This is a genomic window from Pseudomonas sp. IT-P171 (assembly GCF_949767765.1).
In the GTDB taxonomy this organism is placed as follows: domain Bacteria; phylum Pseudomonadota; class Gammaproteobacteria; order Pseudomonadales; family Pseudomonadaceae; genus Aquipseudomonas; species Aquipseudomonas fluorescens_B.
In genome coordinates this window covers 169,284-399,969 of the sequence record NZ_CATKQN010000022.1, presented here as the reverse complement: position 1 = coordinate 399,969, position 230,686 = coordinate 169,284, and the positions used below count along the sequence as shown (strand labels likewise).

The window sequence follows — 230,686 nt, the reverse complement described above, 5'->3', positions numbered from 1 at the left end:
GCATGATGTAGCCCTGCTGGATCAGGTACGGTTCCAGCACGTCTTCGATGGTGTGGCGTTCTTCGCTGATCGCAGCAGCCAGGCTGTCGACGCCGACCGGCCCACCGTCGAACTTCTCGATCATGGTCAGCAGCAGACGTCGGTCCTGGTGGTCGAAACCACGCTCATCGACATCCAGCAGATTCAAGGCCAGATCGGCAATCGGTTTGGTGATGTGACCCTGGGCGCGAACTTCAGCGAAATCGCGCACCCGACGCAACAAACGGTTGGCAATCCGCGGCGTTCCACGGGCACGACGGGCGATTTCGAAGGCGCCTTCCGGGTCCAGCGGCAAGCCGAGGATGTTCGCCGAACGACTGACAATCGTCGCCAGATCAGCCGTGCTGTAAAACTCGAGGCGCTGGACGATCCCGAAGCGGTCGCGCAGCGGGTTGGTCAGCATGCCGGCGCGAGTCGTCGCCCCTACCAGCGTAAACGGCGGCAAATCCAGTTTGATCGAACGCGCAGCCGGCCCTTCGCCAATCATGATGTCGAGCTGGAAATCCTCCATGGCCGGGTACAGCACTTCTTCGACAATCGGCGACAGCCGATGGATTTCGTCGATGAACAGCACGTCGTGAGGCTCAAGGTTGGTCAGCAGTGCGGCCAGGTCACCGGGACGCTCAAGGACCGGGCCCGAGGTGCTTTTGATCGACACACCCATTTCCTGGGCGATGATGTTGGCCAGGGTAGTTTTACCCAGGCCTGGCGGGCCGAAGATCAGCGTGTGGTCGAGGGATTCATTGCGTCCACGGGCAGCCTGGATGAACAGCTCCATTTGCTCGCGAACGGTCGGCTGACCAATGTATTCGGCCAGACTGACAGGACGAATCGCCCGATCCTGAACTTCCTCACGGTCGCGAGGGCCAGGCGTGGCGGCTATCAGACGATCAGCTTCAATCACTTAGATCATTCCCTTAAGGGCACGACGAATCATGTCTTCACTGCTCAAACCTTTCTCCTTGATCGCGGAAATCGCCTTGCTGGCTTCCTGCGGCTTGTAGCCCAGGGAGATCAGCGCGCTGACCGCGTCATTTTCGGCGGTAGCAACCGGATGCGGCGCATCTGGCCCGCCCGGCTGATTGGGCACCAACGCGAACATCGCCGGTACGGTTTCCCAGGCTTTGAAGCGATCCTTGAGTTCCACCAGCAGACGCTCGGCCGTCTTCTTGCCCACGCCCGGCACCTTGGTCAGCGCCGAGGTGTCCTGGGATTGCACGCAACGTACCAGTTCGTCGACTTCCAGGCTCGACATCAAGGCCAGCGCCAGTTTCGGCCCCACACCATTGAGACGGATCAACTCGCGAAAAAAGTCTCGCTCACGCTTGCTGGCGAAGCCATAGAGTAACTGCGCGTCTTCGCGTACGACCAAATGGGTGTGCAGCGTCAGCGGTTCACCGACCGACGGCAAGCGATACAGCGTAGTCATGGGCACTTCAAGCTCATACCCCAGACCGTTTACATCCAGAATCAGGTGCGGCGGCTGTTTCTCAGCCAGTGTGCCGCGCAAGCGTCCAATCACGTTTCAGATCCTTGAGCGTTGGCCAGACCGGTGCTGGCGACTGACAGAACAAGGGTTTTGCGCCGACAACACAGGCGCAAAACCCTCATTCCGTAAAAATGACTGCTGATGCTATCAGAGACGCAGGCGCCCGCCACGACTGCGTGCCGTGCCCAAGCCATGTGGCAGAAGGCTGGAACGGGTATGAGCATGGCATATGGCAATCGCCAGGGCGTCCGAAGCATCGATTTGCGGCTTGCTGATCAGTTTCAGCATGTGCATGACCATCATCTGCACCTGCTCTTTATTGGCCGCGCCGGTCCCGGTCACGGCTTGCTTGACCTGGGTCGCGGTGTATTCGGCGATTTCGAGGTTTTCTTCGGCGCCGGCAACGATTGCCGCACCGCGCGCCTGGCCGAGTTTCAACGCAGAGTCGGCGTTACGCGCCATGAACACCTTTTCGATGCCCATGGTCACCGGGCCGTAGGTCTGGATGACTTCTCGCACGCCGCGATAGACGATTTGCAAACGCTCATGCAGCTCGCCCGAGCCGGTGCGAATGCAACCCGACGCGACGTACACGCAGCCACGCCCGGTATCGCGTACCACGCCGTAACCGGTGATGCGCGAACCGGGGTCGATACCAAGAATTAAAGTCATAACGCCTGCGGGTTAGGTAAAAGCACGATATCCAATACACGAATAACAAGTGTGGGAGCGAGCCTGCTCGCGAAAGCGGTTTTATATTCAGCAACGATACTGCCTGAATATCCGCATTCGCGAGCAGGCTCGCTCCCACATTGGATCTTAGTCGCCCTTAACCGAGCTGCGCAGCCACCGATTCGGGGATGTCGGCATTGGAATAGACGTTCTGCACATCATCCAGGTCTTCAAGCATGTCGATCAGCTTGAGGACTTTCTCGGCGCCTTCCAGGTCCAGTTCGGCGCTGGTGGTCGGCAACATGACGATTTCCGCATCATCACCTTTGAAACCCGCCGCTTCCAGCGCGTTGCGCACGGAGTAGAACCCGGCGAACGAGGTGAACACGTCGATGGAACCGTCTTCGTTAGTCACCACGTCATCGGCGTCCGCGTCCATGGCCGCTTCGATCAAGGCATCCTCATCAACGCCCGGCGCGAAGGAAATCTGCCCCTTGCGCTCGAACAGATAGGCCACGGAACCGTCGGTACCCAGGTTGCCCCCGCACTTGCTGAACGCATGGCGAACAGCTGCTGCGGTGCGGTTACGGTTGTCGGTCATGCACTCGACCATCACCGCCACGCCACCCGGGCCGTAGCCTTCGTAGCTCAGTTCGACCATGTCGTCGGTATCGGCGGCACCGGCACCGCGGGCCACCGCCCGATCGATGATGTCGCGGCTCATGTTCGCACCCAGCGCCTTGTCCAGGGCCAGGCGCAGACGCGGATTGGAGCCCGGATCACCGCCGCCCTGACGGGCCGCAACGGTCAGCTCACGAATCCACTTGGTGAAAATCTTGCCCTTCTTGGCATCCTGACGTTCTTTGCGGTGCTTGATGTTCGCCCACTTGGAATGACCCGCCATAACTCGCTCCGAATTCTCTTTGAAACGTTGCCCGCTGTGCACGATGCGCCAGCCAGCAATACAAAAATCCTGACCTAAAGAAAAGGCGCATCCGGGAAGGATGCGCCTTTGCGGTCAGCCTTACTCAGCTTTTGGCGTTTCGCGCAGACGAATATGAAGCTCGCGCAGCGCCTTGGCATCCACCACGCCCGGTGCTTGCGTCATCACGTCCGCAGCACTCTGGGTTTTCGGGAAGGCAATCACTTCACGGATCGACTGGGCGCCGGTCATCAGCATCACCAGACGGTCCAGGCCGAACGCCAGGCCACCGTGTGGCGGCGCGCCGTATTTCAGGGCGTCGAGCAGGAAGCCGAATTTCTCTTCCTGTTCCGCTTCATTGATACCCAGCAGACGGAACACCGACTGTTGCATTTCCTTGCGATGGATACGGATCGAACCGCCACCCAGCTCAGTACCGTTGAGCACCATGTCGTAGGCACGGGACAAAGCGGTCGCCGGGCTGGCTTCCAGTTCTTCCGGGGTGCACTTCGGTGCGGTGAACGGGTGGTGCAAGGCGCTGAAGCTGCCGTCGTCGTTCTCTTCGAACATCGGGAAGTCAACGACCCACATTGGCGCCCACTTGCAGGTCAGCAGCTCCAGGTCGTGGCCGAGCTTGATCCGCAGCGCGCCCAGGGCCTCGCTGACGATCTTGGCTTTGTCGGCACCGAAGAACACGATGTCGCCATCAACCGCGCCAACGCGATCAAGGATCACATTGAGGTTGGCTTCAGGGATGTTCTTGACGATCGGCGATTGCAGACCCTCGACACCCTTGGCGCGCTCGTTGACCTTGATGTACGCCAGGCCCTTGGCACCGTAGATGCCGACGAACTTGGTGTAGTCGTCGATCTGCTTGCGCGGCATGCTCGCCGCGCCTGGAACGCGCAAGGCGGCAACACGGCATTTCGGATCGTTGGCAGGACCGCTGAAGACTTTGAAGTCGACTTCTTTCAGCTGGTCGGCAACGTCCACCAGCTCCAGCGGGTTACGCAGGTCCGGCTTGTCGGAACCGTAACGACGCATGGCTTCTTCGAAGGTCATGTGCGGGAATTCGCCGAATTCCAGATCCAGCACTTCCTTGAACAGGGTGCGGATCATGCCTTCGGTGAGGCCCATGATGTCTTTTTCATCGAGGAAGCTGGTTTCGATGTCGATCTGGGTGAACTCAGGCTGACGGTCGGCACGCAGGTCTTCGTCGCGGAAGCATTTGGCGATCTGGTAGTAACGGTCGAAGCCGGCGACCATCAGCAATTGCTTGAACAGCTGAGGCGATTGCGGCAGGGCGAAGAACGAACCGGCGTGAGTACGGCTTGGCACCAGGTAGTCACGTGCGCCCTCAGGTGTGGCACGGGTCAGGATCGGCGTCTCGACGTCGAGGAAGCCGTTCTCGTCCAGGTAACGACGGATGCTGGTGGTCATGCGCGAACGCAGACGCAGTTTCTCGGCCATTTCCGGACGACGCAGATCAAGGAAACGATAACGCAGGCGGGTTTCTTCACCGACGTCGGAGAACTCGTTCAGTGGGAACGGCGGGGTTTCCGATTCGTTCAGCACTTCAAGTTCGTAACCCAGGACTTCGATCATGCCCGAGGCCATGTTGGCGTTCGTGGCACCGGCCGGACGCAGGCGCACCTTGCCGGTGATCTTCACGACGTACTCGCTGCGCACGCGATCGGCGGCGGCGAAGCTCTCGGCGCGGTCCGGGTCGAACACCACCTGGGCCAGACCGTCACGATCACGGATATCGAGGAAAATCACCCCACCGTGGTCACGGCGACGGTGAACCCATCCGCAAAGGGTAATTTCCTGGCCTTCCAGGCTTTCGTTCAGTTGGCCGCAATAATGGCTGCGCATCATGGTAGTGGTTTCACTTCTCGTAATTCGAAATTCGGTTGGAGGCCTTGCATTCAGGATGATGCAAGAGCTCGCACGTGTCGTTCAACTCAGGTTCCAGACCCTAGTCGGCTTTGTCGCCGCCGGCCAGATTCTTCTTGGAACCGGTCTTGAAATCGGTTTCGTACCAGCCGGTGCCACTGAGGCGGAAGCCCGGCATGGACAGCATCTTCTTAAGCTCTGGCGCCTGGCAGGCAGGGCAGTCGACCAGCGGTGCTGCGCTGATCTTTTGAATGGCTTCCAACTGATGACCACAGGAAGCACATTGATAGTCGTACATCGGCATGGGGGTTGTCTCGGCGATCAGATTGCTACCGCGCACGCTGGGTTTTGCGGCAAAGAGCGGGATTATATCCATTAAATGCAGCCTGTGCAGCCGTAAGACTGCACAGACCGACACTCGACGCATTGCGCTGCCACGGGTTACGCCATGACGACGCAATTCCCTTCCTTGAGGCTGTGCACCACGCAGACAACCCGCACCAGCCCGCTGAAGTTCTTTACCCCACCGTGGCGCAAATGCACTTCGCGATCCACGTGGGACAGCAGGGCACTGACCGAGCAGCAATTGATCCTGGCCATTTCCCCCAAAATATCCCAATACACCTGCTCCAGTCGCAAGCAGGTGGCAAAGCCATTCAAACGTATCGACCGGGATAATGGCCGAGCCAGGCCCATGTCGAATTCACTGATAAACGGATCGATCCTTACTTCCTTGAACGGCCCCACCCTTGCGTCGTTTAACCTGCTTTCATAAACCATCCGTTGACACTCCTTTGCCATCCCTGGTTTCGATAAGAGCCATGTTGCGGGTCTTATAAAAGCGCAGGCGCAAAGTTATATCCAGATGACTTTATGACCATCGACGTAGGATAAGCCAACAACTGAAGGCAGATCATGGAGACCGTCCTAGTCGGGACAAAGTCCTACACAATCGGGGGCAAGATCGCTCAACTAACTGCCCCCCAAGACAGGGCGCGAACAACACAGGAACAGCGTGATCCGCGCTCTGGCAGCGTTACTGGTCCAGCAATGAACGCAACATCCACGCGGTTTTCTCGTGAACCTGCATGCGCTGGGTCAGCAAGTCCGCCGTTGGCTCGTCACTGACTTTGTCGAGCAGGGGAAAGATCCCGCGCGCAGTCCGCGTGACAGCTTCCTGCCCTTCGACAAGTTGCTTGATCATGTCTTCCGCAGTGGGCACACCCTCCTCTTCCTTGATGGAAGACAGGCGCGCATAAATCGAATAGGCACCCGGAGCAGGAAAGCCAAGCGCACGAATTCGTTCGGCAATCGAATCGACCGCCAGTGCCAACTCGTTATATTGCTCCTCGAACATCAGATGCAGAGTCCGAAACATGGGACCGGTGACGTTCCAGTGAAAGTTATGGGTTTTCAAATAAAGTACATAAGTGTCCGACAGCAGACGCGAGAGTCCTTCTACGATGGACTTGCGGTCCTCTTCACTGATACCGATATCGATTGCCATGTTTTTCCCCTAAAGGTGATGAATTTCATCCGACAGGTGCAGGGCCACTCTAGCAAGCCTGCCGCGCAACCGCAGCCCGGATTGCCCTCCAGGCCTGCGACAAATCGCCCCCGATGCACCGCTGGACTCCCTGATTTGAGTAGCTGCAAGCTTTGCTGTTAAATAGGCAGTGTGTCGCAGGTGCCTATTTTTTCGGGCGCTGCGCATAGGCTGATACCGGGTGCGTGCCCAACGCCTCTTATAGTTCTGAAGCGAACCGCGCCCCATCAGCTCTTCCTTGCGATCCGTCTTAACGTGAGTTAATCAAAATGTTGAAAATCGTCCACCTGCTAATGGGCGCAGCAGCCCTGCTCCTGTCCTTCATCCCTAGCCTGCGTTCCGAGGCTGTTCCTTACCTGCAACAACCCGATGCGCTGTACCTGGCCTTTTTCGGCCTGCTCAACCTCACCCTCGCACCTGTCATCCCATACTGGAACAAAGGTCCGCGTCATCAACTGCAAAACCTGGTCAGCGCCCTGCTGGTTCTGACTGTTGTTCTGCAAACCCTGACGCTGCTCGCGCCGATGCCTGTCATCGCCGGTCAACCTGCCGTTCTGTTCAGCCTGGTGGCTGCCCTGATCGCCGTTCTTCTGCACCTGGCCATCAGCTTCTACAAATCCTCACCGGCCACCGCCTCGCCAAGCTATGACATGAGCAACCGCGATACCGGCACCGTCAAGTGGTTCAACACATCCAAGGGCTTCGGCTTCATTTCCCGTGATTCCGGCGATGATATTTTCGTGCATTTCCGGGCCATCCGTGGCGAAGGCCATCGCGTTCTGGTCGAAGGCCAGCGCGTGGAATTCTCCGTCATGAATCGTGACAAGGGCCTGCAAGCCGAAGACGTGATCGCCGCGCTGCCGCGACGCTGACTCAAGGCTAAAAAAAACCGCGAGCAGCCTGGCTGTTCGCGGTTTTTTATTGCCTCTTGTTCAAACGAAAGAGCCTTGAAACAAAAGCTAGTAATGCGGCGGTGGCGCTTCTTCTTCAAAAGTCTCGAACTGGCCAGCCATTTCCTCCTGCCGCTTAAGCAGGGCGGCCATTTGCAGTTGCAAGCGTTCCACGGCGCGCTGCTGCGTCGCCAGCACATCGCTCAATGCCTGGATGGTGTCATCCTGAAACGCCAGCTGGCTCTCCAGATCGGTAACGCGTTCTTCCAGGCTCATGATTCAACCCTCCAGAAACGTGAAGTCTTCAGTCAACACAAGACGCAGCCGCTCGCGAATGACCGCGATCTGCTCCGCCGTGTACGGTTTGGCCGGGTGTTTGCCCCACACCGGCGCGGGCCAGGCAGCATCCTCGCGCTTGCGCACAATCACATGCATGTGCAACTGACTGACAACGTTACCCAGGGCCGCAACATTCAACTTGTCCGCGTCGAACGAGTCCTTGAGCATTTCCGCCAGCGCGGTCGTTTCCTGCCACAGCTGCCGCTGATCGGCGACATCCAACTGAAATATCTCGCTGATATCGTCGCGACGCGGCACCAGGATGAACCACGGGTAGTTCGAATCATTGGACAACAGCAACCGGCTGAGCGGGAAATCCCCGATCTGTAACGTGTCTTGTTGAAGTCGTGGATCTAAAGCGAACACTGCGCGCACTCCCGGTAGCTCATCATTTTCAGCTTAGCGCCCATCCCGTGAGATGGCGCACCAAGCGACAGGACGGCAGCATACCTGCGAACGTCGCTGGCTTCACGACGTACGACTGTCGAAGCACAGGCATCGACGCGGAGAGCGCTCCGACATGAGACATTTTTTGCGCGAGCGCACCATTACAGAACCGTCAGCCACGCAAAAAACACTCAAGTGACCAACAAACCAAGGCGTGTTCACGTTTCACAACAGGCAACACTGTATGAATTCAGGACGGCGATTAAAATTTTTTGCACCAAAACCGCACAGTGCGTCTACGCTCTGTGCGTCGGGCATCCGCCAAGTACTCACCGCGGGGTGAACCGGTAACGTTTTTGGTTGTCGCGCAGTCGGCCAGGGAGGTGCAACACGATGCAAACCATGGCGTCAAGCCCCATCAAAAAGTGCTTGTAACCCCCGGTTTTATGAGGTTTTTACGGTAACAGGCAGACGTTCAGAAAAAAAAACAGCGAATTGCTGATTTGTGCACGCTTGTTGCATTCACACTCACATCGCCTTCAAGGCGTCCGCTGGAAGTGGACGCCTTGAAGGCAATAAAAACAGTGGCAGGGTTGCCCGATGGAGATTCACACGTTTCACCAAGGACTCTTTTTACCGATGCTCAAGCCCCGGAAAACAGCGCTGAAGTTGTCATTCCTATTGCATTGGGGCTGTAAATTTGCGACATCTACCAAGCCGTTTGCGACAGGGTCGTAAAGAAGCTGAAAGGTTAGATGCGCAAGTATCGCCAACATGGTCGGCGTGATATAAGTTTGCGCCGACACAAAAAGAAAGAGCCGCCCAGATAATAAAACAGGTGGGACGGCAGTACTCTTCTAAAACCAAAGGAGCAAATCACGATGCGCGTGATGAAGTGGAGCATGATCGCACTGGCAGTTGCAGCAGCAGCCAGTACTCAAGTGGCTATGGCCGCACCTTTCGTAAGTGACCAGGCTGAAGCCAAAGGTTTTGTAGAAGACGCAAAATTCGACTTGCTGCTTCGCAACTATTACTTCAACCGTGATAACAAAGACGGCGGCAACGACCAGAAAGACTGGACTCAGGGTATCTGGGGCAACTTCAGTTCCGGTTACACCGCTGGTACCGTAGGCGTCGGCGTTGATGCATTCGGTTACCTGGCAATCAAACTGGACGGTGGCGATGGCACCGGCGGCACCGGCAACATGAGCCGCGACGCTGATGGCGAAGTCAACGACAGCCAGGGTAAAGCCGGCGCAGCCGTTAAATTCCGCGTATCCAAAACCGAGCTGAAAGTCGGCGACATGCAGCCAAGCACTGCTCCAGTATTCGCTGTTGGCGGTTCCCGTATCCTTCCTCAAACTGCCAGCGGTTTCCAACTGCAGAGCAGCGAGATCAAAGACCTTGACCTGGAAGCCGGTCACTTCTATTCGGCGACCAGCCAGGACCGCAATTCCCGTGAGGGCGGCCTGTACGCAACCTACGCTGGCGTTGAAGCCAACACCATCGACTACTTCGGCGGCAAGTACAGCATTACCGATAATCTGACAACTTCGCTGTATGGCGCCAAGCTGGAAGATATCTGGAACCAGTACTACGCCAACGTGAACCTCACCACCCCGTTTGGTGGTGACACGTCGCTGAACACCGACTTCAACATCTACCGCACCACCGATACTGGTGATGCAAAAGCCGGCGACATCAGCAACACAGCGTTCTCGCTGGCAACTGCTCTCTCGTTCCTGAAAGCACACACCATCACCCTGGCCTTCCAGAAGGTTAACGGCGATACCCCGTTCGACTACATCGGTGTGGGCAAGAACAACCGCGGCGGCGACTCGATCTTCCTCGCCAACTCCATCCAGTACTCTGACTTCAACGCCCCTGGCGAGAAGTCTGCCCAGATCCGTTACGATCTGAAAATGGCTGAGTACGGCGTTCCTGGTCTGAGCTTCATGACCCGTTACGTTAAAGGTTGGGATATCGATGGCACCGGTCTGTCTGCCAACAGCCAATACCGTAATAGCGACGGCGACCCGCTCTACGGTTCCGACGGCAAACACAACGAAACCGACTTCGAAGCCAAGTACGTTGTTCAGTCTGGCCCGGCAAAAGATCTTTCCTTCCGTATTCGTCAAGCATGGCACTTCGCTAACGCTGACGAAGGTGAAGGCGATATCAAAGAGTTCCGCCTGATCGTCGACTACCCACTGTCGATCTTGTAATCGCATCCAGTTAGTTTGCGATAACAAAATAAAAGGCCCATCTTCGGATGGGCCTTTTTTGTTGCCTGGTTTTTTGCTTACTGCACCGCAGATTCCTGAACCACTCGAATCACCCGCTGTGGAAACGGGATATCGATGCCGGCCGCTTTCAACCGGTCCCGGGATTGTTCGTTGAACATGAACATCACATCCCAGTAATCCGCCGTCTTCACCCATACGCGCAAGGAAACAGTGATCGAACTGTCGCCCAGGGTAGAAATGACAGCCTGCGGTGCCGGTTCAGCCAGGATGCGTTCATCCTTGGCCAGGTCCAGTAACACTTGACGAGCCTTTTGCAGGTCCGCCTCGTAATCAACACCCACATCGAATACAACCTTGCGGGTTGGCTGGCGGTTAGTGTTGGTGATGATGCCATTCGACAGGTTGCCGTTAGGCACGATGATGGTTTTGTTATCGCCTGTACGCAGCACCGTGTGGAAGATCTGAATGCTGTCGACCGTACCGGCAACACCCTGAGCTTCGATCCAGTCACCAATACGGAACGGACGGAACAACAGAATCAGTACGCCACCCGCGAAATTCGCCAGGCTGCCCTGCAACGCCAGACCAATGGCCAGGCCCGCCGCACCGATCGCCGCGACGAAGGAGGTGGTCTCCACGCCGATCATCGAGGCTACGCTGACGATCAGCAAAACCTTGAGAATAATGTTCGCCAGACTGCTGATGAACCCTTGCAGCGCCAGGTCGGCGTTTCGCAGCGCGAGCAAACCGCCCAGTTTCTGCGTCACTTTGTTGATCAGCCACCAGCCGATGGCCAGGGTGATGATCGCCAGCAGTACGCGGCTGCCGTATTCCATGATCATCGGAATCCAGGCTTGGGACGCCTTGACCAGGTTGTCCACTTCAGCATTCAAATCCATCTACGTTCTCCTGATTTCCGGCTACCCGGCACGCGAAAAATGAGCGGCAGAAAGACCGGCCCCTTGCGGACCCGATCGTTTCTGCCGTTACTTGGGCCTCGGACGCCGAAAACGCCGAGAGGTTCCCGCTTGAACAATCAGTCGCGGAAGTTGTTGAACTGCAGCGGCATGTCGAATGTCTTGGCTCGCAGAGCCGCGATGGCTTCCTGCAAATCGTCACGCTTCTTGCCGGTGATGCGCACCTGCTCGCCCTGAATGGCCGCTTGAACCTTGAGCTTGGCGTCCTTGACGTGAGCGACGATTTTCTTCGCCAGCTCTTTGTCGATGCCTTCCTTGAGGACGGCTTCCTGCTTCATCAGCTTGCCCGACGCGTAGGCATCCTTGACTTCAAGGCACTGCACGTCGATTTTGCGCTTGACCAGCGCCAGCTTGAGGATCTCAATCATCGCTTCGAGCTGGAAATCGGCTTCAGCGGTCAGGTTGACGGTCAGGTCCTTTTCCTTGAACTCGAAGGTGCCCTTGCCTTTCAGGTCATAACGACGATCGAGTTCCTTGACGGCGTTTTCGACCGCGTTGGTGACTTCGTGTTTGTCCAGTTCGGATACCACGTCGAACGACGGCATGTAATCTCTCCAATAAAGGGCGCGCTCGATCAAGATGGAGCACGCCTGGCTTGCGGTTAAAATCCGCGCTGATTATAACGGGTCTTTCCCATCATTCACTGCGAGCCTCCGATGCACGCCTTAAACAGAGCAAAAAGCTGATGTCCACCACCTGGCATGTCCTGGGCGCCGGCAGCCTCGGCACCTTATGGGCCACGCGCCTGGCGCGGGCCGGGGTGCCGGTCAGGCTGATTGTGCGGGATGCGGCGCGTTTACAGGCTTATCAGGCAGCGGGCGGCCTGACGCTGGTGGAGCATGGCGAAGCAACCACCTGGGACATACCCGGCGAAACCGCCGACAGCGACGAGCCGATAAACCGCCTGCTGGTGGCCTGCAAAGCCTACGACGCCGAGCAGGCCGTGGCCCGACTGGCGCCGCGCCTGGCGCCCGACGCCGAATTGATTTTGCTCCAGAACGGCCTCGGCAGTCAGGACGCCGTTGCCGCACAGGTTCCGCAGGCACGCTGTATTTATGCTTCGAGCACCGAAGGCGCGTTTCGCGACGGTGACTGGCGTGTGGTGTTCGCGGGTCACGGCTACACCTGGCTGGGGGATGCCGGCCATCCGGTGGCGCCGATCTGGCTGGATGATGTCAGCGCAGCAGGCATTCCCCACGAATGGAGCACCGACATTCTCACCCGGCTGTGGCGCAAACTCGCGCTTAACTGTGCGATCAATCCGCTGACCGTGCTGCACGATTGCCGTAACGGCGGCTTGCAAGACCACCACTGCGAAGTCGCCACCCTCTGCGGTGAATTGACCGAAGTGCTTGAACGCTGTGGCCAGCCGGCAGCGGCCGAGGACCTCCAGCAGGAAGTCGAGCGGGTGATTCACGCCACCGCGGCCAATTTCTCCTCGATGTACCAGGACGTCGCGAATCGGCGCCGAACCGAAATCAGCTACCTGCTGGGCTATGTCTGCAAAGTTGCCTCGCGGCATCAGTTGAACCTTCCGCACCTCAACCAGTTGCAACAGCGGCTGATCACCCATCTGTACAGCCTTGGATTGCCCAGCGACTGAGCAGCGGCTACGCTGGCCACTTGTTCCTTTTCTGCGATAAAACTGATGCCATTGCGCCAGCGCCTCGAAAACCTTCCGGTCGGCCAGAAACTACTGGCCGCCCTGCTGGTGCTGTTGACCACCGTTTTGCTGGTCGCCAACCTGACCTTCATCAGCGCCGCGTACTACATTTCCCAGGAAAGCATGGCGCCCCAGGCCTTGCAGACCATCGGCCGGCTGGTGTCCAACCCGAGCCTGGTGGCTGATGCGCTGCAATCGCCACAAAATGCCGAACGACTGCTGAATGAGCTCAACAGTTATTCACCGCTGCGCGCGGCAGCCCTGTATGACGGCAAAGGCGAAAGACTGGCGCAGTTGCAGCGCGGCGATCATTTGGGCCTGCCGGAGCGTTACCGCCACATCGAAGCCTGGCAGGCCACCGAATTTCGCAGCAATCAAGTGATCACCCTGCCCCGCCCCGGCACCGCGCCCGGCCACCTGCTGTTGGTCGCCAGCAGCGAACTGCCGATGGCCTTCTACACCGGGACCCTGACCGCCAGCCTCGGGATCCTGATCTTCAGTGTGCTGTTGTGGCTGGTGATCGCCCGGCAGATCAAACGCCTGATTACCCGGCCGATCCATCAACTCGAAGAACTGTCCCGGCAAGTAACCCGGGAAGAGAACTACGCCCTGCGCGCCTCCCGAGGCAATCACGACGAAATCGGCAGCCTGGCCGAGGCCTTCAACACCATGCTCTCGCGAATCGAAGCGCGGGAGCAGCAACTCAAACGCGCGCGTGACGATTCCCAGGCGGCCTACGACCAGGCTCAGGGGCTGGCCGAGGAAACCCGTCACACCAACCGCAAACTGGAACTCGAAGTCCAGGTGCGCAGCAAGATCGAGAAGAAACTTACCGGGTTCCAGAACTACCTCAACAGCATCATCGACTCCATGCCATCGGCGCTGATCGCCCTCGACGAGCAGCTCTACGTAACGCAATGGAATCAGGAGGCCAGCGCCCTCTCCGGCACGCGACTGGACGAGGCGCTGAACCAGCCGATCTTCCTCGCCTTCGAACCGCTCAAGCCGTTTCTGCCACAGCTCAAACAGACCGTCGAGCAACACACCGTGGCAAAGATCGAGCGCGTGACCTGGTTCAAGGATGACGAACCCAAGCATTACGCCCTGACCTTTTACCCGCTGATGGGCGGCGCGGGGCGCGGTGTGGTGATCCGGATCGACGACATCACCCAGCGCCTGTCCCTGGAAGAAATGATGGTTCAGTCGGAAAAAATGCTCTCGGTCGGCGGCCTCGCCGCCGGCATGGCCCACGAGATCAACAACCCGCTGGGTGCGATCCTGCATAACGTGCAGAACATTCGCCGACGCCTGTCCCCCGATCTACCGAAAAACCTCGAGCAAGCCGAGCAAATCGGCATCGAGCTGGACACCGTTAACGAGTACCTGAAAGCACGGGAAGTGCCGCAGTTACTCGACGGTATTCAGCAGGCCGGCGCCCGGGCGGCGAAGATCGTGACCCACATGCTCAGTTTCAGCCGTCGCAGCACCCGGCAAATGGCCCCGTGCGATCTGCCGGCACTGATCGATCAGGCCGTGGAAATTGCTGGCAACGATTTCGACCTGGCGATCGGCTTCGACTTCAAGGGCCAGGCGATCATTCGCCAGTTCGATCCGGCGCTGGGCCCGGTGCCCGGCACCGCCAACGAACTCGAACAAGTGCTGCTCAACCTGCTGAAAAACGCCGCGCAAGCCATTCACCAACGTGAAGATGACCGTGAGCCCGGGCGGATCATCCTGCGTACCAAGCTGAATCCGCCGTGGGCGGAAATCCAGGTCGAAGACAACGGCATCGGCATGAGCGAGAGCGTGCGCAAACGCACCTTCGAGCCGTTTTTCACCACCAAGGAAATCGGTCAGGGCACCGGGCTTGGGCTGTCGGTCTCGTATTTCATCATCACCAACAACCACAAGGGGCAGATGGAAGTGCAATCGACACCGGGCCAGGGCACGTGTTTCACCTTGCGCCTGCCGTTGGCGAGCACCCCGCTCGTCTCTCAAGAATTCAATCAGCTATCGAGGTAACCATGGGCTTTCGCTTGTCGAAGATTTACACCCGCACTGGCGACAAAGGCGAAACCGGACTGGGCGACGGCCGCCGCGTGACCAAGGACCATCCCCGGATCGAGGCCATTGGTGAAGTCGATACGCTGAACAGTCAGGTAGGCGTGCTATTGGCCGGGCTGGAAGCGCAACGTGGCCAGTTTCCAGGATTGAACGAAGTGATCGAGGTGTTGGCGCCTTGTCAGCATCGGCTGTTCGATCTCGGTGGAGAGCTGGCGATGCCGGTGTATCAGGCACTGAACGCGGCAGAAATTGAACGCCTGGAAGCGGCGATCGATGTGTGGAATGAAGAGCTGGGACCGCTGGAGAATTTCATTCTGCCGGGCGGTTCGGCGCTGATTGCCCAGGCCCATGTGTGCCGGAGCCTGGCGCGGAGTGCCGAGCGCAGGTGTCAGCATTTGAATGCGATTGAACCGTTGGCCGGGGTTGGGTTGGCATACATCAATCGACTGTCGGACTTGTTGTTTGTGGCGGCGCGGTTGATTGCCAAGCGCCAGGGGATTGCAGAGATTCTTTGGCAGGCGGCGGCGAAACCTCAGGGTTGACCGGCGCCTGTCTGGGCCACATCGCCAGCAGGCTGGCCCCCACGGGAGACTGCGTTTATCTGTGGGAGCCAGCCTGCTGGCGATGAGGTCATCCGCTTCAACGCAAAATCACGCGTCAGGCCAGAACGCTCGAATCCCCGCGACACCTTGGGCGCCCGCCTCCCAAGCCTTTTGTTGCTCAGCTGGCCCAACACCACCCAGCAAGAACACCGGTTTGCTGAAGCCTTCGATCAGGATCGACGCCTGCTCCCAACCCAACGGCTGAGCCCCCGGGTGAGTCAGGGTCGGCTCTACAGGTGACAGCGTCACGAAGTCCACGCCCATCTGCTCGGCCAATGCCAACTCTTCAGGGTTATGGCAGGACGCCGCCAACCAGCGCGACGCCGGCAACGGACGACCTGCCGCCGCGTATTTGCGCAGTTGTGCCGAGGTGATGTGCCAACCGGCGGACGGAAAATCGCCCAGCCACTCGAACGGCCCCTTGATCATCAACTGTGCCTTGCCGGCACACAGCCCCGCCGCATCCACCGCCAGATCGCGGTATTTCGGGTCGTAGCCGTTGGGCGCCCGCAGCTGGATCAGCTTGATCCCGCCGGCAATGGCTTTCTGGATACCGCGCAGCAGCGCCGGGGTTTCCAGGTCTTCAGGCGTGATCAGGTACTGCGCAGGCAAGCGTGCGGCCGCAACGATCGGCTGGTTGGCCGCCGGGAATTCGTAATTCAACAGATCACGGGGCGCAACCCATTCCAAAGGCTGGCCTTCGGCACCGTGGGGTTCACCGGTGAAATTCGAGACTTCCCAGACATCGAGCAACACTTGCTTGTCCGGGTAGTCATGGCGGACCTTGATCAACGGACGCGCCGCGCTGACCACAATGCCCAACTCTTCGTGAAGCTCGCGGGCCAGGGCGGTTTCGACGGATTCGTCGACCTCGACCTTGCCACCGGGAAACTCCCACAAACCGCCTTGGTGCTGTGTGTCGGCACGGCGGGCGATGAGGATCTTGCCGCTGTTATCGCGGATGACGGCGGCCGCTACGTGTACTCGTTTCACTGCCCGATCTCCTCCAGACCTGCCTTTTGCCACGCCTTGAAGGCTGGCCATTGGTAGATCGTTTCGACGTAGGCCTCATCCGCCGCCGGCAATTTCACCTGATAGGTGCGCAGGCGTACGGCAATGGGGGCAAAGAAGGCATCGGCGAGTGTCGCGCGGCCAAACAGGAACGGACCGGTTTCGGTCGCGGCTGCGCGGCATTCGGCCCACAAGGCCTGCATGCGTTCGATGTCCGCCTGGACGTCGGCCGGGGCCGGCGACAACGGTGCGTCGCGACTCAGGTCGAACGGCATGTTGCCGCGCATGGCGAAGAACCCTGCGTGCATCTGCGCGCACGCCGAACGCGCCTGGGCGCGGGCGGCGACATCTTTGGGCCAGAGGCCAGCATCCGGGAATTGTTCGGCCAGGTACTCGGCAATCGCCAGGGAATCAGCAATGGTGCCGTGTGCGGTTTTCAGCAGCGGGACTTTACCGGTGGGCGAATGCTTGAGCAGACGTTCACGGGTGTCCGGCTGGTTCAGCTTGATGAGCTCTTCGGTGTACGGAGCGCCGGCCAGATCGAGGGCCAGGGCGCCGCGCAGGGACCAGGAGGAAAGCAGTTTGTCGCCGATGATCAGGTGGAGGCTCATGTTCGGGACCTTTTGATGAGGGGTACAGACCAGCCTCTTGAGTGTCTGGTCTGTCGTCATCGCGGGCAATCCCGCTCCCACAGGATTTGCGCTAACCCTGAGGGAGCAGGCTCGCCCGCGAAGGGGTCGACTCGGTATTAAGTACGGTACTCGGCGTTGATCTTCACGTATTCGTGGGACAGGTCGGTGGTCCAGATGGTTTCGCTGCAATCGCCGCGACCCAGCTCTATACGGATGGTGATCTCTTCCTGCTGCATCACCGCTGCGCCCTGGGCTTCGGTGTAGGTCGATGCGCGGGCGCCACGGCTGGCGATGCACACGTCGCCGAGGAACACGTCGATCTTGCTCACGTCCAGGTTCGGTACGCCGGCACGACCAACGGCAGCCAGAATGCGCCCCCAGTTCGGGTCGGATGCGAACAGCGCAGTCTTGATCAGCGGCGAGTGCGCCACGGTGTAACCGACGTCCAGGCATTCCTGGTGATTGCCGCCGCCGTTGACTTCAACGGTGACGAACTTGGTCGCGCCTTCGCCGTCGCGAACGATGGCCTGGGCCACGTCCATGCACACTTCGAACACGGCCTGTTTCAGCTTGGCGAACAACTCACCGCTCGCGGAGGTGATTTCCGGCAAGGCCGCCTGACCAGTGGCGATCAACATGCAGCAGTCGTTGGTCGAGGTGTCGCCGTCGATGGTGATGCGGTTGAACGACTTGTTGGCGCCGTCCAGCAACAGGTTTTGCAATACGTCGCGGGAGACTTTGGCGTCGGTGGCGATGTAGCCGAGCATGGTGGCCATGTTCGGACGGATCATCCCCGCGCCTTTGCTGATGCCGGTGACGGTGATGGTCACGCCGTCATGCTGGAACTGGCGGCTGGCACCCTTCGGCAGGGTGTCGGTGGTCATGATGCCGGTGGCGGCAGCTTCCCAGTTGTTCACCGACAGATCGTCGAGCGCGGCTTGCAACGCGCCTTCGATCTTCTCGACCGGCAGCGGCTCGCCGATCACGCCGGTGGAATACGGCAGCACCAGGCTGGCGTCGACGCCGGTCAATTCAGCCAGTTTGGCGCAGGTGCGTTCGGCGGCAGCCAGGCCAGGTTCGCCAGTGCCGGCGTTGGCATTGCCGGTGTTGGTCAGCAGGTAACGCACCGGACCTTGCACGCGCTGCTTGGCCAGGATCACCGGCGCTGCGCAAAAGGCGTTCAGGGTGAACACGCCTGCGACGGTGGAACCTTCGGCGCAGCGCATGACCACGACATCCTTGCGCCCGGGGCGCTTGATGCCGGCCGAGGCGATACCGAGTTCAAAACCGGCAACCGGGTGCAACGTTGGCAAAGGACCAAGACCAACAGCCATGAATGCGCTCCTTAATAAATGATGTCAGCACCGCTTTCAGGAAGAACGGTGGTGTAAATGGCAAAACGCCGCGACGGCTGATGCCGGTCGCGGCGCGGGTATTTCAGCGTATGAAACGGGTTTTACTGGATCTGCCCGTGGCAATGCTTGAATTTCTTGCCCGAACCGCAGTAGCACAGCTCGTTACGGCCCAGCTTCTGTTCGTTGCGAACCGGTGCGGTGGCGAGGGCTACATCGACCTCTTCACCGAGCAGGTCCGGCTGCTCGAGACCCGGTGCTTCGTCGTGCTGGAACTGCATGCGCGCCGCCAGTGCTTCGGCTTCCTGACGCAGGCGTTGCTCTTCTTCGATCGGGTCTTCGCGGCGAACCTGGACGTGCGACAGCACACGGATCGAATCGCGCTTGATCGAATCCAGCAGCTCGGAGAACAGCGTGAACGACTCGCGCTTGTACTCTTGCTTCGGGTTCTTCTGAGCGTAGCCACGCAAGTGGATGCCATGACGCAGGTGGTCCATGGTCGACAGGTGGTCTTTCCACAGATCGTCCAGCACGCGCAGAACGATTTGCTTCTCGAAGGTGCGCAGCGCATCGGCGCCGGCCTGGTCTTCTTTCTCGTTGTACGCCGCAATCAGCTCTTGCATCAGCTTCTCGCGCAGGGTTTCTTCGTACAGGTGATCGTCTTCGTCGAGCCATTGCTGGATCGGCAGCGAAACACCGAAGTCGCTCTGCAATGCCGCTTCCAGACCGGCCACGTCCCACTGCTCGGGCAGCGATTGCGGTGGAATGTGTGCACTGACAGTCGCGTTGAGTACGTCCTGACGGAAGTCGGCGATGGTTTCACCGATGTTGTCGGCGGCCAGCAACGTGTTACGCATGTGATAGATCACTTTACGCTGTTCGTTGTTGACGTCATCGAACTCGAGCAGTTGCTTGCGGATGTCGAAGTTGCGGCCTTCAACCTTGCGCTGGGCCTTCTCGATGGCGTTGGTCACCATGCGGTGCTCGATCGCTTCACCGGACTGCATGCCCAATGCTTTCATGAAGTTCTTCACCCGGTCAGAGGCGAAGATGCGCATCAGGCTGTCTTCCAGCGACAGGTAGAAACGGCTGGAACCGGCGTCACCCTGACGACCGGCACGACCACGCAGCTGGTTGTCGATACGGCGCGATTCGTGACGTTCGGACGCAATCACCTGCAAACCGCCCGACTCGAGCACTTGCTGGTGACGTTTCTGCCAGTCGGCCTTGATCTGGGCAATCTGCTCCGGCGTCGGGTCTTCGAGAGACGCGACTTCCACTTCCCAGTTACCGCCCAACAGGATGTCGGTACCACGACCGGCCATGTTGGTGGCGATGGTCAGTGCGCCTGGGCGACCGGCCTGGGCAATGATCTCGGCTTCTTTTTCGTGGAACTTGGCGTTCAGGACCTTGTGTTCGATACCTTCTTTCTGCAGCAGCGCAGACATGTGCTCGGACGTTTCGATGGTCGCAGTACCCACCAGCACCGGACGGCCCTGGGTCATGCATTCCTTGATGTCGTTGATGATCGCCGCGTATTTCTCGTCGGCGGTCAGGAACACCAGGTCGTTGTAGTCTTTACGCGCCAAAGGCTTGTTCGGCGGGATGACCATGACCTGCAGGCCGTAGATCTGGTGGAATTCGAACGCTTCGGTGTCCGCGGTACCGGTCATGCCGGACAGCTTGTCGTACAGACGGAAGTAGTTCTGGAACGTGGTCGACGCCAGTGTCTGGCTTTCGGCCTGGATGTTCAGGTTTTCCTTGGCTTCGATGGCCTGGTGCAGGCCTTCGGACAAACGACGACCCGGCATGGTACGACCGGTGTGTTCGTCGACCAGGACGACCTGACCGTCCTGCACGATGTATTCGACGTTGCGGTTGAACAGCTTGTGAGCGCGCAGGCCGGCATAAACGTGGGTCAGCAAGCCCAGGTTATGCGCCGAATACAGGCTCTCGCCTTCTGCCAGCAGGCCGACGCGGGTCAGCATGTCTTCGATGAACTGGTGACCGGCTTCGTTGAGTTCGACCTGACGGGTCTTTTCGTCAACGGTGTAGTGGCCGGCCTTGGTGACTTCGCCTTCGACCTCTTCGACATGCAATTCAAGCTGCGGGATCAGTTTGTTGATCTCGATGTACAACTTGGAGCTGTCCTCGGCCTGACCGGAAATGATCAGCGGGGTACGGGCTTCGTCGATGAGGATGGAGTCGACTTCGTCGATCACGGCAAAGTTGAGTTCGCGCTGGAATTTTTCTTCCATGCTGAACGCCATGTTGTCGCGCAGGTAGTCGAAACCGAATTCGTTGTTGGTGCCGTAGGTAATGTCGGCGGCGTAGGCCTGACGTTTCTCTTCCGGCGGCTGGAATGGCGTGACCACACCGACCGTCATGCCGAGGAATTCGTAGAGCGGACGCATCCAGTTGGCGTCACGGCGGGCCAGGTAGTCGTTCACGGTCACAACGTGCACGCCCTTGCCGGACAGCGCGTTGAGGTAAACGCCCAGTGTGGCCACCAGGGTCTTGCCTTCACCGGTACGCATTTCCGCGATCATGCCTTCATGCAAGGTCATGCCGCCGATCAGCTGGACATCGAAGTGGCGCATACCCATGACGCGCTTGCCGGCTTCACGGGCGACCGCAAAGGCTTCTGGCAGCAGCTTGTCGAGGGTTTCCCCTTTGGCGATGCGGGCCTTGAACTCATCTGTCTTGGCACGCAATTGATCGTCCGAAAGGGCCACCATTTGCTCTTCGAAGGCATTGACGAGTTGCACCGTCTTGAGCATGCGTTTGACTTCACGCTCGTTCTTGCTTCCAAAAAGTTTCTTTAACAAAGGCGCAAACATATCGGCAGGATCTTCCACACTAAAGGGATGGAGGGCGGCCCCGTGAGTCGCCCGTGCAGCCCTCATGGCCGCATGCGAACGAGCATTCTACCCGGAAACGATGGTGAGGAAAGTGGCGTTGTTCCACGATGCATGCACTGCGCTGTAACGGGGCTCACTTAAAATAAGGGCGTTTTGCTGAACTTCAAGCCAGTTACGGCAGAAGTTACTTGTTGATTTAATGGGTAAAGCGCGCGCAAAGCAATGGGTCGGGTGCATCCGGTGCTTTCTGCTACCATGGCGCCTCTGTTACTTCAGGTGTCTGATCATGGCATTTCGCCCTCTTACGGCCAGAGCACCCGCCGTTCTGCTTCGCGAAGCCAAACCGCTGAAAGCCATTTTTGGCCATGCTCAACGCCTGGGTCATTTACAACGTCTGCTGGAAAGCCAATTGCAGCCTGCCGCCCGCGAGCATTGCCACGTGGCATCGTGGCGCGAAGGCAGTTTGTTGCTGATTGTCACCGATGGTCATTGGGCAACTCGTCTGCGTTATCAACAGAAGCGTCTGCAACGGCAGTTACAGATGTTTGATGAATTCGCCAGCCTGACCCGGATTCTGTTCAAGGTGCAGCCACCGACCGTTCAGCAAGGGGCGGCGGGGCATACCATCAGTTTGTCCAGCGATGCGGGCGCGACCATTCAGGCCACGGCGGAGGGGATCAGTGATCCGAATCTGCGAGCGGCGCTGGAGCGATTGGCGGCGCACGCCAAACCCAAGGATTAAAGGCTGCGATCTTTTGCTTTCAGCGGCGTTTACTGCCACCGAGCAGCGAGCCCATCAACCCGCGCACCAACTGCCGCCCCAACTGATTGGCCGCCTGTCGCATTGCCGATTTCAGTGCCTGCCCTGCCGCCGTGCCGAGGAACTCCCCAGCCTTGTCGGTGAAGCTCGGTTCCTCCGCCGCAGGTTTGCCCGGCGCCGCTTCGGGCTCTGGTGCCAATCCTTTACGCCCCATCAACACTTCATACGCCGATTCCCGATCAACCGGTTTGTCGTACCGCCCCTTGAACGGCGAGCCGGCGATCAGCAGCGTGCGTTCCGTCTCGGTTAGCGGCCCGATCCGCGATTGCGGCGGCGCGACCAATACGCGCTGGACCATCTCCGGCGTGCCCTTGTCCTGCAACGTGCCGACCAGCGCTTCGCCAATCCCCAGTTCAGTCAACACCGACAAGGCGTCGAATGCGGGGTTCGGACGGAAGCCTTCGGCCACGGCCCGAAGGGATTTCTGTTCCTTGGCCGTGAACGCGCGCAAGCCATGCTGGACGCGCAGGCCAAGTTGAGCCAACACGTCATCCGGCAAGTCGCCCGGCGACTGGGTGACGAAATACACGCCGACGCCTTTCGAGCGAATCAGCCGCACCACTTGCTCCAGACGCTCCTGCAATGCCTTGGGTGTATCGGCAAACAGTAAATGGGCTTCATCGAAAAACAGCGCCAGCAACGGTTTATCAGCATCGCCGCGTTCCGGCAGTTGTTCGAACAGTTCGGCCAGTAGCCACAAAAGGAACGTCGCGTAGACCTTGGGCGCCTCGTGCACCAGGCGACTGGCATCCAGCAAATGAATGCGCCCCCGCCCCTCGGCGGTCGGCTGCAAAATGTCTTCGAGTTGCAACGCCGGCTCGCCGAACAGTGCTTCGGCGCCCTGTTGTTCCAGAATCGCCAGGCGCCGCAACAGGGCCTGACTCGATCCCGTGGTCATCAGCGCGGCGTCGTCCCCCAGCGATTCGGGGTGGTCGCGCAGGTGATTGAGCAGTGCCTTGAGGTCCTTCAAATCCAACAGCAGCAAGCCTTCACGGTCCGCGACCTTGAACGCGGCGTACAACGCCGACTGCTGACTGTCAGTCAGTTCCAGCAGGGCGCCGATCAATAACGGTCCCATTTCGCTCAAGGTTGTGCGCAATGGATGACCGGACTGGCCGTGAATGTCCCACAGGGTGACCGGATAAGCCTGAGGCGTGTGGTTCAGCCAGGGCATCCCGGCGATGCGCTCGGCAACTTTGCCTTGAGGGTTGCCGGCCGCGCCAAGACCGCACAGGTCACCCTTGATATCCGCGGCAAACACGGCCACGCCAGCATCGCTGAACGCCTCGGCCAGTTTTTGCAAGGTGACGGTCTTGCCGGTCCCGGTAGCGCCCGCGACCAGACCGTGACGGTTCGCCAGGCGCATGGCCTGGGCGATCGGCTTCCCCGCGAGATCGGCACCGATAACGAGTTGCGATGAATCAGGCATTTGGTCACCCATGGTTAATCTTTAATGCTGCACGGCCGATATAAAAGACTGAAAAGCGTCGGTAATCCCCCTAAGGAGAGGACGGAAATATCAGCTTGTTTTCATGATCGCCCACTGCGCTTTTTCCTATAAAAGCACGCCTTGGGCCTTAAGACCTTAGCGGAACCCCGAGCCATGAACAAAAATCTGCGCTTCAGCCATAAAATCCTGCTCGCCGCGGCACTCATCGTCATTGCCGCGTTCGCCTCGTTCACACTGTACAACGACTACCTGCAGCGCAACGCCATTCGCAAGGACCTGGACAACTATCTGCAAGAAATGGGCAGTGTGGCTGCCAACAATATCCAGACCTGGCTGACCGGACGCAGCTTGCTGATCGAAAACCTCTCACAAAGCATCGCGCTGAACGCCGACATCGACAACGTCGCCAAGCTGCTGGAGCAGAAAGCAGTGACGTCGACCTTCATGGGCGCCTATCTGGGCAACAAGGATGGCACCTTCATCATCCGGCCGGACAGCAAAATGCCGGAGGGCTATGACCCCCGCGCCCGTCCCTGGTACAAAAGCGCCCAAAGCACCAGCGGCCCGGCACTGACTGAACCCTACATCGATCTGGCCTCCGGCCAGCTGGTCATCTCCATCGTCAATAGCGTCCTCAAGGACGGTCAGAACATCGGCGTGGCCGGCGGCGACCTGAGCCTGCAAGTGATCGCCGACAGCCTGAATGCGATGGACTTCAACGGTATGGGTTATGCGTTCCTGATCAGCGCCGACGGCAAGATTCTGGTGCACCCGGACAAAGCGCTGGTGATGAAATCACTGGCCGAGGCGTACCCGAAAGATACACCGCGCATCAGCAGCGATTTCAGTGAAGTTGAAGTCGATGGCAAAACCCGCATCGTCACGTTCACGCCGATCAAAGGCCTGAATTCCGTCAACTGGTACATCGGTCTGTCGGCGGATAAAGGCAAAGCCTTTGCGAAGCTCAGCGAATTCCGCGCCTCGGCGGTCGTGGCGACCATCATCGCGGTCGCCATCATCATCGCCCTGCTGGGCATGTTGATCCGCCTCCTGATCCAGCCGCTGCACGTCATGACGCGCGCCATGGCCGATATCGCCGATGGTGAGGGCGACCTGACCAAACGCCTGACTATCCAGAACAATGATGAATTCGGCGTGCTCGGCACCGCGTTCAACCGTTTCGTGGAGCGCATTCACGGTTCGATCCGCGAAGTGTCTTCGGCCACCGGGCAGGTCAACGAAGTCGCCCTGCGCGTGGTCGCGGCCTCCAACTCGTCGATGTACAACTCCGACCAGCAAGCTTCGCGCACCAGCAGCGTCGCCGCCGCCATCAATCAGCTCGGTGCCGCGGCCCAGGAAATTGCGCGCAACGCCGCCCAGGCCTCGAGTCAGGCCAGCGACGCCCGCAGCCTCGCCGAAGACGGCCAGCAAGTGGTGGATCGCAGCATTGTCGCGATGAACCAGCTGTCGAGCATGCTCAGCGCCTCCAGCACCAACATCGAATCGCTGAACAGCAAAACCGTGAACATCGGGCAGATTCTCGAAGTGATCACCAGCATTTCCCAGCAAACCAACCTGCTGGCGCTCAATGCTGCGATCGAGGCCGCCCGTGCCGGTGAAGCCGGGCGTGGTTTCGCCGTGGTGGCCGATGAGGTGCGCAACCTGGCGCACCGCACGCAGGAATCGGCGCAACAGGTGCAGACCATGATCGAGGAGCTGCAAGTCGGCGCCCGCGAATCCGTCAGCACCATGAGCGACAGCCAGCGTCACAGCCAGGACAGCGTGGAAATCGCCAACCTGGCGGGAGAGCGCCTGAACAGCGTGACCTTGCGCATTGGCGAGATCGACGGGATGAACCAGTCGGTGGCCACGGCAACCGAGGAACAGACGGCGGTGGTCGAGTCGATCAATGTCGACATCACCGAGATCAACACGCTGAACCAGGAAGGCGTGGAAAACCTGCAATCGACATTGCGGGCGTGTTCGGACCTGGAGCAGCAGGCGGCGCGCCTCAAGCAATTGGTGGGCAGTTTCCGTATTTAGTGTTTCCCGGACCTGTGGTGAGGGAGCTTGCTCCCGCTGGGTCGCGAAGCGAGCCCAACATTCTGTGGGTGTGTCAGATCTGACGCACCGTCTGAATGACGACGGCTTCGCAGCCGAGCGGGAGCAAGCTCCCTCGCCACATAACGGTCCAAAGTTCCAGCCCCCGTCACAAAACCCCAACCGAACATCTATCCTTCATAAAGGTCAACCAACGGAGAACAACGGATCGGAGGAATGCTCATCGTGCATATCGCTGACATCACCATGTTCTACGCCCCTGCCAGCGGTGGCGTGCGCACGTATCTGGATGCTAAACACCGTCGCTTGGGTATCAAGCCCGGCATTCGTCACAGCCTGCTGATCCCCGGCGCACACCTGGGTGAACAGGATGGCATTTACACGGTTCCAGCCCCCGCCCTGCCCTTCGGCAAGGGTTACCGTTTCCCTCTGCGCCTCGCGCCCTGGCGCAATGTCCTTCAGGATTTGCAACCCGATCTGATCGAAGTCGGCGACCCGTACCTCACGGCCTGGGCCGCGCTCGACGCCCGGCGACAACTCGATGTGCCAGTGATCGGCTTTTATCACTCGGACCTGCCGCTGCTGGTCAGTAACCGCATGGGCAACTGGGTCACCACCAATGTCGAGGCCTACGTCAGCAAGCTGTACGGTAATTTCGACCGGGTGCTGGCGCCGAGCCGGATCATGGCCGACAAATTGATTACCCTGGGGGTGAAGAACGTTTTCGTCCAACCCCTGGGTGTCGACCTGCACACCTTCCATCCCGATGCACGAGACCCGGGCCTGCGCGCAGAACTGGGCATCGATGAAAATACCCATCTGCTGATTTTCGCCGGACGCGGCTCCAAGGAAAAAAACCTGCCGGTGTTGCTCGACTGCATGAAGCGCCTGGGCCGCCGCTATCACTTGTTGTTGGTGGGTTCGTCGATGCCGGCGGTGGTGCCGGACAACGTGACGGTGGTCGATGAGTTCTGCCCGGCGACGCAAGTGGCACGGCTGATGGCCAGTGCCGACGCGCTGCTGCATGCCGGCGATCAGGAAACCTTCGGCCTGGTGATTCTCGAAGCCATGGCTTGCGGCATTCCGGTGGTGGCCGTGGCAGCCGGGGCCTTTCAGGAAATCATCAACTCAGACTGCGGCCTGCTTTGCGCGCCGAACAACTCAATGGCGATGGCCAACGCCGTTCGGGAGTTGTTCGGTTCGGGCAGTGCCGTTCTGGGCCAACAGGCTCGCAGTCATGTCGAGCGCCATTATTCCTGGGACACGGTGGTCAACAGTCTGCTGGGCCATTATTACGCCGTCCTCGGCAGCCAATGGCCGCGGATCGCCAATGGCTGAGCCCATGAACGCGCCCAGCCTGCTATTGGTGTTGCATGACGTCGCCCCACAAACCTGGGCCGACTACCAACCCTTTGTCGAAGCCGTCGACGCCTTGGGCGCAGTGCCGATGACCTGGCTGGTGGTGCCGGACTTTCACAAACACAACGATCTTGAGGCCCATCCGGGATTTCGACGGATGCTCACCCGCCGTGTCGCCCGAGGTGACGAACTGGCGCTGCACGGCTATTTTCATTGCGATGAAAGCCCGCCCCCCCACACACCGCGAGACTGGTTCATGCGTCGCATCTACACCCACGAGGGCGAGTTTTACAGCCTGTCTGAGGAAGCCGCCCTCGCACGTCTGCATGCCGGCATTGAAGTGTTCCATCGCTACCACTGGCCGCTGGAGGGTTTTGTCGCCCCGGCCTGGCTGATGAGCGAAGGAACGCGCCAGGCCTTGCGCCAGTTACCCTTGAGTTACACCAGCGATCCGCTGCACCTGTATCGCCTGCCGGATTTCACCCCGGTCGATGCGCCGGGGTTGGTGTGGAGTGCACGCAGTGCCTGGCGTCGGGGTGTATCGAAGCTGGTCAGCGATCAGCGTGAACACCGCTGGCGTCGCGCTGCGGTGATTCGCCTGGGGTTGCACCCGGTGGACATGCGTCACCCTTTCTCACGCAATTATTGGCTGCAAACCCTCAAGCGCCTGCTCGACGAGGGCCGTGTGCCGATGACCAAGGCGCGGTGGCTGACGCTGCACACCGACCGCGTCGGTCGCGCCGCATGAGCCGCGCAATTGTGTTGTTTGTCGCGCTGCTCGTTGCGGTGCTGATTCCTCTGTTACTTGGCGGTAACCAGACCTGGTCGCGACTGCAGAGTTTTCCATTGAACTGGCTGTTGATCATGTTCGGCATGATCCTGCTGTGCTGGGTGGTGAACACGATGCGCTTGCGCCTGTTGCTGGGTGATCAGCGCGACAAGGTCAGTCCGGTCAAAAGCCTTGGCGTGGTGATGGCGGCCGAGTTCGCCTACTGCGCCACGCCGGGCGGCAGCGGCGGACCGCTGACGATCATGGCGCTGCTGGCACGCAACGGCGTGCGCCCGGCACGGGGTAGCGCCGTCTTCGCCATGGATCAACTGAGCGACCTGCTGTTCTTTCTCTGCGCGTTAATCGGGATTCTGATTTATGCGCTGTTCCAGCACCTCAGCGAACGCATGGAATGGCTGCTGACGGTCAGTGCCATTTCGATGTTTGGCGGGCTGCTCAGTTGCGTGGTGATCGCGCGCTATCATCGGCTGCTGATTCGCCTGAGTGGACGCTTGCTCGTGCGCCTGAATGTCAAAGGCAGCACGCGAATGCGTTGGGCACGAAAACTCCTGCATTTTCTGGCGGCATTCACTGACACGCTGAAGTTGCCCGCTCAGACGTTGATCAAGGTGTTTGTCCTGACCTGTGTGCATTGGGTCCTGCGCTATAGCGTGTTGTACCTGGCGTTGCGCGGGCTCGGTGCGGATTTGCAGTGGGCCTGGAGTTTTCTGATCCAGATGCTTTCGCTGAGCGCGGGGCAATTCAGCCTGTTGCCGGGTGGCGCAGGGGCTGCGGAATTGACCTCGGCCGCGCTGCTGGCACCCATGGTGGGGAAATCCACGGCGGCGGCGGCGATTCTGATTTGGCGGGCGGTGACTTATTACTTTTATCTGGTGGTTGGGGGACCGGTGTTTTTGTTGATGCTTGGGCGGCCGTTGTTGAAGAAGTTGATGAGGTTTAGGCAGGCTTAGGGGGGGTGTTTTTTGTTGTGTACATATCCGGTGCTGCAGCAACGGATATGCACACAAAAAGCGACCGCACGCCAAACCTCAAGACCGCTTCACCGGCAATCCAGCTCCTTCAGGGCCAGAATCCGGATTCAACGCCTCCCACAACTCCGCCGCCCCCGGAAACTCCGTCCCGTCTTCAGGGCTCAAGTCATCCGGGTCGTAGCGGCTCAAACACCCCTCCCCCAATGTCGCGGGGGCCTTGGAAGTAGCTTTGTCCAGTGGATCGGCCATGGTCATGTCCTCAGTGCAGAAACGGCGAAGGGCCTGAGCGATTGAACGCCCAGGCCCTTCGAATTTCAACCGTGTCGTGCGGGGATCAGAACACCACGGTCTTGTTGCCATGCACCAGCACCCGGTCTTCCAGGTGATAACGCAGACCACGAGCCAACACCATCTTCTCGACATCACGCCCGAAACGCACCATGTCTTCGATGCTGTCGCTGTGGCTGACACGCACCACGTCCTGCTCGATGATCGGGCCGGCATCCAGCTCTTCAGTGACATAGTGGCACGTCGCACCGATCAGCTTTACCCCACGCAGGGAAGCCTGGTGATAAGGCTTGGCGCCGACGAACGACGGCAGGAAGCTGTGGTGAATGTTGATGACCTTGTGCGCATATTCACTGCACAACTCGGGCGGCAGGATTTGCATGTAACGGGCAAGTACCACCACTTCGGCTTCGTGCTGTTTGACCAGGCGCGAGACTTCGGCGAACGCCGGTTCTTTATCCTGTGGATTGACCGGCACGTGGTAGTAAGGAATACCGTGCCACTCGACCATGCTACGCAAATCGTCATGGTTGGAAATCACGCAGGAGATTTCGCAGTCCAGTTCATCGCTGTGCCAGCGGTGCAGCAAGTCGGCCAGGCAATGAGACTCGCGGCTGGCCATCAACACCACGCGCTTTTTCTGCGCGGTATCAGTAATGCGCCAGTTCATCGAGAACTCTTCGGCAATCGGTGCGAACGCTTCGCGGAAGGCCTCGATACCAAAAGGCAGCGAATCGGCCCGAATTTCGTGACGCATGAAGAACCAGCCACTGAGATTATCCGAGTGATGGCTCGCTTCAGTGATCCAGCCGTTATGTGACGCCAGAAAGTTACTGACTTTAGCAACGATGCCGACGCGGTCCGGGCAAGCAATCACCAGCCGAAAAGTGCGCATGGGGGGGAAACTCCAGAACTTCGCAAAGGCCGCATTCTAGCGATTGCGCGGAAAAACTGCAGTATAGATGACACCTTGCGTTGTGCGGGGATGGCAGGCACACGCGTTGAAAGCACTCGCTCACCCGCGCAATGGTGCTCTTGTTGCCAATCTTCAAGTGCTCAATTGTGAATATCTGTGATACCTGGGTCACACTATTTAACTGCGCATCCAGCGTGCGCCCTATTCACGACAACTAATTCAAATAAACTCCGGTTTAATTGTTTACTTGATGAAACACCCTGACTATTATTGCCGCACTGTCACCTGCCATCCAGCGCTTAACATAAGGTAGTCCCCATGTCCTTGATCAACGAATATCGCGCCACCGAAGAAGCTATCAAAGAGCTGCAAGCCCGTTTGAAGAACCTGTCCCAAGACGACAAACTGCAAACCGAGCTGGAATTCGAAGGCAAACTGCGCACCCTGATGGGCGAATACTCCAAGTCCCTGCGTGACATCATCGCGTTGCTGGATCCAGAATCCAAAACCAAGGCACCACGCGGCGGCGCAGTAAAAACTACTGGCACCAAGCGTGCTCGCAAAGTTAAACAATACAAAAACCCGCACAACGGTGAAGTCATCGAAACCAAAGGTGGCAACCACAAGACTCTGAAAGAGTGGAAAGCCAAGTGGGGCGGTGACGTGGTTGAAGGCTGGGCTACCCTGCTGGGCTAAGCCACAACGCTTTTCGCTGAAAAAAAGAACGCCAGCAAACGCTGGCGTTTTTTTATGCCCGGCATTCAGTGCCGGGCATTTCAGTTTCAAAGATTCAAACGTTTGCGCAATGCCTGGACATAATTGCTCCACTCGTTGAGCACCTCTTGCTGGAATGGCGTCGCCGTAATGTTCAAGTGGGCTGCGGCCTCTGCAAAAGTTTCCAGCGTATTGGGCGCACCCCACTCAGGATCTGACAAACGTTGCTGACAGAATATTCGCCAGCGTTCTTGCTCTTCGAAACTCAACGTGTCGGGAAAGTTACGTGCTCGATATCGAAACAATAATTCGGGTAAACGTTCATCATCGAAAGGCCATTGTACCTTTGCTAATTGCGCCGGGTCAGCTGCCCGGACTTGCTCACAAAGGCGCCGATCCCGATCACCAATAAAACCATCGTATAACTGTTGCTCGGGGTCCTTGCTCTGGGTGAAATCCTCGCTGGCATAAATGGCCTGAACTTTATCTCGCCAAACTTGCTGTGCGTCACTTAGCCGCAGCGTGCGCTCCTGATATAACGCCATGTCCAGCCCCAGGCGTTGCTGATCAACGGGACGAAGTACCGACAGGGGCGCGACCACCGGGCATTTGTTGATGTGGATAAGCTTGAGCGGCACCGGCAACTCGCCCTCGGCCAGATCTTCGCGACGGGTATACAGGCGCTGGCGCAAGGCGTCAGCATCCAGATCAAGCAAGCCCTGGGGATCCAGGTGCAAGTCGCAGACAATCAACGCGTTCTTGTTGCGCGGGTGCCAGGCCAGCGGCAGCACCACGCCGACATAACTGCGTGCGGCCGAAAAGCGCCCGGAAATGTGCACCATCGGCTGCAACAGCCGAATCTGATCCATCACTTTTTGTTTACCGCGCAACTGAAACAGCCAGTCGTACAGCTTCGGTTGTTTCTCTCGAATCAGACGCGCCAGCGCAATGGTCGCTCGAACGTCCGACAGCGCTTCGTGAGCATTGCCGTGATCGATGCCATTGGCGGCGGTCAGGCGTTCGAGTTTGAGCGTTACCCGCCCCTCGTCATCCTTGGGCCAGACGAGGCCATCCGGACGCAAGGCATAGGCGGCGCGCACCACGTCGATCAAATCCCAACGACTGTTACCGCCCTGCCACTCGCGCGCATACGGGTCGAAAAAATTGCGATACAGGCTGTAACGAGTCATCTCGTCGTCGAAGCGCAAGGTGTTGTAACCCGCGCCACACGTGCCCGGCGCCGCCAGTTGGGCATGCACCCGGGTCATGAAATCCGCTTCGCTCAAACCGTGCCCGGCCAATTGGCCCGGTGTGATGCCAGTGATCGCGCAAGCCGCCGGATGCGGCAGGATGTCCTCGCTGGGCTGGCAGTAAAGATTGACCGGCTCGTCGATGACATTGAGATCGAAGTCAGTGCGAAGGCCCGCCACTTGCAGCGGACGGTCGCAACGGGGGTTGATGCCGGTGGTTTCATAGTCGTACCAGAAGATCGAGGTCACGGGCTATTCCTGAACTGAAGATCGGCGAAGTCTAGGCGTTTGCATCCCGCCCCGGCCAGTGATCTTGCATTCAATCACCTCTCGCCACGCACCGTGCAATACATAGTTATGTCGTTTTCCCCCAAGAGGCTGCTAGCATCGGCCGGACAGAGAATCCCGATCAGGCCACATCATCAGGTTGCCCATGCTCGAGACCGCAGCACTGCCAAGGAAAGCGACGCTGTCCCCGCCACTGGATACGCGGTATCAGGTTGAAACGCCGGAAGGCATCGACTTGCCACTGCGCCCGGCCGGGTTGATGGTGCGTGCGCTGGCGTTCTCCATCGATCTCGGACTGCGCGGCTTGATCCTGGGCCTGCTGTTCATTGTCCTCGCGTTCCTGGGAAAACTTGGCGCCGGGCTGGGCTCGATCCTGCTGTTCGGGGTGAGCTGGTGGTACATGGTGCTGTTCGAGGTGCTCAATCACGGGCGCTCGCCGGGCAAGCAATGGATGGGCCTGCGGGTGGTGCAGGACGATGGCACGCCGATCGGCTGGTCCGCATCGTTGTTGCGCAACCTGCTGCGCTTTGTCGACCTGTTGCCGTTCGGCTATTTCCTCGGCGCCATCAGTTGCCTGCAACACCCCAGCTTCAAACGCCTCGGCGACCTGGCCGCCGGTACGCTGGTGATCTACCGCGAGCAGCCGCTCACCCGACCGCAACTGCCGGACGCCGAGCCGCGGCGTCCGCCGTTTGCCCTGACGCTGCCCGAACAACGCGCCATCCTCGGGTTTGCAGAACGCCAGGGCGAACTCTCCGAAGCGCGGGTCACGGAACTCGCTTCCATCCTCGCGCAACCGTTGAAGGTTTCAGCACCACGCGCCGCGGCGGAACTCAACGGCATCGCCCGCGGCTTGTTGGGCCCCGCATGAAGCAAAGTCTTTTCGAGAATCGCCACAAGGCTGAATGGGCGCAATTTTCCCTCCTGCTCGACAGGCTGGAGCGGAACAAGGACACCACACGGATCGCCAGTTTTCCGAAAGACTATCGGAGGCTCTGTCAGCATCTGGCTCTGGCCCAGGAACGCGGCTACAGCAGTTTTCTGATCGACTCGTTGCAGCAACAGGTGCTGCGCGGGCACCAACAGCTTTATCAGCATCGCAGCCGACTGGGTGCCAACGCGCTGGGTTTCATCCTGGCGGACTTCCCGCGACTGGTACGTGAGCAGTGGCGTTTCGTGCTCGCCGCCAGCCTGATGTTTTTTGGCAGCCTGATCGGCTTTGCCGTGCTGGTGTATCTGTTCCCGGACCTGGTCTACAACCTGATCCCGGCCGAACAGGTCAGTGAAATGCAAGGCATGTACGACCCTGTCGCCGGCCACCTTGGACGCTCGGCGGAACGGGCGGCCAGTGAAGACTGGGTGATGTTCGGTTTCTACATCATGCACAACATCGGCATTGCCTTTCAGACCTTCGCCAGCGGTTTGCTGTTTGGCCTGGGCAGCGCGTTTTTCCTGTTCTTCAACGGTTTGATGATCGGCGCGGTGGCCGGGCATCTGACTCAGATCGGCTACGGACAAACCTTCTGGTCCTTCGTGATCGGCCACGGTGCCTTCGAACTCAGCGCCATTGCCCTGGCAGGTGCCGCCGGCCTGCAACTGGGCTGGGCCTTGATTGCACCGGGACGACTGCCGCGCGCCGAAGCCCTGCGCGTGGCGGCGCGCAAAAGTGTGCTGCTGATCTGCGGGGTCATGCTGTTTCTGTTGATCGCGGCCTTTATCGAAGCCTACTGGTCGTCGATGACCGGGCCAGCACCGATGACCAAATATCTGGTCGGCGCGTCGCTGTGGTTTTTGGTAGCGATGTACCTGCTGTTTGCTGGACGGACCCGCCATGCGCCTGAGTGACGCGACCGTGGTGATCCGCCCTCGAACCACCTGGGAAGCCATGGACCTGGGCGTGCTGCTGAGCCAGCGGCACCGACGCCTGCTGATGGCCAGCTGGGCCATCATGACCCTGCCGGTTTTCGCCCTGCTCACCTTGCTGCTGTGGGATTCTCCCTCACTCGTCGCGTTTATCTTCTGGTGGCTGAAACCGGCGTTTGAACGTCTGCCGCTGCACATACTCTCCAAAGCGATGTTCGGTGAAACGCCCACGCTGAAACAGGCGTTGCGCCAGTGGCCACGCCTGCTCAAGCCGCAACTGCTGGCCAGCCTGACCTGGCGACGCTTGAGCCTGAGTCGCAGTTTCCTGTTGCCGGTGGTGCAACTCGAAGGCCTGAGCGGTCAGGCACGACAACAGCGCTTGCAAGTGCTGTTGCAACGCGACGGCGGTGCAGCGCGGTGGCTGACGATCATCGGCGTACATCTGGAAAGTGCGCTGTGGATCGGCCTGATGGTGCTGTTCTACCTGCTCCTGCCGCCACAAGTCGAACTCGACTGGAGCTGGCAGACCTTGCTGTCCGCCGCCACACAGGACTGGCGCTGGCTGGAGCACCTGACGAATGCGTTTTACGTGATGGTGCTGGTGGTGTGGGAACCGATCTACGTGGCCTGCGGGTTCAGTCTTTACCTGAACCGGCGCACGGTGCTGGAGGCCTGGGACATCGAGCTGGTATTCCGCCGCCTGCGCCAACGGGTGAGCGGTGCCGCCCTCACGCTACTGCTGGCAGCATTTCTATTGATGCCAACCGGGCAAAACCTCTGGGCCGCCGAACCGGCCATTGCTCCCGACAGTCCGCGTCTGCTGGGCCAGCCACTGACCAGCCAGGCGTCCCGGGACAGCATCAAGGCGATCCTCGATCAGCCACCGTTCAAGAACAAGGAAACCGTCACGCGCTATCGTTTTGGCGAGGACAAGCCATCCGCCGAAAACCCTGACGATGGCAAAGCCCCTGAATGGCTGAAGACCCTGTTCAAGTTGCTGGACAACCAGCGCTTCGGCGCGTTGGCGACCTTGATTGAAGTGCTGCTCTGGGGCGCCGTCATCGGCGCGATCGGTTTATTGATCTGGCGTTACCGGGCATGGTTGCAGGCCTTCGTCAGTCGCCGACCGGCGTTGAAGGGCAAAGTCACGCGGCCGTTACCGCAGCAGGCATTCGGCCTGGACCTGAGCCGCGAAACCCTGCCCGCAGACATTGCTGCCAGCGCCGAAAGCCTCTGGCAATCCAGCCCTCGCGAGGCGCTCGGCTTGCTCTATCGCGCGCTGCTCAGTCATTTGCTGCACGATTACAACATGGCGCTGAAACCTGCCGACACCGAGGGCCAGGTGCTGGAGCGTGTCGAAAAACTGCAACAGCCCGCCCTGTTGGCCTTCAGCAAAAACCTGACCGGGCACTGGCAAAACATGGCCTATGGGCATCGCCTGCCACCGGCACATTTACAACAGGAACTGTGTGACGGCTGGCGGACCTTGTTCGGTCCGGGGGCTACGCATTGAACCGCCGATTGTGGCTCGCCGCCGGCGTATTCATCGCCGTGCTGCTGGGCGCGTTGAGTCTTTATCTGTACGCCAGGGCGACGCCCTATCAGGCAGATATCGATCACGGCCCTTCACCCGAAGCCCAGGCCAACCCTTATCTGGCCGCCGAACATTTCCTGCGCCAACAGGGCCTGACCGTCAGCCACGCCAACAGCCTCGATCTCCTGCCCACGCTGGAGCCCCGGCAACGCAGCCTGTTGTTGCTCGGCGACCGCTCCGGCATGACCCCGCGCCAGATCGATCAAGTGCTGAACTGGACCCGCGCCGGTGGCCGTCTTCTATTCATCGCCGAGTCGTTGTGGGATGAAAAACTGGGCCAGAGCAATGACCTGTTGCTCGACCGGGTCCAGCTGCACCAGTCATTGAGCAAAGACCTGAAGGACCCGCCGCCCGACACCGGCAAGGACCCCTACCCCAAACTGACCAAGCTGTACCTCGAGGACGAAGACGCGCCAGCCTATGCCACCTTCGATACCGCGTTCCATCTCGAAGACCCGAAAAATCTCGCCCAAGCCTGGGCCAACAGCGGCAAGGCCACGCACATGATGCAGCTGAACCACGGGCTCGGTTCGATCATCGTGGTCACCGATGCCGACCTGTGGAAAACCCCGGCCATCGACCGGTACGACAACGCCTGGCTGCTCTGGTACCTGACCGCGGACACGAAGGTGACCCTGCTGTTCAACACCGATCACGACAGCCTGCTGGCGTTGTTGTTGCGTTACTTCCCCCAGGCGCTGGTGGCCCTCATCGCCCTGATCGGCCTGTGTCTGTGGCATGTCGGCGTGCGCCACGGCCCGTTGATCGAACCCGCCCCGAGCGCTCGCCGGCAACTCCACGAACACTTGCGAGCCAGCGCCTATTTCATGTGGCGCCGCACCGGCCAAGCCAGCCTGTTGCAAGCCTTGCAGCAGGACATCCTGCGCCGGATGCGGCGCCGTCATCCCGGTTTTGAACAACTCGGCGTCGCCGAACAATGGCTGGTGCTCGCACGCCTGACCGGTCAACCCACACGCGCTATCAGCCAGGCCATGAGCCCGCGACCGAAGCAACGGCTGTCCAGCGTTGAATTCAGCCGTCAGGTCGCCCACCTGCAAACCTTGAGGAATGCCTTATGAGTGAACAGATCGAGCCCGGCGCACCGAGCCATGCCGCGCAGCAACGCCAGCGCGCCAGTCAGTTGGCCCAAGCGGTAAGAGCGGAGCTGCAAAAAGCCGTCATCGGCCAGAACACGGTGATCGACGATGTACTCACCGCGCTGATTGCCGGCGGCCACGTGCTGCTCGAAGGTGTGCCGGGGTTGGGCAAGACCTTGTTGGTGCGCGCCCTCGCCCGCTGCTTCGGCGGCGAATTCGCGCGTATCCAGTTCACCCCGGACCTGATGCCCAGCGACGTCACCGGGCACGCGGTGTACGACCTGCAGACCGAGCAATTCAAACTGCGCAAAGGTCCGTTGTTTACCAACCTGCTGCTCGCCGACGAGATCAACCGCGCCCCGGCGAAAACCCAGGCCGCATTGCTCGAAGCCATGCAGGAACGGCAAGTCACCCTCGAAGGCCGGGCCCTGCCCATCGTGCAGCCGTTCATGGTGCTCGCCACGCAAAACCCCATCGAACAGGAAGGCACGTATCCCCTGCCGGAAGCCGAGCTGGACCGCTTCATGCTCAAAGTGCGCATGGACTACCCCGACGCCGATCAGGAGTTGGACATGGTGCGCCAGGTCAGCCGCTCGACCCGGGCCGACATGCTCGACGTGCAACCGCTGCGCACTGTGTTGCAAGCCAAGGACGTGCTGGCCCTGCAGCGCATCGCCAGCGATCTGCCGCTGGACGACCAGGTTCTCGATTACGCCGTACGCCTCGCGCGCACGACCCGCAGTTGGCCCGGCCTGACCTTCGGCGCCGGGCCTCGGGCCTCCATTGCGCTGGTGCGCTGCGCTCGGGCGCGCGCCTTGCTGCGTGGCGGCGAATTCGTGATTCCGGACGACATCAAGGGCTGCGCGCTGGCGGTGCTGCGCCATCGCGTACGCATCGCGCCGGAGCTGGATATCGAAGGGCTGGAGGTCGATCACGTGCTACAGCAATTGCTCGATCAAGTGCCGGCGCCGCGCTTGTGATCACATCTCTGTCACACACACACCCTGTGGCGAGGGAGCTCGCTCCCGCTCGTCTGCGCAGCAGTCGTAAACCCGGCGGTTACGATGTGCCTGACAAACCACGTCGACTGATTTTGGGGCTGCTGCGCAACCCAGCGGGAGCAGGCTCCCTCGCCACAAAAAGAACTCCGGCGACAAAAGGTGTGCGCAGATGAAACCTTCGCGTCTGCTGCTGATCTGGCTGGCACTGCTGCTGGCCATTGGCATCGTGCTCGGTACATTGCGGGCGCTGGACATCGCCGTTTCATCCACGCTGTTGTCGATCAACTGGGGGTTGCTGCTGGCGCTGCTGGCCCTGGCAATACTCGATGCTGTACGCCTCAAACGCCTGCCCTCGCCCCGGATAACAAGACAAATGCCCGGCAGCCTGGCACTCGGCCGCTGGAGGGAAGTGCGACTGGAGGTTGAACACGACTTTCCCCAGCCACTGACTATCCGGATTTTTGACCACGTACCCGACGGCCTGAGCTTCGAAAACCTGCCCTTGTCGCTCGAACTTCAACCCGGCCAGCACAGCCAGGCCGGCTATCGCCTGCGTCCGCTCAAACGCGGCCACTTCACCTTTGAACACTGCGAAATCAACCTGCCGAGCCCCTTGGGCCTATGGTCCGGCAAACGTCTGCCAAAGGTGTCCGACCACACCCGCGTGTACCCCGACTTCGCCCGCCTTTACGGCGGCCAACTGTTGGCTGTGGACAACTGGCTCAGCCAGCTCGGCGTGCGCCAGCGGCAGCGACGCGGCCTGGGCCTGGAGTTTCATCAGCTACGGGAATTTCGCGAAGGCGACAGCTTGCGCCAGATCGACTGGAAAGCCACCGCTCGCCAACGCACACCGATTGCCCGGGAGTATCAGGACGAACGCGATCAGCAAATCATTTTCATGCTCGACTGCGGTCGACGCATGCGCAGCCACGATGGTGAATTGGCGCATTTCGATCACGCGCTTAACGCGTGCCTGTTGCTTAGTTACGTGGCGTTGCGTCAGGGGGATGCGGTGGGGCTCTGCACCTTCGCCAGCGATCAGCCACGTTATCTTGCGCCGGTGAAAGGCACTGGCCAACTCAACGTATTGCTCAACACGGTCTACGACCTGAACAGCACTCAACGCAGTGCGGACTATCAAGCGGCTGCAACTCAACTGCTGGCCCGACAAAAACGCCGGGCATTGGTGATTCTGGTCACAAATCTACGCGACGAAGACGATGAAGAACTCCTCACCGCCGTCAATCGGCTGAACAAGCAACATCGGGTACTTGTCGCCAGCCTGAGAGAAGACGTACTCGACAGCCTGCGCGAGTCCCCCGTGCAAACGTTGAACGAAGCGCTGACGTATTGCGGGACCGTGGATTATTTAAATGCGCGGGCCGAATGCCATGAGCGGTTGAACGCTCATGGCGTGCCGGTGGTGGATACACGTTCCAACACGCTAGGCGCACAACTGGTAACGCACTATCTGAGCTGGAAGCGGGCCGGAAAACTATGACACCGCCGACGTGGAAAAAACGGCAGGTAGAATCTCTCGGCCATCCAATAACATCGACCTCAACTCCAAAGGAGCCAGTCGCAGATCAAACTTGAAGTCCGTGACGTTGATACCTTCACGACTCCCTCCCGTGGCAGCGGTCACCACCAGATCGATCTTTTTATCCGTGGGTAATAGTCCTTCAAGTTCTATTGGCGGATAAGGTCTAAGTTCAGCCAATGGTGCAGGATCTGCCGTCCCTGAGTTGTCTTGTGATTTTCTGCTCATGAAAGCCTCGTCAAAAATGACGTCTCCGCTCTCGTTTTGTATCGTGACGTTGCTGGGTCTGGCGCCCAACCCCTCATAGCTGAACGAAAACCAATAGAGAGCCTTCTTATCGGGAGCTGGAGCTATCGGCAGATCAACACTGCAACGGACAGTCGCCTCGTTGTTGAGTTGTAGATAAAACTTGCCCGTCACACTGTCCTCACGCACCAGATGTGAACCCTCGACAGTCCAGGTATCTTGCCACCCGGAGGAGAAGCCGCCGTGCTCAATCAAATTCCTTCCTTCGACCAACTCATTACTAGTCATGATGACCTCTCCTCTGTTGTCGTTAGTAACAGCTTCCACGTTCAAACATTTATCGACGATGAAACGGGTTGGTTTTGCGGTGGCAGCAATCGCACATTCGCACGGCTGCCTTTGAGCTTCTCGATCACGGCCTGGGTGTACGCTGTGTTACCGGCAAGCGCCAGGTAGCGGACACGAATGATGATGTCCGTCAGGCTGCTAGTGAGTGCCTGCTGCGTATGGTCTTTGCCCATCGGCAACTCGAGCTTCCATTTCGATACCGCGCCGGTACCTTCATAAGGCAGGTAACGTTCATCCTGCTGCATGTTCCCGCCGAGATCGTCCACGCCGCTGGACACGGCTATTTGTTGGCTGTTACGCAGATTGAGCTTGATGTCCAAAGGCGTGCGCGCGGCATCCGGGGCATACAAGTAATCCAGCGAACTCTCGACCGGCTTTACCGCCGTGGTACTGGAAAGTTGGGTAAGAATGGCGCGAGTATCCTGATAGGGACCCAACACTGCGGGGAACGTCACCTCAACGGTCATGATCTGCCGGCAGTAGTGACCGGGATAATCCAGGTCAAACATCTTCTGGGTAAATTCAAAGTCGACTACCCCGTCGTCGCCAAATTTTTTCAGAACTTTTTCCCAATTATCTTCACTCCCTTCTTCCGCTGCCTTGGCATCGAACAACTGACGCAAGGAAATGGTTTTAGTCATTTCCAGACGCCGCTCGTGCCGGTGGAGAAACGCGGATTCCATGCGCAACAGATCAAGGGCAATCGATTCGCCAGCCATCAACCCGTGATGTTTGTCCATCCAGACATTGGGGCGAACGAAGGTGGTGTCGTAGTCGCCCATTTCATACTGCCAGGAAGCCTGGGTGCTCAGGCACATGCCGACCACGGCATCGTGGGCCTGGTAGTAATGGGTCGCCATCTGGCTCACCAGCCAGCGATACAACTCGACGTTGGTGGTTCGGGTCTTGTGGAACGAGTAAATGGCCTGGGCTTGTTCGGCGCTTTTCTTGGCATGGCGCAGACTGGCTTCGGCACCATGAATCGCAGATTCCTGTGCGATGATTTGCTGATCAATTACTTCAATTTCTGCTTGGGCTTGTTGCTCCTGAAAACGCCATTCAGCAGACCGGCGATCATTGAAAGCCGTGATTCGTAAGCTTTCAGAAACCCCATAACTAATAGCCCCTGATCCGGCTAGAATTGAAGCCATGTGCGCAGGAGGCGCCCCTTTATCCCCAGTTTCACTTGTGGCAGAAATGAACGGCACGCCGAAAATCAACCCAGCCATTCCACCAACCTTCTGAAAAATCCTGCCGACCCCGGCGACGACCTCAGGAATAAAGGCTCCCGCACTTGTTACCCGACTAGCGACAGCCAAGCCGTCCGCAGCCTTTTCCCTTTCTATCAGCCCATCCTTTTGCAAGTCCTTGTAGTAGTTTTCCCGTTGCTCGATAACCGCTTTACTCTTGCTCAACCCTTCCTTCGCCGCTTTCAACTGATCAATCGTCGCCTGTTGAATTTTCGTGGCGAATTTACTCAATTCCATCACATGAACCTGGTGCAATTCCTCCAGTTGCCTGCTGTCACGCTGCTCCATGAACTGCAGCACCTGCTGGCCGAAACGCATCAAGGTCTGCACCGCATTCTGTGTCGAGGACAGCATCGGGCGAAAACGGTAATGCGGAATGTTCAACCAGCCACCAGCGCTGCGCGATGCTCCGGAAGATCCCCCTGCCTGAGCCCGTAACAAATCCAATGGGTTGGTTGGTGGCGCGAACAAGGGCAGAAACATGGGCTTGCCATCGATGGTCAAGTTGTTTGCCATGTTGCTCAGGCATTGCTCGATATGCAGCCACAAACCCAGCAGCATCTCGTTTATCGGCGGACGGAACTCATCCAGTTCAAGGCCGGCCAGCTGCGGCGTGCCAACAACCCGTTCGGGCAATGTTGCGACATTGACCTCGATCTGTTGCGCAAACAGTTCCAGCTTCGAAGGCCCGCGAGGCGTGGAGGGCGTGAGAATATCCTTGACCGATTTCGGCACCCAGTGACTCATGGGGGCAGCATCAGGTTTGGGCCCGAGCAGCGCCAGAGCTCGCTCATAGAGCAACTTCGCGGCCACCAGATCATCGCGTGTCAAGCGGCGGTAAAGTTCATCGGCGTTGGTCAGGATGCAGCGCACATAGTTCATGAAGATGGTTTTGCGATAGATGACAGGGCAGGCGTAGGCCATGGCATCCGGGTCTACCAGATTGTTCGCTTCGGCACCGGCATAACCGGGCTCCAGCAACGGACGGCAGTACCAGTGCAGATCAATGTTGGTCGACTCTTCTTCACGCTTGTTCTGCGGGTCGAACAGGTAGTGATACCAGCGTTGGGACTCAAGATAATTGCGTTCTTCACACAATCGATGGGCGATCAGAAATGGCAGGTGGAAGAACAGTTCCCAGTAAAAAACCCCATGAGCGCTTTTGAAATCCATGGGTACAGAAGCATAACCACCAGCAACGGCAGTTGGCGCAGGCTCTGGAGAGTGCTGGGTTTCCCAAGACAATAACTCATCAATCGACACGGCCACTTTCGATTTCAGGACCGGACCAAACAGCGAGTTGAGGCGAACCCAGCGCAGTTTACTCAAACCCAGCGCCTGCAAATCCAGAAACTGTGCACCCGAGGCCTGCGTGTCGAGCAGCGGCAGGCTGCTGGCCGTGGGCGCCTGGTTGATGGTCACCTCATACTTGTCACGGCCGCGCGCGCCCTTGTCATCACCCCAGGTTACATTCAGTATTTTGCCAGCCGGGTCTCCGGACCATTTGTATTCAATCCAGCCAGAGGCATACCAGTTCACCAGATCGAACGTGAACTCCTGCCCCTTGACCTTGTTTGCTCCATCGAACAGGCTCAAACCGAATGTCAACTTTTGAGGCTGTGCATTGACGCTGATTTTATTAACCGAATCGCTGAATCTGGCCGCACCCTGTGGCGTGCGAATTGACAATCCAGCGCCAGTGAACGCTTCGTCTGGTCGTTTGAGGGCCAGTTGCTCCAGCGTTTGCTGCGACAACTGAATCTCCTTCGTCGCGCGCCACCACCTTCCCTCTACCGCAGTGAACTCCGCGGCCGGGATACTACCCAGGACACTTTCCTGCCCGGCGATATTGTTGAACAACAACTCGATGTGCATCGCAGCAGGTGTCAGAAGATGACATGTCAACAGAACAGACCAGGGCCCGGCGTATGAAATTTCGAAGAAAGCCGGTTCCCCTTCAAATCTGTGCTGAGAAAGCAGCACGATTTCCTTCAAATCGAAATCGAGCCGCGACGCCTGACACACCCCCTGGACCTGCAGTGTGTTCTGAATGACGTTCTGCGCATCCAGTCGACTGTCGAAATTAAGGCTGATCCCCAGCGTGCCACTTAGATCACCCTCGACAGTTCCTCCACTGGCCGGTGCCGCGAGGACCCGATCAAGTGCCGCGTATTCATCACGAATGACTTTGTGCTGCAACAAACGCTGATCTTTGAACCGCCCACTGGACCAGCTCTGCAACGTCGCAACCTTGATTGCCTGTGGCTGGAACAAAGCATCGACACAGGCAAACAGCCAACCCGGAGCGGTATCATCACGCCAGGCTTGCACACCCGGGGCTGCATCGAGGGAGGTAAAACTGACGGCCAGCCAGTCCTCGACATCTTTGCGCGAGCCCGCGACCGTGACGGCCACCAAACGCATGGTTTCTTTTTTCAGAATGGCGAATTGCTCTTTGCGCAAGCTGACCGGCGTGGACCAGATGTCGTTCAACCCCAGCCAGGCAAGCTTGGCCTCTACCGTCCATGCGCCAGGCTTGGTGACAATGCCGTCCTTATCCTTCTCATCCGGGGCTTGTTCACCTTCGATATACACCACGCTCAAACGACCACCGAACACTACCAGGCGAACCGCCAGCACCTCTAAACCTGAGGGCAACTGCAACTCTTCCCATTCTGTCCAGTCTGCCGGATTGAGGTATTCCGTGTCCTGGTTCGCCTGATTAATGTGCACTCGAACCTTGCGCCAGTAGTAAGCGTAAGGTTGCTCGGTCTGCCGGCCGATCATGTAATAGAAGGTGTTCCGGAAAGTGGGCTCATCAGGTTTATCGACTGGGGCTGGTTTGTCGGTGCTGTCGATGTACCCGGAAATCAACTGCAAGTTGCACACTTTTTCAAATTTGCCCAAGTGCTCATACAAAGCAGTTTGCACCGACGCGTCACTGATACGGGCTTGTGACAAGTTGTTTTCAAGGTCGATAAATGACTTGGTTTTTTTCAGCCGAAGACCGGGTGAAATGTAATTATGCGGGTCATTCTGCAGCATCTTGTAACCCGACCAATCGCTGATATTGCACAAGCGCTTGTACCAGTACTCCAGGTCATCGTCAGAAAACTTCTTGTCGTAGCCGGGCTCCATCCGGTTATAGATTCTTCCCAGGTAACGCTGCAGGCAGGCAATCGCCTCCGCCAAGGGTGACGTGTCGACTTTGTCGGTCATCTGGGTGTCCATCAGCAGATACTGTTCGATTTCGGCAATGGTTTTCAGCCCCAACACCGGGTTAGCGACGTGTCCACGATAGTAATCCACCAGCGCATCACGACGGCGCTCTTCCAATGCCCCGATAACGGACTTTTTCATTATCAATTCTCCATTCACGCCGTAATGTCTGTGAGTTACGCCGCAGGGCGCTATGCCTGTTGTAAGGTCAATGCAAACTCAATAGGTCGATGATCTCAGGGAAGCATCAGGGGTCTTTTTTATTGGGGGCAGAGGCGACGACTTCGACGCCGTATTGAACTGTCATCCAGCCTGAATCGCCGATACCGGCAACAGACAATTTCGCATTGAGACTGTAACTTCCCGGCTGCTCCATATCTTTTGATTGCAACTCCCAACCTCCGCTTGGCATAACGGCGGCGGTGCCATAAATAATTGTCGGCTCCCCCCCCTTGACCAGTGTCACGGTGGCTCCAGGGCGGCCGAATCCGGAAAATACGGGATTGGCAGCAACTTTGGCGCCGTTGAGGGGTGACTGGATATGGGGCGGTTTAAAGTAATTCTCTTTAACCGTAACCATGACATCCGGTGCCCAATACTCGGCACCCGCGGCAGACAACTGCTTGACGGACAGCGTGCACGGACCCGCCGCTTGGGGTTGCGGTAGCTGGACACACCATCGACCCTGATCATCGACTTGAGTCCGTGCCCGATAAGGCAAATCCTTGCCGATAAAAACCTCAACAATGCTGCCTTTCGCGCCCGTACCTCCCACCACCATTCGTTGCTCCACCTCCGAACCGGGCAGCGGATGCTGGACCACGGCCGCGCCGGACCACAAATGCCCCTTCAATACCAGCGTCTGATCAATCCGGTTGCACAACCAGGTCAATTCGAAGCTGCCATCGCGCAAGTCGGCGCAATCGATGGACCAGCTCATGATCTCGCCCGAAACGATGGTGTATTCCCCCGTGAGTGGTGCAAACGTCATCCCCATGGCTTTCGCGGAGAAAGGCGCACTCCAGCCCAGCGCAGCACGTGCCCCATTGAGGTCATGCGTGGTATCAGGAGCAAGATCGAGTCGGTACTTGCGATTACGGGTAAGGTTCAGGAGGTCACCCGGCTCGATGGTTAGCTCGACAGGGGCTGCGTCGGTCAGGTCGATGAGCTTGATGCGCCACTGCAGCGGCTCAACCACTTCAAGGTCGAATACCCGCTTGTCAGTGCGCCCCTGCATGCGGGCCGTGACTTTATAGCGCCCCGCTTTGGCAGCAAGGAACGGGAACATCGAACGACCGTCGCTATCGGTAGGCACCAAAGCTTCTTCAGGTAGCTCGGGTTGCTCCCCCTCTTCCGGTGGATCCAGAAACTCAACAATCCACTCAATCGGATAACGGGCGATCGGCGAAGCGTCGTTGTCCGCCAGCTCCCGGACTTCAATCCACAATTGGCTGGCGCGGTCAGAACCTGCAACCGGCAAGAGATAATCGGCCGATTGACCATGCATCACAGCGCCGCTGGCCACCTCGAGCTCAAGGGATTTACTGCCGTGGGTTACAGAGGCCTTCACTGTCAGCGGCCCAGCTGTAACGGATGACACGGTGAACGTCGCTTCACCGTTCTCGTCGCTGTCGTCGCTGCCAAGCAGGGTTTCGCCCCGGTAGAAAGTGACTCTCGCACCCTGATAAGGCCTGCCATCCAGTCCAATCACTAGACAGCTCAACTCCAGCGACAGTCCCGCCACAGCAGGTGACAACACCTTAAGCACCGTAATGCGAGGCCGATCAACAAAACTGATTTTTTCGAATCTCACAGGGTCCTTGTCTTCGTACCGCGCGGTGACTGTGAGATCGGCCACCGCTTCCCGGCTGCGCAAACGGGTTCGGGCAAAGCCGTCCTTGTCGGTATAAGACACCACCGGGTCCAGAGTTCCACCTGTACATGCCCATTGAATAGGGCGATCTGCAGCAAAATTATAAAACCTGTCATCCAGCCTTACCTGAAGCTCAAGGTATTCGAGGTTCCCGGCCAGTTTCGGCTCGAAAGGCCCAGTGCTGGTGTCCTCTTTTACGAAGTCGATAGTACTTTCGTCACAGTCAATCAAAATAGGTTCGGCATACACCCGCTGCCCCAGGCCATAGCGGGCAACGACTTTGGCCAGGCCCATCCAGTTTCCCGCCTTGAAGCGCACGCTCGCTCTCCCTGCGTGATCGGTGACCGACGTCACCTCTTGCAAGCCGCTGCGTTCACACTCCCAGGTCACTGTAATGTTGGCCAGAGGCTCGCCCTGGAAGTCTCGCAGCATGACTTCGATCCGCGCGTACTCGCCGGGTGCGTTAGCGATCAGTCGGTTAGTCGAGACCGTCGTAGTGCCCGTTACACTTTGTCCAACCTCACCAAACTCCTGTGCTTTGCTCTGGATAGCCGACTCAGACAAACACTGCACGGCGTGCTCTGCCGCCTGGCGACAGCTCTGCACATCGCTTTCCGGACTCAGCATGCCCAATTCCAAAATGGCCTTGGCGTCCAGGCCTGTGGTCGCGGCACAGCCTCGCGCACGGATCACAAAGTCAATCTGCGACAACTCACGAATCAGTGGCAGATCGGGCGCCAGATAATTCGCACACTCCAATACTTCCTTGATGCCCCATTTGACTGCCTGTGCCAGTGAGCTCGCTGCACCATCGCGAATAAGCCGAATGTCCTCCGGGGTCAGTTGGGGCGGAAGCTCATTGACCAGTTTCAAATACGCCAGCAGTTTCTCGGCCGGCTCCTCGGTGTGAATGACTGCGCGACCGTAGATGGTCAACAAGTAGAAGGTATCGAGGGTCAGTTCCTCGATTTGCCGAAGCCCGAACCAGCGCCAATGCTCTTGGGTCGTCAGCGTGGCCAGCATCGCGGAACTCAATGCCAGTTTTTTCACCACGGCGGTACGGCGAACCAGATGCGCCAGCATCTTGAGAATATCGTCACCGACGGCGATGGTTTGTTCCGCTTGTGTCGCATCGCCCAACACCCGCATCGTTTCATTGAGCAGCAGGAAGACCCCGTCCGACTCTACCCACCGCAGCACGGCCAGGGCCTGGTCCTGTTCGACATTGAGATAAACCGCCAGACTCTCTTGCACGACGGCACTCTGCGCCGCCCGGGTCTGCAACACGACCGCCAGAACGGTCGCCCGTACTCGCTCAGCCTGTGTTTCATCAACCTCCGCCATTTCGACCGCACCGTTGATTTCGTCTTTGGCCCAGCTTTCGTACGACGCGTCATCTACAGCATGACCTTTGACGATCAAGCCCTTTTCTTCAACGATCTCGTTCAGCAAGGCCAGCCAATTCGTGCCGAGCTCTGCACGAACCGGTGGAATGCCTGCGCCCAACAGCGCTTCTTCGGTCAGGCGAGTCGGTTCCAGACGCTTGCGCAATTCTTGCAACAGCGCCAATTCGGCTTCTGAAGCCGCTGTCGGCACCTCGACCGGCGACACGTGTTGCACCAGCCAGATCACCTCAAGGTTATTTTCCCGGCACCATTTCACGCAGGACTGAACGGCATGCAGTACATCCAGCACGTCGGCCCTGCCGATCGTTCTATAGCTACCAATGTGGGGGTGGCCCAACAACTCACGCAGCCAATCGCTGCCCATGGGGCTCATGGTTTCCAGCAGCGCTGCCAGCTCTATCGAGGTCACCCCACAGAAAGACGACAGCCTGACCAGTCGATAAAAGCTTGAGACGACCCTGACACTACGCTCCAGCTCATTGCGCATGCCGTAACATTCGGCGACCACTCGAGCGAGATAACGCCAGGTTTCCAGATTAATGCCCAAGCCACTACAGATCTGATCTACCGTGCGACGATCACTGTCGGTTTGCGGGTGAATGGCAAACTTGCCGCCATCGAGGCGAAGCGGTGTGTCGAACAACGATTGGCCGTTAAACACGCGGTCAAACTGAGATTGCTCTTCGCCGCGAGCACAGACGCTCATCTCGTCGATCAATGCCGCAAAATCCTCGGCTGTGCATCTGAACTCCCGACGGAAATCCTGAAAAAGCCCAATGGCTCGCAGCGTACTGTCGGTGATTTTGTAGGATTGAGTCGCTAGCTCTTTTGCCACAGGCTCATTCGCCGATTTGCGTGCCTGGGCACGGCCGGCGGCCACCAACAGCAGATCGCATTCGTCGTACGGCAGATCGATGTGCCGAGCCAGGCGAAGCATGCGGTTAATCAGGTCGAAGTGCCGTTTGGTCGCGTTTATCAGTTTCCTGTCTGTCACCGCGCCCGAAGGTTGGGACACGCTGATTGCATCTGCATTGCCTTCCGCGTTGATAAACACCGAGCCGAACGTTTTCGCGTCCGCCATGGGAGGGGAGGAGACATTCGGAGAAATGTGGGGGGCATAACGTTCAATCGACAACAAGCTGGCCAACTGATCCGAATTGATCGAGGTCTGGGTGCAAAACGTCACTACATCAAGCAAATCGTCGTAATTGGCACCGAAATTGTCTTTGAAAAAATCGTCGTTGGTGGCTTGCGGATCAGGATCGATACGGCCTGTACGGCGATCCACTCGCTGGAGCTTCACTTCCTCGGGCTCCTCCGTCATGACGTACTTATTCTCCGACAGCAACGCCTGCATCGCCGGTCCCAGGCCGCTGGCCTGGCGCATGGCAATACTGGAGCGCCCTCCGTGAGCCCCTGCTTCTTTCCAGTACGGATATTTCGGATCGGCGATCCGCACCACATCCCCCAGGCTCAAACCCTTTTGCTGCAGCACATGGTTCCATTGCACCCGGTACCATTCGAACGGCAACGTGGTCATGGGATAGCGTGCCTGGAGCAGCCGGTCCTCAACAACTTCATCGGCCAGAAGAGGGTCTTCAGGCTGATTTTCGATGATGTGACTCAGTACTTTGTTCACCAACACCACCGTCGGTGTCATCTGGTAAGCCATTGTCGGATCGATGACACGGGTTCCCAGATCAGGCCGCCGGACCGCCATTGTTATTTTTTTTGCACAACCTGCATCTGCGCGCACTTCGAGTTCAAGGGCCTTGGTGAACAGCTCCACGAAGTACGCCACCGGTGCATCGTTGGCATCAAGGTTACCCGGCAGCGTGGTCTCACCCCAGGCGGGATTGAACAGTTTTTCATGGTTCGGGCCATCGACCAGCGCGCTGATGCCGGTGTAGTGCAAAGCGTTGCGCGGTGTATGGCGAGTCAATCGGTGATTGCGAAACTGGCGTGCAACATGCACCAGCACACTGTTGGATTTGTTCTGTACAAGTCTGGCTTCATGGCTGGACAGGCCGAACGTATCCATCAATCCCTGATGCCCCATCCGCACCAGTTGCAAGACCGAGCTGTTATCAGCGGTGAGTTGCTGGTCTTGCGTCAGGCTTTGCATCCGCTCCTGGCCGACCGTCGAATCGAAAAGTTGTGAAATGAGTGAATTACCGCTGGTTTCCTTTGTCATGGGAGATTTCCTGAAAGCGACGGGGGAGACTTCGTGCTACAGGTTTAAGCGATTCAGGAGCAAGCCGTAACCTGTGATAAATGACAGTCACGATGAACGGTCTTCGATCTTGTGCGGTGCATAGTCCAGAGAGGATGTCGCAGGGGGGGTCAATACATAGAACCATTCAACAAAGGTCCAAGGGGAATTATCCTGATCTTGCCGTTTACTGACCGCATGCAGTTGGTGGGGCCCCGGCGACAGATCCTGCCAAAAGTGCCTATCGTGTAGATTTTTGTATGTTCCCATAGGCCCAGAAGGATGAAAGTCGATCTGAAAACCATCAGGTGTTAAACGCCCTCCTTCTCCTTCCTCAAGTTCAACTCTCAGGCTACGACCAGCATGGGCGTAGTAGGCCTTATGAGATTGAGGTGTGTTTACAACAGGGGCCGCTAGATTGGATTTCGGGTCATTCTGAACTGCTGTCATGTTTTCGCTCTCCTGCGGTTGAATAGCGTTCTCCTGGCTATTGCTACCTAACCAAACAGCGAATGGCTACCTGTAATAACTGACAGTCCCGACGAGTGGCTCCCCTCAGGCAGCTTGATTTGGCCGAGAGCCTTGAAGACAATCCCCCGGCATCTGGCAGTGGCGATTTAACAATTAAGTGAGTTGGGTTGTTGCGGGTGGAGAAGTCGCTGGAAAACGGACAGGCGTTCAGCGCGGCTTAGTCTCTATACGTTCAGGATGTGTTGTTTGGTCCGGCGCTTTCGCGAGCAAGCTCCGGGCGGCGTTTCGACGAAAGCAATTGCACCGGCGCCGCAAAACGTCAGGCCGAAGCCGGCAACGGCTGAAAACTGAAGTACTGCTTCAACGCCGCCACCAGTTGCCCATACTCCGGCGGTGCCCATTGCAGGCTGAACCCGGCGTCATAGTGGTGAGGTGTCGCGTCTTCGTGGCACCACAGGCAGCAGGCCTTGAGGTCGATGACCTGCTGGCAGCCATCGGCCATGGGGATTTTCAGGCGCAGATCAAAATCGGCGCCGATCATCATCGGTAACTGACTGATGAGCATCAGCCCGTCTTCAGAGACGTTGCCCAGGAAACCAATCGGTTTGTCAGTGACGCTGTTGAACACTTTCAGAAAATACGGCAGTTGATGCCGCTCGATCCGGCGGTCAGTGAACATGCGCAATTCGCCCAGCAAGGCCCTTAAGCAGGGCCGCACTAATGCTTCGGAACGGGCCTGCCTTTATAGATAGGCAATGGGCGCGCTCTCCCCGATCCCGGTGCGACAGTCCATGGAACCGCTGTCGCTTACTCCTGCCGATCACAGGTGTTACGTCGGCTTGACAGCAAGGCTCTAAACCGGCTTATTCGACTATAGCTCACCACCGCCAGTGAGCCAGCCGCTGGATGCAATCAGAACCGGGTCGGGCGAACCACGGCGGCAGAGTTGCGCAGCGGGTAATGACCCAGCGACTGCAAGGTTTCCAGTCGGGCGCGGGCACGATAGGCGTACTCGCTTTGCGGGTAGGAGGCGATGATGAACTGGTAGGTCTGAGCCGCATCGACAAACAGCTTTTGCCGTTCCAGGCACAAACCGCGCAGCATCGACACTTCCGGCCATACGTAAGACCGCGCGCGGCTGGCGCGTTCGACTTTGGACAGTTCAAGCGTCACTTGCTCGCAATTGCCACGGTCATAAGCCTTGTAGGCATTATTCAAATGATGGTTCATCGAAAAACGGGTGCAGCCCACAACACTGAGGGCAAGAATGGCTATGAGCACGAATCGCATGGGGGTTCTCCTGTCTTGAGCTCTGTATCGACCCGTGGCGCAAAATCTTCAAGATTGTTCGTTTAAAGATATAAACGAATAAGTAGTGCAAACGAACAATGACTACAACCGGAGACCATAGTAGCCTCACTCAGCGCTTGAACTCAGGAGTCTATGCATGTCCGTCCGTCGCACCAAAATCGTCGCTACCCTTGGCCCGGCCAGTAACTCGCCGGAAGTTCTCGAACAGCTGATTCTGGCTGGCCTGGACGTCGCCCGCCTGAACTTCTCCCACGGCACCCCCGACGAGCACAAGGCTCGCGCGAAGCTGGTGCGTGACCTCGCTGCCAAGCACGGCCGCTTCGTGGCCCTGCTGGGTGACCTGCAAGGCCCGAAAATCCGTATCGCCAAATTCGCCAACAAGAAGATCGAGCTGAAGATCGGTGATCAATTCACCTTCTCCACCAGCCATCCTCTGACCGAAGGCAACCAGCAAGTGGTCGGCATCGATTACCCGGACCTGGTCAAGGACTGCGGCGTGGGCGACGAGCTGCTGCTCGACGACGGTCGTGTAGTGATGCGCGTCGATACCGCCACCGCCACCGAACTGAACTGCACCGTGACCATCGGCGGCCCGCTGTCGGACCATAAAGGCATCAACCGTCGCGGCGGTGGCCTGACTGCTCCGGCCCTGACCGAGAAAGACAAGGCCGACATCAAGCTCGCCGCAGAAATGCAGGTCGACTACCTGGCCGTGTCCTTCCCCCGTGATGCGGCCGACATGAACTACGCCCGTCAACTGCGCGACGAGGCCGGCGGTACTGCCTGGCTGGTGGCGAAAATCGAACGCGCCGAAGCCGTGGCCGACGATGAAACCCTCGACGGTCTGATCCAGGCTTCCGACGCGGTGATGGTTGCCCGTGGCGACCTGGGCGTGGAAATCGGCGACGCCGAGCTGGTGGGCATTCAGAAGAAAATCATTCTGCACGCACGCCGCCACAACAAGGCTGTGATCGTGGCGACCCAGATGATGGAGTCGATGATCCAGAACCCGATGCCGACCCGTGCCGAAGTGTCCGACGTGGCCAACGCCGTGCTCGACTACACAGACGCCGTGATGCTGTCCGCCGAATCCGCCGCCGGCCTGTATCCGCTGGAAGCCGTGCAAGCAATGGCGCGCATTTGCGTCGGTGCTGAAAAGCACCCGACCGGCAAGACCTCCAGCCACCGCATCGGCAAGGAATTCACCCGCTGCGACGAGAGCATCGCGCTGGCGACCATGTACACCGCCAACCACTTCCCGGGCGTCAAAGCGATCATCGCATTGACCGAAAGCGGCTACACCCCGCTGATCATGTCGCGCATCCGTTCTTCGGTACCGATCTATGCGTATTCGCCGCACCGCGAAACCCAGGCGCGCGCAGCGATGTTCCGTGGCGTGTACACCATTCCGTTCGACCCGGCCTCGCTGGAGCCACACGAAGTCAGCCAGAAGGCGATCGACGAGCTGGTCAAGCGCGGCGTCGTGGAGAAAGGCGACTGGGTCATCCTGACCAAGGGCGACAGCTACCACACCACCGGCGGCACCAACGGGATGAAAATCCTGCACGTTGGCGATCCGCAGGTCTGAGTGACCGGCTGCTGAAAAAACAAAGCCCTGCCATGTGAATGGCGGGGCTTTTGGTTTCTGATCCTGAAGCCGCAGTGTCTGGGCGGACCTCATCGCGAGCAGGCTCGCTCCCACAGGGGATTTGTGGTGTACCGAGCCTGCTCGCGATGAGGCCCGCCCGGCCACTGTCGATTCAATGTCGGTTGATAAACCCCGACAACGCCGCAAGCGCTTCCGGCGAGCGCAGCCGTTGGGTGAACAACGCGCCCTCTTCTTCTATCACCTTGCGCAATTGCTCGCGATCCGGGGCTTTCATCAATCGCTTGCTGATGCGCACCGCTTCCGGTGGCAGCGATTCGAAACGCAGCGCCATCTCCCGCGCCTTGGCCAATGCGGCTTCGCCACTGCCCAAAGCCTCGGTCGCAATACCCCACTCGGCCGCTTGCTCTCCACTGAAACCTTCACCAAGCAGCAACAGTTCCGCCGCTTTGGCATGCCCGAGCAATCGAGGCAAAAGCAGGCTGGAGCCAAACTCCGGGCATAAACCGAGGTTGACGAAGGGCATGCGCAGTCGAGCGTCGCGGCTGATGTAGACCAGATCGCAATGCAGCAGCAACGTCGTGCCGATCCCCACCGCTGCACCTGCCACGGCAGCGATCACCGGCTTGCGGCATTCAAGCAAGGTGAGCATGAACTGAAACACCGGGCTGTCGAGGTTGCTCGGAGGCGCTTGCAGGAAATCGGCAATATCGTTGCCGGCGGTGAAGCATTCGCTGCTGCCAGTGATCAGCACCGCGTTGATTTCGGGGTCGGTGTCAGCCTGTTCCAGCGCTTCGGCCAAATGGCTGTACATGGCGCGGGTCAGGGCGTTTTTCTTGTCGGGGCGGTTCAGGCATAGCGTCAGCAGGCCGCGTTCGCGTTCAATCTGGATGGCATCGGGCATGGCGTGTCCTGATCTGAGAGGATCAACTGTGGCGAGGGTGCTTGCTCGCTACAAAGTCAGCGCTCAACCGCGAGGCAGGAAGACGTCGGCCAGCAGTTGATTGCGCGGCAGTCCCGCCAGATACAGGCGCCGGGCAAAGGCATCGACGCTGTCGGGGGACCCGCAGAGTAAGGCTAGGGTTTGCCGGGAAACAAGCCGCAGTTGCGCCAAAGCCGCGGGCAACTCGGTCGGCGTCCACAGTTCGATACTGAGGTTCGGGCGGCTGGCGGCCATGGCCTGCAGAGGTTTGGCCAGATAATGCTCATCGGCATCATGGGCGAGGTGAATCACGCGGATGCCGCCCTGGTGATCCTGGCGCAGGGCTTCGCGCAAGACGCCGAACAACGGGCCCAGCCCGGTTCCGGCGGCCATCAGCCAGAGTGGCCGGGTGTGCCAGTCCGGATCGTAATGCAAGGCCCCGCCGCGCAATTCGCCGAGACGCAGCGGATCGCCGATTTTCAACTGACGCGCCGCCTCACTGAATTCGCCCGGTTGGCGACAGTCGAGATGGAACTCCAGAAAGCGGTCTTCTTCCGGCAGGCTGGCCAAGGAATAAGGCCGCGCCACGTTGCCGCTCCACAACACCAGATGCTGCCCGGCGCTGTAGCGCAACGGGCGTTGCGGCGTCAGGCGCAGACGCAAAACGCTGCTGCTCAACCAATCGACGGCGGCGACCTCGGCCGGACGACCGTCCTGTTGCGGGTCGAAAGCATGCACCTGCAAATCCTCAACCACCTGGCACTGACACGCCAGGCGCCAGCCTTGCTGACGCTGCTCTGCGCTCAGGGCATCGGGCCGGCTGTCGCTCGGCAATCCTTGCGTGCATTGCACCAGACACGCATGACAACTGCCGGCGCGGCAGCTGTAAGGAACGGACACGCCGTTTTGATTCAACGCATCAAGCAGGTTGCTGCCAGACGCCACCGACCATTGACGATCGCCGACCCGTAACTCAGGCATCGACGTTCTCCCACGCCGCCGCGCAACGATTGCGGCCGTCGCGCTTGGCGCGATACAGCGCCTGGTCGGCGCGCTGCAAAGCGCCGTCGAGATCATCGCCCAGCTCCAGCAGGGTCATGCCTGCCGACAGGCTGAGATTGCCGACCTTCAGGCCGATCAACTCGACGTCGGTGAAAGCAATCCGCAACCGCTCGCAGCAGGAAGTCAGGCGTTCCGGGCTGCAGTCGGGCAGCAGCAACACGAACTCTTCGCCGCCATAACGAGCCAGCACGTCCCCCTCACGCAGACAGGCGCTGGCCACACCGGCAAAGGCTTGCAGCACCTGATCGCCGGCAGCGTGGCCGTGCACATCGTTGATGCGTTTGAAATGGTCGAGGTCGATCAGCGCCAGGCCATGCACCACGCCGAGCTCCATGGCGTTGAGTTCGCGTGAGGCCAGGCGCAGGAAATGCCGACGGTTGAACAGCCCGGTCAACTCGTCGGTGGCGACCAGGTCTTCGAGCTGGCGCATCATTCCGCGCAGGGTGTCCTGATGCGCCTGCAAGGCGAAGCGGCGTTGGCGCATCCGTTGGCGTGACGCCTGTACGTAGCGGGCGTAAAGCTCCAGCCAGACCAGCACGATAAACAGTACGCACACCTGCAACGCGGCCAGTGCCGGGTCGGCCAACTGGAAGTGGTAGCCCTCCCACAGCGTGATCGCGCTGAAACTGAAAAACACCAACAGCGCGCACCGCACAAAGGCCCGGCGCGACAGATGAAACAGCCCGAACAGCAAAATCAGCACGTAGAACACCAGAAAAGCGCCGCGTGCCTCATCCAGATTGGCAACCAGCCAGGTTTGCCATCCCAGCCCCAGCAACACTTGCGCTTCGGTCAGGCTGGGGTCGGAGAACCGCAGGTTCCAGCCACTGTAGAAGACCGCGAACAACGTCGCCTGGCTGATGACCACCAGCGCGCTGCCGACAGCGACATTGGCCAGGGGCTCATCGTAATGGCCGGTAAAAAACGCCAGCCACAGCAGCAGCAGGGCCAGGGCGTAGGTGCCGGCTGCGAGGGCAAAACGTTTGAGCAAAAGGCGCTGGATGGCGTTATGGGTCAATCGTTGACTCACCGTGCGAAAGGAGGCTGACCGAGTGTCCTACTCTACAGACCGAATGCCACTTTAGTGGCGTGTCTGACAAATGACCATTCAATTTTCAACGCATAAAACTGGCGTCAAAGCGATGACCCGATGTTGCAAGAATCCTGTGGCGAGGGAGCTTGCTCCCGCTGGGCTGCGAAGCGGCCCCTGCATTTTTTTCCGTTGATTCTATTGCGACTGCTTCGCAGCCGAGCGGGAGCAAGCTCCCTCGCCACAATGGTTCCTCTGCAATATTCATATGTGGGCGGTATGCGACCAACGATTGACTGCCGGCGCGTGTGCCCGCCTGCGAGGCGCGTTATACTGCCGCGCCTTTTTAGCGTCGCGCCAGCATGCCCGGCGTGCCTTGAAAGGTGCTTGCAACCGACCGATGCACCCAAGCTGCAAGCACCTTATTGAATGTTCCCGTCTTTTAGAGGAGCGCGACTCATGACCGTGATCAAGCAAGACGACCTGATTCAGAGCGTTGCCGACGCCCTGCAGTTCATATCCTATTACCACCCCGTTGATTTCATTCAGGCGATGCACGAAGCCTACCTGCGCGAAGAATCGCCAGCGGCCCGTGACTCGATGGCGCAAATCCTGATCAACTCGCGCATGTGCGCCACCGGCCACCGCCCGATCTGCCAGGACACCGGCATCGTCACCGTGTTTGTCCGCGTGGGTATGGACGTGCGTTGGGATGGCGCCACCATGGGCCTGGACGACATGATCAACGAAGGCGTGCGCCGGGCTTACAACCTGCCGGAAAACGTCTTGCGTGCCTCGATCCTCGCCGACCCGGCGGGCGCTCGTAAAAACACCAAGGACAACACCCCGGCTGTTATCCACTACTCCATCGTTCCGGGTAACACCGTGGAAGTGGACGTGGCGGCCAAGGGCGGCGGCTCCGAGAACAAGTCGAAAATGGCCATGCTCAACCCGTCCGACTCGATCGTCGACTGGGTATTGAAGACCGTTCCGACCATGGGCGCCGGCTGGTGCCCACCGGGCATGCTCGGCATCGGCATCGGCGGTACCGCCGAGAAAGCCGCGGTGATGGCCAAGGAAGTGTTGATGGAATCCATCGACATTCACGAGCTGAAAAAGCGCGGCCCGTCCAACCGTATCGAAGAGATGCGCCTGGAGCTGTTCGAGAAGGTCAACCAGCTGGGCATCGGCGCCCAGGGCCTGGGTGGCCTGACCACCGTGCTCGACGTGAAGATCATGGATTACCCGACCCACGCCGCTTCGTTGCCGGTGTGCATGATCCCGAACTGCGCCGCCACCCGTCACGCGCACTTCGTATTGGATGGCTCCGGCCCGGCGACCCTGGAAGCGCCACCGCTGGACGCCTACCCGGAAATCGTCTGGGAAGCCGGCCCGTCGGCCCGTCGCGTCAACCTCGACACCCTGACCCCGGAAGACGTGCAGAGCTGGAAGCCGGGCGAAACCGTCCTGCTCAACGGCAAGATGCTCACCGGTCGCGACGCCGCGCACAAGCGCATGGTCGAGATGCTGAACAAGGGTGAAACCCTGCCAGTGGACCTCAAAGGTCGCTTCATCTACTACGTCGGCCCGGTTGATCCGGTGCGCGAAGAAGTCGTTGGCCCTGCCGGTCCGACCACTGCAACGCGGATGGACAAGTTCACCCGTCAGATCCTCGAGCAAACCGGCCTGCTGGGCATGATCGGCAAATCCGAGCGCGGCCCTACCGCGATCGACGCGATCAAGGACCACAAGGCCGTTTACCTGATGGCAGTGGGCGGCGCGGCTTACCTGGTGGCGCAAGCGATCAAGAAGTCTCGCGTGGTGGCTTTCGCCGAACTGGGCATGGAAGCGATCTACGAGTTCGACGTGAAAGACATGCCGGTGACGGTTGCGGTGGATAGCAAGGGTGAGTCGGTGCATATCACTGGGCCTGCTATCTGGCAGAAGAAGATCAGTGAGAGTCTGGCGGTGGAAGTGCAGTAAGTTACGCTGCCCCCCCTGAAAAGAACCGGCCTGTTGGTGACGACAGCCGGTTTTTTTTCGCCTGGAGTACGCCAGGGATTTTTCCGGCCAACAAGGCAGACCTGTCAGATATGACAGGTCACAACCACCGCGCCCCCTGATAAGTTGAATGCACTTGTGCGTCCTTGTCAGGTGGAAACGGAAATGGCCACGGAAGAACAAAAAGGCACTATCAATATTTCAGCTCCCGCCCAACCGAAAATCGGTGGCGCCATTGCCAGCTTTGGCGGCTGGGGGGCAGTGGGCACGACAGGTTCGGCCTCGTTGGCCATACCGCTGCCCGTTTCCCAGGCGCCCAACCGGGAAATGGTGCCGGCCCTTTCGCTTGGCTACAGCAGTCACGTGGGCAACAGTATTTTCGGTATCGGCTGGCATTTGACCGTGAATGCAATAACGGTGCGCACGAGCAAGGGCGTTCCGCTGTACGACAAGCGCAAGGATCTGCTGGTCGGCGCCGACGGCGAAACCTGGATGCCGGAGCTGGATGCCGACGGCGAGATCGTTGACAGACTCGTCACCCTCGGGACAACCAGCTATCGAGCCATTCGCTATCAGCCACGCATCGAGGGCGGTTTTGCCAAAATCGAACGGCTGATCAGTGACGACGATGCGGCAGGTTTCTGGCTGATTCATAGCGCCGATGGCAATCGCCATGTCTATGGCAAGACACTGGCGTCGCGCCGGGCGGAACCAAGGGACGAGAGCAAAGCGCTGGAACCTGAACGCGTCGGGGTCTGGCTGCTGGACGAAACCGTCTCTCCCCGCGGTGAGCACATCGTCTATGAATACAAGGCCGAAACGGAAAAACCGGTCGCGCCGGATTTTCGCGACTATCGTGCCCAGCGGTATCTGCACCGGGTGCTCTATGGCAATGCAGTGGCGGAGCCTGAACTGTACTCGCTGAAAGTCGGTGAATGGAAAGACGTCGACTTCCATTTTCATCTGCTGTTCGATTACGGCGAACGCAGTCACGACCTGACGCAAATACCGGTATACGGTCCACCTTACACATCGGGCGGCGATCAGTACGGCGAATGGCTGGAACGCAGCGACCCGTTCTGGAATCACGATTACGGATTTGAACTGGGCACTCGACGCCTGTGCAGACAAGTCATGATGTTTCACCATTTCCGCGACGAACTGGGTGACTCACCGAAACTGGTTCAACGGCTTTTTCTGGAGCACCACCAAGGCGCGCTGGACTACAACCATCTGACTGCCGCTCATCTTCAGGCTTACGGTAAGCAAGACGATATCGAGAGCCGGCCACCGTTCGAATTCAACTACGCGCCCTTCGATCTGGAAAAAGCTGATCAACCCGGCTGGAAAGCGTTCCCGCAGATGCCAGGCCTCAATGACGGTCAGCGTTACCAGTTGGTGGATTTGTACAGCAAAGGTATGCCCGGCATTTTATGCCGCTATGACAAGGCCTGGTATTACCGCGAACCGTTGCGCGATAACTACCCCAGCGATGACGTTCGCTACGGCGACTTGAAAGAACTGCCATACATTCCGCTGGCCGACAGCAGTAAATCGCTGCGTCAGACGCTCACTGACCTGAACGGTGACGGCAAGCTCGAATGGGGCGTACACGCCCCGACCATGAACGGCTGTTTCACCCTGAATCCTGACCGCCAGTGGTCAGGATTTGTCCCCTATAAAGCCTTTCCGCTGGAATATTTCCATCCTCAGGCGCAAATGACCGATCTGGTCGGTGACGGTCGCACTCACGTGGCCCTGATCGGCAGCAACAGTGTGCGTTTGTACACAAATCTGGGCGATGACCAGGGGTTCAGTGCCGGCCGGAATGTTGAACACGACAAAGACGATGCCCTGCCACTGCCGAGCAATTCAGAAACCGAAGTGGTGGGCTTCAGTGATGTACTGGGCAGCGGCAAACAGCACCTGTTCCGTATCCGTCACAACAGCCTGGAGTGCTGGCCCAACCTCGGCCATGGGCGCTTCGGGACAAGAATCGTGCTCAGCTCACCAACGTTTCCTTACGAGACATTCAATGCCTCGCAAGTGCTCCTGGCGGACCTCGACGGTTCAGGCGCAACGGACCTGATCTACCTGCAATCCGACGGATTTCTGATCTTCATGAACCACTGCGGCAAGGGCTTCGTCACCGAACCTGTCGAAGTGCCCTGGCCCGAAGGCGTGCGCTACGATCGGTTGTGTCAGGTCACCACGGCGGACCTGCTGGGAATGGGTTGCACCAGCCTGATCCTGACCGTACCGCACATGTCTCCCCGGCACTGGCGCTACGATTTCGTCAACGCCAAGCCCTACCTGGTCAACCGCAGCAACAACAACATGGGCGCCCTCAGCTTTATCGACTATCGCAGTTCGGCGCAGGAGTTCCTCGATGAGGAATACGAACATCACCTGATCGACAAGGACGCCGTCGTCGAGTCCGAACTGCCATTCGCCATGCATCTGGTCAAGCGCCAGACTCAGGTCGATGAAATCACCGGCAATAAACTGACCCAGCTCATGAGTTACCGCCAGGGTTACTACGACCCCTTCGAACGGGAGTTTCGCGGTTTTGGCCTGTTATTGCAGACCGACACCGAAGCCACCGAAGCGGTACGTGCAACCTTGGGGTTCACCGCTCCGATCCTGAGTAAAACCTGGTTTCACGTTGGCAAATCCATTAATCAGCCAAGGGTCGGGTATTACAGCGACGATGCGCAGGCTGTTGCGCTGCAACCGACCAAACTGGAACGCTTCCATCTACGAGACAGGGTTGGAGAACCGCTTGAGCCTGACGAGGAAACGACCCGCCAGATCGCACGATCGCTCAGTGGCTCGACATTGCGCTCTGAAGTGTTCGCTTTGGATAATCCAGTGGTGCCCTATGCGGTGTCGGAGGCTCGCTTCCTGGTACGCCTGCTGCGGGCGAAAAACGAGCACTACCCCTATGCCGTGCTGCAACCCATGGCGCTGGAATCGATCAGCTATCAGTACGAACCTGAAATGCCCGACGATCCACGCTGCGAGCACACCCTCAATCTGAAATGGGATGAGTTCGGCAGTCCGCTGCACGCCTTCATCGTCTACTACGCACGGCGCAAAACCGACGAAACACCGCCCTTCGACGACGAGCATGACAACCGATACTGGAAGGACGCCCACGATGAGGCGCAACAGCGCTGGTATCTGACCGAGTCCAAGGCCGAACTCATCCATCTGTACGATGAAGCGACCTGGAAACCGGGAACGCCTTTTCGACTGGGGTTGCCGTATCGCGAGCGCGGGAATGCGCTGGTACTGGAAAAGGCGCAGTTAAGTATCAAGGATATCCATCACGAGAATTTCCTGGCGTGGAGCGAGGACGAGGGGGAGTGGGCGAAGCAGTCGGTGCTCGCCGGCATGTCGATGCAGTTATACATTGACCCTGCCACCCACCAGACCATGGAAAAAGGCGACGCGACAATTCACGCGCTGCCTGGCTACGTGGAAATCGCCGAACTGGATGCCCACGCCTTGAGCGCTTACGACAAACTCAAGGATGATCAGGGGCAGATGCCTTTCAATCTCAAGGAGAAGCTTGAATCCCCCGAAGTGGGCTATCACATCATGAAGTGGTTCCTGCCCGAGGTGGAACAGGCCGAGCCTGATGATCCGACCGATGCGAAAAACTACCTGTGGTCCGTGCACCGTGGTTTCCCGCGCTACCTTGGTCCGGAGGGTTTCTACAATGTCGAATCCTTCCAGCAGACGCAAAGTCACGGCGTCACGAAAGTCACGTATGACCCCTACTGGTGCCTGCACACGGCAATCGAGTTACCGGACGGTTGTGTCACCCAGATCCTCGATGTCGATTACTGCACGTTCTTGCCCGCAGCCATCAAAGACCCCAACCAAAACACTCAGGAAGCGTGTTACAACGCCTTTGGCGAAGTGTTGGTCACCAGTTTTCATGGCACCGAACTGGGCCTGCCAGTGGGCTTCGATCCGCTACAGGACTACGTGCGCCCTACAGATCGCAGCCCGGCTCACGCCATCGAATCGCCCAAGGTTGCCATCGGCAACTTCGCCATGGCCATGTTCAGCGATGCATTGAGCTGGATGGGGCAAATCCCCAAGACCGAGTCACCGGGTGCGCAATGGTTGGCCTGGGCACGGGAACAAGGCTTTGTGTTGCCCAGCGGGCATCTCTGCGATCGCGCCCGCCAGCACGTGCTGGCGCTCGAAAACCCGAGTGCGCAAGAACAGCTTCTTCAGCAATACGTCGACGCCGCCCACCGAGAACCTGTTCACGTCGCCACCTTGCAAGCGGACCGTTACCCGGGTGATCCGGAGTTACAGATTCGCATCGCCATCCTCCATCAGGATGGCTTTGGCCGGGTGCTGCAAACCAAACAGGAAGTCGAGCCTGGCAAGGCCTGGGTGGTGCTGGAAGACGGCACGCTGAAACTCAAGGAAGATGGCCAGCCGGAAGAAGCCGAAGCCACACGGCGCTGGCGGGTCAGCGAACCGGTCGAATACAACAACAAGGGCGAGAAAGTGCGCATCTACCGGCCTTACTTCGCGGATCAGTTCCGACGTATCAACGATGACTCGCTACGCGTGTTCGCCTATCACGACCAGCAGTTCTACGACGCCGCCGGCCGACCGACCCACACCATCCTGGCAAAAAAAATGCCGCAAGGCGAAAATTCGGAACTCAAACCGTTGCGCCGGGAACAGCGCTACCGCTGCTGGTACGTCATCGCCTTCGATGAAAACGATCTGTTTGATGAACCACCCGCAGCAACACGGCGCCTCAACAGAACGCTGCATTGATGCCAGCCATTGATGAACAAACTCCACACGTTGGAGTCATCGACAACCGTAACCTGTCAGTACGTGAGGTGGCGTACTGGCGGCGGGACGCCAGCGAACTCAAGCCTGAATCGCGGGTGACGGCTCAGCAGTACGACGCGGCCGGCCGTTTGGTTGCGCAACGGGATCCGCGCTTCCTCGCGCCTGGGTCCCGCCCGAACACGGCCACCGTTTACAGCTTGTCCGGCACTGCGTTGTGCACTGAAAATCTCGACGCCGGATGGCGCCTGGGTTTACCGGACGGGACCGGGCAAATGCGCGAGCATTGGGATGGTCGAGGCAGTCATTGGCAGCATGATTACGACGTACAGCGACGGCTGACAGCAGTCCATGAGCACATGCAGGGCTTGACCGTACGCACCGTTGAACGCCTGACCTATGCCGACAACGCGGGCGAATTTGCCGAGCGCAACCAGTGCGGGCAACTGATCCGCCACGATGATCGAGCCGGTGCAGTGTGGCTCGACCAGCAGGCACTCAGCGGCGGAGTCGTCCGGCAACGTCGACGGTTTTTACCGGACCAATGCGAAGTCCATCCCCACTGGCCCGTTGTCGAAGCGGAACGCGACACCCTGCTGCAACCCGGCGTGGGGTACACCACCACCGCCCGCTTCGGGTCGCTGGGACAAGTGCTTGAGCAAACCGATGCCGGAAGTCACCGTAAGCACTTCAGCCTTGATCGCGCCGGGCAATTGCAGCGCATTGACCTGACCCTCGAATCTCAAGGCCGGCAACCGCTGTTGAAAGCGGCGAGCTACAACGCCGAAGGCCAACTGTTGACTCAGCTGACCGGCAACGACGTCACCAGCAGTGCGACCTACGAGGCAGCAGGCGGTCAGCTGGAACGCTTGACCGCCATCACCTCGGCAGGCGTTCGTTTGCAGGATCTGCGCTCTGAGTACGACCCGGTCGGCAACATTCTGCGACTGCTGGACCACACCCAACCCATCACGTTTTTCGCCAACCAGCGTGTAGAGGCAGCAAACACTTTTTCCTACGACAGCCTTTACCAGCTGACCTGCGCCACGGGTCGTGAGACCGTCAATGCCGGTCAGCCCCCCGGTTTGCCGGAACTCATCATTCCCAGTCCCATCGATCCTGGCAGGCTACTCAACTACACCGAGTATTACGAGTACGACGCGGGCGGTAACCGCACCGGGTTGCGCCATGTCAGCGATAGAAATCCGCTCAGGCAACAGCTGCGCGTCGATCCGCACAGCAACCGCGCCTTGCCCTGGAACGAGGGTGACGACGAACCGGACTTCCTGCGTGACTTCGACGCGAATGGCAATCTGCAACGGCTGGTTCCCGGTGCTCAGGCGATGAACTGGGATGCGCTGAATCAGCTACAAAGCGTGACCACCGTTCGCCGCCCGACCGCCGCCGATGACGGTGAAGGGTATCGCTACAGCGCTGGCGGTGAACGGGTCGTCAAATTCAGTGCCCAACAGGGCCGCGCCGTTACCCACCGACGTGTCGTCCATTACTTGCCCGGACTGGAAGTGCGCACAACCGATGACGACGAAGAACTTCAGGTCATCTGCGTTCCACTGGCTCGTGGCAGCGTGCGGTGCCTGCATTGGGTCAAAGGCAAACCCGATGATATCGACGCTGATCAACTGCGCTACAGCGTCGACGATCATGTGGGGTCTTGCAGTCTGGAACTGGATAAAGACGCGGGTGTGATCAGTCATGAAGGCTATTACCCATTCGGCGGTACAGCTTGGTGGGCGGCTCGTTCGCGAGTTGATGCCGATCACAAGACCATTCGGTATTCGGGCAAGGAACAGGATGCTTGTGGGCTTTATTACTATGGGTTCAGATATTACGCGCCGTGGCTGGGGCGTTGGGTGAATCCGGATCCGGCGGGAGATGTTGATGGGTTAAATCGCTATGGAATGGTCGGTAACAATCCTATTGTGTATAGAGACTCATGGGGGACAGAAAAAAAACCGATTAATAAAGACATTCATATGATATGGATTGGCGAAGCACCAGAAAAACTAGCCGCACACATAGCCAACATCAACAACACCGTCAAGCAGGCCAGCGGTTACAAAGTGCACTTATACTTGGAGACAGCTATCAAAGACAGATACTCCAAAATACTGACACAACTCAATGTTCACGACATTATTTATTTGAGAGACAGTGAGCTTTTCAACGAATTCCAGAAAACCGAAATATCGACCTTATACAATGATTTCAGATTGGGAGACCCAAAAAACCTCGCTTATGTAGCGGACACTTTAAGACCGTTCATCGTGTATAAACTCGGTGGAATGTACTCCGATGTCGACGATATCTACCTCGAAGACGATAGGACATATGATGGAGAGCAATTAGGCAACACACCATTAATGGCAGAACCTGACGAACTTATTACACACGAACCTGTGTATGTATCTTGGCAAGGAGAGCTGCCTGCCTCCCTGATACCTAACAGCTCGTTCGCTGCCCATGCAGGAAACTCGATTTTGAAGGACGTCATGGATGAAATGACCTTACGTTATACACAAGTTGTCAATTCCGGAAGGTACTCCAAAAGCGGTGGATATATCGGGCAGTCAATACTCGAAAAAAACCCAGATGACAGACCCACAATAATGGGCAACATGGTAGGACCTCTAGTATATACAGACGTCATTCTGCGTCATGACGAACAAGTAGCAGAAATGCTCAGCCTTGACCAAAAGATACAATCATACGAAGAAAAAGCTCCAATGTTTTTTTATCAAGAAATGACATACAAAATGCCGCTTGGCCGATACATCCAACTCGGCAACAATAACTCTTGGAAGTAAGCGCCACTTAAAACTTAGCGGCAAAAAAATCAGGTATAACGTGGTGACTGATCATTGGATTGATAGTTCATACTCACCTCCCATGCTATGGTGCCCTCCTTATTTTTACCTGTTCCCACAGCATGCTGCCGACTTCCCGATCCCTGCGCCTGGCGCTATATACCTTGCTGATCATCGCGGGCACTGTCCTCGCCGCGACCCTGGCCATGCGTCACGCCGAGCGTCAGGCCTTGGTGGAAGACGCGGCCCGCGCCAATCTGCAATTGGGTTTGTACGCCACCTCCCTGCATACCCTGATCGAACGCTACCGCGCCCTGCCCGCCGTGCTGGCGCTGGACCCGGAACTGCGTTCGGCGCTCAAAGGGCCGGTAACGCCCGAACAACAGGATGTGCTGAACCGCAAACTGGAAAAGATCAACGGTGCCGCGCAATCCTCCACCCTGGAACTGCTTGATCACACCGGCCTTGCCGTGGCGGCGAGCAACTGGCGTTTGCCCAGCAGTTATGTCGGCCACAACTACGGTTTTCGTCCCTATTTCAGCCAGACCCGAACCCTGGGCACCGGGCGCTTTTATGCAGTAGGGGTGACCAGCGGGATTCCGGGGTACTTCCTGTCCAGCGCCGTCACGGGTGACGACGGGAAGTTTCTCGGCGCGATGGTGGTGAAACTCGAGTTTCCGGAACTGGAACGCGAATGGCGTCAGGGCAGCGACACGCTGCTGGTCAGCGATGCACGCGGAATCATCTTCATCGCCAATCGGCCGGGCTGGCGCTATCGCCAATTGAAACCGCTGAGCGAGAGCGATCACGCCGAGCTCAAGGCCACCCGCCAATACGACAAGCAACCGCTGACACTGCTGGACTATCAATCGCTGCGCCGCTTCGACGACAACAGTGAGCTGGCGCAGGTCGATGGCCCGGACGGCAAAACGGACTACCTGTGGGAATCCCTGCCGCTGACCACCGAAGGCTGGACCCTGCACCTGCTGCGCCGCCCCCAGGTGGCGTTCGAAGACAGTCGCAACGCCGCACTCGCCGCTGCCGGCCTGTGGCTGACACTGGTGTTTCTCCTGCTCTTCCTCAACCAGCGCTGGCGCCTGGCGAAAATTCGCCAGCGCAGTCGCGAAGAGCTCGAACAACTGGTGGAAGAACGCACCCGCGACCTGCGCACGGCTCAGGACGGCCTGGTGCAATCGGCCAAACTCGCGGCCCTCGGCCAGATGTCTGCCGCCCTGGCCCATGAAATCAACCAGCCACTGACCGCCCAGCGCATGCAACTCGCGACCTTGCGTCTGCTGCTCGATCACGGCCGCATCGACGACGCCTACAAGGCACTGAAACCGGTGGATGACATGCTGACGCGCATGGCCGCCCTCACTGGCCACCTGAAAACCTTCGCCCGCAAAAGCCCCAGCGGCTTGCGCGAACGCCTGGACCTGGCAGCGGTGGTGGATCAGTCGCTCGAGCTGCTCGACACGCGCCTGCGCGATGAACAGGTCAGCACCGTGCTGCACCTGACGCGCCCGGCCTGGGTGCGCGGCGATGCGATTCGTCTGGAACAGGTGCTGATCAACTTGCTGCGCAATGCGCTGGATGCGATGCAGGACAAACCCTGCAAACGCCTGGAAATCCGCCTCGAAGCCGACGAACAACTGTGGCGCCTGAATGTCATCGACAACGGCAGTGGCATCGCCGAAGAAAATCTTGCGAAGGTGTTCGACCCGTTTTTCACCACCAAACCGGTGGGCGATGGCCTGGGCATCGGTCTGGCCGTATCCTTTGCCATTGTTCACGAATCGGGCGGACGCTTGAGCGCCGATAATCACGACAACGGCGCGGTGTTCACACTCACCCTGCCCATCGACCCGGAGGCGCCTGGCGCATGCTGAATTCAGTGATGGTGGTCGACGACGAAAGCAGTATCCGCAGCGCCGTCGAACAATGGCTGAGCCTGTCGGGTTTCGAGGTGCAACTGTTCAGCCGCGCCGAGGAGTGCCTGGCGCAGTTGCCGAAGCATTTCCCCGGCGTGATCCTCAGCGACGTGCGCATGCCCGGCATGACCGGGCTGGAACTGCTGGCCGAAGTGCAGCGCCGTGACGCCGATTTGCCGGTGATTCTGCTGACTGGCCACGGCGATGTGCCAATGGCCGTCGATGCCATGCGCGATGGCGCTTACGATTTCCTCGAAAAACCCTTCAGCCCGGAAACCCTGCTGGGCAGCCTGCGCCGGGCGCTGGACAAGCGCCGGCTGGTGCTGGAAAACCGCGCCTTGCATGAGCAGGCCGACAACCGCGCCAAACTCGACGCGACGCTGCTGGGTGTGTCCCGTGGCTTGCAGACGCTGCGTCGGCAAGTGCTGGACCTGGCGGCGTTGCCGGTCAACGTGTTGATCCGTGGTGAAACCGGCAGCGGCAAGGAGCTGGTTGCCCGGTGCCTGCACGACTTCGGGCCGCGCGCCGGCAAACCGTTTGTCGCGCTCAATTGCGCGGCGATTCCCGAGCAGTTGTTCGAGGCCGAGCTGTTCGGTCACGAGAGCGGCGCTTTCACCGGTGCTCAGGGCAAACGCATCGGCAAGCTCGAATACGCCGATGGCGGCACGCTGTTTCTCGATGAAATCGAAAGCATGCCGCTGGCCCAGCAGGTGAAACTGTTGCGGGTGTTGCAGGAGCAGAAGCTGGAACGGTTGGGTTCCAATCAGAGCATCCGCGTGGACTTGCGGATCATCGCTGCGACCAAACCCGACCTGCTGGATGAGGCGCGGGCCGGGCGGTTTCGCGAGGATCTGGCCTATCGGCTGAACGTCGCCGAATTGCGCTTGCCGCCGCTGCGTGAGCGTCGCGAAGACATTCCGCTGTTGTTCGAGTCGTTTGCGCACAGCGCTGCCGAACGATTGGGCCGCACGTTCCCGCCGTTGAGCGGCCCGCAATTGAGCCATCTGCTGAGCCATGACTGGCCGGGCAATGTGCGTGAACTGGCGAACGTGGCCGAGCGGCAGGTGTTGGGGCTGGGTGAGCCGGAACCGGTCGGGATGGATCCCGGGCAATCGCTGGCGGCGCAAGCGGAAGCGTTCGAAGCACATTGCCTGCGCGCGGCGCTGACCCGACACAAGGGCGATGTAAAGGCAGTGCTTGAAGAGCTGCAACTGCCCCGTCGGACCTTTAATGAAAAGATGCAGCGGCATGGGCTCACGCGGGAGATGTTCCTGCAAGACAGCTGATTTTTTGTTGCCTGATCCGGCCTCATCGCGAGCAGGATCGCTCCCACATTTGAACTGTGTACACCGGCCCCTTGTGGGAGCGAGCCTGCTCGCGATGAGGCCGGCACACACAAACACAAATCCCAGGGCCATAAGCGATTATCCGCTCACCCCCAATTCCCAATAAGCGGATTTCCGCTCACTCAAACCTCAACACCCCTCTAAACCGGCCCTCATTCCGTTGGCACAGCTCCTGCTATAGCCCACGCAGGCTGCGTTTCAACGCGCTCCACAAAAACAATTAAACGAAGGATCCTTCAATGGATAACTCCAACGCCCTGCCCCTTGGGTCGGCTGCCGTGCCGGCCAAAGAAAGAACCACCGCCAGTCGCATCAAATCGATTTTCAGCGGCTCGGTCGGCAACATGGTCGAGTGGTACGACTGGTACGTCTACGCCGCCTTCTCGCTGTACTTCGCCAAAGCCTTCTTCCCCAAAGGCGACACCACCGCGCAACTGCTCAACACCGCTGCGATCTTCGCCGTGGGCTTCCTGATGCGCCCGATCGGTGGCTGGCTGATGGGTCTCTATGCCGACAAGGCCGGGCGCAAGAAAGCGCTGATGGCTTCGGTGTACCTGATGTGCTTCGGCTCACTTCTGATCGCCCTGAGCCCGGGGTATGAAACCATCGGCATCGGCGCGCCGATCCTGCTGATTTTCGCGCGTCTGCTGCAAGGCCTGTCGGTCGGCGGCGAGTACGGCACTTCGGCCACCTACCTCAGCGAGATGGCGACCAAGGACCGTCGCGGTTTCTTCTCCAGCTTCCAGTACGTGACCCTGATCTCCGGCCAGCTCATCGCGCTGGGCGTGCTGATCGTGCTGCAAAACTTCCTGACCACCGAAGAGCTGTATGCCTGGGGCTGGCGCATCCCGTTCGCTATCGGCGCACTGTGTGCCGTGGTCGCGCTGTACCTGCGTCGTGGCATGGAAGAGACCGAGTCGTTCACCAAGGTCAAGAAAGAGAAAAAAGAAAGCGCCATGCGCACGCTGATGCGCCATCCAAAGGAACTGATGACCGTGGTCGGCCTGACCATGGGCGGCACCCTGGCGTTCTACACCTACACCACGTACATGCAGAAATACCTGGTGAACACCGTCGGCATGAGCATCTCCGACTCCACCACCATCTCCGCCGCCACACTGTTCCTGTTCATGTGCCTGCAACCGATTATCGGCGGACTGTCGGACAAGGTCGGTCGTCGGCCGATCCTGATTGCCTTCGGCATCCTCGGCACGCTGTTCACCGTGCCGATCCTGACCACCCTGCACACCATCCAGAGCTGGTGGGGCGCGTTCTTCCTGATCATGGCGGCGCTGATCATCGTCAGCGGCTACACCTCGATCAACGCGGTGGTGAAAGCCGAGCTGTTCCCGACCGAAATCCGCGCACTGGGCGTTGGCTTGCCGTATGCGCTGACCGTGTCGATCTTCGGCGGCACCGCTGAATACATCGCGCTGTGGTTCAAGAGCATTGGCATGGAAACCGGTTACTACTGGTATGTCACCGCGTGCATCGCCGTGTCGTTGCTGGTGTACATCACCATGAAAGACACCCGCAAGCACTCGCGAATCGAGACGGACTGAGTTCGTTAGCGCCACAAAAACAGGGGCAGACCTTAACGGGTCTGCCCCTTTTCTTTGCCCGACACAAAACCTGTGGGAGCGAGCCTGCTCGCGATAGCGGCGTATCAGCAACACATTGGCTGACTGACACACCGCTATCGCGAGCAGGCTCGCTCCCATATTTGAATCTCATCGCTGGAAATTATCCGTTCGTCCTTGCACCATGACTGCCTCCCGATCCTCCCGGAATATATGCCATGCCCGACGACATCCACTACTACGAACCCGCCAACGGCCACGGCTTGCCCCATGACCCGTTCAACGCCATCGTCGGCCCGCGCCCCATTGGCTGGATTTCTTCCCAGGATGCCGACGGCCGCCTGAACCTGGCGCCGTACAGTTTCTTCAACGCCTTCAATTACATTCCGCCGATCATCGGGTTCTCCAGCGTCGGGCGCAAAGACAGCCTGAACAATATCGAGCAGACCGGCGAGTTCGCCTGGAACCTGGCGACCCGGCCACTGGCCGAACAGATGAACCAGAGCTGCGCGATGGTCGGGCCGGAGGTCAACGAGTTCGAGTTGTCCGGGCTGACGCCTGTGGCGTCGAAAGTCATTCAGGTGCCACGGGTTGCCGAAAGCCCGGTGTCCTTCGAGTGCAAGGTCACGCAGATCATTCAGTTGCAGCGGGCCGACGGCAACGTGGTGCCGAGCTGGCTGATTCTCGGCGAAGTGGTGGCCGTGCACATTGCCAAATGGCTGCTGAAGGACGGCGTGTACGACACCGCCGCGGCAGAACCGATTCTGCGCGGTGGCGGACCCGCGGATTATTTCCAGCTGGGGCCTGAGGCCTTGTTCAAGATGTTCCGCCCGGGGGCGGTCAAGTAGTTACCAGATCAGCTCGCCGTCTTCGCCGACGCCCTTGAGGTGCGTCAGTTGCAGGGCGGCAGCCTCGTCCGCTTCTCTGGCGGTCTTGAAGGTTTGCTCTTCCAGCAATTTGTTGAAGCGCGGTGCAGCCGAGCCACCGATGGCTTTGGTGGCAATCGCCGCGTAGTAACCGCCTTCGCGGGGCACTACAGCGGATACGGCTTCGAAGGTGTCAAAGGCTTTGCGTGCCATGTCGCGGATCCTGGCTGATGGAAAGTCGAGCCATTAAACCCTCAACCCGCCATTTTGTGTACCCAGGACTGGGTCTGACCCAGCGCCTGGACAGCCGAGACCTCTTTGAAGGTATGAAAATCGAGGCTGTTGACCACCAGTTCCTGCACCAGCTCGGCGAAAATCTCCATCGCCGGCGTGCTGAAATAAGCGGTCATGGCTTGCTGATGGGTCCAGAAACCGGACACCAGCCACAACTCCGGATCGCATTGCGAATGCTGCAGGGTAAAGCTCAGGCATCCGGGCGCGGTGCGCGATGGTTCGATCAAGGCGCTGAGGCGCGCACCGAGCTCCGCCGAACGCCCGGCGCGGGCGCGGACAAAGGCCATATGACTGACGGGGATCTGCGTAGACATGTTCAACCCTCCCAGGTACTCGAGTGGCAGCCGTGGGACGGGCTGCGACAGGATCCAAGGTTAAGCGCCCGCACGCTGCCCTGTTAGTCGATTCCTGCCGGCTTGTTGCACAATCCTGCGAAGCTGCCTTCAGCACCTGTAACAATGTGTAAAACCTGTCACGGCGCTGAAACACGAGGTTCGAGCAAGTTTTCCCTGTGCTAAACCGGCAGAACCACCCGCCTCTGCAACCTCGTGCAGAATCAGGCAAGCTTTTGGCAGGATGTGTCTACCGCTGCGCCTTGCACAAATTTAAGCTCAGCTCATTCCCACTGCTTCGCCGAGGATGCCCTGCATGTCGTCGCTCGATCACTTTCAAGCCCCGCTGGACGCCGACATGGAGAAACAGCGCGCGGAACTGGCGGCCATCATCCGTCGTAACACCACGGAGGATGGCAATTATGAGACCGCCGTCGGTTCGCTGTTTCTGGGCAAACACAGCAAGTCCCATGACTTCGCCCCGGTGCTGGCGCAACCGGCGTTGTGCATCATGGCGCAGGGGCGCAAAGAGGTCAGGCTGGCGGACGAATTCTTCAATTACGATCCGCTGAATTACCTGGTGGTGTCGGTTTCCATGCCTCTGAGCGGGCGGATCGTGAACGTCACGTCTGATGAACCGATCCTCTCGGTACGGCTGGACATCGACCCGGCGGAAATCACCGCGCTGATTGCCGACGCCGGCCCGCTCGGCGTACCAACCCGTCCGACCGGGCGTGGCTTGTATGTCGAACGGATCGACACGGCGATGCTCGACGCGGTGCTGCGCCTGGCGCGATTGCTGGACACACCGAAAGACATCGCCATGCTCGCGCCGCTGATTCGTCGGGAGATTCTCTATCGGTTGTTGCGCAGTCAGCAGGGCTATCGGTTGTATGAAATTGCCATCGCCAACAGTCAGAGCCATCGCATCAGCCAGGCGATCAAATGGCTCAATGGCAATTACGAGCAGCCGCTGCGCATCGATGATTTGGCCAGGGAAGTGAATTTGAGCGTGTCGACGCTGCATCACCGGTTCAAGGCCATGACGGCGATGAGTCCATTGCAGTATCAGAAGCAGTTGCGGTTGCAGGAAGCGCGGCGGTTGATGCTGGCGGAAGGATTGGAAGCGTCGGCGGCGGGGTATCGCGTCGGGTATGAAAGCCCGTCACAGTTCAGTCGGGAGTACAGCCGGTTGTTCGGGGCGCCGCCGTTGCGGGATTTGGCGCGGTTGCGGTTGACGGTCTGATTCAGCCTTGAGGGGGTAACGGATGGCCCCATCGCTGGCAGGCCAGCTCCCACAGGGATTGTGGGTGATCACAAAATCGTGTGAACACCGATAAACCTGTGGGAGCTGGCCTGCCAGCGATGGGGCCAGTAAGGCCGACATCAAATCCGGATCAGGCACCCAGTACGCGGCAAGCCTCAGCCGGCAAGGTCACCGACACCGGGTTGCCAATGCTCAGCCCAAACCCCTGGCACGGCGTGCTCAACGCCGTAAACGACACGCCCGAACACTCAACGGTCGTCTCGATGGTCGCGCCGATATCACGCACGAACGTCACCTTGCCCAGCAACCGATTCCCCGCCGTCGCCTGCGGGTGCGACAGCTGCAGGTCTTCAGGGCGGATCAGCATTTTCACTTTCTCACCGACCACGATACTGCTGCAGATCGGCACTTCCAGTGCATCACCGCCGGGCAAGCCCACCTTGCCGTTACCCAGCGCCGTGGCCGGAAAGATGTTGCCCGAGCCGATGAAGTCCGCGACGAATTCGTTGGCCGGATGACGATAAATTTCGATCGGCGTGCCGACCTGCTGCACACGATGCTCACCCAGCACCACGACGATGTCGGCCATGGTCATGGCTTCACGCTGATCGTGGGTCACCATGATGGTAGTGATGTTCAGGCGCTGTTGCAGTTGACGGATTTCCACCTGCATCGACTCGCGCAGCTTGGCGTCCAGCGCCGACAGCGGTTCATCCAGCAGAAGGATTTTCGGGTGGTTGGCAATCGCCCGGGCGATCGCCACGCGCTGGCGCTGGCCGCCCGAGAGTTTCGCCACCGGGCGATCAATCATTTCCTTTAACTGAATCAGTTCCAGCAATTCCACCACCCGCGCCTGCTGGTCAACTTTGCTGACCCCGCGCAGTTTCAGCGGATAAGCGATGTTCTCCCCCACGGTCATGTGCGGGAACAGCGCCAACGATTGAAACACCATGCCGAAATTGCGCTGATGCGCCGGTGTGTGGCCGATGTCTTCACCGTCCAGGCGAATCTCGCCGCCGGTCAGGGTTTCGAGCCCGGCGATCATCCGCAGCAGCGTGGTTTTGCCGCAACCCGAAGGGCCGAGGAAACACACCAGTTTGCCTTCCGGCAAATGCAGGTTCACATCCTTTACCGCGCAGGCCGAGCCGTAATGTTTCTCGACGTTTTCCAGAATCAGACCAGACATATGAATCACCTCAAGAATCAGAACGAAACGCCACCTTCACCGACCAGCTTCTCCAGCGCCCAGATCAGGACGAAGTCGATCAGCACGATCAGCACGGCAAACGAAAATACGGTGGGGTCGAGCGACGACACCGTGCGGCTGTACATCCAGATCGGCACGGTCATCACGTCGATGGTGTAGAGAAAATAGGTCACGGTGAATTCGTTGAACGAGACGATGAACGCCAGCAGCATCCCCGCCAGAATCCCCGACTTCATCAACGGCACCACCACATCAATGATCGCTCGCGTTGGCGAAGCACCGAGCATTTGCGCGGCTTCTTCGACTTCGCTGCCGATGGAAAGCATCGCCGCCGTGCAGTTTTTCACCACAAAGGGCAGCGCCAGGATCACGTGGGCAATCACCAGTCGCGAGGTGGTCATCTGAAACGGCAGGCTGTCGAACACCAGCAACAACGCCAGGCCCAACACCACCATCGGAAACACCAGTGGCAGCGACATCAATTGCAGCGCCACGGCTTTGCCACGGAACTCGCAACGGGTCAGCGCATAAGCCGCCGGCACCGCGATGATGGTGGCGAAGACCATGGTCAGGCACGCGACCATCAGGCTGGTGGTCATGGCTTTGCCGAGGCTCAGCACATCGCTGGAATCCGGCGAAACGAAGGTGTGCCAGGCGGCCTTGTACCATTGCAGGCTGTAGCTGCTCGGCGGGAAGTCGAGGTTCGACGCACCGCTGAACGACATGACGATCATGGTCAGGATCGGCAGCACCGCCAGCAGCAGGATGAAACCCGAGAGGATGCCGGCGAACTTGCCGGTATCACCCGGCAACAGTGAATGACGCTTCTTGATCACAGCGCTCATTGCGAAGCCTCCAGCATGCGGCGACGACGGCCGGTGATGTATTCGGAGAAGGTCATGATCGCGAGCGTGGTGACAATCAGCACCACACCGGCGGCGGACGCAGCGGGCCAGTTCATCAGCGGGGCGATCTGGTCATGCACCATCACCGCCAGCATCGGCACGCGCCGGCCGCCGAGCAGCAAAGGCACCACGAAACTGCTGGCGTTGTAGGCGAATACCAACGTCGCACCGGTGATGATCCCCGGAAAACTCATCGGCAACACCACCTGACGGAACACCTGCAAACGACTGGCGCCCAGCGTGGCGGCGGCCTCTTCGTAGGTACGGGCGACGCCGCGCATGGCGCTGGCGATCGGCAACACGGCCAGCGGGAACGCGGTTTGCACCAGGCCCATCAGCACGCCGTTCTGGTTGTACAGCAGCATGATCGGTCGCTTGATCAGGCCCAGGCCCATCAGTGCCTGATTGAGCATCCCGCCCGGGCCGAGAATCACCAGCCAGCCGTAGCTTTGCAGCAGCAGGTTGACCAGCAATGGCAAGAGCACGGCGGCGAGGAAGATCCGGCGCACGAACGGTGAGGTCAGGCGCGACATGGTGTAGGCCACCGGGATCGCCAGCACGACGGCGATCACTGCGCTGATCAGCGCCAGACGCAAGGTCAGCAGCAGGGATTTGAGGTAATACGGTTCCAGCAACTGGGCGTAGCTGGCCAGGCTGAACCCGGTCCATTCCGCGCCTTTGGTGCCCACGCTCATGCGCAGCACCAGCAGGCTGGCGGCAATCAGCACGCCCAGAAACAGCATCGACGGCGAGAGGAAAAACCAGGCGCGAGTCGTCGGCGAAACACCCCGATGGGCGCGCGCCGGAGCGGTAACGACCGGATGAGTCAGAGGTTGGTGTTCCATAGCAAGGGTCTCGTCAATGGAAAGCAGCAAGACTGAGATAAGGCAAAAACCTGTGGCGAGGGAGCTTGCTCCCGCTGGGTCGCGAAGCGGCCCTGATCATTCACCGCGCCCGTTCAGACAAAACGCGGTGTCAGGTTTCGCGGCTGCTACGCAGCCGAGCGGGAGCAAGCTCCCTCGCCACAATGGATCTTCAGACCTCAAGAATCAGGAAGAAAAGATTTCCGTGTAGCGACGAATCCATTGGTCATGCACGGAGGCCAGGAAGGCGTTGTCGTGCATGATCGCCTTCTCGGCAATCTGCTCTGGCGTGAGGATGTACGGGCTCTTGCGCGCTTCGGCGGAGATGATCGCCTTGGCGTTGACCGGGCCGTTGTAGATATCTTCAGCCATCTTGCCCTGCACCAGCGGGTCCAGAGAGTGGTTGATGAAGGCGTAGGTCAGGTCGGTATCGCCCGGACGATTCTTCGGCATTACCGAGAGCATCAGGTCGGTGTAGAAACCTTCCTTCATGCCGAACGTGGCACCCAGGCCGTAGGCCGGATCGCGGATCTGTTTCGGGAAGAACGCCGGGGCGTACAGGCCACCCATGTCCAGGGAACCGGTGCGGAACAGCTCGGCGATCTGGTTCGGGTTTTCACCCAGGGTCACCACACGGTCTTTCAGCTCGGCGAGTTTCTTGAAGCCTGGCTCGATGTTGTGCTCGTCACCACCGGCCAGTTTGGCGGCGATGATGATCAGGTCCATGGCCTCGGTCCAGTTTGGCGGCGGCAGGAAGATGTTCGGCGACAGCTCCGCGTCCCACAGGGCAGCGTAACTGTCCGGCGCTTCCTTGATGGTGCGGGTGCTGTAGACCAGGCTGTTGCACCAGAGCAGGTAACCGATCCCGTGGCCGTTGGCGCCGGTGCGGTATTTCTCCGGGACGTCGACCAGGTTGGGAATGCGGTTGAGGTCGGGTTTTTCCAGCAGGTTGGCGGCGGCCAGGCCTTCGGCGCCGACGCCAGCCAGGGTGATGATGTCGTACTGCGGACGATCACCCGCGGCCTTGAGTTTGGCGACCATTTCCGAGGTGCTGCCGGTGCGGTCAGCGATGACCTTGCAGCCGTACTTGTCTTCGAAAGTCGCCGCAATGTTGCGCAGCGCAGCCAGGCCGGTGTCATCAGACCAGGTCAGCAAGCGCAGGGTCTTGCCCTGGAAACGGGTGTCGCTGGCATTGGCCTTGACGAAGGGCAAGCTCATGGCCGCCGCTGCAACCGAAGCCACGCCCACGGTTTTGATAAATTGACGTCTGTTCAGATCATGCTCGCCCATTACGGACTCCCTTTGTTTTTGTAGGTATAAGGCAGGTCGAAACTGTTGCATCCGCGCGGCCGGACCAGCGCTATCCCTCGTATTTTCGGGGGTTTGGCTGAACCAGTGAGTTCATCCTGAGGTCGTGCAAAAAAGCTGACTATCGATAAAAACTCATCGAAGCCATGACATCAGTGCATGCCTCTATACGAAGCATGCACTCACCTTTTTCGTGCCGTCAGACGGCGCGAATCACGTGTTTGATTTCCTGGAAAGCCTGCAAGCCCCACGGCCCCAATTCGCGGCCGATGCTGCTCTGCTTGTAGCCGCCCCAGGCGGTCTGCGGGAAGATCACTTGCGGCGCGTTTATCCACACAAGTCCCGCCTGCAAAGCGTTGGCGACCCGATCCGCCGCCTCGGCGTCGCGCGTCACAACGCTGGCGACCAGACCGAACTGGCTGTCGTTGGCCAAGGCAATCGCCTCGGCTTCGGTGGTGAAACTGCGCACACAGATCACCGGGCCGAAAATCTCCTCACACCACAACGCACTGTCGAGGGGCACTTCGGTAAAAATCGTCGGTTGCAAAAAATATCCGCGGGGCAGGTCTGCGGGGCGATTGCCGCCGCAAATCAGCTTGGCGCCGGCACTCAAACCGCGATCGATGTGACCGAGCACGCGCTGGTATTGCGCCTGATTGACCAGCGCGCCCATTTCCACGTTCGGGTCGAACGGGTCGGCAACGCGAATGGCTTCGGCGCGGGCCTTCAGGCGCAGGAGGAATTCGTCGGCCAGTTCATCGGCGACCAGCACGCGGCTGGTGGCCGAGCACATTTGCCCGGCGTTGAAGAAACCACCGCCACAGGCCACTTCCACCGCCAACGCGATGTCGGCGTCCTTGAGCACCAGCAACGAAGATTTGCCACCCAGTTCGAGGCTCACGCCCTTCACGGTTTCGGCAGCGCGTTGCATCACTTGCACGCCGACCGCATTGCTGCCGGTGAAGGAAATCCTGGCAATGCGCGGGTCTGCCGAGAGGGGCGCACCCACTGCCAGGCCGGTGCCGCAGACCACGTTGAACACGCCCTTCGGCAATCCGGCGTCGGCGATGATCGCCGCCAGTTCCAGCTCCGGCAGTGGCGTCACTTCGGACGGTTTAAGCACTACGCAGCAACCGGCGGCCAGGGCCGGGGCGAGTTTCCACGCGGTGGTGACCATCGGGAAATTCCACGGCACGATCAGGCCGACCACACCGCACGGCTCGCGGCGCACACGGGCGCTGAAGTCATCGGTGGGCAACTCGACATTGCTGTCTTGTTTGGCATCGAGGCCTTCGGCCAGACCGGCGTAGTACTCGAACGTCGCGATCACGTCATCGACGTCGATGGCCGCTTCGAACAGCGGTTTGCCGTTGTTGCTCGACTGCAACTGCATCAACTGCTCGCGACCGGCCTGCACGCCGGCGGCAATCTTGCGCAGGATCGCACCACGCTCGGTGCCGGTGGTTTGCGACCAGGCCAAGAAGGCTTCGGTCGCTGCGTTCACGGCGTCATCGACGGCGTTTGCATCGCCGCCGTTCACGGTGGTCAGCAGCGCTTCGGTGGCCGGGTTGATCACGCGCAGATGTTCGCTGCCGGCCGACCATTTACCGTTGATGAACAAGCCATCCAGGGTGGTTGGAAAACTCATTTCGACACCGCCTTCATCCACTGGGTCTGATCGATTTCGATCAGGGTCGGGCCTTGGCGATCGGTAGCGCAGCGCAGTGCATTGCGCAATTGATCGACACCGTTGACCGCTTCAGCCGCGCAGCCCAGCGCCTTGGCGACGCCGATGAAGTCCGGGGTGTAGATGTCCACGCCAACCGGTTCGATGGCGCGGTTGACCATGTATTTCTTGATCTCTTCGTAGCCCTGGTTATTCCACAGCAGGACGATCACCGGCGTGCGCGCTTCAACGGCGCTGGCCAGTTCCGGCAGAGTGAATTGCAGACCGCCATCACCGATCAGACACACCACCGGAGGACGTGCGCCACTTTCAACGCTGCCGCCGAGCCAGGCGCCAATCGCCGCCGGCAAGGCGTAACCGAGGGTGCCGTAGCCGGTGGACGAGTTGAACCAGCGGCGCGGGCGTTCCGGGTTGAAGGTCAGGTTGCCGGTGTACACCGGTTGGGTCGAATCGCCGACGAACACGGCGTCCGGCAATTCGTGCAGGACGGTTTCGAGGAAGCGGGTCTGGGCCAGGGTCGGGGCATCCCAGGTGGCGGCGAGGTCTTCACGCAGACGTGCGGCGCGGACCTGGCCCCAATCGTTGCGGCGCTCGGCCAGCGACTTGTGGGACAGCGCGCTCAACAAGGCTTGGGCAGCGTTGCGCGAATCGGCCACCAGGGCGACTGTCGGCGGGTAGTTGCGCACGGTCTGGTCAGGGTCGATGTCCACGCGCAACAGCGCACCGGGAATCTCGAAACCGCCGGCGAAGGTGACGTCGTAGTCGGTTTCCGCCAGTTCGGTGCCAATCGCCAGCACCACGTCGGCCTCGGCCACCAGGGCGCGGGTCGCGACCAGGCTTTGGGTCGAGCCGATCAGCAGCGGATGGCTGGATTCGAGCATGCCTTTGGCGTTGATGGTCAGGGCCACCGGCGCGTCGAGCAGTTCGGCCAGCTCCGTCAGTTCCGCGGCAGCATCGATGGCGCCGCCACCGGCAAGAATCAGCGGGCGCCTGGCGCCGGCGAGCAGGTCGGTCATGCGGCTGATCGCGCTTGGCGAAGCACCGGCGCGGTCGATGTTGACCGGCCGGCTGGCGAGCAGGTCATCGGCCTCTTCGACCAGCACGTCCAGCGGAATTTCGATGTGCACGGGACGCGGGCGACCGGCCTGGAACAGGGCAAAGGCGCGAGCCAATACACCCGGCAATTCGGACGCCGACATCAGGGTGTGGGAGAACGCTGCCACGCCACCGACCAATGCGCCCTGGTTCGGCAGCTCATGGAGCTTGCCGCGACCGCCGCCCAACTGGTTGCGGGTCTGCACGCTGGAGATCACCAGCATCGGAATCGAGTCGGCGTAGGCCTGGCCCATGGCGGTGGTGATGTTGGTCATGCCAGGGCCGGTAATGATGAAGCACACACCCGGTTTGCCGCTGGTGCGTGCATAGCCGTCGGCCATGAAACCGGCGCCCTGTTCGTGACGCGGAGTGACGTGGTTGATGCTCGAACGGGCCAGCCCGCGATACAGCTCCACGGTGTGAACCCCGGGAATGCCGAACACCTGCTCAACCCCGTAATCTTCGAGTAACTTGACCAATACTTCGCCGCACGTCGCCATGTCTTTTGCCCTTTTTGTTCGTTTGAGACGCCGGGCCTGCGCAGTGTTTATGATGAATGGGCAGGTCCAGGGATGGCCTCATTGGAACGGGCGACACGTAGCCGTAACAATGGATAAAAAGTCATACTAGCCATGTCCTCACGTCATACCTTGGATCCCAATGAAACGATTGCCTCCCCTGCCGGCGCTGCACACTTTTCTGATCACCGCGCAGTGCTGCAACTTCACCCGTGCGGCCGAACAGCTGTTCATCACCCAGGGCGCGGTGAGTCGGCAGATCGCCGGGCTGGAAGAACATCTGGGTTATGAGCTGTTCATTCGCCAGGCCCGCGGCCTGGATTTGACGGCTGAAGGGCGGGAGTGGCTGCCACGGGTGCAGCAGATTTTCGGCTTGATCGACGAGGCAGTCGAACAGATCGGCGAGAAGCGCGAAACCCTGCAACTGAAGGCACCGACCTGCGTGATGCGCTGGTTGTTGCCGCGTCTGTTGCAGTGGCAACGGGAGCGTCCGGACGTGCCCGTGGAATTGACCACCACGGTGAAGCACGGTGTGGATTTCCATCGCGAACAGTTCGATGCGGCGGTGATGTATGGCGCGCCACCGGACCGTGCGTTGACGTCTTATCTGCTGTTCGATGAGCAACTGACGCCGGTGTGTTCACGGCCGATGCTGGACGGGCCGATGGCGTTGCAGACACCGGCAGATCTGCAACAACACTTGTTGCTGCACCCGACACGGGATGAGCGCGACTGGAATGCCTGGTTGAAAGCGGCGGATCTTCAATTGAGCAACGTCAGCAAAGGCCAGCATTTCGAGACCCTGGACCTGGCGATGTCGATGGCGTCCCAAGGGACCGGTGTGGCGATCGGCGATTGGTCGTTGATCGGCGACGACCTGAGTGCCGGGCGGCTGGTCATGCCGTTTGAATTGAAGGTGAAGACGGGGTTGGCGTATTACCTGGTGTTCCCGGAGAAACCGGCACCTTCACCGCAGTTGCGCGAGTTGATGGGGTGGTTGGTAGCGCAGGCTCAGGCCCGCTGAGCGGACAAACTCCGTAGGAGCTGCCGAAGGCTGCTCCTACGGATGGGCGGTGTTTCTGGATCAGTAGCCGACTGTAAACCGCTGACGGGAATGCTTCGGCGCTTCCACTTCATCGATCATCGCAATCGCATAGTCGGCGAAGGTAATCCAGCTGCGCCCTGCACCGCTCACCAGCAAATCGTCCTTGCCAATCCGGAACGTACCGGTGCGCTCACCTTCGACAAACTCCGCCGACGGCGACACAAAGGTCCAGTCCAGTTCGTTTTCCTGACGCAGGTTCTCCAGGAATTGAGCACCGGCACTGGCCTCGGTTTTGTACGCTTCAGGGAAACCTTTGCTGTCGATCACGCGAGTACCGTCCGGCAGCAACAGCGAACCCGCACCACCGACCACCAACAGACGTTTCACCCCGGCCTGTTTCACCGGCCCGATGACGGCGCGGGCTGGAAGGGTCGCAAAGTGCGCGGCGCTGATCACCACGTCATGACCTGCGACCGCCGCTTGCAACGCTTCGGCATCGAGGGCATCAACTTTCTTGCTGACGACTCCGGCACGCTGACCGATCTTCGACGTATCGCGGGCAATGGCCGTGACGCTATGGCCTCGGCGCAGGGCTTCTTCCAACAGCTGGCTGCCGGCACGGCCGGTGGCACCGATGATTGCGATGTTGCTCATGATGTTCTCCAGTTGGCTTGGGTGATCTTTGCAAATTTGAATGGTAGAAGGGCTTTTGTGGCGAGGGGATTTATCCCCGTTCGGCTGCAAAGCAGTCGTCAAAGCTTGGGACTGCTGCGCAGTCCAACGGGGATAAATCCCCTCGCCACAGGTGTGCGTGTTCATCACATAAATTCACTCACCCCACTTCATCTCGCCCTTGGCGACCTTGGCACTCAGCTCCAGCGAGATTTCTTCGCCGAGGGTCGGGAAGCGTTTTTTCATCGCAGCAATCAACGCCGCAGCGTCTTTGGCCTTGGCGGTTTCTTCGTCGAAGGCCTTGATGTAGTCCGCAGTGAATTGCACAGCGGCCAGGGAGCGCGCGCTCTTGCCGAGGTAATGACCCGGCACGAGAGTATTCGGTTTCAGGGTTTCAATGCTGTGCAGCGTAGCCAGCCAGTCGGTGTGGGATTGTGCGGTTTGGGTGTCGGCCATCCACGCGTGAATGTTTTCCGCGACCACCACGCCCCCGACCACCGCCTTGATCGACGGGATCCACACAAAGGTGCGATCCGGTTGCTTGCCCTCCAGCCCCACCACCTGCAACTTCTGCCCTTCGAGTATCAGGCTGTCGCCCTCAAGCACGCCCGGCACGATGGTTCTGGCCGGTACATCGGCGCCCATTTTCGGGCCCCAGAACGCCAGTTTGCCGTCGACGGTTTTCTTGATGTGATCCACTGTCGCTTGCGAAGCGAGCACCTTGGCGTGGGGGAACGCAGCGGTCAGGGTGTCGAGGCCGAAGTAGTAATCCGGGTCACCGTGGCTGATGTAAATGGTGGTCAGTTGCTTGCCACTGGCGCGGATTCTTTCAACCACTTGCTCGGCCTGGGATTTGCCGAATTGCGCGTCCACCAGGATCGCGTCTTTCTCGCCACTGACCAGAACCGAGGTCACCGGGAAGATCGCCTTGTCGCCCGGGTTGTACACATCCAGTGTCAACGTCGATGCCGCCGCGTGAGCCGCGAAGCCAAGGGTGGCCGTGGCCAGCAAAATACGCTTGATGGAAGTGAAACCGATCATCTGTTGCTCCGTTGTCCGAGTGCCGTGCTTGGCGATGGATCAGAGCTTAGTTGCACGACTCAGTACAAAAAATGCGATGCTGGAACATAGTTTGTTTCTGAAATCGGGCAAATCATGGATCGTCTACAAGCAATGCGGGTGTTCGTCACGGTGGTCGACCTCGATAGCCAGTCGGCCGCCGCCGATCATCTGGAGCTCTCACGGCCGGTGGTTTCGCGGTATCTGGCAGAACTGGAAGACTGGGTCGGCGCGCGCCTGATGCACCGCACCACACGCAAGTTGAGCCTGACAGCCGCCGGCAGCGAGATCCTGCCACGGTGTCGGCAGATGCTCGACTTGTCTTCGGACATGCAGGCTGCCGTCAGCGAGCCGGACGATGCACCGCGCGGCCTGCTGCGGATCAGCGTCAGCACTTCGTTCGGCCAGGCACAACTGGCCGATGCCATGGCGGCGTACGTCAAGCGTTACCCCGGCGTCAGCATCGACCTGCAGATGCTCGACCGCACGGTAAACCTGGTGGATGAGCGCATCGACCTGGCGATTCGCACCAGCAATGACCTGGACCCGAACCTCATTGCGCGGCGGCTGACGGTCTGCCGCTCGGTGATCTGCGCCGCCCCCGCTTACCTGGACGAGCATCCGGCACCGACGCAGGTCGAAGACCTGAGCCTGCACAACTGCCTGACGCACTCCTATTTCGGTAAAAGCCTGTGGCATTTCGAGCAGGACGGCGAACCGGTCTCGGTGCCGGTACAGGGCAACATCAGCGCCAACGAAGCCAGTACGCTGCTACGGGCAACGATGGCCGGTGCCGGGGTGGCGATGCTGCCGACTTATCAGGCCGGTGTGCACATCCACAGCGGCGAACTGATCCGCCTGCTGCCCCAGGCCGAACCGCGCCAGATGAATATCTACGCGGTGTACGCCTCACGCAAACACATGCCGGCGGCACTGCGCAGCGTGCTGGATTTTCTGGTGCTCAGATTCCCCGAAGACCCAGCCTGGGATATCGGACTTTAAGAGGCCCGCTCCCACGGGGAACATCAGTGTTCTGAATGTCGGCCTACATGCGCAGAACGCGTGACTGGCAACTCACTGCCGCTGACCTATGCTGAAATAAGTACCGAAGGGTATTCGTTCAGAGGTCAACGCCATGAACATCAAAACAAGAAGATACCTCGCGATTTTCATCACCTGCGCGGCCACGCTGGCGCTGTATGGCACGGCGGCCTGGCGCGTCGAGCAGTTGCGACAACTGCCCCGTGAATACGCGAGCTGTAACTTCGAGCGTTGCATCCCCCACAACGCGACCCTCAACGCCCTTCGATAACGAAGCGGATCAGGCCTCGTTGTCCTGATCGGCCTTCAAGCGGTCGCGAAAAGCCTTGGGCGAGATCCCCACCCGGCGCCGGAACAGGCGCGTGAAGTTGGTCGGATCGGAAAACCCCAACACGTCGGACATTTCGTAAATGGTCATGCTGGTGTAGGTCAGCAAACGCTTGGCCTCCAGCAATTGCCGCTCGTGCATGATCTGCAACGCCGGTTGTCCCGCCAACTCACGGCAGGTGCCGTTGAGGTGCGACACGGAAATTCCCAGCCGATGCGCCAGGTCCTCGACCTTGACGTGTTGGCGATACGTCTCTTCCACCAGCTGGATGAACCCGTTGAGGTATTCCCGCGCACGCTGCGGACGTTGACTGGCGGAGCGACGTTGAAGCGCCTGACGGCTGACCCACACCATGATCACGCTGACCAGCGAATGCATGAGCATTTCCCGGGCCGGTTGATGGCCGGTGTACTCGTTCTGCAATGCAGAAAACAGACTGTTGAGGTACTCACCGTCATTGCCGGCCGGATAACTTTCGGCCTGGGCCAGGGCATTCACCGAGTTGCCCAGCTGCGCCTGGAGATGAGCGACCAGCGGCGCGGCCAGGGTCACGACAAACCCTTCGACATCCTCGGAAAAACGATAACCGTGCACCGATAACGGCGGCAGAACCAGGATCGCCGGTTCGCTCAGCTGCGTGCGTTTGCCTTCGATTTCAAGCTCTGCCTGACCTTTGAACACGAAGAGCAACTGGCACAGATCGGCGTGGCGATGGGGTTTGATTTCCCACTGATGTTCGCGGCTGCGTTTGGAGATGGTTTCGCAGTGCAACAAGTCCGGGGTCGGCCATTCCAGGCTTTCACCATAGAGCTTGAACACCGGTATCGAAGGCAGGTCAGGCTTGTTCATAACTTCAATCCAGGCCTCGGAAGGTGGTGGGCGATAATCGCACCGATTGGCAGAATGTACAGCTATCGGCTCAGTTTTCACCTTCAATTGACAGACCCGCAAGTGAAAAATGCAAGCACTCGATCCATAAAAATAATTCACCGACTCTGGTCGCGTGGAGCTTGCGAGTCATAAAAACAATGAAAACGCTGAAAACCCAAATCGCCATCATCGGTGCCGGCCCGTCCGGATTGCTGCTCGGCCAATTGCTGCACAACGCCGGTATCGACACCCTCATCCTCGAACGCCAGACCCCGGACTATGTGCTCGGGCGAATCCGCGCCGGTGTTCTCGAACAAGGCATGGCAGAGCTGCTGCGTCAGGCCGGCGTCGGCCAGCGCATGGACGCCGAAGGGCTGGTTCACGGCGGCTTCGAACTGGCCCTCGACGGGCGTCGGGTGCACATTGATCTGCAGGCCCTGACCGGGGGGAAAACCGTGATGATCTACGGGCAGACCGAGGTCACCCGTGACTTGATGGCCGCTCGTCGGGAGGCCGGCGCGCAGACGATTTACGAAGCCGGCAACGTCGTACCCCACGGCATGAAAACCGATGAAGCCTTCGTGACGTTCGAAAAGGATGGCGAAACCTGGCGGCTCGATTGCGACTACATCGCCGGTTGCGACGGCTTCCATGGCGTGGCGCGGCAATCGATTCCCGCCGAGAATTTGAAGGTGTTCGAACGGGTTTATCCATTCGGCTGGCTTGGGATTCTCGCTGACACCCCCCCCGTCCACGATGAGTTGGTCTACGCCCGTCACGAACGCGGCTTTGCCCTGTGCAGCATGCGCTCGGCGACGCGTACCCGGTATTACCTTCAGGTTCCTGCCGACGAACACGTCGAGAATTGGTCCGATCAGCGTTTCTGGGATGAGCTCAAGTCCCGGCTGCCTGCTGCGTTGGCAGAGTCTTTGGTGACCGGGCCGTCCATCGAAAAAAGCATCGCGCCGCTGCGCAGTTTCGTGGTCGAACCGATGCAGTACGGGCGGATGTTTCTGGTCGGCGACGCCGCGCACATCGTGCCGCCCACCGGCGCCAAAGGCCTGAACCTGGCGGCGAGCGACGTCAGTACGTTGTTCAATATTCTGCTGAAGGTTTACCGCGAAGGCCGGGGCGACTTGCTGGAGAAGTACTCTGAGGTCTGCCTGCGCCGGGTCTGGAAAGCCGAGCGGTTTTCCTGGTGGATGACCTCGATGTTGCATCGCTTTGACGATCACGACGGGTTCAGCCAGCGCATCAGTGAGTCGGAGCTGGACTACTTTGTCAGTTCTGAGGCGGGTCGAAAAACCATTGCAGAAAATTACGTCGGACTTCCGTACGAGGCTATCGAATAGCCTCCTATCGACTTACACTGGCGAGCATCCCCGCTCGCCCATGCCTCTTGCGGGACCCTCACTGCCCGCAGGTTCTCCCGTGACCAATCTCAACCAGCCTGACACGCCCAAACCGGCCATTCGCAGCGTGCTGATCGCCCTGATGCTGGCGATTTTTCTCGGCGCACTGGACCAGACCATTGTCGCCGTATCGATGCCGGCCATTTCCGCGCAGTTCAAGGATGTCAGCCTGCTGGCCTGGGTGATTTCCGGCTACATGGTGGCGATGACCGTGGCGGTGCCGATCTACGGAAAACTCGGCGACCTGTACGGTCGGCGCACGTTGATGCTGTTCGGCATGGGGCTGTTCACGATGGCTTCGTTGTTCTGCGGCATGGCCCAGAGCATGGAGCAGCTGGTACTGGCGCGGATTGTTCAGGGCATCGGTGCCGGCGGGATGATTTCGGTCAGCCAGGCAATCATCGGCGATATCGTGCCGCCTCGCGAACGGGGTCGCTATCAAGGTTACTTCAGCAGCATGTACGCGGTGGCCAGCGTGGCCGGTCCGGTGCTCGGCGGTTACATGACCGAATACCTGTCGTGGCGCTGGGTGTTCCTGATTAATCTGCCACTGGGCCTGGGGGCGTGGCTGGTGGCCAATCGCACGCTGGTGGGGCTGCCCGTACCACAGCGAAAGCCGATCATCGATTACCTTGGCACGCTGTTAATGATCATCGGCCTGACGGCCTTGTTGCTCGGTATCACCCAGTTCGGCCAGGGGCATTCGTGGCGCAGCGCCGAAGTGTTGGGCTTGCTGGGTTGTGCGGTGGTGGTCCTGGCCTTGTTCGTCCGGCATGAGCGCCGTGCGCAGGAGCCGTTGCTGCCCATGCACCTGTTCGCCAACCGCAATGCGATCCTGTGCTGGTGCACAATTTTCTTTACCAGTTTCCAGGCGATCTCGCTGATCGTGCTGATGCCGTTGCGCTTCCAGAGCGTGACGGGTGCCGGGGCTGACAGTGCCGCGCTGCACCTGTTGCCCTTGGCCATGGGATTGCCGATCGGTGCGTATTTCGCCGGGCGGCGGACCTCGGTGACCGGGCGCTACAAACCGATGATCCTCACCGGTGCGATCCTGATGCCAATGTCGATTCTCGGCATGGCGTTCAGTCCGCCCCAGGCGGTGGTGCTCAGCAGCTTGTTCATGGTGCTCAGCGGTATCGCCTCTGGCATGCAGTTCCCGACCTCACTGGTCGGGACACAGAATTCAGTGGAGCAACGGGACATCGGCGTCGCGACCAGCACCACCAACCTGTTCCGTTCCCTGGGCGGTGCGGTGGGGGTGGCGTTGATGTCGGCGCTGTTGCTGGCGTTGCTGCAAGACTCGAGTTTCGCACACCTGGCTGGCTCGACACTGATTGCCGAGGGCCGTTCGGGGAATGTCTTGCTGGACGGCCTGAACGCAGCGCCGGGGGATGCGCAGAACGCCTTGCGCGCTGAGCTGCTGCTGACCTTCCGGCATTTGCTGATGGTCAGTGCGGCGGTGTCGCTGCTGGGATTGGCGGCGGCGATTGCCATGCCGAACCGGATGTTGCGGGGGCGCGAAGACAAGGCTCGATAGATAGACCGAGTCGCCTGCAATCGCGAGCAGGCTCGCTCCCACACTTGATCTCTGTCGCACACAAAGCTGTGATCACTGGAGATCTACTGTGGGAGCGAGCCTGCTCGCGATTGCGGTCTGTCAGTCACCACCATCAAGGGCTGTAATACCCGACCGCCACCAGAAAATGCCCGACCTTTTTCAGGTACGCATGCTTATTCTCGATCTTGCCGGTCACCGGGTTTTTCCACCGATATTCGTATTCGCCATAATCCTGTTCAGCCATCAACCCCAGGATCGGCTCGCCCACCGGCTTGCCTTCAGGGTCCTTGATCTTGCCGAAATCGGTATTGATCAGCCGCAGGTTGGTGCCGTGCGCGACATAGCGCTGGGTGTCCAGGTCGACGACGAACACATACAGGTCATCCTGCAAATAACCACCCTTGAGTGAGTTGATGGCGGTGAGCGTGCCCTTCTCGTCCCTGGCCAGGTCGGTTGCCGCTTTGTTCAGCAGCGCCATCGCCTGCTCCGCCGACGCCCGTGGCAGGTAATAACCCACTGCCAGAATGCGCTGGCCGATCCGTTGGTAGAACACATGCTTGCGTTCGACCTTGCCGTCTGACCAGTTCTGCCAGCGATATTCCGCCTGCTGGATGCCATTGCCCTCCGGCACTTTCAACGCGTCCTTGAAGGCTTTCTGCACATCCGGGCCGAGCACCTCAGACACATCGCGCCCGATCAACGCCGAAGACGGCCCGCCGCTGGCGAGCATCACACCTTTGGTATCGACGACGAATACGTAGCGGTCCTTGTCGACAAACTCGCCCTGGCGGCTGAAGGCCGCGAACGCCTTGTCACCGTTGTCGTGGTAGTAGGCCAGGGCTTTTTCCAGCAAGGCGATGGCGGCCTGGCTGTCATCCTTCTCGGTCCCGGCAGCTTGAGCCTGCCCCAGACACAGCAACAACATCCCGCCCAGCAGGGCCAACCTGTGCAAAAACCCCATTGCGCATTCCTCATTCTTGTCGATGTTTCAAGAGCGTAGACGGCTTGGGGATATGTACGAACATTCAGGGAACGGTGTGAGGGGGGGAGCTGAGGTTTTTGTGGCGAGGGAGCTCGCTCCCGCCGGCCGATCCGCGTCCGGGCGCAGCAGACGCAAATCAGGCACCGCGGATTATCTGAAAATCCGCGGTGGATGCTTTGGGGCGGCTTCGCCCCAGCGGGAGCAAGCTCCCTCGCCACACGTATTCGCGTGCCGGGTTATTGCGCTCGGGCACGCAACTGCTGCTGCAAATTCTGGATCTGCGCCTGCAGGGTGTTGATGTTGCGGGTGACAGAAGCACGGAAAGCGTCGAACTCGGCCGTGCTGGACGAGGCAGGCCCGGCGGCCGGGCGGTTGTCCTGTTCGCTTTTGAGCACAATCATGTCTTGTTCCAGACGTTCAATGGCGGCGCTCGGGTTGCCTTGTTTTTTCAGCGCAACGATGTCGGCACCGAGGCTTTTCAGCTGAGCGTCGAATTTGTCAGTGTCCGCCGGCGCGCTTTTCAGGGCGGCCAGTTCACCGCTCAGGGCTTTGACCTGGGCCTGCAATTGCGTGTTGGCGGTCTGGTGCTCGGTGTTCTGGGCGGTGGCTTGCGCCAGGCGCTTGTCCAGATCGGCGGTTTGCGCGGTCATTTGCGCCAGGCGCTTGTCCAGGTCGGAAGTCTGGCCGACAACGCCCTGCTGCTGCTTGCTCTGATCCTGGAGTTTGCTTTCCAGCTGCTTGATCTGCAGTTTCAGTGCTTCGCTGTCGCTGGTGACGTTGGTCTGGCTGGCGACGACCTTGCCGGAAATGTCCTGCAAGCGCCCCGCCGCATCCTCACTGATGCGCGCGAAACTTTCCTGGGTCGCCACCAGTTGCTGTTCCATCAGCGAGATCTGCTGGAAGCTCCACCAGGCAAGGCCGGCGAAGGCAAAAAACAAGGCGCCGACCAGCGCCCACAACGGGCCGGTGCTGGCAGCCTTGACCTTGACCACCGGCGGGGTGCGCGAATGCACGGCGGTGCGGGCGGAGGGCACAAAATCATCGTCGTCGAGGCTGTCGGCACGCAGGCTCGGTACATCGTCGAAGTCGTCGTTGGCATCGTTACGCATGGACATTGAGTCAACCTTTGTGGAACGCGGTGATGGCTTGATGGGGCGAAGTATAAACCCGTCAGCCGCATCGATTGACCCTTGATTCCCGGACTCGGTTCAGTATCGGGACGGCCTGTGTGTCAGCGAATGTCCTGAGCCTTCCACCAGCCGCAGAATTCATCGAGGGCGGTCCAGAGACTGACCTTCGGATCGTAGTCCAGATAATGCCGCGCGCGGCTGATGTCCAAGGTGAAATTTTTGTTCATCACCTGCATGCCCAGGCGCGACAGGGTTGGCTCGGGACGACCCGGCCAAAGCTTGCACATGCCCTCGTTGAGCGCCGCCACGGTGTAGGCCAGGCCGTAGGAACGGTAGCGGGTCACCTGTGGGACATCCATCTTGCGCATGACGTAATTGACCACGTCCCACAACGGGATCGGCGTTCCGTTGCTGATGTTGTAGGCCTTGCCCAACGCCGATCCGCCGGCCAGCAAACTGCTGAGCAACGCCTCGTTGAGGTTTTGTATGCTGGTAAAATCGACTTTGTTCAAACCGTTGCCGACAATGGCCAGCCGCCCCTTGCGTTGCATCGTCAACAGACGCGGGAAGATGCTCATGTCGCCCGCACCGGTCACGAAGCGCGGACGCAGGGCCAGGGTTTCGAGGCCGAATTCCTGGGCACCGAAGACCTTCTGCTCGGCCAGGTATTTGGTCGCGGCGTAGGGATGTTTGAAGCGCTTGGGGACCTGCTCTTCGGTCAACCCGAGGTGATCGCGGCCATCGAAGTAGATCGACGGCGAGGACAAGTGCACCAGCCGCCGGACACGCTGTTTCAGGCAGGCTTCGACGATGTTTTCGGTGACCTGCACGTTGCCCAGATGAAAGTCCTGATAACGTCCCCACACGCCTACAGCGCCGGCGCAATGCACCACGGCTTCGACGTCGGAACACAGGTTGCGCGCCAGTTCCGGGTCGCTCAAGTCACCCTGCACGAACTCGGCGCCTCGGCGCACCAGGTGTTCGACGCTTTCGGCCCGGCGACCGTTGACCCGCACGTCCAGGCCCTGCTCCAGGGCGAAACGCGCAAAGCGTCCGCCGATGAAGCCGCTTGCGCCGGTGACCAGAATCTTCATGTAGTGCTCCGAATATTTCGTTTTGCATAGTGCGTGAGGTCTTGACGCTGCCGGTCAGTCCAACGGCACCAGCCATTGCTTCGACGAGCGCACCAATTGATCGGTCAGCAACCCCAGCAACTGACCGCCATTGCGCCAATGATGCCAGTACAGCGGCACATCGATGGGCTTATCTGGCAAAAGCTCGCGCAAAACCCCGCGTTCCAGCTGATCGCGCACCTGCAATTCAGGCACCAGCCCCCACCCCAGGCCGGCTTCGGTCAGGCGAATGAAGCCTTCGGACGACGGGCATAAATGGTGTTCAAAACCGCCATCTACGCCGAGGGACGCGAGGTAGCGATGCTGCAGGAAATCGTCCGGGCCAAAGACCAGCGCCGGCGTTTTCGACAACTGATCGGCGCGAACGCCTTGCGGAAAATGCCGGACGATGAAGGCCGGGCTGGCCAATGCGCGATAACGCATGGCGCCCAACAGAACGCTGCGCGCCCCGGCGACCGGACGTTCGCTGGCACAGACACACGCCGCCACTTCGCCTGCGCGCATGCGTTTGAGGCCGACGGTCTGGTCTTCGACCACCAGATCCAGCAACAGGTGTTGTTCGGCGCAAAAATCTCCGACCGCTTCGGCCCACCACGTGGCGAGGCTGTCGGCGTTCAGGGCGATGCGCAGACGTTCCGGCAGGCCTTCTTCATCCAGCGCCGGAACCAGGGTTTGCAGGTCCCGCTCCAGGAGGCGCACCTGCTGCACATGGTTGAGCAAACGCCGACCGATTTCAGTCGGCGCCGGCGGTGTCATCCGCACCAGCACCGGTTGGCCGACCCGCGCTTCCAGCAGTTTGATGCGCTGGGAGATCGCCGATTGCGACAAGCCGAGCACTTGGGCGGCGCGTTCAAAACCGGCCTGCTCGATCACGGCGGCCAACGCGGAAAGCAATTTATAGTCGAACATCAGTTTTCCTAATGAGCGATCAGCATGATTGGTTTTTCTTATACCGCTTGTGGACGGAGAATGGCCAGCAAGAACTCTTGAGCAAGGAACACCGACATGGCTGGCGAAACTTCATTGGCAACGCTTTTGCGCAGCATGAGCCCGCAACTCAACGCTGGCGAGTATGTGTTCTGCACGTTGCGCGACGGCCATTTGCCGCCGGGTCTTGAGATCATCGGCAGTTTTCGCGAGCAGGAAGGCCTGACGGTGATTCTGGAACGCTCCCAGGCCGAGAAGGCCGGTTTCAGCTTCGACTACGTTGCCGCCTGGATCACCCTGAACGTGCACTCCGCGCTGGAAGCCGTCGGCCTGACCGCCGCCTTCGCCACGGCATTGGGCCAGGCCGGTATCAGCTGCAACGTGATCGCCGGTTATTTCCACGACCATTTATTCGTCGGCCAGGCCGATGCCGAACGCGCCCTGCACGTGTTGCGGGATCTGGCAGCGAACGCGGAGTAAATCCTTATGTGGCAAAGCTATGTAAACGGCCTGTTGGTGGCCGCGGGGCTGATCATGGCGATCGGCACTCAGAACGCGTTTGTGCTGGCCCAGAGCCTGCGGCGTGAACATCACCTGCCGGTGGCGGCGCTCTGCGTGACGTGCGATGCGTTGCTGGTGGCTGCCGGCGTGTTCGGTCTGGCCACCGTGCTGGCGCAAAATCCGACATTGCTGGCGGTGGCCCGTTGGGGCGGCGCGGTGTTCCTGATCTGGTACGGCAGCCTCGCGTTGCGCCGGGCCTTCTCGAAACAGAGCTTGCAACAGAATGAAAACCAGACCGTACGTTCACTGCGCGCCGTGCTGCTCAGCGCCTTGGCGGTCACCCTGCTCAACCCGCACGTTTATCTGGATACCGTATTGCTGATTGGCTCCCTTGGCGCACAACAGACCGAGCCTGGTGCCTATGTCGTGGGCGCGGCCAGTGCGTCGTTGCTGTGGTTCTTCACGTTGGCGCTGGGCGCTGCATGGCTGGCGCCGTGGCTGGCTCGGCCGAGCACCTGGCGGATTCTGGATCTGTTGGTCGCCGTGATGATGTTCACCGTAGCCTTTCAATTAATCATCGTCTCCTGATTATTCCAAAAGGCTCTGGAACCTCTATTCCACACAGTTGTTGCGTGGTTATGCCGCACCCCCGGTGCTATGATCCGGTTCGATGCGCCGCAAAGAGTACAAACTCCCCGGCGCTTGTCTGGCCGCCCGTGATCGGCCTTGCGACCACCGCAACTGACCTGATTAGGAGAATCATCATGGCTTTCGAATTGCCGCCGCTGCCCTACGCACACGATGCCCTGCAGCCGCACATTTCCAAGGAAACCCTGGAATACCACCACGACAAGCACCACAACACCTACGTCGTGAACCTGAACAACCTGGTGCCAGGCACCGAGTTCGAAGGCAAGACCCTGGAAGAAATCGTCAAGTCTTCCTCGGGTGGCATCTTCAACAACGCCGCTCAGGTCTGGAACCACACTTTCTACTGGAACTGCCTGGCGCCAAACGCCGGCGGTCAACCAACCGGCGCACTGGCTGAAGCCATCAACGCAGCCTTCGGTTCGTTCGACAAGTTCAAAGAAGAATTCAGCAAAACCTCCATCGGTACCTTCGGTTCCGGTTGGGGCTGGCTGGTGAAAAAGGCTGACGGCTCCCTGGCCCTGGCCAGCACCATCGGCGCCGGCAACCCGCTGACCAGCGGCGACACCCCGCTGCTGACCTGCGACGTCTGGGAACACGCTTACTACATCGACTACCGCAACCTGCGTCCGAAGTACGTAGAAGCGTTCTGGAACCTGGTCAACTGGAAATTCGTGGCTGAGCAGTTCGAAGGCAAAACCTTCACCGCTTAAGATCGACGCCAGTCAAGAAACCCGGCTTTTGCCGGGTTTTTTTTGGGTTTTGGAATGCCTGCCGAATTCGAGTACAACCGAAGAATATCTGTCCTCTGTCAGGTCGTCATCGCTGGCAAGCCAGCGCCCACAAGGTCCGAGGACACCCGCGAAAATCGGGCCGCCCTCACAAGCAGTCTCGTCCCCGCACAAAGGCCGATTTCCCACAATGAAACCAGCCTTCCCCCCCTTGCCCCACCGCCATAGCCGTCTAACATCAACCAAATGGAAAATATCTCTACCCTCCCCTCAAGTTGAAGGACTCGACTACCGACACAGTACTAATAGGACAAATACTCCAGGCAACAGCATTTCGGCCAACCCACAGGCAAATTCCCCTGTGTTTGATTGTCCCTTTGACTGCCATCACGGGATTGCCAATACTCATGGCAACTTGATGCTACCTGCACGGAACAAGGAATGACTCTTTGAAGCTGGAACTCAAGAACAGCTTGTCGGTAAAGTTGCTCCGGGTCGTGCTCCTGTCGGCATTGATCGTCGGCGTGGTCTTGAGCTGCGCGCAGATCGTTTTCGATGCCTATAAAACACGCCAGGCCGTGGCCAGCGATGCCCAGCGCATCCTCGACATGTTCCGCGACCCCTCGACCCAGGCCGTCTACAGCCTGGACCGGGAAATGGGCATGCAGGTGATCGAAGGCCTGTTCCAGGACGACGCTGTGCGCCAGGCCTCCATCGGCCATCCCAATGAAGCCATGCTCGCGCAAAAATCCCGCGACCTGCAGCAATCCAGCAGTCGCTGGCTGACCGACCTGATCCTGGGCAAGGAACGCACCTTCACCACTCAACTGGTGGGTCGCGGCCCCTACAGCGAGTACTACGGCGACCTGAGCATCACCCTCGACACCGCCACGTACGGCGAGGGATTTATCGTCAATTCGGTGATCATCTTCATTTCCGGTGTATTGCGGGCCCTGGCCATGGGGCTGGTGCTGTATCTGGTCTATCACTGGCTGCTGACCAAACCGTTGTCGCGGATCATCGAGCACCTCACCGAAATCAACCCGGACCGCCCGAGCGAGCATAAGATTCCGCAGCTCAGGGGCCACGAAAAAAACGAACTGGGCATCTGGATCAACACCGCCAACCAGTTGCTCGAATCCATCGAACGCAACACGCACCTGCGCCACGAAGCGGAAAACAGCCTGCTGCGCATGGCCCAATACGACTTCCTCACCGGTCTGCCGAACCGCCAGCAATTGCAGCAACAACTGGACAAGATTCTCGTCGACGCCGGCAAGTTGCAGCGGCGGGTTGCGGTGCTGTGTGTCGGCCTCGATGACTTCAAGGGCATCAACGAACAGTTCAGCTATCAGACCGGCGACCAGTTGTTGCTGGCCCTGGCTGATCGCCTGCGGGCCCACAGCGGTCGCCTCGGCGCCCTCGCCCGCCTCGGTGGCGACCAGTTCGCCCTCGTTCAGGCCGATATCGAACAACCCTACGAAGCGGCCGAACTGGCCCAGAGCATTCTCGATGATCTCGAAGCGGCGTTCGCCCTCGATCATCAGGAAATTCGACTGCGCGCCACCATCGGCATCACCCTGTTCCCCGAGGACGGTGACAGCACCGAGAAGCTGCTGCAAAAGGCCGAGCAGACCATGACCCTGGCCAAGACCCGCTCGCGCAACCGTTATCAGTTCTATATCGCCAGCGTCGACACTGAAATGCGTCGCCGTCGCGAGCTGGAAAAAGACCTGCGCGACGCCCTGGCGCGCGACCAGTTCTACCTGGTCTACCAACCGCAGATCAGCTACCGCGATCATCGGGTAGTGGGCGTCGAAGCATTGATTCGCTGGCAGCATCCCGAACATGGGCTGGTGCCACCGGACCTGTTCATCCCGCTGGCCGAGCAGAACGGCACCATCATCGCCATCGGCGAATGGGTGCTGGATCAGGCCTGCAAACAATTGCGCGACTGGCATGACCAGGGTTTCACCGACCTGCGCATGGCCGTGAACCTGTCCACCGTCCAGTTGCACCACGCCGAACTGCCGCGAGTGGTCAACAACCTGCTGCAGATGTACCGCCTGCCACCCCGCAGTCTGGAGCTGGAAGTCACCGAAACCGGCCTGATGGAAGACATCAGCACCGCCGCCCAGCACCTGCTGAGCCTGCGTCGCTCCGGCGCGCTGATCGCCATCGACGACTTCGGCACCGGGTACTCATCGCTCAGTTATCTGAAAAGCCTGCCACTGGACAAGATCAAGATCGACAAGAGCTTCGTTCAGGACCTGCTCGATGACGACGACGATGCGACCATCGTCCGGGCCATCATTCAGTTGGGCAAGAGCCTGGGCATGCAGGTCATTGCCGAAGGTGTGGAAACCATCGAACAAGAGGCCTACATCATCTCTGAAGGCTGCCATGAAGGTCAGGGCTACTTCTACAGCAAACCGCTGCCGGCGCGAGAACTGGGCGCTTACCTGAAACAGGCCCAGCGCAGTAATGCCGCGATCCTCTGAACCTGTGGCGAGGGAGCTTGCTCCCGCTGGGTGGCAAAGCCGCCCCAAATCCTGCCCCCACGGTTCTGACAGAAAATTCCAGTCGACCTGATTGCGACTGTTGCACTTTCCAGCGGGAGCAAGCTCCCCTCGCCACAGTGATTGCCAGCTGATACAGGTCATGCTGCTGGCATTCATTCGTGTGAATAAGACATATTTACAAGCACAACCCTTTACAGATAATGCGAAAGATTTGCATTATGTCGCAGTTTCGCGCGCTTGCTGCGCCATTCCACCCCCCTTTCGAAGCAGGATGTTCGCCATGATTCGTATGCCTCTGGCTACCGCCAGTCTGTTGGCCATCGCTATTTCCCTCGCCGGTTGTGGCGAAGGCAAAGACAAAGCTGCCGCTCCAGCGCCGACTCCGTCCGCCAGCAACGCTGCACCGGCTGCCGCACCCGCAGCGACCAGTAAAGTCGACGAAGCCGCCGCCAAAGCCGTTGTCGCGCACTACGCCGACATCGTCTTCGCCGTTTACAGCGATGCCGAATCCACTGCGAAGACCCTGCAAACCGCTATCGACGCTTTCCTCGCCAAGCCGAACGCCGACACCCTGAAAGCCGCCAAGGCTGCCTGGGTCGCAGCTCGCGTTCCTTACCTGCAGAGCGAAGTGTTCCGCTTCGGCAACACCATCATCGACGACTGGGAAGGTCAGGTGAACGCCTGGCCACTGGACGAAGGCCTGATCGACTACGTCGACAAATCCTACGAGCACGCCCTGGGTAACCCGGGTGCCACGGCCAACATCATCGCCAACACTCAGGTTCAGGTCGGCGAAGACAAGATCGACGTCAAGGACATCACCCCGGAAAAACTCGCCAGCCTGAACGAGCTGGGCGGTTCCGAGGCCAACGTCGCCACCGGTTACCACGCCATCGAATTCCTGCTTTGGGGCCAGGACCTGAACGGCACCGGCCCTGGCGCCGGCAACCGCCCAGCTTCCGACTACCTGGAAGGCAAAGGCGCTACGGGCGGTCACAACGATCGTCGTCGCGCTTACCTGAAGTCGGTGACCCAGCTGCTGGTCAGCGACCTTGAAGAAATGGTCGGTAACTGGAAACCGAACGTGGCCGACAACTACCGCGCCACCCTGGAAGCGGAACCGGCTGAATCCGGCCTGCGCAAAATGCTGTTCGGCATGGGCAGCCTGTCCCTGGGCGAACTGGCGGGCGAGCGGATGAAGGTTTCCCTGGAAGCCAACTCCCCGGAAGACGAACACGACTGCTTCAGCGACAACACCCACAACTCGCAGTTCTACGATGCCAAAGGCGTTCGTAACGTGTACCTGGGCGAATACACCCGCGTCGACGGCACCAAAATGACCGGCGCCAGCCTGTCGTCCCTGGTGGCCAAGGCCGACCCGGCTGCCGACACCGCGCTGAAGGCCGACCTGGCTGCGACCGAAGCCAAGATGCAGGTCATCGTCGATCACGCCAACAAGGGTGAGCACTACGACCAATTGATCGCCGCCGGCAACACTGCCGGTAACCAGATCGTCCGTGACGCCATCGCTTCGCTGGTCAAACAGACCGGTTCGATCGAAGCCGCCGCCGGCAAACTGGGCATCAGCGACCTGAACCCGGACAACGCTGATCACGAGTTCTGATCAACGCTGGCTGAACAAAAGGCGACCTTCGGGTCGCCTTTTTTATTGGTCCGAACACCGCTCCCACATTGGACGGTGCTGAATCAGTAAGAGTGATGACAGTTTTGAAAAACCCTGCTCCACATCAACCAAACGATAATTCCTCTTATTCAATCTCCACTGCCCTGTTAGACTTTGCGCCCTTGTTTTGCTCGTCTTGCAGGATGTCTGATGCCCTCGCTGCCTCTTCGCTTGTCCGCACTGTTTCTGGCCCTGGGCTTGAGTGCCTGCGATGACGCCCCGCGTTTTACCAAAGCCGAACCCGGTGAAGCCCGGTCCGGTGGCGCCGCGACCGTGCGCAAGACCGATCAGAACGCCTTCTCCCTGCCCTCCGCCAATCTGCCGCCCTCCCGGCGTGTGGACTTCAGCGTCGGCAACAGCTTCTTCCGCAACCCGTGGGTGATCGCCCCGTCGACCACCACCGCCCGGGATGGCCTCGGGCCGTTGTTCAACACCAACGCCTGCCAGAACTGCCACATCAAGGACGGCCGCGGTCATCCGCCCGCGCCTGATGCGCAGAGCGCCGTGTCGATGCTGGTGCGCCTGTCGATCCCCGATGCGCCGGCCTACGCCAAAATCATCGAACAGCTCGGCGTGGTTCCCGAGCCGGTCTACGGCGGGCAACTCCAGGACATGGCCATCCCCGGTGTACTTCCGGAAGGCAAGGTGCGGGTCGACTACACGCCGGTGCCGGTCCGCTTCAAGGACGGCACCGAGATCGAATTGCGCAAACCCAGCCTGAACATCACCCAACTGGGGTACGGTCCGATGCACCCTGACACCCGTTTCTCGGCCAGGGTCGCGCCACCCATGATTGGCCTCGGCTTGCTTGAAGCCATCCCCGATGAGGCGATCCTGGCCAATGCCGAGGCTCAGGCAAAAGAAAAAAACGGTATCGCCGGACGCCCGAACCAGGTCTGGGATGACGCCCAACAGAAAACCGTCCTCGGACGATTTGGCTGGAAGGCCGGGCAGCCGAACCTCAATCAACAAAACGTTCACGCGTTTTCGGGAGACATGGGCCTCACCACAACCCTGCGGCCGATGGACGACTGCACCGATGCACAAACCGCGTGCAAACAAGCGCCCAGCGGCAATGGCCCGGAGGGCGAACCGGAAGTCAGCGACAACATCCTGCGTCTGGTGCTGTTCTACAGCCGTAACCTGGCCGTACCGGCCCGACGCGACGTCGGCACGCCTGAAGTGTTGGCCGGCAAGAGCCTGTTTTTCCAGGCCGGCTGCCAGTCCTGTCACACACCGAAATACACCACTGCCGCCAACGCGGCAGAACCTGAACTGGCCAATCAAGTGATTCGCCCCTACAGCGATCTGCTGCTGCACGACATGGGCGACGGACTGGCTGACAACCGCAGCGAATTCCAGGCCAGTGGCCGCGACTGGCGCACCCCGCCGTTGTGGGGCATCGGCCTGACGCAGGCGGTCAGTGGCCATACCCAATTCCTGCATGACGGCCGCGCTCGCAATCTGCTCGAAGCCGTGCTCTGGCATGGCGGCGAGGCGCAGGCCGCGCAGCAACAGGTTTTGTCTTTCAACGCCGAACAGCGCGCCGCGTTGCTGGCATTTTTGAATTCTCTTTAAACACTTATAAAGAATCGGGAGCCCGACATGTTCCGTCCCAAGTTGTTATTCACCAGCCTTGCCGCACTAGCCCTTGGCGCCTGCTCACCGCAGGATCCGCAAGCTGTCACGTCCGCGGCCATTGCCAAGTCGGTGATCCTGCCGACCTACACCCGCTGGGTTGAAGCCGACCGCCAACTGGCTGTCAGCGCGCTGGCCTACTGCGAAGGCAAGGAAAATCTCGACACCGCCCGCGCCGACTTCCTGCACGCGCAGAAAGCCTGGGCCGAGCTGCAACCGCTGCTGATCGGTCCGCTGGCTGAAGGCAATCGCGCCTGGCAGGTGCAGTTCTGGCCGGACAAGAAAAACCTTGTCGGCCGTCAAGTCGAGCAACTGGTCGACGCCCAGCCGCAGATCGATGCCGCGGCGCTGGCCAAATCCAGCGTCGTGGTTCAGGGCCTCTCGGCCTACGAATACATCCTGTTCGACAACAAGCCTGACGTGGCCAACGACGCGCAGAAAGCCAAGTACTGCCCGCTGCTGAAAGCGATTGGCGAGCGCCAGAAACTGATGGCCGAAGACATTCTGAAAAGCTGGAACAACACCGACGGCATGCTCGCGCAGATGAGCAAGTTTCCGAACCAGCGCTACGCCGATTCCCACGAGGCCATCGCCGATCTGCTGCGCGTGCAGGTCACCGCCCTGGACAGCCTGAAGAAAAAACTCGGCACGCCGATGGGCCGTCAGAGCAAGGGCGTGCCGCAACCGTTCCAGGCCGATGCATGGCGCAGCCAGTCTTCCCTGACCGGCCTCGAAGCCAGCCTCGCCGCTGCCAAAACCGTCTGGGAAGGTGTCGACAACAAAGGCCTGCGCGGCTTGTTGCCGAGCGAGCAGAAGCCGTTGGCCGACAAGATCGACACCGCTTATGCCTCCTCGCTGAAACTGTTCGCCAGCAACCAGCGCTCACTGACCGAGATGCTCAACGACGACGCCGGTCGCCAACAGCTCAACGACCTCTACGACAGCCTCAACGTGGTCCATCGCCTGCACGAAGGCGAGCTGGCCAAGGCGCTGGGCATCCAACTGGGCTTCAACGCCAACGACGGTGACTGATGAGGGCGAGTGCCATGCTGCGACGACAGGCTCTGACGTTAGGTAGTTTGCTGCTGGGAGCAGTGACACTGGGCGGCTGGACGCTGTTCAAGCAAAAGGACAAGAGCCCGCTATTGCTCTCGGCGCGGGACGATACGGACGGCAAGCATTACGCCGTCGGATATCGGTTGGACGGTACACGGGTATTCGCTACCCAGGTCGGTCAGCGTTGCCACGACATCATCAATCATCCGGCCCTGCCGATTGCGCTGTTTGTCGCCCGTCGCCCAGGCACCGAGAGCTACCTGATCGACCTGCGCGACGGCACGCTGTTGCAAACCGTAGCCTCGCAGCCGAACCGCCATTTCTATGGTCACGCGGTGATTCACCACAGCGGCGACTGGCTGTACGCCACCGAGAACGACACGTCCGACCCGGGTCGCGGCTTGCTCGGTGTGTATAAGTTCGAAGGCGAGCGCCTCGTGCACAGTGGCGAAATGTCCACCCACGGTATCGGCCCGCATCAGGTGTCGTGGATGCCCGATGGCGAAACCCTGGTGGTGGCCAACGGCGGGATTCGCACCGAGGCGGAAAGCCGGGTCGAGATGAACCTGAACGCCATGGAGCCGAGCCTGGTGCTGATGCAACGCGACGGTACTTTACTGAGCAAGGAAACCCTCGCCCAGCAGATGAACAGCGTGCGGCACCTGGGGATCGCCAGTGACGGCACCATCGTCGCCGGTCAGCAATTCATGGGCCCGTCCCACGAATCTTCGGAACTGTTGGCCATCAAGCGGCCCGGTCAACCGTTCGTGGCGTTCCCGGTGCCCGAGCACCAGTTGCAGGCGATGGGGCATTACACCGCCAGCGTCGCGGTACACAGTGACTTGCGGCTGGTCGCGTTGACCGCGCCACGGGGCAATCGCTTTTTCATCTGGGACCTGGACAGCGGTGAAGTGCGCCTCGATGCGCCACTTCCCGATTGCGCCGGGGTCGGTGCAGTGGCTGACGGCTTTGTCGTGACGTCGGGTCAAGGGCGTTGCCGTTACTACGATTGCCGCCAGACCGATCTGGTTGCTAAACCGTTGGAGCTGCCTGCGGGGCTTTGGGACAACCACCTTCATTTGATCTGACGCCACCTCCCTTTCGGTGGATCTACCCTGTGGTGAGGGAGCTTGCTCCCTCACCACAGTTTTTTTGTTCCCCCGCAGTGCATGCTCGCCTGTGAAAAGTGGCAGTTGGATTCACTGCCGCTCTCGGAGTAATGTTCCCGTCTGTCTCATGATTTCTCCAAGGAACTGGAAATATGCTGCGTCGCCGCATGCTGATCATGTTGGGTGTTGTTCTGCTGGTCGTGCTGGTCCTGGCCGGTTATAAAGCCTTCTCCATCTACACGATGATTCAAGGCTTCTCCGCGCCGAAACCGCCTATAAGCGTTGCCGTGGCCACGGCCATCGAACGGCCCTGGCAAGCCCGCCTGCCTACCGTCGGCACGCTCACGGCGCTGCAAGGCGTAGACCTGAGCCTGGAAACCGACGGCACCGTCATCGATTTGCAGTTCGAGTCAGGGCAGAAGGTCAAGGCCGGCCAACCCCTCATGCGTCTCGACAGCGCCGTGGAAACTGCCTTTCTGGAAACCGCCCAGGCCGACCTCGGGCTGGCCCAGCTCGATTACGGTCGCGGTAGCCAACTGGTGGGCAGCCAGGCCATTTCCAAAGGCGAATTCGACCGACTTTCGGCGGTGCTGAAAAAAAGCAAAGCCACCGTCAATCAACTCAAGGCTGCGCTCGGCAAAAAAAGCATCGTTGCGCCCTTCAGCGGCACTATCGGCATTCGCCAGGTGGACGTTGGCGACTATCTTGCCAGCGGCACCATGATTGCCACTCTGCAAGACCTAAGCAGTCTCTACGTCGACTTTTTCGTGCCCGAGCAGTCGGTGCCGAAGATCGCCATCGGTCAGCCGGTCGAAATCATTGTCGCGGCCTACCCGACGCAGACCTTCCCCGGCACCATCAGCGCGATCAATCCGAAACTCGAGAACAGCACGCGCAACATGCAGGTCCGCGCGACCCTGGCCAACCCCGACGGCAAACTGTTGCCGGGCATGTTCGCCAACCTGCAGGTGATATTGCCCGACCCGCAGTTACGCGTCGTCGTGCCGGAAAGCGCGATCACGTACACGCTGTACGGCAATTCGCTGTACGTCGTCGCACAGAAAAAAACCGAAGACGGCCAGGTTGAAAAAGACGCCAAGGGTGAACCCATCCTGATCGCCGAACGCCGTTTCATCGAAACCGGTGAACGCCGCGACGGTGTGGTGGTGATCACCAAAGGTGTGCGCAACGGTGAAAAAGTGGTCACCGCCGGCCAGATCAAACTGGACAACGGCGCACACATTGCCATCAGCGACGACAAGACTTTAGCCGAGCAGAACAGCCCGCCGCGCGCGGACTGATCAAGGAATCCCCATGGCTTTTACCGACCCGTTCATCCGCCGCCCGGTGCTCGCCTCCGTGGTCAGCCTGCTGATTGTGCTGCTGGGTTTCCAGGCCTGGAGCAAACTACCGCTGCGCCAGTATCCGCAAATGGAAAACGCCCTCATCACGGTGACCACCGCGTATCCCGGCGCCAACGCCGAAACCATCCAGGGCTACATCACGCAACCGATGCAGCAAAGCCTGGCGAGTGCCGAAGGCATCGACTACATGACCTCGGTCAGTCGCCAGAACTTCTCGGTGATCTCGATCTACGCGCGCGTCGGTTCCAACAGCGACCGATTGTTCACCGAGTTGCTGGCCAAGGCCAACGAAGTGAAAAACAAGTTGCCTCAGGACGCCGAAGACCCGGTACTGAGCAAGGAGGCCGCCGACGCCTCGGCGCTGATGTACATCAGCTTCTTCAGCAAGGAACTGAGCAACCCGCAGATCACCGACTACCTGTCGCGGGTCATCCAGCCCAAACTTGCCACCTTGCCGGGCATGGCCGAGGCCGAGATTCTCGGCAACCAGGTGTTCGCCATGCGCCTGTGGCTGGACCCGGTGAAACTGGCTGGCTTCGGCCTGAGCGCCAGCGATGTGACCGATGCCGTGCGCAAGTACAACTTCCTTTCCGCTGCCGGTGAAGTGAAAGGCGAGTACGTGGTCACCAGCATCAACGCCAACACCGAGCTCAAATCCGCGCAAGCCTTCGCTGCGATTCCACTCAAGGTCGATGGTGACAGCCGCGTGCTGCTCAGCGATGTCGCGCGGGTGGAAATGGGCGCGGAGAACTACGACACCATCAGCTCCTTTGGTGGCACGCCCTCGGTCTACATCGGCATCAAGGCCACCCCCGGCGCGAACCCGCTGGACGTGATCAAGGAAGTGCGCAAGATCATGCCGGACCTTGAGGCCCAGCTGCCGCCGAACCTCAAGGGTGAAATCGCCTACGACGCCACACTGTTCATCCAGGCTTCGATCGACGAAGTGGTGAAAACCCTGTTCGAAGCGGTGCTGATCGTGATCGTGGTCGTGTTCCTGTTCCTCGGGGCGCTGCGCTCGGTCGTGATCCCGGTGGTGACGATTCCGCTGTCGATGATCGGCGTGATGTTCTTCATGCAGATGATGGGCTACTCGATCAACCTGCTGACCCTGCTGGCGATGGTGTTGGCCATCGGCCTGGTGGTGGACGACGCCATCGTGGTGGTAGAAAACATTCACCGGCACATCGAGGAAGGCAAGCCCCCGCTGGACGCGGCTATCGAGGGTGCACGGGAAATCGCCATGCCGGTGGTTTCGATGACCATTACCCTGGCGGCGGTCTATGCGCCCATCGGTTTCCTGACCGGCCTCACCGGAGCGCTGTTCAAGGAGTTCGCCCTGACCCTGGCCGGGGCGGTGGTGATCTCCGGCATCGTCGCCCTGACGCTGTCGCCGATGATGTGCGCCTTCCTGCTGCGCCACGACGAAAACCCCAGCGGCCTGGCTCACCGGCTGGACCTGATTTTCGAAGGCCTCAAGCGCCGCTACCAGCGTCTGTTGCACGGAACGCTCAACACGCGGCCGGTGGTGCTGGTGTTCGCGGTGATCGTACTGTGCCTGATTCCGGTGCTGCTCACCTTCACCAAGTCGGAACTGGCACCGGACGAGGATCAGGGCATCATCTTCATGCTGGCCAGCGCCCCGCAGCCAACCAACCTTGATTACCTGAACACCTACACCGACGAATTCATCAGCATCTTCAAGGCGTTTCCCGAGTACTACTCCTCGTTCCAGATCAACGGCTTCAACGGCGTGCAATCGGGGATTGGCGGTTTCCTGCTCAAACCGTGGAACGAGCGCGATCGCACGCAAATGGAAATCCTGCCCGAGGTGCAGAGCAAACTGGAGAGCATTCCGGGATTGCAGGTTTTCGGCTTCAACCTGCCCTCCCTGCCGGGCACCGGCGAGGGGCTACCGTTTCAGTTCGTCGTCAATACCGCCAACGATTACGAGTCGCTGTTGCAAGTGATGGACCGGGTGAAGAAACGCGCGATGGCGTCCGGCAAGTTCGCCTTCGTCGACGTCGACCTGGCGTTCGACAAACCCGAAGTCGTGGTCGATATCGATCGCGCCAAGGCCGCGCAGATGGGTGTGTCGATGCAGGATCTGGGCGGGACATTGGCGACGTTGCTGGGTGAGGCGGAAATCAACCGTTTCACCATTGAAGGTCGCAGTTACAAAGTGATCGCGCAGGTTGAACGGCCATTCCGGGACAACCCCGGCTGGCTGAACAACTATTACGTGAAAAACACCAAGGGTGAGCTGCTGGCCCTGTCGACCCTGATCACCGTTTCCGACCGGGCCCGCCCACGGCAATTGAATCAGTTCCAGCAGCTCAACTCGGCCATTCTCTCCGGGGTTCCGCTGGTGAGCATGGGTGAAGCCCTCGACGCGGTGCGGCAGATTGCCCGGGAAGAGGCGCCGGCGGGTTTTGCCGTCGACTATGCCGGGGCATCGCGGCAGTACGTTCAGGAAGGTAGCGCGCTGTGGGTGACGTTTGCTCTGGCGCTGGCGATCATTTTCCTGGTGCTGGCGGCTCAGTTCGAAAGTTTCCGCGACCCGTTGGTGATTCTGGTGACGGTGCCGCTGTCGATCTGTGGTGCGTTGATCCCGCTGTTCCTCGGCTGGTCGAGCATGAACATCTACACCCAGGTCGGGCTGGTGACGCTGATCGGGCTGATCAGCAAGCACGGGATCCTGATCGTCGAATTCGCCAACCAGCTGCGCAAGGAAAAGGGCCTGACGCCGCGCGAGGCGGTCGAGGAGGCAGCGGCCATACGCCTGCGCCCGGTGTTGATGACCACCGCGGCGATGGTGTTCGGCATGGTGCCGTTGATCATTGCCTCCGGCGCGGGCGCTGTCAGCCGGTTCGACATCGGCACGGTGATCGCTACGGGGATGTCGATCGGGACGTTGTTTACGTTGTTCGTATTGCCGTGTGTGTACACGTTGTTGGCTAAACCCGATAAACCTGTAAACGCTTGACCCCTGTAGGAGCCAGAAAGCCGGCTCCTGCAAGGGTCGACGCAGGTCTCGAGTCATCGGGCATAAACAAAAGGCCTCGCATATGCGAGGCCTTTTATTTGGGCTTCAATCTGGTCAACTCTGCGGCCTCAGTCCTTGAGAAAGTCCGAACATGAACAGCAATAAATCATGATCGGGTTGGGTTGCAACGGTTGCCTTTGCAACCCGTGGCATCGGACAACGCGTGTCCCCGTTCACTGAACTGAGGACTTGCGTGCGGGGCTGCTCCCAAGCCGCCACCGCCAGTGAAGCAACTGCCAAGGCTCCTATTAAAAACAAACCTCGTGCAATTTCGAGTTTCATTGCTATAAACCCTTGATAGCGCTGCCAAACGCTGTCTCATAAAGGTAGACGAGTTTCTTCCAGTCTGTCGTGCTGAACGACGAGTGGCGACGCAGTTGCTTCAGGTCATGGGACGCGGCGCGACGGGCGGTCAAACGCTGACGGCATTTCTCCAGATCGATCAACGCAACTTCGACTTTCGTCGCCTCGCCCTCACCGGTAACCCGGACAAAGACGTGCTTGATGTAGAGGCAACTGTGCTGCCACCGCCCCTTGTGCATGCGCACCAGGTTATCGGCCAGTTCCTTCAGCACGCGATCATGCACCGCCTCGCCATGACGTTCGCGGCCACCGCCTGCGTACCAGTGCTCGATTTCCTCAAAACCGTCCAGAGCCTTGGTCACCAACAACGCGCGCCACTTGTGGACAGGATCGCGTTGCGCACCACAGAAAATTATCTCCGGAACACGCACGCCGATCCGACTCAACCCGATGAGCGCGTCCCGCTCACGCAGCACCGTCGGCCGACCCAACGGGTACTGCCAGCTGCGATAGACATGCCCGTTCTGACGCTTGGCGTAGAACAACTGTCCATCAATGCTCTTGATGCGTTGCACACCACTTTCACCACCGCGACGAACGTTAGGCTCTTCAACCCATTCGCCCTGCTGGTTCCAGTAATAGTCAAAGTCCCGGGAATCGATGTCCGCATCTGCTGCATATTGCACTGCCATCAGTTACCTCTTGCGTAATACATAAACCCGCCACATGGCATAGAGCGGTATAAAGTCCAGTTGTTCCTGAATACGGAACCCCGCCTGCTCGAATTCCTTTTCGACCGTAGCAGCCGGTAACACAAACCGATTTTGGTAACCTTCCTGTTCACGCTTTTTCTCGGAGCGCTTGCGTTTCCAGGCTTTGAAATTGCCGTCGACCCATAACGAAAGGATCACGCTGTCACGGCTGACGCGCTCGAATTCACGCAGAATGGCCAGTCGATGCTCGGCTTCACCGATGTGGTGCAGCAAACGCATGCAAAAAATGCTGTCGACGGCGTTATCAGGCAAGGCGATGTCGAATGCAGAAGTGTGCAAGGGTTGTACCCTTTTCACGACTTGCGCGGGTTGCGCCTGCAAAGCGATCTTGAGCATGGATTCGGAGTTGTCCGCACCGATGATCACCCGGTTGGTTTTTTCCGCCAGCAATGGCCAGAAACGTCCGGCACCACAGGGTAGATCGAGGACAAGTCCGGGTTCGCCGACCAACGCCAGTGCCTTGCGCGCCAGTTGTTCATCGCGCCAATGGGACAGTCGACGGCCGAGGCCGTCCTGATGTTTTTGCAGGTATTTCCGAGCGTGCTGATCGTCGTATTTATCGGAAAAATCGAGTTTGATCGGGGCGGCCATCATCAAGGACTCCTGAACGTCTGATGACAATTACCTTAGGTAGCGCCGTGTCAGCGTCCGGTCATGCCTTTGTGAAAAAATTGTCATGTTAACCCCCGAATTATTTCAGGGTTTTACATGAGCAAAATGATGGCTTAGGGCCACCCAATACCAGGCGTTCGATCAGTACGAGGGTGGTTAACCCAGTTCCACCTGAAACCGACAGCCATGAGGCTCCATGTTGGTCAGACTGACGCTCCACCCCTGGTTTTCGCAAATCCGCTGCACCAGCGACAGGCCCAGTCCCAGGCCCTCGCCGCGTTTTTCATTACCCCGCACGAAAGGTTCGAACATCGCTTCGCGTTTTTCCTCGGGAATGCCTACGCCACTGTCTTCGACCCGGAAACCCGTAGTGGTCAGGGTCAAGCGAATGAAACCCTGTTCGGTGTAATGCAGCGCATTGCGCAACAGGTTGCCCATGACCGCGTGCAGAAGCGTGGCGTTGTAGCAGGTGCTGTCCGGATTGCCCGGTTCGAACATCAGCGACAGCCCTTTGGCCTCGATCGGTTCGCGCCACAGGTTGAGCAGACCGTCGGCGACCTGGGCCAGCGACTGTTGCGGCGCCATACTGGCGTCTTCACGTTGGGCGCGGGCCAGCATCAGAAAGGTCTGCACCAGCTCGCGCATCTCTTCGCAGGCACGGGCGATTCGTTCGACCTGAGCCCGACCGCGCTGGTCGATGCCGGAGTTTTCCAGCAACAGCTCACAGGAACTGGCCAACACCATCAACGGGGTGCGCAACTCGTGGCTGACGTCACTGGTGAACAAGCGCTCCCGGGTCAATGCCTGGCGCAGGCGACCGAGGGTGGCGTCGAAAGCCACGGCCAGCTCGCCCACTTCATCCGCGGCATAGTCCGGTGCCAGCGGTGGCGCCAGCCCCAGCAACTGGTCGCGGTGGCGCACCTGACGGGCCAGCCGCACCACAGGCGCCATCACCTTGCGCGCCAGGATCCAGCCGAGGAATACCGCCAACGCCAGACTCAGGACGAAGCCCACCAGCACCACGGCGAACAACACCCGCTCCCGTTCTTCGAAATCACTCTGGTCCTGCAGCAACACATAACGCCGGCCATCGACGACTTCGACCATCGCGTGATACGACAGCTGCTCGCGAAACACTTCGTGGAAACCCGGATCAAGATGGCGCAAATCCTTGGGCAGCTCGAAATCGCCCGGTCCGCCGCTGAAATAGAACAGCTGGTCCGGCTCGGGGCGATGGCTCCAGTCCGACACACTGTCCATCAACAGCAGGCGTTGCAAATCCCCGCCGAGGCCTGCCGAAATCAGTTTTTCTTCTACCAGGTGCACGGTCGCCACAATCCCCATGGCGAAGGCCCCGGCCACCAATGCGCTCATCAGCGCAAAGGCGATGATGATCCGTTGAGCAAGGCTCTGTCTAAACTCCATCACGGCCCTCGGCCAAGCGATAACCCACACCGTGCACGGTTTGCAGCAAAGGCTTGGCGAACGGTTTGTCGATCACCTGACGCAATTGGTGGACGTGGCTGCGCAGGCTGTCACTGTCCGGGCAATCATCGCCCCACAGGGCTTCTTCGAGAATTTCCCGGCGCAGGACGTGCGGGCTTTTCTGCATCAGCACGGCCAGCAACTTCAGGCCCACCGGGTTGAGCTTCAGCAAGCGCCCTTCGCGGGTGACTTCCAGGGTATCGAGGTCGTAACTCAAATCCCCGACCTGCAAGGTACGACGGCCGCCGCCCTGTGCCCGACGCATCACGGCTTCGATCCGCGCAGCCAGTTCAGACAGGGCAAAGGGTTTGATCAGGTAATCGTCGGCGCCGGACTTGAAGCCTTGCAGGCGGTCGTCCAGTTGATCGCGGGCCGTGAGCATGATCACCGGCGTGTCGCGACGGGCGTCTTCGCGCAGGCGTTTGCACAAGGTGTAGCCGTCGATGCCGGGCAACATGATGTCGAGCACGATCAAATCGTAGTGCTCGGTGGCCGCCAGGTGCAGGCCTGACAAACCATCCTGCGCGCAATCCACGGTGTAGCCCTTGAGCCCCAGGTAATCGGCCAGATTGGCCAGGATATCGCGGTTATCTTCAACCAACAGAATGCGCATGGGCACCTCCTCCGTACACAGTAACGGCCGTCTTGGCCCGCGCAGCTTAAGGCCTGGCGTGGCTGAGGGCTAGGACTGCGTGCAGTGGAAAACCCTGCCGGCAAACCTGTCGAGCCCTTGACGACTTTTTCACTATCGATTCACACAGCAGCGACACAACCGGGTTCAAACTCCGCGCGGCTGCGCTCTCAAGAACTTACCGACTAAGGAACTGCCATGGTTTCGACCCTTGCCCGCCCCGCCTCTCGCCCGCTCAATTTCTGGGTGTGCCTGGGTGTTCCCGTCGTTGCGGCGATCATTCTGGTGCTGCTCGAACTGACGTCCCTGGACATGGACCTGGCCCGGCTGTTCTATGACCCGGCGGCTGGAGACTTCATCGGGCGCCACAGTTTTTTCCTCGAAGACATCCTGCATGACCGTGCCAAGCAAGTGGTCATCGCCTTCTCGGTGTTCGCGATTTTCGGTTTCATCGGTGCCTTTTTCATCGACAGGCTCAAACCGTTCAAACGGGAATTGGGTTGTATGGTGCTGTCCCTGGGACTGGCGACATCCTTTGTCACGCCGATGAAAGCGGTGACGGCGGTTCAATGCCCGTGGAGTCTGGAACAATTCGGCGGGCATGAGACCTACAGCGAACTCCTCAGCCCTCGCCCGCAGACGGACAAACCCGGCCGTTGCTGGCCCGGCGGGCATGCCGCGACCGGGTTCACGCTGTTTGCCTTGTTCTTTGTGCTGCGGGATCGGCGTCCGCGTCTGGCACGTAAAGCCTTTATTTTTGCCTTCACGTTGGGCACGGTGTTTTCCGTGAGCCGGATGATGCAGGGCGCGCACTTTTTCTCGCACAACGTGTGGACGGCGATTTTCTGCTGGCTCATTTGTCTGGGATCGTACTACTACACCCTGTATCGCCCGGCTACCAACGTTGAGCGGGTTACCAAGTCACAAGCGGTTAGCGTTTGAACTGACATCATCGCAACTCGGTCTCCGGACGGCCCCACATCAAAGGCAATAAAAAACCCCGCCTGCTTTCGCAGGCGGGGTTTTTTCGTACGGGGTAAGGCTGGCTTACATCATGCCGCCCATGCCGCCCATACCGCCCATGTCTGGCATACCGCCGCCAGCTGGTGCGTCTTCCTTGATCTCGGCGATCATGGCTTCGGTGGTGATCATCAGGCTGGCAATCGACGAAGCCGCTTGCAGAGCCGAACGAGTCACTTTGGCCGGATCCAGGATACCCATTTCGATCATGTCGCCGTATTCGCCGGTGGCAGCGTTGTAACCGTAGTTACCCGAACCCTGCTTGACCTTGTCGACCACTACGCTTGGCTCGTCGCCGGAGTTGGCAACGATCTGGCGCAGTGGCGCTTCAACAGCGCGACGCAGCAACTGGATGCCAACGTTCTGGTCATCGTTGTCGCCTTTCAGCTCGGAGATTGCCTGCAGAGCGCGAACCAGTGCCACGCCGCCGCCAGGTACCACGCCTTCTTCAACGGCTGCACGGGTAGCGTGCAGGGCGTCTTCAACGCGGGCTTTCTTCTCTTTCATTTCAACTTCGGAACCAGCGCCAACCTTGATCACAGCAACGCCGCCGGACAGCTTGGCCAGACGCTCTTGCAGTTTTTCACGGTCGTAGTCGGACGAAGTGTCGGCCACTTGCTGACGGATCTGCAGAACGCGAGCCTGGATGTCAGCCTCAACGCCGGCGCCGTCGATCACGGTGGTGTTTTCTTTGGACAGGATCACGCGCTTGGCATTACCCAGGTGTTCCAGGGTAGTGCTTTCCAGGCTCAGACCGATCTCTTCGGAGATAACGGTACCGCCAGTCAGAACAGCGATGTCCTGAAGCATGGCCTTGCGACGGTCGCCGAAGCCTGGAGCCTTGACGGCTGCAACTTTGACGATGCCACGCATGTTGTTCACAACCAGAGTCGCCAGGGCTTCGCCTTCAACGTCTTCAGCCACGATCAGCAGTGGACGGCCGGCTTTGGCAACGGCTTCCAGGACTGGCAGCATTTCGCGGATGTTCGAGATCTTTTTGTCGACCAGCAGGATCAGCGGACCGTCCAGCTCGGCAGTCATGGTCTCTGGCTTGTTGACGAAGTACGGGGACAGGTAGCCACGGTCGAACTGCATGCCTTCAACAACCGACAGTTCGTTTTCCAGGCCCGAGCCTTCTTCAACGGTGATCACGCCTTCTTTACCGACTTTTTCCATGGCTTCGGCAATGATGTCGCCGATGGAGTTGTCGGAGTTGGCCGAGATGGTGCCGACCTGAGCGATGGCCTTGGTGTCAGCGCAAGGCTTGGACAGGGCTTTGAGCTCTTTGACGATCGCGATGGTCGCTTTGTCGATACCGCGCTTCAGGTCCATCGGGTTCATGCCGGCAGCGACGGCTTTCAGGCCTTCGTTGACGATCGACTGAGCCAGAACGGTAGCGGTGGTGGTGCCGTCGCCTGCGTCATCGTTGGCACGGGAGGCAACGTCTTTGACCAGCTGCGCGCCCATGTTTTCGAAACGGTCTTTCAGTTCGATTTCTTTAGCGACGGACACGCCGTCCTTGGTGATGGTCGGAGCGCCGAAGCTCTTCTCGATGATCACGTTGCGGCCTTTAGGGCCCAGGGTCGCTTTTACTGCGTCAGCCAGGACGTTGACACCGGCGAGCATTTTCTTACGGGCGGAATCGCCGAATTTAACTTCTTTAGCAGCCATGATCGATATTCCTTAAATACTTTGTAGTAGCGGGAAAATGAGCGGGAAATCAGCCTTCGACAACAGCGAGGATTTCGCTCTCGCCGATGACCAGCAGGTCTTCGCCGTCAACTTTCACAGTGTTGCTGCCGGAGTAAGGGCCGAACACAACCTTGTCACCCACTTTCACGGACAGCGCACGCACTTCACCGTTTTCCAGAACTTTGCCTGGGCCTACAGCGAGGACTTCGCCCTGGTTTGGCTTTTCAGCAGCCGAACCTGGCAGGACGATACCGCCAGCGGTTTTCTTTTCTTCTTCGCTGCGACGGACGACGACGCGGTCATGCAGAGGACGAAGCTTCATTGTCGATCTCTCCTAATTGTGGTTTTCATCGGCCGGTGTATTCCCGGCGGGTTTAACAAATCCGGCAGTGCCGGGTGCGGTTCGTCAAGCGAACCGCGGAAGTCTGTCTGGCATGATCGCCAGAAACCTTGCGGTGACCGTTACATAAGGGCGCATAAGCTTATTACAAGGGCGCGGATCGAAAATTTTTACATCCATGACCCGAAAACGAACACGGCACCCGAAGGTGCCGTGCAGGTGAAACGGTTTACTTGGAATCCCGGTGCTCGAACTCGCCTTCGATCACGTTCGGCTCGCGGCCCAGCGGCTGCTGCGGGGCAGGACCGCCCCGAGGCTGAAGGTCATCGGCGAACGCACGCTGACGGATCGCCGCCTCTTCGGCGCGCTGGCGCATTTTATTGGCCAGCAACCGGCGAGAGATCGGCAGCAACATGATCAGGCCCAGCACGTCGGTGACGAAGCCCGGCAGAATCAACAAACCACCCGCCAGGGCCAGCATCAGGCCTTCGAGCATGGTCTGGGCCGGCAGCTCGCCGCGGTTCAGGCTTTCACGCGCACGCAGCGCGGTTGCCAGGCCGGCGATACGCAGCACGAACACGCCGAGCATCGAGCCGAGAATGACCAGTAGCAGGGCCGGGAAAAACCCGATTGCACCGCTCACCTTGACGAATACGAACAGCTCCAACACCGGAAACAGTACAAAGAGCAATAAAAAAGGGCGCATCAAATGGTTCCTCAACGCAAGAATGCCTTGCCAGTGTTCCCTAGATGACGTCGCCATTGCGTGAATTCAAGCGTCGGCCACTTCATTTTTCGGCCAATGCTCGGCGTGAGCCAGAAAAACCAAGGCTTCGCGTACTTGTGTCGGCGTATTACATGGGGCTTGGAACGGTAGCCAGTAGAGCCCCTGGCCGATGCGCAGGTGCATGCCTTCCGAGTCGATCCCGGCCAATTGCGCCGGCTCGGTGTCCGGCAGGCCGGCGAGCTCGACATAGTGGGCGATGGCTTTGGCGTGGTCGGCATTCATGTGCTCGACCATGCTCACTTCCGCCTTGCCCGCGAAAGGATTGGCCAGTGTCAGCTGATCGACCCAGTGAATCGCACCAAAACCGCCGATGTAGCGGTGACGCACAGGGTTGAGCACCCAGAAATCGAAATCGTGGGCCTTGTGGTAGCTCTGCGAATCCGGGAAATAGCGGTAGTAACGCTCGGCCGCCGCATCGATGGCGGCCTCGTCCTCAAGCTTTTGCGCTTCGGCGAGGTAAGTCAGGCGACCGACGGCTTGCACGTCTTCGGCTTCACGCTCGCCCACGAACAGCGAACATTTCGGGTCTTTTTGCAGGTTATGCGTGTGCTGGGCGATGCGGCTGATCAGGATCAGCGGCCGACCCTGCCCGTCCAGGCAGTACGGAACCACCGAGCCAAACGGGAAGCCGGGCATCGCCTTGGAGTGCGTCGAGAGCACTCCACGGTATTCCTTGAGAAGCAATTCTCGGGCATTCTTGGCCGCTTCAACGCTCAATTTATGACTCCTTATATAGAATCCGTCGAAAAAACGGACAGGCGACTGATGAAAGTTACAGTCCGCCATCGGGGCAGTTCTCATGTGCACGTCCGGTGCAGATCGAGAGGCTCTCTTGCAGGAAGACCACTTCAACCTGTTACCGGGGCATGCGAATGCAACTCACTGACAAAGTAATCATTATCACGGGCGGTTGCCAGGGTTTAGGCCGCTCCATGGCCGAGTATTTCGCCGGCAAAGGCGCGAAGCTTGCGCTGGTTGACCTGAACCCGGAAAAGCTCGATGACGCCGTTGCCGCGTGCAAGGCCAAGGGTGTCGAGGCCCGCGCCTACCTGTGCAACGTCGCCAATGAAGAGCAAGTGACGCACATGGTCGCCCAGGTGGCCGAAGACTTCGGCGCGATCCATGGTCTGATCAACAACGCAGGGATCCTGCGCGACGGCCTGCTGCTGAAGGTCAAGGACGGCGAGATGACCAAGATGAGCCTGGCTCAATGGCAGGCGGTCATCGATGTCAACCTGACCGGCGTGTTCCTGTGCACCCGTGAAGTCGCGGCGAAAATGGTCGAGCTGAACAACAACGGCACGATCATCAATATCTCGTCGATCTCCCGTGCCGGCAACGTCGGTCAGACCAACTACTCCGCTGCCAAGGCCGGTGTCGCGGCAGCGACCGTGACTTGGGCAAAAGAGCTGGCGCGCTACGGCATTCGTGTGGCGGGTATTGCGCCGGGCTTTATCGAAACCGAGATGACGTTGGGCATGAAGCCTGAAGCGCTGGAGAAAATGACGTCCGGGATTCCGCTCAAGCGGATGGGCAAGCCGGAAGAAATCGCCCACTCGGCGGCGTACATTTTCGAGAATGACTACTACACCGGCCGGATTCTGGAGATGGATGGCGGGTTGCGGATCTAAAGCCCGACGCAAAACGACTGTGGGGGCGACGGACCTGCTCGCGATAACGGTGTGCCATTCAACAGTTGAGTTGACTGATCTAACGCTATCGCGAGAAGGCTCGCTCCCACAGGGGATCGTATTTCAGATCATCAATCGTCGCTGATGGTGATATTTGGCATCGCCGGGGTCGCCGCTTCCTGCAACACAATCCGCGCGCCGACATGGCGGGCGAGTTCCTGGTAGACCAGCGCGATCGGGCTGTCCGGCTCGGCGATCACCGTTGGCTTACCGCCGTCGGCCTGTTCGCGAATGGCCATTGCCAGCGGCAACGAAGCCAGCAGTTCAACGCCATATTGGTTCGCCAGCTTCACACCACCGCCCTCACCGAACAGATGCTCGGCATGCCCGCAGTTCGAGCAGATGTGCACGGCCATGTTTTCCACCACGCCCAGCACCGGGATGTTGACCTTGCGGAACATCTCCACGCCTTTGCGCGCGTCCAGCAACGCCAGGTCTTGCGGGGTGGTGACAATGACCGCGCCGGCCACCGGGACTTTCTGCGCCAGGGTCAGCTGAATGTCACCGGTGCCTGGCGGCATGTCGATGACCAGGTAATCCAGGTCGCCCCACGCGGTTTGCGTGACCAGTTGCAACAGCGCGCCGGAAACCATCGGACCGCGCCAGACCATCGGCGTGTTGTCGTCGGTCAGGAACGCCATGGACATCACTTCGACGCCATGGGACTCGATTGGCACGAACCACTTCTGATCCTTGACCTTTGGTCGGGTGCCTTCGGGAATACCGAACATGATGCCCTGGCTCGGCCCGTAAATGTCCGCGTCGAGGATCCCGACCTTGGCGCCTTCGCGGGCCAGGGCCAGCGCGAGGTTGGCGGCGGTGGTGGATTTGCCCACGCCGCCTTTGCCGGACGCCACGGCGACAACATTCTTGACGTTGGCCAGGCCCGGAATCTGCGCCTGCGCCTTGTGCGCGGCGATCACAGTGGTGATATCAACGCGGGCACTGGTGACGCCGTCGAGGCCTTCGATGGCCATCTGCAGCATCTGTGCCCAGCCACTTTTGAACAGACCGGCGGCGTACCCCAACTCCAGCTGGACGCTGACGCGATCACCCTGGATGTCGATGTTGCGCACGCATCCGGCGCTGACCGGGTCCTGGTTCAGGTAAGGGTCGGTGTACTGGCGAAGGACGGTTTCCACCGCTGCGCGATTGACGGCGCTCATGGGCAACTCCGATAGCAAGACTGGAAAATCAGGCAGGTATCCTACGCCGGACATACATTTGTGGCGAGGGAGCTTGCTCCCGCCGGCCGATCCGCGTCCGGGCGAAGCAGTCGCAATCAGGCAGACGCACTCCTTCCGCCGAAAACGGGTTGCAGGGTTTGGGGCGGCTTCGCCACCCAGCGGGAGCAAGCTCCCTCGCCACACACAAGCATTTTCACGCTGTTACTGCCTGTTCACAGGTTTGGGCATTCGATGCAACCGGAAACAGGCTGACGGGGTGAAAAATATGCGCCAGCGCTTTATAGTGGCCGACCTCCGTTTCATCAAGTAGCCGAGCCCCATGTCCGAGCCACGCAAGATCCTCGTCACCAGCGCCCTGCCCTATGCCAATGGTTCGATCCATCTTGGCCACATGCTGGAATACATCCAGACCGATATGTGGGTGCGCTTCCAGAAGCACCGCGGCAATCAATGCATCTATGTCTGCGCCGACGACGCCCACGGTTCGGCCATCATGCTGCGTGCGGAAAAGGAAGGCATCACCCCGGAACAACTGATCGCCAACGTCCAGGCTGAACACAGCGCCGACTTCGCCGAGTTCCTGGTGGACTTCGACAACTTCCACTCCACTCACGCCGAAGAAAACCGTGAGCTGTCGAGCCAGATCTACCTGAAGCTGCGTGACGCCGGGCACATCGCCACGCGCTCGATCACGCAATACTTCGACCCGGAAAAGAAAATGTTCCTGGCCGACCGCTTCATCAAGGGCACCTGCCCGAAATGCGGCACTGAAGACCAGTACGGCGACAACTGCGAAAAATGCGGCGCGACCTACGCACCGACCGACCTGAAGGATCCGAAGTCGGCGATCTCCGGCGCTACCCCGGTGCTCAAGGATTCCCAGCACTTCTTCTTCAAGTTGCCGGACTTCCAGGAAATGCTGCAAGCCTGGACCCGCAGCGGCACCCTGCAAGACGCCGTTGCGAACAAGATCGCCGAATGGCTGGATGCCGGCCTGCAACAGTGGGACATTTCCCGCGATGCGCCGTACTTCGGTTTCGAAATTCCGGGCGAGCCAGGCAAATACTTCTACGTCTGGCTGGACGCGCCGATCGGCTACATGGCCAGTTTCAAGAACCTCTGCAACCGTAAGCCGGAGCTGGATTTCGATGCGTTCTGGGCCAAGGATTCCACGGCCGAGCTGTATCACTTCATCGGCAAGGACATCGTCAACTTCCACGCCCTGTTCTGGCCCGCGATGCTCGAAGGCGCCGGTTTCCGCAAACCGACCGGCATCAACGTGCACGGCTACCTGACCGTCAACGGTCAGAAAATGTCCAAGTCCCGTGGCACCTTCATCAAGGCCCGGACTTACCTGGATCACCTATCGCCGGAATACCTGCGTTATTACTACGCGGCCAAGCTGGGTCGTGGCGTCGATGACCTCGACCTGAACCTCGAAGACTTCGTGCAGAAGGTCAACTCCGACCTAGTCGGCAAAGTCGTCAACATCGCCAGCCGCTGCGCCGGTTTCATCCACAAAGGCAACGCCGGCGTGCTGGTAGCGGGTAACGCCGCACCGGAACTGACCGAAGCGTTTCTTGCCGCAGCGCCAAGCATCGCCGAAGCCTACGAGGCTCGCGACTTTGCCCGTGCGATGCGCGAAATCATGGGCCTGGCCGACCGCGCCAATGCGTGGATCGCCGACAAGGCACCGTGGTCGCTGAACAAACAGGAAGGCAAGCACGACGAAGTCCAGGCCATCTGCGCGCTGGGCATCAACCTGTTCCGCCAACTGGTGATCTTCCTCAAACCGGTGCTGCCATTGCTGGCCGCCGATGCCGAGGCGTTCCTGAACGTCGCGCCGCTGACCTGGAACGACCACGCGACCTTGCTCAGCAACCATCAGCTGAACGAGTTCAAACCGTTGATGACCCGTATCGACCCGGTGAAAGTGCAAGCCATGACCGACGCTTCGAAAGAAGACCTGACCGCGAGCCAGACCGACACGGGCGAAGCGGCACCTGCCGGCAACGGCGAACTGGCCAAGGATCCACTGTCGCCAGAGATCGATTTCGACGCCTTTGCCGCGATCGACCTGCGCGTCGCGCTGATCGTCAAGGCCGAACATGTAGAAGGTGCCGACAAACTGCTGCGCCTGACCCTGGACATCGGTGACGAGCAACGCAACGTGTTCTCCGGAATCAAGAGCGCTTACCCGGACCCGTCCAAGCTCGATGGTCGCCTGACCATGATGATCGCCAACCTCAAGCCACGGAAAATGAAATTCGGGATCTCCGAAGGCATGGTGATGGCGGCCGGCCCTGGCGGTGAAGAAATCTACCTGCTCAGCCCCGACAGCGGCGCCAAGCCGGGTCAGCGCATCAAGTAAGGTTCTGCGCGAAACCGATCCCACAGTCGTGCCCGGCGTGACTGTGGGATTTTCATGTCTGGCCCATAATGTCTCTGAAGTCGGGCAGCTCCTGCAGAGTTATCCAGCAACCAGCAATAATGTATGGATACAGACGATCATGACCGAGATTGTTCTTACGCTTATCAGCGCTGCCCTGATCAACAACTTCGTGTTGCACTGGCCGCTGGGCGTCGATCCGCTATTGAGCGCCGAGCGCCGCCAGGTGCATGCGCTGGGTATCGCGACGACCTGCCTGATGCTGATCGTCGGCATGCTCGGTCATGCCCTTTACCACGGACTGCTGGTGCCGTTGGGGTTGAGTTCGCTGGGCCTGTTCGTGTTTTTACCCTTGAGCGTTTTGCTGATCGCGCCACTGCTGACGTTGCTGCCGAAGCTGTTTTCCACGCTTTCGTTCGAAGGTCTCTGGCCATTGCTTCTCGGCAATGCCGGCGTCCTGGGGCTGGCGTTGATCAACGTGCGGGACGACGAGGGGTTTTTCCACGCTACAGCCCTGAGCCTAGGCGCCGGGCTGGGTTTCTGGCTGGTGCTGAGTCTGTTCTGCGACTTGCGCCAGCGCACCCTCGATAACGATGTTCCCCTGCCCTTTCGCGGCCTGCCGATCGACCTGATCGGCGCCGGATTGATTGCAGTGGCTTTTCTCGGATTCAGCGGACTGATCAAAACATGAGTCTGATTCAACGCATCGACGCGCTTTTGCCGCAGACCCAGTGCGGCAAGTGTGGCCACCCCGGATGCAAGCCGTACGCCGAGGGCATTGCCAGTGGCGAGCCGATCAACAAGTGTCCGCCGGGGGGCAGCGAAACCATCTCGGCGCTGGCCGAGTTGCTGAAAGTACCGGTGCTGGAACTGGACGTCAGTCGCGGTCCGGCACCGGCGCAAATCGCCTACATTCGAGAGGCCGAATGCATTGGCTGCACCAAATGCATTCAGGCCTGTCCGGTAGATGCCATCGTCGGCGCAGCGAAGTTGATGCACACGGTGATCATCGACGAATGCACCGGTTGCGACCTCTGCGTGGCGCCTTGCCCGGTGGATTGCATCGAGATGCATCCGTTGCCGCTGGCCACGGTGTTGCCGATTGTCGGTGGCCTGGCGTTCAGCCCTGAAGAACAACAGGCGCGCACCGCCAAACGCAATCACGCACGACGCCGTTTTGAACAGCGCAATGCACGTTTGCATCGCGAAGAAGAACAGAAACTCGCCGAGCGCCAGGCTCGGGCACACCGCGCGGCGCAACACACTGAAGTGACAACGCTCGACCCGGTTCAGGCCGCGCTGGAAAGGGTCCGTGCGCAAAAAGCGGCGAATGCCGACGCTGCGTTGAAAAAAGCCAAGATCGATCTGGCAATGAGCCGTGCCCAACTGAACAAATCGCTCAAGGCGTTCGGCCATCCGCCGACCTTCGAACAGCAATCGCAACTGATTGTCCTGCAACAGCAGTTTGAGGCGTCCGAACAAGCGCTGGCGCAGTTGGAAAGCAGTGCACCGCCAGCCGCTGTGCCCACGGCGCCAATGAAGGACGCCGAGCTGAAACGGGCGAAAATCCAGCTGGCCATGCGCCGCGCCGAACTCAAGAAAGCCCAGGCCAGCGAGGCGCCGGCCGAACAGATCAAAGCCTTGGAACACGCACTCGGCGACGCCGAAACAGCCCTCCACACCGCGGAGGCTGCGAGCGAACAACCTTTACCTGACCTGGCGCGTGTTGAAAAACGCCCCATCGACAACCAGCTTCGTCAGTTGAAAACGGAATTGGCCTACGCTCGCGCTGACGTCAGCAAACTCGAACGACGCAACGACACACCTGCCGAGCTGATGAACAAGGCGCGCGCCCGTCTCCAGGAAGCCGAGCGTCAGGTGGATGCCTATGTCGCCCCTTGAATCGGTCGACGAGCGCCTGCAGCAAGCCATGAAGTTGGTGTTGCTGGCCACCCTGCCGGGCATGCTGGTGTTGTTCTGGCTGTATGGCTGGGGGGTATTGATCAACCTGATGCTGGCCGGCGTTACTGCGTTGGCCGTTGAAGCGGTGGTGTTGCAGTTGCGCAAGCGGGAGCTCAAACCCACCTTGAGCGACGGCAGTGCGTTGGTCAGTGCGACGTTGCTGGCCCTGGCCTTGCCACCGTATTGCCCGTGGTGGCTGACGGTCTGTGCCGCGGCGTTCGCGCTGTTTGGCAAACAGCTGTATGGCGGAGTCGGGAAAAATCCGTTCAACCCGGCGATGCTCGGTTTTGCCCTGGTGCTGGTGACGTTTCCCCAGCAGATGACCCATTGGCCGTCCTCCCACGGCATGGACCTGCTCGGTGGTTTGCAACAAGTGTTCGGTTTCAGCCTGAGCCAGACGCCGGATGCCTGGGTCCAGGCGACGGCGCTGGACAGTCTGCGAATCAACAAAAGCCTGACCATGGACGAACTCTTCGCGGGCAATCCGGCCTTCGGCCACGTCGGTGCGCGCGGTGTGGAATGGGTCAACCTCGCCTTTCTGGCGGGCGGCATGTTTTTGCTGCAACGACGGGTGTTCAGTTGGCATGCGCCGGTGGGCATGCTTGTCAGCCTGTTCGTCATCAGCCTGCTGTGCTGGAACGGCTCGGGATCCGATTCCCATGGCTCGCCACTGTTTCATCTGCTCACCGGCGCAAGCATGCTGGGTGCGTTCTTTATCGTCACGGAGCCGGTGTCGGGCGCCAAAAGCCCTGGCGGGCGACTGCTGTTCGGCGCGGGTGTGGGGCTGCTGACCTACCTGATTCGAACCTGGGGCGGTTATCCGGACGGCGTGGCGTTTGCGGTGCTGCTGATGAACCTCTGCGTGCCGGCGCTGGACCGGTTTGTCACGTCGAGACAGGAGCGAGTTGCGCCATGAGCCGAGTGTCGAGCGTGGTGATTCTGGTGATGCTGGCAGGCGTGGGGATTGGCGCAACTTACCTTGTGCAGCACAGTAGCGCGCCACGCATTGCGAACGAACAGCGCCTGATCGACAGCCGCAACCTGCTGGACCTGCTGCCCGCTGACAGCTACGACAATCAACCGCTGGAACAACCGTTGCGCCTCGACGATACGGGATTGACCAATAGCACATTGCTAGGCGGCTACCTCGCGACCAAGGCCGGCCAACCCAGTATCGTTTTGTTGCGCAGTCAGGCATTGGGTTATGCGGGCAGCATCGACTTGTTGATCGCCATAGGCGCAAACGGCAAGTTGGTGGGGGTCAAAACCCTCAGGCAATCCGAGACGCCGGGGCTGGGCGCGCGCATTGCCGACTGGCCAAATGCCTGGCTCAATGACTTTGCCGGCAAATCGCGAAGCGAACCGGCTGACAATGGCTGGGCGTTGAAAAAAGATCAGGGCCAGTTCGATCAGATCGCAGGGGCGACCATCACTTCAAGAGCCGTGATCAACGCCATCCACGATGCCTTGCGCTACTTCGATGAACATCAGCAACAGTTGATCGGGATTAGTCCCCCATGAATAAGTCATCAACGCTGCAAAACTCGCTGATGCTCGCACCGCTGATCGGCGCCACCGGCTCATGGATGACCGCGCTGGGCCTGTGGTTGATGTTCATTGTGGTGATCAGTGCCTACGGCGTCGGCATGGCGGCCCTGGGACCACGACTTGTTCCGTCTGCCCGTTTGTTTGCCGGCATTTTGCTGGCCGCCACGCTGACCAGTTGCGCGGAGATCGCCGCACAAGTCTTATCACTCAAATGGCATCAGCAGGTGGGAATCTATGCCGGACTGATCGCCTTGCAATGTGTCGTTCTTGATCACATAGGCTTCTTCCAGAGCGCATTACGTGACCGCCTTCGCCTGTGTGGCCTGTTCGGTGCGCTGATGGTGGGCCTGGGCCTGCTGCGCGAACTCATTGGCTATGGAGGCCTGCACCTGGTCACTCTGGTCCCCGGTGGATTCATTTTGCTGGGTCTGGTGATCGCTGCATGGCAGGCCTGGTCCCGCCCGAATCCCTCACACTGACCGCTTTCGAGGAAATGCACTGCCCATGAATGCTGCAAAACGTCTGGAAATTTTCCGCAGGCTGCATGAAGACAACCCGGAACCGAAGACCGAACTGGCTTACTCCTCGCCCTTCGAATTGCTGATCTCCGTGATTCTCTCAGCGCAATCGACCGATGTCGGCGTTAACAAGGCCACCGCCAAGCTCTACCCGGTGGCCAACACGCCGCAGGCGATTTATGCACTGGGTGTCGAGGGATTGTCGGAATACATCAAGACCATCGGCCTGTTCAACAGCAAGGCAAAAAACGTGATCGAGACCTGTCGCTTGCTGGTGGAACGCCATGGAGGCGAAGTACCGCAGACCCGCGAAGAGCTGGAAGCGCTACCCGGCGTCGGCCGCAAAACCGCCAACGTGGTGCTCAACACTGCCTTTCGCCAACTGACCATGGCTGTGGATACCCACATTTTTCGGGTCAGTAACCGTACCGGCATTGCGCCGGGTAAAAACGTGGTCGAGGTCGAGAAAAAACTGATGAAGTTTGTGCCCAAGGAATACCTGCTCGATTCCCATCACTGGCTGATTCTTCACGGACGTTACGTCTGCCTGGCCCGCAAGCCCCGTTGCGGCAGTTGCCGGATCGAAGACCTGTGCGAATACAAGCACAAGACTTCGGACGATTGAGGCGCTATTAGGTTTTTTGATTTATCGATTGAAAAAATCTTTTTTACCCACGCAGAGATTGTCGCTATAAGGGGCGCCAAAGGCAGTCTTAGCCTGGAGTTAACCTTATGAGCACTGGCAAAGAGCAATTGGACGTAGAAGAGGACTTCACACCCATTGAGGCCGATGACGCGGAACCGGTGGTTGAAGTGGCAAAGACCAACCTGAGCAAACGCCGCACGATCGACAACCTGCTGGAGGAGCGCCGACTGCAAAAACAGTTGGCCGATTACGATTTTGACCTATAACACCTGAAAGCCTCCCGAAACGGAGGCTTTTTTTTAAGTGCGAAACCTCGAAAACACCCATTCACCCAGTCCCGTGAAGCGCTGGTGCAGTCACACCAGCCCATTGCGTTGAGCCAGTTCGATCAAGTCCACCAAGGACCGCGCATTGAGCTTTAACAACAGGCGAGTCTTGTAAGTGCTGACGGTTTTATTGCTGAGGAACATTCCATCGGCAATTTCCTTATTGGTCTTGCCTCGGGCCAACTGTTGCAAAACCATCATTTCCCGCCCCGACAAACGATCCACCATATCGGCTTCACTGGCGTTCCCCAGACTGGCACGCACTGTATGCAAAGCTTGATTGGGAAAATAACTGTAGCCAGACAATACTGCTTTTATTGCACTGAGCAACTCAGTGAGATCCTGTTGTTTGCAAACATATCCGGCAGCGCCAGACTGCATGCAACGCATCGAAAAATGTCCAGGTGCCTGGGAAGTCAATATCAGTACTTTCATTGGCATTGCTGCCGAGACAAGGCGCGCAATGACTTCCAGTCCATCCAGCTTCGGTATTCCTATATCCAGGATGACAATATCCGGCATATGTTCACGAGCCAGTTGTAATGCATCCACGCCATTATCTGTTTCTGCAATGACCTCGTAGCCATGACGTTCCATCAGCATACGTACCGCAAGACGAATGACGGGGTGATCATCCACGATCAGCACTTTATTCATGGGCAAGTCCAATTTTCGCTGTTCGAATTTTTAGAGCCCGCACAATAGCCTAGTCGTTTCACCCATGGCACGCCGCCCCTCCCGGTCACCCACACCGAGAGACATTCCCTACAAACAATGAGGAATATTCTTACAAGAAACCTTCGAGAGCTGCACGTCGGAAACTTTATTTGCTTTATGACATTACACTCTTCAACAAATTTTTTGTATCAATTTGAAAAATCAAAACCAAAATAATAAATCGATATCGGTGGTCCGACCTGCGCCTACAGTTGAGCTACCCTTAACGGACACCTGCATTTCAGGGTTCGCGAGACACATTGAAAACAACATATACAAAATCTTACAGCCCACAACAACTTAACCGAAATAAAACAGACATAGGCCAACAATAAATTCACAGCTAATATAAAAACTGCAAAACAACTATCAGCCATTAACCAATAGAGAAAAGACAAACCTATATGAGTACGAAACATGACAAAACCCAAACAAAGAATCACCACCCCCATGACAGTCATCGCCATATTCGCAACACTGTCTGAAACGTCGGCAGCCGTCTCCCTGCCTTTCCTCGATAACAAGGAAAGAGAACTCTACATCTGGTTTTTGATCAGCTTTCCGTTTTATTTGCTTCTACTGTTCTTCGCCACACTTAACTTCAATTATCGATCGCTCTATGCGCCGTCCGATTTTGAGAAAGGAAAACACTTCATAAAAGTCATGGACAATGCCGAGCGTCCGGATATTGCTCAAGGCACGCCAGGCGAGAACAGAGGGCGGGAAAGTCTATCGGTCCAGCATCACATCGAATTGCCGGAGAAATTGAAGGACCTGCACATCATTGATGCAAGATGGATGAACAGAAAAATCGAATTCCGCGAGCTTCTGGAAAGGATTCGATTGCCCAAGGGCGATTCGGCGCAAGTGGTCGTGTTTCTCACCAGTGCCAAGTCAGAGAATCTGCTGAAAGAAAACGCGCTCAAATTTTTCAGACACGTAAAGAAACGCAACGGTGCACCGTTTTGCATTGCTTACAACGTGAGCTCACGCCATGTGACGGTCATTGATCAACTCGCCAGACTGACCCACAGCGGTCAGTAGCGTTTACGATCGAAAGGAGAGAAGCAGGCAGAAATGCCGCTTGCGAAAACAAGAAGAAAGATGAATCGCAATGTCAGAAAAAAACCCTATTTCCAAATTTGTGGCCTTGTCGAAAACAAGGCCACAAATTCCATCAAGGCGTCAGAAACTTCAGAAAAGCTTCCGGCCTTTGTTCGCCGCAATGCGCATGCGCAGGGCGTTTAGCTTGATGAAGCCAGCCGCATCCGCCTGATTGTAAGCGCCGCCATCTTCTTCAAATGTCGCAATGTTGGCGTCGAACAACGATTCGTCGGACTTGCGCCCCGTGACGATCACATTGCCCTTGTACAGCTTCAGGCGCACAACGCCGTTCACGTGTGCCTGGGAAGCATCGATCATCTGTTGCAGCATCAGACGCTCAGGACTCCACCAGTAACCGGTGTAGATCAGGCTGGCGTATTTAGGCATCAACTCGTCTTTGAGGTGAGCCACTTCGCGGTCCAGGGTGATCGATTCGATCGCACGGTGGGCGCGCAGCATGATGGTGCCGCCTGGGGTTTCGTAGCAGCCACGGGACTTCATGCCCACGTAACGGTTCTCGACGATGTCGAGGCGGCCGATGCCGTGTTCGCCACCGATACGGTTCAGGGTCGCCAGCACCGTAGCCGGAGTCATTTCGACGCCGTCCAGTGCAACGATGTCGCCGTTGCGATAGGTCAGTTCCAGGTATTGCGCTTTATCTGGAGCCTTCTCCGGGGAGACGGTCCATTTCCACATGTCTTCTTCGTGCTCGGTCCAGGTGTCTTCCAGCACGCCGCCTTCATAGGAGATGTGCAGCAGGTTGGCATCCATCGAGTACGGGGATTTTTTCTTGCCGTGACGCTCGATCGGGATGTTGTGCTTTTCAGCGTAATCCATCAGCTTTTCACGGGACAGCAGGTCCCATTCGCGCCACGGTGCAATCACTTTTACACCTGGCTTCAAGGCGTAGGCGCCCAGTTCGAAACGAACCTGGTCGTTGCCTTTGCCGGTGGCGCCGTGGGAAATGGCGTCAGCGCCGGTTTCGTTGGCGATTTCGATCAGGCGCTTGGCGATCAACGGACGAGCGATGGAAGTACCCAGCAGGTACTCGCCTTCGTAAACGGTGTTGGCGCGAAACATCGGGAAAACGAAATCGCGCACGAATTCTTCGCGCAGATCGTCGATGTAGATCTCTTTCACGCCCATGGCCTGAGCCTTGGCACGTGCAGGTTCGACCTCTTCGCCCTGACCCAGGTCAGCGGTGAAGGTCACGACTTCACAGTTATAAGTATCCTGCAGCCACTTGAGGATCACCGAAGTGTCCAGGCCGCCGGAATACGCCAGAACGACCTTGTTTACGTCCGCCATGCCATCACTCCACGGGGTTCTACGGAAAGCCGGGAAGTCTACCGCTCATACGGAATAATTTACAGTGGCGCGACAGCTTATGACGACGAAGCGACAGATTATGTCGACCGCGCGACGATGACCGATGGGTCAGGAAGTCTTCGCCGCGCTCGCCGATGCTGTTGATTGAGGCGCCGGCGGCTCGGTGGGTGCGACCCGCGCGAGGTGCACATTGACTCGACGATTCTTCGCCCGATTGGCCGCATTGGTGTTGGGTACCAATGGATAACGCTCACCATGAAAGCGCACGGTAACCTGCGATTCCTGCACACCGTTGGCCTTGAAGAACTCCATGACCGCCAGGGCCCGACGCCGCGACAGGTCTCGATTGGTCAGGCGGTTGCCGCTGTTGTCGGAGTGGCCGTCAAGCTCGATGTGATTGACCGTGGGATCGGCCTTCATGAACTCCAGCATCACCTGCAGCTGAGCCTTGGCCTGCGCGTCGAGGTCCAGGCCGTCGCCGGGAAAGCCGATCTGCGTTTGCTTGATCTGCTCGAAATTCTTCGGCAGCAGTTTCGCCACGCAGCCCTGATAATCGTTGAACGCCTTGCTGAACTTGACCGGCAACAGCCGCACTTCCGAGACCCGGCCATCGCCCGAAGAATGCCGGACGACCGGGCTGCGCCCATCCATCAAGCCACTGATCAAGCGCCCGGCCTGAACCTGCGAACTGTTGAACAGCACATTGCCGCTGCCGATCCGCACGGAACCGAGATTGATGTCGCCACGCCCCGGCTGCCAGGGTGCAGCAGCCGCCAATAAGGTCGCCGAGCCGCCGCCGACCATCGAGTTATAAGCTTTCAGACGAAACGTCGCCTGCTCGCCGGCGCGACGCACGAACTCACCCGAACCGAAATCGGTGATCGGTTGAATCAGGCGGCACTCGAACTTGTCCCCTTCGACCGTCCACTCGATGCTCTCCAGACGGGTCTGGAAAGTGAGCGCCATCGCGGGAAGGCTGGCAAACACACTGAGCAAGGCTAAATAACGCTGGCGCACGAGAGGCTCCACTGGCTTCTACAACAAAAAGACCGACACACACATGTTTACGGCGTACCTGTTGGATATCGGAAGCTTCCCGCAAAACTTGATAGCGAGTGCCTGAGAGAGTCTTTTCCGGTAGCATTCCCCTGAGTTTGACCCGCCTGGAATCCCCTCATGTCCGACCGCCTGACCCTGCTGCGTCCCGACGACTGGCACATTCATCTTCGCGATGGTGCCGTGTTGACCAATACCGTTGCGGATGTCGCGCGCACCTTTGGTCGCGCCATCATCATGCCCAACCTGGTACCTCCGGTGCGCAACGCCGCTGAAGCCGACGGCTATCGCCAGCGGATTCTCGCTGCACGTCCGGCCGGCAGCCGTTTCGAACCGTTGATGGTGCTTTACCTGACCGACCGCACCCAGCCCGAAGAAATTCGTGAAGCCAAGGCCAGCGGTTTCGTGTTCGCCGCCAAGTTGTACCCGGCCGGCGCGACCACCAACTCGGATTCTGGCGTCACCAGTATCGACAAGATTTTCCCTGCGCTCGAGGCCATGGCCGAAGTCGGGATGCCTTTGTTGATTCACGGTGAAGTCACCCGTGGCGATGTCGACGTGTTCGACCGCGAAAAAATCTTCATCGATGAGCACATGCGTCGTGTGGTCGAGCGTTTCCCGACGCTCAAAGTGGTGTTCGAACACATCACCACCGCGGACGCCGTGCAGTTCGTCAACGAGGCTTCGGCCAATGTTGGCGCGACCATCACCGCGCATCACCTCTTGTACAACCGCAACCACATGCTGGTCGGCGGAATTCGGCCGCACTTCTACTGCTTGCCGATTCTCAAGCGCAACACCCACCAGGAAGCGCTGCTCGACGCCGCCACCAGCGGCAGCGACAAGTTCTTCCTCGGCACCGACTCGGCACCGCATGCCCAGCACGCCAAGGAAGCCGCTTGCGGTTGTGCCGGTTGCTACACCGCTTATGCGGCGATCGAGATGTACGCCGAAGCGTTCGAACAGCGCAATGCGCTGGACAAGCTCGAAGCCTTCGCCAGCCTTAACGGCCCGCGCTTCTATGGCCTGCCGGTGAACACCGATCGCATTACCCTGGTCCGCGACGAGTGGACCGCCCCAACCAGCCTGCCATTTGGCGAGCTGACCGTTATCCCGCTGCGCGCCGGTGAAAAACTGCGCTGGCGCCTGCTGGAGGAACACGCGTGAGTGAAGACCATTTCGATGACGAACAGGACGGTCAAGGCGGCGGAAGTGGTCCACGCCACCCGATGGCAGCTCGATTCCGTGGATACCTGCCAGTCGTTGTCGACGTTGAAACCGGTGGTTTCAACTCTGCCACTGACGCTTTGCTGGAAATAGCCGCCACCACCATCGCCATGGATGAGAAGGGCTTTGTATACCCTGATCACACCTACTTCTTCCGCGTCGAGCCGTTTGAAGGCGCCAACGTCGAAGCGGCCGCCCTGGAGTTCACCGGGATCAAACTCGATCACCCGCTGCGCATGGCAGTAAGTGAAGAAGCGGCGCTGACCGATATCTTCCGTGGTATCCGCAAGGCGTTGAAAGCCAACGGCTGCAAGCGGGCGATCCTGGTCGGGCACAACAGCAGTTTCGACCTGGGCTTCCTGAACGCAGCGGTTGCGCGCCTGGACATGAAGCGCAACCCGTTCCATCCATTCTCCAGCTTCGACACGGCAACCCTCGCCGGTCTGGCCTACGGTCAAACCGTGTTGGCGAAAGCCTGTCAGGCCGCCGACATCGACTTCGACGGTCGCGAGGCTCACTCGGCTCGCTACGACACCGAGAAGACGGCTGAGCTGTTCTGCGGCATCGTCAATCGCTGGAAGCAGATGGGCGGCTGGGAAGACTACAACGACTGATCCAACACTTGTGGCGAGGGAGCTTGCTCCCTGGCCACAGACTCAGCGTCGTGCTTGAGCGAACGGCATCGGTTTTATCCCGCCCATAAAAAAACCGGCCTCGACGGCCGGTTTTTTTATGCCTCGAACGCGCCTTACAGGGCAGCAGCGTTCTCGGTCAGGTAGGCTGCGACGCCTTCGGTCGAAGCGGTCATGCCTTTGTCGCCTTTTTTCCAGTTGGCAGGGCAGACTTCGCCGTGCTCTTCGTGGAATTGCAGAGCGTCGACCAGACGGATCAGCTCTTCCATGTTACGGCCCAGCGGCAGGTCGTTGATGATCTGCGAGCGGACAACGCCTTTGTCGTCGATCAGGAACGCGCCACGGAAAGCCACGCCGCCTTCGGACTCAACGTCGTAGGCCTTGGCAATTTCGTGCTTCATGTCGGCAGCCATGGTGTAGCGAACCTGGCCGATACCGCCATTGTTCACCGGGGTGTTGCGCCATGCGTTGTGAGTGAAGTGCGAGTCGATCGAAACGGCGATCACTTCAACATTGCGTGCCTTGAAGTCGGACATGCGGTTGTCCAGAGCGATCAGCTCGGATGGGCACACGAAGGTGAAGTCCAGTGGGTAGAAGAACACCAGGCCGTATTTGCCTTTGATGGCCGACGACAGGGTGAAGCTGTCGACGATTTCGCCATTGCCGAGTACGGCCGGTACGGTGAAGTCAGGGGCTTGCTTGCCTACGAGTACGCTCATTGAATATCTCCTGGTGTAAAAACGTGAAGTTCCGGGTTGGCGCCAGCCTGCCACCCTCAGGCGACAGCCCTGTGACACCCACCCGCTTCATAAGGACCGGCCATCATACACTGCGTTTTTGAGCTGTCCTCAACGGTTTTTCGTCAACACCTCAAATTGCTGTCTTCGCGATTACTGGCAGATTGCCCTGGGGAAAACCGTTCGTCAGCCACGCACGTTTATAACGCAAAGCTTTCAGAAACCACTTTGACAATCATTCTCGTTAACATTAAGATCCATCGCAACTGAGTCACCACCAGCGACGGTTCTTAGCTTATGTATGTCTGCCTCTGCACTGGCGTCACCGACGGACAAATCCGCGAAGCGATCTATGAAGGATGCTGCAGCTACAAGGAAGTCCGCCAGGCTACCGGCGTAGCCAGCCAATGCGGCAAATGCGCCTGCCTTGCCAAGGAAGTGGTGCGTGAAACCCTGACCAAATTGCAAACAGCCCAGGCAGCAATTCCTTTCCCTGTAGAATTTACTGCCGCATAGATACCCTATTCCAAAGAACCGGACTTCATGTCCGGTTTTTTTATGCCTGAAAATCAATCGGTTACGGGTCAGACGCGGAACACAAACATTCTTATTCCGATTAATTTTCATATAAGTTTCAATAACTTAGGTTTGACACTCTTAGTTGTGCGGCTCAGACTCCGCTTTATAGACAGCTAATACAGGGCAGGACCCCATCATGAAAGGCGACATTACAGTCATCCAGCATCTCAACAAGATCCTTGCCAATGAACTGGTCGCGATCAATCAGTATTTTCTGCATGCGCGCATGTATGAAGATTGGGGCCTGAACAAGCTCGGCAAACACGAATACCACGAGTCCATCGACGAGATGAAACACGCGGACAAGCTGATCAAGCGCATCCTGTTCCTGGAAGGCCTGCCGAACGTGCAGGACCTGGGCAAGCTGCAGATCGGCGAGCACACCCAGGAAATGCTTGAGTGCGACCTGCGCATCGAACGTACCGGCCACGCCGACTTGAAAGTTGCGATTGCTCATTGCGAAACGGTTGGCGATTTCGGTAGCCGTGAACTGCTCGAAGACATTCTCGAATCCGAAGAAGAACATATCGACTGGCTGGAAACCCAACTGGGCCTGATCGATAAAGTCGGTCTTGAGAATTATCTGCAATCGCAGATGGGCGAAGAATAATTAGCGCCCGTTAACTCGAGACAATAAAAAGCCCCGCTCTCTTTTAAAGAGGCGGGGCTTTTTCATGCCCGGAATTTCGGCTCACCTGAATCGTGCAGGAGCTGCCCGCAGCAAGCGGGCTCCTACAAGGTGAATCAGGCTTCGGACTTGTTGGCAGCAGCCGCTTCAACAGCAGCCTTGATGGTGCTTTGCAGCGAACCGTCTGCAGCCATCTCGGTCATGATGTCGCTACCGCCGACCAGTTCACCACCAACCCACAGTTGCGGGAAAGTTGGCCAGTTGGCGTATTTTGGCAGGTTGGCGCGGATTTCCGGGTTCTGCAGGATGTCCACGTACGCAAACTTTTCACCACATGCCATCACGGCCTGCGCGGCTTTCGCAGAGAAGCCACACTGCGGGGCATTCGGCGAACCTTTCATGTAAAGCAGAATGGTGTTGTTAGCAATCTGCTCTTTAATCGTTTCGATGATATCCATGGAGCACCTCGGCTGAACTTTCCGACTCAGGGGTCGGCACGGTGGCGCATTGTAACGGAAACCCGAGCGCCATGCTCGGTCTCCCCGACAGACCCAATCAAGCCGCCGCCACGGTCACCGGCACACCGTTCAACGCCGCATTACCCGACAACTCGTCGAGCAGAGATTCATCGGTCAGGTCATTGGCGCTGGAACCTGGCTGGCTGCTGGCAATCGTCAGCTGCACGCCAGGCCGCGCATGACCCCAACCGTGCGGCAGGCTGACCACGCCTTTCATCATATCCAGACTGCCCAGCACTTCCACCTCGATCATGCCGACCCGGGAACTGACCCGCACCCGCTGCCCGTCGCTGAGGCCGCGACTGGCCAGGTCGTCCGGATGCATCAGCAATTGATGGCGTGGCTTGCCCTTCACCAGTCGATGATAGTTGTGCATCCACGAGTTATTGCTGCGTACGTGACGACGGCCAATCATCAGCAATTCATCGGCGGCCGGCGCTTGCAGCGCGGCGAAGCGAGCCAGGTCGGCAAGGATGGCTGCGGGGGCTGCCTGGATGCGCTGGTTAGGGGTTTTAAGGCGCGGAGCCAGGTTGGTTTTCAACGCTCCAAGATCAACACCATGCGGATGATCGAACAACGTCGCCAGGGACAACCGGTGCTCCGAGGCATCGCCATACAAGCCCATGCGCAAACCACGATCAATCATCTGTGCGGGCGGGATCGTCGGTTTAAGTTCCTTGCCGGTCTTCGCGGCAAAGGCCTTGGCCAGCCCGACAAAAATTTCCCAGTCGTGCAGTGCGCCTTCCGGTCTGGCCAGGATCGCGCGGTTGAACCGGGTGACGTTACGCACCGCGAACATGTTGAAGGTGGTGTCGTAGTGATCGTTTTCCAGGGCCGATGTCGACGGCAGGATCAGATCGGCATAGCGCGTGGTTTCGTTGATGTAGAGATCGACACTGACCATGAACTCCAACCCGTCCAGCGCCTGTTCAAGCTGTCGACCATTAGGCGTCGACAGCACCGGGTTACCGGCCACGGTGATCAGTGCGCGGACCTGCCCTTCCCCTTCGGTGAGCATCTCTTCGGCCAGCGCCGACACCGGCAACTCGCCGCCGTATTCCGGACGCCCGGACACGCGGCTCTGCCATAAGTTGAAATGCCCGCCCGAGGTGGACGCTACCAGGTCCACTGCGGGTTCTGTGCACAACGCGCCACCCACGCGGTCGAGGTTGCCGGTGACCAGATTGATCAGTTGCACCACCCAATGGCACAACGTCCCGAACGCCTGGGTCGAGACACCCATGCGGCCATAGCAGACGGCTGTCGGGGCTGCGGCGAAGTCCCGCGCCAGTTGGCGAATCTGCTCGGCCGGCACAGCGCACAGCGGGCTCATGGCCTCGGCAGTGAAACCCGCGACGGCGGCGCGCACTTCATCCAGACCGTCCACCGGCAGATGGCTGCCGCGGGTCAGGCCTTCGGCGAACAAGGTGTTGAGCAGCCCGAACAACAGCGCCGCATCGCCACCGGGACGCACGAACAGATGCTGATCGGCCATCGCCGCCGTTTCGCTGCGGCGCGGGTCGACCACCACCACTTTGCCACCCCGGGCCTGAATCGCCTTCAGGCGCTTTTCCACGTCCGGCACGGTCATGATGCTGCCGTTGGAGGCCAGCGGGTTACCGCCGAGGATCAACATGAAATCAGTGTGATCGATGTCCGGGATCGGCAACAGCAGACCGTGGCCGTACATCAAATGGCTGGTCAGGTGATGGGGCAACTGATCGACCGACGTCGCGGAAAACCGGTTGCGGGTTTTCAGCAGGCCGAGGAAGTAATTGCTGTGGGTCATCAGCCCGTAGTTGTGCACGCTGGGGTTGCCTTGGTACACCGCCACCGCGTTCTGCCCGTGCCGCGCCTGAATCCCGGCCAGGCGTTCGGCGACCAGGTTGAAGGCGTCTTCCCACTCGACAGGTTGCCATTCGCTGCCGACCCGCAGCATCGGCTGACGCAAGCGGTCCGGATCGTTCTGGATATCTTGCAGGGCGACAGCCTTGGGGCAGATATGCCCGCGACTGAACGTATCCTGGGCGTCGCCCTTGATCGAGGTGATCCGGAGATCGCCATCGACCTCGGTGGTCTCGATGGTCAGGCCGCAGATGGCTTCACACAGGTGGCAGGCACGGTGATGGAGAGTCTTGGTCATGGCCAGTCTCTGTTTTGTTCTGGGCGGGCAATATCGGCCGCGGGATCAAAACTATGGCCTGCACTCCGCCGCTGCGCCAGCGACGTTCATCTTGTGAATCGGCGACCATCAGGCCAGCCGATGGCCGACAGGGATCACTTGGGCAGCAGCCTCGCCGGCGCCTGCAGCTGGATCTCCTGAACGGTTTCGATCTGCTCGTGGGCGACATGCACCCCGGTGAGTTCGCCGATCAGTCGCCAGTGCTCGTCGAGACCTGCACTGATGGTGGCCATGCGATCGATCATCCGCCGTCCAGCGGCCTTGGTCACTTCGTCGTTGCTTCGCAAAAGCTCGAAGGACATCGAGGTCATGGAGGCCGTGAGATGCGTCAGTGAGCGGGCCGTGAGGCCGAGCAGTTCCATGAGTTGCTGTTCTTTCGATTCCATTCCGAAGGCTTCCTGCGTCATTCGTGACTTAGTTATAACCCAGCACATTGCATTAGCAAGTGTTTCAGACGAGGCACATTGCCATCTGACACCCTGTATACCGTACCGGAAACCGACCATCAGTAAACCATGCCCGCCCCGCTTGATTGCAAAGCCCCGCAAGCCCAGTGTACAAATGACGGGCTGCTGTCAGGAAACCGGCTTCAAATGCGCTACTGCGGTCACCCCGTAGCCCCTCTGAAATCCCCTAAACACCGTAGCCTATTGGAAAAACGCGACATTTAATGTCAAGATCGCGCCTTCCCTATTTCGTCGCCCCGTGCGGCTTACGCCGCAGGTCTCGCCCGTTTTTCAATTAAACAAGGCTTTGAGTATCTGCGGTCTGTTGCAAAAAGGTAGTCAATGATGAGCGCAAGGCACTTTCTCTCCCTGATGGATTGCACGCCCGAAGAGCTGGTCAGCGTGATCCGTCGAGGCGTTGAGCTCAAAGACCTGCGTAACCGCGGCGTACTGTTCGAGCCTCTGAAAAACCGCGTACTCGGGATGATTTTCGAGAAATCCTCGACCCGCACCCGTATCTCGTTCGAAGCCGGCATGATCCAGCTCGGCGGCCAGGCCATCTTCCTGTCGCCGCGCGACACCCAACTGGGTCGCGGCGAGCCGATCGGCGATGCCGCCATTGTCATGTCGAGCATGCTCGATGCGGTGATGATCCGTACATTTTCCCACAGCACACTGACCGAATTCGCCGCCAACTCGCGCGTCCCGCTGATCAACGGCCTGTCCGACGATTTGCACCCGTGCCAGTTACTGGCCGACATGCAAACCTTCCTCGAGCATCGCGGCTCGATCCAGGGCAAAACCGTAGCCTGGATCGGAGATGGCAACAACATGTGCAACAGCTATATAGAAGCGGCGATCCAGTTCGACTTCCAGCTGCGCATCGCATGCCCTGAAGGCTATGAACCCAACCCCGAATTCGTGGCCAAGGCCGGCGATCGGGTGACCATCGTTCGCGACCCGAAGGATGCCGTGCGTGGCGCCCACCTGGTGAGCACCGACGTCTGGACCTCCATGGGCCAGGAAGAAGAAACCGCCAAGCGCCTGAAGCTGTTCTCGCCGTTCCAGGTCAATCGCGCGCTGCTGGATCTGGCCGCCGAGGATGTGCTGTTCATGCATTGCCTGCCCGCCCACCGTGGCGAAGAGATCAGCCTCGACCTGCTCGATGACCCGCGCTCCGTCGCCTGGGATCAAGCGGAAAATCGTCTCCACGCACAAAAGGCCCTGCTCGAGTTTCTCGTCGAACCGGCGTATCACCACGCATGAGCCAGCCACTACTTCTTAATCTGCGCAATCTCGCTTGCGGCTATCAAGACCAGCGCGTTGTGCAGAACCTCAACCTGCATTTGAATGCCGGCGACATCGGTTGCCTGCTCGGCTCTTCAGGCTGCGGCAAAACCACCACCCTGCGGGCGATTGCCGGTTTCGAACCGGTTCATGAAGGTGAAATCACCCTGGCAGGCGAGACAATCTCCAGCGCCGGCTTCACCCTCGCCCCGGAGAAACGCCGGATCGGCATGGTGTTCCAGGATTACGCCCTGTTTCCACATTTGAGCGTGGCCGAGAACATCGGGTTCGGGATCCGCAAGCACCCGCAGAAGGATCGCGTTATCGAAGAACTGCTGGAACTGGTCAACCTGAAAAACCTCGGCAAGCGCTTCCCGCACGAGCTATCGGGTGGCCAGCAACAGCGTGTCGCTTTGGCCCGCGCCCTGGCGCCCGAGCCGCAGTTGCTCCTGCTCGACGAACCGTTTTCCAATCTCGACGGTGAACTGCGGCGCAAGCTCAGCCACGAGGTGCGCGACATCCTCAAGGCCCGTGGCACCAGCGCAATTCTGGTGACCCACGACCAGGAAGAAGCCTTCGCGGTGAGCGATCATGTGGGGGTCTTCAAGGAAGGTCGCCTGGAACAGTGGGACACGCCCTACAACCTGTATCACGAACCGCTGACGCCCTATGTGGCCAGTTTCATTGGTCAGGGTTACTTCATTCGCGGTCAGTTGAGCAGTCCGGAATCGGTGCAGACAGAGCTGGGTGAGTTACGCGGCAATCGGGCTTACACTTGGCCGATTGGTGGCGCGGTGGATGTGCTGCTACGTCCGGACGATATCGTTTATGCACCGGACAGCGCCTTGAAGGCGCGGATTATCGGCAAGTCGTTCCAGGGTGCGTCGACGTTGTATCGGTTGCAGTTGCCAACAGGCGCGCAGCTGGAGTCGATTTTCCCGAGCCATGCTGATCATCTGGTCGGTGCAGAAGTTGGCATTCGCGTGGCGGCCGAACATCTGGTGTTGTTCCAGGCGTCCGGTAGCACGGCGGCGCAGATTCCGGCGGTAGACTCCGGCGTCCGTCGCTACAGCACTGCCAGCTGACGAAAGATCAAAAGATCGCAGCCTTCGGCGGCTCCTGCAGAAACACGCGTTCCATGTAGGAGCTGCCGAAGGCTGCGATTTTTTGCTTCCTAACCCAACATCAGCGTTCCGCTCGCCACCAGCGTCGCATTCCCGCCGATCTTGACCCGATCCCCTTCTAACCGACAGAACAACTCCCCGCCGCGTTTCGAACACTGAAACGCTGTCAGACTCGACTTGCCCAAACGTTTCGACCAGTACGGAATCAGGCTGCAATGGGTGGAACCGGTCACCGGGTCTTCATTGATGCCGATCGCCGGTGCGAAGTACCGAGACACAAAATCATGCTTGCTGCCCTTGGCGGTGACGATGGCACCCGGCCACGGCAGTTTGGCCAAAGCCACCATGTCTGGCTGACAATCGAGCACCGCCTGCTCCGACTCCAGCACCACGAACAATTCATTCGAACCCAACACATCGACCACTTCGACGCCCAAGGCGCGTTCGACATCCAGTGTCACGCCCACTTCAGACGGCACGATTGCCGGGAAATCCAGCCAGAAGCGACCGCCCTCACGACTTACGCTCAACGGGCCGGATTTACAAATGAAGTCCAAGCGTTCGACCGGTTCTTTATAGATCTCGAACAACACGTAAGCGCTGGCCAGGGTGGCATGCCCACACAAAGGCACCTCGGTGGTGGGAGTGAACCAGCGGATGTGCCAGCCCAGCCCTTCACGCACCACAAAAGCAGTTTCAGCGAGGTTGTGCTCGGCCGCGATCTTCTGCATCAACTCGTCGGCGAGCCAGGCATCGAGCCGATAGACCATCGCCGGGTTGCCACTGAACGGCCGATCACTGAACGCATCGACCTGATGAAACTCAAGCTGCATAACCTTCTCCCTGATTCAGGCGCGGCCGATATCGGCGAACTTGGCCTGCGTGTGTTCGGCCAGTACTGCGGGGGCCAGTTCCACTTCCAGACCGCGCCGACCGGCACTGACAAAAATGCTGGCGAAGGGCTGGGCCGAATTGTCGATAAACGTGCGCAAGCGCTTTTTCTGCCCCAGCGGGCTGATGCCACCCAACAGATAACCCGTCGAACGTTGCGCCGCGGCCGGGTCGGCCATTTCGACTTTTTTCACCCCAGCCGCATGCGCCAGGCCCTTCAAGTCGAGACTTCCGACGACCGGCACCACAGCCACCAGTAATTCCCCTTTCTCGCTGGCCGCCAGCAATGTCTTGAACACTTGCGCCGGGTCCAGGCCCAGTTTCTCCGCGGCCTCCAGCCCATAGGATGCTGCCTTCGGATCATGTTCATAACTGTGCACGCGATGTTCGGCACGAACTTTTTTCAACAAATCCAATGCGGGGGTCATGACAGCTCCAGACTGGGCGGCAGAGAAAAAATACTGCGCTGGATTCTAGGACATTGCTGCATAAAAGGCTCTATCACGGCAGCGTTTCCACAGCCTGGCGCTGGTTTTTACCGTTCGTCAGAGATCGCCTCGCCCGCCAAACAAAACGATCATTCATGTGACTAATAGTTTCAATGTGACCGGTAGTTCACTTTCGACCTTTGACAGCAGTGTTTCTTGTCTATATTTTTTCGAATCTGAATGCCGTACAACGTGAAAATGCAGCAACCAGCAGTAAGCCGGGAACAGGATGGGGATCCTGCCTCGGTGAAAATCGCGCTTTGGCCATGACGAAAAAAGCGCCAGACAACAAAAACAAAGAGGTTTTCGATGACAACTGCTTTACAACAACCGTCGCTCTCCAGCCAATGCATGGCCGAGTTTCTGGGTACTGCACTGCTGATCTTTTTTGGTACCGGTTGCGTTGCCGCCCTCAAGGTCGCGGGTGCCAGCTTTGGCTTGTGGGAAATCAGCATCATCTGGGGCGTCGGCGTCAGCATGGCGATCTACTTGACCGCCGGGGTTTCCGGGGCTCACCTCAACCCTGCCGTCAGCATCGCGCTGAGCATTTTCGCCGACTTCGAAAAACGCAAACTGCCGTTTTACATTCTTGCCCAGGTGGCTGGCGCGTTCTGTGGCGCGTTGTTGGTTTACACGCTGTACAGCAATCTTTTCTTCGATTACGAACAAACCCACCATATGGTTCGTGGCACTCAAGCCAGCCTCGAACTGGCGTCGGTGTTCTCCACGTTCCCCAACCCGGCCCTGTCCACGGCCCAGGCCTTCCTGGTTGAAGTGATCATCACCGCCGTCCTGATGGGCGTGATCATGTCCCTGACCGACGACAACAACGGCCTGCCTAACGGGCCCATGGCGCCACTGCTGATCGGCCTGCTGATTGCGGTGATTGGCAGCTCGATGGGGCCGCTGACCGGCTTTGCGATGAACCCGGCGCGTGACTTCGGACCGAAACTGATGACTTTCTTTGCTGGCTGGGGTGAAATTTCCTTCACCGGTGGACGCGATATCCCGTACTTCCTGATTCCGATTTTTGCACCGATTGTCGGTGCCTGCCTCGGTGCTGCCGCGTATCGCGGGCTGATTGCCCGTCATCTGCCCAGCGCCATACCTGCTACAAAGGACGCAACACCGGCCATTGACGGCAAACCAAGAACTTCTTGATACCGTAGGCGCGCGACTCTGCCCATTTGGTCCCGCGCCTGACCTCACTTCCTTATTTCGTCCAAGGCAATCGACATGACCGACATTCAGAATAAGAACTACATCATTGCCCTCGATCAGGGTACGACCAGTTCCCGCGCGATCATTTTCGACCGCGACGCGAACGTGGTTTGCACGGCCCAGCGCGAATTCGCCCAGCATTATCCGCAAGCCGGTTGGGTCGAACACGACCCGATGGAAATCTTCGCCACCCAAAGCGCCGTGATGGTCGAGGCCCTGGCGCAAGCCGGCCTGCATCACGACCAGGTCGCGGCGATCGGCATCACCAACCAACGTGAAACCACCGTGGTCTGGGACAAGACCACCGGCCGCCCGATCTACAACGCGATCGTCTGGCAGTGCCGCCGCAGCACCGAGATCTGCCAGCAACTCAAGCGTGACGGCCACGAGCAATACATCAGCGAAACCACCGGTCTGGTCACCGACCCGTACTTCTCCGGCACCAAACTCAAGTGGATCCTCGACAACGTCGAAGGCAGCCGTGAACGTGCGCGCAAGGGCGAGTTGCTGTTCGGCACCGTCGACAGCTGGCTGATCTGGAAATTTACCGGCGGCAAAGTGCACGTCACCGACTACACCAACGCCTCACGCACCATGCTCTTCAACATCCACACCCTGGAGTGGGATGCGAAGATGCTGGAGGTGCTGGATATTCCGCGCGAAATGCTGCCGGAAGTTAAGTCCTCGTCGGAAATCTACGGCCACACCAAAAGCGGCATCGCCATCGGCGGTATCGCGGGCGACCAGCAGGCCGCCCTCTTCGGCCAGATGTGCGTTGAGCCAGGCCAGGCGAAAAACACCTACGGCACCGGTTGCTTCCTGCTGATGAACACTGGCGACAAAGCCGTGAAATCCAAGCACGGCATGCTGACCACTATCGCCTGCGGTCCGCGTGGCGAAGTGGCCTACGCACTGGAAGGCGCTGTCTTCAACGGTGGCTCAACCGTTCAGTGGCTGCGTGATGAATTGAAAATCATCAATGACGCCCACGACACCGAATACTTCGCCAACAAGGTCAAGGACAGCAATGGCGTGTACCTGGTACCGGCCTTCACCGGTCTGGGCGCACCGTATTGGGACCCGTATGCCCGTGGCGCACTGTTCGGACTGACCCGCGGCGTACGCGTGGATCACATCATTCGTGCAGCGCTGGAGTCGATTGCCTACCAGACCCGCGACGTGCTCGACGCCATGCAACAGGATTCCGGCGAGCGCCTGAAAGCCCTGCGCGTGGATGGCGGCGCGGTGGCGAACAATTTCCTGATGCAGTTCCAGGCCGACATCCTCGGCACCCAGGTCGAGCGTCCGCAAATGCGCGAAACCACCGCGCTGGGCGCCGCTTACCTCGCCGGTCTGGCGTGTGGTTTCTGGGGCAGCCTGGAAGAGCTGCGCGGCAAGGCGGTGATCGAGCGTGAATTCGAACCGACGCTGGACGAAACCGCGAAGGAAAAACTCTACGCCGGCTGGAAAAAAGCGGTCAGCCGCACGCGTGATTGGGAACCTCATGAAGGCGCTGAATAAGCCAACGTAAGTACTCGTATCTGTATGTAACTGGTAGGGAGCAGATTCCTGCGGCATCATGGGCAAATTTTGCACGGCAGCCCAAAGGAAGCCCCATGAATCTGCCTCCCCGTCAGCAGCAAATCCTCGAACTGGTTCGCGAACGCGGCTATGTCAGCATCGAGGAAATGGCCACGCTGTTCGTCGTTACACCGCAAACCATCCGCCGCGACATCAATCAGCTCGCGGAAGCCAATTTGTTGCGTCGCTACCATGGCGGCGCGGCCTACGATTCCAGTGTCGAAAACACCGCCTACGCCATGCGCGCCGATCAGATGCGCGATGAAAAGCAGCGTATCGGCGAAGCCATTGCCGCCCAGATCCCCGATCACGCCTCGCTGTTCATCAACATCGGCACCACGACCGAATCGATTGCCCGGGCGCTGCTCAACCACAATCACCTGAAGATCATCACCAATAACCTGCACGTGGCCTCGATGCTCAGCGCCAAGGACGACTTCGATGTCCTGCTGACCGGTGGCAATGTGCGGCGTGACGGAGGGGTGGTCGGTCAGGCGAGTGTCGACTTCATTAACCAGTTCAAGGTCGATTTTGCCTTGGTCGGCATCAGCGGTATCGATGAAGACGGCAGCCTGCTGGACTTCGACTACCAGGAAGTACGGGTGTCGCAAGCGATCATTGCCAATGCCCGGCAGGTGATTCTGGCGGCGGACTCCAGCAAGTTCGGGCGCAACGCCATGGTTCGCCTGGGGCCGATCAGTTTGATCGATTGCCTGGTGACGGATCAGCAGCCTGTGCCGGCGTTGGCGCAGTTGTTGAGTCAGCACAAGATTCGACTCGAAGTGGTTTAACCCCTTTCGAAAACACCACGCTCCCCTGCGGCGAGGGAGCTTGCTCCCGTTCGGCTGCGCAGCAGACGCAGTTCAGACAACATGCTCCCCCTGAAAAACCGCGTTCGCCGGTTCAGGCTGCTTCGCAGCCCAGCGGGAGCAAGAGCTCCCTCGCCACAAAAGCCTCCAACAGCATCATTAATGTTCGGAAATTTTCCTTTGACGGCCCTTCGATCAGTATTTTCAATCGAAGTTGACTGGCTGTGTGCGTCTTTATGGGCTACCATTTTCGCAAATGAACATTTATGTTCGAAATCCAATACCGAAAATCATAAAAGCCCGAGGCCAGCCGATGCCCACTTCTACCTTGCCTACGCCCCCTCTCGCTGAGGTCTACGACATTGCCGTCATCGGTGGCGGGATCAATGGCGTGGGGATCGCAGCGGATGCCGCCGGCCGCGGTCTTTCGGTGTTCCTTTGCGAAAAGGATGATCTTGCCAGCCACACCTCGTCGGCCAGCAGCAAACTGATCCACGGTGGCCTGCGCTACCTCGAACATTACGAATTCCGCCTGGTACGTGAAGCCCTTGCGGAGCGCGAAGTGTTGTTGGCCAAGGCGCCACACATCGTCAAGCAAATGCGTTTCGTGCTGCCGCACCGTCCGCACCTGCGTCCGGCGTGGATGATCCGCGCCGGTCTGTTCCTTTATGACAACCTGGGCAAACGGGAAAAACTGGAAGGTTCGAAAAGCCTGAAGTTCGGCCCGGACAGCCCGCTGAAAAGCGAAATCACCAAAGGCTTCGAGTATTCCGATTGCTGGGTCGACGATGCTCGCCTGGTGGTACTGAATGCCATGGCCGCCCGCGAGAAAGGCGCCCACGTTCACACCCAGACCCGTTGCGTCAGCGCTCGTCGCACCAAAGGCCTGTGGCACCTGCACCTGGAACGCGCCGACGGCAGTCTGTTTTCGATTCGCGCCAAGGCGCTGGTGAATGCGGCCGGCCCGTGGGTCGCCAAGTTCATTCGTGACGACCTGAAAATGGAATCGCCCTATGGCATCCGCCTCATCCAGGGCAGCCACCTGATCGTGCCGAAGCTGTACGAAGGCGAACACGCGCATATTCTGCAAAACGAAGATCAGCGCATCGTGTTCACCATCCCGTACCTGAACCACTTCACCCTGATCGGCACCACCGACCGCGAATACACCGGCGATCCGGCGAAGGTCGCAATCACCGAAGGTGAAACCGATTACCTGTTGAAAGTGGTCAACGCTCACTTCAAAAAGCAGATCAGCCGCGACGACATCCTGCACAGCTATTCCGGTGTTCGTCCGCTGTGCAATGACGAATCCGACAATCCGTCGGCCGTCACCCGCGATTACACCCTGGCCTTGTCGGGCACGGGCGAAGAAGCGCCGCTGCTGTCGGTGTTCGGTGGCAAGCTGACCACCTACCGCAAACTGGCCGAGTCGGCGCTGGCACAACTGGCGCCGTACTTCACCCACATCAAGCCGAGCTGGACCGCCACCGCGACCCTGCCGGGCGGCGAAGACATGACCACCCCGCAGGCGCTGAGCTCACGGATTCGTGACCAGTTCGACTGGGTGCCGACTGAAATTTCCCGCCGCTGGGCCACGACCTACGGCAGCCGCACGTGGCGCATGCTCGAAGGCGTGCAGAGCCTCAGCGATCTGGGCGAACACATTGGCGGCGGTCTCTACACCCGCGAAATCGATTACCTGTGCAGCGAAGAGTGGGCGACCACGGCGCATGACATTCTGTGGCGCCGCAGCAAGCTAGGGTTGTTCACCACCCCGGATGAGCAACAGAAGCTCGCGGATTATCTGAGCAAGGTCGAGCAGAACCGCAGCAAGATCGAAGCGGCCTGATCTCATCCGCGCTAAACGAAAGCCCCTGAATCTCGCGATTCAGGGGCTTTTTTGCATTCATGTCGCTCCCTCGCTCCCGCAGAGAATATGCAGGCACAAGATTTCGTTCGGTTTTCCGAACGCGACTTGTCGGTCTATTCGGTTAACCGGATTCTCTAACCCAAAATGACACGCCATGAATATTTAATATCGTTATAAATCAATGAGTTGACCTTAAGCAACTGGTCTGGCACGAGTCATGCTCTACACTTTTGGACGAATGCTTGTTGCGCGGTCCTTAGAAGCCGACGGACATTCGAAGCACAAAAGGGCCGATGAACTGGCTCCATAAAAAAAACAATGTCGAGGAAAATTTGATGCGCATCGTTCCCCATATCCTGGGCGCAGCCATTGCTGCCGCTCTGATTACCACTCCAGTTTTCGCTGCCGAACTCACCGGCACACTGAAGAAGATCAAAGAGTCCGGCACCATCACCCTCGGGCATCGTGACGCTTCCATTCCGTTTTCCTATATCGCGGACGCTTCCGGCAAACCGGTTGGCTACTCCCACGATATCCAGCTGAAAATTGTTGAAGCGATCAAGAAAGACCTGGACCTGCCTAACCTTCAGGTCAAATACAACCTGGTGACCTCGCAAACCCGTATTCCGCTGGTGCAGAACGGCACCGTGGACCTGGAATGCGGTTCCACCACCAACAACGTCGAGCGTCAGCAGCAAGTTGACTTCTCCGTCGGCATCTTCGAAATCGGCACCAAGCTGCTGGCCAAGAAGGATTCGCCGTACAAAGACTTCGCCGATCTGAAAGGCAAGAACGTAGTGACCACAGCGGGCACCACGTCCGAGCGTATTCTGAAGTCGATGAACGCCGACAAGCAGATGGGCATGAATGTCATCTCCGCCAAGGACCACGGCGAATCCTTCCAGATGCTGGAATCGGGTCGTGCCGTTGCGTTCATGATGGACGACGCACTGCTGGCCGGTGAAATGGCCAAGGCCAAGAAGCCGACTGACTGGGCTGTGACGGGCACTGCACAATCCTACGAAATCTACGGCTGCATGGTCCGCAAGGGCGACGAGCCGTTCAAGAAGGCTGTAGACGACGCCATTGTGGCGACCTACAAATCCGGCGAGATCAACAAGATCTACGAAAAATGGTTCATGCAGCCAATCCCGCCTAAAGGCCTGAACCTGATGTTCCCGATGAGCGACGAGCTCAAGGCCCTGATCGCCAATCCGACCGATAAAGCGGCTGACGACAAGAAATCCTGATTTCTGACTAACCTTACCTCCTGAGAGGGCTACTACTCTTTCAGGAGGTTGTCACTCCCTGCTGGCATTTCTGGAAACACTCGAACAGGCGGCTGTCGAGCCGATCGCGTGTGCCTGACTCTCAAGTCGGGCGGGAACGGAGCTTCCCCAGGCGGGCACTAGTACATCGATCGAATCCGAGGGGAGACCCTAATGAATTACAACTGGGACTGGGGCGTGTTCTTCAAGTCTACCGGCGTGGGCAGCGAAATTTATTTCGACTGGTACCTCACCGGCCTGGGCTGGACCATCGCCATCGCCATCGTGGCCTGGATCATCGCCCTGACGCTGGGCTCGATCCTGGGCGTCATGCGCACCGTACCGAATCGCATCGTGTCGGGCATCGCAACCTGCTACGTCGAACTGTTTCGTAACGTGCCGCTGCTGGTGCAGCTATTCATCTGGTACTTCCTGGTGCCCGACCTGCTGCCACAAAACCTGCAGGACTGGTACAAACAGGACCTGAACCCGACCACCTCGGCGTTCCTCAGCGTTGTTGTCTGCCTGGGCCTGTTCACCACGGCACGCGTTTGCGAACAAGTACGCACAGGCATTCAGGCATTGCCGAAAGGCCAGGAAGCCGCTGCTCGCGCCATGGGCTTCAAGCTGCCACAGATCTACTGGAACGTGCTGCTGCCCCAGGCTTACCGGATCATCATTCCGCCGCTCACCTCGGAATTCTTGAACGTGTTCAAGAACACCTCCGTCGCCTCGCTGATCGGTCTGATGGAGTTGCTCGCACAGACCAAACAGACCGCCGAGTTTTCCGCGAACCTGTTCGAAGCCTTCACCCTGGCAACGCTGATCTACTTCACCCTGAACATGGGCCTGATGCTGCTGATGCGCCTGGTCGAGAAGAAAGTCGCCGTACCGGGCCTGATCTCCGTAGGGGGTAAATGATGGAATTCGACTTCTCGGGCATCATCCCGTCCCTGCCAGGACTGTGGAACGGCATGGTGATGACCCTGCAACTGATGGCGCTGGGCGTTATCGGCGGCATCATCCTCGGCACGGTCCTCGCGCTGATGCGCCTGTCCCACAGCAAACTGCTGTCGAACCTTGCCGGCGCCTACGTTAACTACTTCCGTTCGATCCCGCTCCTGCTGGTCATCACCTGGTTCTACCTGGCGGTGCCGTTCGTGCTGCGCTGGATCACTGGCGAAGACACGCCGATCGGCGCGTTCGCTTCATGCATCGTGGCCTTCATGATGTTCGAAGCGGCGTACTTCTGCGAAATCGTCCGCGCTGGCGTGCAGTCGATTCCCAAAGGCCAGATGGGCGCTGCCCAAGCCCTGGGCATGACGTACGGCCAGATGATGCGTCTGATCATCCTGCCGCAAGCGTTCCGCAAGATGACCCCGCTGCTGTTGCAACAGAGCATCATTCTGTTTCAGGACACCTCACTGGTGTATGCGGTCGGTCTGGTGGACTTCCTCAATGCCTCGCGTGCCAGTGGCGACATCATCGGCCGCTCGAATGAGTTCCTGATCTTCGCAGGTCTCGTGTACTTCACAATCAGCTTTGCCGCCTCGCTGCTGGTCAAGCGTCTGCAAAAAAGGTTTGCCGTATGATCTCTATCAAGAATGTCAACAAGTGGTATGGCGACTTCCAGGTACTGACTGACTGCAGCACCGAGGTCAAAAAAGGCGAAGTGATCGTGGTTTGCGGCCCTTCCGGCTCCGGCAAGTCCACCTTGATCAAATGCGTCAACGCGCTGGAACCGTTCCAGAAAGGCGACATCGTGGTCGACGGCACGTCCATCGCCGACCCGAAGACCAACCTGCCGAAACTGCGCTCTCGCGTGGGCATGGTGTTCCAGCATTTCGAGCTGTTCCCGCACCTGACCATCACCGAAAACCTGACCATCGCGCAGATCAAGGTGTTGGGCCGCAGCAAGGAAGAGGCCACCAAGAAAGGCCTGCAATTGCTCGAGCGCGTGGGTCTCTCGGCCCACGCTCACAAGCATCCGGGCCAGCTCTCCGGTGGTCAGCAACAGCGTGTGGCGATTGCCCGTGCACTGGCGATGGACCCGATCGTCATGCTGTTTGACGAACCGACCTCGGCGCTCGACCCTGAAATGGTCAATGAAGTACTCGACGTGATGGTGCAACTGGCCCACGAAGGCATGACCATGATGTGCGTGACCCACGAAATGGGCTTCGCCCGTAAAGTGGCGGACCGGGTGATCTTCATGGACGCCGGCAAAATCATCGAAGACTGCAAGAAAGAGGAGTTCTTCGGCGACATCAGCCACCGTGCCGAGCGTACCCAGCATTTCCTCGCCAAGATTCTGCAGCACTAAAACGGTACTGCTCTCTCAGGAGGGCAGGATTGCTCTTGTGGCGAGGGAGCTTGCTCCCGCTGGGTCGCGAAGCGGCCCCAAACCCGGCAAATGCATGTATCTGACACACCGCATTTACCGGTTTTACGACTGCTTCGCAGCCGAGCGGGAGCAAGCTCCCTCGCCACAGGTTTCGCGCTCGACTGGAAACCAGAGCAAGCCCGTTGCCAAGCTGGTTGACCCAAGGCATCTGTGATGAAATGCGACCCCACTCTCTATCGCGCAGCAAAGCCATCACTCGCCGTGAAACCCCGTCTGATCCGCCATCTGTTCCTGCCGCCGCTGGTCATCGCCCTGATGATCGGATTGGGTTTTCTCGGCTTCTGGGTCAGTGAGCACTACGGAATCCGCAGCCTCAGCGAGAACGGCCAGCGTCAGCTCGAACTGCACGCCCGCGCCGTCGAGAGCGAGATCAGCAAATACACCTACCTGCCCAGCTTGCTGGAACTCGAATCCAGCGTCTCGAAGCTGTTGGCCGACCCGTCTCCGGAACACCGGCAAACGGTCAATGAATACCTCGAAGGCCTGAACCGGCGCAGCCGCAGTCGGGCCATCTACGTGATGGACACCACCGGTCGTGTCATGGCCACCAGCAACTGGCGCGACGTCGACAGTTACCTCGGTGAAGACCTGTCCTTCCGCGCCTACTTCCAGAACGCCGTGCGCGGCCAGCCGGGCCGTTTCTATGGCATCGGCAGCACCAACGGCGAACCCGGTTATTACCTGGCCCATGGCCTGGAAGAACACGGCAAGATCATCGGTGTCGCGGTGGTCAAAGTCCGCCTCGAAGCCATGGAAGAACGCTGGCAGCGCGCGCGCCTCGAAGCCTTTGTCAGCGACGAAAACGGCATCATCATTCTCTCCAGCGATCCGGCGCGCCGGCTGAAATCAGTCGTGCCACTGAGCGACGAGACCAAGGAGAAACTCGCCCGCAGTCTTCAGTACTACTGGTTTCCACTGAACGAACTGCAACCGCTGGCCCGGGAAAAACTGGCCGAAGGCGAGGAAAAACTGACCTTCCCGGCCAACAGCGAAGTGGAGTCCGACGAAGAGGACATCAGTTACCTCTCGCAAACCCGCCCCTTGAGCGACACCCCGTGGAATTTCACCCTGCTCACGCCGCTGCAGGATTTGCGTCGCGAAGCGATCAATCAGGGGATTCTGGTGGCCGTGGCGTTTGCCCTGGTGGCGTTCCTGCTGATTGCCTGGAACGAGCGCCGCAAGGTGATCGCCACCCGCCTCGCCGCCCGGGAAGCCTTGCAGGAAGCCAACAATCAACTGGAGCGTCGGATTACCGAACGCACCACCGATCTGCGCGCCAGCAACGAGCGACTCAAGGGTCAGATCCGCGAACGCCGTCAGGCCGAAGAGACATTGCGGCGCGCCCAGGATGAGCTGGTGCAGGCCGGAAAACTCGCCGCCATCGGCCAGATGTCCACCAGCATCGCCCACGAATTGAATCAACCGCTGGCGGCGCTACGCACCTTGTCCGGCAACACCGTGCGCTTTCTCGAGCGCGGGCAACTGGATGTGGCCAGCACCAACCTCAAGACCATCAACGAACTGATCGATCGCATGGGCCGGATCACCGCCAGCCTGCGCTCCTTTGCCCGGCGCGGCGACGACAAGGGCCAGGCCTGCCTCGGCAAAGCAATGGACGCCGCGCTGCAACTGCTCGGCGGACGCGTGGAAAGTGTCCCGCTGCAATTGCATCGAGAATTCGCCGACGTACAGGTGCAGATTGACCAGACCCGCCTGGAGCAGATTCTGGTCAACCTGATCGGCAACGCCCTCGATGCCATGCAGTCGCAGCCCCAACCGGAGCTGTGGCTTGAAGGCGAAGAGTTCGATGGCAAATATCGCCTGCGGGTCCGCGACAACGGTCATGGCATCGACGCCGAAGCGCGCAAGCACCTGTTCGAACCGTTCTTCACCACCAAACCCGGTGAGCAGGGTCTGGGCCTAGGCCTGACCCTTTCCGCCAGCCTGGCCGCCGCGACGGGCGGACATTTGGGTGTCGAGCACCCGGCCAGCGGTGGTACCACCTTCGTCCTCAGTTTACCGTTGGTAAGCCCTACTCCTGCCGAGCCAATATGAACAACGACCTTAGTGTGCTGATCGTCGAAGACGACCCCCATGTGCTGCTCGGCTGCCAACAGGCGCTGACCCTGGAAGACATTCCCTGCGTCGGCGTGGGCAGTGCCGAAGAAGCGCTGGAGCGGGTCGGCGACAATTTTGCCGGCATCGTCATCAGCGATATTCGCCTGCCCGGCATCGACGGCCTCGAACTCCTGACCCGGCTCAAGGCTCGCGATCGCAGCCTGCCGGTGGTGCTGATTACCGGCCACGGCGACATCTCCATGGCCGTCGGCGCAATGCAGAAAGGCGCCTATGATTTCATGGAGAAACCCTTCTCCCCGGAACGGCTGGTGGATGTCGCACGTCGTGCGCTGGAACAACGCAGCCTGGCGCGGGAAGTGTCTTCGCTGCGTCGGCAACTGGCGGAACGGGATTCCCTGGAAGGCCGGATCATCGGCCGCTCGCCAGCGATGCAGAACCTGCGGGAATTGATCGCCAACGTCGCCGACACTTCGGCCAACGTGCTGATCGAAGGCGAAACCGGCACCGGCAAGGAACTTGTCGCACGCTGCCTGCACGACTTCAGTCGGCGTCACACCAAGCAGTTCGTCGCGCTGAACTGCGGTGGACTGCCGGAGAACCTGTTCGAAAGTGAAATCTTCGGCCACGAAGCCAACGCCTTCACCGGCGCCGGCAAGCGGCGGATCGGCAAGATCGAACACGCCGACGGCGGTACGCTGTTCCTCGACGAAGTGGAAAGCATGCCGCTGCCGTTGCAGATCAAACTGCTGCGGGTGTTGCAGGAACGCACCCTCGAACGCCTCGGCTCGAACCAGAGTGTGGCGGTGGATTGCCGGGTGATCGCGGCGACCAAATCCGACCTCGACGAGTCGAGCAAGGCTGGCGAATTCCGCAGCGACCTGTATTACCGCCTGAATGTGGTGACCCTGGAACTGCCGCCGCTGCGCGAACGCCGCGAAGACATCCTGCAACTGTTCGAACACTTCCTGCAGCAGTCGTCCTTGCGCTTCGACCGCGCGGTGCCGGAGCTGGACAACCAGACCCTGTCAAACCTGATGAGCCACGACTGGCCGGGCAACGTGCGCGAACTGCGCAACGTCGCCGAGCGTTTTGCCCTCGGCCTGCCGGCCTTCAAGAAAACCGGTACCAGCGGCAGCAATCAGGGCCTGGCCTTCGCCGAAGCGGTGGAAGCCTTCGAACGCAACCTGCTCAGCGACGCCTTGCAACGCAGCGGCGGCAACCTGACCCAGGCCAGCCTGGAACTGGGCATGGCCAAAACCACCCTGTTCGACAAAGTGAAGAAGTACGGGCTGAGCCACTGACGGACCTGATGCTCAAGGCTGGCTCCGGGCGGTGTTCCGACGAAGACGGCGTGTCAGACACTTCATGACTGTTCCGTCGCCTTCGCCGGCACGTCGGATCACCGCACCGATCGCTCCTGCAGGTTCTGCGTTTTACTGCCCGTAAACCTTCTGCAACTGCGCTTGCGTCAGCGCATCCTCGAACGGCACCGGCACTGACTTCACTGCGCCGTAGAGGTTGCGATAACGCCAATAGGTGCCGTTATTCGCCAACTGATAACCGCGCTCGACCACACGCTGGCCATCGAGCACATACCGCAAGGTTTCCTGGGCGGCCTCCGGCGGTGCCGGCAGCATCAGGTCGGTGGCTAAAACACGCATGGACTCGTCGATGCACTCGTCGAGCACGGCCGTGACCCTCGCCAGATCCAGAGTGCCGTCGTCGATGCATTGCTTGCCGCAACGCCGAACTGGCTGGCTCGCCACTTCAATGCGCATGCGGTACAGCGCCGAACCGGCAATGTCCTGGACCTGCACCTGATTGACCAGCACAAAGCTGCCGCGATCGGGGGTGAGCATCAGTTTCGGTTCGATCACCAGCCGCGCGGTGACTTGCCCCTCACCTTGTTTCAGCCCGGCCACTTGCGACGCTTGTTGATAGCGCTGTTGCAGACGTTCCTGCAATGGCACGCCGGCGAGCAGGTCGGCCATCGGACGCGAATCCTTGAGCGCAGAGTTTTCCGCATCGCGCTGCAAGCTGCCGCTGCCCATCTGAGTGTTGATCAGGCTCGCCACCAGCAAACCTGCCAGTCCTGCCGCATTGGCACCCGCCACCAGGTTATGACTCGACGAAGCCGCCTTCTGCGCCGCCTCGGCGTCAATCACCGTGCTGGCACCGACAAACGCCTGCGGCAGTTGCATGTCCACTTTCAGTCCATGAGCCTGGACGTAGGACGCGGCACTCTGCGACTTGAAACCGGCCTCGGGCGCCGGTTTCTGCGCGCAACCGGCGAGCACCAGCAGGGCCAGCGCACTGGCCCCCATGATCGAGCGCTTCATTGCTCGAACGGTGTGATCATTTGCTGACGACTATTGTCCATGGCCTGGTAGAAGGCATTGGACAGGTTGGTGTAGGTCGGCTCATCCCACTCGCCCTGAGCCGCTTGCACCGCCGCGAAGGGTTTGAACCACAACAGTTTGTTGTCGGCCAGATCGACCACCAGGCCCTGCCCGCTCACCTGCGCCATCGGCACGCTGGTCGGCACGAATCCGTAGTAGCTGCGGGTGGCGCCGGTGGCGAAGACATTCACCAGCAACAGGCGATCGACGCCGTAAGCGCCCTTGATCGGAGTCAGGTCCCGGCCCATGTAGCCTTCGCGGAAACTGGTTTGCTTATAGACATTCAGGTCGACCGGCTCATTGATCCTCTTGACCTTGTAGCCCTTGGCCTGCAGTTTGGCGACGATGACATCCGGCAACGTGTTCAGGTCGCGCACTTGCCATTTTTCGACGTTGTCGCTGAGTTTGCTGTTCACGCCCCGATTGATCGCGTAATCGAGCATCCCCTGTTGACCGGTCAGTGCCAGCACCGGTGCCGGCACCACAGTGATGGCAACGCCGATGGTCGGCTCCTTGGCATCCCAGAATTGTTTATCCAGCGGAACAGGCGGTTGGACGTGGGCGCAGCCGGTAAGGCTCAGGCAAGCGAGTAAAGTGAGCGCTGCCCACGTGCGAAAGGCGTGAAGAGTCATGGATCAAATCCCTATGATTGAAATCGTTGCTGCCTATATCGGCAAGAACGGCTGAAACCATAGTGGCATATTGATATATTTCTATTCAACTGCGATCCGATCAACTGACCGTGCCGCCCTTCGCCTCGCTCATGATCTGTCGAATCGCCCCGACAAAGGTTTCCACCGGTTGCCCGCCGCTGACCGCGTACTGCCCGTTGAAGACCACGGTCGGCACCGAACTGACGCCGCGGGACAGCCACAACTGCTCTTCCTCCCGCACCTCCCTGGCGAACTCGTCCGATGCCAGAATCGCCTCGGCCCGCTGCCGGTCCAGCCCAACGCTTTGCGCGATCTGCGCCAACTGAGCGTGGTCGGAAGGATTGCCGCCGTCGGTGAAATACGCCTTGAACAGCGCCTCCTTCAGATTGAACTGCAACCCTTCCAGCCCCGCCCAATACAACAAACGGTGAGCATCGAAAGTGTTGTAGATGCGGCTGTTACCGTCCGTGCGAAAGGCAAAGCCGACTTCGGCGCCGCGTGCGCGAATCATCTCGCGGTTCTTTTGCGATTGCTCCGGGGTCGAACCGTATTTCTCGGTGATGTGTTCGGTGATGTTCTGCCCTTCAGGGCTCATCTTCGGATTCAGCTCGAACGGCTGGAAACGGATTTCGGCCTGGACCTCGTCGCCCAGCAAATCCAGAGCGCGGGTCAGGCCGTACAGACCCACAACGCACCACGGGCAGGACACGTCGCTGACGAAATCGATCTTCAGGGGAGCACTCATCACACACCTCACAGGCTGAACACAGGCCGAAAATGATGAACGATACACCTGTGGAAGCGGCATGGTTGTCTGTCTGCAAGAGACAGGCCGCCTTCGCCAGAATGCCGGCCCCGTTCCCACAGTGGATTTCGGTGCTACAGAAGGTTGTGTTCAACCACAGGATCAATCTGCGCCCAATGCGAAGTGTCTTCGCGATGAGCCTGCAGATAAGGCAACACCGCCGCCAGCAACGGTGCTTTAAACGCCTCCTGAAAACGATGGGCCAACCCAGGAATCAGCTTCAACTGACTACCGTGAATATGCGCCGCCAAATGCACCCCATGCATCACCGGCAACAGCGGATCGGCAGTGCCATGAACCACCAGCGTCGGCACCCGCAACTGATTAAGCAACGCCACCCGACTTGGCTCCGCGAGGATCGCCATGATCTGGCGCTTCACACCCTCGGGGTTGAACGCCCGGTCATAAGACAGCGCCGCCTGATGCAGCAGGGCCTGCCGATCATCGCTCACCGTCGGACTCCCCAGCGCTGCCAGCAAGTCAGCCTGCTGCTCGAGCGCCACTTCGCGATTCGGCGCACCACGGCGCGAGAGCAACTGCACCAAGGCCGCATTGGGCGCTGGCAAACCTTCGGCACCGGAAGTGGTCATGATCAACGTCAGACTCTCGATCCGCTGCGGCGCCATGGCCGCCATATGCTGGGCGATCATCCCGCCCATGCTCGCGCCCAGCACATGGAATTGATCGACGTGCAACGCATCCATCAAACCCAGCGCATCATCGGCCATGTCCGTCAGGGAATACGGCGCCGAAACCGGCAAACCGAGTTTGTAGCGCAGCACTTCGAAGGTCAGGTTGGCGTCGACCGGCGCCTGTCGCCAGGTGGACAGGCCGACATCGCGATTGTCATATCGAATCACCCGAAAGCCCTGCTGGCAGAGCGCAACCACCACCTCGTCCGGCCAGTGAATCAACTGCCCGCCCAGCCCCATCACCAGCAGCAGTGCCGGGTCCGAGGCACGGCCGATGCTCTGGTACGCCAGGCTCACCTGCGCCAGATCGGCGTGTTCGGTCGGAACATTCACATCACATCGAGAGGCCGCAAAGGACGGCAGGCCGAACAACAACGCGGCCAGGAAAACCGCTGTCGAAAAAAAACGTGCACTCATGAAAAAACACCGAAACGCAGAACCCCAGTAGAGCGCGAGTCTGATGAAGTTTGATCAAGCGCGCTGCCACAGTTACGTGACAGTTTGATGAAGAGTGCTGAACGGTCATATTCAACACCGCGCTTTCATTCATTGTCCGGGCAGACGCCACAGAAGCTTAAGCCAACTGACTCCGCAACTGCCGCGCCGCCGCCACCATGTTCACCAACGCCGCTTCCGTCTCCGGCCAAGCCCGGGTTTTCAGACCGCAATCCGGGTTCACCCACAACCGTTCCGCCGGAATCCGCTTCACTGCCTTGCTCATCAACTTGACCATCTCCGCCGTGTCCGGCACCCGTGGCGAGTGAATGTCATACACACCCGGGCCGATATCGTTCGGGTAGTCGAACGCTTCGAAGGCCTCCAGCAATTCCATGTCCGAACGCGAGGTTTCAATGGTGATCACGTCAGCATCCATCGCCGCGATGGCCTCGATCACGTCGTTGAATTCGCTGTAGCACATGTGGGTGTGGATCTGGGTTTCATCGCGCACACCGGACGCACTCAAGCGAAACGCTTGCACCGCCCAATCGAGGTATTCCTGCCATTGCGCCCGACGCAGCGGCAAACCTTCGCGGAACGCCGCTTCGTCGATCTGGACGATCTTGATGCCGGCGTTTTCCAGGTCCAGCACCTCGTCACGCAGGGCCAGCGCCAACTGCTGCGCCTGGACTTTGCGCGAAACGTCTTCCCGCGGGAACGACCACATCAGCATGGTCACCGGACCGGTGAGCATGCCTTTCATGACTTTGTCGGTCAGGCTTTGCGCATAAGTGATCCAGTCGACAGTCATGGCGTTCGGACGGCTCAGGTCGCCGTAGATGATCGCCGGTTTCACACAACGGGAACCGTAGCTCTGTACCCAGCCAAAACGGGTGAACAGGTAGCCGTCCAGCTGCTCGGCGAAATACTCCACCATGTCGTTGCGTTCGGCTTCACCATGGACCAGCACATCCAGGCCCAGGCGTTCCTGGACTTGCACGGCGTGGCGGATTTCGCTGTGCATGGCGTCGGTGTAATCGTTGGCCGACAGCTTGCCTTGCTTGAACGCCTGACGCGCCAGGCGGATCGAACCGGTCTGCGGGAACGAACCGATGGTGGTGGTCGGAAACGCCGGTAGCTTCAACCTTGTGCGCTGTTGCTCGATGCGTTTGGCAAACGGCGAGTGGCGCTGGCTGTCGGCTGCACCGATGGCGTTGATGCGGGCTTGCACTTGCGCTTTGTGGATACGCGGAGACTCGGCGCGGCTGGCCTGAATCGCCCGGCTTTCGCCCAGGGCGGCTTGCACCTTGGGCGACTGCGGGTCGTTAAGTGCATCACGCAGCACAGCGATTTCGCCACACTTCTGCACGGCAAACGCCAGCCAGCTTTTCAGTTCCGGATCGAGTTTGTCTTCACGCTCCAGGTCCACCGGACTGTGCAGCAACGAGCAGGAACTGCTGACCCACAGGTTGTCGCCAAAGCGTTCCTGGGCCAATTGCAGTTGTGCGAGCACCGGCTCCAGTTCGCAACGCCAGACGTTGCGGCCGTTGACCAGGCCCACCGAGAGAATCTTGTAGGTCGGCAGACGATCGAGCACGTGGAGCAGTTGGTCGGGGGCGCGCACCGCATCGATGTGCAAACCTTGTACTGGCAAACCGACGGCCAGGCCGAGGTTGTCTTGCAGGCCACTGAAGTAGGTCGCCACCAGCTTTTTCAGCGGCGAATACTGGAGGATGTGATAAGCGCGTTCGAAAGCATTTTTCCATTCTTGCGGCAGGTCGAGGGTCAGGATCGGCTCGTCGATCTGCACCCACTCCACGCCTTGGGCGGCGAGACGACCGAGGATTTCGCCGTAGATCGGCAGCAGGCGTTCCAGCAGGTCGAGCTTGTCGAAGTCGTTGCCTTTGGCCTTGCCCAGCCACAGGTACGTCAGCGGGCCGATGATCACTGGTTTGACGTTATGGCCAAGGGCCCGGGCTTCGTCGACTTCGTCGAACAACTGTTCCCAGCTAAGCTTGAACTGTTGGTCTGCGCTGAATTCCGGGACCAGGTAGTGGTAGTTGGTATCGAACCACTTGGTCAGTTCCTGTGCATATTGCGCCTTGGTGTGTTCGCCGCCGCAGCAGGCTGCAGTTGCACCTCGGGCCATGGCGAACAGCGTGTCCAGCGTCGGCAGGCCGTTGGCGTTTTTGGCACTGTCGAAACGCTCCGGGATCACACCAAAGGTCAGGGAATGGGTCAGCACCTGGTCGTACCAGGCGAAGTCGCCGACCGGCAGCAGGTCGATGCCGGCGTCTTTCTGCAATTGCCAGTGGGTGGCGCGCAGTTGGGCACCGACGTTTTTCAGCGCGTCCTGATCGAGATCGCCCTTCCAGTAGGATTCGAGGGCTTTTTTCAGTTCGCGGTCAGCGCCGATGCGTGGAAAACCAAGTGTGTGGGCCAGAGCCATGGTGAGTTCCTTCCTAGATTAGAGGCCGTAAAACATGGCCCTATTGTCGACAGCCAACCCAACATGAGACAAACTCAACCTTTTCGTGTTGATCACAAGTTTTCCTCATGGAGCCCAACCGGTGCTTGAAATCCGCCACTTGAAGACCCTGCACGCCTTGCGCGAAGCCGACAGCCTGGTCGATGCCGCCGACCGTCTGCACCTGACGCAATCAGCCCTGTCCCACCAGTTCAAGGAGCTGGAAGAGCGCATGGGCATGCCGTTGTTCGTACGCAAGACCAAACCGGTGCGTTTCACCAGCGCCGGTTTGCGCCTGCTGCAATTGGCCGACGCCACTTTGCCGCTGCTACGCGGCGCCGAGCGTGATATCGCGCGGCTGGCCGGTGGCACCGCCGGGCGCTTGCACATGGCAATCGAATGCCACAGCTGCTTCCAGTGGCTGATGCCGACCATCGACCAGTTCCGCGATGCGTGGCCGGAAGTCGAACTGGACCTGGCGTCGGGTTTCTCCTTCGCCCCGTTGCCAGCCCTGGCCCGTGGCGATCTGGATCTGGTGGTGACCTCCGATCCGCTGGAAATTGCCGGTATCACCTATGTACCGCTGTTCACTTATGAAGCAATGCTCGCGGTGGCCAATCAGCACCGTTTGGCGAACAAGGCGTATATCGTTCCTGAAGATTTGCTGACCGAGACCTTGATCACTTACCCGGTGGAGCGTGATCGGCTGGATATTTTCACCCGTTTCCTGGAGCCGGCCGACATCGAACCGGCCCAGGTCCGCACCTCGGAGCTGACGGTGATGATGATGCAACTTGTAGCCAGCGGGCGTGGCGTGTGCGGCATGCCGCACTGGGCGCTGCATGAATACAGTTCACGGGGCTATGTGAAGGCCAAGCGGCTGGGTGAGAAAGGCTTGTTTGCGACGTTGTACGCAGGGATCCGCGCGGACATGCTGGATGCGCCGTACATGCGTGATTTTCTGCTGACGGCGAAGGACACGTCGTTTTCTACGCTGGATGGGGTCAGCGCGGTTCGATAGCCGATACGGTCCCCTGTGGCGAGGGCGCTTGCTCCCGCTCGGCTGCGCAGCAGACGAAAATCCAGCCTATGCGGTGTACCTGAGAGAATAAGGTTGCAGGTTTTTGGGACGCTTCGCAGCCCGGCGGGAGCAAGCGCCCTCGCCACAAAAGCGGCCTTATGCCTCAAGTTCCTGGGGTGACCTCCCGCCACATGTGGATCTTGTCGAAGTACTCTTCACCAACCCGCAGCGCCAGCGGCTCCAGGCCGAACTGGATGAAGCCGCATCGCTGGTACAAGTTGAACGCCGCTTCGTTGCCGGCGGTGACGGTCAGCTGAACCAGCCTCAGGACCGGGTGGGTTTGCGCCTCGGCCAGCGCCGCCTGCACCAATTGATAACCAAGCCCGCGCTGACGAACCTGGCCGGATACGTACAGGCCGAACAGCGTCGCCTTGTGCCGGGCCTTTTCACGAGGTTCGAAGGCCAGGCCGACGATGCCTGCCAATTGCCCTTGCTCAAATGCGCCGAACAGCACATCGAGCTTGCTGGTCAGGCGCGACTCCCACCAGCTCAGCGGCATCGTCGCGCGCTCACGCACGCTGGAGGTGAACGCCTGAGGATGCAAGTCGTAGGCTTCGAGCATCAGCGCCCGATAGGCCAGCGCATGGCTGGCATCAAGCCGTTCAATCCACATGTTCACGCCGCCCTTCGTTGCTCAAGCATCAGCCGCACCGCCAGCGCCGACAGCACGAACCCCATGAAATAGCGTTGCAGCGCCAGCCAGGTCGGGTTGTTGACGAACCAGGACGCGATGCCTGCCGCAAACACCGCGATCAACAGGTTGACGCAGAAACTGACGCTGATCTGGGTCAAACCGAGAACGATGCTCTGGGTGAAGACAGAGCCATGCTCAGGCGTGATGAACTGCGGAAACACCGACAGGTAAAACACGGCGATCTTCGGATTCAAGGCACTGGTCAGAAACCCCATGGTGATCAATTTTCGCGACGAATCCGGCGGCAACTGCTGCGCCTCGAACGGCGACCGCGCTCCCGGTTTGACCGCCTGCCAGGCCAGCCACATCAGGTACAGCGCCCCGGCCCACTTCAACACTTCATAGGCCATCGGCACGGCCAGGAACACCGCGGTCAAACCCGCCGCTGCGGCGAACAGATGCACGAAGAATCCGGCGACCACACCGAGCAACGAAGTCACCCCGGCCTTGCGCCCCTGGCAAATCGAACGGGAGATCAGGTAGATCATGTTCGGCCCCGGCGTCAGTACCATCAGCAACGCGGCAGCGGCGAAGATCAGCAAGTCTTGAAGCGGAATCATGGGCAATCCTTGGTCCGTGAATAATCAGGCGATCGCGGTCAGCGAGGCTCGATAAAACGGCAGGATCAGGTCCCGTGTCAATGGCGCGAGGGTGACATCACCGTCGGTCGCCGGATCGATCCAGCGCACCTCTTCGATCTCCGCTGCCGGGGACACGTCTGCATCGATCGTCAGCTGAAAGAGATCGGCCTGCACGATAAATCCAGGCTCATTGGCGGCCGGTGCCGAGAATTGCCCCAGATACATCGCGTGCGCCGGATCAATGACCAGTCCGAGCTCTTCATCCAGTTCACGGGCCAGCGCACAGACCGGTTGTTCATGGGCCTCGATCTTGCCACCCGGTTGCATGAAGGCCTCGGTACCGCGTTTGCGAACCAGCAGGGTACGACCGTCGGGACCGATCAACAGGGCGGCGGCAATGCGGATGATGCGGGGTGAAGCGGCGGATGAAGGTGTCATGAAAAGGATTGGCCTTGGCTGAAAGGCGCAAGGATCACATGAGTGCCGGCGCGTGGTCACGCCGAAAAACTTCTGCGAAACACAGCCCGCCTGAGCGCGAGCCTGGTGGCGAGGGGATTTATCCCCGTTCGGCTGCGAAGCAGTCGCAAACTAAGTGGATGCGGTTTGTCTGAGATACCGAAGTCACAGGTTTGGGGCCGCTTCGCGACCCAACGGGGATAAATCCCCTCGCCACAAAAGCTCGCTCCCACAATGATCAGTGCAAGGCGTCGGAAGTCTCCCCCCCCTCGAGAATCGCGCCGTTCACGTCTTCCGGCACCTTCACGAAAATGCTGTATTTCGCCCCTTCCATGGCTTCGAAGGCGATCAGCTTCTCCACCAGCGGTCCATTCAATACCTTGCCGGCATTGAGCAGCAGCATGCCGTTGTCGGCATTGAGGTTGCGCGCCAGGATCATCCCCGCTGCCAATTCCCGGGTGGTGATGACCTTGACCGCCGGATCGGCCAGAGAAACATCGCTCAGGTAGGCGGCGCACACCTGAATGAAATCCTCCACCATCCCCGGGTCATAGAGTTTTCCGGCATAGCTGCGGATATACACCAGCGCCTCATCGCTGTTCATCTGCCGTTCCAGGATCAACCCGCGCTGCAACTCGATGAAATCCACCGCCAGCTTCAGTAACCGCGAACCGACGGGAATCGCTTCACCCTTGAGCCGGTCGGGAAAACCGCTGCCGTCCCAACGCTCCTGATGGTGCAGAATCAGACGGGCGGCATCCTTCATCGGATCGAGCGTCATCAACAGCGATTCGCTCTGCTTCGGGTAATTGCGGTAACGCTCACGATCATTGTGATGCAGCAGGTCCGCAGGGGCGGTCATCATGCTGTCGGTCCAGCTGAGCTTGCCGATGTTGTAGAGCGCCGCGGCCATGGTCAGGTCGCGACTGGTGCCCGCATCCAGGTCATGGAGCTTGCAGTACACCCGCACCAACTCGATGATCTGGCGGTTGGTCTGTTTGGCCGGCGGCATGCGCAGGTTGGCCAGCAGCGAGAACATCTCGGTGCCGGTGACGTAGCTGTGCTTGAGCTCCTCATAGGCCAGGTCGAGCATGTCGGCGGTCTGCTGCAACTCGGCAGTGCGGGAGGCGACGCGTTTGTCCAGGGTGGTGTTGAGCCGCCTCAATTCCTGGTTCTGATCCCACGTTTCCTGGACCAGACGCAACCTTTCACGTTCGGAATGCTGGTACGCGAGTGATTGCCGCAATATCAGCAGCATTTCCTCATCGTGCCAAGGCTTGCTGATGTAGCGATGAATCTGCCCCTCATTGATGGCTTTGATTATGGCTGACGGGTCGGCATAACCGGTGAGCATGATCCGCACGGTATCGGGATAGAGCTGGTGGATATGGGCCAGCAGCGTGGCACCGTCCATGTTGGGCATGCGTGCATCGCTCATCACCAGATCGATGGACTGTTGCGCCATGATTTCCAGGGCCTGGGCGCCGCTGGTGGCCAGCAGCACGTCGTAGGGCTGGCCCCGTAACAGGCGACGCAGGCTGTTGAGAATGGGTTCCTCATCATCGACCAGCAACACCTTGGGTTTATAGACGGACGTCGCGGGGAGTTGCTCTTCCATGGCATTACCTCAGGCGAAAACGGGTACAGCATCATGTCGGAATCCGGGCAAACATCCGCTATTGCCGGATCCTGACCTTCAGGCTAGATGATTTTCGTGCCATCACCGCAATGATTCGTTTCAGTCAGTTGCGCGAACTCTGGTCCGGGCGACTATGCTCTGGTGACTCGGATCCATAATCTGTACGTTCGGCCAGGTGGTCAGGGAAAAGGATGACCCTTATGAACACTGCGCATCAAACCGCTGCCGGTCCAGGGATCTGGCGATGAATACGCTGCTGGCGCGAACCAACCGGCGAATTCTCATCGTCGACGACACGCCTTCAATCCATGAGGACTTCATCAAGATCCTCAGCCCGCCATCGTCCGATGACGACAGCCTGACCAGCTCGGAGCAAGCCCTTTTCGGCACTGCGGTGACGGCCACACTCCAGCGTTTCGTACTCGACTCGGCCTTCCAGGGCCTCGAAGCGCTGGACAAGGTCGAAACGGCCCTGGCCAACGACATGCCCTACGCGATGGCGTTCATCGACATGCGCATGCCACCGGGCTGGAACGGCCTGGAAACCATCGAACGCTTGTGGCAAGTCGACCCCAAGTTGCAAGTGGCGCTGTGCACGGCCTACTCCGACTATTCCTGGGAAGACATCGACGAACGCCTGGAGCTGGGCGACCGTCTGCTGATTCTCAAGAAACCGTTCGATGCGATCGAAATCCGCCAGATGGCCAGCGCGCTGACCGCCAAGTGGCAAATGACCGAAGATGCGGAGCTGAAGATGTCGCTGCTCGAGCAAGCGGTCGAGGAGCGCACCCGGGAACTGTCCGATGCCAACATCATCGTGCAGAACAGCCCGACCATTCTGTATCGGCTGCGGGGCGAACCGTCGTTTCCGCTGATGTACATCTCGCACAACATCACCAAGTACGGGCATGTCGCGGCGAAACTGGTCGCCTCGGCCAATTGGGCCCGGGAGTTGATACATCCCGAAGATCAATTGAAGGTCGACACCGCCATGGCCCGGGTGCTGGACCGCCACGCTGCCGGCGCCTCCATCGAGTTCCGCATGCGCACCGGCAACGGTGACTGGCGCTGGGTGGAAAACCGCTACATCCCGGTACGCGACGACGAAGGCCGCCTGCTGGAAGTCGAAGGCATCATCATCGACGTCACAGAACGCAAGGTGGCCGAAGAGAAAATCTTCCTGCTGGCGCGCACCGACGGACTGACCGGACTGGCCAACCGCGCCACGCTGATCGAGCGGCTGCACCAGGCCTTCGCCGCCGCACGTCGCGGCGCGACGCCATTCGCCATGTTTTACCTGGACCTGGACCACTTCAAACGCATCAACGACACCCTCGGGCACCCGGTGGGTGACTTGTTGCTGCAAGAAGTGGCCCGGCGCATCAAGGCCTGCGTGCGGGAAAACGATGTGGTCGCCCGCCTCGGCGGCGACGAGTTCGCGATCCTGCAGCTGGATGTCAGCGACCCGACCCATTCCGCCGCCCTCGCCACCAAGGTCCGGGATGCACTGGTGCTGCCCTACTCCCTGGCCAGCAACGATATACGGGTATCGGTCAGTATTGGCATCAGCAGTTACAGCCCGACCATCACCAGTGCCGACGGCATGTTGACCCAGGCCGACATGGCGCTCTATCGCTCCAAGGAAAAGGGCCGCAACCAGTACCACTTCCATTCAGAGGAGATCAATCAGGAAGTGGTCGAACGCATGACCATCGCCAGCGAGTTAAGAGAGGCCATCGAACACAATGAACTTGAACTGTGTTACTGGCCGGAAGTCGACCTGACCAGCGGCAAGATCCTCGGAATGGAAGCGCAGGTCACCTGGAACCACCGCGAGCGCGGTTTGCTGGAAGCCACTGCGTTCCTGCCCGCCGCCGAAAAGACCGGCACGATCATCGCCCTCGGTCATTGGGTGCTGGATCGAGCCTGCCGGCAAATGCGCCAGTGGCGGGATGAAGGTGTCGCGCCACCGGTGATTGCGATCAAGCTGTCCCTGGCCCAGCTCAAGAGCGGCCCCGAACTCATCTATGACGTGCTGCGCACCACCGCACGCTGGGAGCTCTGCGCCGCGGACCTGCGGTTCGACGTCACCGAAGCGACGCTGGCCCAGACCAAATGGACCCACAACGACGTGTTGCCACGCTTGCGTGACCTGGGCGTGAAGATCGCCATCGACGACTTCGGCACCGAGTATTCTTCGTTCGATTACCTCAAGACCTATCAGGTCAATCACCTGAAACTCGCCCAAGCCTTCATCGACACAGCCGCTCGCGATCCGTCCAGTGCCAACACGTTGCGCGCCATCATCAACTTCGCTCGGGATGTCGGGATCGGCATCATTGCCGAAGGCGTCGAGACCCAGGAACAGCGCAGTTCGTTGATGGCCACCGGGTCACCGATGAACGCCCAGGGTTTTTTCTTCAGCAAGGCCGTCAGCAGCCAACAGGCTGCCGAGTTGCTGAAAGCCGGGAGAATCATGCCGTCCACGGAGGACAAAGGATGAAAACCCCTTTCGTGCGGACCAACCGGCGCATCCTGATCGTCGACGACACACCCTCTATTCATGATGATTTCCGCAAGATCCTCGGCGCCGAAACGGAAGGTGATCTGAGCCTGGCCGGCACTGAAGCAGCACTGTTCGGCACGCTGCCGATGGAACGGCTGACGTTCCAGCTCGACTCGGCCTATCAGGGGCAAGAAGCCCTGGAGCTGGTAAAACGCGCATTGGCCGAAGGTCACCCTTACGCCCTGGTGTTCACCGACATGCGCATGCCTCCGGGCTGGGACGGGCTGGAGACCATTGAACAACTGTGGAAGGCCGATCCACACCTGCAAGTCGCCTTGTGCACGGCGTATTCGGATTACACCTGGGAAGCCATGGCCGAACGGCTGGAGTTTGGCGACCAGATGCTGGTGCTGAAAAAGCCCTTCGACAGCCTGGAAATCCGCCAGATGGCTAGCGCCCTGACCTGGAAATGGCAGATGGCTCAGGACGCGGCGATGAAGGTGCTGAGCCTGGAGCAAACCATCGAAGCGCGGGTTCACGAATTGCTCAAGGTGTCTCATCTGTTGCAGTACGACGTGTTGACCGAGTTGCCCAACAGCACGTTGCTGGGTGACCGGCTGAACCAGTCGCTGGCGTTGTCCCGACGCCATGACAAGCAACTGGCGGTGATGTTTCTGGGGCTTGATCGCTTCAAGCGCATCAACAATGCCCTCGGCCATCCGGCCGGTGACGAAATGTTGAAACAGGTCAGCCGCAACCTGGTGGCCACCGTGCGCGAGTCAGATTCGGTGTTTCGCTATGGCTCCGACGAATTCGTGGTGATCCTCGCCGATATCCGCCATCCCCAGCAGACAAAGGGCATCGCCGAAAAACTCTTGAACGCCATTCGCGCCCCCCTGCACATCGCCGGGCATGACCTGAGCGTGACCGCGAGCCTGGGCATCAGTATTTATCCCGATGACGGTTTCGACGCCATCGAGCTGATCAAGAAAGCCGAAACCGCGATGCGCAACATCAAGGAAAGCGGCCCGAACGATTTCAGTTTTTTCATCGATGAAATGAACAAGCGGGCCCGGGATCAGCAAAGCATCGAAACCGGTATTCGCCTGGCGCTGGAGCGCAATGAGTTTGTCCTGCATTACCAACCCAAACTGGATCTGGGCAGCGGCATGGTAGTCGGCGCCGAGGCCTTGATCCGTTGGCAAAGACCCGGGCACGGCCTGGTCTATCCGTCGGATTTCATCGCGGTGGCCGAAGACAGCGGCCTGATCGTCCCGCTGAGCAAATGGGTGCTTGCCGAGGCCTGCCGACAAGCCTGCGCCTGGCAAGCGCGCGGGCTGCCAAATCTCTGCATGTCGGTGAACATGTCAGCCATCGATTTCCGTCAGCGGGACTTTGTCGATGGCATCGAACAGATCCTCGAACAGACAGGCCTGGAGCCGTCCTTGCTGGAGCTGGAGATCACCGAAGGCGTGTTGATGCAAAACATCGAGACCACCGTCAATTCCCTGAACCGACTCAAGGCGCTGGGTGTGCGTCTGGCCATCGATGACTTCGGCACCGGCTATTCCAGCCTGAGTTACTTGCAGCGTTTTCCAATCGATGTACTGAAAATCGACCAGTCGTTCATTCGCGGCTTGAGCAACGACAGCAACGACGCTGCCCTGGTCAGCGCCATCATCAGTCTTGGGCGCAGCCTCAAACTGACCATCATCGCCGAAGGCGTGGAAACCCTCGAACAATTGAATTTCCTCAGGGCCCATCATTGCGAGGAAGGCCAGGGTTACTACTTCAGCAAAGCCGTGGAAGCGGACAGCTTCGTGCAGTATCTGTGTTCCGTGAAACCTGCTCCATTTACCGCCACGTGAACGATGCGTAACGACACATGGGCTATTAAGCCAAGGAATCATCAGATGTCGCCATCCATTCACCACCAGCTCCTGGTGCCGCTGCTCGGATTCTGTCTGAGCGCGGTCGCGGCACCGCTGGATGAACCGCTTAAACCACTGCCTCCGGTGCCACAACAAAACCCGCTGCGGGTCGAACTCGGTCGCCAGTTGTTCAATGAACCGCGCCTCTCAGTCAACAACACGCTGTCCTGCGCCAGTTGTCATCATCTGGACAAAGGGGGTGCCGATTCCGTACCGTTTTCCATCGGCTTCAACGGTGTGCCGGTGACGATCAACACCCCCAGCGTGTTCAACGCCACCCTGAATTTCAGGCAGTTCTGGAACGGCCGCGCCAACTCCCTGGAATCCCAGATCCATGAAGTGGTGAAGAGCCCCAGCGAAATGGGCAGCAACTGGGAGCACGTGGTGCAAGTGCTGTCCGCCGACCCTGCGTACCACAGCGCATTTGGCAATGCCTACCCGGACGGCGTGACCATGAACAATGTGCAAAACGCCCTGGCCGCCTATGAACGTACGCTGCTCAGTAGCAACTCGCGGTTTGATCAATACCTGCTGGGCGACACCGACATCCTCACGACCGAGGAAAAATACGGTTACCAGCGTTTCAAGGACTACGGCTGCATCGCCTGCCATCAAGGCGTGAACATCGGCGGCAACATGTTCCAGAAGTTCGGCGTCATGGGCGATTACTTCAAGGTTCGCGGCAACCCGACCGACACCGACCAGGGTCGCTATCTGGTGACCGGGGAAGAAGAGGACCGCAATGTGTTCAAGGTACCGAGCCTGCGCAATGTGGCAGTAACCGCACCGTACTTTCACGACAGTTCGGCCAAGACCCTCGAAGAGGCCGTGGACGTGATGTTCAAGTTCCAGCTCGGGCGCATTCCTTCCGCCGAGGACAAAACCCTGATCATCAAATTCCTCAAGACCCTGACCGGTGAATGGGGAGGCAAACCCTTATGAAAATGTCACGCCGTCGCAGTCTTGCCCTGCTGGGGGCCGTCGCTTTGTTGCTGGCCTCGACGCTGCTGTTCCTGTACATCAAATCGAATTCGAACCAGACATCGACCTACGCCGAATCCCGTGACCTGATCGGTCGCATCAAGCAGTTGAACGCGCAATGGGAAACCGAGATCCTCAAGGCCCGGATCACCATCAACCACAATTACGATCCGCTGGTCACGCCGCTGATCGAGATGACGCAGCTGTGGGAGCGGTTCGATACCCTGGAATCGAACCACGGCCGCAACGATTCGCCGATCTGGCGTGCCAGCCATGAAACGTACCTGACCGCCGTCCAGGAAAAGACCCGGCTGGTGGAGCAGTTCAAGTCCCACAACGCTGTGCTGCGCAACTCACTGGCGTTCCTGCCCACCGCCGAGGACGATATTCAGGAGCAGTTGGCCCGGCTGGTCGATGGCGACAAACTGCAACTGCAGAACATCGCCACCGACACTTACGATCTGCTGCTCAGCAGTCTGGAGTTCGCCCAGGTCACCTCCGACGACAGGGCCGCGGACATTTTGGTCGGTCTGAACAAGCTCGGGGTGAACAAGTTGCGCCTGCCCGAACAGTTTCACAGCCCGATCGATATTTTAAGCAACCACATTTCACTGATTCTGCGCGAACAGCCGGTGGTCAACCGTTTGCTGGAAAACATCGAAGCGATTCCCGTCGCCGAGCGTCTGGACGACATCACCAGCCTGTTGAACACTGACCAGCAACAGGCCGATGCGGTCGAGCAGCGCTACCACTTTTACATGTTGGTGTTTTCAGTGCTGCTGGTCCTGTTGCTGGTGTACCTGGCGATTCACCTGATGCGCAGTTTCACCACCATCAATCGCGTCAACAAGGCCCTGAAAACCGCCAATGACGAACTGGAACTGCGCGTGGAAGAACGCACCCGCGAGCTCAAGGATACCCAGAGCGAACTGCTCGACACCGCACGCCAGGCCGGCATGGCCGAGATCGCCACCAATGTGTTGCACAACGTCGGCAACGTGCTCAACAGCGTCAACATTTCGGCCGATCTGGTCAGCCGCAAACTGCGCGCCAGCAAGGCCCAGGGGTTGGGCAAGGCCATGCAGCTGATCAACGAACACCCGGATGACCTCGGTGCCTTCCTGACCCGGGACGAGAAAGGCAAATTGCTTCCCGGTTACCTCAATCAACTGGTGGAGGCCATCGCGCTCGAACAACAGAGCATGACCGACGAACTCGCGCAGTTGAGCAAAAGCGTCGACCACATCAAGGACATCGTCGCCACCCAGCAATCCTACGCGGGCGCCAACAATCTGATGGAGCCGCTGCACATCAGCGAATTGCTCGAGGACGCCCTGCGCATGAACGCCGGTGCGCTGACCCGGCATCACGTCAAGGTGGTCAAGGAGTACGGCGAGGTGCCGCAGGTCATGGGCGACAAACACCGCTTGCTGCTGATCCTGATCAACCTGATCAGCAACGCCAAATACGCCATGTCCGACCTCAGCAACCGCCCGCGGCAAATGACCCTCGGGGTCAAAATCGTCGACGACGCGACACTGCAAGTCAGCGTCAAGGATGACGGTGAAGGCATTGCCCCGGAAAACATGACGCGCATCTTTGCCCACGGTTTTACCACGCGCAAGGAAGGTCATGGCTTCGGTCTGCACAGCTGTGCCCTGGCCGCCATCGAAATGAACGGCCACCTGACCGCCTACAGCGACGGGCCGGGCAAGGGCGCGCAGTTCACCCTGCAGATCCCGCTGAAAACCGTCACGGAGGAAGCATGAGCGAACAGTCGAACCGGCGCATTCTGCTGATCGACGACACACCGTCCATTCATGAGGATTTCCGCAAGATCCTGACGCCGACGCCGGTGCCGACTGTCGAGCTGGACGCGATGGAAGCGGCGCTGTTTGGCAGTGAACTGAAATCCACCCGCGCCCTGTTCGAGCTGGATTCGGCGTATGGCGGGCAAGAGGGCCTGGGCAAACTCAAGGATGCCTTGCAGGTAAAGCATCCCTACGCGCTGGCCTTCGTCGACATGCGCATGCCGGAGGGGTGGGACGGCGCGAAGACGATTGAGCATTTGTGGCAGGAAGACCCGCGCCTGCAAGTGGTGGTGTGCACCGCATATTCCGACTATTCGTGGGATGACCTGCTGGACCGGTTGCAGGCCCATGACCGGCTGCTGATTCTGAAAAAACCGTTCGACAACATTGAAGTCCAGCAGATGGCCAACACCCTGCTGACCAAATGGGACATGACCGAACGGGCCTTGGTGCAGATGAGCCACCTGGAGCATCTGGTGGATCAACGCACGGCCCAGTTCAAACAGGCGAGCGAGGCGTTGCAGCGGGAAATCGACGAGCGCAAACAGCTTGAGTCACAACTGGTGCAATCGGAGAAACTCGCTTCACTGGGGCAACTGGCGGCCGGTGTCGCCCATGAAATCAACAACCCCATCGGTTTCATTTCCTCCAACCTCGGCGCCCTCGATGGCTATTTCAAACAGCTGCAGGAAATGCTCGACGCCTACCGTGATGCGGAAAAGGCGATGGGCTCCAGCGAACTGGTCGAGGGTTTGCAACAGCTTCGTGACCGGGTGGAACTGGAATTCCTGCGCGACGACATACCGTTGCTGATCAAGGAATCCAAGGACGGTATCAACCGCGTCGGGCAGATCGTCAGGGACTTGAAGGACTTCTCGCGGGTGGATTCCAACCAGGAATGGCAGTGGGCGAATCTGCAAAACGGCATCGAATCGACGCTGAACATCGTGGCCAATGAACTGAAGTACAAGGCCGATGTGGTGAAGGACTATCAGGCCCTTCCCGATATCGAATGCCTGCCTTCGCAGATCAACCAGGTGATCATGAACCTGATCGTCAACGCGTCGCAGGCCATCGGCGCGGAACGCGGCACCCTCACCCTGCGCACCGGGTCTGAAGGGGAAACCGTATGGATCGAAGTCGCCGACACCGGCACCGGCATCCCGCCGGAAAGCCTGCAGAAAATCTTCGACCCGTTCTTCACCACCAAACCGGTCGGCCAGGGGACAGGGCTGGGGTTGTCCCTGTCCTATGGCATCGTGAAGAAACACCGGGGGAATATCCTGGTGCGCAGTGAAGTCGGCGTTGGCAGCACTTTCCGCGTCGAATTGCCGATCCACCAATCAAAACCGGCTGCCTGAACACAACTCCACATGTGGGAGCGCACCCTTGTGGCGAGGGAGCTTGCTCCCGCTGGGTCGCGAAGCGGTCCCAAAAGCATTGCGACTGCTACGCCCGGACGCGGATCGGCCGGCGGGAGCAAGCTCCCTCACCACAAAAGGCTCGCTCCCACAGCGTTCTTCATCAGTCCGGTGGTCAGGTGGCTTCCTGAAAATCCATCTCCGGTGGCTGACGACGGAATCCGCCCGTCAGCACCGCCAGGTACACCACGCCAATCGCCAGCCAGCTCAGCCCCAGATAGATCGCCAGGTGATCGAGGCTGACCATCAGCCACAAATCCGCCGCCAGGCCTATGAACGGGAAGATCAGGAACAGCACCAATTCACGCAGGCCTTTCTTCTCGCCGCCGATCCAGTAGTGAAAGATCACCGACAGGTTCACCAGACTGAACGCCAGGAACGCGCCGAAGTTGATGAAGGACGTCGAGGTGGTGACGTCCAGTTTCAACGCCAGCAACGCTACCACTGCGCACAGCAGGATGCTGTTGATCGGCGTCCCGAAACGTTCATGCAACGTACCGAAGAAGGATTTCGGCAGCACGCCGTCCCGGCCCATGGCATAGAGCAGACGCGAACCGCTGGCCTGAGCCGACAGCCCCGAGGCAAATTGACCGACGATCAGACCGATCAGGAAGATCGACACAAACAGGTCGCCACCGATGTTGCGGGCAATTTCATAGGCCGCCGAATCGACGCTGTCGAACTGGAACGACGGGTGCGCAATCTGCACGAAGTACGACACGCCGACGAAGATCAGCCCGCCGATCAGGGTAATCAGCATGATCGCCCGCGGGATGGTACGGCGCGGGTCGCGGGTTTCTTCGGTGAGGGTGCTGACCGCGTCGAAACCGAGGAACGAGTAACAGGCGATAGCGGCACCGCTCATGATCAGTGGCATCTGCATGTCACCGTTGAAGAACGGTTTGACCGACCACAACGGCGTGCTCGCATCGCCGCCGACGTAATGCACGCACAGCGCAACGAAGGCGATCAGCACCAGAAACTGCACCAGCATCAGCAAGGCGTTGATACCGTTGGCCAGTTTCAGGCCGACGATGTTGATCGCGCTGGTGATGCCGATGAACGCCAGCACCCAGATCCATTGCGGCACCGCCGGGAACGCGGAGTTGAGGTACGCCGCGCCGATCAGCCAGATCGCCATCGGCAGGAACAGGTAATCGAGCAGCACCGCCCACCCGGCGATGAAACCGAGTTTCGGGCTGATCGCCTTGCGCACATAACTGTACGCCGAGCCCGCCACGGGAAATGCCGAAGCCATTCGGCCGTAACTCATGGCGGTGAAGAACATCGCCACCAGCGCCGCGAGGTACGCGGCCGGCACCATGCCAGCGGTGGATTGAGCAAGGATGCCGAACGTGCCGAGCACAATGATCGGCGTCATGTAGGCGATGCCAAACAGCACCACCGACCCTAACGAGAGGGTGCGTTGCAAACGAGCCATGAGCGACTACTCCGGATTTTATTGGATTTATGGCAGAGCCGAGTTCGGCGCAAATTACGGGTGTTGCGTTTGTTGTTTTGAAGTTTTCAGATGAATTGTGGGGCGCCGCAAAGATCTTCAGCTCCGAGGAATCAACAGCTCCCGAAGTCCAGAAGCATGTTCAACCCTCTCCCCCGGCAACTTCAGCCGCTGATCATCCAGATACCGATAATCCTGTCGCGCCGCTTCCAGCTGACTGAAGTCCAGCTCCACCGCAAACTGCCCTTCATCGCGTCCGGCCTCGAACAACAGCGTGCCCAGCGGATTCACCAGCGCACTGCCACCGGCGAACAACAACCCGCCATCGCCCTCTTCCACCCGGTTGACCATCAGCGCAAATGCCTGGTTTTCCTGGGCGCGGGCCATGATGGCGGTACGGTGAGTCGGGCCGTACGGGTCCATGTTGCCGTTGGTGACGATCAGCAGTTCGGCGCCCAGTTGCGCCAGGGCGCGGGCGGTTTCCGGGAACTCGATGTCGTAGCAAATCAGCAGGCCGACCCGCACGCCATTCCACAGGCACGTGGCGTAGCGGTCGCCCGGCTCGTACACACCGCGGTCCGACGCCCACAGGTGGGTCTTGCGATATGTCAGCGCGATGCCTTCAGGGGTGATCAGCAACGTGGTGTTGAAGAAGCGACCGTTGTCGTTCTCGGCCGTACCGATCACCACGGCGATGTTGCGCTCGCGGGCAGCGGCGACGATCGCGCTGACGGTGGGGCCGGTCAGGGGTTCGGCGACCGCCGCGACGGTCTCGGCGGACGGGAAGCCCATCAGATGGCTTTCCGGAAACATGATCAACTGAGTGTCGGTCGCGCAGGCAGCAATCGCCGTCAATGCGCGTTCGAGGTTGTAAGCCGTGTCGTTGTCACGGCCCGCCAGTTGGGCGAGTTCGACCTTCATGGGTAGTCCTTGTTCTGGTGGCCGGGCGGCAGAAAGATTGCCCGGCCGTTGTCTGTGCGCCAGTATGCGCAGCAAGCAACCGGCCAGGGAATCACGCGGCCGGGGTAACCCGATAGGGGTAGACCCATGACACTCTCGTTAGACGACATCGCCTGGCACCGTTCGGTCGGGCAACTGATCGACGCCCTCGACAAGCCCAATTTCTGGACGCAGCTGGTGCGCCTGCTGGATCAGTACGTGCCTTTCGACAGCTGGGTGGCGCTGCTTTTCAGCGCCGACCAGCACCCGCAAGTGTTCGCCGAATGCCCGGGCGAGGACGGCAGCCCGGATCAGTTGTTCCAGGATTACCTGCGCGGCTTGTACCTGCTCGACCCGTTCTACATCGCCTGCCGCGAGCAGTCGCGCACCGGGCTCTATCGCCTCTCGGAAGTGGCGCCGGAGCACTTCGAGCTGACCGAGTATTACCAGCGCTACTTTCGTCTGAATGTGGTGGCCGACGAAATCCAGTTCAATTGCCAGCTCGAGGGTGATCGTACGCTGTGCCTGTCGTTGGGCAGCAAGCAGCGTTTCAGCAGTCAACAGATTGCCTTGCTGTCGTTGATTCAGCCGTGGGTGCTCGGCCTGTTGCGCCAGCGCCTGCCTTACGAAATCAACGAAGTCGTGGCCCTCGCGCCGGCGCCGGTCCAGGGTGACTGGCGCGTTCAACTGGAAGCTTCGGTGCAGCAACTCAAAGGTGCACAACTGACCGCGCGCGAGCTGGATGTCGGACGCTTGATGCTCAGCGGTTGCTCCAGTAAAGAAATCGCCCGTAAGCTGGAAATCTCTGTTGAAACCGTGAAAGTCCATAAGAAACACATGTACAGCAAACTGGGGATCAAATCCCAGTCCGAGCTGTTTTCGATTTTTCTCCAGGCCCAAAATGCCTGACAACCGCTGCGGCGCCGCAAACGCCTGTGGCGAGGGAGCTTGCTCCCGCTGGGCCGCGAAGCGGTCCCGATACAGGCACCGCGTGCAGCCAGACAGAACCCGTCAGCAGGTTTTGCGGTTGCTGCGCAGCCGAGCGGGAGCAAGCGCCCTCGCCACAGAACTTGAACAGCATTGCCAAACAATGACCGAGTCCGAACCCAAGGAAACCGTATGAGCCTGTCACTCCTGAGCCGCTACGCCTTCTTTGCCGCTTGTGTGATCTTCACCCTCGCCAGCCTGCCGTTCCTGGCGCACGACTGGCTCTGGCCGATCACCGCCGTCACCGGCGTGCTCAGCCTCGTGGGCCTGTTCGATCTGCTGCAAAGCCCCCACGCCGTGCGTCGCAATTACCCGATCCTCGGCAACATCCGCTATCTGGTGGAGGGCATCCGTCCGGAAATCCGCCAATACCTGCTCGAGTCCGACAGCGACGCCCTGCCCTTCTCCCGGGCCCAGCGTTCGCTGGTCTATTCGCGCGCCAAGAACGAAAGCGCCGACAAACCCTTCGGCACGTTGATCGACGTGTACCAATCGGGTTTCGAATTCATCGGCCACTCCATGCGCCCGGCACCGTTGAGTGACCCGAGCAGTTTCCGCACCCTCGTCGGTGGCCCGCAGTGCACCCAGCCGTACTCGGCATCGGTGTTCAACATCTCGGCCATGAGTTTCGGCTCCCTCAGCGCCAACGCCATTCGCGCCTTGAACCAGGGCGCCAAGCTCGGCAACTTCGCCCACGACACCGGCGAAGGCAGCATCAGCGCCTATCACCGGGAAAACGGCGGCGACCTGACCTGGGAGCTGGGCAGCGGCTACTTCGGTTGCCGCACCGCAGACGGGCGCTTCGATCCGGAACGCTTCGCCGCACAAGCGCAGACGCCGCAGGTGCGGATGATCGAAATCAAGATGTCCCAGGGCGCCAAACCGGGCCACGGCGGGATTCTGCCCAAGCACAAAGTCACCAAGGAAATCGCCGAGACCCGCGGCATCCAGATGGGTGAAGACTGCATCTCGCCGTCGCGGCACAGTGCATTCTCCACGCCAATCGAACTGATGCACTTCATCCAGCAATTGCGTGAACTGTCCGGCGGCAAACCGGTGGGCTTCAAGTTCTGCCTCGGCCATCCGTGGGAATTCATGGGCATCGCCAAGGCCATGCTGGAAACCGGCATCCTCCCGGACTTCATCGTCGTCGATGGCAAGGAAGGCGGCACCGGTGCGGCGCCTGTGGAATTCACCGACCACATCGGCGTGCCGATGCGCGAGGGCCTGCTGTTCGTGCACAACACGCTGGTGGGCCTGAACCTGCGGGACAAAATCAAACTCGGCGCCAGCGGCAAGATCGTCAGTGCCTTCGACATTGCCAGCGTGCTGGCCATCGGCGCCGACTGGGCCAACTCGGCGCGCGGCTTCATGTTCGCCATCGGTTGCATCCAGTCGCAGTCGTGCCACACCAACAAATGCCCGACCGGCGTCGCCACCCAGGACACCTTGCGCCAGCGCGCCCTCGTCGTCCCGGACAAGGCCCAGCGCGTGTTCAACTTCCACCGCAACACCCTCAAGGCACTGGCGGAAATGCTCGCCGCCGCCGGCCTCGAACATCCGTCGCAGTTGTCGGCCAAGCACCTGGTGCGGCGCATGTCGGCGACCGAGATCAAGCTGTTCTCGCAGCTGCATGTGTTTTTGAAACCGGGGGAATTGCTCACCGGCGAGGTCAACGGCGAGTTTTATTCGCGGATGTGGCAGATGGCGCGGGCGGACAGTTTTGAACCGAATGAAATGGCAGCAGCTTGAGTCCAACGGGGCGCTTCACCAGCGAAGCGTCTTGATCGGGGCGGGTTCTTTCATGACGATGAAACCGTAATCACCGATCAGATAAATCCGGTAGTACTGGCGCTCCAGCAACGGTGGATAGCCCTGATAACCCACGCGCGTCGCATTGCGGCGCTCCTTCTCCGCGACCACATTGGTAATGCCCACTTTTGGCAGGTTCTCGGCCAGCATGAAAAAGTCGATGTTCAGCAAATAGCGCAACACCGGCATCTGTTTGAACGAACCCGCAGCCCCCCGCAACCAGTGATCGGAGTACGTCACCGACATGTAAATCCGCTTGGCCTCGCGCAATTGTCGATGAGTCGCTATGTCGCGCTCCAGGCTGAACAGCGCACTGGTCGTGAAGGCTTTCTGCACCGTCAGTACCCGGCCGTACGCGAACGACAACGACAACATCGCTAGCAATGGCACCATCAGCAACAGCGGCAGCCGTTCGTGGATCTGCGCCAGCGCCAGGTGGCTCAAGTAGAACAACAGCACCAGCAACACGGCGAAGCCCATCAAGGTCCGGGCGCCCTCGTTGAAGTCGCGAAAAAACAGCGCGACGCCCGACACCAACAGCGTCACCACCGGCAAGGTCAGCAAACACAACAGGCCGATCAGGCTTTTCTTCACTCCGCTGTCCTGACGCGCACGCACCTTCAGCCCCACCTGGACAGCACCGGCAATGGCGCAGAGCAACAGTGCGGCGAACACCCAGGCGAATCCGCCATGAAACAGGAGCACGACTTTATCCAGCACTCTGCCGATGTTGACGTGCAGTTGCAGCAGCGGCGCGGCGGCCCAGTTCAACAACAACGCGCGATCCTGACTCATGAACGCCACGGCACTGCCGCAATACATCAGCCAGCCCATGGTCACCTGCGCCACTTTCCAGCCAACCAATTCGCACAGTTGCGGCCAGGCCAATCGGTTATTTGCGCCCCTGAGCAACTCCAGGCAACACAAGCCCAGAAACACATTCAGGCTGATCTGATACAGCCCCAGCGCCAGCGCAATCAGCAACGCTGGCACCAGCCATTGCCAACTGCGCGAGGGGTGACGAAAAGTGATCGCATAGATCATCGCCACCAGGCTCAAGGCCATGGCGGGACCGTCATATTGATAGGACAGGTTCTGCAGAAAAAACGGGTTGTACCAAAGTGGCAGCGGCACCAGGCAACAGGCTATCGTTGGCTGTGGAAAGTAATGAAACGTCAGCCGGGTCAATGCCGTGGCCATGCCCAGCGTGGCAATCAACAGTGGCAATGGAAAGATGTTTGGCGCGGCGTTGCCGAACGTCAGCAGGTTATAGAACAGCTGGGTAAACAAGCGTCCCTGTTCCGCCCACGCCATGCCGGCCGACAGCGAACGCCAGTTGTCATCGATGTACGGGTAGTCTGCGAGGATCAGAGGCACGACATACAGCAACGTCGCCAGCAGAAAAAACAGCCAGACCTGGCGTGGCCCCAGTTCTTTACCGAGAAAATCGCTGAACCGGCCCATGCTAGAGCCCGAGCCGGTCTTTGCCGCCGACGATGTCTCGCACCACATAGCGCGGTCGATGCTTGGCTTCGATGTAGATCCGCCCGACGTACTCGCCAAGGATGCCGATACCGATCAATTGCACACCGCCGAGAAACAGAATGGCGGTCATCAACGACGGGTAACCCGGGACGCTGTTGCCGAAGAAAACCTTGTCCAGGACCATGTACACCGCGTAAAGCACCGCGAAGATCGAAATGCCGCCGCCGATGTACGTCCATAAACGCAATGGCACGGTGCTGAACGAGGTCACGCCTTCGAGCGCCAGGTTCCAGAGTTTCCAGCCATTGAACTTGCTGGCACCGGCCACCCGCCCGGCTCGCTCGTATTCGACCACCGCCGTGGTGAATCCGGCCCACGACAGCACACCCTTCATGAACAACTGGTGCTCGGGCAGTGCGCGGATCACGTCGACCACCTTGCGATCCATCAACCGGAAATCGCCAACGTTTTCCTCTATCCGGGTGTACGAAATACGGTTCAGCACATGGTAGAACAGCGATGCCGTGAGGCGTTTCAGGTAACCATCGGTGGCACGATTGCGGCGCTTTGCGAGCACCACGTCCGCGCCCTTCTGCCACTCGTCTATCAGCAGGGGAATGACGCTGATCGGGTCTTGCAGATCGACGTCCATCGGGATCACCGCGTCGCCGGTCGCATATTCCAGACCGGCGAACAGTGCTGGCTCCTTGCCGAAGTTGCGCGAAAAGTTGATCAGCAGCACCAGATCATCGACCCGCGCCAGCGCTTTGGCCTGCTCTGCCGTGCCATCGGAACTGCCGTCGTTGATGAACACGATCTCGACCTCGTTGCCGCCAAGCCTCAACTCGTGGCGCACCGCCTGATAGAACAGGCCGATCGCCTGCTCTTCGTTGAACACCGGAACGATCAGCGAAACCTTCACGTTTCACGCTCCTGAACAATGCCGTGTAACCGTTCGACAGAGTCCGTTCGCCGTCGTTCTTGTGCGCCGTCGCCCCGCCAGACCGGTGGGCGGATTCGTACATCCAGCTTAGGTCAAGGCGGGCATTTGAGACATTCAGTAATAGCGAGTTTTTTGCAATTGCCGCCGAATCGCGCCACCCTGCGCGCCGCCGATGTGCGGCGCGCAACCTTTTGCGGCGCTGGCCACTCCTTATTCAACACCCGTTCACGAGCCCGCTGTCATGACGTTTGAACGCGATCATCGAATCGACTTTTTTCGAGGCCTGGCGCTGATCTTCATCTTCTGGGATCACGTGCCCCACAACCCCCTCGGTCAAATCACCCCGCGTAACTTCGGTTTCAGCGATGCCGCCGAAATTTTCGTGTTTCTGGCCGGTTATGCGGCGGCCCTGGCCTACGGCAAAATCCTTCAGCGCGATGGTTACCTGATCGCCTGCGTGAAGATCCTGCGCCGCGCCTGGGTGCTCTACGTGGTGCATATTTTCCTGCTGGCGATGCTGATGGGCATCGTGTTCTTCGCCAACAGCCATGTGGAAACCCGGGATCTGGTGGAAGAAATGGGCATGCACCATTTCATCACCAACCCGCAGCAAGCCCTGGTGGATGAACTGCTGCTGCGCTTCAAACCCAACCTCATGGACCCGCTGCCGTTGTACATCGTGCTGCTGGCCGGTTTGCCGCTGGTGTTGCCGATGCTGGTGCGCAAGGCCTGGGCGGTGGTCGCGGTGTCGTTGACGGTGTACCTGCTGGCGCCGTGGTTCGGCTGGAACCTGGCCGCCATCAAGGACGGCGTGTGGTACTTCAACCCGGTCGTCTGGCAACTGTTGTTTGTACTCGGCGGTGCCGCTGCGACTCACGGGCAGCGGCCACGGTTACCCGAGACTCGTGCGCTGCGGCGTCAGCCATTGTTTATCAGTGCGTTGATGTACGTGGTCATCACCGGCGTGATTACCGTCTCGTGGCGATGGCCGGAAATTCATGACGCGGTCATGCCGGGCTGGCTGAGCAACCTGATATACCCGATCAGCAAGACCGACCTGTCGCCGGTACGGCTGCTGCACTTCCTGGCGCTGGCGTACGTCACTGCGAAATTGTTGCCGGATAACGGCTGGACCCAAAACTGGCTGGCGCAGCAAAGTTGTCGCATGGGGCGTTACTCGCTGGAAATTTTCTGCCTCGGCGTGTTGTTGGCGCCACTGGCCGATATGGTCAACGCCATGACCGACGATGCCTTTGCCATGCAGATATTCACGGCGCTGGTGGGGCTCGGGTTAATGGCTCTGCTGGGAGCATGGCTTGATTTCAACAAACGATTGACCGCACCGGCACAGGTCGCCGCCGCCCGATACTGACTGTGTAAATCCCCTCGCCACAGGAGATCTCATCAGATCGAGTAGGAGGCGGATTCACATCCGCCGTCCTCTCACACCACCGTACGTACGGTTCCGTATACGGCGGTTCAGGTTATGCGATTAAGCCGGTTTATCGTATCCAGTATCGAAACCACCCCGAGTCGATCCCATAGCTTCTTCGGTAGCGCCTGATTCATATGTGACGCTCCCGAATTCCACCATGGGCCTCGGCCATTGACCGCTGATTTCCACGCCCGCGCCTCGTCGATTCCCAAACGTATCAGGTTGCGCGCCCTCGTAGAGGGCCGCTTCCATTGACGCCAAATGACACAACGAAGTTTGTGACGCACCCAGCCATCAAGCTCCTCAAGTGGCCGCTTGCTCTGACTCAGCTTGAAGTAGCCAACCCAACCACGCAGCACGGGGGTCATTTGCTCAACGATATATCTCATTGAGCGGGCCCGTGTCCGACGCAAGAGCTCCCTGAGTCGGTCGCGCAGGCGGTGCAGGCTTATACTCGCTACCCTCAGCTTCGGCTGTTTATGCCAGCTCATCCCATAACCCAAGTAATCACAGACCCAAGGCCGTGCCACACGGCTCTTTCCCCGATTCAGTGTCAGTTTCAGACGCTGAGTCAGGAAGCGCTCGACACTGACCATGACCCGTTCGCCTGCTCGACGACTACGTACATAAATGTTCGCATCATCGGCGTAGCGCACGAAGCGATGGCCCCGCCGTTCCAGCTCGCGGTCGAGTTCGTTGAGCAGGATGTTCGACAGCAACGGCGAGAGCGGGCCACCTTGCGGTGTCCCTTCCTGCCGTCGGCTGACGAGTCCGCCCGACATCGTTCCCGCTTCGAGGTAGCGACGGATCAGCGTGAGCACACGCTTGTCTTCGATTTGACGCGCCACGTAGGCCATCAGGACATCGTGGTTGACCCGATCAAAGAACTTCTCCAGATCAAGTTCCACGCACCAGCGGTGTCCCGCCGCCACGTGGCCGCGAGCGGTTTCGATGGCTTGGTGCGCGCTTCTACCCGGACGAAAACCGTAGCTGTAATCCGAGAATAGTGGGTCGAAGATCGGCGTGAGCTGTTGCAGTAGAGCTTGCTGGATCAGGCGATCCACGACACTGGGGATTCCCAGCTGTCTTGTTCCGCCTTTGGGTTTGGGGATTTCGACGGCGCGTACACCTTGCGGGTGATACTCGCCGGCCAGCAACCGCGTCTTGAGGATCGGCCAATACTGTTTCACATAGTCCGCCAATTGGTCGACCGTCATGCCATCGGCACCCGGTGCGCCCTTGTTGCTGACTACGCGTTGATACGCACGTCTGAGGTTGGCCGGTGCAAGCACCCGCGCCATCAGCGTGTCCGGCTCCGCGTTCGTCCACGTCATAGACGCCGCCGATACCTGTGCGCTGTCAGCCGTCGCCCTAGGATTCTGTCCGGGACTCGGGGTAACAGTCTTCTCTGGGAGAAATTTCTGCATTTCGGTATTCAACGAGACTTTGACGCCTACTGGCGGCATAACTTGTTCGGCCCTTGGTGACGGGGTTATTCGCCACTTACTACGGCCTCGGCTGACTTCTGTAGATTCATCCCGTCGCCTCTCGACGCTCGGTAGCACAGCGGCAAACCTACAGATCTCCCAGGGTAATTCGCGCGACCTTCCTGCTTATGCCTGTCGGATTTACGTCACAGCGTTCCGTGCAAGTATCGGGCTTTAACGGTTTGGGCCGTCTTACCCCGCTGCGCCGCCTCTATCCGCTTCCTGTTCGTCAGGCCAGCATTTTGCCTCGGGCTTCCTTCAGATTCGCAGTCACCCGCGACACCCTTGCCTTTGGCTAACACTTCCCCTTGCCGGGTGTGTAGAGGACTTTCACCTCCAAGTCACCAGCGTGGCCACCACAGCCAAGCTGGTTGCGCTTGCGCGCAACGCGCCATGCCTGGCGCACCCAATAAAAAGCCCCGGTCAATTGACCGGGGCTTTTTCATTTCAAGCGTAACGATTTACGAAGCCGAAGGCACCGCACCTTGCGATACGTTGGTCGGCTGCAGCTTGAACACGTAGAACAACACTGTCAGCAACACCAGGAACGCCGGCCCCACATACAGCGCAACGCGGGTGTCCGGGAAGTAAGCCATCAGGCCGACCACCAACACCAGGAACGCCAGCGCCAGGTACGAGCTGACCGGGTACAGCCACATCTTGTATTTCAGGCCGGCCCGTTCGCTGGCGCTCAGGCCTTTACGGAATTTGAGCTGGGCCAGCAGGATCATCACCCAGGTCCAGATGGCGCCGAAGGTGGCAATCGCCGTCACCCAGACGAAAACCTTCTCAGGTACCAGGTAGTTGAGCAGTACGCCCAGCAGCAAGGCGAAAATCGACAGCAGCAGTGCACGACGCGGCACGCCGTTGTTCGAAGTCGTGGCGAAACCGGCCGGGGCCTGGCCGTTCTGCGCCAGGCTGTAGAGCATGCGCCCGGTGCTGAAAATGCCACCGTTGCAGGACGACAGCGCCGCGGTGATCACCACAAAGTTGATGATGCCGGCGGCGGTCTTGATGCCCAGACGCTCGAACGTCATCACGAACGGACTGCCCTGGGTGCCGATTTCATTCCACGGGTAGATCGACAGGATCACGAACAACGCGCCGACGTAGAACAGCAGGATCCGCCAGAACACCGAGCCGATGGCATTGGGAATGGTCTTCTGTGGGTTCTTCGCTTCACCGGCGGTCAGGCCGATCATCTCGACGCCGAGGTAGGCGAACATCACCATTTGCAGGGACATCAACACGCCTTGCACGCCGTTGGGCATGAAGCCGCCATGGGCCCAGAGGTTGGAAACCCCCAGCGCCACGCCGTCGTTACCGAAACCGAACGCGATCACACCGATGCCGCCAACCACCATCGCAATAATGGTGACGATCTTGATCAGGGCGAACCAGAACTCGAATTCACCGAAGGCTTTCACTGCGATCAGGTTGATCGAGCCCATGCTGACCAGCGCCGCCAGCGCCCAGATCCAGCGCGGCACCTCGGGGAACCAGACGCCCATGTACACCGCCACCGCGGTGATTTCCGCGACGCAGGTCACCAGCCACAGGAACCAGTAGTTCCATCCGGTCAGGAAGCCCGCCAGGGGACCGAGATAATCCTGGGCATAACGGCTGAACGAGCCGGCGACCGGGTTGTGCACCGCCATTTCGCCGAGGGCACGCATGATCACCAGGATCGCCAGACCGCCAATGATGTAGGACAGCATGATAGCCGGGCCGGCCATTTCAATGGCCTTGGCCGAACCGAGAAACAGACCGACGCCGATACAGGCACCGAGCGCCATCAAGCGAATATGCCGTTCGCCGAGTTCGCGTTTAAGCGGGCCGCCTTGAGCGGTCTCGCCGTGGGGCAGGTGATTGCCGACTGGCATAGGGGTACAACCTCGTCTTGTTATTGGATATGACCACCGAGTGTCGAAGCCCTGACCGATAAGCCAGTGCTTGCCTGAAACCGGCTCTGCTTCGTGGGCAGAACCGTCCTGTAGGACAAAACCTCCAGGATCAGCGGGGCATGCAGTATAAAAAGCTGACGGCAGAGATTTTCACTCTACAAATCACAAAATTCAGGCGTACATCTCGATAAAAATGCGATTTCAGGAGATGGATTGTCTGGATTTGTAGGATTTTTCGCCATTTGAAACGCCGCCGAGTATTGCACGGTATTGGTGCAGCGTCATGCCCCTGCCTACGTAGTATTTACGTCATGAAGGCTCTAGTTAGCGTGTTTCAGCTTCCACGAACTTCTGTGGCCATTTCGATCCTGTGGCGAGGGAGCTTGCTCCCGCTCGACTGCGCAGCAGGCGCAATTCAGCACATAAGTTTTACCTGACAGAGCACGATTACATTGATCAGGTCTGCTTCGCAGCCCAGCGGGAGCAAGCTCCCTCGCCACAGGAATTGTGCTGCTAATTGGACTTTCGGAAAATTCACTCAAAGTTTGAGGCGTCGTGTAGGTCGAGGTGTGGCTAGCGTGAATGGAAATCACTATTTCCAGGAAGCAAAGGAATGCACCCACGACCCAACTCGCACTTGCTACGCCATGGACGCGTTTCAGAAAAAGGCCGGGCCTATCTCATAACGGCAGTTGTGCATCAGCGTTGCCAGATTTTCACCAACTGGCGATTGGGTCGCTTGCTGGTTGCGGAACTCAGACGCGCCCACGAACAGGAATGGGTCAACTCGATAGCCTGGGTGGTCATGCCGGACCACTTCCATTGGCTGGTGCAACTTGAGCAGTGCACCTTGGCGCACCTCATGCAAGCGACCAAATCACGCAGCACACTTACTATCAACCAAGCGCTGCGCCGCGAAGGCGCATTCTGGCAAACCGGCTTTCACGACCGGGCAATCCGTGATGGCGAAGAGCTCCTGCCCTATGCTCGTTACATTGTTGCCAACCCATTGCGTGCGGGACTGGTCGGGAAAATCGGCGATTACCCCCTCTGGGATGCTTGTTGGCTCTAATCAACTGACTCCACACGTCCCTGTGGCGAGGGAGCTTGCTCCCGTCGGGCTGCGAAGCAGACCCGAACCCTGAACATGCGGGTTCTCTGAATGATTCGGTCTACAGGTTTTTCGACGGCTCCGCCCGAGCGCGAACCGGCGGGTGGGCCGGCGGGTGGGCCGGCGGGAGCAAGCTCCCTCGCCACAATACTGACATTTGGTTCTCCACAATTTTTTCACCATCGCCAACCACCGTCTAAGCTTCAAACAAGTCCGATCAATCTGCGTGAATGGATCAGTCGACTATGGGTGCTTTGTGGCAAACCGATTCGAGTAAAACTGTGGTTCCGACTGAACGTTTGGATGAAGCGCCTTTACCTGAAAAACCTCGCCGTAGTCGCACGAAACACGGCTGGGGCGCCTTCTGGTTGTTGCTGTTGATTATCGCGATTGTCGTGGGTCTGGCTGCCGCCAAGGAAATGCGCACCTCGAAGCTTCAATCCCGGGAAGCCAGCAAATTTGCAGCGACCCTGAAATATGATTTGCAACCCGGTCCCAGCGACGCCATTCGCTACCCCGGCACCGGGCCGTTCGATCTGCGATTGGGCTACAGCTCGCTGGGTGAATTCCTGCCGCGATTGCTCAAGCGTGATTACGTCATCTCGGCCCAGACCCGATTTTCCCAGGCGCTGATGGACTACAGCGACAACGGTCTTTTCGTGCCCTACCCGGAGAAGATCCAGGCCGGGTTGTTGATCACCGATTGCCGGGCGGCACCGTTGTATCAGTACAAATATCCGCAACAACTCTATTCGAGCTTTGATGCAATCCCACCCGTGGTCGTCAACAGTTTGCTGTTCATCGAAAACCGCTTCCTGCTCGACCCTCGTCAACCCCGGGCCAACCCCGCCGTGGATTGGCCACGGTTCGGCATGGCCGCGTGGTCGCAGGTTGCCAAGTTGCTGCACATGCCCGGCCAGTCAGCGGGCGGCAGTACCCTGGCGACGCAACTCGAAAAATACCGTCATTCACCGGATGGCTTGACGGTGTCGGGTGGGGAAAAAATCCGCCAGATGATTTCCGCCACCGTGCGCGCCTATCAGGCCGGCCCGGAAACCCTTGAGGCTCGCAAGAACATCGTGCGCGATTACCTTAATAGCGTGCCGCTGTCGGCTGTGCCGGGGCACGGCGAAGTCCATGGCATGGCCGAAGGTCTGCGTGTCTGGTACGGCGCCGATTTCAACAAGGCCAACGAGGCGCTGGCCAGTACTGCCACGGACCCGCAGAGCCTGGCCGCCAAAGGCCTGGCCTTGCGTGAGATGCTGTCGTTGATGATCGCCCAGCGCCGCCCTTCCCACTACCTGACCAAGGGCCGTGACGAACTGGCCGACCTCACCGACAGCCACATTCGTCTGTTGGCACAGAACAATGTCATCGATGCGCCGTTTGCGGCGGCCGCACTGGCCAGCAAAGTGACCTACCGCGACTGGCAGACCCAGCCGACCATTCAACCGATCGAAACCAACAAAGGCATCAGCGTGGCGCGCAGTCGACTGGGCGGCTTGCTCAATCGGCCGCTGTACGACCTCGATCGCCTCGATCTGTCGGCCACCACCACCCTGCAAGGTGACCTGCAAACCCAGGCCACCGAATACCTCAAGCATTTGGCCGACCCCGCCTTTGCCGCGCAAATCGGCCTGATGGGCGAACGCCTGCTCACGCCCACCAGCACCACGCAAGTGCGCTATAGCTTCACGCTGTTCGAACTGACCCCGGACGGCTCGCGGGTGCGGGTGCAGACCGACAGCACCGATCAGCCATTCGACATCAACGAGGGCAGCAAGCTGGAGTTGGGCTCCACCGCGAAAATGCGCGTGCTGACCACTTATCTGCAAATCATCGCCGAGCTGCACGACAAGTACGCCGAAATGACCGTACCGGAATTGAAGAAAGTCGACGTCCCGGATCAGGATCGCCTGAGCCGCTGGGCTGTCGATTACCTGATTGAGAACAAGGACCGAAACCTGCCGGCCATGCTCGGCGCCGCGCTGGACCGCAAATACTCCGCCAGCCCCGGCGAAGCTTTTTTCACCGGTGGCGGGCTGCACACCTTCGTCAACTTCCGCAAGGAAGACAACGGCCGCCTGCCGACCCTGCGCGATGCCCTGCGCGAATCGATCAACCTGCCGTTCATTCGGCTGATGCGCGATCTGGTGCGCTACACCACCTACTCCGGCCCGAACAACAGCGCTGCACTGCTCGGCGACGACCGCGATCCCCGGCGTCAGGAATACCTGGCCGAGTTCGCCGACCGCGAGGGCACTTCGTTCCTGCTCAAGTTCTGGAAAAAGTACAAGAACAAGGACACCCAGGCACGGCTCGAAACGTTCCTCGACAGCATGCGCCCGACGCCGATCCGTATAGCCGCCGTGCATCGTTATCTGCTGCCGCAGGCCAGCCAGGAAAGCTTCAACACCTTTGTGCGCGCGCACCTCACAGGCGTCAAGCTCACCGAAAAACTCACGGATGAACGCCTTCAACGGCTCTATGAAAATTACAGTCCCGGCCGCTACGACTTGCCGGATCAGGGCTTCATCGCCAAGGTTCACCCGTTGGACTTGTGGCTGATGGGCTATCTGCTGAACAACCCGGATGCCAAGTGGAGCCAGATCGTCAAGGCCAGTCAGTTCGAGCGTCAGGAAGTCTACAGCTGGCTGTTCAAGAGTCGTCACAAGGGCGCCCGCGACAGCCGTATCCGCACCATGCTGGAAATCGAGGCGTTTCTCGACATTCACGCGCGCTGGCAGAAAGTCGGCTATCCGTTCGATCACCTGGTGCCCTCGCTGGCCACCGCCATCGGCAGTTCCGGCGACCGTCCGGCGGCGCTGGCGGAGCTGATCGGCACCATTCTCAATGACGGCGTGCGCATGCCGACGTTGCGCATCGACAGCCTGCATTTCGCCGCGAATACGCCCTATGAAACCAAGCTGATCAACGATCCGGATGTGGGCAAACGGGTGATGCCCTCCGAAGTCGCCACGGCCATGCGCGAGGCCTTGTCACAAGTGGTCGATGCCGGTACGGCGAAACGCGTTTCCGGCAGCTTCATCACACCCGATGGCAAACCGTTGGGAATGGGTGGCAAAACCGGGACCGGGGACAACCGCATCGAAGCCATTGGCTCCGGTGGGCGAATCCTGAGTTCGAAGTCGATCAACCGTACCGCCACCTTTGTGTTCTTTATCGGTGAAAGCCACTTCGGCACGATGACCGCGTTTGTGCCCGGGCGCACGGCCGAAGCCTTCAAGTTCACCTCGGCGCTGCCTGTGCAGGTGCTCAAGGGCATGGCACCGATTCTCACGCCGTATCTGCAACCCGGCACGCATACCCAATGCCTGCCGGTGGAGGTGGCACGACGCTGATAAACAATGGCGGTAATTAATTATTTTCAGCATTGATAATTCCAATGTCTTTTCACAGAGGAACGCGGATCAAGCAGCGGTAATTCAAACTTTTACTTTGAGCCTCGGGCGTTAGGCTGGTCACTCCACTTAATGCTCAAGGTTTATGAAAAGCATGACTGACTTACACGGACGTATATCAGCGCTACCGACACCCGGGGACGACGACAACAAAGGCCGCCACTACGCGTTCATCAAGCGCCGTATCCACCCCGCTTTCAAGGGTGCTTCGCTGCGACGGATTCGGGAGCTGAGCCTCACTCGAGCGACTTCGGGGCATTGGGTACAGACCACCAGGGATTTCGATCACACGCCGTTACAGGAAGCCAACCTTGAACTCTGGTCCGCTCAAGACACAGTCGACCAGGTCATGGAAAAGGTGCAAGGCGTTTACGAGTTCGCCGAACCGTTGCTGACCGACGCGTTACTGAAACAGTTCGGTGTCGACGTCGATGTAAAGACAACCTGCTTGTACCTTTATCTACCCAAACAGCTTCCCTGGTATGCCAGCAACATCAACGGCGTGGTGACCCGAACCGTTTCCTTGCTGGACGCGGCACTGCATAACTTCTCGAGCAAGGAAACCTGCGAGGTCGACTCGAATTACATCAGCCAGCCTGATGCGCTCGGGCACTTCGACATCCTGCCGATCAAACGCAAAATGCCCATTGCCCGGTTCCAGAGCCTCTGTCGCGAACTGGATATCGGGGCGCGTTACACGAAGTACCTCGAAGAACAGTTGCTGCCCAGTGACGGCCTCGCGCAGGTTGTTTTGAAACGCAAGATCGTCGAGAGCGAAAAAGCCGCGTTCAAAGCGGCCGCTGAACTGGCCGTTCTGACAGGCGAGATCGATGCCGAGGCCCGCGATCTGGTCCTGAAGATGCTCGATGGCCAGCGCAACCTGACCCGCAAAGGCCGGGTGATGCACTTCGCCGAATTGTCCATTCTCGACAGCCTGCTGACCGGAATCGTGTTGATCGCACCGAGGCCGGAACAACGCATCCGTGACGTGACACCGGTGATTGTTTACGTCCCGCAGGACCCTGAGCACCCGTTGAAAGAGTACCCCTCGACCGTCGCGTTCATGAATGAACTGACGCGTCAGTTGCGCGACAACGACATCGCATCGTCCACCGGCATGACCTACCAGCAATACTTCAGCCGGTTCGTCGATCAATCAGATCGAGGGCATTTTTTCGGTGGGCTGCAACAACGTCTGTTCGAGGTGAAATGGCATCAGAAAGAGCCGCTGGACCAGGGGCCGAGTTGGCGGGAAGTGCCGGTTGACAACCCTAATCTGCATGTCAAGGCCGCACCGATTCCCGGCGAACTCTGGGAGTACCTCTTCCAGCAAAAACTCAACAAAGTCCTTAATGACGCCCGGCACATTGCGGTGTCCACCGCCGATGCCGATTCCAATGCCCGATGGGCCTGGTGGGATAACTTCAAGAAAATAGTCTCGGACATCTTCAACATCGCCCTGATGGTCGTCACGCCGTTCGTTCCCGGGCTGGGTGAAATGATGATGGCCTACTCCGTGTATCAGATGACCAGCGACGTCGTCGAAGGCATTGTCGACATGACCTTCGGGATGTGGACCGAAGCCGGCGAACATATTGCCGGTGTGGTCTCGGACGTTCTTTCGCTGGTGGCGTTTGCCGCTGGCGCGAAGATCGGAAACCTTGCACGCCTGAAACTGTCGCCGCTGATCGAAGGCATGAAACCGGTCACCCTGCCCAACGGCGAACCCCGGCTGTGGCATCCCGACCTCAAGCCTTATGAGCGGGCCGATGTGAAGTTGCCGGCTGACGCCAGCCCTGACGCGCTGGGACTGCATGCCCACGAAGGCCAGGACATTCTGCCACTGGATGCCAAGCACTACGCCGTGCAAAAGGACCCGCAAACCGGCAACTACCGTGTCAAACACCCACATCGCGACAATGCCTATTTACCCGAGATAAGACACAACGGCCGCGGTGCCTGGACTCATGAAGCCGAGAACCCGCGAGCATGGGATCGACCGACATTGATGCGTCGCCTCGGCCACTCGGTGGATGGCTTCAACGACCTGCAACTGGACAACGCTCGCATCGCCAGCGGCACTGACGACGCTGCGCTGCGCCGGATGTACGTCGACAACACCGCCCCGCCACCGCTACTGGACGACAGCCTCACACGCCTGAACATCCAGCAACAGACCCGACAAGCCATTGAACGGATTCGCACCGGCCAGCCCCTGGATCCTGCGTCCTGGTGGTTTGAACCCCTGGCGACTTACCTGGACGGCTGGCCGGCGGATAAAGCCCTGAAGGTTTACGAAGACGTCGACATGAGCGGCCGGTACCGCCAGTACGGCAATGCCGAGGCGAGCCAGGCGCAGACGCTGTCCACCAGCCAGTCGCAGCTCATGAGCGAGCAGTTTGCGCCCAGGCTTGTCGAGTTCCTCAGCGAGGAAGAGCTGCAAGCGGTGCTCGGCCGGTCAACCGTCAAAAGCGAACGGGTGCAAGCATTGCGTGATCGTCTGGCGGACGAAGCCAGTCGACTGAACGCTGACATCGTCAATCAGCTTTACCAAGGTGCCCAACCGTCCGACGATCCGCAGATCCGGCTCGTTCGCCAGGCATTTCCCGAGCTGCCAAGCCGTGCGGCACAGACGCTGCTGAACAGTGCCGACGCTGCCGACCTCATGCGCCTGAGCGAGGAGCAACGTCTGCCGTTGGGCCTGAAAAGCCGAGCGCGTGAAGCGGCCTTCGAAGCCCGGACCAACCATGCGTACGAAGGCTTTCATGACAGCGCGCAGTGGGTAGCGGAAACCGAACGCCTGGTGCTGAACGCATTGAGGATTCATACCGACACGTTCGCGCAATTGCGCATCGAGGTTCGCGAAGGCAACGATGCCGGCCCCTTGCGCAGCAGCGTGGGTGCACACGATTCGGCGACGGTCCGGGTGCTGGTCAAGGATGATGTGAACCAGTTCGAGGTCTGGGACGCCGCCAACCACAAACTGCACGAAGCCGCGGATTTTTACGAAGCGGTCCTCAACGCGTTGCCGAAAGACAAACAGGCGCAGCTGGGTTATCGGCCGGGCCAGGGTGCCTTTCTCAAGCAATGGGTGATGGCCAAGACCGAGACACCGGCGCAGCGCCGCACTGCCCTCGCCGCACCGCCGATCCGCCCGACGGCGGACCACGAAGCCATGATGCTGTTGCGCGGCCCCGGTTTCTCCACGACAGCCGCCACACTCACCGAACGGGTGCAGGATATATACCCCCACTTCAACGAACGCGAGGTCAATACCTTCGTCCGCTCCCTGGGATCGCAGGAACAGGGGCATCAGACACTGACCCGACTGGACCGCGAACTGGATGACCTGCGGGTGCTGTTCAATCGCTGGCGCTACCAGCAGCCGGACAGTTGGGGCCCGGATCAACGCGGATTCATGAACAGCGGCGGATTGCACATCGTTGAACGGTTCATCGATTGTTTCAAACGCAAGTCCACGGTCTTTGGTGAGCGCAGTCTCACAGCCGACGGCGGTTATGCGCTGGACCTGTCCACGGAGTTCGAGGTGCTCGACCTCGAACGCTGGTGGAAGGATCTGCCGGAGATCAGACACTACCTCGATCAGATCAGCACCTTGAATCTGGACCGCACGACCTTTTCTGAAACCGCCTCCGGCCTGTTGAACGACTTCCCTCATCTGCGGCAACTGAGCGCCCGCAGTTGCGGGTTGACGCGACTGCCCGAAACCATTGGCAAGATGCACCACCTGCAAACCTTGCGGCTGATGAACAACGACATCACGTTGACCCCGTCCGCCGTCGAGCAACTGCGCAACCTGACACGCCTGGAAACCCTCAGGCTCGATGACAACAGGCAACTGGGCAGGCTCCCGGACGTCGGGCGCATGCCCAAACTGAGAATCCTGAGCTTGAGCAACACCGGGGCCACCACCTGGCCCGATGGCCTGTTCGGCCCCTTCAACAAGCGTCGACCCCGTGGCTTTTTTCTGGATTTGCAGGAGAACCCGATCAGCGTCATTCCGACGGTTGTACCCGGCTCCGAGGATGCCTTCCTCCTGGCGCGGACCCGCTTGTACGAAAAGCAACTCTCGGACAAAAACCTGGTCATTTTCAAAGCGTATCGACGGTCAGTCGGCATCGCACCCAAACAGGTCTACGCCGACGCTGCACGAGACACGATGAACCTGTGGCCGATGAAAGACGACTCGGTCTGGTGGAGTGCCGAGGTCTCAGGGCTGGGGACTTTTCGGGAGGAAGCCTGGCACGATCTGATGACCGAGCCTGGCTCTGAAGATTTCTTTGCCTTGATCCAGAAGCAGACCCGCTCGGCCGATTACCGGGCCGGCGGCGAATTGCGCCAACAGCTCAGCAGCCGGGTATGGCGCATGATCGAAGCCATCGATCTGGACACCGGGTTGCGCAAGGATCTGTTCGAAATGGCCAGGGCGCCCACCACCTGCGCCGATGCCGGGGCCCAGGTGTTCAACCACATGGGCATCAAGGTGCTCGCCTCCGAAGCCTATGCCCTGTCGACGTCCAACGCCGTCCTTGAAAGCAAACTGGTGAACCTGGCAAAGGGCGCCGCTCGCCTTGCGCGCGTGGATGACATTGCCCGTGCCGATTTCGGCAGCCGGCCCGGCAATCCCGATGAAGTGGAGGTGTACCTCGCCTACGAAACCGGCCTGGCCCAGCGCCTCGGTTTACCCTGGCAATCGGAGTCGATGCTGTATCGCCGTGTAGCCGGCGTAAGCGCCGAAACCCTCGACACGGCCTTCGAGACGGTGATGTCGATGGAAGCGGGCGATGGCTTGGTCAACGACATGCTGGAACAGCCGTTCTGGCAGAAATACCTGCGTGACACCTACCCGAACGAGTTCCGGCGCAACACCCGGCTGTACGAAGCCAGGAGCGACTTGCTGGAAGCGTTGCGCGAAGTCCAACACGCCTGGGCCAACGCCAAAGGCCAGCAGATTGCGCAACGACGCGCACTCAAACAACGCCTGCTGGACCTCGCTCGCCGACTGGATATTGATGAGAGCGTGGTACTGACTGATCAAGACATGACCGATGAGGTCTACGGCGGATTGCTTCACGACATGGGCTACGAAGAAAAAGAGCTGAGCAGAAAGCTGACCCGTGCAGCGCTGCAAAAAGACGCACAGCCGTAATCGGCAAAACCCTGATGCATCGAGTGATGCATCAGGGTTCAACCCTTAACCCACTTCCGAATCCCAGACGACCGTGACAAGGCCGGAGTAGGATCGGGCGATACCGGGCTTGAGCATTTCCTCGACCTCGTCCCGGGCAATCTCGAAGTGCAATGTTCCCGGCCTGCGATCGACATAAAAGCGTGGCTGGAACAGTTCGGTGCCAATGCCGTCGCGCCGCAACGGTCGGCGGTTGACCGGTTGCGCGGTGGCATCCACCAGGCCATTGGGCAGGGTCACGCTGACGTCGAGCGGTACGAAATGACCGGAAACCGGGTCGCGCACCGAACAGCGGTTACCGTCCATGGTGTACTGGCAGTCGAGGTTCATCTTGAAGCGACTCGACGAAGACACATTGAACGTCTGATCCCGGAACAGCCGTGTCGGCTTGCGCCCCTGCGTCAGCCACGCTTGCCAGCCGCCCTGCGGGACCAGTTCAACGCGATTGCCACCCGGTGGGATCTCGACCTTGAGGGTGTGTTGCACTTCCAGCGTGAAATTCAGCAGGAGTGTCGAATCGGTTGGCTGCATGACGTCACCCATATCGAAATCGCCGTTCGGTCCGACGCTGTAGGTCAGGCGTCCCGAATAACGGCCCGAAGACATGCCCAACGGGTTCGGTGTGATCAGTTCATAGGCGAAAGCCAGATAGCTGTAACGCAACCAGGGCACGTTGAACCTGGCCTGCTTATCGCAGCTGGCCTCCGCGGGTGTTTTCCAGAAAAAGCCATAGGTATTCGACCCCACAAGCCCTACGCCACTGTAAAGACAGGGAGCGGGCGCATACACCCAACTGGCGCCCCAGAGTTGAGCGTGAGCAAGTTGATAGCTGCTCCCTCCACCGACAAGACTGAGAACGTCCTCCGTCACATACCGGGAGCCCAGACCTGCAATTCGAACCTTGACCGTCTCGGGTTCGCCCGTCGTTTCATGCACCACGGACAACTCACGCCACTGTGCAGGGACCTTGAACGTGGCACCCTGGCGCGACGACGGGTGATTCGCCTGGATCGGCGCATTGGAGCTGAACTGAATCGGCACGCGCAGGCTGAACATGTCGTTGTCACGGCACTCGCCAGGGTAACTCGCGCAATAACCACTGGAAGGTGTGTCATTCCTGAATTTATTCTGCTGAGGGTTTGCAGAATCCGGTCTGAACGACGCCAGGATCGAGACTTCTTCCGACCAGGCTGAAGAACAGGTGAGCAACGATAAAATCCCGATCCCGACACAGCAAAGTACCTGCCGCCCCATGCCATGTGAATGATTCATGTTTTTTCCTCTGAAACGAGTCAGGTCAACAGCCAATCCTGCATGGCATCACGCACCCGGCAGCACTGCGTTGAAAATCAAATTGACGCTGCCGAAATAGCTGCCCGGTTTATAAATCCCATCCACAGGCGGCATCGGCACGATCTCCAGCAACACACGTTTACCCGGCGCGGCATCGCTCATCGACACCACCTCGCTACTGTTCAGTTCATTCAGCACATGGCCGTTGAACAGCACGCGCAAACCAATGTCATGGGCATCCGTCCCGTTGGACAGATAGGGCCTGCCCTCAAGGCGGGCTTCGATGGAACCGGACTCATTCTTGACATCGAAATACTTGCGCAAGCTGCCCAACGTCGAGGTCGCCAGATTCCATGGCAATTTCTGTTCGCGATGAATCCAGCCAGGGTCAGCGGGGATGACGTAGAACGCCTGGCTCGGGATCGTCACGAACACGTCGAATTGATGCACCTCGCGAGCGGCAAACGCCGAACTGCTTGCCCACAGAACCAGCGCTGGCATCAGCAATACCATCAGTTTTCTGAACATGATCATCAGCCTTTCACGTCGAGTTTCTTGCTGCTCTCGCCTTCAACCAGGGTGAAGCGATACTCGCGACCGGCCTGTTTCTCGAACTCGAAACTGCGGCCCGCCAGAATGTGATGCTTGGTAGTCGGCTGGCAGTCCTGTTCTTTCTTGACCGCGCAGTCCTTGAATTCGTCGATCACCACCACGGTGTTGCCGTTGTTGCGGATACGGTAACGGCTCGCGTCGTTCTCGATCACGCTGGCGTAACGCGTATCCTTGGGACGGACGAAAAACACCGCGCCATACCCGGCCAGCACCGTGACGCCGGCGGAGAGGGTTTTCTTGTATTCCTCGCGTTCTTCACCCGAGACCGCGAATTCGTCTTCCTTCTCGGGCACCACCGGCACGAAACGCACGCGGAAGTATCGCTCGCGATCACGCTCGCCCATGTACAGCAGTCGCGTGCCCTGCATGCCACCGGCGGGCACGATCAGCCGCGCCGGGCTGGCCATCAAGCCGTCCCGGGCGCTGCCGTCGGCACTGGATTCGAGCGGCACTTCCTGCGACTTGCCGTCGGCGTCATAAAGGATTTCCAGGATGTTGACCTTGACGAACGCGGTGCTGTCGCCGCCGTTGAACACGCGTTTCAAGAACGTACTTTTGTCGCCATCCAGATAGTCGTAAACCGTGCCGATATTGATGCTCGGCCCAGCGTGTGCGATTTGTGCAACCAGTAAAAAACCAAACAGTGCCAACAGGGATTTCATTGTTCTGAACCTCGTCAAATGAACTACAGCAAAGTGCGACCCGCTAAACTTCCGAATCCCAGACAACCGTCACAGTCCCGGAATACTGTCGCTGATGACCCGGTTGCAGCATCTGCTCCACTTCGCGGGAAGGAATCTCGAAGTGCAGCGTTCCGGGTCTGCGCTCCACGTAAAACGCCGGCTGGAACAGTTCGGTACCGCTGCCATCCATCAGCAAGGGCCGCCGTTCGACGGCTCTGCCGCTTGCATCGCTCAAGCCACGGGGCAGGCTGACGCTGACGTTCAGCGGCACGAAATTGCCGGATACCGGCTCGCGCAACGAGCAAGTCCTGCTGTCCTGGGTGTGCTCACATTCGAGTTTCATCTTGAAGCGCGAACTGGCCGAGATGTTGAAGGTCTGGTCACGGAACAGCCGCGTGGGTCTGCGGCCCTGTTGCAGCCAGGCCTGCCAGCCGCCTTGTGGCACCAGTTCGACGCGATTGCCACCCGGCGGGACTTCGACTTTGAGGGTGTGCTCGACGGTGAGGGTGAAGTCGAGCTGGATGATGTTGTCCGAGGGCACAACGATGTCACCCAGATCGAAGTCGCCGCCCGGGCCGATCGTGTACACCTGGGTCCCGGTGTACACCCCGGTGGACATTTTCAGCGGGTCAGGGGTGCGCAGCTCGTAGGTGAAATCCAGATAGCTGAAATTGAAACCGGGAATAAGAAACTTCGCCTGTTTCGCACACACCGTTTCCTGAGGCGTCAGCCAGAAGAACTGATAACCGGTAAATCCGTATTGATTATTTGGGCCAATCGCCACGCATGGACTGGGCGCCGTTTGCCAACTGGTGCCACCCCACAGCACGCTGTGAGCCATATTGGTGTTTGTTTCGCCGGTAAGCTGTCTTACATCATTACTGAGGTTGTGAACACCGCCCAGCCCGGCTATACGGATTTCCACCTCGGCGAGCTCGCCGGTGTCACGATTAAGGACCGTCAACGAACGCCACGCGGCGGGCGTCTTGATCATCGCGCCCTGTCGCACATCCTGGTGATTGGGCAGGATGGGACCACCGAACGGAACATTCCCCACGTGGGAGCGCAGGCTGAAAATATTGTGAGTCTTGCAGATGGCGGGATAGTTGCGACAGAAGCCCTGATTAGGCGTGGTATTCCTGAACTCATTCTTCTGCGGATTGCTCGGGTCAGGGTTGAAGGTGGCTGTAATCGGCATAACCCTGGCCTCGATCTGCGGAGCCGAAACGATCAGGCAGGCGCCAAGGAGCAAGGCGCTGGTGCTCGTACGCCCGAGGGCAGTCAATGATTTCAGCACATTAAAAACTCCAGGAAATTGAGCAGCGTCCATCAACCCGCCCTCTGCACAGCATCGGCGACGTCCGCCAGGGTGTCCGGCGTGCAACGCAGGTCGCCGATCATCAGCACGTTGTTTTCCGCGCGGCCATTGCTCGGGTCGAGGCGGAACTGGCACAACAACTGGTTGCCGTGGCGCACTTCCAGGGTCGGGGAACCAGCGTTCATTTCCATGGAGAAGAAGCCGTCCACTTCACTAACCCCACGGCTGGCGTGGTTGATGATGTGGTGGCCCTTGAGCGGCTTGCCCTGAGGGTCGATCAGACGACCGAGCACGGTGAGGGTTTTCATCACGCGAATCTGGCGATAGTCCACGCCGCCCTTGTTCAGGTGGTAGCTGGAGCGCGCCGGCTGGATGGTTGCAGCCGGAACGTGATTGCCCTCGAAATCGAAACTGACCGAGCTGCTTTTGTAAGCCGTGATCGGTACGAAATTGCGCCCCGGCTTGAGTATCGCGCTGCCGCCGCTCAAGTCGTCGGCACGCAGGGCGATGTCATCGATGTCCGATTCGACATCGATGATCATGCCCGCACCGTTGCGGTGGTACTGGCTGGTCATGACCATTTTTTGCCCGCCGACGGCGACGGTGCTGTCGAGGTTCAGGCCACCGGTGAAGTCGTTGTTGTAAGAGGAACGCTGGATAAATCCGTCGGCGTTGGCCAGGTCCGATTGCATCGTCGCCATCGCGTTCATGCCGATACCATAGGTGTCGGTGATGGCCGTGGCGGAAACGCTTTGCAGTAGGTGATCCTGCAAGTCTTTGCGGTAGGTGACCGAAGCATTGTTATCGCGCCCGCCGTCGCGATCGGTACGAGTGCCGATGCTGCCGGAGATCTGTTCGCCCGGACCGCCCAGGGCAATGTTGAGGCTCAGGTCGACGCCGCGATTACGGTCATTCCCCGAGCTGAAGCTGCCCGGTCTGTCGAACAGCGACAAGCGCCAGTTGGCGTCGCTGCCGAACAATCGGCCGCGCTGGCTCCAGCCCAGATCCACGCCAACGCCTTCGGTGTTGCCCTCGCTGTGGGACACCCGGGCATTGACCGAACTTTTACTGGTGAGCCGATGGTTCACCGACAGCGAAGAGTTACTGGTCTGGCCGATAAATACGTTGCGTTGCCGCACTCGCGTGCCGTCCGGCAGCGTGTCGTAGAGTCGGGTGGTGTCGAGCCAGCTGCGATTGTGGCTGGCGACGATACTGCCGCTGCCGTAAGAATAAAGACCCTGCACGTCGAGGCCGGTGCCGTAGTCCTCGGTCTTGTAGACGTTGGCATAGACACTCGCGTTGTTGACGATCGCCCAGTCGACCGACGTGCCGTATTGCAGGGTGTCTTTCACCTGTCGGCCCGACAGGCCGAGGATAACCCGCGGGTGCAGCAGGAAGTTGAATGCGGCGCCGGCCGTCATCTCGCCGTCAGCCTGATCATCCCAGTTGCTGAGCATTTTCGATTCACGCCCGGCGAACAGGTTGTAGCGCCAGCGCTCGTCATGATTGCGCCAGTTGTTGGGTTTATAGACCAGTTCCTGCGTGCTGGAGGTGATCTGGCCATCTTCGATCAGACGCACTTCCACTTCATAAATGCCACCGGGCAGTGGCCGCGTATCGAGGGTCTGCAAACCGGCCGGTATCGCCTGAGTATTGATCAGCAAACCGTCGCGATAGATTTCCACCGAACCCTGCCGATTGGCCGTGACGTAGATCGGGTAGACCGCCGGTTTCGGGTTGTTGATGGCCAGGCTGTCGGAGCTGCCGTACATGACGCCCAGCGCGGTATCGGGGCTGGCGCCAAAGGAGCGCGGCTGACGGGTCAGGCCTTCCGAGTTGGGCGTGAATAAACCCAGGCGCAGCAAATTGCCTTCCAGTTCGCGCTGTGTGTAGAGCTCGTGCACGGCGTGATAAAGCTGATTGTCCACACCGCCCAGTCGCGACAGTTGCAGGTTCACCGCTTGAGTCCAGTTACCGAGACTGCTGCTGGCTTCCAGACCGTAACGACCACCGAGGTCCTGGTTCTGGCCACCGTTGAGGTTCAGCTGATTGCGCACGATCAACCCGGTGCTGCCGCCTTCGGGCTGGTTGTAATAACGCTGGACCTGATCGTCGCGTTCGGCGTTTTCCGTGAGAATCGACACCAGCGAGTTTTCCAGGCTGTAGTACACGGCCAATAGCTGCTCGGGGCATTTCGCCTTGCAGTCGCCCAGCGCCACGCCTTGTTTCAGGTAATTGGTCCAGGTCTCGCGTTCACTGGCTTTGATCGTGCTGTCGCTGACATCGGTGAAGTCAACGAGGGTGATGCGGTCGTCGCGGGTTAACACGACCATCGCCTCACCGAGAAATTGTTGGTCACGTTCCACGCGCACCGCCAGCGGCACATCAAAGAAGTGTTCTTCAAACTCGCTTGGCAGCCCCTTGGCCTGCGCCAACAAACTTCTCGGTGTATTGCCGTTTTCCATGGGTGCGGCCAAGGCCGATGCGCAAAAAAAAAGGGCAAGCGCCGTCGCGATGGGAGTCATCGGGAACATGAACAAAATACTCAATGGATAAATTCGTTAAAGCCGATCGACAGACAAAAACTTGCCTGCCGACCGGTCAGGCTACCAAGCAGGACGAGCCTTGGTTCAAGACTTAAATGCGGGGGACAGCGTCGAAAATCACGGTAGGACTAACGGTGTACAGGCCATTCTGGTCGGCAGCCGGTTTGGCGGCGGATATACGCAGCTCCGCGCGCATGCCGCCATTGGATTCGGTGTCACCTACCACCTCCTGAGTGGTACCGGTCAATACTTTTCCATTGAAGGTGTAAGTCAGGGGAATGTTTTTCGCCGTATTACCGTTGAACAAGGGTTGCGGGCCGCCTTCGACGTAAGCGTTCACCGAACCTTCGGTGTGTTTGATATCGTACATGCCAACCACGTCTGTCAGGGTTCCGTCAAGGACGCGGTATTGCATTCTCTCGTCTTTACCAAAGTCCGGGTTTACAGGCTGGGCATAAAAGATCGAGCTCGGGATTTCCGCGGTAATGTTGATCGAGGAGCGCGATTCTTCCGCAGCGAACGCCATCGAAGAACTCAGGGCCAGGAGGGTCATCGGAACGGCGATTGCAAACTTCTTGAACATTGTTGAGTACCTGTCTTTTTCAAAGTGATTGGTCCGTGGAAAGCGTGAGCGATGCAAATAGCGGACTTAGATAGTGGCAATTTGGCTCAACTTTCAACGCAGAGAATGATCGACCAATTTTCGTAGAAAGTAAGTACGAAACTTCCGAAGAACATGTAGTCACAACAGCCCATAACAAGAAAGAAAAAACCTGAAATTCAATAATTAATCCGTTAACCCGACAGAAACATACTACAAACAGTTTTAATAAAAAAAGCATACAGAGAAATAGAAACAAATGTTCTGTGAGAAAAAGACTACTCAGGCGTAACTATTAAAAATTCCCGCTGTTAGTTGCGCACAATTAGATCAACCACTCTAAAACAGCAAGCCACAAAACGGCGTTTTCCCACCCCTGCACTGAAGTCCGCCCTACGTCCTTCGGCGACGACCGTTGGTCCTGTTCGCTTGCCTTGCCATTACGATATATCTTAAGTTGTATCTAAACACGCCAGAGACAAGGAAAAAATGAGAGACCATCATTCCCCCCACCGCGAACACGGTGACGGCCGCGACGGCTTCGAGAAACGCCCCGGTCGCGAGCGTGGCGGCCGAGGCCCCCGGGTGTTTGCCCCCGGCGATCTGAAATTGCTGCTGCTCGCGCTCATCGCCGAACGGCCCTGCCACGGCTATGACTTGATCCGTCAGATCGAAGGTATGTTCGACGGTGCCTACAGCCCCAGCCCCGGCGTGATCTACCCGACCCTGACCTTCCTGGAAGAAAGCGAAATGATCCAGGGCGACGCCGAAGGCGGGAAAAAACGCTACAGCGTGACCGAGACCGGACGTCTGTCTTTAAGTGAGCAAGCGGTTGCACTGGACGGGGTGCGCATGCGCATCGATGTCAGCAAGCGCTCGTTACGCGGCCATGACCGTCCGGCCGAAATTCACGAAGCGGTGCATAACCTGCGTCATGCGTTACAACTGCACCACGGTCGCTGGAGTCCCGAAGAAATCCTGCGGGTCGCCGCTTTGCTCAACGACACCGCCAAAGCCATCGTTGATGGTCCCTTGGTTCAATCCCCTGCGGAGAAAGCTGAATGACTGAAGTGATCGAGCACACCATTCACCGCGTCATGCATGAAATCAAACGCCGCCGCCTGGAAGTCTTGCGCGTGGTTGACCTGACCCCGCGCATGCGCCGGATTACCCTGGGCGGCCCTGAACTGGCCGGCTTCATCAGCCTGGGCACAGACGACCACGTCAAACTGCTGTTCCCGCAGAACGCGACAGAACAAGCGGCGCTGGAAACCCTGGTTCTCGGTGCGGGCAAAGACAACGGGCCGATGCCGGCGATGCGCGACTACACCCCGCGGCGCTATGACCTGGACACGCTGGAACTGGACATCGACTTCGTCCTGCACGGCGACGGCCCTGCCTCGACCTGGGCCGAGCAGGCCAGGCCCGGGCAATTCCTGCACATCGGTGGGCCACGGGGATCGATGATCGTACCGGACATGTTCGACAGCTATTTGCTGATCGGCGATGAGACGGCAATTCCCGCGATTGCGCGGCGTCTGGAGGGTTTGGCGGCCAATCGGCGAGCGCTGGTGATCATTGAGGTGGAGAACGGCGCGGAACAGCAGAAGCTCGAAAGCCCGGCGCAGGTCAATGTGATCTGGGTGTTGCGCGACGGTGGCAGGAACAATCTGCTGACCACGGTGAAGGAATTGCAGATACCCGCCGGCCATCTGTACACGTGGGTGGCCACAGAGAGCAAAGTGTCACGGCAGATTCGTCGGGTATTGCTGGACGTGCACGGGCTGAACGATCAATTCCTCAAAGCCGTCGGCTATTGGCGGCTGGACGACAGCGACGAGGAGTAACAACGCAGGTCAGGGTTGATCAGACGTCAGTGTGATCAGCCTCGACGGCGATCCAACGCGATCACCACCAAGGCAATCAGCACAAACCCCGCCAACAATCCCCCGGCATTCACAAACACCTGTGGATAACCCAGCGTATCCACATCAATGAACGGGTATGGATAAGTCGCCAGCAGATGCCCGCGCAGCAGTGCATACGCGAAATACACCAACGGGTAAATCACCCACAGCGCGATGTGCCGCAGACGCAAGGTGCCTTTGGGCACGCACAACCACCACCAGGCCAGAAACAGCAACGGCATGACATCGTGCAGCAGCTCATCGGCCAGCCATTGCCAGCCTTCGGGATGCCACAGATGGCGCAACAGGACGTTGTAGGCCAGGCCGACCACGGCGATGCTCACGGCAATCCCGCTGCTCACCCACGGTTGCAAAAACCAGCGCCGTGCAGCGGATTCGCGGGACGTCAGTGCGCAGGTCAGCACAGTGGCCACCAACGTATTGGTGAGCACAGTGAAATAGCTGAAAAAGCTCAGCAGCCCACCCAGCAAACTGGCGCCCAGGGCCCAGCGCGAATAGAAAATCAGGTACAGCTGAATGCTCAATCCTGCCCAGCCGAGCAGCACCGCCACCGCCACAAAACGACGCCTCGCGGCAGACTGGCTGACCATGTTCAGAGCGGTCGCTTGGTGCGCATCAACTTCACATACAACCGCTCGACTTTTTCCCGCGCCCACGGGGTCTTGCGCAGGAACGTCAGGCTCGACTTGATGCTCGGATCACTCTTGAAGCAGCGGATATCGATGCGCTCGGCCAGCCCCGTCCATTCGTAATGTTCCACCAGAGTGTTCAGGATCTGCTCCAGCGTCACGCCGTGCAGCGGGTTGTTGTTCTGTTCGGTCATGCCGGGCCTTCGAGCGATGAATGAAATGCAAGGCGCGCACCTTATCCGAGGGGGTGGTCCGGTGGAAGGGCTGTGCGCGCTATCTGTTAAATGTAGGTGAACTGCGACAGATCGCCCCGCGACACTGTTACCAAATCCGAAAGAATTCATGTCGGTAAAAGCGCTTTCTCTATTTGTAACAGAACATTATCCTTGCGCCCCGACAAGCTGAAACGATTCTTCCATTCGCTTCAATCCTGCTGTTCCCCGTTCACTCCCTAGAAAAAGACCAAGAATTTCTTCTCTATGCCTTATTTTCAATCTTCGCGAGACAGCGCTGTCTGCCTTGCTGTTGCCAGCCGAAAAGCCTTGAACCTGGTCGGCGGATTCACCGCAATGGGTCTCGCCACCTGCGCTCAGGCTGCACCGGCCTTTGATAGCGAATCGCCTTGGATGCTCGGCGACTGGAACGGCACGCGCACCGAGCTTTCGGAAAAAGGCTACGACTTCAAAGTCGATTACACCGGCGAAATGGGCAGCAATCTGCACGGCGGCTACGACCACGATCGCACCGCACGCTACAGCGATCAGTTCGGCCTCGGCGCACACCTCGATCTGCAAAAGATCCTGGGCTGGGACGACGCTGAATTTCAGCTGACCATCACCGAGCGCAACGGCAACAACATCAGCAACGACCGCATCAACGATCCACGGGTCGGTGGTTTCACTTCCGCTCAGGAAGTCTGGGGCCGCGGGCAAACCTGGCGCCTGACGCAGATGTGGTATCAGCAGAAATTCTTCGACCGCAAGCTCGACATCAAGGTCGGCCGTTTCGGCGAAGGCGAAGACTTCAACAGCTTCCCCTGCGACTTCCAGAACCTGGCGTTCTGCGGCTCTCAGGTCGGTAACTGGGTCGGCGGCATCTGGTACAACTGGCCGGTCAGCCAATGGGCGATGCGGGTCAAATATCACCTGACGCCAGAGCTGTACGCGCAAGTCGGCGCGTATGAGCAGAACCCGTCGAACCTGGATCGCGACAATGGTTTCAAGCTCAGCGGCAGCGGCACCCAGGGCGCGATCCTGCCGGTGGAACTGGTCTGGACACCCAAGCTCAACGGCCTGCCGGGGGAATACCGCGCCGGTTATTACTACAGCAACGCCAACGCCAGCGACGCCTACAAGGACCGCAATGGCCAGCCCGCCGCCCTGAGTGGCGAGGCCTACCGCAGCGCGTCCAGCAAGCACGGCGTGTGGCTCGGTGTGCAGCAGCAACTGACCAGCCGTGCCAGCGACCACTCCCGTGGCCTGAGCGTGTTCGCCAACGGCACGATGCACGACAAGAAGACCAACGCCATCGACAACTATGTGCAGGCGGGCGTCGTCTACAAAGGCTTGTTCGATGCACGGACCAAGGATGACATCGGTTTCGCGATGGCCCGGGTTCATGTCAATCCGGCGTACCGCAAGAACGCCGAGGCGAGCAATCAGGCCCGTGCGGTCTACGACTTCGACGACCCGTCCTTCCTGCCACCGCAAGACACCGAATACAGCGCCGAACTCTATTACGGCGTGCACGTCACGAACTGGCTGACCGTGCGCCCGAACCTGCAATACATCCGCCACCCCGGTGGCGTGGACAAGGTCGATGACGCGCTGATTGGCGGGATCAAGGTCCAGTCGTCGTTCTAACCCACAGGGACTTGCATCAACGAACCCAATTGATATGAACCATGCCCGCGCCGGATCGTCATCTACAGTGAACTTGCGCGGGACTACTTGAAACGTCACGGAGAACCACACTATGAGCACTGATGGTGCTTTGAGTCGAAGCCGTCTATTGCCGACCCTGCTCGGCATTCTGCTTCTGCTAATGGGCCTGGCCATGCTGGCCGGGGGGATCAAGCTGAGCATGCTCGGCGGCTCGCTGTATTACCTGCTGGCCGGTATCGGCCTGGCACTGACCGGCGTGCTGCTGATTCTGGCCCGCCGCGCCGCCCTCGGGCTTTACGCACTGGTGCTGTTCGCCAGCACCGTATGGGCCTTGTGGGAAGTCGGCCTGGACTGGTGGCAACTGGTGCCGCGCCTGGCGATGTTGTTCGCGCTGGGTATTGTCATGCTGCTGCCGTGGTTCCGTCGTCCGCTGCTGCGCGAAGGCGAAGCGAAGACGGGCACTGGCGCGCTCAGCATCGCCGTGGTGCTCGCCGGTGTTGCCGCACTGGCCAGCCAGTTCACCAACCCCGGTGAAATCAAGGGCCAACTGGACCGCGACAGCGTCCCGGGCATGACCAACACCGCGCCAGCCATGCCGGATGGCGACTGGAACTCCTACGGCCGCAGTGCCCACGGTGATCGTTACTCGCCTCTGACGCAGATCACTCCGCAGAACGTGAACAAGCTCGTTCCGGCCTGGACCTACCGCACCGGCGACCTGCCGGGGCCGAACGATCCGGGTGAAACCACTGCCGAAAACACCCCGCTGAAAGTCAACGGCATGCTCTACGTGTGCACACCGCACAGCCAGGTGATCGCGCTGGACCCGGACACCGGCAAGGAAATCTGGCGTTTCGATCCGAAGCTCTCCACGCAGAACGCGGCGAACTTCAAGGGTTGGGCGCACATGACCTGCCGTGGCGTGTCGTATCACGATGACGCCGTCTACGCTTCCGAGCAGAGCCCGACCGGCAGCGCCAGCGCTCCCGTCGCCAGCGTCTGCCCGCGCCGGATCTTCCTGCCGACCGCCGACACCCGTCTGATCGCCCTGAACGCCGACACCGGCAAGATGTGCGAAGACTTCGGCAACAAAGGCCAGGTCGACCTGAGCGCCAACATCGGCGGCTTCAATGCCGGCGGTTACTACTCCACCTCGCCTCCAGCCGTCACCAAAGACCTGGTGGTGATTGGCGGCCACGTCACCGATAACGTTTCCACCGACGAGCCGAGCGGCGTGATCCGCGCGTTCGATGTGCACACCGGCAAACTGGTGTGGAACTGGGACAGCGGCAACCCGGACGACACCACGCCGATTGCCGAAGGCAAGGTCTACACCCGCAACTCGCCGAACATGTGGTCCATGTTCGCCGTCGACGAAAAACTCGGCATGCTTTATCTGCCGATGGGTAACCAGACTCCGGACCAGTTCGGTGGTGCGCGCACCCCTGAATCGGAATTGCACGCCGCCGGCCTCACCGCCCTCGACATCGCAACCGGCCAGGTACGCTGGCACATGCAGTTCACCCACCATGACCTGTGGGACATGGACGTCGGTGGTCAGCCAACCCTGATGGACCTGAAAACCGCTGACGGCGTGAAGCCGGCGGTGCTCGCGTCCACCAAGCAAGGCAGCATCTACGTGCTGGATCGCAGCACTGGCCAACCGATCGTGCCGATCAACGAAGTGCCGGTGCCTCAGGGCGCTGTCGAAGGTGATCACACGTCCCCGACCCAACCGAAATCCGACCTCAACCTGATGCCGCCGCCGCTGCAAGAGCGCGACATGTGGGGCGTCACCCCGTTCGACCAACTGATCTGCCGGATCGACTTCAAATCCATGCGCTACGACGGCCCGTTCACCCCGCCGTCGCTGCAGGGTTCGATCGTTTACCCAGGCAACTTCGGTGTGTTTGACTGGGGCGGTTTCTCGGTTGACCCGGTGCGTCAGATCGCTTTCGTGAACCCGAGCTACATGGCGTTCAAATCGAAAATGATCCCGGCCGCCGAAATCGCGGCCCAAGGCCCGCGCAAAAGCGAAACCGAAGGCGTGCAGCCGAACAAAGGCGCGCCGTACGGCGTGGTCCTCGAAGCACTGCTGTCGCCAATGGGCTTGCCGTGCCAGGCGCCGGCGTGGGGCTATGTGGCGGCGATCGATCTGACCACCTCCAAAGTCCTGTGGAAGCACAAGAACGGCACCGTGCGTGACAGCTCGCCGGTTCCGATCCCGCTGAGCATGGGCGTGCCTAGTCTGGGTGGCACCATCACCACGGGTGGTGGCGTTGGTTTCCTGAGCGGCACCCTCGACCAGTATCTGCGTGCCTACGACGTGAAAAATGGCAAACAGTTGTGGGAAGGTCGTCTGCCTGCAGGCGCGCAAACCACGCCAATGACCTACACCGGCAAGGACGGCAAGCAATACGTGCTGGTCGTCGCGGGCGGTCACGGTTCGCTGGGCACCAAGCAAGGTGACTATGTGATTGCGTACAAACTGTCCGAGTAAGTTTTAGCGGCGGTAAAAGGAAAGGCGACTCCTGTGAAGGGGTCGCCTTTTTTGTGGGTGAATGAACGCAATCCTTTGTAGGTTTATAAATACTGGGCAACAAAAAACCCGCCTTGGCGGGTTTTTCATTGCAGCGGCCTTGGGATCAAAAATCCTCCAACCGCCACACTTCGTAAGCCGGTGTCTCGTAGGGATGGCTCTGTTTCAAAGCCGCCACCACCGCCCGGATCAACTCATCCGCCACCACCAGCTCAACTTTCCATTCCTCAACCTGTTCGACCTGCCCCGCTTCGCCAATGAACGGCTGGCTGCCATCCAATGGGCGAAACTGACCCTGGCCCAACACTTGCCACGCGCAGTGATCATAAGCCCCGATCCGTCCGCCACCGGCGGCGAATACGGCGCTTTTGACCCTTTCGACATGACTGTCGGGAACAAAAAAGCTGAGCTTGTACACGGCGCTTAGTTCACCCACACGCGAGCGTTACGGAACATGCGCATCCATGGCGCGTCTTCGTTCCAGTCTTCCGAACGCCACGAGTTCTGCACGGCGCGGAACACTCGCTCCGGGTGCGGCATCATGATCGTTACGCGACCGTCGCGGCTGGTCAAACCGGTGATCCCGCGCGGCGAACCGTTCGGGTTGGCCGGGTAGTTTTCGGTGACCTTGCCATGGTTGTCGACGAAACGCATCGCAACGCAACCGGACAGATCGGCTTCCAGCAACGCCTCTTCGCTTTCGAACTCGGCATGACCTTCACCGTGTGCGATGGCGATCGGCATGCGCGAACCGGCCATGCCCTGCAGGAAGATCGAATTCGACTCCTGGACCTGAACCATCGCCACGCGGGCTTCGAACTGCTCGGAACGGTTACGCACAAAGTGCGGCCAGAACTCGCTGCCCGGAATCAGCTCGTGCAGGTTGGACATCATCTGGCAACCGTTGCACACGCCGAGGGTGAAGCTGTCGTTGCGTTCGAAGAAGCCCTGGAATGCATCGCGAGCACGGCTGTTGAACAGCGCGGACTTGGCCCAGCCTTCGCCGGCACCCAGTACGTCGCCGTAGGAGAAACCACCGCAAGCCACCAGACCTTTGAACTCGTTCAGGTCGACACGGCCGGCGAGAATGTCGCTCATGTGCACGTCGATCGCGTTGAAACCGGCGCGGTCGAACGCGGCGGCCATTTCCACCTGGCCGTTGACGCCCTGCTCACGCAGCACGGCAACCTGTGGGCGGATGCCTTTCTTGATGTAAGGCGCGGCGACGTCCTGGTTGACGTCGTAGCTCAGCTTGACGCTCAGGCCCGGGTTGTCTTCTTCCAGCAGCACGTCGAACTCTTGTTCGGCGCAGTCGGCGTTATCGCGCAGACGCTGGATCTGGTAGCTGGTCTCGGCCCACTGACGTTGCAGCAGACGACGCTGACCTTCGAAGACGGTGTCACCGTTGAAGGTGATGTTGATCTCGCCGTTGTTTATCGGCTGACCGATCACCGACACGCACTCGCCCAGGCCGGCAGCGCTGAACTGCGCGAGGATGTCCGGGGTGGCGTCCTGGCGAACCTGAATCACGGCGCCCAGTTCTTCGTTGAACAGGATCGCGGCGATGTCGGCGGAAGTTTCTGCCAGACCGTCGAGGTTCAGGCTCAGGCCGCAGTGGCCGGCGAAGGCCATTTCCACAACGCTGGTCAGCAAACCACCGTCGGAACGGTCGTGGTAAGCCAGCAGGTGACCGTCGGCGTTGAGGCCCTGGATCACCGCGAAGAAGGCTTTCAGGTCTTCGGCATCATCGACGTCCGGCGCTTGCGAGCCAAGCTTGCCGTGAACCTGGGCCAGGATCGAGGCGCCCATGCGGTTCTGGCCCCGGCCCAGATCGATCAGGATCAGGTCGGTGGTGCCCTTGTCCATGCGCAGTTCCGGGGTCAGGGTCTGACGGATGTCAGCCACTGGCGCGAAACCGGTCACGATCAGGGACATCGGCGAAGTCACGGTCTTGTCGACCCCTTCGTCGTTCCAGCGAGTGGCCATGGACATGGAGTCCTTGCCCACCGGGATGGTAATGCCCAGGTCAGGGCACAGTTCCATACCGACCGCTTTCACGGTGTCGTACAGGCGCGCGTCTTCACCCGGGTGACCGGCTGCGGACATCCAGTTCGCCGACAACTTGATGTCGGAGATCTTGTTGATGCGCGAAGCGGCGATGTTGGTCAGGGTTTCGCCGATGGCCATGCGGCCCGACGCCGGAGCGTCCAGCAGTGCCAGCGGAGTACGCTCGCCCATGGCCATCGCTTCACCGGTGTAGACGTCGAAGCTGGTGGCGGTGACGGCAACGTCGGCCACCGGAACCTGCCACGGGCCGACCATCTGGTCACGGGCCACGAGGCCGGTGATGGTGCGGTCGCCGATGGTGATCAGGAAGCTTTTGCTCGCCACGGCCGGGTGATGCAGAACGCGTTCGACGCAGTCTGCAATTTCCAGCGTGGCTGGATCGAAATCGTCACCCAGTTCGTTTTCACGCACGGCCGAACGGTGCATGCGCGGGGCTTTGCCCAGCAGCACTTCCAGCGGCATGTCCACCGGGCTGTTGCCGAAGTGGCTGTCGGTGACCGTCAGTTGCGGCTCTGCGGTGGCTTCGCCGACCACGGCGAACGGGCAACGCTCGCGTTCGCAGATTGCCTGGAAGCGTTCGAAGTCCGCCGGGCCAACTGCCAGAACGTAACGTTCCTGGGATTCGTTACTCCAGATTTCGTGCGGGGCCATGCCCGGCTCGTCGTTTGGAATGTTGCGCAGTTCGAAGCGACCGCCACGGTTGCCGTCGTTCACCAGTTCCGGGAACGCGTTGGACAGACCGCCCGCACCGACGTCGTGGATGAAGCTGATCGGGTTCTTGTCACCCAACTGCCAGCAACGGTCGATGACTTCCTGGCAGCGACGTTCCATCTCAGGGTTTTCGCGCTGTACGGACGCGAAGTCCAGGTCAGCCGAGCTGGTGCCGGTGGCCATGGAGGAAGCCGCGCCGCCGCCCAGGCCGATCAACATCGCCGGGCCGCCGAGTACGATCAGCTTGGAGCCGACGGTGATTTCGCCTTTCTGTACGTGTTCGGCACGGATGTTACCCATGCCGCCGGCCAGCATGATCGGCTTGTGGTAGCCACGAACTTCGTCGCCACGCGGGGTGGTGATCGACTGTTCGAAGGTACGGAAATAACCGGTCAGGGCCGGACGGCCGAATTCGTTGTTGAACGCGGCGCCACCCAGTGGGCCTTCGATCATGATGTCCAGCGCGGTGACGATGCGCTCGGGTTTGCCGTACGGCACTTCCCACGGCTGTTCGAAGCCAGGGATCTGCAGGTTCGAAACGGTGAAGCCGGTCAGGCCAGCCTTTGGCTTGGCGCCGCGACCGGTAGCGCCTTCGTCGCGAATCTCGCCACCGGAACCGGTCGACGCGCCCGGGAACGGGGCAATCGCGGTCGGGTGGTTGTGGGTTTCGACTTTCATCAGGATGTGCACCGGTTCCTGCACCGCGCCGTACTGGCGGGTTTCAGGGTCCGGGAAGAAACGGCCGGCAACGTTACCGACGATCACCGAAGCATTGTCCTTGTAAGCGGACAGAACGCCTTCGCTGTGCATCTGGTAAGTGTTCTTGATCATGCCGAACAGGCTTTTTTCCTGGCTCTGACCGTCGATGTCCCAACTGGCGTTGAAGATCTTGTGACGGCAGTGCTCGGAGTTCGCCTGGGCGAACATCATCAGTTCGATGTCGTGCGGGTTGCGCTTCAAACCAACGAAGGCGTTGACCAGGTAGTCGATCTCGTCTTCGGCCAGGGCCAGGCCCAGCTCGGTGTTGGCTTTTTCCAGCGCGGCGCGGCCGCCGCCCAACACGTCGATCGCGGTCAGGGGCTTCGGCTCGGCGTGGCTGAACAGACCGGCAGCCTGTTCCAGGTTGCCGAGGACGATCTGGGTCATGCGGTCGTGCAGCGCATCAGAGATCAGCTGCGCGTCGGCGTCGCTGAACTGGCCGGCCACGTAGAACGCGATGCCGCGCTCCAGGCGCTGGATCTTGCTCAGGCCACAGTTGCGAGCGATGTCGCTGGCTTTACTGGACCACGGCGAGATGGTGCCGAACCGCGGCAACACCAGGAACAGGCGACCGGTCGGTTCCTGGACCGGAACGCTTGGACCGTACTTCAGAAGGCGCGCGAGCACCTGCTGTTCGTCGCCGGTCAGGACGCCGGTAACTTCGGCGAAGTGAGCGAATTCAGCATACAAGCCGCTGACAGCCGAAACCTTCTGGCTCAGTTGCTCAAGGAGTTTGCTGTGGCGAAAGGCAGAAAGGGCAGGAGCGCCGCGCAGGATCAACATCTTCGGGACAGCCTCGGGAAGGGGTGTGCTTTGAGGCCGTGCATTCTAGCCTAAACCGCCCGCGACATCACCCGAAACGGTACGCACGGCCGTACCCGAACGTCGGGCTGGGTATTCGGGCCTGCAACAGCGGTCCGTCAGGTGTTATTTTTTGTGTCACAAATTGCGGTTCAAGCCCATTCCTGCGGGCTCCAGAGCGGTTTTTCACTCTCTAGCAGACAAGGCCTTCGCTGTCGAGATATGGCGCTCGTGGTCCTTTGCGTATACTGCGCAGATGTTTTCCCCAACGGCTTTGCGTCCGCGGTACGCCAAATGGCTGATCGCAACCGGACTCTTCCTGGTGCTCAGTGGCTGTGTTGATAAACCCAACACGCTGGAGCGCGTAAAGGAGGATGGTGTGCTGCGGGTGGTTACCCGAAACAGCCCCGCCACCTACTTTCAGGATCGCAACGGTGAAACCGGCTTCGAATACGAGCTGGTGAAGCGCTTCGCCGACGATCTGGGGGTCGAACTCAAGATAGAAACCGCCGACAACCTCGACGACCTGTTCAACCAGGTGGGCAAGCCCAACGGCCCGGTCATCGCGGCGGCCGGCCTGGTCAGCAGCGAATCGCGCAAGAAGCAGGTGCGGTTTTCCCACCCCTACCTGGAAGTCACCCCGCAGGTCATCTATCGCAACGGCCAGTCGCGGCCGACCGATCCAAAGGATCTGGTCGGCAAGAAGATCATGGTGCTCAAGGGCAGCACCCACGCCGGGCAACTGGCGGAGCTGAAACAGAAATTTCCCGGCATTGAATACGAAGAGTCCGACGCGGTTGAAGTCGTCGACCTGCTACGCATGGTGGATGAAGGCCAGATCGATCTGACCCTGGTCGACTCCAACGAAGTGGCGATGAACCAGGTCTACTTCACCAACATTCGAGTCGCGTTTGACCTCGGTGACGCCAGCAATCAGAGCTGGGCCGTGGCGGCCGGCGACGACAACAGCCTGCTCAACGAGATCAACGACTACCTCGACAAGGTGAAGAAGAACGGCACCCTGCAACGCCTGAAAGACCGCTACTACGGGCACGTCGATGTGTTGGGCTACATGGGCGCCACCACCTTCGCCCAGCACTTGCAGCAACGGCTGCCCAAGTACGAGCAGCACTTCAAAACCTACGCCAAGAAAGAAAAAGTCGACTGGCGCCTGCTGGCGGCGGTCGGTTATCAGGAATCGCTGTGGCAGGCTGCCGTCACCTCGAAGACCGGCGTCCGCGGCCTGATGATGCTGACCCAGAACACCGCGCAAGCCATGGGCGTGTCCAATCGCCTCGATCCGAAACAGAGCATCATGGGCGGCGCCAAGTACCTGGCTTATATGAAGGACCAGCTGGACGAATCGATCCAGGAACCGGACCGCACCTGGTTTGCACTGGCGGCCTACAACGTCGGCAGCGGTCACCTGGATGACGCGCGCAAACTGGCGGCCAAGGAAGGTCTGAATCCGGACAAGTGGCTGGACGTGAAGAAAATCCTGCCGCGCCTGTCCGAAAAGAAGTGGTACAGCAAAACCCGTTACGGCTACGCCCGGGGCGGCGAGCCGGTGCATTTTGTGGCGAACATCCGTCGCTACTACGACATCCTGACGTGGGTGACGCAACCGCAGCTGGAAGGCAATCAGGTCGCCGAAGGCAACCTGCATGTGCCGGGGGTCGACAAGAGCAAGCCGAATCAGGAAACCCCGCAGCTTTAAAAAAGAAAAAGATCGCAGCCTTCGCTAGCGCCTACAGGGTATGTGTACACCTGCAGGCGCTAGCGAAGGCTGCGATCTTTTGATCTTAGCCTTTCAAGGCCGCAGCCAGAATCAGCGCCTTCATTTCCGACACCGCCGACTTGAACCCGACAAACAACGCATGCGCCACCAGCGCATGGCCGATGTTCAGTTCATTGATACCCTTGATCGCCGCGACGGCTTCGACGTTGTGATAGTGCAAACCGTGGCCGGCATTGACGATCAGCCCCTGGGCCAGGCCAAACGCAACGCCATCCGCCACGCGCTTGAGCTCTTCAGCCACATCCGTCGGTGTCTCGGCGTCCGCGTAACGACCGGTGTGCAGCTCGATGGCCGGCGCACCAACACGGCGGGACGCTTCGATCTGCCGCTCGTCTGCATCGATGAACAGCGACACTTCGCAACCGATCTTCGCCAGGCGATCCACCGCGGCCTTGATCCGTGCTTCCTGCCCCGCCACGTCCAGACCGCCTTCGGTGGTCAGTTCCTGACGCGTTTCCGGAACCAGGCAAATGTGCGCCGGACGGATGCGTTCGGCGAACGCCATCATTTCTTCGGTGACGCCCATTTCGAAGTTCATGCGGGTCTGCAATACATCCTTGAGCAGCAGTACGTCACGTTCCTGGATGTGCCGACGGTCTTCACGCAGGTGCACGGTGATGCCGTCAGCGCCCGCCTCTTCCGCGTCCAGTGCAGCCTTGACCGGATCGGGATAGCGAGTGCCCCGGGCCTGACGCAGGGTGGCAACGTGGTCGATGTTCACGCCAAGAAGAATGCGATTGCTGGTGGTCACGGAAGCGCTCCAGAAGTAGAGAAAGTTCGGTGCACAGCATACGGGGTGATCAGGGCTTGCGAAACAACTCGCGACTGACCAGGGGACGACCGCCCAAGTGAACGGCCAATGCCTGACGCATCAAACGCTTGGCGGCGGACAACGCGCCAGGGGCTGACCAGTCGGCATCGGCCATGGCCAGCAGCTCGGTGCCGTTGAACAGACCGGGTTGCAGCAAGTAAACCCGCTCCAGACCAGCATCGACCTGCAAGCGATAGAGGCCGTCCGGTGCGACGGGTGCATCATGGATGTCAGTCGTCAGGGCGAAGCCGTAACCGAGATCGTCGAGCAGGCGCCATTCGAAGGAACGCAACAACGGCTCCAGCGGACGACCTTCGGCCAGCGCAAGCAACGTCGCGGCGTAGTGGTCGAATACAGCGGGATGGGGGTCTTCGGAGGGCAACAGACGAATCAACAGCTCATTGAGGTAAAGACCGCTGAACAGCGCTTCGCCGTTGAGCCAGGTGGAAACGCCAGCACTTTCCATGCGCCCGACATTCTTCAATTCCCCGCGACCGCGGAACTCGACCTCCAACGGCACGAATGGCCGCGCCAGCGTCCCGGCCTTGCCCCGCGCACTGCGCAACACCGCCCGCAGCCGACCTTGCGGCGTGAGGAAATCCACCAATGCGCTGTTTTCACGGTAGGCACGGGAGTGGAGGACGTAGGCGGGTTGGCCGATGGGTTGGGACATGGAAATCGCAGATCTCAATGAAGGAGCGCAGTTTTACAAACAGCCCAAAACCATTGTGGGAGCGAGCCTGCTCGCGATAGCGGTCTGTCAGTCAACATTGATGTTGAATACCAGGCCCTCATCGCGAGCAGGCTCGCTCCCACGGTGGATCTTTATGCAGGACTACAGGTCGCCGTAACCCAGCGAACGCAGCGCGCGCTCGTCATCGGACCAGCCACCTTTCACTTTCACCCAGAGGTTGAGCATGATCTTGGAGTCGAACAGCAGCTCCATGTCCTTGCGCGCCTCGGTGCCGATGCGCTTGATGCGCTCGCCCTTGTCGCCAATGATGATTTTCTTCTGGCCATCACGCTCGACGAGGATCAAGGCGTGAATGTGCAGGGTTTTGCCCTGCTGCTTGAACTCTTCGATTTCCACGGTGATCTGGTATGGCAGCTCGGCGCCCATCTGGCGCATGATTTTCTCGCGCACCAGTTCAGCGGCGAGGAAACGGCTGCTGCGGTCGGTGATCTGGTCTTCCGGGAAGAAGTGATCGTTTTCCGGCAGGTGCTCGGCGATCACCCGCTCCAGCGTTTCGAGGTTGTGCCCGTGCTGCGCCGAGATCGGCATGATCTGCGCGTTCGGCAGCTGTTCCTGCAACCAGGTCAGGTGGGGCATCAGCTCGGATTTGTCTTCGATGCGGTCGGTCTTGTTCAGCGCCACGATCAACGGGCCGGTCACGTACTGGACGCGCTCGAGAACCATCTGGTCTTCGTCGGTCCATTTGGTGCGATCCACCACGAAGATCACCACGTCGACGTCTTTCAACGCTGCCGAAGCGGTCTTGTTCATGTAGCGGTTCAAGGCCTTTTCGCCGCCCTTGTGCATGCCCGGGGTGTCGACGTAGATCGCCTGGACGGCGCCTTCGGTCTTGATGCCCAGCATGTTGTGGCGGGTGGTTTGCGGCTTGCGCGAGGTGATCGCGAGCTTCTGGCCGAGGATGTGGTTCAGCAGCGTGGACTTGCCCACGTTGGGACGGCCGACGATGGCAACATAGCCACAGCGTGTTGCGGTTGAATCAGTCATTGCCATTCTCCACACCCAGGGCAATCAGTGCTGCGGCGGCCGCTACCTGTTCGGCAATACGACGACTCACACCCTGACCTCGGCTTTTTTCATTCAGTAAGGTGATTTCACATTCGACGAAGAACGTCCGGCAATGCGGCTCACCCTGGATATCCACCACTTCGTAACGCGGCAGCTCACAACCACGCGATTGCAGGAATTCCTGCAAGCGGGTTTTTGGATCTTTGTTGGTGTCGACCAGCGTCAGGCCTTCGAACTCTCCGGCCAGCCAGGCCAGCACGCGCTCGCGCGCCACGTCCATGCCCGCGTCGAGGTAGATCGCACCGATCAACGCTTCCAGGGCATCGGCCAGAATCGACTCGCGACGGAAACCACCGCTTTTCAACTCGCCGGAACCCAGACGCAAGTACTCGCCCAGATCGAAACCGCGGGCCAGTACCGCCAGAGTCTCACCTTTCACCAGGCGTGCGCGCAATCGCGACAACTGGCCTTCGCGGGCCAGGGGGAAGCGATCGAACAATGCCTCGCCAGCGACGAAGTTGAGGATGGCGTCACCGAGGAATTCCAGGCGTTCGTTGTTGCGCCCGGCAAAGCTGCGGTGAGTCAGGGCCAGGACCATCAGTTCCTGATCCTTGAAGGTGTAGCCGAGCTGACGCTCTAGACGGCTTAAGGAGACGCTCACGGTTTATCCACGCTGAGTTCGTGGCTGGATTCCACCGCCATCGCCGTGGTGCGGCGCAGGCTTGGGACAATTAACGCTGTGTTCAAAAATTACATCCTGAATATCATTGTTTTCATGCCTCTGGCGCCGATTGTGGCGGTTCCAGAAATGCATTCGGCGCTGTGTTCAACAGCGCCGTGTGTGATTACTTGATCAGGCCAACCCGCGAGAAATTCGGCAGGTGACTGAGTTTGGGTTCCGGCCAGCTCATCCAGACTGCGAAAGCCTTGCCGACGATATTCTTGTCGGGAACCATGCCCAGCAGATCCTTGGGAATGTTCGGATCATCCCAGTAGCGACTGTCGTTCGAGTTGTCGCGGTTGTCGCCCATCATGAAGTAGTGCCCGGCAGGCACGGTCCAGGTATGGTCCGGCGATGCGCGATAGCGACTCATTTCCTTGCGGATCAGGTGCTCGGCGACGCCGAGTTTTTCCTTGTAGAGCTCGGCACTGCCCAGCGTGCCCGGCTCGGAGCCGACGAGTTGCTCGGCGATCGACTCACCGTTGACGAACAGACGCTTGTCAGCGGTGTAGCGAATCTGGTCACCCGGCAGGCCGACTACACGCTTGATGTAGTTGACGTTCGGATCGCTCGGGTAGCGGAACACCATCACGTCGCCGCGCTGCGGATCACCCACTTCAATGACTTTCTTGTCGATCACTGGCAGGCGGATGCCGTAGGAAAACTTGTTCACCAGAATGAAGTCGCCGACGTCCAGGGTCGGTTTCATCGAGCCGGAAGGAATCTGGAACGGCTCCACCAGGAACGAACGCAGCACCAGCACGATGAACAACACCGGGAAGAACGACTTGCCGTATTCGACCAGCAACGGCTCTTTGTTCAGTTTTTCGACCACCACCCCATCAGGCTGGCTGACGCTGCCCTGATAGGAGGCAATGGCCGCACGCCGACGCGGCGCCAGGAAAACCAGATCGAGCAACGCCAACAGGCCGCAGACGAACACGGCGATGACCAGCAACAGCGGGAAATTTAGTGACATAGGACCTAACTATCCAACCTGAGCACTGCAAGGAAGGCTTCTTGTGGAATTTCCACGTTGCCGACTTGCTTCATGCGTTTCTTACCGGCCTTTTGCTTTTCCAGCAGTTTCTTCTTACGGCTGACGTCACCACCGTAGCATTTGGCCAATACGTTCTTTCTGAGTGCCTTGACGGTTGTCCGCGCCACAATCTGACCGCCAATGGCGGCCTGGATTGCCACGTCGAACATCTGCCGTGGAATCAGTTCTTTCATCTTCTCGGTCAACTGGCGACCTTTGTAGTTCGCATTATCGCGGTGCACGATCAGCGCCAGGGCGTCGACCTTGTCACCGTTGATCAGCACATCCAGTTTCACCAGACTAGCCGATTGATAACGATCGAAATGGTAATCCAGCGAAGCATAGCCGCGGCTGGTGGACTTGAGACGGTCGAAGAAGTCCAGGACCACTTCGTTCATCGGCAAATCGTAGGTCACCTGGACCTGCGAACCGAGGAACAGCATGTCGTGCTGCACGCCACGCTTCTCGATGCACAGGGTAATGACGTTGCCCAGGTGCTCTTGCGGCACAAGAATATTGGCCCGCACGATCGGCTCACGCATGTCTTCGATCGAGGACAGGTCAGGAAGCTTCGACGGGTTATCGACGTAAATCGTTTCACCGGTTTTCAGCAACAGCTCGAAAATCACCGTCGGTGCCGTGGTGATCAGGTCCAGGTCGTACTCGCGCTCCAGGCGCTCCTGGATGATTTCCATGTGCAGCATGCCGAGGAACCCGCAACGGAAGCCGAAGCCCAGGGCGTCGGAGCTTTCCGGGGTGTACTGCAGGGACGAATCGTTGAGCGTGAGCTTTTGCAGGGCTTCGCGGAAGTCTTCGAAGTCGTCGGAGCTGACCGGGAACAGACCGGCGTAGACCTGCGGCTGAATGCGTTTGAAGCCGGGCAGCACGTCAACGTCCGGCGTGGAGCTCAAGGTCAGGGTGTCACCGACCGGGGCACCGTGGATGTCCTTGATGCTGGCAATGATGAAGCCTACTTCACCAGCCTTCAGGTCAGCGGTAGGGGTATGTTTCGGGTTGAACACGCCGACGCTGTCCACCAGGTGGATCTTGCCGGTGGATTTGACCAGGATCTTGTCGCCCTTCTTCACACGACCGTGACGCACACGTACCAGGGAAACAACGCCCAGGTAGTTGTCGAACCAGGAATCGATGATCAACGCTTGCAGCGGATCTTCGATGTTGCCGGTCGGCGCAGGAATGGTGTGAACCAGACGCTCGAGCACTTCATCGACGCCCAGGCCGGTCTTGGCCGAGCACTCGACGGCGTCGGTAGCATCGATGCCGATGATTTTTTCGATTTCTTCCTTGACGCGCTCCGGATCGGCCTGTGGCAGGTCGATCTTGTTCAGGACCGGCATGACTTCCAGGCCCTGCTCGATCGCCGTGTAGCAGTTGGCTACCGATTGCGCTTCGACGCCCTGACCGGCATCGACTACCAGCAATGCACCTTCACAGGCCGCCAGCGACCGACTGACTTCGTAGGTGAAGTCAACGTGGCCCGGGGTGTCAATGAAGTTCAGCTGGTACTTGATACCATCGCGAGCGGTGTAATAGAGGGTGACGCTGTGGGCCTTGATGGTGATCCCGCGTTCACGTTCCAGGTCCATGGAGTCCAGCACCTGGGCTTCCATTTCGCGCTCGGCAAGGCCGCCGCACATCTGGATGAAGCGATCGGCCAGCGTCGACTTGCCATGGTCAATGTGGGCGATGATGGAGAAATTGCGGATATGACTCAAATCACTCACGGATCAACACTCAAAAAGGCTGCAGGCATAGCCCGCCGAAAAATAGCCGGGAATTGTACCTGATCCACGGCGCAAGCGTCACGTTCGCAGGTCAGACGGCACCTACAAAAAACGCCCCGGTCTTGCGACAGGGGCGTTTTTATCGGCGTCAAGGACGGGAAATACCCGTTATCAACCGGCCCGGCGCAACAACCAGACCCCGGCCAGGGCGCACACACCCGCCGGCACCAGCACCGCAAACAGCGGCGAGAAACCGAACACCAGGCTCGAAGGCCCGAGCAGATCCTGGACGATGCGGAAGGTAAAGCCCACCAGTACGCCAGTGAAGACCCGCTGACCGAGGGTCACCGAGCGCAGAGGACCGAAGATGAAGGAAATCGCCATCAGTACCAGCGCGGCAGTGACCAGCGGTTGCAACACCTTGACCCAAAATGCCAGCCAGTACCGGCCATTGTTCAGGCCCTGATCCGCCAGGTAGTGGATGTATCCCCACAGACCGGTGATCGACAGCGAATCCGGCGACATCACCACGGTACTCAGCAACTGCGGGCTCAACGCCACGTTCCAGCGCTCGACCGGAGTCGTCACCACTTCAGTGCTCTTGTCATGGAACAGCGTGGTAGTGACATCGCTCAACTGCCAGTGATCCTTGTCGAACTCCGCACGCTTGGCGAAGCTCGAGGACAGCATATGGCGCTGATCGTCGAAGCGATAACGGGTCACGCCATACAGCAGACCGTTGGGCTGCACCGAGTTGACGTGGATGAACTCGTCGCCCTGACGGTGCCACAGGCCATGCTTGGCGCTTTGTGCATCGCCACTGCCCTGAGCCAGCGAGCGGTTGGCCTGCGCCGTGCTTTCGGTCGCCGGCGCGATGTACTCGCCGATCAACAGACCGACCAGCATCAGCACCAGCATCGGCTTCATCACCGCCCAGACGATCCGCCCGACCGACACGCCCGCAGCGCGCATGATGGTCAGTTCGCTGTGGCTGGCCAGACTGCCGAGGCCGATCAGGCAGCCGATCAGTGCCGCCATCGGCAACATGTCGTACAGACGGCGCGGTGCCGTCAGCAGGACGTAGCTCAACACATCGACCAGGGTGTAGGTGTCGCTGGCGTCACCCATCTCGTCGATGAAGGCAAACAGTGTCGCCAGGCCGAGAATGATCCCCAGTACTGCCAGGATCGCGACGAAGACGCTGCTGCCGATGTAGCGATCGAGCTTAACCACGGGCCACCTCCAGCGCGCTGCGGCGACTTGCCCGCTTCAACTGCAAGGGTTCCCAATAGAGCAGCCCCAGGCCGATGGCCAGGAAAATCCCATGAACCCACCACAGGCCCAGCGCAGGCGGGATCTTGCCCTTTTCGAGGGCGCCGCGAGCGGCAATCAGGATGCTCAGATAAGCCATATAAAGAAGAATCGCCGGCAACAGCTTGAGGAAACGGCCCTGGCGCGGATTGACCCGCGACAGCGGCACCGCCATCAAGGTCACGATGAAGACCAGCAACGGCAACGACAGTCGCCATTGCAGTTCGGTGCGAGAACGCAGGTCGTCACTGCCGAACAAGGAACTGGTGGGCATTGCATCACGGTCGGTGACTTCGCTGCTCACGTCCGGTTTAGGCAGCAATACGCCGTATTCGTCGTACTTGATTGCACGGTAGTCGGCCTGCCCCGGGTTACCGTCGTAGCGATAGCCATTGTCGAGAATCAGGTAGCGGTTACCGTCGGGACGGATTTCCTGACGGCCCTTCTCGGCCACCAGCACGGAAATCCCGCGATCCTTCTTGTCCGACGAGATGTTCTTTTGCGAAATGAACACGCCACCGAGGTGGATGCGGTCATCCGACAGCGTTTCGGTGTAGGTCACCCGGGTTCCGTCGCGCAGCGCCTGGAAGCGACCCGGCTCAAGGGTATCGAACTCGGTCAGGGCGTCCTGTTTGTTCAGCAGCAACTGGAACTGATTGGCCCCTTGTGGCGCCAGGCTCAGGCTCAGCCAGGCCACAACCAGCGCAACCAGCGTGGCCGGAAACAGCGTCATGGTGAACAGACGTTGCTGGCTCATGCCCGTGGCCGACAGCACCGTCATTTCGCTTTCGAGGTACAGGCGACCGTAGGCCAGCAGAATCCCGAGGAACAGGCCCAGAGGCAGGATCAGCTGCAGAAAGCCTGGCAGACGAAAGCCCATGATCAGGAACAGCGAGCCCGGATCCAGAAGGCCGGCAGCCGCCTGGGCGAGGTATTTGATGAAGCGTCCGCTCATGATGATGACCAGCAGCACGGCGCTGACGGCGCTCAAGGTCAACAGGACTTCGCGGGACAGATAACGGAAGACAATCAAACCAGACACTCCAGGGTTGTCAGGCTAAGGCGGCCAAACAAGCAAACGTATCAGGCAGCCCGCAGGGCAGAGCCGCCGAAAAAAGTTGGCGCATTATCCTGTGATTGGGTGCGCCTGTCACTGCGCACGCTCAAGCAGGCGGCTAAAGCGTAGAAGATCGTACAACCGAGGGTTGTCAGGCTCGGGGCCCGAGGTTCAAACTGCGGCCTTTGTCGCAAGCCGTGACTTGCGTCTTTCTATCTATAAGCAGGCTCGAGCGCAGGTCGTCGAGCACTGGTTGACCCATCACTCAGGGACCCCGACATGGAACTGGTTGTAAAAAGCGTTAACCCGGAAACGTTGAAAACCTCCACCCTGGTAGTCGCCGTCGGCGAAGGCCGCAAGCTCGGGGCCGTTGCCAAGCAACTCGACGAACTGAGCGGCGGCGCGATCAGCGCTGTGCTCAAGCGCGGCGATCTGGCCGGCAAAGTCGGCCAGAGCCTGCTGCTGCACAGCCTGCCGAACCTCAAAGCCGAACGCGTGCTGCTCGTGGGCGTGGGCAAGGACGAAGAACTGGGCGACCGTCCGTTCCGCAAAATCATCGCCGGCGTCCTCAACACCCTCAAAGGCCTGGGCGGCAGCGATGCCGTGCTGGCGCTGGACGAAGTCGTGATCAAGGGTCGCGACAGCTATGGCAAGACCCGCCTGCTGGCGGAAACCCTGGTGGACGGCGAATATTCCTTCGAGCAATTCAAGAGCCAGAAAGCCGAACCGCGCGCCCTGAAGAAAATCACCCTGGTGACCATCAAGGCCGCCCAGGCTGAAGTGCAACGCGCCGTGGCCCACGCCACCGCCATCGCCAACGGCATGGCATTCACCCGTGACCTGGGCAACCTGCCGCCGAACATCTGCCACCCGACGTTCCTCGGCGAACAAGCCAAGAACCTCGGTAAAGAATTCAAAACCCTGAAAGTCGAAGTCCTTGATGAGAAGAAGATCAAGGAACTGGGCATGGGCTCGTTCTACGCCGTCGGCCAGGGCAGCGCCCAGCCGCCGCGCCTGATCGTCATGCAATACAACGGCGGCAAGAAATCCGAGAAGCCGTACGCACTGGTCGGCAAAGGCATCACCTTCGACACCGGCGGCATCAGCCTGAAGCCGGGCGCCGGCATGGATGAAATGAAGTACGACATGGGCGGCGCCGCCAGCGTCTTCGGCACCCTGCGTGCCGTGCTCGAGCTGAAGCTGCCGATCAACCTGGTGTGCATCCTGGCCTGCGCCGAGAACATGCCGAGCGGCAACGCTTCGCGTCCGGGCGACATCGTCACCACCATGAGCGGCCAGACCGTGGAAATCCTCAACACCGACGCCGAAGGCCGTCTGGTGCTGTGCGACGCCCTGACCTACTCCGAGCGCTTCAAGCCACAAGCCGTGATCGACATCGCGACCCTGACCGGCGCCTGCGTCGTTGCACTGGGTTCCCACACCTCGGGCCTGCTGGGCAACAACGACGAACTGATCGGCCAGCTGCTGAGCGCCGGCAAGGCTGCCGACGACCGTGCCTGGCAACTGCCGCTGTTCGATGAGTATCAAGAGCAGCTGGACAGTCCGTTCGCCGACATCGCCAACATCGGCGGCCCGAAAGCCGGCACCATCACCGCCGCCTGCTTCCTGTCGCGCTTCACCAAGAACCTGAACTGGGCGCACCTGGACATCGCCGGCACGGCCTGGACCAGCGGCGGCAAGGACAAGGGCGCCACTGGCCGTCCGGTTCCCCTGCTGACCCAATACCTGCTGGACCGCGCCAAAGCCTGAAACCGATGACCTTGGGCGGCGTTACTCTCGAGTGACGCCGCTCCAGGCTCAGGAACCGCAATGACCAAAGTCGACTTCTATATCCTGCCCAGTGCTGATCCTTCGGCGCGACTGGATTTCGCCTGCAAGCTCACCGAAAAAGCCTGGCGCATGGGACATCGCATCTACCTGCATTGCAGCGATGTCGCCCAGCGCGACGATCTCGATGCGCGCCTGTGGGCCTTCAAGGGCGAAAGCTTCGTGCCCCACGGCCCCGCCGAAAGCGAGCCCGACGGTTTGATTGTGCTCGGACTTGGCGATGACTGCGGTCAGCATCAGGATTTGCTGGTCAACCTTGACCTGAAAGTCCCGGCTTTCGCCAAACAGTTCGCCCGCGTGGCGGAAGTGGTGGTCGAAGATCCGACGATTCGTGCCGCGGCGCGGGAGAGTTTCCGTTTCTACCGCGAACAGGGCTATCCTCTGCAAGATCACCGTTTACAGCGACTCTGAGCATTCCGATGGACACTCCAAAACCGCTGCAAAAGTCCGCGCACCTGCTGGACGACCTCGAGTCGATCCGCCAGTTGCTCGGCGATGACAACCTGCAACCACCTCTGCTGACCGACACGGTCGAGGACGGAGACCAGGAACAGATTCCGATGTTGTTCGACACGGTCAGCGCGTCTCAGCCGACCGTAGAACCGACTCCACCCGCCGCTGCCACCTCGCCGGCAGCCGCCCCCGGCAAGAACCCCGACGACCTGCTGCACCTGGACAGCGAACTGCGTGCCGCCGCGCAATTGATCATGCAAGACGTGATCGACGACTTCGCCCCGCACATCGAAACCGAAATCAAACGCCGCCTCAGCGCGCGTCTGGAACGGTTGTTGAGCCAATACAACGACTGAGCCACCTGCGGGAGATTCTATATTTGCCCCCCAAATATAGAATCTGGCTCCCGGCATTGGCACTCCTGATCGCGCACGATTGGGGGGACCCACAAAATTCCGCTTGCCAGTTCGCCTTTTTCCAATAGGCGACTGAAGTTGAGTACTGTCGCTTCATCGAAAATCCCGATCCAGATGCAAACCCGAGAACGGACGCAAATCGTGGTTTCGTAAAACGCATCTTCCACTGCCGGATCGCTGCAGCCCGAATAAAGGCGGACACTCCACCAATTCTGGACGTTTCTTTCAGCATTTCCCCTTTAGAAAATAACGCTCCATACAACAATTCGAATTAGTAGCTTAGTTCCCCCGTCAATTACCGCATCCGCCAACTAAATACTGTCAAAAACCGCTCAACAGCCAACAAATAAATCTGTTGATTATTCAACTAAGCCTTCTTATATTTGCCCTGCCTTAGCGCACTTGGGGTCGATCAGGATTCGACGTCGGTAACAAAACTCTAGGGGCATGCCGAGTGGGTAACAGCACTCGTAAATCCACTGTTGCATACTTGATAGTTGCCAAACTTGCCAACTACGGTGCTCCTGCAGTGAACGATTCCTTCTTCAAGGAAAAGCTCTACGCTTAAGCACTTCTGGCTGCCTCGGCGCCAGCAATCACAAGGGGATTTCTGTAAACCCGACCTGATTGTCATACAGAACAGAATCGCCGCGTAGTGTGCTGTGGACGTAACGGCTAAATATTACACAGCTCGCCCTTAGCACCCTGCCCCTCGGGCGGCGACGGGTTAACTCAATTGAACGGGCTAAGCATGTAGAACCGACAGCGGAGTACTGGCGGACGGGGGTTCAAATCCCCCCGACTCCACCAAATGAAGTCAACACTTCACCCGTTTGCTGACAAATGTCATTGGCAGCGAAAAAGGTCATCTGGAGAGGTGACCGCCAGGTCGTCAGAAGTGATGACCGATTTAAAGCCACCCCTAGGGGTGGCTTTTTTTTTGGTTTTTTTACCGTACTCAAGAGACAACAAAAATAAGTAAGCCAATTTGATTGATGCTCTTTTCACAAGCAAACACATTAACCAAAAGACATACTTATGCTCTATACAATCAACTACTTTTCTGGAGGGATGGTCTACCGTCTCGATCAAGCCTGATGGCGAACGCCAGGGTCCCCTCTGAAACCCGGAGCTATCTGCCTCCTTTCCAGTGGTTGACGCCAAAAGGACGTTCCGACAAATCCCGTCGCCCAAATCACCCTGCGCCTGTCTGCCCCCGCTCGCCCTGTGCCCCATGCCCCGCTATACTCGTCGGCTTTTCCTGAATTAATGCCAATAGGGTCCCGCCGCGCATGGATAAGACCTACCAGCCGCACGCCATTGAAACTTCCTGGTACAACACCTGGGAGTCAGAGAATTACTTCGCCCCGCAAGGCGCGGGCGAGTCCTACACCATCATGATCCCGCCGCCGAACGTCACCGGCAGCCTGCACATGGGTCACGGCTTCAACAACGCGATCATGGACGCCCTGATCCGTTTCCGCCGCATGCAGGGTCGTAATACCCTGTGGCAGCCGGGTACCGACCACGCCGGTATCGCCACGCAAATGCTGGTGGAACGCCAACTCGAAGCCCAAGGCCAGAATCGTCACGACCTGGGCCGTGAGAAATTCCTCGAGAAAGTCTGGGAATGGAAGGATCAGTCCGGCGGCAACATCAGCCGTCAGATCCGCCGCCTCGGCTCGTCCGTGGATTGGGGTCGCGAGCGCTTTACCATGGACGACGGCCTCTCGGAAGCCGTTAAAGAAGCCTTCGTACGTCTGCACGAAGACGGCCTGATCTATCGCGGCAAGCGCCTGGTCAACTGGGACACCAAGTTGCACACGGCGATTTCCGACCTCGAAGTGGAAAACCACGACGAGAAAGGTTTCCTGTGGAACCTGAAGTACCCGCTGGCCGACGGCGTGAAGACCGCTGAAGGCAATGACTACCTGATCGTCGCGACCACTCGCCCGGAAACCATGCTCGGCGACGCCGCCGTGGCCGTTAACCCGAACGATGAACGCTACAAAGCCTTGATCGGCAAATTTGTCGAGCTGCCGCTGGTCGGCCGCCGCATCCCGATCATCGCCGACGATTACTGCGATCCGGAATTCGGCACCGGCTGCGTGAAAATCACCCCGGCCCACGATTTCAACGACTATGAAGTCGGCAAGCGCCACAACCTGCCGCTGCTGAACATCTTCGACAAGAACGCCGCCGTACTGCCGGCCTGTCAGGTGTTCAACCTCGACGGCACGCTGAACGAAAGCATCGACGGCAAGATCCCGGCCGAATACGTCGGCCTCGACCGCTTCGAAGCGCGCAAGCAAATCGTTGCGGCGTTCGATGCGGCCGGCCTGCTGGTCAGCGTCAACGATCACGCGCTGAAAGTGCCGAAAGGCGACCGTTCCGGCACCATCATCGAGCCGTGGCTGACCGACCAGTGGTACGTGTCCACCAAGCCGTTGGCCGAGCCTGCGATTGCCGCCGTTGAAGACGGCCGTATCCAGTTCGTGCCCAAGCAATACGAAAACATGTACTTCTCGTGGATGCGCGACATCCAGGACTGGTGCATCAGCCGCCAGCTGTGGTGGGGCCACCGGATTCCGGCCTGGTACGACGAGTCGGGCAAGGTCTACGTCGGTCGCGATGAAGCCGAGGTGCGGGCCAAGAACAACCTCGGCCCGGACGTTGCGCTGCAACAGGACAACGACGTTCTCGACACCTGGTTCAGTTCGGGCCTGTGGACGTTCTCCACGCTCGGCTGGCCTGAGCAGACCGAATTCCTTAAGAAATTCCACTCCACCGACGTGCTGGTGACCGGTTTCGACATCATTTTCTTCTGGGTTGCCCGGATGATCATGCTCACCATGCATTTGGTGAAAAACGAAGACGGCACACCGCAGGTTCCGTTCAAGACCGTTTATGTGCACGGTCTGGTGCGAGATGGCCAGGGCCAGAAGATGTCCAAGTCCAAGGGTAACGTCCTTGACCCGCTGGACATCATCGACGGTATCGAGCTGGAAGATCTGGTGCAGAAACGCACCTCCGGCATGATGCAGCCGAAACTGGCGAAGAAGATCGAGAAGCAGACCCGCGAGGAGTTCGCCGACGGCATCGCCAGCTACGGCACCGACGCCCTGCGTTTCACCTTCTGCTCGCTGGCGTCCACCGGTCGCGACATCAAGTTCGACATGGGCCGCGTCGAAGGCTATCGCAATTTCTGCAACAAGATCTGGAACGCCGCGCGCTACGTGCTCGACAAGGGCGAAGACTGCGGCCAGAACGGCGAAGCCTACGAGCTGTCGCTGGCGGATCGCTGGATCATCTCGCAGCTGCAACGCACCGAAGCCGAAGTGACCCGTCAACTCGACCAGTTCCGCTTCGACCTCGCGGCACAAGCCTTGTACGAGTTCATCTGGAACCAGTATTGCGACTGGTACCTGGAACTGTCCAAGCCTGTGCTGTGGGACGAAAACGCGCCGGTTGAACGTCAGCGCGGCACACGTCGCACGCTGGTTCGAGTGCTGGAAGTTGCCCTGCGTCTGGCGCACCCATTCATGCCGTTCATCACCGAAGAGATCTGGCAGCGCATCGCGCCGCTGGCCGGTATCGAAGGCAAGACGATCATGCTGCAGCCTTGGCCAGTGGCCAATGAAGAGCGCATCGATCCGGCGGCCGAGAACGATATCGAATGGCTCAAGGAACTGATGCTCGGCACGCGCAACATCCGTGGCGAAATGAACATCGGGCCAGGCAAGCCGCTGAACCTGTTCCTGAAAAACGTCAGCGCCGAAGATCAGCGCCGCCTCACCGAAAACGAAGCCCTGTTGAAAAAACTGGCGCGCCTCGAATCGATCACCGTGTTGGCTGCCGGCGAAGAAGCACCGCTGTCTGCCACCGCGCTGGTGGGTGAGATGGAAGTGCTGGTGCCGATGGCCGGCCTGATCGACAAGGACGCCGAACTGGCACGTCTGGACAAGGAAATCCTGCGTCTGCAGGGCGAAGTCCAGCGCGTGGGCGGCAAGCTGTCCAACGCCGGTTTCGTCGACAAGGCCCCGGCCGAAGTCATCGAGAAGGAACGCGCCAAACTGGCTGAAGCCGAACAGGCTTTGGGCAAGCTGGCCGAGCAGCACGCGCGGATTGCCAGTTTGTAACGGCAGATCGCAATGGAAGAGGGAGGCCCGAGTGGCCTCCCTTTTTTGTGCCTGCTCCGTTATTCCAAGCATCGAAAATCCCCTGTGGGAGCAGCCTGCTCGCGAAAGCGGTTTGTCATTCAACATTGATGCTGGCTGACACGGCCTCTTCGCGAGCAGGCTTGCTCCCACAGGGGTATGGCGCTGTTATTCACAATTGCGTTCACAACAGCTGGATGTGGGACAATACCCGCCACTTTTAGCCATACCCGAATCGACCACGCCCATGACTGCCCCCCGCACACCCCGCCCTGCGCGCAAGAAGCCCGACTCCGCCACCCCGGCCAAAACCGTGGAACCGCGTGAAAAGGCCAGCCTGCACCCGCGCAATCGCCATCAAGGTCGTTACGACTTCCCGGCGCTGATCAAAACCACGCCGGAACTGGCGAAGTTCGTGATCATCAATCCGTATGGCAAGGAAAGCATCGACTTCGCCAGCCCGGACGCGGTGCGGGTGTTCAACCGGGCGCTGCTCAAGTCGTTCT

The 230,686-nt window shown here is 59.4% G+C and carries 186 protein-coding genes, 1 other RNA gene and 1 pseudogene (2 of these 188 only partly in view); 91 read left to right on the top strand and 97 right to left on the bottom strand.

Going from position 1 to position 230,686, the window contains the following annotated elements:
• The 8 genes from ruvB to ACM6I5_RS16755 all read right to left on the bottom strand — a co-directional run.
• On the bottom strand, nucleotides 1-943 hold the 5' portion of the coding sequence (gene ruvB / locus ACM6I5_RS16790) for a Holliday junction branch migration DNA helicase RuvB (protein WP_017340469.1). The gene continues 119 nt to the left of window position 1, outside the view; the window shows 943 of its 1,062 coding nt (coding positions 1-943); the start codon lies at nucleotides 941-943; its stop codon lies off the left edge, out of view.
• Entirely contained in the window at nucleotides 944-1,561 is a 618-nt protein-coding gene (gene ruvA, locus ACM6I5_RS16785) for a Holliday junction branch migration protein RuvA (RefSeq protein ID WP_017340470.1), read from the bottom strand.
• A gap of 114 nt (nucleotides 1,562-1,675) precedes the next feature.
• Nucleotides 1,676-2,200 (bottom strand): crossover junction endodeoxyribonuclease RuvC, encoded by a 525-nt coding sequence (ruvC, locus tag ACM6I5_RS16780; RefSeq protein ID WP_017340471.1) that lies wholly within the window; start codon nucleotides 2,198-2,200, stop codon nucleotides 1,676-1,678.
• A 157-nt stretch (nucleotides 2,201-2,357) separates the two neighbouring features.
• Nucleotides 2,358-3,104: a YebC/PmpR family DNA-binding transcriptional regulator gene (locus ACM6I5_RS16775; protein WP_017340472.1), complete on the bottom strand. Its 747-nt coding sequence runs from the start codon at nucleotides 3,102-3,104 to the stop codon at nucleotides 2,358-2,360.
• 120 nt (nucleotides 3,105-3,224) lie between these two features.
• Complete coding sequence (gene aspS, locus ACM6I5_RS16770) at nucleotides 3,225-5,000, bottom strand: aspartate--tRNA ligase (RefSeq protein WP_017340473.1); 1,776 nt, start codon at nucleotides 4,998-5,000, stop codon at nucleotides 3,225-3,227.
• Between the two features lie 100 nt (nucleotides 5,001-5,100).
• Nucleotides 5,101-5,322, bottom strand: coding sequence for an FmdB family zinc ribbon protein (locus ACM6I5_RS16765; RefSeq protein ID WP_010457489.1), 222 nt, complete (start codon nucleotides 5,320-5,322; stop codon nucleotides 5,101-5,103).
• Between the two features lie 137 nt (nucleotides 5,323-5,459).
• A complete protein-coding gene (locus tag ACM6I5_RS16760) occupies nucleotides 5,460-5,798 on the bottom strand; it encodes a ribbon-helix-helix domain-containing protein (protein WP_017340474.1) in 339 nt (112 codons plus the stop codon).
• A gap of 256 nt (nucleotides 5,799-6,054) precedes the next feature.
• Entirely contained in the window at nucleotides 6,055-6,525 is a 471-nt protein-coding gene (locus tag ACM6I5_RS16755; protein ID WP_017340475.1) for a Dps family protein, read from the bottom strand.
• A 308-nt stretch (nucleotides 6,526-6,833) separates the two neighbouring features.
• Between ACM6I5_RS16755 and ACM6I5_RS16750 the strand changes: the two genes are divergently transcribed.
• Nucleotides 6,834-7,436: a cold-shock protein gene (locus tag ACM6I5_RS16750; protein ID WP_017340476.1), complete on the top strand. Its 603-nt coding sequence runs from the start codon at nucleotides 6,834-6,836 to the stop codon at nucleotides 7,434-7,436.
• Nucleotides 7,437-7,523: 87 nt separating this feature from the next.
• Here the strand turns inward: ACM6I5_RS16750 and ACM6I5_RS16745 are convergent, their stop codons facing one another.
• Nucleotides 7,524-7,730, bottom strand: a complete 207-nt coding sequence (locus ACM6I5_RS16745; RefSeq protein ID WP_008029236.1) for a SlyX family protein — start codon at nucleotides 7,728-7,730, stop codon at nucleotides 7,524-7,526.
• A 3-nt stretch (nucleotides 7,731-7,733) separates the two neighbouring features.
• Complete coding sequence (locus tag ACM6I5_RS16740; RefSeq protein WP_017340477.1) at nucleotides 7,734-8,159, bottom strand: HIT domain-containing protein; 426 nt, start codon at nucleotides 8,157-8,159, stop codon at nucleotides 7,734-7,736.
• A gap of 902 nt (nucleotides 8,160-9,061) precedes the next feature.
• On the opposite strand from ACM6I5_RS16740, the gene ACM6I5_RS16735 reads away from it, so the two are divergent.
• The gene (locus tag ACM6I5_RS16735; protein ID WP_414884240.1) at nucleotides 9,062-10,405 is read left to right on the top strand and encodes an OprD family porin; all 1,344 of its coding nucleotides are present in this window, start codon (nucleotides 9,062-9,064) and stop codon (nucleotides 10,403-10,405) included.
• A 77-nt stretch (nucleotides 10,406-10,482) separates the two neighbouring features.
• Here ACM6I5_RS16735 and ACM6I5_RS16730 read toward each other — a convergent pair whose 3' ends face one another.
• Entirely contained in the window at nucleotides 10,483-11,325 is an 843-nt protein-coding gene (locus ACM6I5_RS16730) for a mechanosensitive ion channel family protein (RefSeq protein WP_414877870.1), read from the bottom strand.
• A gap of 137 nt (nucleotides 11,326-11,462) precedes the next feature.
• Nucleotides 11,463-11,948 (bottom strand): YajQ family cyclic di-GMP-binding protein, encoded by a 486-nt coding sequence (locus ACM6I5_RS16725; protein WP_007906601.1) that lies wholly within the window; start codon nucleotides 11,946-11,948, stop codon nucleotides 11,463-11,465.
• 140 nt (nucleotides 11,949-12,088) lie between these two features.
• Here ACM6I5_RS16725 and ACM6I5_RS16720 point away from each other — a divergent pair, with 140 nt between their 5' ends.
• From ACM6I5_RS16720 to ACM6I5_RS16710, 3 genes are read left to right on the top strand one after another with little or no spacing between them, the layout of a single operon-like run.
• Entirely contained in the window at nucleotides 12,089-13,006 is a 918-nt protein-coding gene (locus ACM6I5_RS16720; RefSeq protein WP_414884239.1) for a putative 2-dehydropantoate 2-reductase, read from the top strand.
• A 45-nt stretch (nucleotides 13,007-13,051) separates the two neighbouring features.
• Nucleotides 13,052-15,088, top strand: coding sequence for an ATP-binding protein (locus tag ACM6I5_RS16715; protein ID WP_414877868.1), 2,037 nt, complete (start codon nucleotides 13,052-13,054; stop codon nucleotides 15,086-15,088).
• 2 nt (nucleotides 15,089-15,090) lie between these two features.
• Nucleotides 15,091-15,672 (top strand): cob(I)yrinic acid a,c-diamide adenosyltransferase, encoded by a 582-nt coding sequence (locus tag ACM6I5_RS16710; RefSeq protein ID WP_414877867.1) that lies wholly within the window; start codon nucleotides 15,091-15,093, stop codon nucleotides 15,670-15,672.
• A gap of 108 nt (nucleotides 15,673-15,780) precedes the next feature.
• Here ACM6I5_RS16710 and ACM6I5_RS16705 read toward each other — a convergent pair whose 3' ends face one another.
• The 4 genes from ACM6I5_RS16705 to secA all read right to left on the bottom strand — a co-directional run bounded on the left by ACM6I5_RS16705 (nucleotide 15,781) and on the right by secA (nucleotide 21,567).
• Nucleotides 15,781-16,725 (bottom strand): Nudix family hydrolase, encoded by a 945-nt coding sequence (locus ACM6I5_RS16705; RefSeq protein ID WP_017340483.1) that lies wholly within the window; start codon nucleotides 16,723-16,725, stop codon nucleotides 15,781-15,783.
• A complete protein-coding gene (locus ACM6I5_RS16700) occupies nucleotides 16,722-17,354 on the bottom strand; it encodes a glutathione S-transferase family protein (RefSeq protein WP_017340484.1) in 633 nt (210 codons plus the stop codon). The genes ACM6I5_RS16705 and ACM6I5_RS16700 overlap by 4 nt, the downstream gene beginning before the upstream one ends.
• 137 nt (nucleotides 17,355-17,491) lie before the next feature.
• On the bottom strand, nucleotides 17,492-18,709 hold the full coding sequence (gene argJ / locus ACM6I5_RS16695; RefSeq protein ID WP_017340485.1) for a bifunctional glutamate N-acetyltransferase/amino-acid acetyltransferase ArgJ: 1,218 nt from the start codon (nucleotides 18,707-18,709) through the stop codon (nucleotides 17,492-17,494).
• 122 nt (nucleotides 18,710-18,831) lie between these two features.
• On the bottom strand, nucleotides 18,832-21,567 hold the full coding sequence (secA, locus tag ACM6I5_RS16690; protein ID WP_414884238.1) for a preprotein translocase subunit SecA: 2,736 nt from the start codon (nucleotides 21,565-21,567) through the stop codon (nucleotides 18,832-18,834).
• A gap of 307 nt (nucleotides 21,568-21,874) precedes the next feature.
• Between secA and ACM6I5_RS16685 the strand changes: the two genes are divergently transcribed.
• Nucleotides 21,875-22,330 carry a DUF721 domain-containing protein gene (locus ACM6I5_RS16685; RefSeq protein WP_017340487.1) on the top strand — a complete coding sequence of 152 codons (456 nt, stop codon included), beginning with the start codon at nucleotides 21,875-21,877 and terminating at the stop codon, nucleotides 22,328-22,330.
• 19 nt (nucleotides 22,331-22,349) lie between these two features.
• Here the strand turns inward: ACM6I5_RS16685 and ACM6I5_RS16680 are convergent, their stop codons facing one another.
• Complete coding sequence (locus tag ACM6I5_RS16680) at nucleotides 22,350-23,837, bottom strand: helicase HerA-like domain-containing protein (protein ID WP_031319089.1); 1,488 nt, start codon at nucleotides 23,835-23,837, stop codon at nucleotides 22,350-22,352.
• A gap of 174 nt (nucleotides 23,838-24,011) precedes the next feature.
• On the opposite strand from ACM6I5_RS16680, the gene ACM6I5_RS16675 reads away from it, so the two are divergent.
• The 4 genes from ACM6I5_RS16675 to ACM6I5_RS16660 all read left to right on the top strand — a co-directional run bounded on the left by ACM6I5_RS16675 (nucleotide 24,012) and on the right by ACM6I5_RS16660 (nucleotide 29,018).
• Nucleotides 24,012-25,901, top strand: coding sequence for a methyl-accepting chemotaxis protein (locus ACM6I5_RS16675; RefSeq protein ID WP_414877862.1), 1,890 nt, complete (start codon nucleotides 24,012-24,014; stop codon nucleotides 25,899-25,901).
• Between the two features lie 234 nt (nucleotides 25,902-26,135).
• Nucleotides 26,136-27,257: a glycosyltransferase family 4 protein gene (locus ACM6I5_RS16670; protein ID WP_414877861.1), complete on the top strand. Its 1,122-nt coding sequence runs from the start codon at nucleotides 26,136-26,138 to the stop codon at nucleotides 27,255-27,257.
• Nucleotides 27,250-28,026, top strand: coding sequence for a DUF2334 domain-containing protein (locus tag ACM6I5_RS16665; protein WP_414884237.1), 777 nt, complete (start codon nucleotides 27,250-27,252; stop codon nucleotides 28,024-28,026). Before ACM6I5_RS16670 ends, ACM6I5_RS16665 begins: the two co-directional genes overlap by 8 nt.
• The gene (locus ACM6I5_RS16660; protein ID WP_017340492.1) at nucleotides 28,023-29,018 is read left to right on the top strand and encodes a lysylphosphatidylglycerol synthase transmembrane domain-containing protein; all 996 of its coding nucleotides are present in this window, start codon (nucleotides 28,023-28,025) and stop codon (nucleotides 29,016-29,018) included. Before ACM6I5_RS16665 ends, ACM6I5_RS16660 begins: the two co-directional genes overlap by 4 nt.
• Before the next feature lie 78 nt (nucleotides 29,019-29,096).
• Here the strand turns inward: ACM6I5_RS16660 and ACM6I5_RS16655 are convergent, their stop codons facing one another.
• Both ACM6I5_RS16655 and purU read right to left on the bottom strand, forming a co-directional pair.
• Nucleotides 29,097-29,288 carry a hypothetical protein gene (locus ACM6I5_RS16655; RefSeq protein ID WP_017340493.1) on the bottom strand — a complete coding sequence of 64 codons (192 nt, stop codon included), beginning with the start codon at nucleotides 29,286-29,288 and terminating at the stop codon, nucleotides 29,097-29,099.
• Between the two features lie 85 nt (nucleotides 29,289-29,373).
• Complete coding sequence (gene purU, locus ACM6I5_RS16650) at nucleotides 29,374-30,222, bottom strand: formyltetrahydrofolate deformylase (protein WP_017340494.1); 849 nt, start codon at nucleotides 30,220-30,222, stop codon at nucleotides 29,374-29,376.
• Between the two features lie 339 nt (nucleotides 30,223-30,561).
• Between purU and mvaT the strand changes: the two genes are divergently transcribed.
• Nucleotides 30,562-30,939, top strand: coding sequence for a histone-like nucleoid-structuring protein MvaT (gene mvaT, locus ACM6I5_RS16645; protein WP_007933316.1), 378 nt, complete (start codon nucleotides 30,562-30,564; stop codon nucleotides 30,937-30,939).
• Nucleotides 30,940-31,025: 86 nt separating this feature from the next.
• Here the strand turns inward: mvaT and sbcB are convergent, their stop codons facing one another.
• Nucleotides 31,026-32,456 carry an exodeoxyribonuclease I gene (gene sbcB / locus ACM6I5_RS16640; protein WP_414884236.1) on the bottom strand — a complete coding sequence of 477 codons (1,431 nt, stop codon included), beginning with the start codon at nucleotides 32,454-32,456 and terminating at the stop codon, nucleotides 31,026-31,028.
• 184 nt (nucleotides 32,457-32,640) lie between these two features.
• Between sbcB and ACM6I5_RS16635 the strand changes: the two genes are divergently transcribed.
• The 6 genes from ACM6I5_RS16635 (at nucleotide 32,641) to ACM6I5_RS16610 (ending at nucleotide 39,551) form a co-directional block, all read left to right on the top strand.
• Nucleotides 32,641-33,366, top strand: coding sequence for an RDD family protein (locus tag ACM6I5_RS16635; RefSeq protein ID WP_414884235.1), 726 nt, complete (start codon nucleotides 32,641-32,643; stop codon nucleotides 33,364-33,366).
• Nucleotides 33,363-34,340: a stage II sporulation protein M gene (locus ACM6I5_RS16630; protein WP_017340497.1), complete on the top strand. Its 978-nt coding sequence runs from the start codon at nucleotides 33,363-33,365 to the stop codon at nucleotides 34,338-34,340. The genes ACM6I5_RS16635 and ACM6I5_RS16630 overlap by 4 nt, the downstream gene beginning before the upstream one ends.
• On the top strand, nucleotides 34,327-35,871 hold the full coding sequence (locus ACM6I5_RS16625; protein ID WP_414877859.1) for a DUF4129 domain-containing protein: 1,545 nt from the start codon (nucleotides 34,327-34,329) through the stop codon (nucleotides 35,869-35,871). Before ACM6I5_RS16630 ends, ACM6I5_RS16625 begins: the two co-directional genes overlap by 14 nt.
• Nucleotides 35,868-37,031 carry a DUF4350 domain-containing protein gene (locus ACM6I5_RS16620; protein WP_414877858.1) on the top strand — a complete coding sequence of 388 codons (1,164 nt, stop codon included), beginning with the start codon at nucleotides 35,868-35,870 and terminating at the stop codon, nucleotides 37,029-37,031. Before ACM6I5_RS16625 ends, ACM6I5_RS16620 begins: the two co-directional genes overlap by 4 nt.
• Entirely contained in the window at nucleotides 37,028-38,029 is a 1,002-nt protein-coding gene (locus ACM6I5_RS16615) for an AAA family ATPase (protein ID WP_017340500.1), read from the top strand. The genes ACM6I5_RS16620 and ACM6I5_RS16615 overlap by 4 nt, the downstream gene beginning before the upstream one ends.
• Nucleotides 38,030-38,219: 190 nt before the next feature.
• A complete protein-coding gene (locus ACM6I5_RS16610; protein WP_017340501.1) occupies nucleotides 38,220-39,551 on the top strand; it encodes a DUF58 domain-containing protein in 1,332 nt (443 codons plus the stop codon).
• Here the strand turns inward: ACM6I5_RS16610 and ACM6I5_RS16605 are convergent.
• From ACM6I5_RS16605 to ACM6I5_RS16580, 6 genes are all read right to left on the bottom strand, one after another.
• On the bottom strand, nucleotides 39,546-40,124 hold the full coding sequence (locus ACM6I5_RS16605) for a hypothetical protein (protein ID WP_017340502.1): 579 nt from the start codon (nucleotides 40,122-40,124) through the stop codon (nucleotides 39,546-39,548). The genes ACM6I5_RS16610 and ACM6I5_RS16605 overlap by 6 nt on opposite strands.
• Before the next feature lie 41 nt (nucleotides 40,125-40,165).
• Nucleotides 40,166-44,794 (bottom strand): neuraminidase-like domain-containing protein, encoded by a 4,629-nt coding sequence (locus ACM6I5_RS16600; RefSeq protein ID WP_017340503.1) that lies wholly within the window; start codon nucleotides 44,792-44,794, stop codon nucleotides 40,166-40,168.
• Between the two features lie 106 nt (nucleotides 44,795-44,900).
• The gene (locus tag ACM6I5_RS16595; RefSeq protein WP_414884234.1) at nucleotides 44,901-50,126 is read right to left on the bottom strand and encodes a Tc toxin subunit A; all 5,226 of its coding nucleotides are present in this window, start codon (nucleotides 50,124-50,126) and stop codon (nucleotides 44,901-44,903) included.
• Between the two features lie 87 nt (nucleotides 50,127-50,213).
• A complete protein-coding gene (locus ACM6I5_RS16590) occupies nucleotides 50,214-50,594 on the bottom strand; it encodes a hypothetical protein (protein WP_144425288.1) in 381 nt (126 codons plus the stop codon).
• A 340-nt stretch (nucleotides 50,595-50,934) separates the two neighbouring features.
• Nucleotides 50,935-51,294 carry a PilZ domain-containing protein gene (locus tag ACM6I5_RS16585; protein WP_031319091.1) on the bottom strand — a complete coding sequence of 120 codons (360 nt, stop codon included), beginning with the start codon at nucleotides 51,292-51,294 and terminating at the stop codon, nucleotides 50,935-50,937.
• A 233-nt stretch (nucleotides 51,295-51,527) separates the two neighbouring features.
• A complete protein-coding gene (locus ACM6I5_RS16580) occupies nucleotides 51,528-51,905 on the bottom strand; it encodes a tetratricopeptide repeat protein (protein WP_017340506.1) in 378 nt (125 codons plus the stop codon).
• A gap of 157 nt (nucleotides 51,906-52,062) precedes the next feature.
• On the opposite strand from ACM6I5_RS16580, the gene pyk reads away from it, so the two are divergent.
• Nucleotides 52,063-53,514, top strand: coding sequence for a pyruvate kinase (gene pyk / locus ACM6I5_RS16575; RefSeq protein ID WP_017340507.1), 1,452 nt, complete (start codon nucleotides 52,063-52,065; stop codon nucleotides 53,512-53,514).
• 172 nt (nucleotides 53,515-53,686) lie between these two features.
• On the opposite strand, the gene ACM6I5_RS16570 is transcribed toward pyk, so the two are convergent.
• From ACM6I5_RS16570 to ACM6I5_RS16560, 3 genes are all read right to left on the bottom strand, one after another.
• A complete protein-coding gene (locus tag ACM6I5_RS16570; protein ID WP_414884233.1) occupies nucleotides 53,687-54,436 on the bottom strand; it encodes an enoyl-CoA hydratase-related protein in 750 nt (249 codons plus the stop codon).
• Nucleotides 54,437-54,499: 63 nt separating this feature from the next.
• Entirely contained in the window at nucleotides 54,500-55,435 is a 936-nt protein-coding gene (locus ACM6I5_RS16565) for an iron-sulfur-binding ferredoxin reductase (RefSeq protein ID WP_414884232.1), read from the bottom strand.
• On the bottom strand, nucleotides 55,428-56,534 hold the full coding sequence (locus ACM6I5_RS16560; protein WP_414884231.1) for a GGDEF domain-containing protein: 1,107 nt from the start codon (nucleotides 56,532-56,534) through the stop codon (nucleotides 55,428-55,430). The genes ACM6I5_RS16565 and ACM6I5_RS16560 overlap by 8 nt, the downstream gene beginning before the upstream one ends.
• A 471-nt stretch (nucleotides 56,535-57,005) precedes the next feature.
• Here ACM6I5_RS16560 and ACM6I5_RS16555 point away from each other — a divergent pair, with 471 nt between their 5' ends.
• The 7 genes from ACM6I5_RS16555 to ACM6I5_RS16525 all read left to right on the top strand — a co-directional run bounded on the left by ACM6I5_RS16555 (nucleotide 57,006) and on the right by ACM6I5_RS16525 (nucleotide 71,907).
• Entirely contained in the window at nucleotides 57,006-58,529 is a 1,524-nt protein-coding gene (locus tag ACM6I5_RS16555) for a fumarate hydratase (protein ID WP_017340511.1), read from the top strand.
• A 183-nt stretch (nucleotides 58,530-58,712) separates the two neighbouring features.
• Nucleotides 58,713-63,359, top strand: a complete 4,647-nt coding sequence (locus ACM6I5_RS16550; RefSeq protein ID WP_414884230.1) for a SpvB/TcaC N-terminal domain-containing protein — start codon at nucleotides 58,713-58,715, stop codon at nucleotides 63,357-63,359.
• Nucleotides 63,359-66,202, top strand: coding sequence for an RHS repeat-associated core domain-containing protein (locus ACM6I5_RS16545; RefSeq protein ID WP_414884229.1), 2,844 nt, complete (start codon nucleotides 63,359-63,361; stop codon nucleotides 66,200-66,202). The genes ACM6I5_RS16550 and ACM6I5_RS16545 overlap by 1 nt, the downstream gene beginning before the upstream one ends.
• Nucleotides 66,203-66,324: 122 nt before the next feature.
• Nucleotides 66,325-68,091: a sensor histidine kinase gene (locus ACM6I5_RS16540; protein ID WP_414884228.1), complete on the top strand. Its 1,767-nt coding sequence runs from the start codon at nucleotides 66,325-66,327 to the stop codon at nucleotides 68,089-68,091.
• Nucleotides 68,085-69,419 (top strand): sigma-54-dependent transcriptional regulator, encoded by a 1,335-nt coding sequence (locus ACM6I5_RS16535; protein ID WP_017340515.1) that lies wholly within the window; start codon nucleotides 68,085-68,087, stop codon nucleotides 69,417-69,419. Before ACM6I5_RS16540 ends, ACM6I5_RS16535 begins: the two co-directional genes overlap by 7 nt.
• Before the next feature lie 299 nt (nucleotides 69,420-69,718).
• Entirely contained in the window at nucleotides 69,719-71,041 is a 1,323-nt protein-coding gene (locus tag ACM6I5_RS16530; RefSeq protein WP_017340516.1) for an MFS transporter, read from the top strand.
• Between the two features lie 236 nt (nucleotides 71,042-71,277).
• On the top strand, nucleotides 71,278-71,907 hold the full coding sequence (locus ACM6I5_RS16525) for a flavin reductase family protein (protein WP_017340517.1): 630 nt from the start codon (nucleotides 71,278-71,280) through the stop codon (nucleotides 71,905-71,907).
• On the opposite strand, the gene ACM6I5_RS16520 is transcribed toward ACM6I5_RS16525, so the two are convergent.
• Both ACM6I5_RS16520 and ACM6I5_RS16515 read right to left on the bottom strand, forming a co-directional pair.
• Nucleotides 71,908-72,138 (bottom strand): hypothetical protein, encoded by a 231-nt coding sequence (locus tag ACM6I5_RS16520; protein ID WP_414884227.1) that lies wholly within the window; start codon nucleotides 72,136-72,138, stop codon nucleotides 71,908-71,910.
• 41 nt (nucleotides 72,139-72,179) lie between these two features.
• Entirely contained in the window at nucleotides 72,180-72,533 is a 354-nt protein-coding gene (locus ACM6I5_RS16515) for a putative quinol monooxygenase (protein ID WP_414877848.1), read from the bottom strand.
• A gap of 334 nt (nucleotides 72,534-72,867) precedes the next feature.
• On the opposite strand from ACM6I5_RS16515, the gene ACM6I5_RS16510 reads away from it, so the two are divergent.
• Nucleotides 72,868-73,797 carry an AraC family transcriptional regulator gene (locus ACM6I5_RS16510; protein ID WP_017340520.1) on the top strand — a complete coding sequence of 310 codons (930 nt, stop codon included), beginning with the start codon at nucleotides 72,868-72,870 and terminating at the stop codon, nucleotides 73,795-73,797.
• Nucleotides 73,798-73,948: 151 nt separating this feature from the next.
• Here the strand turns inward: ACM6I5_RS16510 and ACM6I5_RS16505 are convergent, their stop codons facing one another.
• The 6 genes from ACM6I5_RS16505 to ACM6I5_RS16480 all read right to left on the bottom strand — a co-directional run bounded on the left by ACM6I5_RS16505 (nucleotide 73,949) and on the right by ACM6I5_RS16480 (nucleotide 81,383).
• Nucleotides 73,949-75,004 carry an ABC transporter ATP-binding protein gene (locus tag ACM6I5_RS16505; protein ID WP_414884226.1) on the bottom strand — a complete coding sequence of 352 codons (1,056 nt, stop codon included), beginning with the start codon at nucleotides 75,002-75,004 and terminating at the stop codon, nucleotides 73,949-73,951.
• Nucleotides 75,005-75,021: 17 nt separating this feature from the next.
• Nucleotides 75,022-75,870: an ABC transporter permease gene (locus tag ACM6I5_RS16500; protein WP_017340522.1), complete on the bottom strand. Its 849-nt coding sequence runs from the start codon at nucleotides 75,868-75,870 to the stop codon at nucleotides 75,022-75,024.
• Nucleotides 75,867-76,775, bottom strand: a complete 909-nt coding sequence (locus tag ACM6I5_RS16495) for an ABC transporter permease (RefSeq protein ID WP_017340523.1) — start codon at nucleotides 76,773-76,775, stop codon at nucleotides 75,867-75,869. Before ACM6I5_RS16495 ends, ACM6I5_RS16500 begins: the two co-directional genes overlap by 4 nt.
• A gap of 204 nt (nucleotides 76,776-76,979) precedes the next feature.
• The gene (locus tag ACM6I5_RS16490) at nucleotides 76,980-78,083 is read right to left on the bottom strand and encodes an extracellular solute-binding protein (RefSeq protein WP_010457579.1); all 1,104 of its coding nucleotides are present in this window, start codon (nucleotides 78,081-78,083) and stop codon (nucleotides 76,980-76,982) included.
• 217 nt (nucleotides 78,084-78,300) lie between these two features.
• Entirely contained in the window at nucleotides 78,301-79,749 is a 1,449-nt protein-coding gene (locus ACM6I5_RS16485) for an aldehyde dehydrogenase family protein (RefSeq protein ID WP_017340524.1), read from the bottom strand.
• Nucleotides 79,746-81,383 (bottom strand): 5-guanidino-2-oxopentanoate decarboxylase, encoded by a 1,638-nt coding sequence (locus ACM6I5_RS16480; protein WP_414877847.1) that lies wholly within the window; start codon nucleotides 81,381-81,383, stop codon nucleotides 79,746-79,748. The genes ACM6I5_RS16485 and ACM6I5_RS16480 overlap by 4 nt, the downstream gene beginning before the upstream one ends.
• Nucleotides 81,384-81,543: 160 nt before the next feature.
• On the opposite strand from ACM6I5_RS16480, the gene ACM6I5_RS16475 reads away from it, so the two are divergent.
• Nucleotides 81,544-82,425, top strand: coding sequence for a LysR substrate-binding domain-containing protein (locus ACM6I5_RS16475; protein ID WP_017340526.1), 882 nt, complete (start codon nucleotides 81,544-81,546; stop codon nucleotides 82,423-82,425).
• Between the two features lie 60 nt (nucleotides 82,426-82,485).
• Here the strand turns inward: ACM6I5_RS16475 and ACM6I5_RS16470 are convergent, their stop codons facing one another.
• Nucleotides 82,486-83,100, bottom strand: a complete 615-nt coding sequence (locus ACM6I5_RS16470; protein ID WP_017340527.1) for an NAD(P)-dependent oxidoreductase — start codon at nucleotides 83,098-83,100, stop codon at nucleotides 82,486-82,488.
• Between the two features lie 174 nt (nucleotides 83,101-83,274).
• Complete coding sequence (locus ACM6I5_RS16465; protein WP_414884225.1) at nucleotides 83,275-84,159, bottom strand: MBL fold metallo-hydrolase; 885 nt, start codon at nucleotides 84,157-84,159, stop codon at nucleotides 83,275-83,277.
• Nucleotides 84,160-84,273: 114 nt separating this feature from the next.
• Here ACM6I5_RS16465 and ACM6I5_RS16460 point away from each other — a divergent pair, with 114 nt between their 5' ends.
• Nucleotides 84,274-85,179 (top strand): LysR family transcriptional regulator, encoded by a 906-nt coding sequence (locus ACM6I5_RS16460; RefSeq protein ID WP_414884224.1) that lies wholly within the window; start codon nucleotides 84,274-84,276, stop codon nucleotides 85,177-85,179.
• A 133-nt stretch (nucleotides 85,180-85,312) separates the two neighbouring features.
• Entirely contained in the window at nucleotides 85,313-85,489 is a 177-nt protein-coding gene (locus ACM6I5_RS16455) for a hypothetical protein (protein WP_017340530.1), read from the top strand.
• A 9-nt stretch (nucleotides 85,490-85,498) separates the two neighbouring features.
• On the opposite strand, the gene ACM6I5_RS16450 is transcribed toward ACM6I5_RS16455, so the two are convergent.
• Nucleotides 85,499-86,395: a helix-turn-helix domain-containing protein gene (locus ACM6I5_RS16450; RefSeq protein ID WP_017340531.1), complete on the bottom strand. Its 897-nt coding sequence runs from the start codon at nucleotides 86,393-86,395 to the stop codon at nucleotides 85,499-85,501.
• Nucleotides 86,396-86,583: 188 nt separating this feature from the next.
• Between ACM6I5_RS16450 and pobA the strand changes: the two genes are divergently transcribed.
• Nucleotides 86,584-87,768 (top strand): 4-hydroxybenzoate 3-monooxygenase, encoded by a 1,185-nt coding sequence (gene pobA, locus ACM6I5_RS16445; RefSeq protein WP_414884271.1) that lies wholly within the window; start codon nucleotides 86,584-86,586, stop codon nucleotides 87,766-87,768.
• Nucleotides 87,769-87,847: 79 nt separating this feature from the next.
• On the top strand, nucleotides 87,848-89,365 hold the full coding sequence (locus ACM6I5_RS16440) for an MDR family MFS transporter (RefSeq protein ID WP_414884223.1): 1,518 nt from the start codon (nucleotides 87,848-87,850) through the stop codon (nucleotides 89,363-89,365).
• Between the two features lie 133 nt (nucleotides 89,366-89,498).
• On the opposite strand, the gene ACM6I5_RS16435 is transcribed toward ACM6I5_RS16440, so the two are convergent.
• The 4 genes from ACM6I5_RS16435 to ACM6I5_RS16420 all read right to left on the bottom strand — a co-directional run bounded on the left by ACM6I5_RS16435 (nucleotide 89,499) and on the right by ACM6I5_RS16420 (nucleotide 93,540).
• Nucleotides 89,499-90,347 carry a cache domain-containing protein gene (locus ACM6I5_RS16435; RefSeq protein WP_017340534.1) on the bottom strand — a complete coding sequence of 283 codons (849 nt, stop codon included), beginning with the start codon at nucleotides 90,345-90,347 and terminating at the stop codon, nucleotides 89,499-89,501.
• A gap of 257 nt (nucleotides 90,348-90,604) precedes the next feature.
• A complete protein-coding gene (locus ACM6I5_RS16430) occupies nucleotides 90,605-91,483 on the bottom strand; it encodes an ATPase (protein WP_017340535.1) in 879 nt (292 codons plus the stop codon).
• Between the two features lie 116 nt (nucleotides 91,484-91,599).
• Nucleotides 91,600-92,592, bottom strand: coding sequence for an NAD-dependent epimerase/dehydratase family protein (locus ACM6I5_RS16425; RefSeq protein ID WP_414884222.1), 993 nt, complete (start codon nucleotides 92,590-92,592; stop codon nucleotides 91,600-91,602).
• Nucleotides 92,593-92,646: 54 nt separating this feature from the next.
• Entirely contained in the window at nucleotides 92,647-93,540 is an 894-nt protein-coding gene (locus ACM6I5_RS16420) for a LysR family transcriptional regulator ArgP (protein ID WP_414884221.1), read from the bottom strand.
• A gap of 96 nt (nucleotides 93,541-93,636) precedes the next feature.
• On the opposite strand from ACM6I5_RS16420, the gene ACM6I5_RS16415 reads away from it, so the two are divergent.
• The 10 genes from ACM6I5_RS16415 (at nucleotide 93,637) to ACM6I5_RS16370 (ending at nucleotide 107,797) form a co-directional block, all read left to right on the top strand.
• Complete coding sequence (locus tag ACM6I5_RS16415) at nucleotides 93,637-94,038, top strand: ACT domain-containing protein (RefSeq protein WP_017340538.1); 402 nt, start codon at nucleotides 93,637-93,639, stop codon at nucleotides 94,036-94,038.
• 6 nt (nucleotides 94,039-94,044) lie between these two features.
• Entirely contained in the window at nucleotides 94,045-94,647 is a 603-nt protein-coding gene (locus tag ACM6I5_RS16410; protein ID WP_017340539.1) for a LysE/ArgO family amino acid transporter, read from the top strand.
• A 176-nt stretch (nucleotides 94,648-94,823) separates the two neighbouring features.
• A complete protein-coding gene (locus tag ACM6I5_RS16405) occupies nucleotides 94,824-95,420 on the top strand; it encodes a superoxide dismutase (RefSeq protein WP_017340540.1) in 597 nt (198 codons plus the stop codon).
• Nucleotides 95,421-95,887: 467 nt separating this feature from the next.
• Complete coding sequence (locus tag ACM6I5_RS16400; RefSeq protein ID WP_017340541.1) at nucleotides 95,888-97,939, top strand: putative bifunctional diguanylate cyclase/phosphodiesterase; 2,052 nt, start codon at nucleotides 95,888-95,890, stop codon at nucleotides 97,937-97,939.
• 301 nt (nucleotides 97,940-98,240) lie between these two features.
• Nucleotides 98,241-99,584: an imelysin family protein gene (locus ACM6I5_RS16395; RefSeq protein ID WP_414884220.1), complete on the top strand. Its 1,344-nt coding sequence runs from the start codon at nucleotides 98,241-98,243 to the stop codon at nucleotides 99,582-99,584.
• 210 nt (nucleotides 99,585-99,794) lie between these two features.
• Complete coding sequence (locus tag ACM6I5_RS16390) at nucleotides 99,795-101,222, top strand: di-heme oxidoredictase family protein (RefSeq protein ID WP_017340543.1); 1,428 nt, start codon at nucleotides 99,795-99,797, stop codon at nucleotides 101,220-101,222.
• Between the two features lie 27 nt (nucleotides 101,223-101,249).
• Nucleotides 101,250-102,314, top strand: coding sequence for an imelysin family protein (locus tag ACM6I5_RS16385; RefSeq protein WP_017340544.1), 1,065 nt, complete (start codon nucleotides 101,250-101,252; stop codon nucleotides 102,312-102,314).
• Between the two features lie 14 nt (nucleotides 102,315-102,328).
• Nucleotides 102,329-103,426: a DUF1513 domain-containing protein gene (locus tag ACM6I5_RS16380; RefSeq protein ID WP_017340545.1), complete on the top strand. Its 1,098-nt coding sequence runs from the start codon at nucleotides 102,329-102,331 to the stop codon at nucleotides 103,424-103,426.
• A gap of 173 nt (nucleotides 103,427-103,599) precedes the next feature.
• Nucleotides 103,600-104,748 (top strand): efflux RND transporter periplasmic adaptor subunit, encoded by a 1,149-nt coding sequence (locus tag ACM6I5_RS16375; RefSeq protein WP_017340546.1) that lies wholly within the window; start codon nucleotides 103,600-103,602, stop codon nucleotides 104,746-104,748.
• Nucleotides 104,749-104,761: 13 nt separating this feature from the next.
• Nucleotides 104,762-107,797, top strand: a complete 3,036-nt coding sequence (locus ACM6I5_RS16370) for a multidrug efflux RND transporter permease subunit (RefSeq protein WP_017340547.1) — start codon at nucleotides 104,762-104,764, stop codon at nucleotides 107,795-107,797.
• Between the two features lie 114 nt (nucleotides 107,798-107,911).
• Here ACM6I5_RS16370 and ACM6I5_RS16365 read toward each other — a convergent pair whose 3' ends face one another.
• The 5 genes from ACM6I5_RS16365 to colR all read right to left on the bottom strand — a co-directional run bounded on the left by ACM6I5_RS16365 (nucleotide 107,912) and on the right by colR (nucleotide 111,643).
• Nucleotides 107,912-108,139 carry a hypothetical protein gene (locus ACM6I5_RS16365; protein WP_017340548.1) on the bottom strand — a complete coding sequence of 76 codons (228 nt, stop codon included), beginning with the start codon at nucleotides 108,137-108,139 and terminating at the stop codon, nucleotides 107,912-107,914.
• Nucleotides 108,140-108,141: 2 nt separating this feature from the next.
• Nucleotides 108,142-108,852: a lipopolysaccharide kinase InaA family protein gene (locus tag ACM6I5_RS16360; protein ID WP_414884219.1), complete on the bottom strand. Its 711-nt coding sequence runs from the start codon at nucleotides 108,850-108,852 to the stop codon at nucleotides 108,142-108,144.
• Nucleotides 108,853-108,855: 3 nt separating this feature from the next.
• The gene (locus ACM6I5_RS16355; protein WP_414884270.1) at nucleotides 108,856-109,524 is read right to left on the bottom strand and encodes a class I SAM-dependent methyltransferase; all 669 of its coding nucleotides are present in this window, start codon (nucleotides 109,522-109,524) and stop codon (nucleotides 108,856-108,858) included.
• A 177-nt stretch (nucleotides 109,525-109,701) separates the two neighbouring features.
• A complete protein-coding gene (locus tag ACM6I5_RS16350) occupies nucleotides 109,702-110,970 on the bottom strand; it encodes a sensor histidine kinase (protein ID WP_017340551.1) in 1,269 nt (422 codons plus the stop codon).
• Nucleotides 110,960-111,643 (bottom strand): two-component system response regulator ColR, encoded by a 684-nt coding sequence (colR, locus tag ACM6I5_RS16345; protein ID WP_008032118.1) that lies wholly within the window; start codon nucleotides 111,641-111,643, stop codon nucleotides 110,960-110,962. Before colR ends, ACM6I5_RS16350 begins: the two co-directional genes overlap by 11 nt.
• A gap of 216 nt (nucleotides 111,644-111,859) precedes the next feature.
• Between colR and ACM6I5_RS16340 the strand changes: the two genes are divergently transcribed.
• Nucleotides 111,860-112,603, top strand: coding sequence for a phosphatase PAP2 family protein (locus tag ACM6I5_RS16340; RefSeq protein ID WP_414877836.1), 744 nt, complete (start codon nucleotides 111,860-111,862; stop codon nucleotides 112,601-112,603).
• A gap of 105 nt (nucleotides 112,604-112,708) precedes the next feature.
• Here the strand turns inward: ACM6I5_RS16340 and groL are convergent, their stop codons facing one another.
• From groL to ACM6I5_RS16320, 4 genes are all read right to left on the bottom strand, one after another.
• Entirely contained in the window at nucleotides 112,709-114,352 is a 1,644-nt protein-coding gene (gene groL / locus ACM6I5_RS16335) for a chaperonin GroEL (RefSeq protein ID WP_008032122.1), read from the bottom strand.
• 49 nt (nucleotides 114,353-114,401) lie between these two features.
• Nucleotides 114,402-114,695: a co-chaperone GroES gene (locus ACM6I5_RS16330; RefSeq protein ID WP_017340553.1), complete on the bottom strand. Its 294-nt coding sequence runs from the start codon at nucleotides 114,693-114,695 to the stop codon at nucleotides 114,402-114,404.
• A gap of 247 nt (nucleotides 114,696-114,942) precedes the next feature.
• Nucleotides 114,943-115,419, bottom strand: coding sequence for an FxsA family protein (locus ACM6I5_RS16325; protein ID WP_017340554.1), 477 nt, complete (start codon nucleotides 115,417-115,419; stop codon nucleotides 114,943-114,945).
• A 66-nt stretch (nucleotides 115,420-115,485) separates the two neighbouring features.
• Nucleotides 115,486-116,217 carry a HugZ family protein gene (locus ACM6I5_RS16320; protein WP_017340555.1) on the bottom strand — a complete coding sequence of 244 codons (732 nt, stop codon included), beginning with the start codon at nucleotides 116,215-116,217 and terminating at the stop codon, nucleotides 115,486-115,488.
• 155 nt (nucleotides 116,218-116,372) lie between these two features.
• Here ACM6I5_RS16320 and ACM6I5_RS16315 point away from each other — a divergent pair, with 155 nt between their 5' ends.
• Entirely contained in the window at nucleotides 116,373-117,131 is a 759-nt protein-coding gene (locus ACM6I5_RS16315) for an SDR family oxidoreductase (protein ID WP_017340556.1), read from the top strand.
• A gap of 131 nt (nucleotides 117,132-117,262) precedes the next feature.
• Here ACM6I5_RS16315 and apbC read toward each other — a convergent pair whose 3' ends face one another.
• Nucleotides 117,263-118,357 carry an iron-sulfur cluster carrier protein ApbC gene (gene apbC, locus ACM6I5_RS16310; RefSeq protein WP_017340557.1) on the bottom strand — a complete coding sequence of 365 codons (1,095 nt, stop codon included), beginning with the start codon at nucleotides 118,355-118,357 and terminating at the stop codon, nucleotides 117,263-117,265.
• Between the two features lie 340 nt (nucleotides 118,358-118,697).
• Between apbC and metG the strand changes: the two genes are divergently transcribed.
• The 8 genes from metG to ACM6I5_RS16270 all read left to right on the top strand — a co-directional run bounded on the left by metG (nucleotide 118,698) and on the right by ACM6I5_RS16270 (nucleotide 125,707).
• Nucleotides 118,698-120,749 carry a methionine--tRNA ligase gene (gene metG / locus ACM6I5_RS16305; protein WP_017340558.1) on the top strand — a complete coding sequence of 684 codons (2,052 nt, stop codon included), beginning with the start codon at nucleotides 118,698-118,700 and terminating at the stop codon, nucleotides 120,747-120,749.
• A 139-nt stretch (nucleotides 120,750-120,888) separates the two neighbouring features.
• Nucleotides 120,889-121,458, top strand: coding sequence for an Rnf-Nqr domain containing protein (locus ACM6I5_RS16300; RefSeq protein WP_414877835.1), 570 nt, complete (start codon nucleotides 120,889-120,891; stop codon nucleotides 121,456-121,458).
• The gene (gene rsxB / locus ACM6I5_RS16295) at nucleotides 121,455-122,669 is read left to right on the top strand and encodes an electron transport complex subunit RsxB (RefSeq protein ID WP_414884218.1); all 1,215 of its coding nucleotides are present in this window, start codon (nucleotides 121,455-121,457) and stop codon (nucleotides 122,667-122,669) included. The genes ACM6I5_RS16300 and rsxB overlap by 4 nt, the downstream gene beginning before the upstream one ends.
• Nucleotides 122,656-123,645 (top strand): RnfABCDGE type electron transport complex subunit D, encoded by a 990-nt coding sequence (locus tag ACM6I5_RS16290; protein ID WP_017340561.1) that lies wholly within the window; start codon nucleotides 122,656-122,658, stop codon nucleotides 123,643-123,645. Before rsxB ends, ACM6I5_RS16290 begins: the two co-directional genes overlap by 14 nt.
• Complete coding sequence (locus tag ACM6I5_RS16285) at nucleotides 123,642-124,250, top strand: RnfABCDGE type electron transport complex subunit G (RefSeq protein ID WP_414884217.1); 609 nt, start codon at nucleotides 123,642-123,644, stop codon at nucleotides 124,248-124,250. Before ACM6I5_RS16290 ends, ACM6I5_RS16285 begins: the two co-directional genes overlap by 4 nt.
• Nucleotides 124,247-124,756, top strand: coding sequence for an Rnf-Nqr domain containing protein (locus ACM6I5_RS16280; RefSeq protein WP_414877832.1), 510 nt, complete (start codon nucleotides 124,247-124,249; stop codon nucleotides 124,754-124,756). The genes ACM6I5_RS16285 and ACM6I5_RS16280 overlap by 4 nt, the downstream gene beginning before the upstream one ends.
• A gap of 25 nt (nucleotides 124,757-124,781) precedes the next feature.
• Nucleotides 124,782-125,420 carry an endonuclease III gene (gene nth, locus ACM6I5_RS16275; protein ID WP_008032146.1) on the top strand — a complete coding sequence of 213 codons (639 nt, stop codon included), beginning with the start codon at nucleotides 124,782-124,784 and terminating at the stop codon, nucleotides 125,418-125,420.
• 107 nt (nucleotides 125,421-125,527) lie between these two features.
• Nucleotides 125,528-125,707, top strand: a complete 180-nt coding sequence (locus ACM6I5_RS16270; RefSeq protein WP_017340564.1) for a PA3496 family putative envelope integrity protein — start codon at nucleotides 125,528-125,530, stop codon at nucleotides 125,705-125,707.
• A gap of 90 nt (nucleotides 125,708-125,797) precedes the next feature.
• Here the strand turns inward: ACM6I5_RS16270 and ACM6I5_RS16265 are convergent, their stop codons facing one another.
• Nucleotides 125,798-126,424 (bottom strand): response regulator transcription factor, encoded by a 627-nt coding sequence (locus ACM6I5_RS16265; protein ID WP_017340565.1) that lies wholly within the window; start codon nucleotides 126,422-126,424, stop codon nucleotides 125,798-125,800.
• A gap of 477 nt (nucleotides 126,425-126,901) precedes the next feature.
• Here ACM6I5_RS16265 and ACM6I5_RS16260 point away from each other — a divergent pair, with 477 nt between their 5' ends.
• Nucleotides 126,902-127,528 carry a hypothetical protein gene (locus tag ACM6I5_RS16260; protein ID WP_414884216.1) on the top strand — a complete coding sequence of 209 codons (627 nt, stop codon included), beginning with the start codon at nucleotides 126,902-126,904 and terminating at the stop codon, nucleotides 127,526-127,528.
• A gap of 150 nt (nucleotides 127,529-127,678) precedes the next feature.
• On the opposite strand, the gene ACM6I5_RS16255 is transcribed toward ACM6I5_RS16260, so the two are convergent.
• Both ACM6I5_RS16255 and ACM6I5_RS16250 read right to left on the bottom strand, forming a co-directional pair.
• The gene (locus tag ACM6I5_RS16255; protein ID WP_007898502.1) at nucleotides 127,679-128,896 is read right to left on the bottom strand and encodes an argininosuccinate synthase; all 1,218 of its coding nucleotides are present in this window, start codon (nucleotides 128,894-128,896) and stop codon (nucleotides 127,679-127,681) included.
• Nucleotides 128,897-129,025: 129 nt separating this feature from the next.
• The gene (locus tag ACM6I5_RS16250) at nucleotides 129,026-129,934 is read right to left on the bottom strand and encodes a flagellar protein MotY (protein ID WP_414877830.1); all 909 of its coding nucleotides are present in this window, start codon (nucleotides 129,932-129,934) and stop codon (nucleotides 129,026-129,028) included.
• A gap of 159 nt (nucleotides 129,935-130,093) precedes the next feature.
• Between ACM6I5_RS16250 and pyrC the strand changes: the two genes are divergently transcribed.
• Together pyrC and rnt are read left to right on the top strand one after the other, a co-directional pair.
• Entirely contained in the window at nucleotides 130,094-131,140 is a 1,047-nt protein-coding gene (gene pyrC, locus ACM6I5_RS16245) for a dihydroorotase (RefSeq protein ID WP_017340568.1), read from the top strand.
• Entirely contained in the window at nucleotides 131,137-131,814 is a 678-nt protein-coding gene (rnt, locus tag ACM6I5_RS16240; protein ID WP_017340569.1) for a ribonuclease T, read from the top strand. Before pyrC ends, rnt begins: the two co-directional genes overlap by 4 nt.
• A 134-nt stretch (nucleotides 131,815-131,948) precedes the next feature.
• Here rnt and ACM6I5_RS16235 read toward each other — a convergent pair whose 3' ends face one another.
• Nucleotides 131,949-132,551 carry a peroxiredoxin gene (locus ACM6I5_RS16235; RefSeq protein ID WP_017340570.1) on the bottom strand — a complete coding sequence of 201 codons (603 nt, stop codon included), beginning with the start codon at nucleotides 132,549-132,551 and terminating at the stop codon, nucleotides 131,949-131,951.
• Nucleotides 132,552-132,866: 315 nt separating this feature from the next.
• Between ACM6I5_RS16235 and ACM6I5_RS16230 the strand changes: the two genes are divergently transcribed.
• A complete protein-coding gene (locus ACM6I5_RS16230) occupies nucleotides 132,867-133,085 on the top strand; it encodes a bacterioferritin-associated ferredoxin (RefSeq protein WP_008032160.1) in 219 nt (72 codons plus the stop codon).
• Nucleotides 133,086-133,284: 199 nt separating this feature from the next.
• Nucleotides 133,285-133,758: a bacterioferritin gene (gene bfr, locus ACM6I5_RS16225; RefSeq protein ID WP_017340571.1), complete on the top strand. Its 474-nt coding sequence runs from the start codon at nucleotides 133,285-133,287 to the stop codon at nucleotides 133,756-133,758.
• A 134-nt stretch (nucleotides 133,759-133,892) separates the two neighbouring features.
• On the opposite strand, the gene grxD is transcribed toward bfr, so the two are convergent.
• From grxD to ACM6I5_RS16210, 3 genes are all read right to left on the bottom strand, one after another.
• A complete protein-coding gene (gene grxD / locus ACM6I5_RS16220) occupies nucleotides 133,893-134,234 on the bottom strand; it encodes a Grx4 family monothiol glutaredoxin (RefSeq protein ID WP_016773402.1) in 342 nt (113 codons plus the stop codon).
• 97 nt (nucleotides 134,235-134,331) lie between these two features.
• On the bottom strand, nucleotides 134,332-136,437 hold the full coding sequence (locus tag ACM6I5_RS16215) for a molybdopterin oxidoreductase family protein (protein WP_414884215.1): 2,106 nt from the start codon (nucleotides 136,435-136,437) through the stop codon (nucleotides 134,332-134,334).
• Nucleotides 136,438-136,571: 134 nt separating this feature from the next.
• Nucleotides 136,572-136,862: a hypothetical protein gene (locus tag ACM6I5_RS16210; protein ID WP_017340573.1), complete on the bottom strand. Its 291-nt coding sequence runs from the start codon at nucleotides 136,860-136,862 to the stop codon at nucleotides 136,572-136,574.
• A 405-nt stretch (nucleotides 136,863-137,267) separates the two neighbouring features.
• Here ACM6I5_RS16210 and argF point away from each other — a divergent pair, with 405 nt between their 5' ends.
• Both argF and ACM6I5_RS16200 read left to right on the top strand, forming a co-directional pair.
• Complete coding sequence (gene argF, locus ACM6I5_RS16205) at nucleotides 137,268-138,188, top strand: ornithine carbamoyltransferase (protein ID WP_031319095.1); 921 nt, start codon at nucleotides 137,268-137,270, stop codon at nucleotides 138,186-138,188.
• On the top strand, nucleotides 138,185-139,294 hold the full coding sequence (locus ACM6I5_RS16200) for an ABC transporter ATP-binding protein (RefSeq protein ID WP_017340575.1): 1,110 nt from the start codon (nucleotides 138,185-138,187) through the stop codon (nucleotides 139,292-139,294). Before argF ends, ACM6I5_RS16200 begins: the two co-directional genes overlap by 4 nt.
• 89 nt (nucleotides 139,295-139,383) lie before the next feature.
• On the opposite strand, the gene ACM6I5_RS16195 is transcribed toward ACM6I5_RS16200, so the two are convergent.
• Together ACM6I5_RS16195 and ybaK are read right to left on the bottom strand one after the other, a co-directional pair.
• Nucleotides 139,384-140,166: a PhzF family phenazine biosynthesis protein gene (locus tag ACM6I5_RS16195; protein WP_017340576.1), complete on the bottom strand. Its 783-nt coding sequence runs from the start codon at nucleotides 140,164-140,166 to the stop codon at nucleotides 139,384-139,386.
• Nucleotides 140,167-140,181: 15 nt separating this feature from the next.
• On the bottom strand, nucleotides 140,182-140,652 hold the full coding sequence (ybaK, locus tag ACM6I5_RS16190; protein ID WP_007971306.1) for a Cys-tRNA(Pro) deacylase: 471 nt from the start codon (nucleotides 140,650-140,652) through the stop codon (nucleotides 140,182-140,184).
• Between the two features lie 369 nt (nucleotides 140,653-141,021).
• Between ybaK and ACM6I5_RS16185 the strand changes: the two genes are divergently transcribed.
• From ACM6I5_RS16185 to ACM6I5_RS16140, 10 genes are all read left to right on the top strand, one after another.
• Entirely contained in the window at nucleotides 141,022-141,873 is an 852-nt protein-coding gene (locus ACM6I5_RS16185) for an MIP/aquaporin family protein (protein WP_017340577.1), read from the top strand.
• A gap of 75 nt (nucleotides 141,874-141,948) precedes the next feature.
• Entirely contained in the window at nucleotides 141,949-143,454 is a 1,506-nt protein-coding gene (gene glpK / locus ACM6I5_RS16180) for a glycerol kinase GlpK (RefSeq protein WP_150654075.1), read from the top strand.
• 95 nt (nucleotides 143,455-143,549) lie between these two features.
• Nucleotides 143,550-144,305, top strand: a complete 756-nt coding sequence (locus tag ACM6I5_RS16175) for a DeoR/GlpR family transcriptional regulator (RefSeq protein ID WP_017340579.1) — start codon at nucleotides 143,550-143,552, stop codon at nucleotides 144,303-144,305.
• Between the two features lie 331 nt (nucleotides 144,306-144,636).
• A complete protein-coding gene (glpD, locus tag ACM6I5_RS16170) occupies nucleotides 144,637-146,175 on the top strand; it encodes a glycerol-3-phosphate dehydrogenase (protein WP_414880577.1) in 1,539 nt (512 codons plus the stop codon).
• A 356-nt stretch (nucleotides 146,176-146,531) separates the two neighbouring features.
• Nucleotides 146,532-147,446: a glutamate/aspartate ABC transporter substrate-binding protein gene (locus ACM6I5_RS16165; protein ID WP_031319096.1), complete on the top strand. Its 915-nt coding sequence runs from the start codon at nucleotides 146,532-146,534 to the stop codon at nucleotides 147,444-147,446.
• A 192-nt stretch (nucleotides 147,447-147,638) separates the two neighbouring features.
• Nucleotides 147,639-148,385, top strand: coding sequence for an amino acid ABC transporter permease (locus ACM6I5_RS16160; protein WP_017340582.1), 747 nt, complete (start codon nucleotides 147,639-147,641; stop codon nucleotides 148,383-148,385).
• Nucleotides 148,385-149,056, top strand: a complete 672-nt coding sequence (locus ACM6I5_RS16155; RefSeq protein ID WP_414880576.1) for an amino acid ABC transporter permease — start codon at nucleotides 148,385-148,387, stop codon at nucleotides 149,054-149,056. The genes ACM6I5_RS16160 and ACM6I5_RS16155 overlap by 1 nt, the downstream gene beginning before the upstream one ends.
• Nucleotides 149,053-149,787 carry an amino acid ABC transporter ATP-binding protein gene (locus ACM6I5_RS16150; RefSeq protein WP_017340584.1) on the top strand — a complete coding sequence of 245 codons (735 nt, stop codon included), beginning with the start codon at nucleotides 149,053-149,055 and terminating at the stop codon, nucleotides 149,785-149,787. Before ACM6I5_RS16155 ends, ACM6I5_RS16150 begins: the two co-directional genes overlap by 4 nt.
• A gap of 234 nt (nucleotides 149,788-150,021) precedes the next feature.
• Nucleotides 150,022-151,923 (top strand): sensor histidine kinase, encoded by a 1,902-nt coding sequence (locus tag ACM6I5_RS16145; RefSeq protein WP_017340585.1) that lies wholly within the window; start codon nucleotides 150,022-150,024, stop codon nucleotides 151,921-151,923.
• Nucleotides 151,920-153,248: a sigma-54-dependent transcriptional regulator gene (locus ACM6I5_RS16140; RefSeq protein WP_017340586.1), complete on the top strand. Its 1,329-nt coding sequence runs from the start codon at nucleotides 151,920-151,922 to the stop codon at nucleotides 153,246-153,248. Before ACM6I5_RS16145 ends, ACM6I5_RS16140 begins: the two co-directional genes overlap by 4 nt.
• 132 nt (nucleotides 153,249-153,380) lie before the next feature.
• On the opposite strand, the gene ACM6I5_RS16135 is transcribed toward ACM6I5_RS16140, so the two are convergent.
• From ACM6I5_RS16135 to metE, 5 genes are all read right to left on the bottom strand, one after another.
• Nucleotides 153,381-154,286 carry a hypothetical protein gene (locus ACM6I5_RS16135; RefSeq protein ID WP_017340587.1) on the bottom strand — a complete coding sequence of 302 codons (906 nt, stop codon included), beginning with the start codon at nucleotides 154,284-154,286 and terminating at the stop codon, nucleotides 153,381-153,383.
• Complete coding sequence (locus tag ACM6I5_RS16130) at nucleotides 154,283-154,978, bottom strand: hypothetical protein (protein WP_414880574.1); 696 nt, start codon at nucleotides 154,976-154,978, stop codon at nucleotides 154,283-154,285. Before ACM6I5_RS16130 ends, ACM6I5_RS16135 begins: the two co-directional genes overlap by 4 nt.
• Nucleotides 154,979-155,078: 100 nt before the next feature.
• Nucleotides 155,079-155,744 carry a DsbA family oxidoreductase gene (locus ACM6I5_RS16125; protein ID WP_017340589.1) on the bottom strand — a complete coding sequence of 222 codons (666 nt, stop codon included), beginning with the start codon at nucleotides 155,742-155,744 and terminating at the stop codon, nucleotides 155,079-155,081.
• Between the two features lie 134 nt (nucleotides 155,745-155,878).
• Entirely contained in the window at nucleotides 155,879-156,913 is a 1,035-nt protein-coding gene (locus ACM6I5_RS16120; RefSeq protein WP_414884214.1) for an alpha/beta fold hydrolase, read from the bottom strand.
• A gap of 157 nt (nucleotides 156,914-157,070) precedes the next feature.
• Nucleotides 157,071-159,383: a 5-methyltetrahydropteroyltriglutamate--homocysteine S-methyltransferase gene (gene metE / locus ACM6I5_RS16115; protein WP_017340591.1), complete on the bottom strand. Its 2,313-nt coding sequence runs from the start codon at nucleotides 159,381-159,383 to the stop codon at nucleotides 157,071-157,073.
• Between the two features lie 121 nt (nucleotides 159,384-159,504).
• Here metE and metR point away from each other — a divergent pair, with 121 nt between their 5' ends.
• Nucleotides 159,505-160,422 carry a transcriptional regulator MetR gene (gene metR, locus ACM6I5_RS16110; protein WP_017340592.1) on the top strand — a complete coding sequence of 306 codons (918 nt, stop codon included), beginning with the start codon at nucleotides 159,505-159,507 and terminating at the stop codon, nucleotides 160,420-160,422.
• 163 nt (nucleotides 160,423-160,585) lie between these two features.
• Here metR and ACM6I5_RS16105 read toward each other — a convergent pair whose 3' ends face one another.
• The 4 genes from ACM6I5_RS16105 to ACM6I5_RS16090 form a co-directional block, all read right to left on the bottom strand.
• Nucleotides 160,586-161,095 carry a GNAT family N-acetyltransferase gene (locus ACM6I5_RS16105; RefSeq protein ID WP_414884269.1) on the bottom strand — a complete coding sequence of 170 codons (510 nt, stop codon included), beginning with the start codon at nucleotides 161,093-161,095 and terminating at the stop codon, nucleotides 160,586-160,588.
• A gap of 2 nt (nucleotides 161,096-161,097) precedes the next feature.
• Nucleotides 161,098-161,736: a LysE family translocator gene (locus ACM6I5_RS16100; protein ID WP_017340594.1), complete on the bottom strand. Its 639-nt coding sequence runs from the start codon at nucleotides 161,734-161,736 to the stop codon at nucleotides 161,098-161,100.
• A gap of 24 nt (nucleotides 161,737-161,760) precedes the next feature.
• Entirely contained in the window at nucleotides 161,761-162,195 is a 435-nt protein-coding gene (locus ACM6I5_RS16095; protein ID WP_017340595.1) for an NUDIX hydrolase, read from the bottom strand.
• Between the two features lie 256 nt (nucleotides 162,196-162,451).
• The gene (locus ACM6I5_RS16090; protein WP_017340596.1) at nucleotides 162,452-163,831 is read right to left on the bottom strand and encodes an HD domain-containing phosphohydrolase; all 1,380 of its coding nucleotides are present in this window, start codon (nucleotides 163,829-163,831) and stop codon (nucleotides 162,452-162,454) included.
• 259 nt (nucleotides 163,832-164,090) lie between these two features.
• Between ACM6I5_RS16090 and ACM6I5_RS16085 the strand changes: the two genes are divergently transcribed.
• Genes ACM6I5_RS16085 through ACM6I5_RS16065 form a run of 5 tightly spaced genes read left to right on the top strand, consistent with a single transcriptional unit; the run spans nucleotide 164,091 to nucleotide 172,442 of the window.
• Entirely contained in the window at nucleotides 164,091-166,355 is a 2,265-nt protein-coding gene (locus ACM6I5_RS16085; protein WP_031319099.1) for an EAL domain-containing protein, read from the top strand.
• Nucleotides 166,352-168,226: a putative bifunctional diguanylate cyclase/phosphodiesterase gene (locus ACM6I5_RS16080; protein ID WP_414884213.1), complete on the top strand. Its 1,875-nt coding sequence runs from the start codon at nucleotides 166,352-166,354 to the stop codon at nucleotides 168,224-168,226. Before ACM6I5_RS16085 ends, ACM6I5_RS16080 begins: the two co-directional genes overlap by 4 nt.
• 45 nt (nucleotides 168,227-168,271) lie before the next feature.
• Entirely contained in the window at nucleotides 168,272-169,231 is a 960-nt protein-coding gene (locus ACM6I5_RS16075; RefSeq protein ID WP_017340599.1) for a cytochrome-c peroxidase, read from the top strand.
• Entirely contained in the window at nucleotides 169,228-171,039 is a 1,812-nt protein-coding gene (locus tag ACM6I5_RS16070; RefSeq protein ID WP_017340600.1) for a DAHL domain-containing protein, read from the top strand. Before ACM6I5_RS16075 ends, ACM6I5_RS16070 begins: the two co-directional genes overlap by 4 nt.
• On the top strand, nucleotides 171,036-172,442 hold the full coding sequence (locus ACM6I5_RS16065) for an ATP-binding protein (protein WP_414884212.1): 1,407 nt from the start codon (nucleotides 171,036-171,038) through the stop codon (nucleotides 172,440-172,442). The genes ACM6I5_RS16070 and ACM6I5_RS16065 overlap by 4 nt, the downstream gene beginning before the upstream one ends.
• A gap of 175 nt (nucleotides 172,443-172,617) precedes the next feature.
• Here ACM6I5_RS16065 and ACM6I5_RS16060 read toward each other — a convergent pair whose 3' ends face one another.
• A complete protein-coding gene (locus tag ACM6I5_RS16060) occupies nucleotides 172,618-173,943 on the bottom strand; it encodes an APC family permease (RefSeq protein ID WP_008032234.1) in 1,326 nt (441 codons plus the stop codon).
• A gap of 117 nt (nucleotides 173,944-174,060) precedes the next feature.
• A complete protein-coding gene (locus tag ACM6I5_RS16055; protein WP_414884211.1) occupies nucleotides 174,061-174,882 on the bottom strand; it encodes a carbon-nitrogen hydrolase family protein in 822 nt (273 codons plus the stop codon).
• Between the two features lie 126 nt (nucleotides 174,883-175,008).
• Between ACM6I5_RS16055 and ACM6I5_RS16050 the strand changes: the two genes are divergently transcribed.
• Both ACM6I5_RS16050 and ACM6I5_RS16045 read left to right on the top strand, forming a co-directional pair.
• Complete coding sequence (locus ACM6I5_RS16050; RefSeq protein WP_017340603.1) at nucleotides 175,009-175,809, top strand: helix-turn-helix transcriptional regulator; 801 nt, start codon at nucleotides 175,009-175,011, stop codon at nucleotides 175,807-175,809.
• 210 nt (nucleotides 175,810-176,019) lie between these two features.
• Entirely contained in the window at nucleotides 176,020-177,639 is a 1,620-nt protein-coding gene (locus tag ACM6I5_RS16045; RefSeq protein ID WP_017340604.1) for an FMN-binding glutamate synthase family protein, read from the top strand.
• A gap of 15 nt (nucleotides 177,640-177,654) precedes the next feature.
• Here ACM6I5_RS16045 and ACM6I5_RS16040 read toward each other — a convergent pair whose 3' ends face one another.
• Together ACM6I5_RS16040 and ACM6I5_RS16035 are read right to left on the bottom strand one after the other, a co-directional pair.
• A complete protein-coding gene (locus ACM6I5_RS16040; protein WP_414884210.1) occupies nucleotides 177,655-179,163 on the bottom strand; it encodes a glucosyltransferase domain-containing protein in 1,509 nt (502 codons plus the stop codon).
• Nucleotide 179,164: 1 nt separating this feature from the next.
• Nucleotides 179,165-180,106 (bottom strand): glycosyltransferase family 2 protein, encoded by a 942-nt coding sequence (locus tag ACM6I5_RS16035; RefSeq protein ID WP_017340606.1) that lies wholly within the window; start codon nucleotides 180,104-180,106, stop codon nucleotides 179,165-179,167.
• 262 nt (nucleotides 180,107-180,368) lie between these two features.
• Here ACM6I5_RS16035 and ACM6I5_RS16030 point away from each other — a divergent pair, with 262 nt between their 5' ends.
• Complete coding sequence (locus ACM6I5_RS16030; protein ID WP_414884209.1) at nucleotides 180,369-181,499, top strand: OpgC family protein; 1,131 nt, start codon at nucleotides 180,369-180,371, stop codon at nucleotides 181,497-181,499.
• A 107-nt stretch (nucleotides 181,500-181,606) separates the two neighbouring features.
• On the opposite strand, the gene ltrA is transcribed toward ACM6I5_RS16030, so the two are convergent.
• Complete coding sequence (gene ltrA / locus ACM6I5_RS16025) at nucleotides 181,607-183,028, bottom strand: group II intron reverse transcriptase/maturase (RefSeq protein WP_414884208.1); 1,422 nt, start codon at nucleotides 183,026-183,028, stop codon at nucleotides 181,607-181,609.
• 482 nt (nucleotides 183,029-183,510) lie between these two features.
• Nucleotides 183,511-184,932 carry an amino acid permease gene (locus tag ACM6I5_RS16020; protein WP_414880566.1) on the bottom strand — a complete coding sequence of 474 codons (1,422 nt, stop codon included), beginning with the start codon at nucleotides 184,930-184,932 and terminating at the stop codon, nucleotides 183,511-183,513.
• Between the two features lie 634 nt (nucleotides 184,933-185,566).
• Between ACM6I5_RS16020 and ACM6I5_RS16015 the strand changes: the two genes are divergently transcribed.
• From ACM6I5_RS16015 to ACM6I5_RS16005, 3 genes are all read left to right on the top strand, one after another.
• A complete protein-coding gene (locus ACM6I5_RS16015; protein WP_414884207.1) occupies nucleotides 185,567-186,025 on the top strand; it encodes an REP-associated tyrosine transposase in 459 nt (152 codons plus the stop codon).
• A gap of 284 nt (nucleotides 186,026-186,309) precedes the next feature.
• Nucleotides 186,310-189,426, top strand: coding sequence for a transglycosylase domain-containing protein (locus ACM6I5_RS16010; RefSeq protein ID WP_017340610.1), 3,117 nt, complete (start codon nucleotides 186,310-186,312; stop codon nucleotides 189,424-189,426).
• A gap of 154 nt (nucleotides 189,427-189,580) precedes the next feature.
• Nucleotides 189,581-194,656: an NEL-type E3 ubiquitin ligase domain-containing protein gene (locus ACM6I5_RS16005; protein ID WP_414884206.1), complete on the top strand. Its 5,076-nt coding sequence runs from the start codon at nucleotides 189,581-189,583 to the stop codon at nucleotides 194,654-194,656.
• A 45-nt stretch (nucleotides 194,657-194,701) separates the two neighbouring features.
• Here the strand turns inward: ACM6I5_RS16005 and ACM6I5_RS16000 are convergent, their stop codons facing one another.
• From ACM6I5_RS16000 to ACM6I5_RS15975, 6 genes are all read right to left on the bottom strand, one after another.
• Entirely contained in the window at nucleotides 194,702-195,949 is a 1,248-nt protein-coding gene (locus ACM6I5_RS16000; protein WP_414884268.1) for a hypothetical protein, read from the bottom strand.
• A gap of 66 nt (nucleotides 195,950-196,015) precedes the next feature.
• Nucleotides 196,016-196,516 (bottom strand): CS1 type fimbrial major subunit, encoded by a 501-nt coding sequence (locus ACM6I5_RS15995; RefSeq protein ID WP_031319102.1) that lies wholly within the window; start codon nucleotides 196,514-196,516, stop codon nucleotides 196,016-196,018.
• A 5-nt stretch (nucleotides 196,517-196,521) separates the two neighbouring features.
• A complete protein-coding gene (locus tag ACM6I5_RS15990; RefSeq protein ID WP_414880563.1) occupies nucleotides 196,522-197,262 on the bottom strand; it encodes a molecular chaperone in 741 nt (246 codons plus the stop codon).
• Between the two features lie 43 nt (nucleotides 197,263-197,305).
• Nucleotides 197,306-198,577 carry a hypothetical protein gene (locus tag ACM6I5_RS15985; RefSeq protein ID WP_193393038.1) on the bottom strand — a complete coding sequence of 424 codons (1,272 nt, stop codon included), beginning with the start codon at nucleotides 198,575-198,577 and terminating at the stop codon, nucleotides 197,306-197,308.
• 35 nt (nucleotides 198,578-198,612) lie between these two features.
• Complete coding sequence (locus tag ACM6I5_RS15980; RefSeq protein WP_414884267.1) at nucleotides 198,613-201,135, bottom strand: TcfC E-set like domain-containing protein; 2,523 nt, start codon at nucleotides 201,133-201,135, stop codon at nucleotides 198,613-198,615.
• A 103-nt stretch (nucleotides 201,136-201,238) separates the two neighbouring features.
• Nucleotides 201,239-201,730 carry a CS1 type fimbrial major subunit gene (locus tag ACM6I5_RS15975; protein ID WP_414884205.1) on the bottom strand — a complete coding sequence of 164 codons (492 nt, stop codon included), beginning with the start codon at nucleotides 201,728-201,730 and terminating at the stop codon, nucleotides 201,239-201,241.
• 507 nt (nucleotides 201,731-202,237) lie between these two features.
• On the opposite strand from ACM6I5_RS15975, the gene ACM6I5_RS15970 reads away from it, so the two are divergent.
• Together ACM6I5_RS15970 and ACM6I5_RS15965 are read left to right on the top strand one after the other, a co-directional pair.
• Nucleotides 202,238-202,813, top strand: a complete 576-nt coding sequence (locus ACM6I5_RS15970) for a PadR family transcriptional regulator (RefSeq protein ID WP_017340618.1) — start codon at nucleotides 202,238-202,240, stop codon at nucleotides 202,811-202,813.
• Nucleotides 202,810-203,595 (top strand): siderophore-interacting protein, encoded by a 786-nt coding sequence (locus tag ACM6I5_RS15965; RefSeq protein WP_414884203.1) that lies wholly within the window; start codon nucleotides 202,810-202,812, stop codon nucleotides 203,593-203,595. Before ACM6I5_RS15970 ends, ACM6I5_RS15965 begins: the two co-directional genes overlap by 4 nt.
• A gap of 35 nt (nucleotides 203,596-203,630) precedes the next feature.
• On the opposite strand, the gene ACM6I5_RS15960 is transcribed toward ACM6I5_RS15965, so the two are convergent.
• Together ACM6I5_RS15960 and ACM6I5_RS15955 are read right to left on the bottom strand one after the other, a co-directional pair.
• Nucleotides 203,631-204,266: a Pr6Pr family membrane protein gene (locus tag ACM6I5_RS15960; RefSeq protein ID WP_031319104.1), complete on the bottom strand. Its 636-nt coding sequence runs from the start codon at nucleotides 204,264-204,266 to the stop codon at nucleotides 203,631-203,633.
• A gap of 2 nt (nucleotides 204,267-204,268) precedes the next feature.
• Nucleotides 204,269-204,499, bottom strand: a complete 231-nt coding sequence (locus ACM6I5_RS15955) for a VF530 family DNA-binding protein (RefSeq protein ID WP_017340621.1) — start codon at nucleotides 204,497-204,499, stop codon at nucleotides 204,269-204,271.
• 285 nt (nucleotides 204,500-204,784) lie between these two features.
• Between ACM6I5_RS15955 and ACM6I5_RS15950 the strand changes: the two genes are divergently transcribed.
• Both ACM6I5_RS15950 and ACM6I5_RS15945 read left to right on the top strand, forming a co-directional pair.
• Nucleotides 204,785-206,167 carry a carbohydrate porin gene (locus ACM6I5_RS15950; protein WP_414884202.1) on the top strand — a complete coding sequence of 461 codons (1,383 nt, stop codon included), beginning with the start codon at nucleotides 204,785-204,787 and terminating at the stop codon, nucleotides 206,165-206,167.
• 112 nt (nucleotides 206,168-206,279) lie between these two features.
• Complete coding sequence (locus ACM6I5_RS15945; protein WP_414880560.1) at nucleotides 206,280-208,688, top strand: glucose/quinate/shikimate family membrane-bound PQQ-dependent dehydrogenase; 2,409 nt, start codon at nucleotides 206,280-206,282, stop codon at nucleotides 208,686-208,688.
• A gap of 145 nt (nucleotides 208,689-208,833) precedes the next feature.
• Here ACM6I5_RS15945 and ACM6I5_RS15940 read toward each other — a convergent pair whose 3' ends face one another.
• Both ACM6I5_RS15940 and purL read right to left on the bottom strand, forming a co-directional pair.
• On the bottom strand, nucleotides 208,834-209,145 hold the full coding sequence (locus tag ACM6I5_RS15940; RefSeq protein ID WP_414884201.1) for an NGG1p interacting factor NIF3: 312 nt from the start codon (nucleotides 209,143-209,145) through the stop codon (nucleotides 208,834-208,836).
• Nucleotides 209,146-209,150: 5 nt separating this feature from the next.
• On the bottom strand, nucleotides 209,151-213,047 hold the full coding sequence (gene purL, locus ACM6I5_RS15935) for a phosphoribosylformylglycinamidine synthase (RefSeq protein ID WP_017340625.1): 3,897 nt from the start codon (nucleotides 213,045-213,047) through the stop codon (nucleotides 209,151-209,153).
• 274 nt (nucleotides 213,048-213,321) lie between these two features.
• Here purL and mltF point away from each other — a divergent pair, with 274 nt between their 5' ends.
• Complete coding sequence (gene mltF / locus ACM6I5_RS15930) at nucleotides 213,322-214,782, top strand: membrane-bound lytic murein transglycosylase MltF (protein ID WP_017340626.1); 1,461 nt, start codon at nucleotides 213,322-213,324, stop codon at nucleotides 214,780-214,782.
• 85 nt (nucleotides 214,783-214,867) lie between these two features.
• On the opposite strand, the gene pdxJ is transcribed toward mltF, so the two are convergent.
• The 8 genes from pdxJ to lptF form a co-directional block, all read right to left on the bottom strand.
• Nucleotides 214,868-215,614: a pyridoxine 5'-phosphate synthase gene (gene pdxJ, locus ACM6I5_RS15925; RefSeq protein ID WP_008151581.1), complete on the bottom strand. Its 747-nt coding sequence runs from the start codon at nucleotides 215,612-215,614 to the stop codon at nucleotides 214,868-214,870.
• A 49-nt stretch (nucleotides 215,615-215,663) separates the two neighbouring features.
• Nucleotides 215,664-216,347, bottom strand: coding sequence for a DNA repair protein RecO (recO, locus tag ACM6I5_RS15920; protein WP_031319106.1), 684 nt, complete (start codon nucleotides 216,345-216,347; stop codon nucleotides 215,664-215,666).
• Between the two features lie 162 nt (nucleotides 216,348-216,509).
• The gene (gene era, locus ACM6I5_RS15915) at nucleotides 216,510-217,412 is read right to left on the bottom strand and encodes a GTPase Era (protein ID WP_017340628.1); all 903 of its coding nucleotides are present in this window, start codon (nucleotides 217,410-217,412) and stop codon (nucleotides 216,510-216,512) included.
• Nucleotides 217,405-218,094 carry a ribonuclease III gene (gene rnc / locus ACM6I5_RS15910; RefSeq protein ID WP_017340629.1) on the bottom strand — a complete coding sequence of 230 codons (690 nt, stop codon included), beginning with the start codon at nucleotides 218,092-218,094 and terminating at the stop codon, nucleotides 217,405-217,407. Before rnc ends, era begins: the two co-directional genes overlap by 8 nt.
• A 184-nt stretch (nucleotides 218,095-218,278) precedes the next feature.
• Nucleotides 218,279-219,133: a signal peptidase I gene (lepB, locus tag ACM6I5_RS15905; RefSeq protein ID WP_017340630.1), complete on the bottom strand. Its 855-nt coding sequence runs from the start codon at nucleotides 219,131-219,133 to the stop codon at nucleotides 218,279-218,281.
• 5 nt (nucleotides 219,134-219,138) lie between these two features.
• Nucleotides 219,139-220,938, bottom strand: coding sequence for a translation elongation factor 4 (gene lepA / locus ACM6I5_RS15900; RefSeq protein WP_017340631.1), 1,800 nt, complete (start codon nucleotides 220,936-220,938; stop codon nucleotides 219,139-219,141).
• A 171-nt stretch (nucleotides 220,939-221,109) separates the two neighbouring features.
• Entirely contained in the window at nucleotides 221,110-222,171 is a 1,062-nt protein-coding gene (lptG, locus tag ACM6I5_RS15895) for an LPS export ABC transporter permease LptG (protein ID WP_017340632.1), read from the bottom strand.
• The gene (gene lptF / locus ACM6I5_RS15890; protein WP_017340633.1) at nucleotides 222,164-223,282 is read right to left on the bottom strand and encodes an LPS export ABC transporter permease LptF; all 1,119 of its coding nucleotides are present in this window, start codon (nucleotides 223,280-223,282) and stop codon (nucleotides 222,164-222,166) included. The genes lptG and lptF overlap by 8 nt, the downstream gene beginning before the upstream one ends.
• A 303-nt stretch (nucleotides 223,283-223,585) precedes the next feature.
• On the opposite strand from lptF, the gene ACM6I5_RS15885 reads away from it, so the two are divergent.
• The 3 genes from ACM6I5_RS15885 to ACM6I5_RS15875 are packed head-to-tail and all read left to right on the top strand — an operon-like array spanning nucleotide 223,586 to nucleotide 225,963.
• The gene (locus ACM6I5_RS15885) at nucleotides 223,586-225,076 is read left to right on the top strand and encodes a leucyl aminopeptidase (protein ID WP_017340634.1); all 1,491 of its coding nucleotides are present in this window, start codon (nucleotides 223,586-223,588) and stop codon (nucleotides 225,074-225,076) included.
• 60 nt (nucleotides 225,077-225,136) lie between these two features.
• Nucleotides 225,137-225,565, top strand: coding sequence for a DNA polymerase III subunit chi (locus ACM6I5_RS15880; protein WP_017340635.1), 429 nt, complete (start codon nucleotides 225,137-225,139; stop codon nucleotides 225,563-225,565).
• Between the two features lie 8 nt (nucleotides 225,566-225,573).
• Nucleotides 225,574-225,963 carry a hypothetical protein gene (locus ACM6I5_RS15875; protein ID WP_017340636.1) on the top strand — a complete coding sequence of 130 codons (390 nt, stop codon included), beginning with the start codon at nucleotides 225,574-225,576 and terminating at the stop codon, nucleotides 225,961-225,963.
• Nucleotides 225,964-226,049: 86 nt separating this feature from the next.
• Here ACM6I5_RS15875 and ACM6I5_RS15870 read toward each other — a convergent pair.
• Nucleotides 226,050-226,208: pseudogene (locus ACM6I5_RS15870) on the bottom strand (IS5/IS1182 family transposase); the annotation flags it as partial.
• A 219-nt stretch (nucleotides 226,209-226,427) separates the two neighbouring features.
• Between ACM6I5_RS15870 and ssrA the strand changes: the two are divergent.
• The 3 genes from ssrA to rlmF form a co-directional block, all read left to right on the top strand.
• Nucleotides 226,428-226,833: a transfer-messenger RNA gene (ssrA, locus tag ACM6I5_RS15865) on the top strand.
• Nucleotides 226,834-227,315: 482 nt separating this feature from the next.
• Nucleotides 227,316-230,162: a valine--tRNA ligase gene (locus ACM6I5_RS15860; protein WP_017340638.1), complete on the top strand. Its 2,847-nt coding sequence runs from the start codon at nucleotides 227,316-227,318 to the stop codon at nucleotides 230,160-230,162.
• 265 nt (nucleotides 230,163-230,427) lie between these two features.
• On the top strand, nucleotides 230,428-230,686 hold the 5' portion of the coding sequence (gene rlmF / locus ACM6I5_RS15855; protein ID WP_017340639.1) for a 23S rRNA (adenine(1618)-N(6))-methyltransferase RlmF. The gene runs 764 nt beyond the window's last position; only the first 259 of its 1,023 coding nucleotides appear in the window; its start codon is at nucleotides 230,428-230,430; its stop codon lies off the right edge, out of view.

Excerpts from the sequence above, each read along its gene's own strand:
- ruvC (WP_017340471.1), bottom strand. The coding sequence starts at position 2,200 with ATGACTTTAATTCTTGGTATCGACCCCGGTTCGCGCATCACCGGTTAC.
- ACM6I5_RS16775 (WP_017340472.1), bottom strand. The coding sequence starts at position 3,104 with ATGGCGGGTCATTCCAAGTGGGCGAACATCAAGCACCGCAAAGAACGT.
- aspS (WP_017340473.1), bottom strand. The coding sequence starts at position 5,000 with ATGATGCGCAGCCATTATTGCGGCCAACTGAACGAAAGCCTGGAAGGC.
- ACM6I5_RS16765 (WP_010457489.1), bottom strand. The coding sequence starts at position 5,322 with ATGCCGATGTACGACTATCAATGTGCTTCCTGTGGTCATCAGTTGGAA.
- ACM6I5_RS16760 (WP_017340474.1), bottom strand. The coding sequence starts at position 5,798 with ATGGTTTATGAAAGCAGGTTAAACGACGCAAGGGTGGGGCCGTTCAAG.
- ACM6I5_RS16755 (WP_017340475.1), bottom strand. The coding sequence starts at position 6,525 with ATGGCAATCGATATCGGTATCAGTGAAGAGGACCGCAAGTCCATCGTA.
- ACM6I5_RS16750 (WP_017340476.1), top strand. The coding sequence starts at position 6,834 with ATGTTGAAAATCGTCCACCTGCTAATGGGCGCAGCAGCCCTGCTCCTG.
- ACM6I5_RS16745 (WP_008029236.1), bottom strand. The coding sequence starts at position 7,730 with ATGAGCCTGGAAGAACGCGTTACCGATCTGGAGAGCCAGCTGGCGTTT.
- ACM6I5_RS16735 (WP_414884240.1), top strand. The coding sequence starts at position 9,062 with ATGCGCGTGATGAAGTGGAGCATGATCGCACTGGCAGTTGCAGCAGCA.
- ACM6I5_RS16730 (WP_414877870.1), bottom strand. The coding sequence starts at position 11,325 with ATGGATTTGAATGCTGAAGTGGACAACCTGGTCAAGGCGTCCCAAGCC.
- ACM6I5_RS16725 (WP_007906601.1), bottom strand. The coding sequence starts at position 11,948 with ATGCCGTCGTTCGACGTGGTATCCGAACTGGACAAACACGAAGTCACC.
- ACM6I5_RS16720 (WP_414884239.1), top strand. The coding sequence starts at position 12,089 with ATGTCCACCACCTGGCATGTCCTGGGCGCCGGCAGCCTCGGCACCTTA.
- ACM6I5_RS16715 (WP_414877868.1), top strand. The coding sequence starts at position 13,052 with ATGCCATTGCGCCAGCGCCTCGAAAACCTTCCGGTCGGCCAGAAACTA.
- ACM6I5_RS16710 (WP_414877867.1), top strand. The coding sequence starts at position 15,091 with ATGGGCTTTCGCTTGTCGAAGATTTACACCCGCACTGGCGACAAAGGC.
- ACM6I5_RS16700 (WP_017340484.1), bottom strand. The coding sequence starts at position 17,354 with ATGAGCCTCCACCTGATCATCGGCGACAAACTGCTTTCCTCCTGGTCC.
- argJ (WP_017340485.1), bottom strand. The coding sequence starts at position 18,709 with ATGGCTGTTGGTCTTGGTCCTTTGCCAACGTTGCACCCGGTTGCCGGT.
- secA (WP_414884238.1), bottom strand. The coding sequence starts at position 21,567 with ATGTTTGCGCCTTTGTTAAAGAAACTTTTTGGAAGCAAGAACGAGCGT.
- ACM6I5_RS16685 (WP_017340487.1), top strand. The coding sequence starts at position 21,875 with ATGGCATTTCGCCCTCTTACGGCCAGAGCACCCGCCGTTCTGCTTCGC.
- ACM6I5_RS16680 (WP_031319089.1), bottom strand. The coding sequence starts at position 23,837 with ATGCCTGATTCATCGCAACTCGTTATCGGTGCCGATCTCGCGGGGAAG.
- ACM6I5_RS16675 (WP_414877862.1), top strand. The coding sequence starts at position 24,012 with ATGAACAAAAATCTGCGCTTCAGCCATAAAATCCTGCTCGCCGCGGCA.
- ACM6I5_RS16670 (WP_414877861.1), top strand. The coding sequence starts at position 26,136 with ATGCTCATCGTGCATATCGCTGACATCACCATGTTCTACGCCCCTGCC.
- ACM6I5_RS16665 (WP_414884237.1), top strand. The coding sequence starts at position 27,250 with ATGGCTGAGCCCATGAACGCGCCCAGCCTGCTATTGGTGTTGCATGAC.
- ACM6I5_RS16660 (WP_017340492.1), top strand. The coding sequence starts at position 28,023 with ATGAGCCGCGCAATTGTGTTGTTTGTCGCGCTGCTCGTTGCGGTGCTG.
- ACM6I5_RS16655 (WP_017340493.1), bottom strand. The coding sequence starts at position 29,288 with ATGGCCGATCCACTGGACAAAGCTACTTCCAAGGCCCCCGCGACATTG.
- purU (WP_017340494.1), bottom strand. The coding sequence starts at position 30,222 with ATGCGCACTTTTCGGCTGGTGATTGCTTGCCCGGACCGCGTCGGCATC.
- mvaT (WP_007933316.1), top strand. The coding sequence starts at position 30,562 with ATGTCCTTGATCAACGAATATCGCGCCACCGAAGAAGCTATCAAAGAG.
- ACM6I5_RS16635 (WP_414884235.1), top strand. The coding sequence starts at position 32,641 with ATGCTCGAGACCGCAGCACTGCCAAGGAAAGCGACGCTGTCCCCGCCA.
- ACM6I5_RS16630 (WP_017340497.1), top strand. The coding sequence starts at position 33,363 with ATGAAGCAAAGTCTTTTCGAGAATCGCCACAAGGCTGAATGGGCGCAA.
- ACM6I5_RS16625 (WP_414877859.1), top strand. The coding sequence starts at position 34,327 with ATGCGCCTGAGTGACGCGACCGTGGTGATCCGCCCTCGAACCACCTGG.
- ACM6I5_RS16615 (WP_017340500.1), top strand. The coding sequence starts at position 37,028 with ATGAGTGAACAGATCGAGCCCGGCGCACCGAGCCATGCCGCGCAGCAA.
- ACM6I5_RS16610 (WP_017340501.1), top strand. The coding sequence starts at position 38,220 with ATGAAACCTTCGCGTCTGCTGCTGATCTGGCTGGCACTGCTGCTGGCC.
- ACM6I5_RS16605 (WP_017340502.1), bottom strand. The coding sequence starts at position 40,124 with ATGACTAGTAATGAGTTGGTCGAAGGAAGGAATTTGATTGAGCACGGC.
- ACM6I5_RS16600 (WP_017340503.1), bottom strand. The coding sequence starts at position 44,794 with ATGAAAAAGTCCGTTATCGGGGCATTGGAAGAGCGCCGTCGTGATGCG.
- ACM6I5_RS16595 (WP_414884234.1), bottom strand. The coding sequence starts at position 50,126 with ATGACAAAGGAAACCAGCGGTAATTCACTCATTTCACAACTTTTCGAT.
- ACM6I5_RS16590 (WP_144425288.1), bottom strand. The coding sequence starts at position 50,594 with ATGACAGCAGTTCAGAATGACCCGAAATCCAATCTAGCGGCCCCTGTT.
- ACM6I5_RS16585 (WP_031319091.1), bottom strand. The coding sequence starts at position 51,294 with ATGTTCACTGACCGCCGGATCGAGCGGCATCAACTGCCGTATTTTCTG.
- ACM6I5_RS16580 (WP_017340506.1), bottom strand. The coding sequence starts at position 51,905 with ATGCGATTCGTGCTCATAGCCATTCTTGCCCTCAGTGTTGTGGGCTGC.
- pyk (WP_017340507.1), top strand. The coding sequence starts at position 52,063 with ATGTCCGTCCGTCGCACCAAAATCGTCGCTACCCTTGGCCCGGCCAGT.
- ACM6I5_RS16570 (WP_414884233.1), bottom strand. The coding sequence starts at position 54,436 with ATGCCCGATGCCATCCAGATTGAACGCGAACGCGGCCTGCTGACGCTA.
- ACM6I5_RS16565 (WP_414884232.1), bottom strand. The coding sequence starts at position 55,435 with ATGCCTGAGTTACGGGTCGGCGATCGTCAATGGTCGGTGGCGTCTGGC.
- ACM6I5_RS16555 (WP_017340511.1), top strand. The coding sequence starts at position 57,006 with ATGACCGTGATCAAGCAAGACGACCTGATTCAGAGCGTTGCCGACGCC.
- ACM6I5_RS16550 (WP_414884230.1), top strand. The coding sequence starts at position 58,713 with ATGGCCACGGAAGAACAAAAAGGCACTATCAATATTTCAGCTCCCGCC.
- ACM6I5_RS16545 (WP_414884229.1), top strand. The coding sequence starts at position 63,359 with ATGCCAGCCATTGATGAACAAACTCCACACGTTGGAGTCATCGACAAC.
- ACM6I5_RS16540 (WP_414884228.1), top strand. The coding sequence starts at position 66,325 with ATGCTGCCGACTTCCCGATCCCTGCGCCTGGCGCTATATACCTTGCTG.
- ACM6I5_RS16535 (WP_017340515.1), top strand. The coding sequence starts at position 68,085 with ATGCTGAATTCAGTGATGGTGGTCGACGACGAAAGCAGTATCCGCAGC.
- ACM6I5_RS16530 (WP_017340516.1), top strand. The coding sequence starts at position 69,719 with ATGGATAACTCCAACGCCCTGCCCCTTGGGTCGGCTGCCGTGCCGGCC.
- ACM6I5_RS16525 (WP_017340517.1), top strand. The coding sequence starts at position 71,278 with ATGCCCGACGACATCCACTACTACGAACCCGCCAACGGCCACGGCTTG.
- ACM6I5_RS16520 (WP_414884227.1), bottom strand. The coding sequence starts at position 72,138 with ATGGCACGCAAAGCCTTTGACACCTTCGAAGCCGTATCCGCTGTAGTG.
- ACM6I5_RS16515 (WP_414877848.1), bottom strand. The coding sequence starts at position 72,533 with ATGTCTACGCAGATCCCCGTCAGTCATATGGCCTTTGTCCGCGCCCGC.
- ACM6I5_RS16510 (WP_017340520.1), top strand. The coding sequence starts at position 72,868 with ATGTCGTCGCTCGATCACTTTCAAGCCCCGCTGGACGCCGACATGGAG.
- ACM6I5_RS16505 (WP_414884226.1), bottom strand. The coding sequence starts at position 75,004 with ATGTCTGGTCTGATTCTGGAAAACGTCGAGAAACATTACGGCTCGGCC.
- ACM6I5_RS16500 (WP_017340522.1), bottom strand. The coding sequence starts at position 75,870 with ATGAGCGCTGTGATCAAGAAGCGTCATTCACTGTTGCCGGGTGATACC.
- ACM6I5_RS16495 (WP_017340523.1), bottom strand. The coding sequence starts at position 76,775 with ATGGAACACCAACCTCTGACTCATCCGGTCGTTACCGCTCCGGCGCGC.
- ACM6I5_RS16490 (WP_010457579.1), bottom strand. The coding sequence starts at position 78,083 with ATGGGCGAGCATGATCTGAACAGACGTCAATTTATCAAAACCGTGGGC.
- ACM6I5_RS16485 (WP_017340524.1), bottom strand. The coding sequence starts at position 79,749 with ATGAGTTTTCCAACCACCCTGGATGGCTTGTTCATCAACGGTAAATGG.
- ACM6I5_RS16480 (WP_414877847.1), bottom strand. The coding sequence starts at position 81,383 with ATGGCGACGTGCGGCGAAGTATTGGTCAAGTTACTCGAAGATTACGGG.
- ACM6I5_RS16475 (WP_017340526.1), top strand. The coding sequence starts at position 81,544 with ATGAAACGATTGCCTCCCCTGCCGGCGCTGCACACTTTTCTGATCACC.
- ACM6I5_RS16470 (WP_017340527.1), bottom strand. The coding sequence starts at position 83,100 with ATGAGCAACATCGCAATCATCGGTGCCACCGGCCGTGCCGGCAGCCAG.
- ACM6I5_RS16465 (WP_414884225.1), bottom strand. The coding sequence starts at position 84,159 with ATGATCGGTTTCACTTCCATCAAGCGTATTTTGCTGGCCACGGCCACC.
- ACM6I5_RS16460 (WP_414884224.1), top strand. The coding sequence starts at position 84,274 with ATGGATCGTCTACAAGCAATGCGGGTGTTCGTCACGGTGGTCGACCTC.
- ACM6I5_RS16455 (WP_017340530.1), top strand. The coding sequence starts at position 85,313 with ATGAACATCAAAACAAGAAGATACCTCGCGATTTTCATCACCTGCGCG.
- ACM6I5_RS16450 (WP_017340531.1), bottom strand. The coding sequence starts at position 86,395 with ATGAACAAGCCTGACCTGCCTTCGATACCGGTGTTCAAGCTCTATGGT.
- ACM6I5_RS16435 (WP_017340534.1), bottom strand. The coding sequence starts at position 90,347 with ATGGGGTTTTTGCACAGGTTGGCCCTGCTGGGCGGGATGTTGTTGCTG.
- ACM6I5_RS16430 (WP_017340535.1), bottom strand. The coding sequence starts at position 91,483 with ATGTCCATGCGTAACGATGCCAACGACGACTTCGACGATGTACCGAGC.
- ACM6I5_RS16425 (WP_414884222.1), bottom strand. The coding sequence starts at position 92,592 with ATGAAGATTCTGGTCACCGGCGCAAGCGGCTTCATCGGCGGACGCTTT.
- ACM6I5_RS16420 (WP_414884221.1), bottom strand. The coding sequence starts at position 93,540 with ATGTTCGACTATAAATTGCTTTCCGCGTTGGCCGCCGTGATCGAGCAG.
- ACM6I5_RS16415 (WP_017340538.1), top strand. The coding sequence starts at position 93,637 with ATGGCTGGCGAAACTTCATTGGCAACGCTTTTGCGCAGCATGAGCCCG.
- ACM6I5_RS16410 (WP_017340539.1), top strand. The coding sequence starts at position 94,045 with ATGTGGCAAAGCTATGTAAACGGCCTGTTGGTGGCCGCGGGGCTGATC.
- ACM6I5_RS16405 (WP_017340540.1), top strand. The coding sequence starts at position 94,824 with ATGGCTTTCGAATTGCCGCCGCTGCCCTACGCACACGATGCCCTGCAG.
- ACM6I5_RS16395 (WP_414884220.1), top strand. The coding sequence starts at position 98,241 with ATGATTCGTATGCCTCTGGCTACCGCCAGTCTGTTGGCCATCGCTATT.
- ACM6I5_RS16390 (WP_017340543.1), top strand. The coding sequence starts at position 99,795 with ATGCCCTCGCTGCCTCTTCGCTTGTCCGCACTGTTTCTGGCCCTGGGC.
- ACM6I5_RS16385 (WP_017340544.1), top strand. The coding sequence starts at position 101,250 with ATGTTCCGTCCCAAGTTGTTATTCACCAGCCTTGCCGCACTAGCCCTT.
- ACM6I5_RS16380 (WP_017340545.1), top strand. The coding sequence starts at position 102,329 with ATGCTGCGACGACAGGCTCTGACGTTAGGTAGTTTGCTGCTGGGAGCA.
- ACM6I5_RS16375 (WP_017340546.1), top strand. The coding sequence starts at position 103,600 with ATGCTGCGTCGCCGCATGCTGATCATGTTGGGTGTTGTTCTGCTGGTC.
- ACM6I5_RS16370 (WP_017340547.1), top strand. The coding sequence starts at position 104,762 with ATGGCTTTTACCGACCCGTTCATCCGCCGCCCGGTGCTCGCCTCCGTG.
- ACM6I5_RS16365 (WP_017340548.1), bottom strand. The coding sequence starts at position 108,139 with ATGAAACTCGAAATTGCACGAGGTTTGTTTTTAATAGGAGCCTTGGCA.
- ACM6I5_RS16360 (WP_414884219.1), bottom strand. The coding sequence starts at position 108,852 with ATGGCAGTGCAATATGCAGCAGATGCGGACATCGATTCCCGGGACTTT.
- ACM6I5_RS16355 (WP_414884270.1), bottom strand. The coding sequence starts at position 109,524 with ATGGCCGCCCCGATCAAACTCGATTTTTCCGATAAATACGACGATCAG.
- ACM6I5_RS16350 (WP_017340551.1), bottom strand. The coding sequence starts at position 110,970 with ATGGAGTTTAGACAGAGCCTTGCTCAACGGATCATCATCGCCTTTGCG.
- colR (WP_008032118.1), bottom strand. The coding sequence starts at position 111,643 with ATGCGCATTCTGTTGGTTGAAGATAACCGCGATATCCTGGCCAATCTG.
- ACM6I5_RS16340 (WP_414877836.1), top strand. The coding sequence starts at position 111,860 with ATGGTTTCGACCCTTGCCCGCCCCGCCTCTCGCCCGCTCAATTTCTGG.
- groL (WP_008032122.1), bottom strand. The coding sequence starts at position 114,352 with ATGGCTGCTAAAGAAGTTAAATTCGGCGATTCCGCCCGTAAGAAAATG.
- ACM6I5_RS16330 (WP_017340553.1), bottom strand. The coding sequence starts at position 114,695 with ATGAAGCTTCGTCCTCTGCATGACCGCGTCGTCGTCCGTCGCAGCGAA.
- ACM6I5_RS16325 (WP_017340554.1), bottom strand. The coding sequence starts at position 115,419 with ATGCGCCCTTTTTTATTGCTCTTTGTACTGTTTCCGGTGTTGGAGCTG.
- ACM6I5_RS16315 (WP_017340556.1), top strand. The coding sequence starts at position 116,373 with ATGCAACTCACTGACAAAGTAATCATTATCACGGGCGGTTGCCAGGGT.
- apbC (WP_017340557.1), bottom strand. The coding sequence starts at position 118,357 with ATGAGCGCCGTCAATCGCGCAGCGGTGGAAACCGTCCTTCGCCAGTAC.
- metG (WP_017340558.1), top strand. The coding sequence starts at position 118,698 with ATGTCCGAGCCACGCAAGATCCTCGTCACCAGCGCCCTGCCCTATGCC.
- ACM6I5_RS16300 (WP_414877835.1), top strand. The coding sequence starts at position 120,889 with ATGACCGAGATTGTTCTTACGCTTATCAGCGCTGCCCTGATCAACAAC.
- rsxB (WP_414884218.1), top strand. The coding sequence starts at position 121,455 with ATGAGTCTGATTCAACGCATCGACGCGCTTTTGCCGCAGACCCAGTGC.
- ACM6I5_RS16290 (WP_017340561.1), top strand. The coding sequence starts at position 122,656 with ATGTCGCCCCTTGAATCGGTCGACGAGCGCCTGCAGCAAGCCATGAAG.
- ACM6I5_RS16285 (WP_414884217.1), top strand. The coding sequence starts at position 123,642 with ATGAGCCGAGTGTCGAGCGTGGTGATTCTGGTGATGCTGGCAGGCGTG.
- ACM6I5_RS16280 (WP_414877832.1), top strand. The coding sequence starts at position 124,247 with ATGAATAAGTCATCAACGCTGCAAAACTCGCTGATGCTCGCACCGCTG.
- nth (WP_008032146.1), top strand. The coding sequence starts at position 124,782 with ATGAATGCTGCAAAACGTCTGGAAATTTTCCGCAGGCTGCATGAAGAC.
- ACM6I5_RS16270 (WP_017340564.1), top strand. The coding sequence starts at position 125,528 with ATGAGCACTGGCAAAGAGCAATTGGACGTAGAAGAGGACTTCACACCC.
- ACM6I5_RS16265 (WP_017340565.1), bottom strand. The coding sequence starts at position 126,424 with ATGAATAAAGTGCTGATCGTGGATGATCACCCCGTCATTCGTCTTGCG.
- ACM6I5_RS16260 (WP_414884216.1), top strand. The coding sequence starts at position 126,902 with ATGACAAAACCCAAACAAAGAATCACCACCCCCATGACAGTCATCGCC.
- ACM6I5_RS16255 (WP_007898502.1), bottom strand. The coding sequence starts at position 128,896 with ATGGCGGACGTAAACAAGGTCGTTCTGGCGTATTCCGGCGGCCTGGAC.
- pyrC (WP_017340568.1), top strand. The coding sequence starts at position 130,094 with ATGTCCGACCGCCTGACCCTGCTGCGTCCCGACGACTGGCACATTCAT.
- ACM6I5_RS16235 (WP_017340570.1), bottom strand. The coding sequence starts at position 132,551 with ATGAGCGTACTCGTAGGCAAGCAAGCCCCTGACTTCACCGTACCGGCC.
- ACM6I5_RS16230 (WP_008032160.1), top strand. The coding sequence starts at position 132,867 with ATGTATGTCTGCCTCTGCACTGGCGTCACCGACGGACAAATCCGCGAA.
- bfr (WP_017340571.1), top strand. The coding sequence starts at position 133,285 with ATGAAAGGCGACATTACAGTCATCCAGCATCTCAACAAGATCCTTGCC.
- grxD (WP_016773402.1), bottom strand. The coding sequence starts at position 134,234 with ATGGATATCATCGAAACGATTAAAGAGCAGATTGCTAACAACACCATT.
- ACM6I5_RS16215 (WP_414884215.1), bottom strand. The coding sequence starts at position 136,437 with ATGACCAAGACTCTCCATCACCGTGCCTGCCACCTGTGTGAAGCCATC.
- ACM6I5_RS16210 (WP_017340573.1), bottom strand. The coding sequence starts at position 136,862 with ATGGAATCGAAAGAACAGCAACTCATGGAACTGCTCGGCCTCACGGCC.
- argF (WP_031319095.1), top strand. The coding sequence starts at position 137,268 with ATGAGCGCAAGGCACTTTCTCTCCCTGATGGATTGCACGCCCGAAGAG.
- ACM6I5_RS16200 (WP_017340575.1), top strand. The coding sequence starts at position 138,185 with ATGAGCCAGCCACTACTTCTTAATCTGCGCAATCTCGCTTGCGGCTAT.
- ACM6I5_RS16195 (WP_017340576.1), bottom strand. The coding sequence starts at position 140,166 with ATGCAGCTTGAGTTTCATCAGGTCGATGCGTTCAGTGATCGGCCGTTC.
- ybaK (WP_007971306.1), bottom strand. The coding sequence starts at position 140,652 with ATGACCCCCGCATTGGATTTGTTGAAAAAAGTTCGTGCCGAACATCGC.
- ACM6I5_RS16185 (WP_017340577.1), top strand. The coding sequence starts at position 141,022 with ATGACAACTGCTTTACAACAACCGTCGCTCTCCAGCCAATGCATGGCC.
- glpK (WP_150654075.1), top strand. The coding sequence starts at position 141,949 with ATGACCGACATTCAGAATAAGAACTACATCATTGCCCTCGATCAGGGT.
- ACM6I5_RS16175 (WP_017340579.1), top strand. The coding sequence starts at position 143,550 with ATGAATCTGCCTCCCCGTCAGCAGCAAATCCTCGAACTGGTTCGCGAA.
- glpD (WP_414880577.1), top strand. The coding sequence starts at position 144,637 with ATGCCCACTTCTACCTTGCCTACGCCCCCTCTCGCTGAGGTCTACGAC.
- ACM6I5_RS16165 (WP_031319096.1), top strand. The coding sequence starts at position 146,532 with ATGCGCATCGTTCCCCATATCCTGGGCGCAGCCATTGCTGCCGCTCTG.
- ACM6I5_RS16160 (WP_017340582.1), top strand. The coding sequence starts at position 147,639 with ATGAATTACAACTGGGACTGGGGCGTGTTCTTCAAGTCTACCGGCGTG.
- ACM6I5_RS16155 (WP_414880576.1), top strand. The coding sequence starts at position 148,385 with ATGGAATTCGACTTCTCGGGCATCATCCCGTCCCTGCCAGGACTGTGG.
- ACM6I5_RS16150 (WP_017340584.1), top strand. The coding sequence starts at position 149,053 with ATGATCTCTATCAAGAATGTCAACAAGTGGTATGGCGACTTCCAGGTA.
- ACM6I5_RS16145 (WP_017340585.1), top strand. The coding sequence starts at position 150,022 with ATGAAATGCGACCCCACTCTCTATCGCGCAGCAAAGCCATCACTCGCC.
- ACM6I5_RS16140 (WP_017340586.1), top strand. The coding sequence starts at position 151,920 with ATGAACAACGACCTTAGTGTGCTGATCGTCGAAGACGACCCCCATGTG.
- ACM6I5_RS16135 (WP_017340587.1), bottom strand. The coding sequence starts at position 154,286 with ATGAAGCGCTCGATCATGGGGGCCAGTGCGCTGGCCCTGCTGGTGCTC.
- ACM6I5_RS16130 (WP_414880574.1), bottom strand. The coding sequence starts at position 154,978 with ATGACTCTTCACGCCTTTCGCACGTGGGCAGCGCTCACTTTACTCGCT.
- ACM6I5_RS16125 (WP_017340589.1), bottom strand. The coding sequence starts at position 155,744 with ATGAGTGCTCCCCTGAAGATCGATTTCGTCAGCGACGTGTCCTGCCCG.
- ACM6I5_RS16120 (WP_414884214.1), bottom strand. The coding sequence starts at position 156,913 with ATGAGTGCACGTTTTTTTTCGACAGCGGTTTTCCTGGCCGCGTTGTTG.
- metE (WP_017340591.1), bottom strand. The coding sequence starts at position 159,383 with ATGGCTCTGGCCCACACACTTGGTTTTCCACGCATCGGCGCTGACCGC.
- ACM6I5_RS16105 (WP_414884269.1), bottom strand. The coding sequence starts at position 161,095 with ATGTGGATTGAACGGCTTGATGCCAGCCATGCGCTGGCCTATCGGGCG.
- ACM6I5_RS16100 (WP_017340594.1), bottom strand. The coding sequence starts at position 161,736 with ATGATTCCGCTTCAAGACTTGCTGATCTTCGCCGCTGCCGCGTTGCTG.
- ACM6I5_RS16095 (WP_017340595.1), bottom strand. The coding sequence starts at position 162,195 with ATGACACCTTCATCCGCCGCTTCACCCCGCATCATCCGCATTGCCGCC.
- ACM6I5_RS16090 (WP_017340596.1), bottom strand. The coding sequence starts at position 163,831 with ATGGAAGAGCAACTCCCCGCGACGTCCGTCTATAAACCCAAGGTGTTG.
- ACM6I5_RS16080 (WP_414884213.1), top strand. The coding sequence starts at position 166,352 with ATGAAAACCCCTTTCGTGCGGACCAACCGGCGCATCCTGATCGTCGAC.
- ACM6I5_RS16075 (WP_017340599.1), top strand. The coding sequence starts at position 168,272 with ATGTCGCCATCCATTCACCACCAGCTCCTGGTGCCGCTGCTCGGATTC.
- ACM6I5_RS16070 (WP_017340600.1), top strand. The coding sequence starts at position 169,228 with ATGAAAATGTCACGCCGTCGCAGTCTTGCCCTGCTGGGGGCCGTCGCT.
- ACM6I5_RS16065 (WP_414884212.1), top strand. The coding sequence starts at position 171,036 with ATGAGCGAACAGTCGAACCGGCGCATTCTGCTGATCGACGACACACCG.
- ACM6I5_RS16060 (WP_008032234.1), bottom strand. The coding sequence starts at position 173,943 with ATGGCTCGTTTGCAACGCACCCTCTCGTTAGGGTCGGTGGTGCTGTTT.
- ACM6I5_RS16055 (WP_414884211.1), bottom strand. The coding sequence starts at position 174,882 with ATGAAGGTCGAACTCGCCCAACTGGCGGGCCGTGACAACGACACGGCT.
- ACM6I5_RS16050 (WP_017340603.1), top strand. The coding sequence starts at position 175,009 with ATGACACTCTCGTTAGACGACATCGCCTGGCACCGTTCGGTCGGGCAA.
- ACM6I5_RS16045 (WP_017340604.1), top strand. The coding sequence starts at position 176,020 with ATGAGCCTGTCACTCCTGAGCCGCTACGCCTTCTTTGCCGCTTGTGTG.
- ACM6I5_RS16040 (WP_414884210.1), bottom strand. The coding sequence starts at position 179,163 with ATGGGCCGGTTCAGCGATTTTCTCGGTAAAGAACTGGGGCCACGCCAG.
- ACM6I5_RS16030 (WP_414884209.1), top strand. The coding sequence starts at position 180,369 with ATGACGTTTGAACGCGATCATCGAATCGACTTTTTTCGAGGCCTGGCG.
- ltrA (WP_414884208.1), bottom strand. The coding sequence starts at position 183,028 with ATGCCGCCAGTAGGCGTCAAAGTCTCGTTGAATACCGAAATGCAGAAA.
- ACM6I5_RS16020 (WP_414880566.1), bottom strand. The coding sequence starts at position 184,932 with ATGCCAGTCGGCAATCACCTGCCCCACGGCGAGACCGCTCAAGGCGGC.
- ACM6I5_RS16015 (WP_414884207.1), top strand. The coding sequence starts at position 185,567 with ATGCACCCACGACCCAACTCGCACTTGCTACGCCATGGACGCGTTTCA.
- ACM6I5_RS16010 (WP_017340610.1), top strand. The coding sequence starts at position 186,310 with ATGGGTGCTTTGTGGCAAACCGATTCGAGTAAAACTGTGGTTCCGACT.
- ACM6I5_RS16005 (WP_414884206.1), top strand. The coding sequence starts at position 189,581 with ATGACTGACTTACACGGACGTATATCAGCGCTACCGACACCCGGGGAC.
- ACM6I5_RS16000 (WP_414884268.1), bottom strand. The coding sequence starts at position 195,949 with ATGGGGCGGCAGGTACTTTGCTGTGTCGGGATCGGGATTTTATCGTTG.
- ACM6I5_RS15995 (WP_031319102.1), bottom strand. The coding sequence starts at position 196,516 with ATGTTCAGAAAACTGATGGTATTGCTGATGCCAGCGCTGGTTCTGTGG.
- ACM6I5_RS15990 (WP_414880563.1), bottom strand. The coding sequence starts at position 197,262 with ATGAAATCCCTGTTGGCACTGTTTGGTTTTTTACTGGTTGCACAAATC.
- ACM6I5_RS15980 (WP_414884267.1), bottom strand. The coding sequence starts at position 201,135 with ATGTTCCCGATGACTCCCATCGCGACGGCGCTTGCCCTTTTTTTTTGC.
- ACM6I5_RS15975 (WP_414884205.1), bottom strand. The coding sequence starts at position 201,730 with ATGTTCAAGAAGTTTGCAATCGCCGTTCCGATGACCCTCCTGGCCCTG.
- ACM6I5_RS15970 (WP_017340618.1), top strand. The coding sequence starts at position 202,238 with ATGAGAGACCATCATTCCCCCCACCGCGAACACGGTGACGGCCGCGAC.
- ACM6I5_RS15965 (WP_414884203.1), top strand. The coding sequence starts at position 202,810 with ATGACTGAAGTGATCGAGCACACCATTCACCGCGTCATGCATGAAATC.
- ACM6I5_RS15960 (WP_031319104.1), bottom strand. The coding sequence starts at position 204,266 with ATGGTCAGCCAGTCTGCCGCGAGGCGTCGTTTTGTGGCGGTGGCGGTG.
- ACM6I5_RS15955 (WP_017340621.1), bottom strand. The coding sequence starts at position 204,499 with ATGACCGAACAGAACAACAACCCGCTGCACGGCGTGACGCTGGAGCAG.
- ACM6I5_RS15950 (WP_414884202.1), top strand. The coding sequence starts at position 204,785 with ATGCCTTATTTTCAATCTTCGCGAGACAGCGCTGTCTGCCTTGCTGTT.
- ACM6I5_RS15945 (WP_414880560.1), top strand. The coding sequence starts at position 206,280 with ATGAGCACTGATGGTGCTTTGAGTCGAAGCCGTCTATTGCCGACCCTG.
- purL (WP_017340625.1), bottom strand. The coding sequence starts at position 213,047 with ATGTTGATCCTGCGCGGCGCTCCTGCCCTTTCTGCCTTTCGCCACAGC.
- mltF (WP_017340626.1), top strand. The coding sequence starts at position 213,322 with ATGTTTTCCCCAACGGCTTTGCGTCCGCGGTACGCCAAATGGCTGATC.
- recO (WP_031319106.1), bottom strand. The coding sequence starts at position 216,347 with ATGTCCCAACCCATCGGCCAACCCGCCTACGTCCTCCACTCCCGTGCC.
- era (WP_017340628.1), bottom strand. The coding sequence starts at position 217,412 with ATGACTGATTCAACCGCAACACGCTGTGGCTATGTTGCCATCGTCGGC.
- lepB (WP_017340630.1), bottom strand. The coding sequence starts at position 219,133 with ATGTCACTAAATTTCCCGCTGTTGCTGGTCATCGCCGTGTTCGTCTGC.
- ACM6I5_RS15885 (WP_017340634.1), top strand. The coding sequence starts at position 223,586 with ATGGAACTGGTTGTAAAAAGCGTTAACCCGGAAACGTTGAAAACCTCC.
- ACM6I5_RS15880 (WP_017340635.1), top strand. The coding sequence starts at position 225,137 with ATGACCAAAGTCGACTTCTATATCCTGCCCAGTGCTGATCCTTCGGCG.
- ACM6I5_RS15875 (WP_017340636.1), top strand. The coding sequence starts at position 225,574 with ATGGACACTCCAAAACCGCTGCAAAAGTCCGCGCACCTGCTGGACGAC.
- ACM6I5_RS15860 (WP_017340638.1), top strand. The coding sequence starts at position 227,316 with ATGGATAAGACCTACCAGCCGCACGCCATTGAAACTTCCTGGTACAAC.